The sequence below is a fragment of the Microbacterium endophyticum genome, from assembly GCF_011047135.1.
Lineage (GTDB): Bacteria > Actinomycetota > Actinomycetes > Actinomycetales > Microbacteriaceae > Microbacterium > Microbacterium endophyticum.
This window is the reverse complement of sequence record NZ_CP049255.1, coordinates 1,095,370-1,326,055: the sequence shown is the minus strand read 5'-3', so window position 1 is coordinate 1,326,055 and position 230,686 is coordinate 1,095,370. Positions and strand designations below refer to the sequence as shown.

The window sequence follows — 230,686 nt, the reverse complement described above, 5'->3', positions numbered from 1 at the left end:
CATGGCTAACGTCGTGGCGGCGATGAATGACTTCGTCGTTGGCGCCGGCGTCGATTTCGATCGGCTGCGCGTGGTCATCGTCGCCGCACTCGCTATTTATGTCGGATCATCAATCCTCAGTTGGGTCCAAGGGTTTGTCATCAACATCATCATGGTGCGCACGATGTGGCGCTTGCGTGAATCGGTTGAAGCAAAGCTCAACCGATTGCCGCTGGCGTATTTTGATCGAGTACAGCGCGGCGAGTTGATTTCGCGCGTCACCAATGACATCGACAACATCACGCAGACCATGCAGCAGTCGCTGTCGACGGTCGTGACGTCGGTACTCACTGTCTTCGGCGTGCTCATCATGATGTTCTCGATCTCATGGCAACTCGCGATTGTTGCGCTGGTGTCGTTGCCTTTGATGGCGGTCATATTCGGTGTCATCGGCCCGCGCTCGCAGAAGGCATTCGGCGTCCAGTGGAAAAAAGTGGGTCGTCTCAACGCCCGCGTCGAGGAGTCGTTCTCGGGACACGCGCTCGTCAAGGTGTTCGGGCGCGAGCACGACTCACGCGAGAAGTTCCAGGAAGAAAACGAAGACCTCTACCAGGCTGCGTTCAAGGCACAGTTTCTGTCGGGGATCATCATGCCCGGCATGATGTTCATCGGAAACCTCACCTACGTCGGCATCGCCGTTCTTGGCGGTCTCATGGTGGCCAGTGGAAATCTCCGTCTCGGTGATGTGCAGGCTTTCATCCAGTACTCCCAGCAGTTCACCCAGCCGCTCTCCGAGCTCGGCGGGATGGCAGCCGTTATCCAGTCGGGAACAGCATCCGCTGAGCGTGTCTTCGAATTGTTGGACGCCGACGAACAGGACCCGGATGCTGATGACGCTCCGGCGCTCGTTCGTGGGCCTGGCGTCATCGAATTCGAAAACGTGCAGTTCTCGTATTCTCCTGACAAGCCGCTTATTTCCGACCTCTCGTTCCGCGTGGAGCCGGGTCAAACTGTCGCAATTGTGGGGCCGACTGGTGCGGGAAAGACCACTCTCGTCAACCTCATCATGCGGTTCTACGAACTCGATGGCGGACGCATTCTGCTTGACGGTCAAGACATCGCCGAGTTGTCGCGAGACGACGTGCGATCGCGCACCGGAATGGTGCTGCAGGATCCGTGGCTTTTCGCCGGCACGATCCGTGACAACATTCGATACGGCCGTGAATCTGCCACCGACGAAGAGATAACCGACGCGGCGAACGCGACTCGCGTCGACCGGTTCGTGCACTCGTTGCCCGAGGGCTACGACACTGTGCTTGACGAAGACGCGGCGAACGTCTCAGCGGGTGAGAAGCAGCTCATCACCATCGCTCGTGCGTTCGTGGCTCAGCCTGCTGTGCTCATCTTGGATGAGGCGACGTCCTCGGTCGACACCCGTACCGAGTTGCTTCTGCAGCACGCGATGGCAGCGCTTCGGGAAGGCCGTACTTCGTTTGTCGTTGCTCACCGACTATCGACGATTCGTGACGCTGACCTCATCCTTGTGATGGAGCATGGTGACATCGTTGAAAAAGGCAGTCACAACGACCTCATCGCGAAAAAAGGCGCGTACTGGCGGTTGTACCAGTCGCAGTTCGAGCACGCCGCAACCGAACCCGACGCCATTGCGCCCGAAGACGCAACTGCGCCTGAGAGTTAGGCGCTTGCGGGAAGCGTGCCCGAAGCTTCGGACTTTTTAGGATGCACGATCATTTCCGGGGCAACACGCACGATGAGCCACGTTGGCAAGATCACAACGCACATCACGGGCAGCAGCGTGATGTCACCAGAGATTGCGACCGCGATGAACAGTGCGATCCAGCCATCCCGTGAAACTGCAAGCGTGAGTCCCAGCACACCGCAGGCGACAGCAAGGCCGAGCGGGAGCGACGGAATGAGGGCATGGGCGAGCGTCCCGAGCGCAACACCGATGAAGACAGCGGGAAAAATTCTTCCGCCGCGAAAACCTGCAGCTGCAGCGACGACAAGCGCTGCGAGTTTGACGACGGTGATCACTGCGAGCTGCGCTGGGCTGTAGGCATCCGGGTTCGTCAGCAATTCTGCCGACTGTTCGAGCCCTTTGAACAGTGTGAGGGGCCCGCCCACAAGCCCGAGCAGTCCCAAGATGAGTCCGCCGAGCGTCGTATAGATGACCGGGTTTCCCAGCCGTCGAAACAGGCGATGCAGGTGAGGAAAGACAGCTACACCCACGAGCGCGAGGGCCGCGGCCGCACAAGCAACGCCAACACCCCAGAGAGCTTCGAGGGCAGGGTTTTCGGGCCGGTAAGCGGGAATTCCGGCCGTCATGGAGATTCCGCCACCGACCATAGACGCCACTACGCTTCCCACTCCCGCGGCGACAAGCGGCAAAAACAGCTTGTCCCACAGCGAGCCCGGCGCCTTCGTCGCGGCAAGAATCCCAGTGAAGACGAGTGCGGCAGCGACCGGCGTGCCAAACAGTGCCCCGATTGTGCCGGCGGCCGCGAGGACAACAACGAGCTCCGTGGGAACCGCCCGCCACAGTCGTGCGACGACCGCGACAGCGATCGCGGTATTGATGGCGATGATGGGGCTTTCAGGTCCAAGGCTTACGCCGCCAGCGAGGGCAAGCACAACCACGAGTGCGACGCTCGGCAGCGCTGACACCGGCAGGGTGGGCGCGACAAGCTCGGTCGTTGCCGAGTCGGTTCCGCCGTGGCCCGGGACCAGCCACACGACGAGACCGACTGCTGCGCCCGTCAGGGTGAGGACGAGAACGACCCACCAACCAGCTGGGTCGACCCCCAGGGCGCCTGGCAGCGTCTCCCACCACACCTGTTGCAACAGATGCGCCAGTTCTTCAAGCAACCACAGGGTAAGGGCGGATGCCACGCCAATCAGTAGTGCAGGCAGCGACAGCTGGAGCAGCTGCCTTGTGCGAAGTACGCCGTCGGGTGTGTCTCCTGAAATCTGGGACATTGTCTAGCTCAGGAGCTTCGCCTTAGCTGCTGCGAACTCAGCATCGTCGAGAACTCCGGCATCCTTCAGAGCGGCAAGCTTTTGGATCTCGGCGACGAGATCGAGAGCAGGAGCCGCGGGAGCTACCGGCTGCTGCTGTGCGACGGCCTGTGCCGCGGCGGCCTGCATCGCGGCCTGTTGCTGTTGCGCTTCGTATGCTTCTGCCTGCTGCTGTTGCATCGAGCGATTCTCCTGTGATCGGCGCATGCCACCCGAGACAGCATTCGCCGTACCAGCCACAACCGCTGTGCGCGCCGCGAGGCCGAGCAGACCCGGGCGTCCCATTCTGCGAATCATGCGATCACTCCTCTTCCTGAGCTGCTTCGAGCAGCGCGTTCACGACCGGGGCTGGGATTCGTTCGCTATGGAGCAGCACGCTACCCGACGCTGCGAACGTCTCGGCGAGCCGTTTTGCCCACGCCATTTCGTAGGCGACGACGGCCGCTGATGAGCCAGCCGGAATCATGGCCGCCAACTCTTCAATGTCTTCAGTGCCGGCAATACCGATCTCAGCGAGTTCGACTCCACCGAACCCGTACCGATCTGTGTCGTCTTCGATCTCAATCGCGGTTACTTCGCCATCCTCAGACTTCGACACAATAATGAAGTCCAGTAGGCGAACAAGGCCCGAATCAATCAGATCTGTGATGGCGGCGATGACCCCGGGCGCGGGGCGGTCACCCTCGAAACCGATCAGGTGAAGTTCGACGGGTCCGTACTCGAATTCGGCCACGAGGGTCCTTTCAGTGCGTTATTCAACACAAAGAATGCCACGCCGCGGCGCTTCACGCAGAGGGATTTATTCGCAGCACCGTCGGATCGCCTTGCAGGGCAATGTCGTCAACGATGCGCAACGTGCGTGCGATGTCGTCCACACCCCTCAGCACGATTCCGAATCTTTCCCGGTCTCCGCCGACAGCTGTGAGGGTCACGAAGTGCGTCCCGGTATCCCACGTGTATGTGGCAAAGGGCGGGGTGCCGGGTTTACTCGGAAGCTCCATGGCCAACTTCTCCCCAGTGCCGAGGTGAGGGTTCCGAAAATCTTCGGTGTCGTCATACTCCATCGGCATCATCGCGCGCGCTGTGCGCATTTGCGGTGTGGCCTCTTGAAGCTGAGCGATGGCGACCATCTGCTCGGGCTCTGCTTTCCAGACCCACACGAGAATTCGACCCGCCGCTTTCCGCAGTAGCAAGGGCGTCGCCTGGCTCGCGGCCCACGCGGCAAAACCCGAACCTGGTCGCGGAGCTGCGCCAGTAAGGCCCGCCCCCTGGTTCATCAGCATCCGAATCGCTGCTTTGCGGTGGCGTCGACCACGCAGCCCAAATGAACCCGTAACCGGGACCCAGAGATCGACGTTGGCATCGGCTTGAAGACGGGGCATGGCTCCAGGGTAGAACGCTTGCGGTGGCGTTCCTATCGCGAGTCCAAGAAGGACTTGCACGCTCTCTTGCGGCGGTGTCGGGAACTTAGCGTTGACAGCCAGATCTTTTCGTTGCTATGTTCATGCTTTAACGTTCAAGCAATGCGAACGCACTTGAGTTCGTTAAAAGTTGAGCTGACCAAAATTAATGTGCTCAAACGATTGAGCACATGTGTGAGCAAACGATATGCGATGTCGAAGGAGACACGGTGGTATCTGCATCGAAGGCAGCGGGAGCGACGCTCCGCGACATCGCGAATGAAGTCGGTATCTCTGTAAGCGCGGTGTCGATGGCGTTGCGTGATCACCCTCGAATCGGCCCTGAAACCAAGGCTCGGGTGTTGAGCTTTGCCGAAGAGCTCGGCTACGTCCCTAATTCGGCAGGTCGCGCGCTTCGGGCACAAAAGGCAGACGCCGTCGCGCTCATTGTTCCCAACACCAGCCAGCATGTGTTCGGGCACAGCTACTTCATGCACGTGTTGACCGGTGTCACTGCCGTCGCCAACCACAACGACGCGCAGGTTGTCATCTCGACCAACCCGGATGAGTCGCACGGTATGACCGCCTACGAGCGCGTTATGCGGTCGGGGCGGGTGGATGGGGCGATTGTGACCAGCGCTGCGGTCACTGATGACAACATCGAGCGCTTGGTTCACAGTGGTCTGCCACTGGTGCTGTTGGGGAATTTTCCCTATCTGCCCGATTCGGTCAGCGTGGGAGTCGATGATCGCGCGGCTGCATTCGAGGCGACATCCCACCTCATTCAGATTCACCAGCGTCGAACGCTCGCTCACATCAGCGGCCCCCTCGACCATCAGAGCGCGATAGATCGTCGCGATGGCTTTTTCGACGCCATCGAGGCCCACGGCGTTGAGGGCTCTCTGCTCGTTGGTGACTACAGCGAAGAGTCGGGTGCGCACGCCGTCGGCGACATCACGGCAATCGATGGTGTGGTCGCGGCCAACGATGAGATGGCCTTCGGAGCTATGACCCGCTTGCGGCAACGCGGCCTCACTGCACCGCGAGAGATTTCGATCATTGGGTTCGACGATTTCGGTCTGAGCCGAGTCACGACCCCATCGATCACCACAATGCACGTGCCTGCGGAACGCATGGCGCGGCTCGCGACCGAACGGCTGTTCGACATCGTGTCCGGGGTAGCAATCGCGCAGGATGACGCCCGCGTCACGCTGCCCGTGAACCTCGTGGCGCGAGAGTCCTGCGGCTGCTAGGCGCACCACGGAGAGGGCCGTCTCTCACTTTCAAGAATCGCACAATCTCATACAGCCCAAAGGAGAGCATTCCTATGAGAAGAATCACATCAGTACTGGCGGTCGCATCTGTGGCGACCGTCGCTTTGGCTGGTTGCAGCGCCGCTGCACCCGAAGCGGACGGCCCGGTCGAGCTCACTCTGTGGACTGGCTTTACCGGTGGAGATCGTGGTGCGTATGAGGACCTCATCACGGCCTTCAACGACACTCACGACGACATCCAGGTGTCCATGGAAGTGCAGCCGTGGGACACGATCGCCCAGAAACTACCGTCCGCCTGGGCGACGGGCCAGGGGCCAGACCTCGCGACTCCGAGTTTCGACCCCAACGTCGTGGCAAAGTACGTCGAGACCAACTCGCTCCTGAAGCTCGATGACGTGGGTGATGTCAGCCTGCTCGCGCCCGCGGCGATCGACGCTTTCACCGTGGATGGGGCACTTTACGCAGTCCCGGCAAATGTTGCGACGTTGCAGCTGTACTACAACAAGACGATGTTCGCCGAGGCTGGTATTGATCAGCCCCCGGCAACCGTGGAGGACTTCAAGACGGATGCTGTCGCCCTGACGGACGGCGGAACTGTGGGCCTGTCTCTGGCCGACCACGAGACGATCCAGATGTGGCCGATCCTGCAGTGGCTCGAAGGTGGAGACATCGTCGATTCTGACGGATGCTCCGTCCTTGATAGCCCCGAGAACATTGCAGGGTTGCAGAGTTGGGTCGACGTTGTGGATGCCGGTGCCGCTCCCGTCGGATTGACGGGTGCGGAGGCGGACTCGCTGTTCAGCGCTGGCAAGGCAGCGATGCAGCTTAACGGCCCGTGGGCGGCCGCAGGCTACGCCGAGGCCGGCATCGACTTCGGCGTCGCTCCGGTGCCCGTGGGAGTAGACGGCCCTGTCACATTGAGTTCGACGGTGCCGATGTCTGCTGCAGCGAAGACAGCGCATCCGGCCGAGGCGCAGGAGTTCTTGGAATGGTGGACGGGCCAAGACGCGCAGCGTCAATTCGCTCTCGCCAGCGGTTTCCCGCCGGTTCGTACGGACCTTGCAGATGATCCAGAACTGGCATCCAACGAGATCGTGGCGGCTTTCGCCGAGGCGCTGCCCTCGGCGCGGCTGTACCTCGTCGGTGTCGACGGGGCGACTCAGGTCGACTCGGAAGCCTACGTGCCATTCATCGGCGAGATCACGCGGGGTGGCGATGTTGCCGACGCAGCCGCGGCAGCGACCGCAAAGATCAATGCGATCACGGGGTGCGAAGACAAGTGATGCCACGACCTATCTCTCCGGCCACCGGGGCTTCTCGCCCGGGTGGCCGGAGAGGATGGACAAAGCCACGGCTACGAGGTCTTCCCGGGTGGCTGTTCGCCGCGCCGAGTCTGCTCATCCTGCTCGTATTCATCGTCTATCCGATCATGCAGTCACTCTGGTACAGCCTCCACGACTGGCGTATTGGTGCTGACAGCCAAATTTGGCTCGGGCTCGGCAACTACGAGCGGCTTCTGAACGGCGAACTCTTCTGGAACGCGCTGCGGGTGACGCTGCTCTTTTCGCTAGTCAGCGTCGTCCTGCAGATCGGGATTGGCTACTGGGCAGCAAATGCGCTGGTTCGGGAGACGTGGTTCAATCGGCTCGTCCGTTCTGTTTTCTTCTTTCCCACGATCGTGGCGTTGGCAACGATCGGACTGGTCTGGCGTTTCCTCTTGGACTCTCGCATCGGGTTCGTCGGCGGAGTCGTGCAACTCTTCGGCGGAGAGCCGGTGGAGTTTCTGCAGGATCCGACTCTGGCTCTACCGACCATTATTTTCGTGAGCGTCTGGAAGACCATTGGCTACGCGATGATCATTCTGCTCGCCGGCATCAAAGGCGTGCCCGACTCGCTCTATGAGGCGGCGCGCTTGGATGGAGCAAACCCGCGCCAGTTGAACTGGCATGTCACGTTGCCCAGTATCCGGCCAACGCTTCTGTTCGTCACGATGATTTTGACGATCAACTCGTTGCAGGTCTTCGATCTCGTATATGTCATGACCAACGGGGGGCCGTTGTTCGCGACGGACACTCTTGTCACGATGATGTATCGCGAAGGCTTCACCAACTTCAACCTTGGCTACGCCTCGGCGATCGCGTGGGTCTTGTTCGTCATCATCATGCTCCTGTCAGCATTCCAGCTCAGATTGTTCAGGTACCAGGATGTTGACTAATCTCCGCCTATCTCTCAAGTGGGTGCTGTTGGGCATCGGTGTCGTCGCGGCGCTTATCCCGTTTATTTGGATGGTTGGCGGCTCGTTTCGAAGCGAAGCCGATCTTTTCGCGGCACCCGCGCAGCTTCTTCCGAGCACATGGACCCTTGACGGGTACATCAGCATTTGGGAAGAACTCCCCTTCCTGCGGCTCCTCCTGAACACATTTATCTTCGCTGGGGTGACAACCCTGCTCTGTCTGCTGTTCGATTCGATGTGTGCGTACGCGCTGGCGCGGATTCAGTTCCGTGGGTCCACAGTGCTGTTTTGGTTAGTGATCGCCACGTTGATGGTCCCGTTCCAGGTGACACTGATTCCGGTGTTCCTCGAACTGTTCCACTTCGGATGGCTGGACACCTACCAGGGCCTCATCGTGCCTCGCGCAACTAGTGCCTTCGGTATCTTCATGCTGCGCCAGTTCTTCATATCGATCCCGCGGGAACTCGACGAAGCTGCGCGCATTGACGGTGCCGGTCACTGGCGCATCTATTGGGGCATCATCCTGCCATTGGCCAAGCCGGCACTGGCAACGCTGGCGGTGTTGCACTTCATGAACCTCTGGAACGATCTGCTGTGGCCGCTGATCGTCACGAGCTCCACTGAAATGCGAACCCTCCCGGCCGGGCTGACGCTGTTCGGCGGTCAACATGTCACCGATCATGCGGTGCTGCTCGCCGGAGCAACCATCTCGCTCCTTCCCCTCGCTTTGGCCTTCTTCTTCGCGCAGAAGTACTTCGTGGCGGGAATCGCGACGACAGGACTGAAATGACATCTCTTCAAGAACCTTTCGCCCGCGGCGGCTTCACCTGGCTGCTTGGCATCGAAGACACATGCGTCTATCCGGTTTCTTCGTCTGAGACACCGCTCGACGAGCACATCCTGACGGGGCATGACACGGCCTGGCGTGAAGACCTCACCCTCGCTCGCGAGCTTGGGGCGACAGCAATTCGCTACGGCGTGAGCTGGCCCGTGGTTCATGTTGCTCCCGGAGTATTCAATTGGGCTGAACTCGACGAGGTGATCCCGTTCGCTGTCGATCATCTCGGGCTCGAAATCGTCGCTGACCTGGTGCACTATGGCACACCTCGATGGCTTGTTGACTCTTTCGCCGACCCTGGATACCCGGATGCTATCGCCGACTTCGCGCGCGCATTCGCAAGCCGATATCGCAGTAAAGTCACTCACTTCACGCCCCTGAACGAACCCGTCACGACGGCATCTTTCTGCGGTCTCCGGGGCGTGTGGCCACCGCGCTTGTTCGGGTGGGACGGCTGGGTTGCGGTAGCGGTGCCGATTGCGCTGGGGATGGCTCGGACGACGGCCGCGATTCGGGAGGTAAACCCCGACGCCGTAATCGTCCACGTCGAAGCCGCCACCGTGGTGCACACCGATGAGCGAACGCTCGACGAGCATGCCGCGCTTATCCGTGACGTCGGTTGGCTATCTACCGACTTCCTCCTCGGGCGAGTGGATGAGGATCACCCGCTCTGGACGTGGCTTCTCGAGCACGGTGCGCATCGCGCCGACCTGGACTGGCTTCTTCACCATCCCGCAGCGCCGGACTTCGTCGGGGTGAATTACTACCCTGATCTGACCCCACGGCGGGTCGCTCTTGTCGATGGAGAGCAGATGCAGATCTCCTACGACAAATGGACGCAGGGGCTGCGCGAGGCGTTGGAAGGATTCGCTACGCGCTATCAGCTTCCGCTGATCATCACGGAGACAAGCATCGAGGGCGATGACGCGTTGCGGGCACGTTGGCTTCGTGACTCAGCCGTGGTCGTCGAAGAGCTGCGAGAACAGTGCGATATTCGCGGCTACACCTGGTGGCCGATGTTCGACTTTGTCGACTGGTCGTGGGCATCCGGTGGTGCCAACGTCGAGGAGTTCGTTGTGGAAAACGTCGCTGCAGACGGAACCAAAACGATCGGACCGGCGCCGTCGCTCGGCGACCCGTCTCAGGGAAAGACGGCGTTCCTGCGTCGCATGGGCTTGGTGCGCCTCGACGAAGGTAGCGATGCCACGCTTTCGCGGGTACCCACGCCCGCGGCGACCCTCTTCAAGGAGCTCTCGTGAGCGCCCCCGTGTACGCCGAGTATTTCGCTGATCCCTTCGTGTTGCAGCTTTCCGATGGGTCATACGTTGCCTATGGCACCGGCCGACCTCCCGCCACTGGCGACGCGGTCTTTGAAGCGCTCACATCGACGGACCTGACGTACTGGCAATCGCGTGGCAGGGTTCTTCCGCGTCTGCCCGCGGCGTTCGGCGACGAATATTGGGCCCCGGAAGTACTGGAAGCCGACGGCGAATGGTGGATGTACTACTCGGTCGGGCACGGAATCGAAGGGCATCATCTGAGAGTCGCTCGGGCCGAGCACCCGCTCGGGCCCTTCGTTGATCAAGGCGTGAACCTCACCCCGAGCGAATCCTTCGCGATCGATGCGCATCCTTTCCGAGACCTCGACGGCACGTGGTATCTGTTTTTTGCCCGCGATGTGCTTCACCATTCCCGTCCGGGCACGCACCTCGCAGTCCTTCGCCTCTCCGCGATGGATGCAGCGGAGGGGGCACCAGTCAGCATTCTCGAACCGAACGCTGACTGGCAAATTTTCGAACGCGACCGGCACATCTACAACGGCACCTTTGATTGGCACACGCTCGAGGGTCCGACCGTCGTCTACCGCGCCGGACGGTACTGGATGACCTATTCCGGGGGTGCGTGGACCGGCGAAGGCTACGCGGTGTCGTGGGCCGTCGCGGATCACCCAACCGGCCCTTGGGCACATGCCCCGCAGGGTACTGCCCCACTTCTCAAAACGAACGACAGCGCTCTCATTGGTCCTGGCCACAACTCGTTGACGGTCAGTCCCGACGGAGACGACGTCATTGTCTTCCATGCCTGGGATGCTCACCACGATGCCCGCAAGATGCACGTGCACCGCATCTCCTTTCAGCCGGAGGGGCCCTGGGTCGACGGCCCGACGCAGGACCCCTCCATTTCTGCATCCACCGCCGGAATGACTCATTAAGCCCATCCGAAAACCGACTCAAGGCAAGGGGAAGTACACAATGAGGAGTACATTCATGTCCGTTTTGAGAGACTCAACGCGGCCTGGTAGGCGCACACCGCCCGTCGCCCATTCGCAGGCATACGCCGCCGGGTGGAATCCGGCTCGTTTCGTCAGTGTGATCGTCGTCGCGTTGCTGGTGATCGTGGGCATCCCCGCGACGAACGCGGCAGCGGCCGACATGGTGTCAGCTAGTGCCGCTGAAACGCAGCCTGCTCTAACGATGCAGCAAAACGTAGCGGCGTCGCCTGGGCTGCCCTGCGACACCTTTGCCGACGGAGGCAACCCGTGCGTCGCGGCGTACTCCACCGTGCGGGCGCTTTCGGCGTCTTACACGGGTGCGCTTTATCGCGTGACGAGGGCCTCCGATGGGGCAGGCGCTGACGTGGGATTGTTGAATTCTGGTTACGCGAATGCGGCGGCTCAGGATCTGTTCTGTGAGAACACGGTGTGCACGATCGTTGAACTGTACGACCAGTCGGCAGAGGGAAATGATCTGACAATCGCACCGGTCGGCGAAGCGGGTTCGAGCGCGATTGGGGCGCGAGCAGATGCGCTGCCGGTTACTGTCGCGGGTCACGCGGTCTACGGGATCCAGGTTGAACCGCGAGTCGGATACCGCAACCCCAGCGGGAGCGGAATGGCGATCGACGGTGAACCTGAGTCGATGTACTGGGTGGCCAGTGGGACGATGGCCACGAACGCGTGTTGTTTTGATTTCGGCAACGTGGAAGCTACCTCCACAAACACCGGCGCTGGTCACATGAACACGTTGATCATGTCGACCTTTTGCGGCAACCCACCTTGCTCGGGACGCGGACCCTGGATACAGGCAGACCTCGAAAACGGCGTCTTCATGGGCAACGGAACGAGCAACCTGTCCAACGTCAGTCAGACGAGTCCGTTCGTCACTGGGGTACTGAGAAATGACGGTCAGAGTGCCTTCGCCCTCGATGGAGGCAACGCGACATCCGCTTCTCTCACGTCGTTATTCCAGGGGGCGCTGCCTTCGGGCTACACGCCGATGAAACAGGAGGGTGGCATCACCCTCGGCGCTGGCGGAGACAACAGCAACGCTGCACCCGGCTCCTTTTTTGAAGGCGCAATCACATCGGGATACGCGCCGAACGCAACTGTCGCTGCGCTGCAGTCTGATATCTCCTCAGTGGCCTACACCGGCACCTCTGGTGGTGGACCCGGCGTTGGCATTACCGGACCCGCCGGTAAGTGCGTCGACGTGAGTGGAAACGATAACGGCGTCGGGGGCGCGGCGGTGCAGCTATGGGATTGCCTTCATGACGCTGTCGACCAGAAATGGCTGCACATTCGCACCGTCCCGACCGTCTATTTGACGTCGGGCCTTGATGAGTACCCGAACACGTTGAAGACCATGGGGCGCTGCCTGGAAATCACGGGCAACACCACGACCGCAGGCACGCCTATCCAGCTGTGGGACTGCAACGGGCTCGGTGGGCAGGAATGGGTGACGCAATCTAACGGGACGCTGAAGAACCCGCAGTCCGGGTTGTGTTTGACAAGTCGCAACGGGCAGACCTCAAACGGCACCCGCCTCGAGATTCAGCCCTGCACGGGGGCGGCGAACCAGCGGTTCATTGTGACGCCGGGGCTGTTGTTTGATGAGACGCCCATCAATGCTCCTGGCGGCAACTGCGTCGATGTGATTGGCGCCAACAATGGAGCCAACGGAACCCGGGTGGTGAGCTGGGACTGCCTTCGTGAAGCCAATGATCAGAGCTGGTGGTCTACGGCCAACGGATCCTTGACCACACTCGGGCGCTGCCTCGACATCGTCGGCGACAGCACCGTCGCTGGCACCGAGGTGCAGTTGTATGACTGCAATGGCGTGGGAGGTCAGAAGTGGGTGCAGCAGACAAACGGTTCGCTCAAGAACCCGCAGTCCGGTCTGTGCCTCACCGACCCGGGCAACGCGGTAAACGGGACCGTTCTCACTATCCAGTCGTGCAGCGGGGCCGCATCCCAGGTGTTCAAGGTCTCGGGGGGTCAGATGATCTCTGCTCCCGGCGGAAAGTGCATGGACACCGCAGGAAACGACACCTACGGCAACTGGTCGGGCCCGAAAGTTCAGCTCTGGACGTGCATCGAACCTGCCGTCGACCAGCATTGGACTTTCACCGCCGGCAACACGCTAGAAACGCTCACCAGGTGCCTTGATGTCGCAGGCAACAGCACCGCAGCAGGAACCCCAGTGATCCTGTTCAACTGCAACGGTGTCGGTGGCCAGCAATGGGTACCTCAGACGAACGGCTCCATCCTCAACCCACCGAGTGGATTGTGTCTGACCGCTCCGGGTAGTTCGTTCGCCAACGGAACTCAACTGACCATCAACACCTGCACGGGTGCCGCCAACCAGAAATTCATTTAGCGAACGATTGAGATGAGTTGCCAGTTCTTCCTGAATCGGGGGAACTGGCAACTCACCCGGTCGCCGATCCAGAACGCTTGCGGTGGGTGGGCGAGGCATCCGGGGTGGAAACAGGCGCCTCGGGTACAGTTGACGTGCGCACGGAGACCCCGTGTGCACGCCGCAGAGATAGGCAGCCACCACACCCGTGACTTCCCCCGCGTCCCTTCCCTCTTCATCAGACGAAGCCGCCACACAGCGCCCGCTGACGGTGCTCATCGGCGCCGATACATTTTGGCCCGACGTCAACGGTGCCGCTCGCTTCGCCGAGCGTCTCGCCGCAGGCCTCACCGCGCGTGGCCATGACGTGCACGTCATGGCTCCAAGCCTCACCCATGCCAAGCACGGCGCCTTCCGCGAAGTGATCGAGGGTGAAGAGATGACGATCCACCGGCTCCCCTCGTGGCGCTATTACCCGCACGATTGGCTTCGGTTCGTGCCGCCGGGGCGCTCGCCTCAGCATGCGCGTCGCATACTCGACGAAATCAAGCCTGACGTCGTGCACATTCAGTCGCACATCCTGATCGGCCGTGGACTCACGCGGGAGGCGCGAAAGCGTGGCATTCCGGTGATCGCGACAAACCACGTGATGCCCGAAAACATCCTCGACTTCACGACTCTTCCGGCCAAGCTTGACGAGATCGTGGTCAATCTCGCGTGGAAGGATGCTGAGCGCACCCTCCGGATGGCGCGCGCTGTGACGACCCCCACACGAAACGCCGCGAACTTTCTTGAATCGGCGATCGACATCTCCGGGGTGATTCCCGTGAGCTGCGGGATCGACCGCACCAATTACACGCCCGATCTCACACCTCGTGACGCGAATCGCGTTTTGTTCGTGGGGCGACTGACGACAGAGAAGAAGATCGACGTCGTGCTGCGGGCCATCGCGCGCATCGATCCCGCGCTTGATGTGAGTTTCGACATCGTCGGTGGCGGAGATCAGCGAAAGAACCTCGAAGCACTCGCGGGTGAACTTGGAATTGCCGAGCGCGTGCACTTTCACGGGCACACTTCAGAAGATGAGCTTCGCCACATTCTGTCGCGTGCGAGCGTGTTCGCCATCGCATCGATTGCCGAACTTCAGTCAATCGCGACGATGGAAGCGATGGCTTCGGGTCTGCCGATCGTCGCCGCGAACGCCGTTGCCCTCCCTCACCTCGTCCACGACGGTGAGAACGGCTACCTCTTCGAACCCGGTAGCGTCGATGAACTCGCCGCACGCCTCACCGACGTACTCACGGCTGAGCCGGAAGAGCGCCTGCGTATGCAGCAGGCATCGCTTGATGGCGTCGTCGTGCACGACATCAACCGCACGCTCGACACGTTCGAAGCGCTGTATCGCGGCCAGCCGCTGCCGGAGTAGGTCACGATGCACGTCGTGATGTTCGGCGATCAGCACGTCGAGTCGCTCGGCGGTGCACAGGTTTCGATGCGCTTGCAGCGTCGTTTCCTCGAGCGCGCCGGGCACACCGTGACGATCGTCGCACCCGCGATGCACGGTGCGCGCGGTCGAGCAGCGACGACGGATGCCGTGTACCTCGACCTTCCGTCAATACCCATCACCCTCGACCGTGAGTACTCGCTCACCTGGCCAGGAGTGCGCACCGACCGTTATCTCGACGCGGCGATGGCCGATCGAGCACCCGTGGACCTCGTGCACGTGCAAGCCGACTTTTGGGGCGCATTCACCGGCCATCGGTATGCGGCCCGACACGGACTTCCGGTCGTGCACACTATGCACAACCGGGTGGATGTGGGCATCGAAGCCACAGCTCCGGCTCCACGCCTTGTACTGCGGGCACTGAATTTCTGGCAGCGGCGAGCGTTGCACGTGCCTGGCCAGGGTCGCGACGGGTGGGACTACTTGCGACAGTTCGCGCGGCTCTCTCGCTCCGTAACGGCGCCGTCGTCACACTTCGCGCATCGGCTGGAAGCGCACGGCGCTGTGCCGCCCGGCCCGAACCCTCACGTAGACGTCGTGTGGAACGGTATCGACGACGATGTTCTCGACGCCGCGCTCGCTGCCGGCCGTGAGGCACGCCGCCCTGGACCCGCACGCCTCGTATGGATCGGCCGGATGAGCCCCGAAAAACGGCTTCTTCCGTTTCTCGAAGCGGTCGCGGCCTCAGGTGCCCACGTCGAAGTCGAGGTTATCGGCGGCGGAGGCCAGTGGCGCGCAGCGCAGCGAACCGCTGCCCGCGCGGCGGGAGCGGCGGCATCCGTTCGTTTCGTGGGTCGCTTGACATACCTTGAGACGCTGCGGCGGATCGCAGCAGCGGATGCCGTTGTGCAAACGTCGATCGGATTCGAAACGCAGGGCATGACACCTTTCGAGGGTGCGTCGCTGGGCACTCCGGCGATCGTGTGTGACCCCGATATCGCCAACGAGCTGGGCTCAGGCGTGTGGCGAGTTGGCGATGGCGTCGCGGCGGATGAGTCTGTCGACGCTCTCGCGGCGGCGATTCGTGCGGCCGCGGCCGACGTGGAGGCCGGCACTGCGCCCGTTCCCGCCCCCGACATCGGTGAGCGATTCCGCCAGTCATCGCGCACGGCCGCGATGATCGAGATCTACCGCCGCGCGTCAGCGGCGTAGCCCCGGCCCCGTCGCTGACGCTTCCCCGCTGACTTGCCCACTTTTGTGGGTGTGACGGCGTGAGCGCCCACAAACGTGGACACGTCAGCGGATCGGGTGAGGGGCTCGTGCGAAGGCGAAGCTTCGGAGAGGGAGCGCGAAGCACCGGTGCGGGAAGCGCGGATGCGGGAGGGGTCGGTGCGGACGGGGCCGTACCCGTCGCGAGCGACAGCGATGAGCGTGGCTACGACGGCGGTGAGCGAGATTGCGGCGACGATAACGAAGAGGATCATGGCAGAAACGCTACGCTTGTCTCCATGCTGCCAAAAGTGGCAGAATGGACACAAATAGTCGATTTACTGCCACTATGGAGCTCTGATGAAAACTGTCGCCGTGATTGTAGAAGAGGGGTTTGCTCCCTTTGAGTTCGGTGTGGCGTGCGAAGCCTTCGGTCTCGACCGCACGGCCGACGGTGTTCCGAACTTCGATTTCCGTGTCGTAACGCCTGACCCCGGCGTCGTGGCGTCACGCATGGGGTTCTCGCTGAACGTCCACAACGACCTGAGCTACGCGTATGAAGCTGATCTCGTGGTTGTGTCTCCCACTCCTAAAGAGATGTGGGGTCGGTCCGACCCTCGCGTGCTCGAGGTAATTCGTGATGCTGAACGCCGCGGCGCCTGGCTCCTGAGCGTATGTAGCGGCGCGTTCATCCTGGCGAACGCCGGAGTTCTTGCCGGTCGCCGGGCGACGACGCACTGGATGTATGCGGATGTCATGGCCGACATGTTCCCCGACATCGACGTCAACCCCGACGTGCTCTACGTGCAGGACGGAAAGATCATCACAAGCGCCGGGACAGCGGCAGGGTTGGATGCGTGTCTGCACCTGCTGCGTCAAGAGGTAGGCCCCGAAGCGGCCAATACGATCGCGCGTCGCATGGTCGTTGCCCCGCAGCGCGACGGTGGCCAGGCGCAGTTCATTAGCAAGCCGCTGCCGGAGGTGGCATCTCTATCGCTCGCGCCGGTGACCGACTGGATGCTCGAAAATCTGCGTCTCGATCTTCACATAGACGAGCTCGCCGCCAAGGCGCACATGTCGCCCCGCACTTTTGCCCGCCGGTTCAAGGCGGACCTTGGCGCAACACCCGCGGCGTGGCTCGCGCGCCAGCGATTGCTGCACGCGCAGCGTCTGCTCGAGAAGACCTCACTCGGCCTGGACCGCATCGCCTACGAGTGCGGCTTTGGTTCCGCAGCAGTGCTGCGCCAGAACTTCGTGCGGACGCTCGGGCTGACCCCCACGGCGTATCGATCCCGATTCAGCTGTGCGACCGAGGACTCGACTGACGTGCTAGACGTGGACACGCCCGTCGATGCGATGGCCATGGCGGAGCCCACGCCGGCCGCCTAGCGCGTCAGTTCCAGAGCGAGCGCCTGCTGCGTCGAAGTGTTGCGGCATCGGCTCGGGAGAGTGCATCGAACGCGCGGCGAGCCGCCACATCCGCAGCGCGCCGGAAAGTCGCCCGGTGCTGCGGCGCGGTAGCGGCCAGCGCTGCGAGAACACGCTGCAATCTCAGTGCCACCTCGATCATGCCGGCACCGTCGCGAGCGAGCGGCCGGAAGGCGTCTTCGAGCAGGTCGTCGAGGGCAACGGGAGTGATCCAGATGTGGGGATAGAGCACGTCGTCATCCGCTTCTTCGCTGAGCATCGCGGTGAAGACACGCTGTAGCGACCCGAGGACCTCGATTGCGGTCCCGGGATCATTCGTCGAGGGAGAAAGCGCCCGACTTCCGATCTCGGACAGTGCGATCACGCCGAGGCGGGGGTCCTGCTCGTAGGTGCGATGCGCGTCGATTTGAAACGCATGGGAGATGGCGGAGGCGGCTTCTTCATCGAGGTGCCCGCTTACGCGCGCCAGGGGGGTTGCGGCATCCGTGGTCCGGCCCGGGCTTGCCACAATGTGTACGCGTACGTCGGCATCGGCTGCGATGCTCTCGATGCGCGACAACTGCATGTGCGTGACAACACCGACCCTCGGTGCCGGAATAACGAATGAACCGGTGGGGCTTGCGCGCAGTACGTTTGCGCCGAGGGCCGGCTTCGCGGCGTATGACGCGAGCGTCGAACATGCTTCGGCTTCGACGCGATCGATGACGTCGGCCATGCGCCCGAAGCTCGAAAGGTGGCCGATCCAGCGAAGCAGGGTGACGACGATGATGATGACGACGACCAGCGTTCCGAGGAACAGGATCGCGCGGCCCTGATCGGTGTAGTAGCTGGTTGAGAGCGCGATAATCCCCACGAGTGAGAACGTGAACGCGCCGATGAAGGTCGACAGCACGTTCTGAGACGTCGTGTCTTCGACAAGCAGTTGCGTCGCGCGTGGCGTCGCAATCGCGGATGCTGAGGAGTACGCCGTGACCATGGTGGTCAACGAGAATGTCGTCACCGCGAGCATCGATGTTGCCAGGATCTGCAGTATCGATCCGACGGCGCCCTGGCCGAGGTCGAACGCGAACGAATACGGCAAGAAGGATGCCACGGCGCCGGCGATGAGGGCGAATACGATCGCGATGGCGGTAAAGAGCGCGGCGCGAAACCACACACGTCGCGGTAGTCGCTTCACAAGGACCCAGAGACGACTCATAGCGACACGTTAGCCGCGTTCTGCCAACCATTGTTGCGCGGCATCCAACCTGGTAAACTTGAGTCGACAAGGCTCAAGTTCGATCCTCGTAGATTTCAGGAGACAGATGAACGCCACGCAGCAGCCAGGGCAGGAAGAGTCGAAGAGCGCCCTGGAGCAGTTTGGAATCAACCTCACCGAGCGCGCCCGCATGGGCAAGCTCGATCCGGTCATCGGTCGCGACGCCGAAATTCGTCGCATCAGCCAGGTGCTCACTCGACGCACGAAGAACAATCCCGTGCTGATCGGCGAGCCCGGTGTCGGTAAGACGGCCGTCGTCGAGGGTCTCGCTCAGCGCATCGTGGCCGGCGACGTTGCGGAGAGCCTGAAAGACAAAGAGCTCATCACTCTCGATATCTCCGCGCTCGTGGCGGGAGCTATGTACCGCGGGCAGTTCGAAGAGCGTCTCAAGAGCGTGCTGCAGGAGATTACCGAGTCGGATGGCAAAGTGATCACGTTCATCGATGAACTCCACGTCCTCATGGGCGCCGGTGGCGGTGAAGGGTCGGTCGCGGCATCCAACATGCTGAAGCCCATGCTCGCGCGCGGTGAGTTGCGCCTCATCGGTGCCACCACACTCAACGAGTACCGCGAATTCATCGAGAAAGACGCCGCCCTCGAGCGCCGCTTTCAACAGGTGTACGTGGGTGAGCCCACTGTCGAAGACACCGTTGCGATTCTCCGTGGGCTCAAAGAACGCTACGAGGCTCACCATAAAGTGGCTATCGCCGACGCGGCACTAATTGCCGCGGCATCCCTTTCGCACCGGTACATTCCCTCGCGGCAACTGCCCGACAAAGCCATCGACCTCATCGATGAGGCGGCTTCACGACTGCGTATGGAGATCGACTCAGCACCGCTCGAGATCGACGAACTGCGCCGTCACGTTGATCGTCTGAAGCTCGAAGAACTCGCCCTCAAACGCGAAAAAGATGCCGCCTCGAAAGAACGGTTGACGAAGCTTCGTGTCGATCTCGCCGCCGAAGAAGAGCGCCTTTCGGCGCTTGCCGAGCGCTGGGAACACGAGCGGTCGTCGCTCAACCGCGTCGGTGAACTGAAGACTCGGCTGGATGCTGCCCGTGTCGATGCCGAGCGCGCGCAGCGCGAAGGAAACCTCGAGCGCGCATCACGGCTGCTTTACGCCGAGATTCCGGCGCTCGAGCGTGAACTCGCTGTTGTGGAATCGGCGGAAGGCACAACGGATCGGATGGTCAACGACCAAGTGACCGATGAGGACATCGCCTCGGTCATCGCCGCCTGGACCGGAATTCCCGTGGGGCGCCTCCTGCAGGGTGAGACGGAGAAGCTGATTCATCTCGAGGCGGAACTCGGCAAGCGACTGATTGGTCAGAAAGCCGCCGTCAAGGCTGTTGCGGATGCCGTGCGCCGCTCCCGCGCGGGGATCAGTGACCCGAACCGCCCGACGGGTTCGTTCCTCTTCCTCGGGCCGACCGGTGTTGGTAAGACGGAGCTCGCGAAAGCACTCGCCAACTTCCTCTTCGATGACGAGCACGCGATGGTGCGGATCGACATGTCGGAGTACGGCGAAAAGCACTCGGTGTCGCGCCTCGTTGGGGCCCCTCCCGGTTACGTCGGTTACGAGCAGGGCGGTCAGCTCACCGAGGCTGTGCGGCGTCGCCCGTACAGCGTTGTTCTGCTCGATGAGGTCGAGAAGGCTCACCCTGAAGTGTTCGATGTGCTGCTGCAGGTCATGGACGATGGCCGACTGACAGACGGGCAGGGGCGCACTGTCGATTTCAAAAACGTCATCTTGATCTTGACGTCGAATATCGGCTCGCCAATTCTGATCGACCCGACACTGTCGGCCGAGCAGAAAGAGCAGCAAGTTCAGGCGCTCGTGCGTCAAGCTTTCAAGCCGGAGTTCGTGAATCGACTCGACGACATCGTGGTGTTCCAGACGCTGACCGAAGATGACCTCGCGCAGATTGTCGAACTCACAGTCGACGCGCTGCAGCAGCGCCTGACCGAGCGGCGGTTGACGCTCGCCGTAACTCCCGACGCGCGCACGTGGCTCGCGGAGCGGGGCTACGACCCGATTTATGGGGCGCGGCCGCTCCGCCGCCTGATCCAGTCGGAGATTCAAGACCGCCTCGCCATGGCGATTCTCTCTGGCGGTGTGCGAGATGGCGACGTCGTGCGAGTCGACATCGATGCCACCGGCTCACAGCTCGTGCTCACGAGCGAGGGGCCGGCACGCGCGGAACAGAAGAACGATGAGGGTGACGAGTCGTACGAGTGAGAGTAGTGCGGGCGCTGTGGGCGTCATCGCATCCGGGGCCGACGCTCGTCGTGACTGCACTTTCAGTGGCGCTCGGCATCGCGGCGGGGGTTGATGCATGGCGCGTCGTGCTCCTGGGCGCTGCCGTGCTCTTCGGCCAACTTTCGGTCGGCATCTCGAATGACGCCATCGACGCGTCGCGCGACCGAAGCGTCGGCAGAAGGGACAAACCGATTGCGCGAGGCGACCTTACGGTGCGCGTCGCTTTCAGTGCTGCGTCCGCGGCGCTCGCCGTTGCACTGTTGGTTTCGGCTCTGCTGGGCTGGGGGATGCTGCTGGCCCATGCGATTGCGCTCGCCTCGGCCTGGTCGTACAACCTCCGGCTCAAATCCACGGTGTTCTCAGTCGTGCCTTTTCTCGTGAGCTTCGGTCTCTTCCCATCGCTCGCAACCCTGTCGGCCACGCCGAGCGCGCTCGCGGCGCCGTGGGCATTCGTTGCGGGCGCCGCTCTCGGTGCTGCCGTGCACCTCACGAACGTGCTGCCCGACCTCGACGATGACCGCCGTACGGGTGTAAAAGGTCTCGCGCACCGCATCGGCGGACGTACGGCGGCGATCGCTGCAACCCTTGCCCTCGCCGCCGGGGCCCTCGCGGTGCTGCTCGGACCCGTGGGCGGATCGCTCGGCGAGGTTAGTGGGCTGTCGTGGGTCTTCTTCGCAGCAGTGATCGGTGTTTCTGCCGCGACGCTTTACCGGGCGCTGGCGCGGCGACCCGGGCGGGTGGTCTTTCGTCTCGTGATGACAGCAGCACTCTTGCTCGCGACTCAGCTCGTTGCGTCAGGCGGAGCGCTCGCCGCGTAGCCGAGAGTCTGCAGCGTCTCGGTCGAAGCCCATGGCGTACGCCTTAGCGAACGCGGCGCCGGTGGGGCGGCGAAGCATCGCACGAACGATCCCGCTGCGCGCAGCGTCGCCGGACCTCGAGAGTCCGCGGCCCAGGCGAGTGTTCGCCGCGGCGAGCGTCGCCGCGATGCGCGCGGAGTTCACGCGTCTTGACTCCCAGGCGCGCAACTGAGGATCCGGCGTGACTCCGCGTTGCACCCACCAGGCGAGCAAAGGTGCAAGGCCAACTGCGTCGAGAATCCCGAGGTTCATTCCCTGTCCGCCGATCGGGCTCACTTCGTGGGCTACGTCTCCGATGGCGAATATTCGATCGTGGCGCAACTGCGGGGCAACGAAGCGTCGCACTTCGAACGTGGTCGCCGCCGTCACATGTGCGGCGGCTCGCGCCTCGCCGCGCGTGACCATGGCCTCGCGCAGACGCCGAGCGTTGGCATCCGCTTTGTTCTCGGTGCGGGTCGCAGCGCCGGCCGCATCCCACGCGACGTAGCGGCGAAGGCCGTGTGGCAGCGGAAACGACTCGAGCACGCCGCCGCGCGACAGATTGACGATCGCGGTGTTTTCATCGGCATCGAGCGACGCTTCGGAATCCGTCATGAGATATCGGTCGGGGTAGCTGTGCGCGGCGAGGCGATCTGCGCGATAGACGAGGGCGCGGCCGGCCCACCCGGATGCCACCACCACAATCCGCGCGTAGAGCGTCTCGGCTAGGCCCGCGCCGTCACTGATCTCTACACGCACGCGAGGGCCATCGGGTCTGACCCCCGTCACAGTGACTCCGCGACGGGGGAGAGGCGCAGCATCCCGAAGCGCGGTCTCGGTGGCGGCTTGCGGCAGGGTCGCAACGAACGGAAACCGGGTGGTGAGCCTGTCGAAGCGTACGGTGCCGAGGAGGTCGTTGTCGGAGCGCGCCTCGCCACGTGTGACGCGCAGCGCGTGCGACAGTAGGGCGTCGGTCACGCCCGATGGCTCGAGCGCCGCCAGCACGGGCGGGTGCACACCGATAGCGCGAGTTCCGGTTCCGGGTTCGGGGCGCTGCTCGAGAATCTGCACGCCTACGCCGTGCCGGGCAAGCTCCATGGCCAACACCATTCCGACGGGGCCGGCCCCGACCACGATCACGTCATACATGGCCGCGGCCTTCGGCGAGTACCCGGAATGCCCCGGGCGTCGTCACACGCCAGGGTGTCGGCATCCGTCGGTCGAGAAGCTCTTGCAATTCACGGGCGGTGAAACTGCGACGGATCGACCGCAGGCCATCCGTGCGCAGAAACGTACCGGGTGCAAATGGTGTGACGCCGACGGTGTAGAGCATGTAGGCGCGGCGGCTGCGGGCGATGTCGGCGTGGAGAACGGGGCCCGTACTCAGCCGTTGCGAAAGCTCGAAGAACTCGGGGAGGGCGTCGCCGAGGTGATGGACGACGTGATTCGAGATGACAGCGTCGAAGCGGTCGCCCGCGGCGAGGAGGCCTGCCGCGTCAGCATGGATGAAGCGCAGATTCTCGCGCGTACGTGTCGAGGCGACCTCGAACGCTGTGGGCTCGGGGTCGACCCCCACCCACTCGACTCGCAGCCCGTCACGGCGCGAGAGTTTCGCCAGGTGTGCTGTGACATCGCCGCCGCCGCAGCCGAGATCGAGCACGCGCGCGGGTCGTCTGAGTGATGTGAGATACGGCCGAAGCTTTCCGCGGTAGAGCCCGCCCCATCCGGCGATCACGGGGTTGATGAGGCCGAAACGTCTGAGTGTTGCGCGCAAGCGTTTTTGATCGCAGTGAGGGTTGTCCATGAGTTCTTGCAGCGCCTCATTGCGGGCCGAGAGCGATGTCATGCGCGGTGCATCGTGAGCATTGCCGATTCGACGGTTAAGCCCGGACCAAAAGCGAGGGCCGCGAGCGGTGCACCGTCGGTGAGGGCGTTGTCTTCCATGATCGCCTGCAAGATGAAGAGGATCGTGGCGCTCGACATGTTGCCGTAGTCGCGCAGCACAGCGCGAGATGTGGCGAGAGCATCGGGCGGCAGCTCTAGTCCGTGCTCGACGCGATCAAGCACGCTTCGGCCGCCGGGATGAACCGCCCACGAAACGTTTTGCGGATCGTCAGCAAGAAATTGAGTGACGGCATCCCGCACTTCACGTCCGACAATGCGGGGGACATCCGCGGTGAGCGTCATGTCGAAGCCTTCATCGCCGATCGTCCACACCATGTCGGCTTCGCCTTCGGTGGTGAGGAGCGTGGCAAAGCTGTCGAGCCGAAGCTCCGTGGTGGTGCGGTGAGATGCATTGGCAGTGACGATGGCAGCCCCGGCGCCGTCAGCGAAGAGGGATGCCGCCACGATCTGCTGCGGATCACTCGAGGCGCGAATGTGCAGCGAGCACAGCTCGGCGCACACGACGAGTACGACAGCGTCGGGTTGAGAGTCGGTGATTCGTGCGGCCAGGCGGAGCGCGGGAACCCCCGCCGCACATCCCATAAACCCGAGGTGGTAGCGCTCCACGGCAGGTGAGAAGCCAAGGTCGCGTACCAGTAAATAATCCGGACCGGGTGCGAAGAATCCTGTGCACGAGACCGTCACGACATGGGTCACCGCGTCGGCGTCGACCCCTGCGCGGGTGAGTGCGTCGCGGGCAGCTTCGGCGAACAGATCGGGAGCCGTCTGAATGTAGAGGTCGTTGCGCTCGCCGGTCGTGGGCATGTGCAGCACGCCATCGTCACCCAGAAACCGGGCCTCCCCGGGCGCTGCCGCGGCGCCACCGAGTTCCGACAACACCGTGTGGCGGTGCTCGATCGCCGCCGCGTCGAAGGCTGCGTGAACGAGCCTGGCGGTGAGCCTGTCAATATTCGGCTGCTGGGCGAACACATCGCGCACGCTCGTTTGGGCGACCCGGGTGGGCGGCACCGCGGTGCCGATAGCGAGGATGCGGGCGGTCACTCAGTTACCTAAGCACGCTTCTGTGCCACCTGGAACGCCTTGCGCGGCCGCCATGTCTTAGCTAGGGCTTGGCGGGGTGAGGGCAAAATCTGGCTGTGAGCGTCAGACCGTGAGTCCTGGAAGGTCGTCGATGCTGCGCGTGTTCTTCTCGGCGCGGTACTCCGCCAAACCCTCAGTACCCTTCTTCTCAGCCTGCAGCCGGAGCAGGTCGCGCTCGCCGGTCATCTCCATCAGGGGAACTCCCCAACCGCAGGCGTCACTGATCCTTGTGACGTCCACGGTGATAACGGCTCTGGTGCTCGGGTGCTGGGGGTGGAGCGCCACAACCTCCTCAAAGGCTGCTTCGCCAGGAAGGGACACCGATCCTTGGCCATGCAGTCGCACTATGCGCGGCCGGGTGTCGAACGAGGCAAACATCAGACACACTCGCCCGTTCTCGCGGAGATGAGCGATGGTCTCGACACCGCTGCCGGTGTAGTCGACCCAGCCAACGCGATGGTCGTCGAGCACCGAAAAAGAGTCGAGGCCGCGAGGTGAAATATTGACGTGGCCGTCTGCATCGAGCGGAGCGGTCGCGACGAACCACATGTGTTGCGCTTCGATCCAGGCCTTCAGCTTGTCGTCGATGGAGTCAAAAAGTTTGCCCATGCTGACAGAGTAGATCTCTCGGCCGACCTCGTCCGCGGACGTCGCGCTGCGAGAATGATCGAGTGAACGATCCGATCCCGATCGATGTCGAAACGTGGCCGCGGCGTCAGCATTTTGAGCACTACCGGAATGCTGTGCCGTGCACGTATTCCATCACCGTCGAGCTAGACGTAACCACGTTCGTCGCGGCGGTTCGATCCGCGAGGCGCCGAACGTACATCGCGCAGATCTGGGCGATCGCGTCGGTTGTCAATCGCCACGACGAATTTCGGATGACGTTGACCGATTCGGGTGCGCCAGCAATCTGGTCGCTCGTGCATCCCTCGTTCACCGTGTTCAACAGCGATCAGGAAACGTTCGCGAGCGTGTGGGTGCCATACAACCCGGACTTCGCCGCCTTCCACGAGGCCGCGGCTCGTGTCATCGCTGAGCACGCAGAGTCGACGGAGCTTTTTCCACAGGGGCCGTCTCCACGAAACTCGTTCGACGTGTCGAGTCTGCCGTGGACTGCCTTCACCGGTTTCACGCTCAATATTGGCGGCAGCTGGGATCACCTGGCGCCGATATTCACCCTCGGCCAATATGTCGAGAGGGATGGGCGGGTGCTTCTTCCATTTGCTGTGCAGATGCACCATGCGGCCGCCGACGGTTTTCACACAGCGCGCCTCCTCAATGAGCTGCGAGACCTTTTCAGCGACGCATCGTGGGTGAGTAGCTAGCGTCGATCGTTGCAGCCGCCGATCCGATGAGCCCGAGCGATCCCGCCGATTCGGCGAGGTGTTCGACCGTAGCGCGGCTCGTCAGAACGGCTCCGAGGAGGTTGACCTCGAGGTCGTGCTTGAGTTCGGCTGGGTCGAGATCAATGAGGCGCCCCGCACCGCGCACTGCTCCTGCGGCGGTCGCGTCGTCTCGGTGCCCAATGACGACGTCGTGACCGTCCGCTGCGAGACGGCGAACGATTGCTGCTCCGATGCCCCGTGACCCACCGGTGACCGCTGTCACCGCTTGTGCGCTGTTCATATAGCTATCCTCGCGGACCAGACCCCCACCGCATCGGCGGTACGGGTACGAACAGACTCAGATGCCGCGCGTCTATTTAGCCCTGTCCCGGTTTACCCATGATCGAACCAGGCGGGAGGGAGGGGCAGACCGCGGATTCGGTGAGGGCGGCAACTTCAGCCCTGATCGCGACGCCATCTTCCTTCTTCGCAACCGTGTAAACGACTCCCTGCTGCGAATCGTCCGCGGGAATGTAACCGACGGTTGCCTCGTCGTAGTCCCCCTCCTCGTCTACGGTCCCCACGGCGGTAGAGACGAGGTCAGCCGTCGGATTCGCCGCCAGCCAGTTGGCAGTTTCTGCCACAGTCATACCGGAGATCGTCCAGTACGCTTCTTGCTCGATAACTGGTTGGCAGGGCCACCCCTGGTACGAGTGAAAGCCGCCGATGGCCGAAGCCGAACGGACGGCATCCGGCGGCACCGTGGCTGCATCGATCCAGGCCTGAGCCTGCGCTCGTGCCGCGGCATCCGGCCCTTGCGAGGTATCGGGTGTCTCGGAGGTTGGCGCGGGCGAAACGCTGACTCCATCGGCCGCGCCGGATGCGCAACCAGTCAGTGTTGCGAGTGAAAGGATGCCGATTAACAGAGCCGAGTGCCGCCGCATGACCCCACTCTAGACAACGCCCTAGACGGGGATGATGGCAAGCGCATACTGCTGAAAGCGCGGGTCGACCAAAGGTGCGCAAGGTCGCTAGCCCTCGCTGCCGAATCGCTCCCACGAGCTCACCTGCTGCGCTACTCGCCGCAGTGCCAAGAGCAGTGGCTCCACCAGCACTGAACCCAGCACTACATACCGAACCGCAGCCTCCGGAGACTCCGTCGGCACGCCGGCGATCTCGGCATCCGCGATGCGGCGCATGCTCGCGAGATACTCGCGCATCACGGCATCCGGTACGACAAAACCGGCACGCTCCAGACCTTCCACCGCTCGCGCGACTTCGTTCAACACGGCCAGATCGCACGTCCCTGGCTTCCAGCCCAGCGCAGAAACGATTCGTTCGGCCTCGTTGAGGTCTAGCGCCACATCCAACGGTGGAGTGATTGCCGCGTGCGCAGTTCCGAGCAGGTCGTACGAATGCTCGGGTGGCTCATCCAGCGCGGTCAGTACCCGTCTTGTCTCAGCAATGCTCACTCCGGCGTCGAGCAGCGCTCGAATCACCCGCAGCCGCTCCACGTGCTTGTCGCCGTACGTGGCCTGCGTCGGTGAGCTGCGCTCACCTTCGGGAAGCAGTCCCTCGCGCAGGTAGTACTTGATCGTCGGCACGGTCATGCCCGTCTGTGTCGACAGTTCGGAAATTCTCATGGCCACCTCTTGACTTCGATAGTAGCGCTATCCATTATAGATAGTGAAGCTATCCAATTGCGAGGAGTCATCATGTCGAAAGTCATAACCGGCCGCATGACACATCAACATGAGGGCGAACTCGTCGTCTTTCATATCGGGATGCAGATCAATCGCTGGTGGCGACCAGATCTATGGATGCCAGCGTTCTTCGCAATGCCGCGGATGTTGCGGGAACTCTCCGCAGACCCCGACTCAGGGATGCTCGGCTACCAGCTGCTTCTCGGCGCAGGCGGCCCGTACGTCGTGGAGTATTGGTCATCGATCGACAAGCTCTACGCCTACGCGTCCAACTCCTCGCAGGAGCACCGCCCTGCCTGGACCGCCTTCAACCGTGCGGCCCGCAAGGCTCCTGGATCCGTCGGTGTCTGGCATGAAACCTTCGTTGTCGAGCGCGCCGAGAGTATGTACGTGTCAACGAAGCCCATGGGCCTGGCTAAGGCAACAGAGCTTGTCGAGGTTGGACGTAGACATGACCGCGCGCAGGCGCGGATGGCCGACGGTCGCACTGCTCATGAGGGCGGGTAGCTGCTGCGCTAGTTGTCCCAGCCGGCGGGTCCGCGGGATCCCGCGGGGTACGTGTCGAGCGGAACCTCGTTCGCCTCCCACGCATCGAGGATCGGCTGCACGATGCGCCAGCACTGTTCGGCCGCATCTCCCCGCACCGACAGTGTTGCTTCGCCGTCGAGCACTTCGGAAAGCACTTCGGCATAAGCGCGGAGTGAACCGGCGCCGAGCGCTGCGTCGAGGTGCACGCGTTGCAGCTCGAAGGGGTCTTCACCACCATTGACGTTGAGCTCGAGCGACATGGTGTCGGGTCCGAGTGACATTCTCAGCACCGAGGGCTCAGCGGCGCCGGCAAAGCCACTCGGCAAGTGTCGTACCGGGCGGAATTTGAGGGCGATCTCCGTGCGCGGCTCAGAGAGGGCTTTTCCGGATCGCAGGGTGAATGGAACACCCGCCCAGCGGGCGTTTCGTACTTCAAACTTCGCTTCCGCGAGCGTTTCAGTGTCGCGCGAGGGGTCGACGCCGGGCTCGTCGACATACGACGGGTAGTCGCGGTCGTCGATGTTTCCGGCGGTATAGCGCGCACGGCCCGAGTTGACGACCGGGTCGTCGTCCCACACGTGCGTCGCACGCAGTGCTGCCGCAGTTGCCGCACGCAGATCTGTTTCATCGATGGATGCCGGTGGCCCCATGGCGACGATAGCGAGCACCTGCAGAAGGTGACTTTGGAGCATGTCGCGAAGGGCCCCAGCCTTGTCGTAGTACCCAGCGCGGCCTTCGAGGCCGAGCGATTCGTCGAATCGAATCTCAACTTCGGCGATGTGGTCGGCAGACCACACGGGCTCGAACACCTGGTTCGCGAAGCGCAGACCAAGAATGTTCAGCAGAGTGGAGCGGCCGAGAAAGTGGTCGACGCGAAAAATCTGGCGCTCCGGCAGCAGCGCCGCGAGCTTCGCGTTGAGTTCTTCTGCGTTCTTCTGAGAGGTGCCGAATGGCTTCTCGAGTGCCAGCACGAGCCCGTCCGGCAGGTCGACCCCGTTGAGCGCCTCGCACGCCGTGGCAGCAACCGCAGGTGGCACGGCGAAGTACACGGCGACGTGGCCCTCGGCAGACGAGAGCAATTTCTTCAGATCATCCGTCGCCGTGATGTCGGCCTGCTGATACCTCGTAGCCGCGACGCGCTCGAAAGCGTCTTCTGCGTCGACCGATATGAAGGCATCCTTCACGACACCCTGCCAGCGCTCGTCGGTCCAGTCATCCATACCGGCACCCATGAGCGTCACCGTACGCTCGGGTTGCATCGTCAGCAGCTGGCCAAGCGCGGGCAGCAGCAGCCGTGAGGTGAGATCGCCCGAGGCGCCGAGGATAAGCAGTGTGCTGGTGTTTGCCATGCGCCTACGCTAGCGCCCTGACACAATCGACACATGGCTACTCCTATCGAGGATTATGCAATTCTCAGCAATTGCCGCACGGCCGCTCTCGTGTCACGCGACGGCAGCATCGACTGGTTGTGTCTCCCGCGCTACGACTCGTCGTCGATCTTCGGCGCGCTCTTGGGAGATGAATCGCACGGACACTGGAGTCTTCGCCCGACAGACCCGGATGCCGTGCCCACCCGCCGCTACGACGGCGACACGTTTGTGCTGGTCACGCGGTGGCAGACGGCGTCCGGCGTTGCCGAGGTGCACGAATTCATGCCTGTCGACGGCGGTCGCGTCGAGCTCGTCCGCCAGGTGATCGGTGTCAGCGGCGTCGTCGAGTTCACGACGCAACTGCGTCTGCGCTTCGACTACGCCCGCGCGATTCCGTGGATGCGTCAGGTCGGATCTCACGGGCTTCCCGCGATTCTCGGTATCGCCGGCCCCGACGCAGTGCTCGTGCGCGGCGTTCACCTGCGCGCCGAAGACCACGTGCACGCCGGGTCGTTCACCGTGCGCTCGCACGAACTGCGTGACCTGAGTCTGACGTGGTATCCGTCGCACCTCCCGATGCCCGATGCGGTCAATGTCGACGAGATGAAGCGACACACGCTCGCGTGGTGGCGTGATTGGGCAGCGAGTATCGATCACGATGGACCCTTCGAAGCGGATGTCGTGCGCTCGCTTCTCGTGCTTCGCGCCCTGACTCACGAAGACACCGGCGGTATCGTGGCCGCGGCAACCACATCTCTCCCGGAAGACTTCGGCGGGGTGCGCAACTGGGACTACCGCTACGTATGGCTCCGCGATGCAGCCCTCACGATCGAAGCTCTCATCTCGCACGGTTTTCTTCGGGTCACAGCGCGGTGGCGGGAGTGGCTGCTGCGAGCGATCGCGGGAGACCCCGGCCAAATGCAGATCATGTACGGTCTCGCGGGCGAAAGAGACCTCACCGAGCGTGAGATCACGAGTCTGCCCGGGTACGACGGGTCGGCTCCCGTGCGCGTCGGCAACGGTGCGTGGCAGCAGTATCAGGCTGACGTGATCGGCGAAGTGATGGTGGCCCTAGAAGCTGCCCGGTCTGCCGGCCTGAAAGAGACACCTTTTTCGTGGGCGCTGCAGCGCTCGCTTCTCGCGTTCGTTGAGGAACACCGGGCGCGTCCCGACAACGGCATTTGGGAGATTCGCGGAGAACTGCAGATGTTCACCCAGTCGCGCGGCATGATGTGGGCGGCGCTTGACCGCGGCGTGCGTGCTGTGCGGGAGTTCGGGCTCGACGGTCCCGTCGAAAGATGGGAACGACTGCGCGACGAGGTCGCCGCCGAAATCGATGAGCAGGGCTACAACGCCGACGGCAACTACTTCGTGCAGCATTACGGCTCGACCGAGGTGGATGCCTCGCTCCTGCTTCTTCCGCAGGTGGGTTATTGCGCCTACGACGATCCGCGCATGCTCGGAACGGTCGCGCAGATGGAGAAGACCCTCATGCGTGATGGGCTCCTTCACCGGTACCGCACGGCCTCGGGAGTCGACGGGCTACCGGGGGCGGAGCATCCGTTCTTGGCATGTTCGTTCTGGCTCGTCGAGCAGTACGCCAACAGCGGCCGCATCGAAGATGCGAAAGCGCTGATGACGCGCCTGTGCTCGCTCGCGAACGACGTAGGGCTGCTGTCGGAAGAGTACGACGTCGTGAGTCAGCGGCAGGTTGGCAATACGCCGCAGGCGTTGTCGCACCTCGCGCTCGTGCGGGCAGCTGATGCTCTCGCCGGCCACCAGGGCCGAGCCGCAAAGCGCAGCTAGAAGATCTAGACACCGGCGACGCGGAAGAGCAAGGTGGAGCCCACACGAAAGGTGGGTGCCATGTTCACAGTCGAAGGCGCATTCAGTGGTTTCGCCGTGCGCGACATCGCAGCGGCGAGGAGTTTCTACGGCGACGTTCTCGGGTTCACCGTCACCGAGAATGAAATGGGAATTCTCGAGCTCCATCTCGGCTCCGGCGCACACATCATCGCCTATCCGAAGCCCGACCATGAACCCGCAGGGTTCACTATTCTCAACCTGCCCGTGCCGGATGTCGACGCGGCTGTCGACGACCTCAATGCACGTGGCATCACGACGAAGATTTACGACGACCCGCGTATCCCGACCGATGCGAAGGGGATCATGCGCGGCATCCGGTGTTTTCTGACTACGCGTTGCGCAGCAGCGAATCGGCGACGGGGCGTCGAGTGCGCGGAGCCGCCTCGAGGTCGCGCAGGAATTCGGGCGAGTCTGAGCTGTCGCCGAACGCGCCGACTGCCATGACAGCGATGGGTGTGAAGCGTGCGTCGAGGCCGAAGGCCGCGCTCACACCATCGCGGTCGAAGCCACCCATCTGGTGCGTTGCCAGGTCAGCGGCGTGCGCCTGGATGGTGAAGAAGGCAGCTGCCTGGCCGGTGTCGTAGATGGCCCAGGGTGCGCCGGTGCCGTCTTCAGTTTCGGTCTCTGCCACGAAGACGACGAGAGCTGCAGCGGAGCCAGCCCAGCCCTGGTTGAAACCGAGGAGGTGCGACATCAAGCTCTCGTGGTCTGACGTGCCACGGCGGGCGACGATTGCGCGCCACGGCTGGCTGTTGTTCGCCGAAGGTGCCCAGCGTGCGGCCTCGAGGGCGCTGGCGAAGGCTTCTTCGTCAAGGGGAAGCTCGGGGTCGAAAACGCGAGTGCTCCAGCGTTCGGCGAAGACATCGAGTACGGGGACATCGGTAACCGCGACGCGGTCCTGAATGATGGTCAAAGCATGCTCCTTGAACTACACGGGGGCGGGATGTTTACGTGCCCATCCCGCTCCAACGGATAGCCCCGCGCAAATGTTCCCACTCACGCTGCGAATCTCCGCTGAGCCGCTTCTCCACGGCAGTTAGCGGGACTTCAGCGCATCGGCGAGCTTCACCCGCGCACCCATCCGCAACAGCGCCCCCGAGTAGATGCGTGACGCGACCAGGATCGCGGCGACGCATGCCGCCGCGAGAACGACCAGCGAGACGAGGGGCTCCCACCACTGAGCTTCACCGAGGTAGAGACGCAACGGCATGCCGACGGGGGCCGAGAACGGAATGTACGACATCACGGTGAGCACCAGAGGGTTGTCGTTGAAGAAGACGACAAGGAAGTACGGCAGCATCACCAGCATCGTGAGGGGGGCAGTGGTCGCCCCGATGTCTTCTTGGCGCGAGACCATGGCGCCCGCCGCGGCGAAGAGGGATGCCAAAAGCACAAACCCGAGCAGGAAGAAGATCGCGAACCACACAAGCGGCCCGCCAAGGCCTGCGAGTACGAGCTGCTGGTCTGTCACGGTGAGTCCGACAACCGCTATCGCCGCGAGCACCAGGATTTGAGCCATCGCCAGGATCGTGTTGCCGATCACCTTGCCTGCAAGTAGCGCTCGGACCGGGATCGCTGAGATGAGAAGCTCGACGACGCGAGTTTGCTTCTCCTCGACGACCGACTGCGCGATCGTGCCGCCGAACGTCGATGCGGCAAGCAAGAAGACAATGCCAAAACCGAGCGCAACGAAGTAGCGCAGCAGAAAGTCTGTGCTCGGCGGGTCGAGAAGGTACGTCGCCGGCACTTGGCTGAGCGATTGCACGAGCCCCGATGGCAGTTCAGTGTCGCCAACGATGGTGAAATCGAATGCTCCCGCCTCGGCGTCTGGCACAGCGCTCGACGGCACGACCGCCGCTGACACCGTGCCATCTTCGACGAGGGTGAGCGCCTCATCGGCCGATGCCGCAGCGGTGACTTCGAGGCCAGCCGCATCCGAAACAAGACTCGATGTCTCGGGTGTCACAGCGATCGTGGTCGCCGATGTGGAACTTGCGGTGAAACCTCCCCACACCACAGCAGCCAGCGCGAGAGCAAACAGGATGAGAGTCGAAATCACGAACGCTTTGCTGCGAAGTCGTGACCCGATTTCACGCTCTGCGACCAGACGGATGCTCTGCGCTGTCGAGGGTGAGGTGCGTGCTGTGGCACTCATTTGATGACCTCCGTGAAGATTTGAGCGAGCGTTGGGCGCTGCGGAGTGAAAGAGGTGACGTCGCCGTATTCGAGTGCTTGTCGTAGTGCCGCCTGTGCGGCACTCTCGTCGGGGGCATCGAAGACAGCGTGCCCGGCAGCGAATTCGATGACGGTGATCCCCGGAACGGCACGGAGCCAACCGGCATCCGCCGTGCTGGTCATTTCGTAGCGGTGGGTGGCGTGCTGTTCGCGGAGTTCTGTGCGAGATCCCGCAGCCCGGATGGTTCCGTCGGCGATGATGATGAGGTCATCGCAGAGCCGCTCGACGACGTCGAGCTGGTGTGACGAGAACAGCACGGCGGTGCCAGCCGCGGCGCGTTCTGAGAGCACAGCGGCAACGACATCGACCGCGAGTGGGTCAAGGCCCGAAAAAGGCTCATCGAGAATGAGGACTTCGGGGTCGTGCACGAGGGCTGCCGCGATCTGCGCACGTTGCTGGTTGCCGAGCGAGAGGGTCTCAACGGTGTCGTCGAGGCGCTCGCCGAGGCCGAGGCGGTCAAGTAGCGCCGTGGCATTCGTCGTCGCGTCGGACTTGCTGTAGCCGTGAAGCCGCGCGAGGTAGGCGATATGCTCGCCGACCTTCATCTTCGGGTACAGCCCGCGTTCTTCTGGCATGTATCCGAAGCGCCGCCGGTCATCCGTTGTCACGGCTGAGCCGTTGAGCTCGACGGTTCCGCCATCGGATGCCAGCACGCCCAGCGCGATTCGCATGGTCGTCGTCTTGCCGGCGCCGTTTCCGCCGACGAACCCTGTGAGCCTCCCGGGCTCAACATCGAATCCGACGTTGTCGAGCACGCGGCGCTCGCCATAGTTCTTCGTGACTCCGGTGAGTTGGAGCATGGAACCTCCCTGTGCTTGACGACGTGTTCGTCATCGACGCTACGGAAAGGGACGATGGGGCGCTTCCCCCGGGAGAGGGATCTTTAGACCAGACCCCGTCGGTACGCCAGGACTATCGCGTGGGCACGATCGCGCGCGCCCAGCTTTTGCAGCACGTTCGACACGTGAGTTTTCACCGTCTGTTCGCCGATGAACAGGCGCGCCGCGATCTCGGCGTTCGATCGGGCGTCGGCAAGGAGAGTCAGTACGTCGCGCTCCCGCTCGGTGAGGGAGGGCGGCGTCGCGGTGTCCGACGACGGAGTCGGTTTCTGTGCTCCCGCAAAACGCGCAATCACGCGACGCGTAACCTCGGGCGCAAGGAGTGCATCGCCCGCGGCGACCACGCGCACGGCATTGATCAGTTCTTCGGGTCCGGCGTTCTTCAGCAGAAACCCGCTTGCGCCAGCTTCGAGCGCGGCGAACAGATAATCGTCTCGATCGAAAGTTGTCACGACGAGAACGCCCGCTGATACGTCGGGATCCGAGACGATCTGAGCCGTAGCAACCAGTCCGTCCATGTCGGGCATTTGAACGTCCATGCAGATGACATCGGGTCGCAATGCCTTCGTCAGAGTCACCGCTTCTGCGCCGGTCGCAGCCTCACCGACTACCTCGAAACCGGCGGCCTCCAAGATGACACGAAAGCCGGCGCGCATCATCGAGTGATCGTCCGCGACCAGCACACGCAGCGATTCACTCATCGGCGTGATCCTCGATTGGCACTCGCACGCGAACAATGAAACCGCCCTCGCGCACCGGCAGAAGTTCGATGGTGCCGCCGGACGCGATAGCGCGTTCGCGCATGCCGCGATGTCCCATGCCTGACCGCGTCGATGTCGCTATCCGCCCCGTATTCGATACCTCCAACTCGACTTCGCCCGCCAGGTAACGCAGGCGAACATCAGCGGTCGCGGCGTGTCCACCGTGCCGCCGTGCATTGGTGAGTGCCTCTTGCGCGATGCGGTAGAGATTCACTTCCGCGGTTGCGGGCACGGCTCGCGGCTCGCCGAGGGTCTGAAACGTGGTGCGCAGGCCTGCGGCAGAACTCTCTGCAACGAGCCTTTCCAGCCCCGAGAGGCTGGGGGCGGTCAAGGCGGCGTCCGGTTCATCACCCGCGCGCAGAGTCTGCAGGAGGTGTCGCATTTCGGTCAATGCTGTACGTGCGGAATCCTCAACCTGCGTGAGGGTGCGGGCTGCGGCATCCGGATTAGTGGGGAGTACTGTGCGCGCCGCACCCGCCTGCACTCCCATGAGCGACACGTGGTGTGCGACAACGTCGTGGAGTTCACGCGCGAGACGCACTCGTTCGAGCTCCACGGCTTGCGCGGCGCTCCGCGCACGTTCGCGCTCGAGCTCGGCAGTGCGCACTTCGAGCACGCGGAGTTGCTCGGATGCTGCCCATGTGCGCTCGCCGAAGTAGTACGCGCCGCCAAAGTACAGCACGTTGATCAGCAAGTTGATCAGCATGTATGCGGCATAGGGCGAAAAGAGACCAGCACGCGAAAGACCGTCGTCGGTCGATGCAGAGGCGTCGAAAAAGAGCGAGATGAGCAACCACGTGAACATGCCCGCGGTGATCGCAACGCGGGTCCACTTCGCTCGGCGTCGGTTCGGGTCCCACGCACCCACGGTGTAGAACATGATGAACATCGCAATGTTGCCCGCGTAAATCTCCGGGACCCGCAGCGACACTGCGGCGAAGTAGGCGATAGCAACGATGATCGCCACCGTCGACGGAAATCGCCTTCGAAAGGCGAGCGGAACGGCCAGCACGAATGCATAGGCGATGGCCATCGGCATCCCGGCCTTCTCGGTTCCGTACATACCCGCGACCGAAGACAGCCCGGCGCTCAGTACCGCACCTAAACACAACGCGACCGCCAGGAGCACATCGCTTCTGCGTTGCGTCGGAGTCAGCGGTGTCACCCCTCAACGGTACGGGGGAAGCGCAGCCGTTACCTCCCCCGCGCGGGGGAGGTAACGGCGTGCTCGTTGAAATGCCGAAGTGTCAACGGCCGCTGTAAATAGTGGGCTTCGTTGGGAAACGTCACCGGCTCGGTAGCCCAGCTCTCTCCGGCATACGTCACGAGGTCGGCTTCGCTCGCCCAACGGCTGATGTAGAGGATGCTGTCGGGGTTGTCCTGATCGACCAGGATTTCATGGTCGATCAACCCGGGGTGGGCCGCGGGAAAGCCCTCGACCAGAGCACGCAGCGCTGTGAGGAACTCAGCCCTCGACTCTGGTCGAGCAAGGGCTTCAGATGTGCGAACGATCATTTCGGCTCAGCCGAAGATCATCGGGCGGTCGTCGTCGTCATCCGGTCCCGTGAGGTCGAGGTCGACAACCACGGGAACGTGGTCGCTCGGAATCTCGCCCTTTCGCTCATCACGGTGAATCTTCGCGCCGGTGACGGCGTCTGAAACGGTGTGCGAGCCAAGGATGAAGTCGATGCGGATGCCTTCATTTCGTGGAAACCGAAGCTGCTTGTAGTCCCAGTACGTGTATCCCGTGGGGATGAGGGGGCGGACGGTGTCGCTGAGGCCGGCATCGAGCAGGCCCTCGAACGCCTCGCGCTCGGGCACTGAAACGTGTGTCGTGACCCCCTCAATGAGGGTGGGGTCACCATTGTCTTCGTCGGTCGGCACGATGTTGAAGTCGCCCACCAAAGCGAGGGCGAGATCGGGATTTTTCGCCAGAGCATCGCGGGTGTAGCCCGTGAGCGCGCTCAACCATTCGAGCTTGTACCGGTAGTGCGGGTCGTCGAGCCCGCGGCCATTGGGAACATAGAGGCTCCACACCTTGACTCCGCCGATGGTCGCGCCGAGCGCCCGCGCCTCCTGCGGTGCCCCCGGGCCTTCGTGGCCCTTGAGGAACCCCGGCATATCGGGGAACGCGTACTCGATGTCTTCGATGGGCTCGCGACTTGCGATCGCGACGCCGTTCCACTGGTTGAGACCATGAGCGACGACTTGATAGCCGGCATCTTCGAATGGACCGTAGGGAAACTGCTCGGGCTTGCACTTGATTTCTTGCATCGCCAGTACGTCGACGCCCTCACGCGCGCAAAAGTCGACGGTGCGCGCCACGCGCGCGCGGATGGAGTTGACGTTCCAGGTAGCCAGACGCATGCAACCAGCCTAGAGCCGGGGCTCGCCATAGAATCGACACGTGACTGTCGCCGCTACGCCCGAGATCGAATCCGACCGCCAAGCTCTCATCGCCCTCATCAAAGATGAGGCGGTGTTCCATGGCGACTTCACGCTGTCGAGCGGCAAGAAAGCAACGTACTACGTCGATATGCGAAAGCTCACGCTCGACCACCGGGCGGCTCCCGCGATCGGGCGCATCATGCTCGACCTCGTCCGTGATGTTGATGGCGTGGTCGCCGTCGGCGGACTTACTCTCGGCGCTGATCCAATCGCGAACGCCGTGATGCACGAGTCCGTGCACGCGAACCACCCACTCGACGCCTTCGTCGTGCGCAAAGAGCCCAAAGACCACGGTCGCGGTCGTCAGATCGAGGGCGCGGATGTCGCGGGCAAACGCGTCGTCGTGCTCGAAGACACCTCGACCACCGGCCAGTCGGCACTGAAAGCAGTTGAAGCATTGCGCCGCGAGGGGGCGGAGCCCGTTGCGGTCGCTGTCATTGTCGACCGCAAGACTGGGGCGCAGGCCGCCGTCGAAGCGGCCGGTTTGCAGTGGCTTGCAGCGATCGATCTCAACGACTTGGGTCTTGCACCTCAGTAATCAGTCGCGATCGCGGCGAAGCCACTGCCAGACGAAAACCACGAGTGTTCCGAGCGTCACGACGAGCGCCGTGAGCAACATCAGGTTCTGACCGAGGTCATCGCTCATAGAAGGTCGGAGACCCCCGCGTCGGGCATCTCCGACTCGAACGGGCCCGTGCTGAGCAGATCTGCAACAGAGTCCAGCACTTCGTCGGGTCGGAACGGGTAGCGTTCGATCTCGGCAGCGTCACTGATTCCGGTCATGACGAGCACGGTGTGGAGACCCGCTTCGATACCAGCGACAACGTCGGTGTCCATGCGGTCACCGATCATGCCCGTGGTCTCTGAGTGCGCGCCGATGCGGTTGAGCGCCGAGCGGAACATCATGGGGTTCGGCTTGCCCACGACGTACGGGTCTTTGCCCGTCGCCTTTGTGATGAGGGCTGCGAACGACCCGGTCGCGGGGACCACTCCCTCGGAGGTGGGGCCCGTGGCATCCGGGTTGGTCACGATGAAACGTGCACCAGCGTTGATGAAGCGGATGGCTTTCGTGATCGCTTCGAACGAGTACTGACGGGTCTCGCCCACGACGACGTAGTCGGGCTGGGATTCCGTGATGATGTAGCCGGCCTCGTGGAGCGCGGTGGTGAGTCCCGCTTCGCCGATGACGAACGCCGACCCGCCCGGGAGCTGCGACTTCAAGAATTCGGCAGTGGCAAGGGCAGAAGTCCAGATGTTGTCTTCGGGCACATCGAGGCCCGAACGGCGGAGCCTCGCGCTCAAATCGCGTGGGGTGAAGATGGGGTTGTTCGTGAGCACCAGAAAGGGCGTGCCACCGTCGCGCCACTGCGCGAGGAGCTCAGCCGCTCCGGGGACGGGGTGGTTTTCGTGCACGAGCACGCCGTCCATATCGGTGAGCCAGCAGTCAATATCCGCGCGGGTTCGCATACGTTCAGCTTAGAACTATGACCTGACAGGCACGCGACCTTCGGCGCGCGGTCGTCCGCAGCGTGCGGGTGCCACTAGGGTCGGTTGCGTGAGCCGACGCGCTGCGGACTGGAATCCGCGCCTTCTGCCCGACCTCACGGGTCGGACATACCTTGTCACGGGTTCCAACGCGGGCTTGGGATTTTTCTCGAGTGAACAACTCGCCCGAGCGGGCGCGCGGGTCATCATGACGGGCCGCAGTCCGAACCGTTTAGCGGCGGCCCGGAACGCATTGCTGTCGCGAGTGACGGATGCCACAACGACAGGCCCCGTCGAAACACTTCTTCTCGATACGAGCAATCTGGGTTCGGTGCGCGCCGCAGCAGCGTCTGTGAAGCACATGGTGCGAAAAGGACTGAGGTTCGAAAGCCGGATCGATGGCCTCTTACTCAACGCCGGCACGGTTCACCCGCCGAAAGAGCGGTGTGAAACGCTCGACGGAAACGAGCTCGTCTTCGCAACGAACGTGCTGGGCCATTTCGCTCTCGCGGGCGAATTGCTTCCGGCGCTCGCCGCAGCCGAGGGTCGCATGGTTTGGCTGGGGAGTATGTCGACGTCGATGGGACCCTACGACCCGATCGATCCGCAGCTCGTCAAGGACTACAGCCCATGGCGTGCCTACGTGCAGTCGAAAGTCGCCACGACCGCTCTGGGGCTCGAGGCAGACCGGCGCTTGCGGGATACCGGTGTGCCGGTAGAAAGTGTGATTGCGCATCCCGGCTACGCCATCAGTGGGCGCACGCCGTTTGTGCGTGGCGTCAACGAGCCCACACGAAGAGCGCGCTTTGTCGACAATCTGCAAGCCCCCATAACGCAGTCCAAAGAGCACGGCGCGTGGCCACTCGTACGGGCCCTCGTCGACCCAGACGTTGAGGGCGGCGAAATGTGGGGCCCGAAGTATGTCATGCACGGCGAGCCGCGCCGCACGACGCCATCTCGCATCACCCGCAGCACTGAACTCGGTGACCGGCTGTGGCACGTATGCGAAAAAGCCGCCCAGGTTCGGTGGCCGTTCGAAAAGGCTGCTCGCGCCTGACGAGCACTCATCGAGCGTTCCGCTCGTCCACGCTGTGGCTATCCCGATAACCCCGTAAGGAAGGTGCCAGATGCCAGATGACGAATTGACCCCAGTGTTTGATCGAGGGACGCGAACCAGTTCACGCGCGCGTAATCGCCTCCCGGCTCAGCCGATGCTTCCCGAGACGGCGTATCAGCTCGTGCACGACGAAGCTCTGCTCGATGGCAACGCACGCCTCAACCTCGCCACGTTCGTGACGACCTGGATGGACGATCACGCGAACCGTCTCTATGCCGAGACGTTCGATAAGAACATGATCGACAAAGACGAGTACCCCTCGACGGCAGCGGTGGAAGACCATTGCTGGCGAATTCTCGGAGAGCTCTGGAATTCACCAAATGTCGAGGATGCCGTGGGAACATCCACGACGGGATCGAGTGAGGCCTGCATGCTCGGTGGCCTCGCCTTCAAGCGTCGCTGGCAGCATGCCCGCCGCGCCGAAGGTAAGTCGACGGAGAAACCGAACCTCGTCATGTCGAGTGCGGTTCAGGTGTGTTGGGAAAAGTTCTGCAACTACTGGGATGTCGAGATGCGACTCGTGCCGGTGACGGCCGAGCACCCGGTTTTCGACGGATCTGACCTGGAGAACTACGTTGACGAAAACACGATAGGTGTCGTCGCGATCATGGGCGTCACCTACACGGGCGCATATGAGCCGGTGCGAGAAATCGCCGCAAAGCTCGACGAGATTCAGCAGAAAACGGGCCTCGACATCCCGATTCACGTCGATGGTGCATCGGGCGCGATGATTGCACCGTTCGTGCAGCCTGACCTCGAGTGGGACTTCCGCCTCGAAAGAGTGCACTCGATCTCAACCTCCGGGCACAAGTACGGTGGCGTCTACCCCGGTCTCGGATGGGTCGTATGGCGCGAAGCGAAGTGGCTTCCGGAGGATCTCGTCATGCGGGTGTCGTATCTCGGCGGCGACATGCCCACGTTCGCGCTGAACTTCTCGCGCCCCGGCGCTCAAGTGCTGTTGCAGTACTACCTGTTCTTGAGGCTGGGATTTTCTGGATACACCGAGATGCAGCAGGGGTCCCAGGATGTCGCGGTGTACCTTTCGCGCGCTATCGGCGAGATGAAGCCGTTCCGTCTCATCAGCTCGGGCACCGACATTCCGGTGTTTGCGTGGACACTGAACGATGACTACACCGACAAATGGACGCTTTACGACCTGAGTGACCGGCTGCGCATGCGGGGGTGGTTGATACCGGCGTATCCACTACCCGCAGATCTAGAAGAGGTCATCGTGCAGCGAATCGTCGTACGTGCCGACTTGAGTCTCGATATGGCGCAGAAGCTCATGGGTGATTTCCGTGACGAAGTCGCGTATCTCGATGGCTTACCGTCAGCGATGCCGGACGCTGAACGGGCCCCCGCTTTCCACCACTAGATCGCTGCTGGCTCGGACGCTTACGCTCGCATGGCGAGGGCGAGCGTACGAGCCAGCCGCAGCGGATCGTGGTCGGTCTGAAACTTCGTAAGCCCTTCGCCGACACGATCAGCAGTGCGAGACGTGACAAACCACGGTGGCCGAGCGATCACCGAAAATTGACCGTGGCGCACGCTGTCGATCGAGGCCGACCGGGGAAATGGGCGAAACGGCCCACGAAGAACTGATCGCTCCACGTGGTCGAGTAAAAGAGCGTTGTGTACGACGCCGAGCCCGCTCCCGACGTCGCCGAGTGTGCCGCCGGGGAATGCACCCCACGATAAGACCGGCGTCGCGAAGACGACCCCTGTCCAGGTGTTGATGGCGATTCCGCCATAGTGCAGATCGGAGATCGCCCTTTCGAAACCGGCCCCGAGTGTCGCTTCCGTGGCGGGGTCGATAAGCACGTTTGCGCCGAGGGTGCCGACGAGCTTGTTATTGGCGTGGGCCACAGCGGCGTCGAGAAACTCTTGACCGCTTCCGGCGAGCTCCACGACTCCCAAAACCGGCGCGAAGTATTCGGTCATTTCGAGGTCATGTGCTTCGCCAGGCAGAAGGTCGACGAGGGCGCGTGTGCCGTCGGCGCTCCATGTTGCCTCGGGGTAATCGTTTCGCGCGGTCGCGAGTTTTTCATCGCTTCGCGGATACCAGGGCGTGCGATGTGGTGCGTCACGATAGGCGTCTGCGAGCACCTCGAGGAACTTCTCTCGCAGGTGCCAGTCGCGACTGATGATTACGACCTGTCCGGCCACACAGTTGTGTCCACCGTTATGAAGACGCATGGTTGCGATGTGTTCGGCCTGATACCGAAGATCGGCGTCGCTCCAGGCGCCGGGCATGACGATGATAGGCGCCACACCGCCGAGTTCCGCCGTGATCGGGGTTTGCAGAGCGGGATCGGCGCGTTCTTTATCGCCACCCCACACGATCGCATCGAAGGTGGCCGCAGATCCGGTGATGTGCACGTGACCGATGCCCGGATGCTGCGTCAGGTACGCGCCGACATCTCCTCCGCCCGTCACGATCCGCACGAATCCCGGCTCGATGAGAGGGGCAAGCGCGCGGGTGAAGACATCTGCCAAGCCGTCTTGCGTGGGATTGAGCTTCAACAGCACCACTCGACCGGCGGCGAGCAGCTCGTAGAGGGCGTCGAGTATGGGTATTCCGGTGACGTTTCCGGCCCCCAGCACGAGACCGATGCCGTGGCTTTCGCGCGGATGCCGCTGCGCAAGACCTGCGTGCGCGCGAGCGTCGTCGAGAGACACCCCCGGTTGGAGCCACACTTCACCCCGAAAGCCCGACAGCACGAGGTGGTCGAGGGGCACAGCGGGAAACGCATTGATCCGCAGGCGATTACCGGGGGCGGTGCCCGTCGAAACGCCATCGAGCGGGCTGCCACCGGCAGCAAGGGACGTGAGCGTGCGGCGATATGCGCTCAGTGCTTGAAGTGTGACATAGGGCCCGGTGAGCCACTCTTCTCCGCGAAGCGGACTCGCCGGGTCGAGATTTTTGGCACGAGACGCCGCATCTACCCATTCGTCAGCGACGGCCGCGACCGTCATACGCACACGCTCTAAGAGCTGAGAGCGCTGCGCAACAGTGAGCTGCGCCCATAGCCGGGCACCTGTTTCAAGGCTCACGACCGCAGCATCGATCTCGGAGCGGATCGCTTCGGCGAGTGGAGAATCGCTCATTGCTCGGCCCTTCTTCGGGTGCGCCAGTTACGGACCCTCAGCCTAGTTCGCCATCGTTCACATGAGTCCGAGCTGTGTGAGATTCCATTGGATAACGGGAGCAATGTGCTCTGCATATGCCGCCGTCATGTGGGTTTGGTCGTACTTCGTGGGGATTCCGCCGGCAAAAGCTGGGCACGAACCTTCCCAGCAACTAAAACTGAGTGAACTCATCGCATGGTCGCCCGAGACCGTCGCTGCGACTTCCATCGCCATTTCGTATTCGGTCCAGGTTGGATCGACACCGGCGAGGCAGTTGAGCGGGCTCGTGAGCGGGGAGTAACAGCTTCCGAGGCTTGCGCCCATGGGGGGAGGTGCAAGGTAGAGAATGCGTCCGGCCGCATCGAACTGCGCCATCTCGTTTTGCGTGCCTGACACCAGATCGGTGACCGACAGCGGCTGGCCGGCGACGGTGTTTCCGAGTGTGTACGCGTTCGAAACGACGACGAGATCGGGCGAATCGGCGGCCACGATCGCCGCGATATCGGCTTTCCGCTGAGTGCAGGCATCCATGACTCCAGCACCAGAATTCTGTACGAGGACATCGGTGAAGCGGCATCCGTAGAGACCGATTGTTGTGATGCGCCAGTTGCCGCCGCTGTTTTCGGCGATCTTTTTGAACGCGGGCGCGTAGGCCATCGCGGTCGAGTCGCCGACGAGATACATATGGCGCGGGGCGTTGGCGTTTCCCCACGTGCAGGCGTTTACATCGGGCGTCGTTGCGGGCTCGAAGCATGTGCGGGCCGGGTTCGTTTGTGATCCGGCAGTGATCGCACTATCCATCGAGGGGTTGAGGTCGGGCCACTCCGTCGCCTGGGTCGCGGCCGCGAGCTCAGCCTGAATCGCCGGCGTCGGGTCAGTTGCGTCGTCGGAAGTGGCCGCGACTGTTGGCCCGATGGGAGTGATGAGTGAGCCGCCCATCGCGCTGTTCGTCAGAAGCAGCAGTGCAGTCACAGCAACGGCGAAGGCGCCCGCTGTGATTCCGAGCTGCGACCCGAATGTTTCCCGCCACCGTGACCAGGCGGCGCGCCGAGTTTCACGCGCGCTCATCGACACCACAGGAGGCTCAGCGGGCTCTGGTGCTGCGGGTGCTGCGGCGGCGAGAACGACATCTTGCCGCGGCGGCACGATGCGCGGTTGCGACGGGCGCGGTTGCGACGGGCGCGGTTGCGACGGGCGCGGAGCTGATCCGGGAAAGTAGCGCTGACCGGGAGTCCAGCCCGCTGGTCGTGTCTCGATGCGTGGCGTGGCAACTGGCGCTTCATCCCGCACAGGCTGAACGGGTGGCGGCGTCTTCGCTGCCTGCGCATCAGACGACGGCGCATATCGCCGGAGCCACGGTGAGCGGTGCAGCGGCTGCTCAATGAGGAAATACGACGTCAACGAGAACACGAAGATGCCGCCCACCACGATGGCGAGGTTGAGCTCTGTGCTCTCCGGAAGGAGCACCGCGGCGAACACGATGACAGGAAAGTGCCAGAGGTAGAGCGAGTAGGAGATGTTGCCGAAGAAGACACTCACGGGGTTCGTGAGCGGAAACAGGTGATGTTGAGCGCCGCCCCGCATCCCACCGACGATGACGAGTGCCGCGCCGCACACGGGGAGGGCAGCGCCCGGGCCCGGAAAGGGCGGATTCGAGGGGGACAACAGAAAGAACGAGGCAATGACAATCGCAAGCCCCACCCAGCTGAGGAGCGCGCCAATTGCTGTGGACAGCCGCGCGAGTCGCGGCGCAAGAACCGCGATCACTGCACCAAGGGCGATCTCCCAGCCCCGAGTCAGCGTGGAAAAATACGCGACTGTTGGGTCGCTCGAGCTCTGCACAACCGCCCAGGCGAAGGATGCCGCCAGCACACCACCCGCGAGCGCGCCCACCACGACTCTGGCGCGTGTTGTTTTTCGCGCCGCTACTGGCAAGAGCAGCAGCGTGCACGCGAGAAGGCCGGGCCAGACGAGGTAGAACTGTTCCTCGACCGACAGCGACCAGAAATGCTGCAGGGGCGAGACGGCATCCGCTGCCTGGAAGTAGTCGGTGCCGGTGAGAGCGAAGTCCCAGTTGGCCACGAGGAAGAACGACGAAACCGCGTCCCACATCGTGGTGATTGCACGCGGTCGGTTGAAGGCGAAGTAAGACGCGACACTGACGGCGATCAATACGACAACGGCCGCGGGAAGGATCCGTCGGATGCGCCTGGCGTAAAACGAGCGCAGCGATACCGATCCGGTTGCGGCGATGTCTCGCAAAATGATCGCCGTGAGCAGGTAGCCCGAGATGACGAAAAACACATCGACGCCCGCGAAACCGCCGATCGGCCACTCGAGGAGGTGGCTCAGTACCACCGCGACGACAGCGACAGCGCGCAGCCCTTGAATATCACGACGAGCAGCAGGGCGCGAAGAAGAGTCCGCGAGTTGCTGTGTGGAGATGGGGTCGGTCGAGTGCACTTCGTTGCAGAGTTTAAACCCCTGGGACCGATCCCACCGTCAGCGCAACCGGGCTCTAGATGAGCGAAAGCTCCCGAAGCTTGGTCGCGACATCGTCATTGCTCGGCTCGACGTGGTGCGTTGCATCGGGGTACAGCACGACCGGAATGTTGGTGCGACCCGAAATTTCGTGCGCGACATCGGCCGCTTCGGGGGTCGCTACGAGGTCGACGTATTCGTATTCGACGCCTAGCTCATCGAGTTGAGCCTTGGTGCGGCGGCAGTCCCGGCACCAGTCGGCGCCGAAAAGCGTGAGGGGGGTTGCGTTAGTGGTCATGGTTCAAGAGTAAAGCCGCTCAATCTGGAGGGCTCCTTTGTATTGTGACCAGCATCACCCATATGTATATGTACGCATGACACGATGGAGGAGATCGCGCCGGAGGCGGCGCGACCGTTGATTCCGGAGGGGCCGCATGCAGGTCACCGTCATTGTGCCGACGTTCAATGAGGCACCCAACGTTGCCGAGCTCGTGCAGCGAGTGTCTGCTGCGACCGCGGGCCTGGACGCTGAGATTCTTTTCGTGGACGACAGCACCGACGCCACACCGGAAGCGGTGAAAGCAGCCGCTGAGACGGCGTCGATTCCGGTGCGTCTCATCCATCGTGATCGGCCGACAGGCGGCCTTGGCGGCGCCGTCGTCGCCGGACTTCGTGCAGCCGCGTTCGATGCGTGCATAGTGATGGACGGCGACCTCCAGCATCCACCCGAGGAGATTCCGACCCTCCTCACCCGCTTCGAGAGCGGCGGAGTCGATGTCGTCGTGGCGTCAAGGTACGCCGGAAACGGATCGGCAGCGGGCCTCGCCGACCACACTCGTATCGCGGTATCGCGCTTGTCGACGGCTCTGACGAAGGCGATGTTCCCGATTCGATTGAAGGATGTCTCCGACCCGATGACCGGGTTTTTCCTCGTTGACCGGCGAAGCATCGACGTCGAGGCTCTGCGCCCGCACGGGTTTAAGATTCTGCTCGAAATACTCGCTCGGCGTCCGCTGCGCGTCACTGAAGTGCCCTTCGAATTCGCCGACCGCCATGCCGGCGCATCAAAGGCGTCGCTGCGTGAAGGGCTGCACTTTTTCTCTCAACTCACATCGTTGCGGTTCGGCAAGATGTCGCTTTTCGCCGTCATCGGCGGGCTCGGCGCGATCATCAATCTTCTGATCGTCTGGCTGCTTTCCCGCACGGGTGTCGGTGATATCGCCGCGATGATCGTCGCCGCTGAGATCACAATCCTCGGCAACTTCGTGTTGCAGGAACGCTTCGTTTTCAATGACATGAAAAGCGATGCGGCAGGTGTCTGGAGCCGGTTCGCGAAGTCGTTCGCGTTCAACAACACGGAGTTGCTCGTTCGCATACCGGTGACGGCATTGATGATCTCGACGTGGCATATCTCCGTCGTAATTGCGACGGCCATCACGCTGGTCGTCGCTTTCGTGGTGCGTTTCATGTTCCACTCACTGGTGGTCTACGCGCCGCGCACGTCGCGCCGGCCATCGAAAATGCGTGCCTTCGTCGAAGAGGCCGACCGCCAGGCGATGTCGCCCGGCGAGCTGTAGCCCCGCCTTCGGCGCAGCGTTAGAAACCGGCGATTAGCCGATGAGCGAAATCAGGTCGTTTAATCCCATGCCGTAGTTCATACGGATGCAGGGGAGCGCCAGCTTGTCGGTGCCGACGTGCACGTAGCCCTGCTCGATCGTCCGCGCCATGTCGAAGCCGGCTTGCCGGAGCCCCTCTTTTGCCGTGTCGTTGTAGTGCCCGTACGGGTAGGCCATGATTTCTTTGGCGCCGAGAATATCCGCTGACGTCTGCATATCTGCGGCGATTTCTTCGGCGGTGTAGTTGACCATGCGGCCTTCGCCATTTGCACCGGCTTCATGCATGTCGTTCGTGTGTGAGCGCTGCAAGACATATTTCGACGGTGTGCCCTCGGATCGATACTTCGTGATGACGAAGGATGTCGTGAGCACCCCGTGCGAATCGACGACCGGGGCTGCGAGCTCGAGCCACGACGAGTCGGCGTCGTCGTCGGTGACGATGACCGATCGGTTAGGGAGGAAGAGTCGCCCATCGATGAAGGCGCTGAGTTCGTCCCAGGTGGGGAGGTAGAAGCCGGAGTCGGCGATGTAGGTGATCTGCTCTTCAAAATCACCGATATAGGCGTAATTACCGCGCAGCCAACCGTCTTCACCCTCTGGCCGCGTCGTGAACTGGTGGTACATCAAGATCGGTACACCGGTGTCTTCGGCCGTGACATCGTCCGGGCTCGCCCAACCACCGTAGAGGGTGAGTTCCTGATCGGTGCACGCAACGACGTCAGACCCGTTGACGCGAGCCGCGGTATTGCGGGATGCGGCATCCGCCTCTGTCGCGTACCACCCGGCGAAAACGGCGCCCTCGCGCTCGGGTATCGGCAGGTAAGAAAACAGTGCGTCCTGCGTTTGCAGCATAGGCGCATCCGGGACGGAATCGCCCACGAAACTCACCGCGCACGCCGAGGGGTCGTTTGCCTCTTCGAGCAGCGCTTCGGCCGGGGTCAGTGGCGTAGGGGTTGGCGTGGGTGTCGGCGTTTTCGTCGCAGCGGCGGAAACCGCGGCCGACGGCTCCGACGCCGTGAGCCGCACCGCGACAACACTCCCCGCGGCGATCAAGCCAACCGCGAGAGCTGATACGCCCACCGCGATCGCGATACGCCGCTTCTTCCGACGTGCTCGACTCGACGAACGTGACGCCATAGCTCCCCCAAGCCTTCTGACCGAACCAGCGTCGGTGCTGTCGTGATTTTAGCGCGGGCGCTCAGCTCGCGCGGTGCGAGTGGTAGTAGGCGAGCAGCGCCCGAGTCGAGGCATCCTGAGTTGCTGTTGCCTCAGCGTCGCCTTCGATAGCTGGAGCAATCTGCTGAGCGAGCTGCTTTCCGAGCTCAACACCCCACTGGTCGAATGAGTTGATGCCCCAGATGACGCCCTGAGTGAAGGTGATGTGCTCGTAGAGCGCGATCAGCTGGCCGAGCACGTTTGGCGTGAGCGCGGGAGCAAAGATCGACGTTGTCGGCCGGTTGCCCGCGAAGGTGCGTGCGGCAACAAGTGCGCCGGTTGTTCCTTCGGCCTCGACCTCTTCCGCGGTCTTACCAAACGCGAGGGCCTTGGTTTGCGCGAGGAAGTTCGCGAGGAAGAGCGCGTGCACGTCGCGGCCACCGTCAGCGAGCGGGTAGGCGGGGTTGGCGAACGCGATGAAGTCGGCGGGGATCAGGCGTGTGCCCTGGTGAATGAGCTGGTAGAACGCGTGCTGCCCGTTGGTGCCGGGCTCGCCCCAGAAAACCTCGCCGGTGTCGGTGGTGACGGGTGTGCCATCCCAGCGAACCGACTTGCCGTTCGACTCCATCGTGAGCTGCTGCAAGTACGCGGCAAAGCGATGCAGTTGCTGCGCGTAGGGGAGCACAGCGTGCGATTGCGCGCCGAGGAACGTCGAGTACCAGACGTTGAGAAGGCCCATCAGCACCGGCACGTTCTCGGCGAGCGGCTGAGTGCGCACGTGCTCGTCAACGGCGTGGAAGCCGGCGAGTAACTCACGGAAGACATCGGGGCCGAGTGCGATCGCAAGAGATGTGCCGATCGCGGAGTCGACGGAGTAACGCCCGCCCACCCAGTCCCAAAAACCGAACGCATTCTTCGGGTCGATACCGAACGCTTCGACTTTGTCGAGAGCCGTCGAAACCGCGATGAAGTGGTGAGCGACAGCGTTCGTGCGGGATGCCTCGTCGTCGTTGATCGCGCCGCGCTTGCTGAGCTCGGCCCAGAGCCAGTCACGCGCGAGGCGCGCATTGGTGAGCGTCTCAAGCGTTGTGAACGTCTTGGATGCCACGATGAACAGCGTCGTCTCGGGGTCGAGGTCGGCGGTTTTCTGCGCCATGTCGGTCGGGTCGATGTTCGAGACGAACCGCGCCTCGATGCCGGCGTCAGCGTAAGGCTTCAGCGCCTCGTAAATCATGACGGGGCCAAGATCGGAGCCGCCGATGCCGATGTTCACGACATGAGTGACCTTCTTGCCCGTCACACCCCTCCACTCACCCGAGCGGACACCCTCGGCGAAAGCGTCGATACGGCCAAGTACTTCTTGCACGTCGTCGTCGATGTTCTGGCCGTCGACGACGAGCGCGGGTGTCGCGCCGGCCGGGCGGCGAAGAGCCGTGTGGAGCACCGCGCGGTCTTCGGTCGTGTTGATGTGCTCGCCCGCGAGCATGGCCGCATAGCGCTCGGCGACACCGGTCTGCTCGGCGAGGCTCACGAGTGAGGCAAGGATCTCGTCGGTGACGAGGTTCTTCGACAGGTCGACGTGCAGATCGGCGAGTCCGAAGCTGAAACGCTCGACGCGCTGTGGGTCGGACTCGAACCACTCCCGCAGGTCTGGCGCGAAGCCATCCTTGTGTGCGGTCAGTTCAGACCAAGCGGACGTTGCGGTGGGGTCGATAGGTGCGCTCACTCGCTCAAAGTTACTCCTCACCGCCGCTCTCAACTACTCGCGAGGGGTCGCAACACGCCGTATCGCCGCGCCCCAAGGGCGACGTATGCGGCGTGTTGCGACCCTTCGCGGTGGGGGTGGCGCAGCGCGCGGGCACATCGAGCGTGAGCGTTCACGGTTTGGATGCCGCGGCGTCACCTGCAGCGCACGCGCCGTTCACGTCGAGCGTTGAAAGTGTGCAGACGGTGCGGGCGCGATCTGAGGGGGTGTGCGATGAGCCGAAGCGACTTTTCTTCTATCGCGTGGGTGGAGTCTCCCCTGCAGCTTTTGGGTGCGGCCGAATGGGGGCATGCACACGGCAGGAAGGTGCCCATCGCGGGCCGCCTCACCGCTCAGATGTCGGCGACAGCCGATGAGCTCATTGCGCGCGGTGCGCCGTTCGGCGAGTGTGCTCCGTACCTCGGTATCCCTTGGCAGCTTCTTGCGACCCACCGGCACTGGCTCGTCGGTGATGGGTTTTCGGGACAGTTTCGGCTTGCGGCATCCGTTCTGAGACCGCGCTCGATCACGTTTCTCGATGACGGTGCAAACGCCGTCGCTTACGCCGACGCCCTTATCGGCTACGCACCCTACGCACGCCCGGGGGTCACCGAGCGCGGGTTGACGACGCGGATCGCGCCCATCGCGCGCGAGCGCGTGCTCGCGCGCGCACGCCGCGGTGGTGTCGACATGTTCACGGCGTTCGAGCTGGGCGCATCGCGCGTTGAGCGCCTTGACGACATCGGCGTCAGGTCGAACCGGCACAGTTTCGCCTTCACACGCGCCACCGCCCGCCCGCTGCAGCTTCAGACCTCTCGGGTCGTTCTCGGCAGCGCGCGCGTTGTCGACGGACGGATGCCACAGGCCACCTACCTGCGGTGGGTAGCCGCCGAGGCATCCGTTGCCGCATTCACGTACCTGCCGCACCGGCGTGAACCCGAGGCTCAGATCGCTGCCGTTGCTGCGCTTCCCGGTGTGCGGTTGCATCGTGCAGGGGTTCCGGTCGAGATGCTGCTCGCTGGCACACAGCAACCGCTCGATGTCGTCTCGCTGGCATCGAGCGCACTGACGACACTGTCGCTGGTGCTTGCTCCCTCGGGCAGCCGAATTCAAGAACGGCGCATGCGCGGCGAAAGCGTGGAGGTCGTCGCATGAGCGAAGTCATCGCGATCATTCCCGCGCGCGGCGGGTCGAAGGGCATTCCGGGCAAGAACCTGCAGCGCGTGGGCGGGATTCCGCTCGTCGCACGGGCCGTAGCAGCGGCACGTGCGGCGGAAAGCATCGACCGCGTCGTGGTGTCGACCGATGATGTCGAGATCGCTCGGGTCGCGACCGAATGGGGCGCAACGGTTGTTGACCGCCCGGCGGCGCTTTCGGGCGATGAAGCCAGCAGCGAAAGCGCACTGCGCCACGCCATCATGCAGCTTTGCGACACGACAACCGATGTCGCAACTGTCGTGTTCGTGCAGGCGACTTCGCCCTTCATCGACCCGTCAGATATCGACCAGGCCGTCGATATGGTCACCTCGGGCACGCACGAATGCGTGTTCTCTGCGGTCGAGACCTACGGCTTCTTGTGGGCGCCCGATGCGACCGGCGATACGCACGGCATCAATCACGACCGCGCCGTGCGTCCCCGACGCCAAGACCGTGAGCCGCATTTTCTCGAGACCGGTGCCTTCTACGTGATGGATGCCGAGGGCTTTCTCGAAGCCGGCCATCGCTTCTTCGGTCGGGTCGGCTTCGTGGCGGTAGATGAATGTTCCGCAATCGAGATCGATGACCACACGCAGCTCGAGCTCGCGCGCGCTCTGGCGCCACTCATGGTCACCGGTGGCGAACCGATCGATGTCGATGCCGTGGTGACCGACTTTGACGGAGTACACACGGACGACACCGCCACTGTCGATTCGGAGGGCCGCGAATACGTGCGGGTCAGTCGGTCTGATGGCGCCGGTGTGGCGGCGCTTCGACGCGCAGAAGTGCCGCTTTTGATTCTCTCGACAGAAACGAATGCTGTGGTTTCGGCCCGCGCATCGAAGCTCGGAGTAGATGTGCACCAGGGCGTGAGCGACAAACTCGCGGTGCTCACTGAATGGGCGGCGGGGCGCGGCATCCCGCTCGATCGCATTGCGTATGTCGGCAACGACATCAACGATCTCTCGTGCCTCGAGGCGGTGGGCTGGCCGGTGGCCGTGCCGGGATCGCACCCGATGGTGCTGGCCGCCGCACGCGTTGTGACGGACCACGCGGGCGGCGACGGCGCCGTGCGTGAGGTGGCCGAGCGTGTGCTCGACGCAAGAACTTCGGCAGCGCCCAAGCGTGCTGCCGTATCTCCCGCGACAACTGAAAGGTCTGCGACATGACGGTGACAATCGGAAACCACGTGATCGGAGGCGGACGCCCCGCCTACGTGATCGCCGAGATCGGCCTCAACCACAACGGTGACGTCGCGATCGCGAAAGAGCTGATCGACGTGGCTCTGGCCGCCGGTGCAGATGCGGTGAAGTTTCAAAAGCGCACGCCCGAGATCTGCACGCCCGAGCACATGCGTGACATTCCGCGTGAGACGCCGTGGGGCACGATGACCTACCTCGACTACCGCTACCGTGTCGAATTCGGAATCGAGCAGTACATCGAGCTCTCGGATTACGCGCTTCTGCGGGGTCTTGACCTCTTCGCGTCGCCCTGGGACGTCCCGAGCGTGAAGTTTCTCGAGAAGCTTCAGGTGCCAGCACACAAGGTGGCATCGGCATGCCTCACCGACATCCCGCTTCTGGAAGCTCTGCGCGACACGGGAAAACCCATCATCCTCTCGACCGGCATGTCGACAATGGCGCAGATCGACGCGGCAATCGAGGTGCTCGGCACCGACCAGCTCGTGCTGATGCACGCAACGTCCACGTACCCGATGGAGCCCGACGAGGCCAACCTTCGCATGATCCCGGCTCTTCGCAACCGTTACCCCGGTGTGCCGGTGGGGTACTCCGGCCACGAGCGTGGCCTGCAGATTTCGCTCGCTGCCGTTGCGCTCGGTGCGGTTGCTGTTGAGCGCCACATCACGCTCGACCGCACGATGTGGGGGTCGGACCACGCAGCATCTCTGGAACCCACCGGCCTCACGCACCTCATCCGCGACATCCGCATCGTCGAGCAGGCGCTCGGCGATGGTGTGAAGCGCGTGTACGAGGGCGAGCAGGCTCCAATGGCAAAGCTTCGCCGGGTGAGCGCCTGAGCGCTCACGAGGAGGCGTCGGTGCCGCGAATCGTGGCTGTCGCCGACAGCGATTCGTATGTCAAATGGGCGGCAGCTCTCCTCGGAACACTGCCGCCCGAGGCAGGTGCGGCGCTGCTGATCGTCGAGACGCGCGGCACTGTGAGTGCCGCGCAGCAGAAGGCCGCGCTTCACGGCAGCGGCCTCGATGATGAACACATACGCCGGGTGGAATATAGCCAGTTGGCCGACGTGCTCAGATCGGCAGCGCCCGACGCCGTGCTTCTCGCGGCGCGCGGGCCTGTCGTGCGCGTACTCGCCCGCGCGGTCGCCGAGCTCGATCCGCGCCCCGTGCTGGTGACCGGGCTCCCCGGGATCTCGATTCCGGCAACGACTGCGGCTCTCATTCACCGCACCCAGTGCGACCTTTTCATCCTGCACTCGCACGCCGAGGTGCACAGCTTCACGGAGCTTGCCCGCTTCCGGCAGATGAGTCAGCGGTTTGCCCTCGCGCGGCTGCCGTTCCTTGCAAAATCGTCCGACGCGGATGCCGCACCCACAGCGGATCGCACCGACCTCGTTTTCGCGTCGCAAGCGATCGTTCCGCGCGAGCGGGCCGACCGCCTCCGTGTTGTGCAGATGCTTGTGCGCGCGGCACAGGCGAATCCCGAACGGCGGGTTGTACTCAAAGAGCGGGCAGTCAAAGGGGAACTGCAAACCCACCGGCAGAAAGAGGCGCTGCCCGACCTGCTCGCGCGTGTGGGCCCGGTGCCGCCGAACCTGGTTGTGTCGACTGCCCCCATGTCGCGCGCGCTCGAGACCGCGGAAGGTCTGGTCACGGTGAGCTCGACAGCAGCACTCGAGGCAGTTGCCCGCGGCATCCCAATCATCGCTCTCGACACGTTCGGTGTGTCACCCGAGATGATCAACCCGGTCTTTGTGGGCAGCGGTCTTTTCGGCTCTGAAGAAGACGTTGTCGCACGGCGCTTTCGCCGACCGACTGATGAGTGGCTGCGCTCCACATATTTCCATGCACCGAGTGATGACAATTGGGTGCGGCAGATTGCTGACCTCGTGGCGCTTCGGCGTGCTGGTTCGCTGCCTATCAAGCCCGCCCGGGTGCGTCGCGGCGGTGCTGTGCGCGATGCGTGGGAGCGGAAGCTGGCACTCGGTCACCACGACCGCACAGTGTCTGGCATTGCTGTTGTGGCCGTCGGCATCCCGCTGCGTGTTGTCGTGCGTCTCGTTCGCCGGGCGACGGTGCCGTTTCGCGCCCCCGCCGCCCACTGACGAGCGCCTTCTCGCTCGCTGTTCCCCTTCTCCCTCTTCCGGTCTAATGTCGCCGAAACGCTGCTCTGCGGAGTAACACGCCGGGCCCTTGGAGCTGACTCCGGCGTGTCGTGCACCCAGAGCAGCGTTTCGGAGAAGGCGGCTGTCAAAATCTGTGCGCACCGCGGGCAGATCGAGGCGGATCAGGCTGACGCCGGGGCGTCGACAGTGACTGTTTCGTTCGGCGCCCGGTATCTCGGCGACCCGCCTATCAACCAGTAGGCGAGGCCCACGACGAGCGCGCCGCCGACGAGATTGCCCAGGCCGACCCAGAGCATATTGGTGCCGAACGATGTCCAGGTCGCGCTCTCTACCCCGGTCGCGAAACCGAGAGTAAAGGTCGTCATATTGGCGACAACGTGTTCGAAGCCCGAGGCGATGAACGCCAAAAGCGCCCAGAAGATCACAGCGAGCTTGGGGCCATCGGACGTCAGGCGCGCGACCATCCAGATCGCCAAACACACCAGGATGTTGCAGAGGATGCCGCGCACGAACAGCTGCAAGGGAGCCTCATGCGCCTTGGCGTCGAGCATCGCTTGGAGCATGTCGGCGGCGGCGGAGTTGTCATGCAAAACTCCCGCAATGGCGACCAGGATGCCGAAGACCGCTGACCCGAGAAGGTTCGCGGCGAAGGTGAACCCGAGTGCGCCAGCGGTCGGGGTCCGTGGTGTCGCGCGCATAAGCGCGCCCTGGGTGAGCGTCATCATCGACGACGTCACCAGCTCCGCGCCTGCGAACACGACGAGCGTGAGGGCGATGCCGAACACGAGTCCACTGACGAGCTTTGCGAGTCCGTCGTCGGTCGCCGCGAGAGGACCTGCGGTACTCAACATCAGCACGACGGCGATCCCGACATAGGCTCCGGCGAGCATTCCCGAAACGGCGAAGCGCAACGGGTGGCGAAGCTCGCCCACCTTGTGGGTGGCGGCATCCGCTTGAAAATCGAGAGTCTGTTCAATCGTGCGCACAGCTCGACCCTAGGAGGTGGTCTGACCACACCCTAGGGTCGAAAGTCCCCCTGGTACCGGGTTTAGTACGCTGCGGACTGTCCGCCGTCGATCGGAATCACTGTCGCGTTCACGTAGGTGGCGTCGTCAGAGAGCAAGAAGGCCACGACGGATGCGATTTCGGGCGCTTCGCCGTAGCGCTTCGTGGGGTTCGCCTGAATGAACTGCTCGGCCGCCTTGCGAGGGTTTTCGGCATCGAGCTGCTTCATCGAGTTCTCGACCATGGGCGTCCAGATCGCGCCCGGTGCAATCGCGTTGATTCGGATGCCGTCGGCCCCATACTCGATGGCGGAGTTGCGGGTGAGGCCCACGACGCCGTGCTTCGCGGCAGCGTAGCCAGACTGGTTGCCGATGCCGCGGATGCCGCCGACGCTCGCTGTGTTGACGATTGCGCCGCCGTCGCCCTGGCTGCGCATGACGCCCAGAACCTTCTCGAGCCCGAGGAAGACACCGCGGAGATTGATGGAGACGACCTTGTCGAATTCGTCGGCGGTGAAGTTTTCGGTGAGGTTCTGCTTGCCCTCGATGCCGGCGTTGTTGAAGAATCCATCGATACGACCGAACGCCTTGAGGGTCTCATCCACGTAGTTCTGCACCTGGTCTTGTTTCGAGACGTCACCGATGACGGTGATGACTTCGCTATCGGGGGCAACGTCGCGGATAGCGTCGACGGTGGCCTTGAGGCCGTCTTCTGAGACGTCGACGAGAGCGAGTTTCGCACCCTCTGTGGCGAGGCGCACGGCGCTTGCGCGGCCGAGACCCGACCCGCCGCCGGTGATGAGGATCGTCTTGTTTGTGAATCGTTCTGCCATGTCAGCCTCCTGAGCTGTGGATGAGGAACGGCTCGTTGGTCTTGACGTCAGCGAGTCGTGCGCTGTTGTGAGCGCCTTCTTCCAACGTACGCCCGATATCCATGCGTGTGCATGTATTCGCCAGTAGCGAACGCCGCTTGCGCGCGAGGGCACGGTGCACACCCGAGTTGCCCTGCCGGGAGTTGTTGTCGGCGCTTCCGTGCCAAAACGCTGCTTTTGCGAGTAACACGCGGGCTCGAGCTCGGCAGTCTCGGCGCGTCACGGCCTCCGGGCAGCGTTTTGGTTTCTCTGGTTGGGGTCAGAGGCCGAGAGCGGATGCCTCGAACCTAGTGATTGCGAAGTTCGGCGACGAGGTCGGCCTTGTTCAGCCTGGAGTACCCAGACAAGCCGAGCTCTTTTGCTCGCGCTTTGAGTTGCGGCACTGTCCAATCGTCGTAGCTGCCAGACTCACCGCCTTTGCGTCCGAGCGCTGAGCGCCCGCTTTTCGTGCCGCCCGAGGCGTTCGAGATGCGGGCCGCTTTCTCCTTAGATGCGCCGTCTTCGCGCAGCGCTTCGTACATGGCGGGATCCTTCAAACGCGCGTTCTTTCCGCTGGGCATGGGAGTGCATCCTTTCGTTTCGCCCAGGCTAGGAGCCGCGCGCACTCTGGCTCCCGGGGGTTGACAGGCCGAGGCCCTCTGCGCCCCACGTTGCCCCCGCTCTCCGAAACGCTGCTCTGCTGGCACAACACCCAGAGCGCGACCTGTACCCGCGGCGTGTTCATCTCACGAGCAGCGTTTCGGCGAATGAAAGGGACAGGGATCGTAGAATGGCGCGGCAAGGTGCGGCCGCGATGGCCGTGGCACCACGACGATGATCGAAGGCTCCATGTCTCTCTCTGCTGCTGGTCTCGCGTACCGCGAGGCCCGTGACACCCTGCTGGCCCGCTCGCATGACCTCGAGGCTGCGCGCGCAGCTTTTGAATGGCCGGATGTCGGGGCTCATTTCAACTGGGCGGTTGACTGGTTCGACGCCATCGCCGAGGGTAACGACCGCATCGCGCTGCGCGTGGTCGAAGAAGACGGCACCGAGGTGTCGCGCACGTTCGATGAGATGCGCCGCCGCTCGAACCAGGCCGCCAATTGGCTGTCGAACAACGGTGTGCAGCGCGGTGACGCCGTGATGCTGATGATCGACAACCGCGTCGAGCTGTGGGAAACGATGCTCGCGATCATGAAGATCGGTGCGGTGATTCTGCCGACGTCTGTCGTGCTCGCGCCGGAAGATCTCGCGGAGCGCGTTGAGCGTGCCGATGTGCGCGTCGTCATCGCCGATCATGACGACGCGGCCAAGTTCGACGGCTTCGACCGCGACCTCGTGCGCATCAACGTGGGTGCCCAGCGCGAGGGGTGGCTGTCGTACGGCGATGTGGATGCGGCATCCGATGCGGCTCCTGGCGTTGTCGTGAATTCTTCGGATGCCTCGATCGTCTACTTCACGTCGGGCACGACGTCGCAGCCCAAAATGGTGGAGCACACGCACATCTCTTACCCGGTGGGTCACCTCAGCACGATGTACTGGATCGGCGTGCAGCCGGGCGATGTGCACATGACGATCAGTGCTCCGGGGTGGGGCAAGCACGCGTGGAGCCTGTTCTTCTCACCGTGGATCGCCGAGGCCACGATCTTCGTCTACAACTATTCGCGCTTCAACGCCGTCGCGCTCGCAGAACAGCTCGATCAGGCCGGGGTCAACACGTTCTGTGCACCGCCGACGGTCTGGCGCATGCTGATTCAGGCCGATCTTGACCGTAAGCCGAGGGGCCTGCGCGAACTGCTCGCCGCGGGTGAACCTCTCAACCCCGAGGTGATTTCTACGATCGAGCGGTGGTGGGGCATCCAGATTCGCGACGGATACGGCCAGACCGAACTCACCGCCGTCATCGGCAACACTCCCGGTGAGACGCTGAAGCCGGGAGCTATGGGCAAGGCGCTGCCGGGCAACGACATCGTGCTGCTCGACCCGATCACGGGCGAAGAAGCGCAAGAGGGTGAGATCTGCATGCCGATCTCACCCGTTCGGCCCCTCAACCTCATGCCCGGTTACATCGGCGAGCCCGACCGCACGGCCAAGGTCGAGCACGACGGTTTTTATCACACGAGCGATGTTGCCTCGAAGGATGCCGATGGCGTCCTCACATTCGTTGGCCGCACCGACGACGTGTTCAAAGCGAGCGACTTCAAAGTGTCCCCCTTCGAAGTCGAGTCGATCCTCTTGGAGCACGAAGCCGTTGCTGAAGCCGGAGTGATCGGAGCGCCGGACCGGCTGCGACTGAACGTCGTCAAGGCCTACGTGCACTTGGCCGCGGGGGTTACCGCTGATGCGGAGACGGCACGCAGCATCCTGTCATATGCCCGCGAACACATGCCGCCCTATATGCGCGTGCGCCGTGTGGAATTTGCCGAGCTGCCTAAGACGATCTCGGGCAAGATTCGCCGCGTCGAGCTGCGCGAGCGCGAGCAGCGACTTGCGGATACCCGCATCGACACCGAGTTTCGCGAGTCGGACTTTCCCGGCCTCAAGGGCTAGCGGGCTCAGCGCGCGGCGTAGTGGGCGCGGAGGCGCTCGAAGCCCTCGGCGAGAGTGACGCGCGGGGTCCAGGCAAGGTCGCGGCGCACGTCACGCTGGTCGAACCAGTGGGCGGTCGACAGTTGCTCGGCGAGAAAACGGGTCATCGGGGGTTCGTCTTCGCCGGGGCGCACTTTCCACCACTGCTCAACGGCACCGCCCGCGGTGCGCGCGAGGCCCGCGGGAACCGACCACCGCGGCGGCGCAACACCCGCTGCGAGGCAAATATTCGCGAGCATCTCGGCCACAGGCCGCGGCTCACCGTTCGTGATCACGTACGCCTTGCCGCGGGCACTATCAATTGCACGGAGCCCGGCGATGATCCCCTCGGCCGCATTGTCGATGTACGTCGTGTCGATGAGCGCGGTGCCGCCGTCGAGCAGCGGCAAGCGGCCGCGCCGTGCGCGATCGACGATGCGCTCCACAAGCTGCGGATCGCCGGGGCCCCACACCAGGTGCGGGCGCACGGCAACCACCCGCATGTCGGCGCCATTGCGCGACAGCGCTGCGATCTCGGCGAGGGCTTTCGTACGTGCGTAGTCGCCACGGGCACCCGTCGGGTCGGCAGGCTCTGCGCCCACGCCCACGAGGGCGCTGCCCGCGTGCGCAACCGAGGGCGACGACACCTGCACGAACGAGCGCACGCCAGCGGCCTCGGCGGCGGCGAGCATCGTTTCGGTGCCGCCGACGTTGACCTCGTCGAACTCGCGGGCATCACCGGTCAGCGTCACTTTTGCTGCGAGGTGGATGACGGCATCCGCACCATCGAGTGCTGCCGCGACGACCGCACGTTCGGTTACCGAACCCGCAAAATCCTGGGCTCCCGCAACCCCCGAAGGTCGCCGCTGCAAAGTACGCACATCATCGCCATCAGCGAGAAGTGTCGCGACGACGGCCTTACCGAGGTACCCGCTTGCGCCGGTGACGAGCACTGTCATGGCGTGCGCATTTTCTGACCCGACAGGATGCCGTCGGCCCACACCGAGAGCGCGACTCTGTCGATCTTCGAATTGTGGCGGATATCGGTCGGCAACTCAGGGAGCACAAGCACGGCCACAAGCGGCACCGAAGCTGCGGCGCGAACTGCACGTGTCACGTCGGGCTCAGCGACACCCGCGTGCCGCGCGCCCGGCACGGTCTCGATAACGGCGACGCACTGGCGGTTGCCCTCGGGTCCGATGCCAACGATGGCCGCGCGGCGGACTGCGTCGACGGCCTCGACCTGCTGCTCGGTACCGACGGGCGCGAGTGGGCCGTCGGCCGTGACGATGACGTGGGGGAGTCGCCCTTCGATCCACAACTGGCCGTCCGCGTCGAGGTGGCCGACATCGCCGGTGCGGTGCCAACGTCCAGCGGGCACGTCGCGCGTGCTCGCTTCGTCGGTGCGCCACAGGCGGTCGTAGCGTTGTTTCAGGTGCGGGGCCGAAACGACGACTTCGCCGAGCACGCCCGGGGTGTCCAACGGCTCGCCGGTGGCGTGACCGTGGGCATCGAGCGCGCTCACCCGCACCGAGACACCGGCGACCGGACGACCTACGCAGACACCCGAGTCGGGCGCGAGAGCGGCACCGTGAACACCATCGAGAGTGATGTCGGAGACGAGCAGGCATTCGGTCATGCCGTAAACGACATGTGGTTCGGCGTTCGGCATGAGGCGGGCGGCATCCTGCAGCAACGCTTCGCTGATGGGCGCACCCGTCGAGAGAAAGATCCGCACCGATTCGAGGTGGGTGCGTGCGGCAGGCGATAGCTCATCGGCCGTCGCGACAACGTTGAGCACCGCAGCGGGCGAGAGGAACACGATGTCGGCGTCAGACTCCGTGACGGCTGCAGCAACGGCACGTGCGGTGAGCGTGCGCGGCGCCGACACGTCCATGTCGGGCGTTGCCGATCGTGCGCCGAGCGCCGGGCCAAGCAGCGCAAAGGGTGCGAAGCCGGTGACGAGGCCCGACTCCGATGTGAGGTTGAACTGCTTCACGAGAGCATCGCGAATGCCTGACAGCTGGGCGTGCGTGTACAGCGCGCCCTTGGCAGGTCCCGTTGATCCTGAGGTGAACAAAATCGCGGCCGGGTCGGATGCCTCAGGCTCAGGCGGCAGTGCAGCGCCCGATGTGCCACGAATCAAATCTCCGAGCGAGGTCGAAACGCCGAGCGCCGCAGCCGATGCGCGGGGCAGTGACCGTGTGGAAATACGCTCGCCCGGCCAGCGCAGTACTCGCGCGGCGGTGAGCCCCCGAAGGTCGCCAATCACGAACCGTGGCCATGCACCGCGGATCGCGCGGCCAAGGCCTTTCGCGCCAAGGCCGGCGTCAGCGACGACGACGACAGCGCCGATGCGAAGACAGGCATATACGACCGCGGTAAGTGTTGCCCCGGGCGGCACCAGCAGCGAGACACGGTCGCCGCGGCGCACACCGTGGCGGTGAAGGCCCTCGGCGAGCCGCCGCACCCGGTCGTCGAGCTGTCGCCAGCTGACGCGCCGGTTTGTGCCGTCCGCACCCATTTCGACGACAGCGACAGAATCGTCGTCGGCACGGGCATCGAGCCGACTCCACAGTGGTTCAAAGGCCGTAGCGGGTGCAGCTTCTGTTGTGCTCGATCCGAGCGCATCGAGCCACGACAATACGGTTGCGGCGTATGGTGCGTCTTCGGCGATGAGGTGGCCGGCGCCTTCGAATCGATGCACATCGGCCTGCGGCATCCGTGTCATCAGGTCGTTGAGGTAACGGTCGCTGAAGATCGGGTCTTTCGGACCCCACAGCATGAGCGTCGGAAGACCCAGATCACGGATGCCGTCAGCAATCCGTGTGAGCTCGCTAAAGCTTTCGTGCGACGGCCCCACCGGGATGTCTGCGACGAATGCACCGATGCCGCGTCGACGCTCGGCTGAAAGGTACGGCGCGCGGTAGGCATCACGCACGTCGCGATCGAGCGGGGGCGAAGCGAGAGCGAGAGTCACATCGAGAAAAGCTGTCGTGTTGACGGAGCCGGCACCGAGCATGCCGCGGGCACCTGCAAGTCGCAGCGGCGCCGGAATCGGCGTGCCGTCGTCGTGGTGCACAGCGGTGTTGAGAAGCATTGTGGCGGCAAGATCTGTCGTGTGCTCGGTAGCCCAGCCGAGCGAGACCACGCCACCCCAGTCGTGGCCGAGCGTGATCACGGGCCCGGTGAGAGGCACAGCCGCAGTGAACGCTGTGAGGTCATCTACTCGCTGCCTCAGTGTGCGGCGGAGCGATGTGCGCTCAGAGAAGCCCATCTCGAGCTGATCGACGGCGACCACGCGCCACGCGCGACCGCCGGCTTGAGCGGCCGTCACGCTTGCGGCGACAAGCGAGCGCCACATGTACGACCAGGTGGGGTTGCCGTGCACGGCAAGGATTGTGCCCTCGGGTTCGATACCCGCGGCAGCAAGCGCATCACCGTTGTCGAGATAGTGCCAGTGCCGTTCTATGCCCGCGTCTAGTCCGCGGCCGGGTACTGTCGCGGTGCGTGAGTACGTGGCATCCAGTCCAGGCAGGTCTGTCGGCGCGTGTGTCTGGGTCATCACCAGGCAAGCTCCATGAGCGCCGTGTTGAGCCCTGATCCCACTCCCATCAGCAAGACGCGATCGCCGCGTTCGAGCGTTTTTTGCTCGTCGGCCAGAGTGATCGGTATGGATGCCGGCCCCACATTTCCGAGGTACGGAAAAGTCGTGGGTACCCGAGATGCATCGAGATGGGCTGCCTTCACCATCGAGTTGGTGTGCACGGATGAGACCTGGTGTGTGATGTAGCGGTCCATGTTCGACCAGTCCCACTCGGTCGACGCTTCATCCCATGCCGAAACGACGAGCTCGAGGCCCCCGCGCAGCAGTGCTTTGGCGTCGGTGAACATGCCATCGACGCTTCCGACGCACAGGTCGTAGAACTGAGTGGCTGCGCGAGTGACGCCGCCGAGAATGCGGTGGCCCTCGGGGTGCAGATTGCTCGGGCCGATCACTGCGGCAGCAGCTCCCGAACCGAGGGTGAGAGATGCGAACTCGCTCATGAACGCGTCGCGATCGATGTCATCGTGCAGCAGGCGCTCAACCGTGTTGACCTGAATCTGGTCGGCGTCTTCGCCGTTCACGATAAGTGCGTATTTGATCTGACCCGACTCGATCATGGCGCCAGCAAGCGTCATTCCGGTGACGAACCCGAGGCACGCGTTGGCCACGTCGAAGTTGATGGCCGAAGTCGGCAGCCCGAGCCCGTGGTGAATGCGCACAGCAACAGACGGCTCGAGGTGTGGGCGAGAAACCGAGGTGTTGATCAACAGGCCGATATCGGATGCCTTGATGCCAGCCTCGTCGAGCGCGCGCTGTCCTGCGGCGATCGTTGCGACGTCGGATGACTCGCCTTCGGCCCAGTTACGCCGCTCAATGACGCCCGCGACTCGTCGCAGCAGACTCTTCTTGAGTTTGAGGCGCTTGAGGGCGCCGCCGAGGCGGGTTTCGAGGTCGTCTGACGACGTCACTCTCGAGGGCAGCGAAGAAGCCACTGACAAGAGCGATACGTTGTCGAACCGGGTTGTTGCGTTGCCGGTCACAAAGCCTCCGCTGTCCAGTTATGGCGCCTGCGCGCCAGTATGCATATGAAAGTATCGCCCAATAAATATGCGTGAGCTGGTACACGCAGCTTCGAATAGGCGATGAGGTCGCTCGGGCGGGTGACCCTCGTGTTCATCTATAGTTTCACGCCGACGGGTATGGCAGGTGTTTTCGCCCCTATATGGATGCGCGTCTGTCAGCTCTTGCTGCCCGTGAAAGCGAGCGCGCCGCCGAGCCCGATCATCATGACTCCACCGGTCGCGGTGAGATTCGACAGACGTTTGGGGGACCTGGCGAACCAGTGCCGCGCACTGCCTGCGGCAAGAGCCCACGTGCCATCGGATGCCACAGCAATCACTTCGAAGATCAGCCCGAGCAGGAGTAGCTGCAACCACACGGCACCGGCTGCAGGATCGACGAACTGGGGCAGCACTGCGACGAAGAACGCGATGGTCTTCGGGTTGGTGAGGCCCACGATGAAGCCTTGGCCGAGCACTGCCCACGTGCCCGCGGGTTCGCGGGGGACCGTCGCCATATGTGCGTTTCGATGCCGAATTGCCTGAATGCCCAGCCATGCGAGGTAGAGCGCGCCCGCGAACTTGATGATCGTGAACGCAACAACTGATGAGGCGACGATCGCGCCGACGCCGAACGCGACAAGCAGCACCGCGGGCAAAGTGCCGAGTGCGTTGCCGAGCACGCTGAGCACCCCGACGCGGCGCCCGAAGGCGATGGAGCGGCCGATGACGAACAGCACGCTCGGGCCAGGAATGATGATGATCAGAAAGGCCGCGATTGAGAACGCGAGTACGTGATCTAGCGGGGGCATGAGCTGAGATTACTGCTCACGCGCGTCGCCGCAGAAAAAGTAGAGCCCCTCTTCGTCTGAACTGCCCCACTCGACATTCGGGCTCTGTCTTGAAAATGCCCGCGTCGACGAGAGCCGTGAGGCGTGGAAATGCGTTCGGCGTCTTGGCGTCGAGTGCTGTCGCTGCGGCCAAGGCGTCGATCACAGGATGCCGGAGGCAGGCACCTCACAGAGAATCGCTCCGACGGGCCGGTGGCCCCGCTCGGCTCGATGATGAGTTTCGATGATCTCGAAACCGGCTGCCTCTAGAGCAGCGCGCAGCTCGTGCGATGGCCAACGGTAGGCGCGTACGACAGCATGATCGAATGCCTCGACGCTGCTGCCGGAGAAGTAGCCGAGCAAGAGTCTGCCGCCTGGGTGGAGCGTTCGCGCAAACTCAGCGAGCGGCGAAGAGATGCGTGACGGTTCGTGGTGGATGGTCGAGAACCAGGACAGGATGCCGCCGAGCGCGTCGTCCGGCTCGTCAATCGCGTCGATGTTGCCGAGTGCAAAGCGCGCAGCGGGGTATGTGGCTCTCGCGTGTTCGATGAACTCTGGCACCAGATCGATTCCGCGCACGTCAACACCGAGTGTCGCGAGATGGTTCGTCCAGTGTCCCGGTCCGCAGCCTGCGTCGAGAGCGCGGCCGGACACGGACTTTGCCCACTGTTCTACAACGTGACGGTCGCTGGAGTGCACAGCACTCATCGAGCCGAGGGCATCCGTGTATTCCGCTGCCCGTTCCGAGTACGCGATGGTTACATTCGTCACATCGCGAGGATAGCGAGGACCTAATCCACCGTCGCCGCAGAAAAAGTAAGTGCTCTTCCCCCAGTAAAGACCCAAGGGAAAAGCAAAACCCCCGCCATGTAGAAGCTAGGCGAGGGTTTCTGGGGTGACTGTAATGGTCACCCTTGTGGCTCCGACCGGCATCGATCCGGTGACCTTTCGATTTTCAGTCGAACGCTCTACCAACTGAGCTACAGAGCCTCGCGGCATGTGGAGATGTCGCGATCTAGACGAAAGGCCCTCTCAAAGAAAGGGCCCGTCGCTTAGAGCGACCCTGACGGGACTTGAACCCGCGACCTCCGCCGTGACAGGGCGGCACGCTAACCAACTGCGCTACAGGGCCATGATTATTAAATTGTATGTGTCTTGCGTGACCCCAACGGGATTCGAACCCGTGCTACCGCCGTGAAAGGGCGGCGTCCTAGGCCGCTAAACGATGGGGCCGGAAGAAACCTTTTCAGGTTCTCTCACCGACGGTTAAGCATACGCAACCAGAAGCGAAATCACCAATCGGGATCGGAGTTGTTCCGCGCGGCGTCCAGAGCAGCGACCCAACTGGCCCGCATGATGGCGTTATCACGCCTTGCTTTGAGCCTGTTGTATCTGTGACTGGTGTTGCTAGTGTGGTCTATGTTATTTGGCCCATTTAAGGGGAGGAGTGCGCGTGCAGACTGAAGACGACGACTGCGGCTGCGGCCCCACCGAGAGCGAACGCCGCGTTTTCTGGCCCAAGTCAGTCAGCCGGCGCCGTGCTCTGAGCCTTGGAGCTCTTGGCGTTGTTGCGCTCGGAGCCGTTGGCTCCCTCGGCGGTTCAAGCATTCCGTCGGCGTACGCCGCTGACTACCCCTCGTGGGACGACGTGCAGGCAGCTAAAGCCAGCGAGTCGGCAAAAGCCGCGCAGGTCTCCCGCATCCAGAGCCTCATTCAGCAGCTCAATGCCGACGTCGAACGCACCGAAGCCGAAGCGCAGGCGGCATCCGATGCGTTCTTCCAGGCTCAGCAAGAATTCTTCGATGCCGCAAAGCGCGCTGACGATCTGCAGTCGCAGGCCGACGAGCAGGCCGCCGCAGCTCTCGATGCCGCGAACAAAGCCGGGCGCGTAGCCGCTCAGCTCTATCGCAGCGGTGGCGACGACACCGCCCTTGAACTTTTCTTTGCCGGCTCAGCGGCGAGCGCCGACGATCTGCTCTCGCGTCTCGGCACGATGGACAAGCTCCTCGAGCGCAACCAAGCCGTGTACTCCGACGCGACAACGGCGCGCGACGCAGCCCAGGGTCTTAGCGACCAGGCAGAAGAAGCACGCGCCGCTCGCGATGAACTGCAAAAAGCTGCTGAAGCGGCCATGGTCGAGGCTCAGAACGCGGCCGATGCGGCTGCGGCTGCTCTCGCGGCCCAGCAAGAAAACCTCGGAACGCTTCAAGCTCAGCTCGCTGCGTTGAAAGACAACACCGCGAGCACTGTCGCTTCCTACGAAGAAGGCGAGCGCGTTCGCAAGGCCGAAGAAGAGCGCAAGCGGCGCGAAGCAGAGGCTGCGGCGAAAGCTGCCGCAGAGGCGGCAGCGGCAGCAGCGGCGGCAGCAGCGGCTCAGCAGAACTCCGGCGGCGGTGGCGGCGGCTCTTCAAGCGGCGGCTCCTCAAGCGGCGGCTCCTCAAGCGGCGGCGGAAGCAGCAGTGGCGGCGCCTGGCGTCGACCTTCCGACGGTTACATCAGCTCGGGCTACGGCCCTCGCACCGTGCAGTGTGGTTCGGGGTATTGCTCAAGCGGTTTCCACTACGGTGTCGACTTCGCCCCCGGGTGCTCCGCACCGATTTACGCGGCCTCAGCAGGAACCGTTGTCTACGCGGGTTACAACGGCGGTTACGGCTACTACGTCAAGATCGACCACGGCAACGGCACGGGCACAGGCTACGGCCACATTCGCGAAGGCGGAATCTTCGTCGGCTATGGCCAGCAGGTTTCGGCTGGGCAGACGATCGCGAGTGTCGGCAACACCGGAAACTCTTTCGGATGCCACGTGCACTTCGAAACGTACGTCAACGGCGCCGCGGTGAACCCCTACGGCTTCATGTCGGCGCGAGGCGTCAACATCTAACGAACCTCAAACGAAAAGAACGACGGATGCCTCAGCTCAGGCATCCGTCGTTCTTTTTGAATCTGCGTCACACAGTGCGGGGTGATTCGCCCTCGCCCTGGCTCTTCGTCTGGCCTTCGTGCTCTTCGAAACGCGCGAACGCTTCGCCGACGAGACGCTCAGCCTCAGCCGCGTTCGCCCACTCGTCGACCTTGACCCACTTGCCGGGCTCGAGGTCTTTGTAGTGCTCGAAGAAGTGCGAAATCTCTTTCTGCATGAACTCGGGGATGTCGTTCACATCCTGCACGTGAGCCCAGCGCGGATCCTTTGCGAGAACTGCAACGACCTTGTCGTCACCGCCGGCTTCGTCGCTCATCTTCAGAACACCGACGGGGCGGATGCTCGCCGAGACGCCGGGGTACAGGTCGTAGTCGAGAAGCACGAGCACGTCGAGCGGGTCGCCGTCTTCGCCGAGAGTGTTCTCGAAGAAACCGTAGTTGGTGGGGTATCCGAAGGCGGTGTACAGAATGCGGTCGAGAAACACTCGCCCGGTTCCGTGGTCGACTTCGTACTTCACGCGGCTGCCGCGCGGGATCTCAATGACGGCGTTGTATGCGCCCATGCTCGTACTCCTTCAAAAGACGTGGGGATGCCGTCATCCACCCTACTGTGCGGGCTACCGTGGGACCGTGCCCGATTTGCGTCCCTCTCTCGACCCCGCAACAGCTCACATTCGCCGCGCGGTGAGAGCCGCGCTCGAGCCGCAGCGCGGCAATACGGTTCTCGTGGCCCTCTCGGGTGGCACGGATTCGCTTGCGCTCACCGCTGCCGTCGCGTTCGAAGCTCCGCGCCTCGAAGTGACCGCGATCACAGTCACGGTAGACCACGCGCTTCAGCACGGATCGGATGCCGTGGCCACGACAGCTGCGGCAGCCGCGGGCGGCCTCGGGCTTCGCTCCCGCATTGTGCGCGTCACGGTGGAGGCTCCGGGCGGGCCGGAGGCCGCAGCACGCACCGCTCGCTATACCGCGTTGCGTGAGGTGGCAGAAGAAGAGGGCGCTACGGCCGTTCTCATCGCGCACACTCTCGACGATCAGGCCGAGACGGTGCTGCTCGGGCTCGCACGAGGGGCCGGGGCGACAAGTCTTTCGGGAATGCCGGCCGCGCGCGCCGATGAGAAGACCGACGTCACGTGGCTGCGCCCCCTTCTCGGCGTGCGCCGTGCCGAGACGGCAGCCGCGTGTGCTGCCGCGTCTCTCGAGCCGTGGCACGACCCGCATAACGAGGATTCGCGTTTCGCCCGCGTTCGGGTGCGACAGCGCGTGCTTCCTCAGCTCGAGAGTGAACTCGGCCCGGGTATCGCCGAAGCCCTCGCGCGGACGGCTGACCAACTGCGAGAAGACGCCGAAGCGTTTGCCGAGATGATCGACGAGACGATCGAAGACATCGTCGAGCCCGCTGAGGCAGGTATCGCCGTCTCGATCGCAGCGCTTGCCGCCAACCCCGCCGCGCTTCGGCACCGCATCATCCGCCACGTCGTCGCCAGTGAGTTCGGCGAAAGCCTCACGCGTGCGCAGACGCTCGAGGTGGCGCGCCTCGTCACCGATTGGGCGGGACAGGGGCCGCTTGATCTGCCGGGTTGCCGGGCAGCGCGGGTGGGTAACCGCATTGAATTTTCGGCATCCCGCTGACATCTGAGCGTTCCGCAGATAGCGTGGCGCGCGTGAAGGTTATCGGGGTCTATAGCGTCAAGGGTGGGGTCGGAAAATCGACGACCGCCGTGAATCTCGCGTGGGAAGCAGCAAAAGACCACCGTGTCTTGCTCTGGGACCTCGATCCGCAAGCCGCGGCGACGTACCTGCTGGCGGTCAAGCCGAAGCTCAAGGGTGGAGCTGAATCGCTCGTGGGCGGTAAGGGCAAGCCGAAAACAGCGCGTGCCGTGCGAAAGACGGCGTTCGAGCGACTTGATGTACTCCCCGGTGACGACTCGTACCGCGATCTCGAGGTGGCCCTCGATGCGGCAAAGCACTCGACGCGCAGGATTGAGAAGGTGCTCGGACCGCTCGCGAACGACTACGACGTGGTGATTCTCGACTGCCCGCCGGGATCGTCGCTGCTTGCGCAGGCAGTGATTCGGGCGTCTGATCTCGTTGTGCTGCCGGTTGTTCCCTCGCCGTTGTCGGCTCGGTCGCTCCAGCAGGTTCGCGATGTCGTTTCCGCCGAGCCGAAGCCGCCCAAGATCCTCGGCTTCTTGTCGATGGCAGACCGACGAAAGACAGCGCACCGCAACGCGATTGTGGACTTTCCCGCCAACGAGCCCGACATGTCCGACATCGTGATTCCAGCGACCGTCGTTGTCGAACGCATGGGATCCGAACGTTCGCCACTGGGTGTCGTGGCTCCAGGTTCTGTCGCCGCGCAAGAATCGTCGCGCCTGTGGAGGGCCGCATGGGATGCTGTGGCGCCCCGCCGCCGCAAGGGCAAGAAGTGAGCCACGTAGACTCGATCCATGCGCGCGGCTGACATTGCGAATGACCTCACGACAGTTCTAGCGACCGAGGAGGAGATCCTCGCGAAGCTCAACGAGATCGCAGCTCAGGTCGCAGACGATTACGAGCCCGACAGTCTTGTGCTCGTTGGCGTGCTGAAGGGCGCCGTCATGGTGATGGCGGACTTCTCGCGCGCCCTGCCGATGCTGGTTCCGATGGACTGGATGGCGGTCTCGTCGTACGGTGCAGGCACCCGTTCAAGCGGTGTCGTACAGATTCGAAAAGACCTCGACACCGATATCCACGACAAGCACGTGCTGATCGTCGAGGACATCATCGACTCGGGACTCACGCTCAGCTGGCTCCTTGAGAATTTCGCCGCTCGCGGCGCGGCATCCGTTGAGGTCTTCGCGCTCTTCCGTAAGCCAGAGGCCGCAAAAGTTGAAGTCAACTGCCGCTACGTCGGCTTCGACATCCCGAACGAATTCGTCGTGGGTTACGGCCTGGATTATGCCGAGCGCTACCGCAATTTGCGCGACGTTGCGGTGCTCGCACCTCACGTCTACAGCTGATTCGGATGCTGCGCTAGTACGCCGTGGGCGAATGCACAGACCTCACATAGCGAGGCCGCGATACCCTAAATCCACTCTCCGCCGTAGCGGATCGTCGACGAAAGGGCTGGGGCGCGCCCCCGCAGCATGAATTTCAAGAAGCTCACACGCAACCCGCTCATCTATGTGCTGCTGATCGGGATATTGCTCATCGTCGGGTTCTCGCTCATTTCGAGCCTCGGCGGGGCGAAGCAGATCACGACCGAACAGGGCCTCACGCTTCTCAGCGGTGACACTGTGACCGAGGTCACGAACACCGATGGCGAACAACGCGTCGACATGACCCTCTCGAAGGCGTATGAGGGCTCGACCGACGTGCAGTTCTACTACGTCGAGGCTCGCGCGGGCGATGTCATCACAGCGATCGACTCCGCCGCCCCTGCTGACGGCTACAACGATGTTGTGCCGCAGTCCTCGTGGTTCGACGGATTCTTGTCGCTGCTGATCCCGATCCTGCTTCTCGGTCTTCTCTTCTGGTTCCTGCTCTCCGGAGCCCAGGGCGGCGGCAGCAAGATCATGCAGTTCGGAAAGTCCAAGGCAAAGCTCGTGTCGAAAGAGTCGCCGACGGTGACCTTCGCCGATGTTGCCGGTTCTGACGAAGCTATCGAAGAGATGGAAGAGATCAAAGACTTCTTGAAAGACCCCACCAAGTTCCAGGCGGTCGGCGCACGAATCCCGAAGGGTGTGCTGCTCTACGGCCCTCCCGGAACCGGAAAGACGCTGCTTGCGCGTGCCGTTGCCGGTGAAGCTGGCGTGCCGTTCTACTCGATCTCGGGTTCTGACTTCGTCGAGATGTTCGTCGGCGTGGGTGCATCCCGCGTTCGCGACCTGTTCAACCAAGCCAAGGAATCCTCGCCCGCCATCATCTTCATCGATGAGATCGACGCTGTCGGTCGTCACCGTGGCGCTGGGATGGGCGGCGGACACGACGAACGCGAGCAGACGCTCAACCAGATGCTGGTCGAGATGGATGGCTTCGACCCCAAGGTCAACGTCATCGTGATTGCGGCAACGAACCGCCCCGACATCCTCGACCCGGCTCTGCTTCGTCCAGGACGTTTCGACCGCCAGATCGGTGTCGACGCTCCCGACCTCAAGGGCCGTAAGAAGATTCTCGAAGTGCACGGCCGTGGCAAGCCTCTCGCTGACGGTGTTGACCTCGAAGTCGTGGCACGAAAGACTCCGGGCTTCACCGGAGCCGACCTCGCCAACGTGCTGAACGAGGCAGCGCTGTTGACTGCCCGCTCGAACGCGCAGCTCATCGACAACCGTGCTCTCGACGAGGCCATCGATCGTGTCATTGCCGGTCCGCAGCGTCGCACTCGCGTCATGAAAGACAAAGAGAAGCTCATCACCGCGTACCACGAGGGTGGGCACGCGCTCGCCGCAGCCGCGATGAACCACACCGACCCGGTCACGAAGATCACGATTCTGCCGCGTGGCAAGGCGCTCGGTTACACGATGGTGCTGCCGCTCGACGACAAGTATTCGATCACCCGCAATGAGCTGCAAGACCAGCTCACGTACGCCATGGGCGGGCGCGTTGCAGAAGAGATCGTCTTCCACGACCCGACGACGGGTGCCTCAAACGACATCGAGAAGGCCACCGATATCGCGCGCAAGATGGTGACGGAATACGGCATGACCACGGGTGTTGGCCCGGTCAAGCTCGGCTCATCATCTGGCGAGGTCTTCATGGGACGCGACATGGGTCATGGCCGCGACTTCAGCGAGCGCGTGGCTGAGCGCATCGACGAGCAGGTTCGACAGCTCATCGAGCAGGCTCACAACGAGGCGTACCAGGTCATCAACGACAACCGCGATGTGCTCGACAAACTGGCGCTCGAGCTTCTCGAGAAAGAGACTCTCGACCACATCGAGCTCGCCACGATCTTCGCCGATGTCAAGCGCCTGCCTCCGCGTCCGCAGTGGCTCTCGAGCGAAGAGCGCCCGGTATCGCAGTTGCCCCCCGTCAAGGTTCCGCGTCGCGCCGAGCCTGCAGGAGTTGCTGCCCAGACCGAAGCCGACGCTACGGAGACCGAAACGGCCACTGCGCGCCAGCCTTCCTCTGGGCAAGCGCGGCCTGCAACCGCGTAGGCTCGGCCTGTGGCGGTCGATCGAGAACGGGTCGCAGCTCTCGTCCATGAGTTGCTCGAGGCGATCGGGGAAGACCCCGACCGCCCAGGGTTGCGGGCAACACCGCAGCGGGTAGCTGATTCTTATGCTGAGTTCTTCGCCGGTGTCGGTGAGGATGCCGCGGCTCCATTGGCGCGGACGATCTCGGTATCGCGGGGCCCGGCACCAGAAACGCTTCCCTCTGGTGCCGTGATGCTCCGCGACATTCGCTTTCGTTCAATGTGCGAGCACCACCTGCTGCCGTTCGCGGGAGTCGCGCACGTTGCATACATCCCCGGTGAGCAGGTCGTCGGGCTCGGTGCACTCCCGCGCGTCGTCGATGTTCTCGCCGCTCGACCGCAGGTGCAAGAGCGCCTCGGCGAGCAGATCGCCGACACCATCGATGCGTCCCTCGACGCCAAGGGTGTTCTGGTCGTGATCGAAGCCTCACACGAGTGCGTGACGATGCGCGGGGGTACCCAACCCGATGCATCGACAGTGACGATCGCGGCGCGCGGCGAGCTGGCCGACCCCGCCGCTCGCGCTGAACTCATTGCCCTCGCCGTTCGCGGCTCCGTCAACGATGCCGCGAGTGCACGATGAGTTGCCTCATCATGGGGATCGTCAACGTGACGCCCGATTCATTCAGCGACGGTGGTCGTTTTGTCGCGAGAGATGCTGCTGTCGCTCACGGTCGGCGTCTCCTCGCCGAGGGTGCCGACATTCTCGATATCGGCGGCGAGTCGACCCGTCCCGGTGCAACCCGCGTCGACCCGGTGATAGAGAGGGAGCGCGTGATTCCCGTCATCGAAGCGCTTGCTGCCGACGGCGCAACCGTCAGCATCGACACGATGAACTCCGCGACCGCACGGGCTGCGGTCGCGGCCGGTGCACGAATCGTGAACGACGTCAGCGGAGGACTCAGCGACCAAGACATGCTCACCAGCGTTGCTGACACCGACGCCGACATCATCTTGCAGCACTGGCGCGGACCGTCGGCCGACATGTACGCCCACGCCGAATACGACGATCTGGTGCGTGACGTTGCCGCCGAACTGCGCGGGCGTATGGCAGCGGCAGAGGCCGCTGGCATCCCGCTTTCTCGCGTTGTGCTCGACCCGGGCATCGGGTTCGGCAAGCGTGGCGCGCAGAACTGGACGGTCTTGCACGCGCTGCCGCACCTCGTCGCTCTCGGGCCGCGACTACTGGTCGGCACGAGTCGCAAACGCTTGCTTGCAGACGCACTCGGCGACGATGCGTCTGAGGAGCGCCGCGATCTTGCGACTGCCGTCACAAGCGTGCTTGCCGCGCAAAGCGGCGCCTGGGCGGTGCGGGTGCACGACGTCGAAGCGACGCGCGACGCGCTTTTCGTCGAGCGCGCATGGAGGGAACAGGTATGAACGAACTCGATGAGATCACCCTGACGGGGCTTCGCGGATTCGGGTTCCACGGTGTCTACCCCGACGAACGTCGTGATGGTCAAGAGTTCATCGTCGATGTCACTCTTGCCCTCGACACTCGGCGGGCCGCGGCATCCGATGATGTCACCGACACCGTCCACTACGGCGAGGTTGCCGACGATGTCGTTGCCGTCATCACCGGTGCCCCCGTCGACCTCATCGAGACGCTTGCCGCCCGAATTGCGGATGTTGTTCTGCAGCGCGCCACGGTGCAGCACGTGCGGGTCACGGTGCACAAGCCCTCGGCGCCGATCACCGTGCCGTTCACCGACGTGACACTCACGATCGCGCGCGACCGGACTAAGCGATGAATCGGCGACTCGCGCAGGGAATCGACGGTGCGCCCGCGCCACAATTGCGAGAGCCGGTTGCCGCTGTCGTCGCGCTTGGCGCCAACCTCGGAGACCGTGCCGAAACCCTCGAGTCAGCGGTGCGGGCCCTTCGGGCGCTCCCGCTGGTGACCAAGGTCGTGGTGTCGACACCCATCGAATCCGTCGCAGTACGGGTGGCCGGCCCCGATGCAGATGCGCCCGCCTATCTGAACGCCGTCGCACTCGTGACAACCCGGCTCGCCCCAACCGTGCTGCTCACGTACCTGCACGCAATCGAAGAGCGGCATGGTCGCGAGCGTCGGGAACGCTGGGGCGACCGCACTCTCGACCTCGATCTCGTTTCTTATCCCGGAGTGACGAGCGACGACTCCACGCTCACATTGCCGCACCCGCGCGCGGCCGAGCGCGAGTTCGTTCTTGCTCCGTGGCTCGAAGTCGACCCTGACGCCGAGCTTGCCGGATCGGGCCGGGTCGACGAACTTCTGGCACACCTGAGAGGTGACGCGTGAGACGCACGAACCCCGGAGTGTTGATCGTCGCGGCGGTACTCGGTACCGGCGTCGGCTTTCTCATCGATCAAATGTTGACGGCGGGCGGACGCCCCACGTTCACACCTCACGTGACGCTACCCATCCTGTTGGTGTTGCTCGGAGCCGTCGTTGTCGTCTTAGCGATCCCGATTCGGCGTGCCACACGCAGTGCGTTGGCCACACCCATCAACCCCTTTCGCGCGCTTCGGATCGCAATCTTGGCGAAAGCGTCGAGCATCGTCGGTGCGGCGATGACGGGAATCGCCCTGGGATTAGTGCTCTTCATCGCAACCCGTCCGGTGCAGCCGTCGCTAGGCTCGATGGCGACGACTATCGCCACGATCGTGTGCGGCGTCGTGCTCATTGCCGCAAGCCTCGTGGCAGAGCACATGTGCACCATTCGGAAGGACGACGATGACAACGCCGACGGACCCGACGAACCCCCCACCACCATCTCAGCCAGCAACTGAGCTGGCGCCGCCGCCCAGCCAGCCCACCGGTAGCGGCTCGGTTCTGGACATCGGCACCTATCACTTGATCCAGGAGCCGCGCTCCGCAGGTCGACTTCCGATCGGCGACGGCAAATGGCACCAGTTGGCGCGTGCCTACCTATGGGTGCGACTCATATCCACAGCGGCGATTTTGATTGTCATCCCCATTGCGGCTGTTGTGATCTCGACGCTTTCGCGCACGCCCTGGGTGTGGATTCCGGCGGGGATCGCGCTCCTGATCCTCGCGTGGACTCTCGCCATCACGCCGCGCCAGGTGCGCGCGTTCGGCTACCAGCTGCGAGACGATGACCTCATCATGCGCCGCGGCATTCTGTGGCAGCGCGTCGTCGCAGTGCCCTACGGGCGCATGCAGCTCGTCGACATCACTCATGGCCCTCTCGACCGGGTCTTCGGAATCGCCCAGTTGAAGCTCGTCACCGCTGCGGCGACCACCGGTGTTGTGCTGCCGGGCCTCACGCAGGGTGCGGCCAACGAACTCCGCGACACCCTCATCGCGGTTGCAGAATCACGCCGGACGGGGCTATGAGCGCACCCGCCCGCACTGCATCTGAGTTCAGCGACGGGCAGTGGCACCGCATGCACCCGCTCAGCCCGCTGCTGCGCGGCGGTGTCTTCTTGCTCGCCATCATCGGCATCATCGTGGCGAACCTGCGGGAACGCCTGATCGAGTGGTTCTTGCCCTGGCTCGTACCCGGCGCAACCGGAGTACGCGCACCCGACGACCCGGTCGACTACGTCTTGACCCACGAGCTCGTGCCCATCGCGCTTCTCGGTGTTCTCGGGGTTGCCCTCATTTTGGTACTGCTTTTTTGGCTGTCATGGCGTGCGCACTCCTTTCGCATTACCGATGACGTCGAAGTGCGAAGCGGCGTGGTTTTTCGCACGCATCGACGTGCACCACTCGACCGCGTTCAGGGCGTCAACCTCACGCGCCCGCTCGTGGCGCGACTCGTAGGGCTGTCAAAACTCGAGGTAATCGGGGCCGGGCTCGACGCCAACGTCAAGCTTGAATACCTGGCGACGCGAGCCGCCGAAGCGGTTCGCTCCGACATCCTGTATCTCGCATCGGGCCAGCGGCTCGCCGCCGCGGGGATGGCGCCGCCTCGCGGTCCACGACTCTCAGACGCGGTCGATGCTTTCAGCGAGGGCGTCACCGGCGTCATTGATGGTGCCGAGGCGCCCGTCGCTGAGCCCGAGTCGGTCGTGCATATTCCCGCGGGGCGGCTCGTGGCATCCCATCTGCTCAGCACCGCGACGATCTGGTTGATTGTGCTGATCGTCGGGTTCTCGATCGCCGCGAGCATGGGGAGCCCCTGGGTGCTCATCGGCTTCGTACCCGCCGTGCTCGGTTTCGGCGCATTCTGGGTGCGGTCGATCACGCGTTCGCTGCGATACGCGATTGCGCCCACGCCCGATGGTGTGCGCGTGACGTTCGGTCTCTTCACGACGGTCACCGAGATACTGCCGCCCGGTCGCGTGCACGCCGTCGAGGTGCGCCAGCCGCTGATGTGGCGAGGCGTCGGATGGTGGAGCGTGCGGGTAAATCGGCTCTCGGGCGGGGCAAGCCGGCAAAACGGCCAGGATGTCGCCGACGTGCTTCCGGTCGGAACAGTCGCTGATGTCGAGCGCGTGTTGGGCTTGCTGCTCCCGAACCTTGATGACGAGCAACGCGCTGCCGTGTTTGTGCACGGACTGTCGGGCTCGTCATCCGACGATGCAGATCCGTTTACGACCACTCCGCGCCGCGCGAGGTTGCTTCGTCTGCTGTCGTGGCGTCGCAACGGTTTCGTATTGCGGGCGCAGACGCTGTTTTTTCGGCACGGTTTCGTGTGGCGCCGTCTCAACATTTTTCCGCTGGCCCGGATGCAGAGCATCGCGCTCACGCAGGGGCCACTCGCGCGCGCGTTGGCCGTGGCTAATGTGCAGGTTCACACGATCGAGGGCCCGGTCTCTGGTGCACTTCGAGTCGTCGGGCGAGACGATGCACTCGAACTCTTCGCCGCGACCGAAGCCCAGGCGATCGCGGCACGCTCGTCGGACAGGTCGCACCGCTGGGCGGCAGAACAGGAGTCTTCGTGAATCGTGATGGTCGACTCGGTGTCGGCATTATCGGCGCCGGAAAGGTTGGGCCGGTGATCGGCGCAGCCCTGGCCGGAGCCGGTCACGCGCTCACCGGTGTGACTGCCGGGTCGAACACCGACCGCGTCGAGGCGATACTGCCGGGCGTTCCGGTGCTCGACGCGCAAGAGGTCGCACGCCGCAGTCAGCTCGTCGTCATCGCTGTTCCGCACGATGAAATTGCCGGTCTCGTGGCGGGCCTCGCCGAGGTCGGTGCGTGGCAAATCGGCCAGCTCATTCTGCACGTCGATCCGGCATATGGCATCGAGGTATTGCGTCCCGCGGCGGCTGCGGGCGCCATCCCGCTCGCCGTGCACCCCGCAATCACCTTCACCGGCACGAGCAGCATCGACCTTCGGCAGCTGTCGGCCTCGTATGCGGCGGTAACCGCACCGCCCGCAGTGTTGCCGATCGCGCAGGCGCTCGCCGTCGAACTCGGGTGCGAGCCCGTGGTTGTTGCAGAACAAGACCGCCCGGCCTACGCCGAGGCGATCACGACCGCGACGGCCTTTTCGCGTTCGATCGTGCAGCAGTCCACCGGCATCCTGACTGATCTCGGATTCGACAACCCGGGCGGGTACCTCTCGGCGCTCGTGCGTTCGACCGTCGATCACGCGCTCACCGAAGCGTCGCCTTTGCTCTAGCCTGCCGCGGTCAGCCTGCTCGGTAGACTGGGGAGGATTTTCTGAGGAGCCCCCGTACATGACGAATACACCCGTGAACGCCGCCGCCGAAACGCTCGAAGAAGACATCTTCGAGCAGAAAGCGGTGCGGCTGGCCAAGCGCGAGCGTTTGATCGCCGAACGAACGGATGCCGCAGGCGGCGCTTATCCGGTGGCCGTTGCGGTCACGACCACGATCGCTGCGGTGCGCGAGCGTTTCGATGGGCTCGAAGCCGGTGCCGAAACCGGCGAGCAGGTCGGTGTCGCAGGACGCATCGTGTTCAGTCGCAACACCGGCAAGCTTTGCTTCGCAACGCTGCAAGCGGGCGATGGCAGCCGTATTCAGGCGATGGTTTCGCTCGCGAGCGTGGGCGAAGAGTCGCTGCAGGCGTGGAAAGAAATCGTCGATCTCGGCGATCACGTGTTCGTGCACGGTGAAGTCATCTCAAGTCGACGTGGCGAACTTTCTGTCATGGTCGCCAACTGGCAGATCGCCTCGAAGGCGATCTTGCCGCTTCCCAACATCTACAGCGAGTTGAGTGAAGAGAGCCGGGTCCGCAGTCGCTACCTCGACCTCATCGTGCGCGAGCAGGCACGCGAGACCGTGGTTGCCCGAGCCAAGGTCAATCGGAGCCTTCGTCAGACGTTTATTGAGCACGATTTTCTCGAAGTCGAGACCCCGATGTTGCAGGTGCAGCACGGTGGCGCTTCGGCTCGACCGTTCGTCACGCACTCGAACGCGTTCGACACCGAACTGTACTTGCGCATCGCGCCCGAGCTCTTTCTCAAGCGCGCCGTCGTCGGCGGCATCGACCGCGTCTTCGAGATCAACCGCAACTTCCGCAACGAAGGCGCTGACTCGACGCACAGCCCAGAGTTCGCAATGCTCGAGGCATACCAGTCTTACAGCGACTACAACGGCATCGCCGACCTCACTCAAGAGCTGATTCAGAACGCCGCGATCGCTGTTTCGGGATCAACATCGGTCACCTGGGCCGACGGAACCGTTTACGACCTCGGCGGTCAGTGGGATCGCATTTCGATGTACGACTCGCTCAGCACGGCGAGCGGCCGAAAGATCACTCCCGAGACCACCGTGGAAGAGCTCGTCGCGCTGGCTGATGAAGCGGGCGTCGAAGCACCCCCTCACGCCACGCATGGCAAGTGGGTGGAAGAGTTGTGGGAGCACTTCGTCAAGGTGAACCTTGTGAGCCCCACGTTCGTGATGGACTTTCCCGTCGACACGAGCCCGCTCGTGCGGGAGCACCGCACTCTTCCCGGCGTTGTCGAAAAATGGGATCTCTACGTGCGCGGCTTTGAGCTCGCCACCGGCTATTCCGAGCTTGTCGACCCGGTCATTCAGCGCGAGCGATTCGTCGAGCAGGCAACGCTTGCCGCGCGCGGTGACGATGAAGCGATGCGTATCGACGAAGAGTTCTTGCGTGCTCTCGAGCACGGCATGCCCCCGACCGGCGGCATGGGCATGGGCATCGACCGTCTACTCATGGCCATCACGGGTCTCGGTATTCGCGAAACGATCCTCTTTCCGCTCGTCAAGTAAGACGGCGCTCAGTCCTCGTGGGCGAAAGCCCACTGCGGTAGATGGGACGCCGCGACCATCGAAATCATGATTTTCGCGAATCCGTGGTGCGGGTCGATCTCGCACGCCCTGCTCGCGTAGATACCGGCGTGGGTCGATCGGCCGAGAGCCCACGATAGCCAGGCGCAGATAGCGAGTGGGCCGGGCTGTCGTGATGTTCGTGCGGCAGCCGCGACGCGGCGCGTGAGGACGAGCGCTCTTTCGAGCCTCTCGCTGTCGGGTTTCGGGCCGTCGCCCCAGACGAACTGTGCGATGTCTTCGGGGTACTCCTCTCCGCCCTCCCAGCGAAGCTGACCTTCGGCAGCGGCGTCTCCTCGGCTGAGCCCGAGACACCACCCGGCGAGGCCGATGTCGCGAAGCGAAGGGCGCGAGAGGCACCACAACAGGCTTGCCGTCTGAAACGGCGCGAGGTGCGCGGCATCCCACTTGAGTGCCTGTTCGAATAGGAGCGGAATGTCGTCGAGCGCGCCGACCGCTGTCAGCGCAGCAGGATTGATGCGGATGCTCTCTCTCGCGTGTGGCGTGAAGCCGCAGACGGTGGCGGCCGCAGCGTTGAGTTCGACGTACTCTCGCTCGACCTGTTCACGTTCTGCTTGACTCACCTCCGGGAGCGCGGCGCCGGTGGTCTGATCGCCCGCGGCGGGAGCCGGGGCGACCGTTGTAGTGCTGCTGGCAATCTCGGCCAGTGAGCGCCTTTCGCGTGGGCGTCGCGCGTCGAGGTAGGAGCCCCACGCGTCTGCCGCAACGCACAGTGCGTCGTGCACAGTGAGGCCGCAACTGTCAGCCCGCTGGAGAATCGCCATGATGAGTTTGTGCTGGGGCAGGCGCGCTTGCTTTGGATCGATCGCTTCGTCGGTGTAGATCACTGCCGTGAACGAATCAGCCGCAGAGATACGGCAGATCATGCCGAGGTAGGTGGCTGCGACGCTGTCGATGTCGTCGTCGAGTGCTGGTGAAGGCAAGTCGATCCGCATTGCGCCGCAACTGCGCGTGCCGTCGAAAGGCACGAACACGACGCTTCGGGTGGGGGTGAAAGCGAGCATGCGCGGAACGAGAGCGAGAAATTCCGCAGCGGAGCGGGCGGGGATGATCGTCGTCATGCTTCGACGTTCGTCTCAGCTCCCTCATTGCGGGTCGCCGCGTGAGCACTTGTGCACGGGGAAACCCAGCGGAGCGTCCGGGGAGAGCGGGATGCAAAGTACAGTGGGAACGTGGATAGTTACTGGGCAGCCTTGGTGTGGTCGATTCTTCCGACCCTGGTTGTATCGGCGATCTTCGTGGTCGTCGTTCGCTCGATTATTCGAGCTGACCGTTCCGAACGTCGTGTCCACGCGCAGGTCGAAGCCGAGGAACGCGCGAAGCGCGGATTGCCACCGGCTCGACCCTCGGCATCCGATAGTTGAGCGGCCTCCCGCTACGCTGAGAGAAACCAGCGGGGAGAGCGTGTGATCCAGATCGAGTTCGACGGGGCGTGGTGGCTCGTCCTCATCTTCGTCACAGATATTATTGTGCGAATTTTGGCGGTCATCATCGTGCCGCGAAATCGTCGACCCACCGCTGCGATGGCGTGGTTGTTGGCGATCTACTTCATCCCTTTTGTGGGTGTGCTGCTCTTTTTGGTGATCGGAACCCCGAAGCTGCCGCGTAAGCGACGCCTGAAGCAAGAAGCGATCAACGACTACATTCGATCAACGAGCGCGGGGCTCCAGCTGGGCACCCTGCGCCCCGATGCCCCGGACTGGTTCACGTCGCTGGTGCGCCTCAATAGCAACCTCGGTGCGCTCCCGCTTTCGGGAGACAACGAAGCGACCCTGATCTCTGACTACCAGACGAGTCTCGACACGATGGCTGATGCTGTGCGGCAGGCCGAGAACTACGTTCACGTCGAGTTCTACATCTTGCAGTCGGATGTCGCGACCAACAACCTGTTCCAGGCGCTCGAAGAAGCTGCGGCGCGCGGTGTCGTCGTGCGGGTCCTGCTCGATCACTGGGCGAACCGCGGTAAGCCCTACTACCGCCAGACTCTTGCCCGACTCGACACGATGGGCGCTCACTGGCGATTGCTGTTGCCCGTTCAGCCGCTCAAGGGCAAGTACCAGCGCCCCGACCTTCGAAACCACCGGAAGCTCCTCGTGATCGACGGCAATGTCGCGTTCATGGGGTCGCAAAACGCCACTGATTCGACGTACAACCTCAAAAAGAACATCAAGCGCGGCCTGCACTGGGTGGACCTGATGGCGCGGGTCGAGGGTCCTGTTGTCAACAGCATCAACGCTGTGTTCCTCTCGGACTGGTACAGCGAAACCGATGAGATTCTCAGTGATGAGATCAACCTGTTCGAGGTCTCGAACCTGCCGGGCGATCTCGATTGCCAGATTGTGCCGTCGGGCCCCGGGTTCGAATTCCAGAACAACCTCAAGCTGTTCCTGTCGATGCTGTATGCGGCCGACCACAAGATCATCATGGTGAGCCCCTACTTCGTGCCGGAGGAGTCACTGCTGCTCGCCATCACCGCCGCGTGCCAGCGGGGTGTGCACGTCGAGCTTTTCGTCTCAGAAGAGGGCGACCAGGCGATGGTCTACCACGCACAGCGCAGCTACTACGAAGCCCTGCTTCGCGCCGGCGTCGAGATCTGGATGTACCGTAAGCCCTTCATCTTGCATTCGAAGAGCCTCACGATCGATGAAGAGGTCGCCGTCATCGGCTCGAGCAACATGGATATGCGGTCGTTCGGTCTCAACCTCGAGATCTCGATGCTGGTGCGTGGCACCGAATTCGTGGCAGATATGCGGCGCGTTGAAGACAAATACCGCAGCTTGAGCCGACGACTCACTTTGGAAGAGTGGAACAAACAACCGCTGCGTTCCACCGTGCTCGATAACCTCGCACGATTGACCTCGGCCCTTCAGTAGACCCACACCCCGGAGAAAAATTCATGGCACTGCGTCGCACCCGGCTGTTCGGAGCCGCCCTGATCATCGGCACGCTCGCGCTCGTCGCAGGGTGCGCAGATATCGGCGCGAACCCCGAAGCAACGGGGGATGCCGGAGTGCAGGTCGACGTCAACGCCACATGGCTCGACGATGGCCGGATGATCGGCATGTGGACTTCGGGAAGCTCGAGCTGCACACCGGCAGTGTCGGATGTCGCCCTCAACGACGCTGGCATCCTCGAAGTGAACCTTGAGGATGCCGATGAGACTCAGCCGTGCACAGCAGACATGGCTTCGCAGGTCACGCTGTTCGACGTGCCCGAGGGAGTCGACACCTCATCAGATGCCACTCTCGAGGTTCGAGGCACAGACTTCTTCGGCACTGCTGAAGTGGCCGGTGTACCAGGGCTTGCCGGCCCCGGAACTGAGACTGATTACGCGCCCTCCGCCGGGTGGGTTGCGACCTACAACAATTTCATCATTTTGACGTGGGGCTCATCGACGTGTGCACCGACGGTGGAGAAGAGCGCAATCACCGGCTCCTTCGAAGTCACAGTCACTTTTGCCGATCCGCCCGCTGATCAGATGTGCACGATGGACATGGCGCCGCGCGGTACCAGCGCGTTCGCTGGCGGAATGAAGTCCGGTGATGCCGAAGTCGTTCTCACAGGCGACAGCTTCGACGGCATCCGCGTGCCGATTCTCGGAAGCAACTGACTTCTCACGCGAAACCGGTCACGCCCACGGCGAACAATCGCCAAGGGGCGCGATGCTCTCGTTACTCTCGTTGTAATGCGCCAGAAGTGGCGCACGGCCGATGCCGAGGAGTGACGATGTTCGAAAGATTTACCGACCGTGCCCGTCGAGTGGTGGTGCTCGCCCAAGAAGAGGCGAAGATGCTCAACCACAACTACATCGGCACCGAGCACATTCTGCTGGGTCTGATCCACGAGGGCGAAGGTGTCGCCGCCAAGGCTCTCGAGTCGCTCGGGATTTCGCTTGATGCCGTGCGCGAGCAAGTGCAAGACATTATCGGTCAGGGTCAGCAACAGCCGACCGGCCACATCCCCTTTACGCCGCGTGCGAAGAAGGTTCTCGAGTTGTCACTGCGCGAAGCACTACAGCTCGGACACAACTACATCGGCACCGAGCACATCCTGCTTGGTCTCATCCGTGAGGGTGAGGGCGTCGCCGCGCAGGTTCTCGTGAAGCTCGGAGCCGACCTCAACAAGGTGCGCCAGCAAGTCATCCAATTGCTGAGCGGGTATCAGGGCAAAGAACCTGCCGCCGTCTCTGGCGCCGCAAGCGAGAGCGGCCAGGCCGCTCAGGGCGGCTCTGCCGTGCTCGACCAGTTCGGGCGCAACCTCACGCAGGCCGCGCGCGACAACAAGCTCGACCCGGTCATCGGGCGCGAGAAAGAGATCGAGCGCGTCATGCAGATTCTGTCGCGCCGCTCCAAGAACAACCCCGTGCTGATCGGTGAGCCCGGCGTCGGTAAGACAGCCGTCGTTGAGGGCCTCGCCCAGGCGATCGTCAAGGGCGATGTTCCCGAGACGCTGAAAGACAAGCAGGTCTACTCGCTTGACCTCGGCTCGCTCATTGCCGGGTCCCGCTACCGCGGTGACTTTGAAGAGCGCCTCAAGAAGGTCACGAAAGAGATCCGCACGCGCGGTGACATCATCGTCTTCATCGACGAGATCCACACGCTTGTTGGTGCCGGTGCCGCTGAGGGTGCAATAGATGCTGCGTCGATCCTCAAGCCGCTGCTTGCCCGCGGTGAGCTGCAGACGATCGGTGCGACGACGCTCGACGAGTACCGCAAGCACTTCGAGAAGGATGCCGCGCTCGAGCGCCGCTTCCAGCCGATCCAGGTGGCTGAGCCCAGCTTGCCCCACGCGATCAACATCTTGAAGGGTCTGCGCGACCGCTACGAAGCGCACCACAAGGTACAGATCACTGATGGCGCCATCGTTGCGGCAGCGAACCTCGCCGACCGTTACGTGAGCGACCGCTTCCTTCCTGACAAGGCCATCGACCTGATCGATGAGGCCGGAGCTCGCCTTCGCCTGTCGATCCTGTCGAGCCCGCCGGAGCTGCGCGAATTCGACGAGAAAATCGCCAAGGTCCGCGAGCAGAAAGAAGTTGCTTCCGAAGAGCAGGACTTCGAAAAGGCCGCGTCATTGCGCGACGAAGAGAAGTCGCTTCTTGCTGAGCGCCTTCGCCTCGAGAAGCAGTGGCGCAGCGGCGACGTGGCATCCCACGCAGTCGTTGACGAGGGCCTGATTGCTGAAGTGCTCGCGCAGGCCACCGGCATCCCGGTGTTCAAACTCACTGAAGAGGAGACCAGCCGTCTCGTCTTCATGGAGAAGGCGTTGCACCAGCGGGTTATCGGCCAGGAGCAGGCGATTGCCGCGCTCTCGCGCACGATTCGCCGTCAGCGTGCGGGGCTGAAAGACCCCAAGCGTCCCTCGGGATCGTTCATCTTCGCTGGCCCCACCGGTGTCGGAAAGACCGAGCTTGCGAAGGCTCTTGCCGAATTCCTCTTCGACGACGAGGGTGCGCTGATTTCCCTCGACATGAGCGAGTACGGCGAGAAGCACACGGTCTCGCGTCTGTTCGGTGCCCCTCCCGGCTTCGTCGGCTTCGAAGAGGGCGGACAGCTCACCGAAAAGGTGCGCCGCAAGCCCTTCTCGGTCGTACTTTTCGATGAGATCGAAAAGGCACACCCCGACATCTTCAACTCGCTGTTGCAGATTCTCGAAGAGGGTCGCCTGACCGATGGCCAGGGTCGCGTCGTCGACTTCAAGAACACCGTGATCATCATGACGACGAACCTCGGTTCGTCGGCGATCGCCGGTGGACCCGTCGGATTCCAGGTCGAGGGCAACGCCCAGACCAGCTACGAGCGGATGAAGGGCAAGGTCGACGAAGAACTCAAGCGCCACTTCAAGCCCGAGTTCCTCAACCGTGTCGACGACGTCATCGTGTTCCCGCAGCTGTCGAAGACCGAGCTCGTGCAGATCGTTGACCTTTTCACCAAGCGACTGAGCGAGCGTCTGCTCGACCGCGACATGACCATCGAGCTTTCGCAGCCCGCGAAGGAGCGCCTCATCGAGGTTGGGTTCGACCCGACACTCGGTGCGCGTCCGCTTCGTCGTGCCATGCAGCGCGAGATCGAGGACAACCTCAGCGAGCAGATTCTCCACGGCGAGCTGAACCCCGGCGACCACGTCAAGGTGACCTTCGAAGACGGCAAGTTCGCCTTCGTCAGCGCACCTCGCGCCGACAAGGTTGCCGTGGGAGTTGCAACCGGCGGCGAAATCACGGCAACACCCGACATCGTCGCTCAGGGCGAATAGTCCACGAGAGTTATCACACGAAGAGCGGATGCCACGCGGCATCCGCTCTTCGTGGTTTGGCGCCGGAGTTCCTGACAGCAATAGGCTTGAAGAAATGAGCACATTCACGATCCGCCCGGCACGAGCTTCAGACGTACGCGCTATTCACGCGCTTTTGGAGCCGCACGTGCAGCGACGAATTCTGCTCGGAAAAGATCTCGTCGTGCTGTACGAATCGGTGCAGCAGTTCTTGATCGCGGAGTCCGATGAGGGGCGGCTCATTGGGTTCGGCGCTCTGCACGTCATGTGGGAAGACCTTGGTGAAGTGCGAACCCTTGTGGTTGCCGAGGAGTGGCTGCACCTCGGGGTGGGGCGCGAGATCGTTGCGGAGCTTGAAGCTGTTGCTCGCCGACTCGGATTGACTCGTCTGTTCTGTCTCACGTTCGAAGTCGACTTCTTCACGCGGCGTGGTTTTTCGCCCATCGGTGAGCACGTCGTCGATCCCGATGTGTACTCGCAGCTTCTTCGCAGCCCCGACGAGGGAATCGCTGAATTCCTCGATCTCGCCCACGTGAAGCCGAACACGCTCGGCAACACGCGCATGCTGAAGCATCTCTGACGCCGCGCGCCGCGCATGCCGTTGCACAGTCAGCGCTTAACCTTTCAGCATGAGTAGCCCGACCCCGCGGCGGCGTCCGTCGCCCGCTGTGTACCGGCGGCGCCGGCTAGTGGCACTTCTCTTGGCGCTGATTGTCGTCGCAGCGATCGTTGCCGGCATCTGGGCGGTCGTTGCACAACCCTGGCGGAGCAACGCCACTGAGACGCCCGTTGTGAGCCCGAGCCCTTCGGCATCGGCGAGTGCTGACGCTGCGGCTTCTGCACCCGCGGACGCGGAAACGCCTGCCGCGGCTGAGGAATCGGCAGCCCCCGACGATGCTGCCGCCGCTGATGGAGCGCCCGCCTGCAACGCAGGAGACGTCACTGTAGAGGGCGCGACCAGTAAAGAGTCTTATGCATCCGGTGAGAACCCCGAGTTTTCGATCACCCTCACCAATACGAGCGATGCCGACTGCACGATCAACGTCGGAACGAGCGCGCAGTCCTTCACTGTGACGAGCGGCTCCGATACGTGGTGGCGTTCAACCGATTGCCAGGCAGAGCCGAGCGACATGATCGTGACGCTTGCCGCTGGGCAAACCGTTTCGAGTGCTGAAGCGCTCAGCTGGGACCGGACACGCTCGTCCGTCGATACCTGCGACAGCGCCGATCGCGCACAAGCTCCCGGGAATGGAGCGTCGTATCATTTGGCCGTGGAGATTGGCGGCATCTCAGCGAATGGCACGACCCAGTTCTTTCTGAACTGACATCGTTTCGTCCGGGGCATCGACGTGAGGCATCCCGCTCGCTAGTCTTTCCCCACGCGATGAAGCGAACTGGGGGCAGTCATGAACGAAACTGCAATGGAGGCGGCGCACGAAGCCGTGGCGCACGCGCGCCAAGCGAAATACCTCGCGAAAGATGACGAGTTTCGTGAGTTGGCGAAAGCCGTCGAGAACATCGCCAAGGCGCTGGAGCGCTTCACGCAAGACAGCTGAAGCCTCGTCGTCGCTTCGTGAAGTTAAGAAGCCCAAGCTATGTTGCTCACTTCGTCGACCGACGGTGCAATGGCAAACCAATCCTCGGTCACGACATAGACCGTGGTCGCTGGCGGTCCGTCGTTGGGATCCGGTACGAGCTCGGTTCCACCCTCGACGTCCCGGGTCGTGTAGCCGTAGTCGCGGGCAAGGTCGATAATTTCTTGCTTTTGCCCCGCGGAAAGCTCGGCCCAGCCGTAGTACGCCACCACATACTCATCATGGCCATCCGGCGGCCCCCAGGGGCATTCGACTGCGGGAAGCGTGAATCCATCGTAGAAGAGATGGAATCCGTCTTTTTGAGACGGAACCAGTCCTTGAGCCCGGAGGTCGGCGTCCGCCTCTGGCGTGAGGAGTGTGTCGCAGCTGAGCACAGTCGCGGGAGAACTCGCCGACGGCTCACTCGTGGGTGTCGCGGTGTCTGCCGGTGTTGGCGTCGACGAGATAGCGGCGGCGGTGGTCTGCGCTGCAGATGGCTCGGGCTCTTCGATGGATGGGGTGCAGCCGGCAACCAGCGTGGCGACGAATCCGATTGCGAGGATTTGAGCGGGTAAGTGGCGCATGCCGAAACAGTATCGCGAACTTTCGCGCGGCCCCAATTCGCTGCACGCCATGCCCATGGGCTGCCCGATCCCTCTCCGCTTGCCACCTCTACCCCTGCACGAACTCAGGCTGTGCGGTCACTTTTTGGCTCTGCACTGGTCCGTGGCGGAGATTTTGCCTGCGTTCGTGCAGGGCGGGAGGGAGACGGGGTGCCGGAGGTGGGTCGGGCAGGGCGCGAGGTGGGTCGGGCAGGGCGCGAGGCGGGCCGGAACATGGCACGCGGCGGGCCGGGGTGGGGCGAGGCTCAGTAGGGTGGAGGGATGGCCTCGGGAAAGAAGCGAAAGAACAAGGCTGCGTCGCAAGAGTTTCGCAACACCGCGTTGAGTGACGCGTTGCAGACGCAAGACATGGCCGCCGTGGCGTTTGCACTGCGGCACGGCCCGACAGTAGTTCCGCTGCTACGCCAGGGATCACGCGACGACCCGCGTGACGCGGGCGAAGTTTGGACGTATCGCGACCCAAACTCCGGCGATATTGCACTACTGCTCTTCAGTGACGCGACACACAAGCCCGAAACTCTTCCGCCGGCGGTCGCGCTGCAGTCACCCGAATGGCTTCTCGCATTTCTCGCGACGCATGGCGAGCAGATCACGACGGTGTTCTTCGACATCGCCGGCCCCCACGCGATGCAAGCGACGCCGGCCGACCTGATCGAAGCGCTCGGCGCTTAGAACTCCGGAACATCGACGCGGTCGCGGGCGGCCGACTTCGGCGCGGGCATACCGCGAGCAGCGATGGCCTGCAGAGCACCCTGCAGGTTGACGGATGCCTCATCCACAACAGTTCGGAACCCTAACCGTTCCGCCTCAGCACGCCGCTGCGATGCTTGCGACACCGGGCGCACTTCGCCCGCCAAGCTGAGCTCGCCGATGGCGGCAACGTCGTGCCGCACGGCGCGCTCGCGGAGTGCCCCTGCGATCGCGATCGCAATGGCGAGGTCGGCGGCGGGCTCGGTGAGGCGCACTCCGCCGACCGTGGAAACGTAGACGTCTTGGTCGGAAAGTTTGATGCCGCCGCGGCGTTCGAGTACGGCCAAGATCATCGCGACGCGCGAGGAGTCGACCCCGTTCACCACGCGCCGGGGGTTGGGCGCTGTGGTGTGCACAGTGAGCGCCTGCACCTCGACGGGAAGCGCGCGGCGGCCCTCCATTGCGACGGCGACGCAGGTTCCGGCGACGGGTTCGCCTCGGCTGATGAAGAGCCCGCTGGGGTCGGGGACTTCAACGATCCCAGCGCCACTCATTTCGAAGCAGCCGACCTCATCGGTTGGCCCGAAGCGGTTTTTCTGCGCACGCACGAATCGCAGCGACGTGTGGCGGTCACCCTCGAAGTGACAGACGACATCGACGAGGTGCTCGAGCACGCGGGGCCCGGCGATCGAGCCGTCTTTCGTGACATGGCCCACCAGCACGATAGGAATGCCCCGGTCTTTCGCCACCCGAATGAGAGCGGATGCCACCTCCCGCACCTGCGACGGATGACCCGCTGCCCCATCAGACAGCGCCGACGAAACCGTCTGGACAGAGTCGACGATGACGAGCTCGGGGGAGACTTCGTCGATGTGGCCGAGGATCGTGGCGAGGTCGGTTTCGCTCGCGAGGTACAGCTCGTCGTGGAGCCCTCCGGTGCGTTCAGCGCGCAGACGCACCTGAGACGTCGACTCTTCACCGCTGGCGTAGAGGACCCGGCGGCCAGAGCGAGCGCTCTTGGCGGCCACATCAAGCAGAAGCGTTGATTTGCCGACGCCGGGTTCACCGGAAAGAAGTATTGCGGCGCCCGGAACGATGCCGCCACCGAGCACGCGATCAAACTCAGCCACACCGGTCGTTCGGCGAGGAGTGTCCTGTGAGTCGAGCTCGGTGATGGGGCGCGCGGCCCGGCTTGCACCCGGCGCGACGGCGGTCACGCCGCGAACGATGCCTGACTGCTGAGATACCTCGACGACGGTGCCCCACTGCTGGCACTCGCCGCAGCGTCCGGCCCATTTGGACGTGGTCCACCCGCATTCGGTACACCGGTAGGGCGCGACGGTGCTCTTACGTGTGGCCATCCCTCAAGGCTACGCGCCACCACCGACATAACAGCCGCTATCAACAGCCGCTATCACCCCATCAAACCGCCGAGTTCACCGGCGCTCTCGAGGTATGCCGTCCGTCGGGCAAACAAACCCGGCACACGCTCACGCACCCGCGCGATCAGATCCGGCATGTCAGCTGTCACGAGCTCACCGTCGGCGACAACAGTGCGACCGGCAACGATCGTGTGGGTCACGTCTCCGCCGCGGACTGCGTGCACGAGGTTGTGGTGGATGTTGGCGTACGGCCCCTCGGGCAGCAGTGGTGTCATACGAGGTGTGTCGGTGCGAACGGCGACGATGTCGGCTTGCTTCCCGACTTCGAGAGACCCAAGCCGGTCACCTTCGCCAATGGCGCGTGCGCCACCGGTGGTGGCCATTTCGAGCACCTGCCAGGAATCCATGGCCGCGGCATCCATCTTGCGGAGCTTTCCCATGAGAGACGCGACTTTCATCTCTTCGAACATGTCGAGGTTGTTGTTCTCTTTTTCGCCGTCGGTGCCGATTCCGACAGCGACACCGGCGGCCAAAAGCTCGGCGACGGGGGCAAAGCCGCTGGCAAGCTTCATGTTGCTCACGGGGTTGTGCGAGACGCTCACACCGCGCTGGGCCATGAGAGCAATCTCGGGCGCATCGAGCCACACCGCGTGGGCGATCATCGTGCGCGGCACATCGAAGAATCCGATGTCGTCGAGTGCGAACATGGGGCGCTTGCCGGTGCGCTGATCGAACAACTCCACATCGAGCTCCGACTCGCTGCAGTGGGTGTAGAGCCCGGTGTTGTACTCCTTGGCGAGAGCGATTGCCCGGCGCTGACCGGCGGCATCCGCATAGAACGGATGCTCCAGCCCCACCCAGGGCATGATGCGCCCGCCTGCGGCTCCCGTCCACTCCTGCAGCATCTTCTCGTTGTCGTCGAGCGTGTCGAAGTAGTTGTAGTCGGGGTGCTCGCCCACGTAGTTGACGGTCACGAGACGATTGCCGAGCGCGCTCGCCGCGCGAGCAGCACCATCCATGTAGCGCCACATGTCGACAACCGTCGTCGTGCCGGAAAGCAGCCCCTCGGCGTAGCAGAGCCATGCAGCGGCCTCCGCATCTTCGGGCTCGAGCACACGGTGCATAGGGTCGATGTGCAGGCGCAGCCATTCCCACACCGGAAGGTGCTCGGCGGTGCCGCGAAGCATGCCGGAGTGGTGGTGGGCGTTCACGAGCCCTGGCATGAGCACGCGGTCGGCGAGGTGGGTGCGGTCAGCATCGGGGTACGCGAAAGCGAGGTCGGATGCCGCCCCCACCGCCACGATCGTGTCGCCCTCGATGACGATCCCGGCATCGACTAGCACGTCGCGGGTTGCGTTCATCGTCACGACGATGTCGGCGGTGAGTAACTGAGAAGTCATGGGAGTCTCCGAGGGGATTAGTCAGCGTCGAGTACCCAGCCGCCGACCAGCTCTTCGCTGAACGGGACTGAATACGCCATCAGGGCGCCGGCTTGGGCGTCGCGGAAGATGCGTTGGATGGGGGAGCGCACGAGGTATCCGCTACCGCCGCCGACGCGAACGGCGAGGGCGGCCGCCTTCTTGGCAACTTCGTTGGCGAGCATTTTGGTCTCAGTTGCCGCGGGCATCGCCTCGGGTGACTTCTGGTCGGCGAGCCAGGAGACCTGCTCTGCCATCAGGCGCGCAGCACGGAGCTCAGCCCACACCGGTCCGACGTCTGATTTCACCCACTGCGCCTCGGCGAGGGTTCCCTGAGGCGACCGGCGGGAAGCGGCGTAGTCCTTGAGCGCATCGAGGGCCGACTCGGCGATACCGATCGAGACGAAGCCAAATCCGACAGTGATGAGGTTGGCGTAGTCAGGGGCGGGCGGTGCGCACAGACGCGAGGCGAGCAGAGGAGTGCGAGAGAGCGTCATGCTCCGGCTACGCGTGGCGCGCATTCCGATGGTCTCGTCGATCGGCGGAAAGCTGATGGTGTCGTCTACCGTCACACCGAAGAACGCTGGGGCGCCATCGACACGAGAGTTGAGGAAGAGATAGTCGGCAGCTTCTGAGCCAGAGACGAAGAGCTTTCGGCCGTCCAAGACCCAGCCGTTTTCGACGGCTTCGGCATCCTGCTGCGAATTGAGAAAGAAGTTTCCGCCGGCGGGCTCCGACAGGGCATTCGAGAAGCGTTTTCCCGCGCGCAGCTCCGAAGCGAAGAACTTCGCTTCGTCGGGCGGTGACATGCTCACGAGCGCGTGGGCTGCCCCGATGTGCATGAGCCAGACTGTTGCGACAGCGGGGTGAGCCGCCGCGAGGGTGCGGACCACCTGTCCGAGGGTCGCATACGAAAGCGCTTCGCCACCGTGCTCGACGGGAAGGAACGCAGCGTCGAGGCCGGACGCCGAGATCGCACGCAGGTGGTCTATCGGCAGTCGTGCTTCGGCATCGTCGGTGGCGACGGTCTCGGCGAAGGTCTTCGCCAGGCTTGCGACCGTGTCGAGCCAGTGCTGCTCGTGGGCTGGAACCTGAACGGGGGAGAGGCGGGTGAGCATTGGGTCCTTTCTTGCGGGTGAGACTACGCCGCGAGTTGCGCTTTTGCCGTGGTCCGACGTAGCTGGGCGCGCGACGTGAAGACCAAGACAACGAGAGTGACGACGTAGGGAAGTGCTTGATAGACCTCGCTGGGCAGCTGCACAGTCGTCGCCTGCGAAAGCAGCGAAAAGCTCTGCAGGAACGAGAACAGCAGTGCCCCGAGCGCGATGCCGAGGGGAGTCATCCGGCCCATGATGACGACCGCCAAAACAACATAACCACGCCCCGCTGTGATTCCCGGGGTGAAGGAGCCGATCGAGCCGACAGTGATCGTCGCCCCGGCGAGCCCGGCGAGAGCGCCGCCGATGAGTAAAGCACGAGCGCCCACCTTCGCCGTGCGCACCCCTCGAAGCGCAGCGGACGTGGGGTCCGAGCCGACGGCGCGGATTTGAAGTCCAAAGCGCGTGAACCGCATAACGGCCCACGCGGCGATGAGTAGAGCAATCGCGGCATATACCAGCGGGCTCTGGTTGAAGAACACCGGGCCGAGGATCGGGATGTCGGCGAGCGGCCCGAGGGGCGTGCGGCCGATAGTGTCGACGCTCACGTTGGTTTCGCCGCTGGGTACCCAGAGCTGAAAAAGGTACGCGCTGAGGCCCAGACCGAGCATGGTGATGGCGAGGCCCACCACGATCTCGTTGGCGCGCAGCCGGTAGACGGCTGTGTTCATGACCACGGCGGCAACGAGGCCGGCGAGCGTGCCAGCGAGCAGCCCGACGAACGGGCCCGCAACGCTCGCGGCCACAACAGCGGTGAATGCACCGAGGATCATCATGCCCTCGATGCCGAGGTTGATGCGGCCTGCACGTTCAACGAAGCCTTCGCCGACGCCGGCGATGATGAGTGGAGTCGAGAGCGCGATAGCGCCCGCGAAGATCGAGATCCAGAGTTCGAGGCTCATCGTCGCGGCTCGCTTTCACTCAGTCCGATGTGATCCTCGACTGCGGCACTCGTGCCCGACCCCGCTCCGGGTGGGTCGTCGTCGGCGGCCGTCGGCTCTGCGGTCGGGGCAACAATGGCGGCGGGCCTCTTCTGGACCGCCGCGATGCAGGCGACGCCGAGCAGAATGACGCCCTTGATGACCTCGGCGATCGAGGTTGGCACGCTACCGGTGGCTGACTGCATCCCCAATGCGCCGGCCGCGAGTGCGGAGAAGAAGAGGGCCGCGATGACGATGCCGCTCGGCACCAGAGCACCAAGCAGGGCGACAGCAATTCCGGAGAAGCCGACGCCACCCGAAACCGAGCCCATCAGGCGATCGTTGATGCCGGACACCTGGATCCAGCCGACGAGCCCCGCACCGAGACCTGAAATCAGCATGGTGGTGTAGATCGTCCGCGAACGGGTTGTTCCGAGTCGGCGGGCGAGCTTAGGGCGGCTCGCAAAAACCGTGAGGCGTGCACTGCTCGACGTGCGCTGCCACCACATGAGAGCTGCAGCGACGACAACGACAAGAACAAGCCCCCAGTGCGCGCGGGTTCCCTCGATCAGCGTCGGAATGGCAGCAGCATCAGGCAAGAGCGCGCTTTGAGGAGTCGCTGTGTTCTCACCGCTCGCAAGCCACGTGCGCAAAGACCAGCCCAGGATCCCGGTGGCGACGTAGTTCAGAAGGAGCGTCGAGAGGATCTCATTGACATTCCAGCGCACCGCCAGCAACGCCGGAAGGAGGGCGAAAGCGCCGCCGCCGATGGCGCCAGCGACCGCGCCGCAGACGAGATAGACCGCCGCCGGAACGGCATCGCCGAAGAGATTCTGCAGGCCGAAGATGCTTGCCGTCGCGGTGATGGCACCGATCGTGACCTGCCCCTCGGCGCCCACCGAGAACACACCCGCGCGAAGAGCGGGAATGAGGGTGAGGGCGATGATGGCGATCGGTACTGTGCCGACGAGAAGCTCGCCGAACCGATAGGGCGAACTCGACACGCCTTCGATCAAGCCGCGGAGCCCGTCAAGGGGACTTGCGCCGGCAAGCAGAATCAGCAGGGCTGCGATCGCGATGATTCCGACGACGACGCCACCGATGATGGCGACGCGTCGAGCGTCGAAAGTGAGCTTCATGATGACGGGTGCACCTCGCCGTGACCGCACGAGTCGACCTGGCCGGGGATCAGCAGGTCGACGAACGACTGCTCGAATGCGTCAATGAGTCCGCGTTCGGTGATGCCGAGGTCGGGGACGACATAGAGCCCCACGAACGACAAGATGATGTACGGCGAAGGGATGCGGCATCCGAGTTCGGCCGTTTTTGCGTGACCGGCCTTCAGAGCCGCCGCTGTCTCTTCGAACGGAGCATCGCTCATCATTCCGCCGATGGGTAGCGGCACCGAAGCGAGGACCTCGCCGTCGGCGACAGTGACGAATCCGCCCTGCATGCGTTCGAGCTCAGCAACAGCGAGCAGCATCGACTCATCGTCGGCACCCACAACCGCGATGTTCATATTGGGACAGTTCATGCTGATCGCAATCGCACCCCGAGAGAGGCCGAAACCACGCACGAACCCGACGCCGGTTTCTCCGGAGGCGTGGTGGCGATCGAGAATGGCGATCTTCAAGACGTCGGTCTCGGTGTCGCTCTGCACGAGACCGTCTATAACCTCGAGCGATGCTTCGAACGCGTGTTTGAAATATCCGTTGTACATCTCCATCGCGCGCACGCGAGCGGTATCCCCCACGGCGTGGACCTCGAAGATTTTGCGGTCGAGCTGCGCTGGTAGCCGCACCGTATCGCGTGCCCAGTCCGGGACGGCGTCACTATTGGCGAAGAGTGCTTCGCCGTCGCGCGCGACGATCGCCCCGGCCACCATCACGACGTCGGGGCGAACCTCGGTGAGGTCGGAAATGATCTGGAGGTCGGCGAGACGCGAGGGCGCGAGGATGCCGAGAACCTGATCGAGGCGGTAGTAGTGCGCCGCGTGGGTCGTCGCCATACGGTACGCGAGCTGCGGGTCGACGCCGAAGGCGATCGCTTGACGTACGTGGTGATCGATGTGTCCTTCGACGGAGAGGTCGAGGGCGTGCTTGTCATCAGCGCAGAAACACATGCTGCGTAGAGCCGGGGCGACGCGGTCGAGATCCGAAAACAGCGGAATCGTGTTGTCGGTGAGCGATGATCCCATGATCGTGACCATCGCGCCGAGCCGGGTGCGTTCGAGCACTTCGTCGATCGTCGCGGAGTTGTGATCGTCCCCGACGCCGGCTGCCAGGTACCCCCACAGTGACTCCTCGGTCTGCGCGGCAGTGTGGCCGGTGATGCGCCGGCCAGCGACGAGGGCCTCGCGGAAACGGTTGGTGGAGACATCCCCGTAGTCGAAGGGATTCCCTTCGCCGAGGGTGGCCGTGACGTCGTCGTGAAGACGAGACAACACTGTTTCTTCGGGGATGACGGTGCCGCCGGTTTCGAGGGCTGTCGATGCGGGGGTTGTCGGCGACACCTGTTGAAAGATATGCAGCGGGGTCTGCGTGTCGAGAAGAAAGTCCATACCGCGCGGGCCCCAGACGTTCGCGGCGCCGTTGGGGTCGGTGAGAACCGTCGTTGTTCCACGTGCAACACTCACTCGCGCAAGCTCGCCGGGCGTGAGGTTGGTGTACTCGATATGAAGATGAGTGTCGATGAAGCCCGGCACGACATAGTCGCCGCCGGCATCGATGAATGTCGTCGCTTCGGTGAAGTGACCCCAGGGAGTGAGTGTCGCGATGTGGCGGCCGGAGATGACGATGTCGCGCTCGAGCCATTCCTCGGTGCCGGGAGACTGAACGAGACCGCCACGGATGATGACGTCAGGAACTGCGCGACCTGTTGCGACGGCGCGAAGAGCTGCCATCTCGGCAGTGGTCGGGTAGAGATCGGTCTTTTCGGTCATGAGTTCTGCTCTTCCGTCGTAATACCAGCCATAGCCGAGCCGAGGCGGTCAGTTGTCGCATCGCCCACGGGAAGGTCGGTGACTATTCTTCCGGCGAACATCACCAGGACCCGATCGGCGACCTCCAGGATCTCTTCGAGGTCGTGCGAGGCGACGAGCACAGCTGCACCCTGTTCGGCGCACGTGATCAGGCGCTCGCGAATAGCTTGAGCCGCGCGCAGATCGAGACCTTGGGTTGGCCCGTACGCCAAGACGACCCGTGGCGTACCGGAACCGGGAAGGCCGGTGCCAAGTTCGCGCGCGACGAGGAGCTTTTGCTGATTGCCGCCCGAGAGTCCCGTCGCCGCGAGCGTGGCATCGGCGGGTCGCACGTCGAATTCGCGCATTGCCGCTTCGTGGCGTCGCCGTTGCTCAGCGCGACTTGGCGGGGTTGGTGCTCGAAATCCGGCCGTGTGTCGGTACACATCGAGATTCTCCCCGGCGGACAGATTCGGTACTAGCGACTCCGAGCGTTCTTCCGGGATCCACGCAACGTGCCCCCGCAGCAGGTCTACTGCGCCAGCTGGCCGCCCATCAAGCAGCACCTGCCCCGTCGCTGGAGAAACAAAGCCCGCCAGTACATCCATGAGAAGGTTTTGTCCGCTACCCGCGACGCCGGCGATTCCCGTGATCTCGCCCGCGCGTAGCTCAATCGAGACGTCGGTGAGGGGGGAGTCTCGCGCCGCCGCAGCTGTAACCTCCACTGCTTCGAGTACGACTTCACCTAACTCACGAGGTGCGCGCTGAGCCGGTGCCGGCAGGTCGCCGACCATCAACTGGGCGATTCGTCGCGCATCAAGGTCCTGTGTGGGGCCGTTGTGAACATCGACTCCATGCGAGAGCACCGTGACGTCATCGGCGACGTCACTGACCTCGTCGAGGCGATGCGTGATGAGCACAATTCCCGTGCCCAGCTCGCACAGCGCGCGAAGGTGGGCGAAGAGTCCGCCGACTTCGATGGGGCCGAGGCTCGCCGTCGGTTCATCGAGGATCAGGGTTCGGGCGCCCTCGGCGAGAGCGACCACGATTTCACCGAGCTGGCGGTGGGCTTGACCGAGCGATGAAGTGGGAACGTCGATGTTCACGTCGACGCCGGCAAGAGAAAGTGTTTCGGCGAGCATCGCGCGGGCGTGGGCGCGACGTGCGATGCGCTCGGGTGCGACGAGCAAGAGATTCTCGGCGAGGCTGAGCTCGCCGACGAGGCTGAGCTGTTGCGGCACCATGTTGATGCCGAGCGCCCGCGCAGTCGCCCGGTCACTGGGGGTGTAAGGCTCGGAGTCGATCGACATCACAGCGTGATCTGGCTGTTCGATCCCCGCAAGAATTTTGGCGAGGGTTGACTTGCCGGCACCATTTTCGCCGACGATGGCGTGTACGCGTCCGGGGCGCACGACGATCTCGACATCGTCGAGTGCTCGCACGGCGCCGAAGCTCTTTGAGACGGACCGCGCTGTCAGCACGCGGCCCGTCTCGATAAAGGGGGTAGTGCTCATTTGGAGATTGTGACGCTTCCGTCTGCGAGTCCAGCCAACAGATCTTCGACCTTCTGGGTGACGTCGGAGGGCACTGTGCCATCAACGTCGTTGATCGGCGCGTAAACGATGCCGCTGTTTTCGAGCGTGGATGTCACGCCCTTGCCGCCGAACTTCTCTGCGGCCACTTCTTCGACCCAGGCTTTCACGATCGGGTACATGTCGAGGTCGACGGTTGAGACGTTGGTGGCGAGAGCATCCTCGCCCGCGGCTGGCGATACGCCGACCGAGAGAACTCCCGCAGATGAGGCAGCCGAGCCGACACCGGCGGCGATTCCGTCTCCGGTCGTGTACACCAGGTCAGCGCCCTGGCCAATAAGCCCGGTGGTTGCGGACGCCGCGGCTTCGGCATCGTCGAAGCTGCCGGCGTACACGACCGGAAGCAGCGATGCCTCTGGATTTGCCGCCAGAACGCCCTGCTGGAAGAACTCGTCGGTGGCGACGACGAAGTCGAGCTCCATGCTCTCGACCCGTCCGATTTGGGTTGCCCCGGTGAGCCCGGCGATGTAACCCGACAGGTAACCGACCTGTGAAGAGTCGTACGTCCACGTTTCGACGTTGTCGGTGTACGCATCGAGGATGTCGGTGCCACCCGAAGCGGTGAAGTTCACGTCGGGGAAGTCTTCAGCAACCGAGAAGACAGCGTCTCCGAGCTCGATGCCGTGGCCGATGATGAGGTCGAACCCCTGGCTGGCGAAGTCTGCGATGACGGGTTCGGACGTTGCCGGATCAGACATCTGATCGCGAAGTTCGTAGGTGATGAGTCCTTCATCTTCGAGCTGAGCGAGGGCATCGGCGAGCGCCTGGTTGAAGGCGCCGTCGTTCGTGTTGCCGGGGGTCAGGGCGCCCACGGTGATGACGTCGGATGTGTCAGCGCTCGCGCTGTCAGCAGACGTGTCGGCTGTGCTCGAGCAGCCTGCGAGGGCGAACACGGTTGCGGTAACCGTAGCGGTGAGGAGGAGTGGTCGGATTCGCATGCGTGGGTTCCTTTGTGTGAGGGGGGATTAGCGGTGCACGTCGGAGAGGAGTGAAAAGTTGGGTGAGTCGATGACAGTGAAGCCGTCCGCAAGGGTTGCGCCAACGAATGCGGCGCTGGCCGTGGACCAGTGTCCAAGTACCGCTCCGGTTTCGATGTCAACGCACGGGTCGAGCGGCACAAGCGCGGGCGAGGAATTCGGATGGAGCGCCTCGTCGTCGATGCAGACAACATCGGTGCCATGCAAAACCCGTACCACGCCCGTTTCAGGAAGCGTGCCGTTGCGAGCACCCTCGACGACGGTCGCCGTCGCGAGAAACCCCCGCAGCTCGGAGTCATCGGCACACAGGGCAGCCGACTTGGTGCAGCCTGTGATCCACTCGATGCCGACGCTGGTCGCGCGAACGGCGCTCAACTGCGTCCCCATGGCCGCATCGCCCTGGCCGAGCACTTCGATGCGGACGGCGAACGTGTCGCCGTCGCGGGTCGCAACGATTCGCTCGGTGTAGAGCGGTTCTGACTTTGTCCCGGTGACCTGGTAGCTGTCTGGCCAGCTCGCGACGATGCCAGCCAGGTCGACAGTGTCTCCCTCCGAAACGTTGGGAGCGGCCCATGCCACGACGCCTGCCGTAAGCACCGAGGCAAGCGCAATGCCCACCCCGGCGGCTCCGAACAGGCGTCGACTCATCAGCTGCGCCCTGCGACAGTGGCCTGCAGCTCGGAACGAAGCGTCGTCTTCAGATCGTCGTCGGCGAACGACGCATCGATGGAGCGTTCAGCGAAGCCGGCGAGGTCGGCGTAAGTGAATCCGAATTCAGCGACGGCCACTGCCCAGTCGGCGTCGAGCGTTGTGCCGAGAGGTGCGGGGTCATCGGTGTTCAGCGTCACAGACACGCCCGCTTCGAGTAGACGCGGAAGCGGGTGGGACTGCCAGTTCGGGTAGATGCCGAGCGAGACGTTCGAGCGAGGGCAGACGCCGAGCGTGATCCCGCGATCGATGAGCGTTTCGATGAGTGCCGGGTCCTCGATGGCGCGCACGCCGTGGTCGACGCGCTCCGCGTGCAGCAGGTCGATTGCATCCCAGACGCCCTCAGGGCCGCTCGATTCACCAGCGTGCACAGTGCGGTGAAAGCCGGCGCTCGCCGCGGCGGTGAATGCCGTGTTGAACTTCTCGCCGGTGCGCCCGGAGACCTTTTCGTCGCCATCGACCGAGAGCGCAACCACTCGTCGTGGACGCGCTGCAACGAGGGTACCCACGATGTCTTCTGCCTCGATTGCCGACTGAGAGCGCAGCAGTGAATAGGCCATATTCGTCACACAGAGGCCATCTTGTTCGGCTTCGTCGAACCCGGCAGCAAAGGCATCGATAAGTTCGAGTTCGCGGCCCCGCCATGCATTCCAGTGGGTGGGGTTGACGATGACGTCGCTGTATCGAACGCCCGATGAACTCTGTCGCGCTGCGAACGAGTAGGCGATGCGCGCTGCTTGATCGGCCGTGCGGACGAGGCCGCATTGCCAGTCGAGAAAACCGAGAAAGCCCGTGAGCCCGCCCGCGCCGACTCCTGAGCCGCCGCCCGTGGTCACTTCTGGAGCCGCGTAGGCGCCATGCGTTGTGATGTCGAAGATCGTCGAGGCGGGTCCGGGGAGCGCGCTTTCGGACTCCTTCGCGAGCGTCAGGATATCGATGAGGGCGAAGCTGCCCTCGAGGTGGATATGCACTTCGGCTTTCGGGAGGGCGCGGATATCGAACTCGTCGATGCGCGGTGCGCTTGGTGTGCGCTCTGGCATGAGGGCCTTTCGTGGTGCGGGTGCTTCTTGGTGTCTCAAGTTAGTCGCATGAAACCACTTGTTGACAAGTCGCACCTTCATCTTTCGAAACCTGTAACACAAGCGAAATAAAAGACCTGAAATACGGCAAATATGGCCTTACGCTGGATGTGACTCGCCGCAACTTATCTACAAGAAGGCGATTCTGAGGAGATGAAATGACGACTGAGTTGAGCGCCGATGACCTCGAGTTTCTTCGAGAGAGCATCCGCATTGCAGAGCGCGCGCGAGAGCGCGGAGTGCACCCGTTTGGTTCGCTCGTGGTGAGTGCGGCCGGTGAGGTCGTGTCGACCGCCGAAAATAATTCACTTCCGCCGCACGGGGACCCCACTCAGCACGCAGAGCTGCAGGCGGTAGCGGGGGCGTGGCGCACGGTCGGTGCCGAAGGCATGGTGGGGTCGACTCTCTTTACGAGCGCGGAGCCCTGCGCGATGTGTGCCGGCGCTGCATACTGGACAGGAATCGACCGGGTTGTGTATGCGCTCTCAGAGCGAAGGCTGCTCGAGCTGACCGGTGACCACCCGGAAAACCCGACCTTCTCGTTGCCCTGCCGCGAAGTGTTCGCTCGCGGTCAACGAGAGATTCAGGTCGTCGGGCCGCTTCTCGAAGACGAAGCAGCAGTAGCCCACGTGGGTTTTTGGACAGCTTCCTGAATCACAGACCGCCCCACGGCGGGCGGACTGTGCGAACGAGTGAGTACGACACGATGTCGGGGTCGTGATACTCGAAGCTGTGCATCAGACGGCGACCGCTGGTACCGATGCCGATGATCTCAAAGGTCATGACGGGCGCGCCGATATCGCGCTCGAAGAGCGCCGCGAGGTTCTCGTCGAGTGTGGTGATTCCGGGTGTGGAAACTTCCCAGATGACCGGCTCCCCCCATACCCGCGCCGCGAGAGCGAAGATCGACTCGTCGGGGCCCCGCGTCAAGTCTTCTGCCCCGAGTGGCACGACGTCGTCGGCAATCATCGCGACCGCGCCATCTGCCCGCCATCTTTTACGTACCGAGATTCCCTCGGTGTTCGCCGGTAGTTCCATCACGGCCGCGACATCGGGATGAAGCGGGGCTCGGTGGGAATCCAGCACCTCGACCTCGGCGCGGTACCCGAGTCTGTTGAGCAGGTCGGTGTGCTCAAACTGTTCTTCGAGTCGCACGCTCAGTCGCAGCGCGATGGGATCGACGGTGGTGACGGTGCCCTGTCGGCGCCGCACGACGCCCTGCGCTTCGAGGCCTGCCATCGCGTTTCGCAACTGCTGGCGGGTGCACCCGAGTCGCGATGTGAGCTCGATCTCTCCCGGGAGCGGTGTGCGGTTGTGGGCGGCTTCGCGAACGAACCTGAGCAGCCCGTGTTGCACGCGCATGTGCACGGGGTCACTGTCTGGTCTCGGTAGCGGCAGATACGTGGTCATGGACTCTCTTTCACCATCGATAGTGAGCGCGACGAGATTCTCACGCTAGCGCGAGTGGGGTCGTCACGATTACCGCGGTTTCTTCGCGCTGAGTGATGCACGGACGGCTGCAATGACGTGCAACGACTCCTCGACGACGTGCGAGAGGATGCGGTTGCCCTTTTCGGCGCTCGCCGGACGAGGATCGCCGAACACGCCGCTGTCCGACAACGGGGCCAAAGCCATCTGGCGCAGTCCGAAGTCCGCGGGGAGTTGAGGGTACTCGGCGACATAGCGTTCGCGATCCACGAGTTCTGGCGCGATCGCGAGAACGAGCGATGTTTCTATCTCCTCGGCGTGACAGAGTCCGGGGGCGGCCCACGGCGTCTCTTTTACAGCGTCGCCGATTTCCGCGAGTCCGGGATAGTCGAGTACGAGAACCGGCATTCCGCCGCGTGCCGCTGCGGCCTCGGCCGCTCGGTGGAGCGGTAGCCGATTGCCGAAATCACCGTTGACCACAACCAAAAGGTCAAACCCCGCTCGTTCCAGCGAGAGCGCGATATCGCTGCAAACGGCTGTCACCGTGTCGGCGCTGAGCGAGACCGTTCCCGGGAGGGCGTCGTTGCTCCACGTGTTGCCATAGGGCATCGCGGGAATGAGCGCACCTGAAATGCGTTCGGCGATCGTGGCAGCGAGCGCTTCGGCTTGCAGAGTATCCGTTGACAGGGGGAGGTGCGGTCCGTGCTGTTCGAGGGCACCGAACGGCATCACCGCGACGCGGCCTTCGGCTTCGAGAAACGCGCCGACATCGGTCGACGTACTGCGGCTGTACTCAATCATTGGGCGACTCGAATCCGAGGGTGGGGATGCCGTAGGTGCCGGTGCGGGGTGAGCGCTCGAGTCGGGGCGAGAGAACCTCGTCGATGACGACCTCGACCGTGTAGTGGGCAGTGCCGCGGAGGAGATGCCCGGCGTACGCTGCGGCCGCGGCATCCTTCTCGCCGGCGACGACGTGAAGGTGCACGGTGTACTCGCCGTCGCGGGATGTGATCGTGCCTGATCCGATGCCTTCGGTGTATGTCACGACGACCGATTCCGGAAGCGGCACCTCCGGGTCGGTAGCGGGCGTGTGCGAAGCGATCAGTTCGACGGAGCGGAACGCTCCGCTGAAAGTTACGATCACGCCTTGCGCTATCCCGAGTTGCGCGCACGCAGCGCCGATACTCGGGATGATGTCGTCGCCAGGGTCGAGGCAGATGGCCAATCTGCGACCAGTGGTCAGTAGCTGATGCCGGATGATGCGCTCCTCAAAATTCGCGACTTATCGACAAGCGATGTGTCGCCGTCATAGCTGTCTTTCGTTCTCTAACGCTATTTTGCGTTACTGCAACGTGTGTTTCATTCACGTAAATATTTGGTCATTTTGGTCACTTGTTGATCTTTTGCGGAAACTCGGCCGGTATCGTGGCGGCTTGCACTCTTATGCGCACGCCGCGCTCACTGGAAGGGACGCCCATGACGAACGCCAACGGACGCATCGAGGGCATCGCGCTGTGGGATGGGGATAGCCACCGGGGCACTGCGGCCCTAGCGTGGGAAGATGGCCGCATTACATCGGTTGATGCTGCAGACGAAGCCGTTGAAAAGGCTGAGTTCAGCATTATTCCGGGCCTCGTAGACACGCACGTCCACTTCGACGGTTACGCCGGTTCCGGATCGGTCGACTGGATGACGTGGCCCCTCATTACGCCCGAGCCCGAGCGCTCGATTCACGTTCTTGCGCACGCGCGCCGCGCCGCTGCGGCTGGCGTGACAACGCTTCGCGACCTTTCCGGTTCTGCAGTGCAGCTCGCCGCGGCACGGGCGTTGGAGGCTGGACTTGTTCCCGGGCCCCGCCTTCTCGTGCACGGTGCTGTTGGTATGACGGCGGGGCATGGCGACCTGTTTACCCCGCCCCACTATCCGCATCGCGGCCCAGTGGCCGATTCGCCTGATGAGTGCCGCAAGCTCGTGCGACAGTGGGCGCGATCGGGCGCTGATGGCATCAAGATCTTTACGAGCGGCGGGGTGCTGTCGATCGGTGACAAGGTCGGTTGGCGAAACCAGACGGAACAAGAGATCGCCGCGACGCTCGATGAAGCGCACGCCCTGGGAATGCTCGTTGCCGCGCACACGCACACGGCCGAAGGCGTCGACATTGCGTTGAAGTTCGAGGTCGACTCCATCGAGCACGGCACGGGCATCGAAGAACGCCACTGGGAGACGCTCATCGAGCGCAACATCCCGGTCGCCCCGACGCTTCTGATCAACGACGCTATCGCCGATCGACGTTTCACGGTGAGCGATGATGCATCCGAGAAAGCACGCGCTGTCGTGATCGAACGTGACAGGAATTTCACTGGCGCGGCGGCCGCGGGCGTGCGGTTCGTTCTTGGAACCGATGCAAACGGAATTTTCGTCGCGTTCGGCGACCAACTCGAAGAATTGCGCCTCATGAAGCAGGCGTTCGGATGGACCGATGAGCGCGCCCTGAAAGCTGGGACATCGGATGCCGCAGATGCTGTGCGCATGGGTGCGCACGTTGGCCGACTCGCTACCGGAAAGGGCGCCGACTTCGTCGTTGTGCGCGGCCGTCCGTGGGAGAACATCGGCGACCTAAACCGCGAGAACATCGTTGCCGTTGTGGCACGCGGTGAGCTCGTTGCCGGTGTCCTGCCGGCGTGATGCACCACACCATTCACAACAAGGAGATCACCCCCGTGACCACCAATAATCACCGCTTCGTCCGCTGGGCGTCGCTACCCGCAGGCGCTCTTGTCGGCGTTCTCGCGCTCGCTGGCTGCTCCGGCGGCACCGAGACGACGGCAACGCCCGCAGCAGACGCTGACCAGAACATCGTCTTCGCCCTCAAAGAAGACCCGACCTGCATCGACCCGCAGCAGACGTCACTCACGACGTCACTGAACGTGGGTCGCCAGATCGTCGACTCGCTGCTCGATCAGGATCCTGAAACCGGCGAGCTCGTGCCCTGGCTCGCTGAGAGCTGGGATGTCTCAGACGACCTCACGTCGTACACGTTCACTCTGCAAGATGGTGTGACCTTCTCTGACGGAACCGCTCTTACCTCGCAGGTCGTGGCCGACAACTTCGACGCGATCGCGGCGCTCGGAGCCTCCGCGTCGCTTGCGAACGGGTACCTCGAGAACTACGCGGGCACCGATGTGACGAGCGACACCGAGTTCACCGTCAACTTCTCACAGCCGAACGTGCAGTTCGAGCAGGGCGCAACGACAATGTCGCTCGGCATCCTGTCTGAAGACACCATTGCAGCAACGGCTGAAGAGCGCTGCCAGAGCATTGTCGGGACCGGCGCATTCACGCTCACCTCTTATGTGCCCAACGACTCGGTCGTCATCGATCGTCGTGATGGCTACGACTGGGCGTCAGAGCTTCGCGAGCACGAGGGCGACGCTTACCTCGAAACCGTCACCTTCCCGATCATCACCGAAGCAAGCGTTCGCACCGGCGGCCTCACCTCCGGTGAGTACGACGTCATCCAGGACCTGCCCTACGTCGACGAAGCGCGGTACACAACCGACGAGTACAACCTGTACGCACAGGCGAACCCCGGTGTTCCGAACTCGTTCGTCGTGAACACCACTCACGGCCTCATGGGCGATGAGTCGGTACGTCAGGCCATTTCGAAGGGCCTCGATCGTGACCAGATCAATGTGATCGCGGGTTCTGTGAGCGGTTCTGCTCCCACGAGTGTGCTGACCTCTTCGACCCCGGGCTACACCGACCTCGGCGACACTCTCGCCTTCGACCCCGAGGGCGCCCAGGCGCTCCTCGAAGCCGACGGCTGGGTGCTCGGTAGCGACGGAATCTACGAAAAAGATGGCGAGAAGCTCACAGTTACCGTCACAGCGTTCTACGCGCAGGACGTGCTGGAAGCCGCTCAGATTCAGCTGAAGGATGTCGGAATCGATCTTCAGCTCAACATGGTGAGCGCCGGTGACTTCTTCGGTGCCATCGCGAGTGGTGACTACGACATGCTCGGTGCGGGCCTCACGCGCACCGATCCTGATGTACTCCGCGTCCTGCTCTCTGACTCCTCGTCATCGCAGTGGGGAATCACGGGCGACGACGAGCTCGAAGCGCTGCTCATCGAGCAGGGTCAGACCGCCGACGCCGATGAGCGTCAGACGATCGTCGACGAAATTCAGCAGATGGTTGCTGACCGCGCCTACGTCATCCCGACGCTCGAGACAGTGCAGCTGCACGCCTCGCGTTCGGGCGTTGAAGGGATCACCTTCGACTCGGCCTCGCGCATCAACCTCTATGACGCGATGGTCACGTCCAACTAAGAAATAGCCGGTGCAGCGCGTGGAAAAAGTAAGAGTGAAAGCGAGAACGGTGACCGTCCTGCGGTTCCTTCTCCCGAAGATCGCCCAGGGCGTCTTCGTCGTGTGGGCTGCCTACACGGTTGCATTCCTCTTGATCCACGCGCTGCCCGGCGACCCGGTGCTCGCAGCTCTCGCCGTCAAGGGCGGCGACGCGACGAGCACCGACCCCGAGGTGCTCAACGCCGTGCGTGCCCAGTACGGTCTCGATGGACCGCTCTGGCAGCAGTACCTCAACGGCTTCTTCGGACTTTTCCGTGGTGACCTCGGTATCTCTATCTCCACGGGGGCGCCGGTTGCTGACATCATCGGTCGCGCGCTGCCCCACACGGCCGCCGTTGCCGTTTTCGCCTTGATCCTCGGTTTTGTTCTCGCTCTCGGCTTCACGGTGTGGGCATACATCGCACGCCCGGCATGGGTGCGACAGGTGCTCGTACAGATTCCACCGCTCGGAATCGCGATTCCCGCGTTCTTAAGCGGTCTTGTGCTGATCACCGTCTTCTCGTTCGGCCTCGGCTGGTTTCCGGCATCCGGAACTGGCGGGTTTGAAAGCGTCGTTCTTCCCGGGGTCACTCTCGCGCTTCCCACCGCTGCCGTGTTCTTCCAGGTGTTCTCTGCCGCCGTGTTCGACGCCGGCACGAGTCCCTTCGTTTTTACCGCCAACGCCAAGGGCTTGTCGCAGTCGACTGTGGTCTTTAGGCACGTGCTTCGAAACGCGATGCTGCCCGCGATCACCGTGATCGGTCTACAGGTCGCGTATCTCGCAGGCGGGACCGCCGTTGTTGAAACCGTCTTTTCACGTGATGGGATCGGCCGCATCACCGTGGATGCCGTACTCGCGCGCGATGTCAATGTCGTGATGGGTGTCGTGATCGTGGTGGCGATCGTGTACGCCGTTGTCACTTTGGTTGTTGATGCACTCTACGGAGTGATCGACCCGCGAACGCGTCAAACGCTAAAGGCCAAGGCGGTGGTGAGCCGATGAGTATCTTGCGTAAGCCCGGCATCCTGCTGGCCATTCTTATTCTCGCGCTCACAGCTCTCGCAATTGTCGCGCCCTCGGTGCTGGCGCCGTACGATCCCTACGATTCAGTGGGCACCGAACGTCTGGCGGCGCCCAGTTGGGAGCACCTCTTCGGCACCGACTACTTGGCTCGCGATGTTTTCTCGCGTGTGATCTACGGTGCGCAGCTGTCGATCTCGGCGGCCGGCCTCGCGGTCGTCGCCGGTGTCACCCTCGGTGCCATCATCGGCCTCGTGACCGGGTACGTGCGCGGCATCGTTGATGCTGTCGTGATGCGCTTCGTCGATGTGCTCATTGCGATTCCCGGTATTTTGCTCGCACTCATCGTGGTCGCATCCCTTGGGTTCGGGCCGATTTCTATCGCCCTGGGTGTCGGCCTCGGTACCGCGGGTTCGTTTGCCCGCGTCATGCGCGCGCAAGTTCTGCGGGTGCGGTCGGAAGAGTACGTCGAAGCGGCGCGGACGCTCGGCGTGCGCGGCGGCACCATCCTGGTGCGGCACGTACTTCCGAACGCTGCGCGCCCGATCATCGCGATGGCGGCGCTCGAGCTCGCCCTGGCGATTCTGGCTGTTTCCGCCCTGAGCTTTCTCGGTTTCGGGGCACAGCCGCCAGCTCCGGAATGGGGCGCCCTCGTATCCTCAGGGCGCGACTTCATTGCGGTCGCTCCTTGGCTGAGCCTCCTTCCCGGCGCTGTGATTCTCGCGGTCGTGCTCTCGGTGAACCGCATCGCCCGCTACGTCGGAGGTGAGCGATGACTTCGCAGCCACTACTCGTCGTTGACGATCTACGCATCGACTACACGACACCGGCCGGAACGATGCCCGCCGTCCACGGCGTCGACTTTGTGCTCAACCGCGGTGAGGTTCTCGCGGTCGTGGGTGAATCGGGGTCGGGCAAGAGCACGATCGCGCACTCTCTCGTGCGGTTGCTCCCCGATGAGGCGCGCGTGCGTGCCGGCCAGGTGCGCTTCGATGGCACCGATCTGCAGAGTCTCAGCCAGCGCGCCATGCGCCGCATTCGCGGTGGCCGCATCGGTTTCGTGCCGCAAGACCCGTCACACAGCCTCAATCCGCTCATGCGGGTGGGGGAACAGATCGCCGAAACGCTCCGTCGCCACCTCGGGCTCACCCAGCGAGTGGCAGCGAACCGTGCTATCGACATTCTCACCGAGGTTGGTATTCCCGATGCTGAGCTTCGGAGCACACAGTATCCGCATGAACTTTCTGGTGGTCTTCGCCAGCGTGTCCTCATCGGAATCGCGTGGGCGTGCACGCCCGATCTCGTCATCGCCGATGAACCGACGAGCGCGCTCGATGCCACCGTGCAGCGGCACGTGCTCGACCGCATCGAAGCGCTCCGCGTTGCGCACGGCACTTCGGTGCTGCTCGTCACGCACGACCTCGCTGTCGCGGCCGATCGGGCCGACCGCATCGTCGTCGTCAACAAGGGGCGCATCGTCGAAGCGGGAAATGCGCAAGACGTACTTGCCTCGCCGACACACGAGTACACCCAGCGCCTGGTTGCGGCGGCTCCTGGCCTCAACAGTCGACGCTTAGAACCGACGGTGACAGCCGAAGCGCGGCAGGTGCGCGAAGGCATCCTGCTGTCGGTCGATGGGCTGTCGAAGACTTACGGTCGCGGTGGGGTTGCGGCAGCGAAGGATGTCTCGTTCGAGATTCCGCGCGGCAGCACGTTCTCGATCGTGGGCGAGTCAGGGTCGGGCAAGAGCACGACGGCGCGAATGATCGCGCGTATCGTTCCCTCCGACAGTGGCCGCATCATGTTTGACGGCGCTGACATCACGGCGCTCCGCGGTGAGAAGCTGCGCCAGCTCCGACGTCGCATTCAGGTCGTCTACCAGAACCCGTTCGGTTCGCTGGATCCCCGGATGAAGGTCGGTGCGATCGTCGCCGAGCCGCTCCGTGCTTTCGGCACGTCGTCGCGACGCGAACGTGCCGCGGCCGTGCGAGACCTCATGGGGCAAGTGCAGTTGGATGCCGCCCTCATCGATCGCACCCCGGCACAGCTTTCGGGTGGTCAACGCCAGCGCGTCGCCATCGCCCGTGCGATTGCCCTTCGCCCCGAGTTCTTGGTGCTCGATGAGCCGGTGTCGGCCCTCGACGTCTCGGTGCAGGAGCAGGTGCTGCAGTTGCTCGTTGATCTGCAGGCTGACTTCGGGCTGACCTATCTCTTCATCTCGCACGACCTCGGTGTTATCCGTCAGGTCTCTGATCAGATCGCCGTGATGCGCCGCGGTGAATTCCTCGAGCAGGGCACAGCGACGTCTATTTTTGAGAGCCCGCGCACCGACTACACGCGCGAACTCATCGGCGCGATCCCTGGCGCGCACACGGCCGGTTAGCGCAATGTCGTCGCGGCCTCGCGGAGCGTCGCAGCCGAGCGCGCGAGAAGCTCGAACTCGTTGGAACTGAAGGGCGTTTCGTGAATCGGGATCGCACCCGACGCACTGACGATCGAGGGAACCGACAGGGCGACACCGTCGATGCCGTGGTAGTTGCTCAGCACGGTAGACACCGGCATGACGGAGTGCTCGTCGCCGAGAATCGCCTCGACGATGCGTGCACTCGAGAGGCCGATCGCGTAGTTGGTGGCGCCCTTACCCTGAATGACTTTGTAGGCCGCGTCGCGCACATCGATGGCGATCTCATCGAGCTCATCTGTCGTCATGCGTGGGTGGCCGGGGCTCTCCCAATCGAGAATCGGAACCGTACCGATCGTCGCGTTCGACCACAGCGGAAACTCGGTGTCGCCGTGTTCGCCGACGATGTAGGCGTGCACGCTCGATGACGAGACGCCGGCGCGCTGGGCGAGCTTCCATCGCAGTCGCGATGTGTCGAGCACCGTGCCCGAGGCGAAGATGCGCTCGGGCGGCAGGCCGGTCGCATCTTGCGCGAGAACCGTGAGCACGTCGCAAGGGTTCGTCACGATGACGTAGAAAGCGTCGGGCGCTACTTCGAGAAGTTGCGGCAGCATCGTCTTCAAGATGTTGGCGTTCGTTCCCGCCAGTTCGATGCGGGTCTGGCCGGGCTTCTGCTTCGCGCCAGCCGTGATGACGACAACGTGTGAGCCCTCGGCGACCGAGATGTCGCTGCCGCCGATGATGTCGCTGGCACCTGTGAACTGCGTGCCGTGGGCGAGGTCGAGTACCTCAGCCTCGACTTTCTCGGTCGCGATGTCGTAGAGAGCGACGTGGCGTGCCGAACCCCGAATGAGAGCCGCGTATGCGGTGCTGGAGCCGACGCTGCCAGCGCCGACGACGGTCAGTTTCGAGTTCTCGATCACGCTCATGCACCCAGTGTGTCAGGGCGAAGGTCTGCGCTGGCTGCGAATCCCAAGAAAAGAGACGATAGCGCCCAGCACCATGAGCGCGGCGGTCACGATGGCGGCGCGATGGAAGCCGTTCAGGTCAAGGCTTCCGTCCACGATCGTGGCGATGGCCGCGATCGCGAGGAGCCCTGCTACGCGCGAAATCGCGTTGTTGACAGCGGATGCTGTGCCAGATCGCTTCGCATCAACTGCTCCCAGCACGGCCGACGTGAGCGGTGACACCGTGATCGAGAGGCCGAGTCCGAACAGGATGAGGCCCGGGAGCACTTGGGTCCAGTAGTTGAAGTCACCTGAGACCGAAAGGAGCATGAGGCATCCTGCCGCGATGATGAGCGGTCCGACCGTCATGAAGATGCGCGGACCGAAGCGGTCAGAAAGTGAACCGGCTCGAGAGCTCAACGCGACCATCAACAGCGTCATCGGGATGCTGGCGAGCCCCGCCAGTGTTGCCGACAATCCGGCGCCCTGCTGCAGATAGACCGACAGTACGAATCCATTCAGCGACAGCGCCGCGTAGATGAAGAAGGTCGCGACGTTTCCCGACCAGAAGTTACGGGCACGGAACATATCGAGCGGCAGAATCGGCGCCCGTGAGGTGCGTTGCCGCAACAGGAACAGGGTAAACAGGACGATGCCGGACACGAACGTTGCCCACACCGCGGGATCGCCCCAGCCGAGGTTTGGCTGTTCGATAAGTGCGAAGACCGTGAGGCCGAGGCCGAGCGTGCACATGACCGCCGCGAGGATATCGATTGTGGCATCCGGGTTTCGTTCGTCAGATGTGTGCTTCAGCCGCAGCATCCAGAGGGCGCAGGCGATCGGGATGACGTTGATGACGAAGACCAGGCGCCACGACACGAGATCGACCAGCGCGCCGCCGACGAGGGGACCAGCGATCATGGCACCCGTCGTCATCGACGTCCAGATGCCGATCGCTCGACCGCGCACCGGCCCGTCGAATGCTTCGGTGATGAGGGCGAGCGAGCTCGGAACGAGAAAAGCACCGGCGGCGCCCTGAGCCGCGCGCGCGGCAATCAAGAAGACGGGGTCGGGGGCAAGACCCGCCGCAAGAGACGTCACGCCGAAGCCGATGAGGCCAATGCGGAGCACAACCGTGCGACCGAAGGCGTCGCTGACGGAGCCGGCAAACAAGATGAGCGCCCCGAGCGTGATCAGATAGGCGTCGACGACCCACTGCTGTGTGGTGAGTCCGCCGCCGAGCTCGGCGCGGATAGCGGGGAGCGCAACGTTCACGACAGTGCCGTCGAGAAATGCCACGAATGACGCGAGAACAGCGATTGTGAGTACGCGGCGCTGTGCGGGTGTCATCGTTTCGGCCATATCGACACGTTAGTTGCGCGACGGGAAGGTCGTCGTATTTTTGGCGCTGAGAACGCGATTCGCTCGCGTGGCAAACCTCGCGTAAACTCTTCAGCGGTGACGTGTCCGAGCGGCCGAAGGTGCAACACTCGAAATGTTGTGTAGGTTCACCCCTACCGTGGGTTCAAATCCCACCGTCACCGCCATGTGATGTCTCAGGACATCGTGGACGGATGAACCCCTAAAGTCGGGGTTCATCCGTTTTTTCGTTGGTAGTCGTGGGGCGTGGCGGCCTCTCACCCGCGTCGGGATTGCGGTCCGAAGTCACCCGTGTAGTGAGGGCCGAGGCGTGACGAAACTCTGCACGTCATAGGAGTTCGCGCATTAAGCCGAGACCATTTCTTGCATAAGCAGATCATTGACATCAACTCCGACTGAGTCGCCGCGCAGATGTGCCATATCGGCTCCGACTTGTGGAATTCGGCCTCGACGCCGACCGTACCGGTTTCGAGTACATGCAACGACGCATCACGAAACGTTTGCCAAATCGCACCGTTAGCAGCCCACCTGGGCCAACATCTCTATCTGAATCATCGGTGATTTGCTCGAGAGGAACCGCAATGAAGCCCACCATCTTTCGTAGAACACTCGCCATCGCTACCTCGATAGGTGTGATTATCGGCGCAGCCGCCGTTGGTATGCCAGCCGCGGCATACCAACCTGGCCCGGGTGATCTGTACACGGCCGAGAACCCGCAGGACTGCAACAAGCGTCCCTGTGTTCTCTACCCGAAGTCGGCGCAGCTACCGAGCGGAAGGATCGTCGCGACGTTCGAGGACAGCGAGAGCGCTGTGGTCGGACAGAAGATGCCGATCCACGTCAGCGACGACTACGGCACGACCTGGCGCAAGCTCACGGACGTGCCCGCTCCCGCGGAGGCTTCGAGCGACCCGCAGTATGCGAAGTACACCAGCAACTGGACCAACCCCTACCTCTACGTCATGCCGGAGACTGTCGGTGATCTGGCCGCGGGCACGCTGCTGCTGGCCAACATCGTGTCGGGCGATGACCAGTACTACAACGAGCAGAAGGCGGCCGACCCGAACTGGGCGCCGAGCGGAGACGGCGACCGCCAGGACCTCGCGCTCGCCCTGTACGCGAGCACGGACGAGGGACAGAGCTGGAGCCTGCTGAACATCATCGCGGAGGGCGGTTGGCAGGGCGGCAGCGCCGGCGCCAAGGGGCGCACGTCCGAGGCGAACACCTACGACCAGGTCGATCCCATCTGGGAGCCGTTCCTGATGGTCTACGAGGGCCAGCTCGTCGCGTACTACTCCGACGAACAGGACTACCTGAGCTACGACGCCACCACCGGCATCCCCGTCATCGACCCCGATGACGACACGGCCACCGATTCGCAGGGCCAGGTGCTGCTCCACAAGACGTGGGACGGCACATCAGCAGGGTGGAGCGCTCCGGTGATAGACGTTCCCGGCTACACCCAGGACATGGGTAACGGGAAGACGCAGATCGGTGGTGGCCGTCCCGGCATGACCACCGTCGCCCCCACCACGGACGGCAAGTGGATGATGACCTTCGAGTACTTCGGAGGCGGAGACGACACGAAGTACAAGATCGCCGACGACCCGCTCGAGTTCTACAAGGTCAGCGAGGCCAACGGCACCAACATCACGGCGCTGCCGAGCGCCGGCGGTGCGCTCGCACGCGGGGGCAGCCCGGTTCTGACCACTTTCCCCGACGGCCGGATCGTGTTCAACGCGTCCGGAAGTGGAAACGTGTGGGTGAACGAGTCGGGTCGTAGCGACGGTACCTGGAAGGCCTACCAGACGTCGCTTCCCGGCGGGTACAGCCGCAACATCCAGTACGTCGACGGCACGGGACGCCTCCTCGTCCTGCAGGCCGCATGGGCGGGCGGAAGCATCGGTCCGGTGAAGTACTCCGAGGTCGATCTCGGGCACAGCGACGGTGCGTATTACAGCATCCAGAACCGCGCCACGGGGCAGATCATCAGCACCGACGCCGATAAGACACAGGACGTCAGCCTGACGGGCAACCGCGAGGACATCATCACCTGGACGAACAACCCGGTCAACGACACGCAGCGCTGGCACGTGACCAAGAAGGGCGAGAACGTCACCTTCCTGAACAAGGCGGGCGGCCGCTCGATCGGCATCTGGCAGGGCAACGCCTCGGTCGGTCAGCGCGTCGTCCAGTGGGTCGACGATGGTGGATCGGACAAGCTGTGGAACCTCGTCCCGACGAGCGACGGCTACTACAAGATCCAGTCCGTGAAGAACACCGAGGTCTACATGACCAACGCGGGCGGCGGAGGCGCGGTCGACCTGCGTGCCAGCATCGATGCTTCGTCCGACGCCGCCGCGGACGACGGGCAGGAGTGGATGCTCGTCGCCGAGGCGCCGACCGCGGCGGCGTTGACCTCGGGTCGGCAGTCCACGGCGCTCGTCGCGCAGGACACGGTGCCGTCCGAGGCGACGCTCGAGCTGAACGCTGCGGTTGACGAGCCTGCTCCCGTGGCTTCGCACGCGAATGTCCCCGGCCATGTCTACGCGTTCTCGGGCAGTGACGCTGCCCTCGACCTGGGGGTCGTCGACTTCGATGCATCCGAGAAGGGCAGTGTGACGCTCCCCGCCGATCTCGAAGTGGGCGTCGAGCTGAAGATTGCCGTCCAGTTCGATTCGACACCGATCGTGTGGGACACCGTCACCGTCGAGGCGCCGCAACCCGTCGTCGTGACGCCGACGCTGACGAGCGAGCTCCCGGCCAACGAGGCCGGCTGGTTCGTCGGTCCCGTCACCGTGGCTCTCGTCGACGACAGCGAGACGGCGACCGTCGAGTACCGACTCGGGGATGACGCGGACTGGGTTGCGGCCAGCGACGACATCGTCGTGGCGGCGCAGGGGATCACGACCGTGTTCTATCGTGCGACGGAAGCGGGAGAGCCGATCGAAGGTTCGGCGGGAAGCCTCGACGTCAAGATCGACGGCATCGCTCCGGTCACATCCGTAGACACCGACCCGGAGTCGGGCGAGGCGTCCCTCGGTTCGACCGTCACCGCGACCTTCGACGCGGTCGACAGCGTGTCGGGTGTGGCTACGACCGAGTACTCCACGGACGGTGGGGCCACGTGGGTTCCGGCCGCGAGCGAGGGAGTCTCGTTCACCGAGCTCGGCGACCACGAGCTGCAATACCGGTCGGTGGATGTCGCGGGCAACGTCGAAGAGGCTCGCTCAGTCGTCCTGACGGTGACGCCGGGCAGTGTGCCCGAAGCGACTCCGACTGCGAGCGTGTCGTCCAGTACCGCCAGCCAGGGCGGGTCCATTGTGGTCACGGCGTCCGGCTTCGAGCCGGGCGAGGCGGTGCAGATCTGGATCCACTCGACGCCCGTGCTGTTGTGGTCGGGCGCCGCGTCCTCCAGCGGCGCTGTGAACCAGACGGTCGTGATTCCGAGTGATCTCGAACCGGGCACGCACCGTATCGAGGTACGCGGGGCGGAGTCGGGGTCGGTGTGGCTGTCGGTGACCGTTTCGGGCTCGGGCTCGGGTGCGTCGCTCGCGAACACGGGCTTCGATACGGCGACCCTGGCGTGGCTGACCATGGCGGCTCTGCTCGTCTTCGGAACTGGTGGTGCCCTCGTTGTGGCCGGTGCCCGACGGCGCCGCACGCACCCGTAAGAGCATCCGTCACGTGGGGGTGCCGTTGTGCGCGCAGGCGCACCACGGCACCCCCACGTGCGTCGCGCCCGAGCGAAAAGCTTTCGCGATTCGTACAAGAAGTGGCTGCGACTTTTACTCTGATTTTGGTGAAGATGCCGGAAGTGAGGTGGGGTTGATGGTTCTGACGCATTCTCGATCGTCTGTGATCGACGGTGCCGGTCATCGGGACCCCTCGGATGCCCTGACCGGGCGCCGGACGACGCTGTCCTCGATCGCGGAACGTGCCCATGTTTCCGTCGCGACGGTGTCGAAGGTGGTCAACGGTCGCACGGGCGTGGGTGAAGAGACGCGACAGCGCGTGCAGAACGTCATCGCCGAGCTCGGTTACGTGACGCACGGCGAACGACAGCTATCGGCGTCCCGGCTCGCGGAACCGACGTTCGAGTTGCTCGTCGAGCCCTTCGACGAGCGCAACCCGTACATGTTCGCCCTTCTCGGCGGCGCCATGGAGGCGGCGGGCGACCTCGGCGCCGCGCTCGTCACGCGTCGCCTCGACCTCTTGGGCGACCCCTCCCCGGTGGCGTGGGCGCGCACGCTGGCGGAGCGGAGTCGCGCGGGGGTCATCGAGGTGACGACGCGCTATTCCGCGGCTCGCGAGAAGGCGCTCCGTGCCGTGGGCCTGCCCATGGTGCTGGTCGATCCCATCGACTTCCCGCGCACGGCGACGATGAGCATCGGCGCGACGAACTGGGCCGGTGCTTACGCCGCTACCGAGCACCTCCTCGAGCTCGGTCACACCCGCATCGCCTACATCGGCGGACACCCGAACGCCGCGTGCGACGTCGCGCGGGTCTCGGGGTGGTCGGCCGCGATGGGCGCGGCGGGGCGCCGTGTGAACGTCGAGACCGTGCCGCGGCATTCGTACACCTTCGAGCACGGACTGACCGCGGGCGGCGAGTTGCTCGATGCGCCGCATCGCCCCACAGCGATCTTCGCCGGATCCGACATCTCTGCGATGGGTGTCATGGAGGCGGCTCGACGCCGCGGAATCCGCGTACCCGAGGAGCTCTCCGTCGTCGGCTTCGACGACACGGTCCTCGCCCGCTCGTCGGCGCCGAACCTGACGACCGTTCACCAGCCGATTGCCGATATCGGTCGCACCGCCGTCAACGCGCTCCTGCGGCTCGCGCGCGGCGAAACCTTCGCCACCAAGCGTGTCGAACTGGCAACACACCTGGTGGTTCGCGATTCCACCGCGCCGCCCCCGCCGTAGGCCCCCGCTCCTTCTCCTCCTTCTCCTTCGTCTTCTTCTTTTCTCCGATCGAAAGCGACACATGCCTCAGTCGACTGCGCCCTGGCGCGACCTCACCCTCTCCGCCGAGACCCGCATCCGTGCCCTGCTGGACGCGATGACCCTCGACGAGAAGATCGCTCAACTCGGCAGCAGCTGGCCGGGTTCTGAGGAGGCGGAGGGCGACGTCGCCCCCATGCAGGAGACACACCTGCGGGCCGAGTCGTTCGAGCAGGCCGTCGTCGGTGGACTCGGCCAGATCACGCGCAACTACGGCACCGCGCCGATCGACCCCGCCGAGGGTGGACGCCGCCTGGCCGCGCTCCAGACCGCGGTGACCGAGGGCAACCGCTTCGGTATCCCCGCTGTCGCGCACGAGGAATGCCTCACCGGGGTGACCGCGTGGAAGGCGACGGTCTACCCCACCCCCTTGGCCTGGGGAGCGACGTTCGACCCGCAGATCGTGCGCGAGATGGCCGCTCGAATCGGCGGAGATCTTCGCGACCTCGGCGTGCAGCAGGGGCTCTCCCCGGTGCTGGATGTGGTGCGCGACTACCGCTGGGGTCGCGTGGAAGAGACCATCGGCGAGGACCCGAACCTCGTCGCCGAGATCGGCACGGCGTACGTCGAGGGCATCGAATCCGCGGGCGTGGTCGCCACTCCCAAGCACTTCGCGGGGTATTCCGCCTCCCGCGGCGCCCGCAACCACGCGCCCGTCTCGATCGGCGTGCGGGAGCTGCAGGACGTGATCCTTCCGCCGTTCGAGCGTGCGCTGCAGACGGCCCGCTCGGTCATGAACTCCTACACCGACACCGATGGTGTGCCGGCGGGCGCGGATCACGATCTGCTGACCCGTCTGCTGCGCGACACCTGGGGTTTCGAGGGCACGGTGGTCTCGGACTACTGGGCCATTCCGTTCCTGCACTCGATGCATCGCATCGCGCGGAACGAGTCGGATGCGGCACGCCTGGCCATGCGCGCCGGGATGGATGTCGAACTTCCGCACCGCATGGGATTCACCCACCTCGCCGAGCTGGTCTCTTCGGGAGCCCTGTCGGAGACGGATATCGACCGCGCCGCCGAGCGCGTGCTGCGCCAGAAACTCGAACTGGGGCTGCTCGACCCCGACTGGAGCGCCCCCGATGCGACCGGTGTCGATCTGGACAGTGCCGACAACATCCGCGCCGCTCGTGCGGTCGCCGAGCGCTCGATCGTGCTGGTGCGCAACGACGGGCTGCTGCCGCTTACCGAGGCCCCCGCCCGCATCGCGGTGGTCGGCCCCGTCACGAACGATCCCGGATGCCTGTTCGGGTGCTACTCGTTCCCCAATCACGTGCTGCCGCACCATCCCGGCCTCGAACTCGGCATCTCGGCGCCGACCTATCTGGATGCGGTGCGTGGGGCGTTCCCCGGTGCGCAGATCGTGCACGAGTCGGGGACCTCGGTGTCGGGGGGCGAAACGGAAGGCATCGAAGACGCCGTCCGAGCGGCGCGCGACGCGGATATCGTGCTGCTCTTCGTCGGCGACCGCTCGGGCATGTTCGGCCATGGCACGTCGGGTGAGGGCTGCGATGCCACCGACCTGACGCTGCCCGGCGCCCAGCAGGATCTCCTGACGGCCGTGCTCGAGACCGGCACACCGACTGCCGTGGTCGTCAGCTCGGGCCGCCCCTATTCGCTCGCCTCCGCCCCCACGCGTGCATCCGCGATCCTGCAGACGTTCTTTCCGGGACAGGAGGGCGCGGGAGCTCTCGCCGACATCCTCTGCGGTGCCGTCAATCCATCGGGCCGGCTGCCCGTGCAGATCCCCGCGCTCGCCGGATCGCAGCCGAGCACCTATCTCGCGCCCCCACTCGCCCTGCGCAGCGACGGCGTGAGCAACATCGACCCCACCCCCGCGTACCCGTTCGGTCATGGGCTGAGCTATACGACCTTCGAGCACGCGCTCGTGCACGCCGACACGGTCGTGGACACGGATGGGGATGTCGTGACGCTCACCGTCGACGTGACCAACATCGGCGATCGCCCGGGCGCCGATGTCGTGCAGCTGTACGTGGGCACGCCGTATGCGAGCGTGGTTCAGCCCGTGCGGCGCCTCCTCGGATTTGCGCGGGTCGATATCGCCGCGGGGACATCCACCCGACTCTCGTTCACGATCCCGGTCGAGGCTCTCGCGATCACGGGGGTCGACCGTGTCAAGGCCGTCGAGCCGGGTCGGGTAACCCTCACGGTGGCTCGATCTGCGAGCGACGTGGGACTCCCCACCGAGGTCGAGTTGTCGGGTGAGCGGAACCCGATCGGCCTGCCCCAAGCGCGTTTCACCTCATTCACGACTATCGAGAATGATGCGCCTCCGGTGCGATAAGTTTTCGCGCCAAACTGCATTGTTTGGCAGGTTTTCGAGACCTACCGTCAATGTGTCACCGCAATCCCGTGCCGATCACCAACCCGGCGGCACCCACGAAGAGAGAAGTTCGATGAAGAACAGCAACTACCTGCGGCTCGCGGCGGTCACCGCCGTCGCGGCACTCACCGTCGGTCTGGCCGGCTGCACCGGCGGCTCTGGATCGACTCGACCCGAGAACGAGGTCCACCTCCTCGTCTTCAACGACGCGGCGGCCGCGGCCGAGATCGCCTTGGCTGAGCGTTTCAACGAGACGAGCGAGGTGAAGATCGTCGTCGACAAGTCCCCCGAGACGGAGTCGGTCGCCTACATCAACGGTGTGCGTCAGTCGCTCGGCACCGCCGAGGCGCCGGACATCTTCATGAGCTGGGGTGCCGCGCAGATCCAGGACTTCGTCGATTCCGACGCCCTTCTATCGTTCAACGACTGGATCGACGAAACGCCTGCCCTGCGTGACTCGTTCAGTCCGGCCGTCTTCGACCAGGAGGTTATCGACGGCGAGGCTTATGGCGTCCCGGTGCGGGGCACGCAGCCTGTGTTCATGTTCACCAACGAGGACGTCCTCGCGCAGAACGGCCTCGAACCGGCGGCGACCTGGGACGAGCTCCTCGAGCAGGTCGACACCCTCACGGCCGCGGGCGTCATCCCCGTCGGCCTTGCGGGCGCCAGCCAGTGGCCCACGCTAATGTGGTTCGAGTACGTCTACGCGCAGACCATCGGAAACGACGTCGTCGCCGAGGCGCTCGCGGGTGACACGGATGTGTGGGCGAGCGACGGAAGCCGTGAAGCTCTCGAGCTGCTGCGCGAGCTGATCGACTCCGGAGCGTTCGGTACGACGTTCGACTCGGTCGACTACGACAACTCGCCGGCCCTCCTGCGCACGGGAAAGTCGGCCTACGAGCTGATGGGCACCTGGAACTACGCCGTGCAGGCGGGTGCCGACGAGGCGTTCGCCGAGGACGGTCTCGGCTATGCCCTGTTCCCCGAGTTCGGGGACCTCGAGCCGGGTCAGCTGGCCGGAAACGTTAGCAACTACTACAACGTCGTGGCGGACACGCGATACCCCGAGACTGTCAAGGCGTTCCTCGAGGAGCTGTACAGCCCCGAGTTCATCGAGTCGCAGCTCGCGCTTGGCAACCTGCCGACGACGACCGACGTGGGCGACTTCATCGCCGACTCGGACGGCACGGAGTCGTCGAAGGCGTTCTTGCAGTTCACCAACGACGCTGTCCAGGCCGCGCCGAGCTTCCAGCTTTCATGGGACCAGGCCGTCCCCACCGCCAGCAAACAGGGCATGCTGGATGCCATGTCGGGCTTCTTCAACGGCAGCCTCGACGCGGACCAGTTCATCTCCGCGATGCAAGCACTCGACTACTAGGAACCACCGGAATTATCTCGTGACTCTCCCCTTTGTTCGCGAGCGGTCCCAATCGGCCCGGGGTGGTCTGCAGAACGCAGGCCGCCCCGGCGCCGTGTGGGCGCTGCCCGCGGTTCTCTTCTTCGCCTTCTTCGCCCTGCTGCCCCTGGGGTACGCGGTCTACCTCTCATTCACCCAGTACAAGGGCATCGTAATCAGTCCTCCAAAGTTCGTCGCGTTCGAGAACTGGGCAGAACTCTTCGCCGACCCGCAGGTCCTGCAGTCGCTGATCATCAGCGTAATTCTTGTCGCACTCGCCGTTGTGACGCAGACGCCGGTCGCTCTGCTCATCGGCGTGTGGACCGCGGGCCCTCAGCGCGGTCGAGCGATCGTCGCGGCGCTCTACTTCATCCCCCTCCTGATGTCCTCGGCGGCCATCGCGGTGCTGTTCTCGTCGCTGCTGGACCCGAACTTCGGTCTGCCGGATGCGATGCCTTGGCTTTTCGGCGACGGTAACCTGCTCGGCTCGCCTACCTCGGCGACCGCGGTGATCACATTCGTGCTGGTCTGGCAATTCGTGCCGTTCCACAGCCTCATCTACCAGGGCGCCGCCCGCGCGATCCCGCCCGTGCTGTACCAAGCGGCCGCGCTCGACGGCGCCGGTATCGTGCGCCAGTTCTTCAGCATCACGCTCCCGCAGCTCACGAACACGCTCGTCACCTCGGTGATCCTCATCATCGTCGGAACGTTCACGACGTTCGAGACGATCCTGATCATCACGGCGGGCGGCCCGTCTGGATCGACCACGATCCTGGCCTACCTCATGTACATCACGGGCTTCGGTGCCGCCTCCGACTACGGCTACGCCTCGGCCATCGCCGTGGTGCTCATCGTCATCGCAAGCGCGATCTCGCTCGTCATGGTCAAACTCACCGGCTTCGACCGTATGCGCAGCTCGCAGGAAGGCGTCTGATGAAGACTCGTCCGAACATCATCGGCGGCGTCGTCGCCGGAGCCTGGCTCCTGATCATCCTCATTCCCATCTACCTGATGGTTCGGGCGGCGTTCGAATCGCAGGAGTCGTACAGTCAGCACGGCCCGCTGTCGCTGCCGCGGGAGTTCACCCTGCAGAACTTCGTCGACGCGATCGAGGGAGGGTTCCTCCTCAACTTGCTCAACTCGGCGATCATCACGGCGGGGACCGTTGCGATCATCCTGATCGTGGTCCCGCCGCTGTCGTTCGCGATCGTGCGCGCGCGCTCCCGGCTGGTGTCGAATGCGTTCCGGCTCATGCTCGTGGGTCTCGCGATCCCCGCGCAGGTCGTCGTGGTGCCGGTGTTCTACCTGATCAGCCAACTCGGGCTAAACAATTCGCTGATCGGTGTCATCCTGCCAACGGCGGCGTTCGCGATCCCGGTCTGCACGCTGGTTCTCACAGGATCGATGCGTAACATCGGCAACGAACTCTATGAGGCGATGTCGATTGACGGCGCGAGCCCCTGGGGCATGTTCCGCCGCATGGTGCTGCCGTTGAGCAAGGGCGGGATTGCGACGATTGTGGTCTTCTCCGCGCTGCAGGCGTGGAACGGATTCCTCCTTCCTCTCGTGCTCGCGCGCACGCCCGAAACGACCGTCGCGACGGTCGCGCTGAACCAGTTCCGGTCGCAGTACGCGGTCAATGTGCCGGGTCTGATGGCGGCTGTCATCCTGACGATCATCCCCATCCTGCTGGTCTACCTCTTCGCCCGTAAGGCGCTCGTCGCCGGCGTGATGGGGATGGGCGGCAAATAGCGGCGCGGGCAGGGTCTCGTAGTGTTGCACGTGCATTTTCAAGCCCTCCGGGGCTCGAAAATGCATGTGCAACAGATTCTGCGTCTCCTCGCCCGGTTATGCGTTGTCATCGGGGGCGAGGGCAATTGGCAGCCGCGACGTGATCTGCATCTCTGAGGCTATGACCTCTAGCCTGCGCACGTAGTTCGCCATCGTTGAGACCATCGTCTTCGCGGACACTTTGAAATCCGCAGTTGGGGCGAGTAGCTGCCGGGGCTCAGTCGACATCGGGCGCGGCCGTCTTCGGGAGCAGCGGTACGACGAGCAGGCAAATGCCGATGAGCGCGAGGAACCCGAGAAGGGTGGCGGTGACTGCGGCCAGATCACCGCTGGGGAGCAGAGCGAGGAAGATGCTCGTGACGAGGGCTGAACCGATCCCGTTGGCAACCTGTTGGACGGCACTGAGCGATCCGCTCGCGGACCCCGCTTCTTCGGGGCTCACATCTCCGAGTGCGGTGTTGAAGATCGAGCTGAAGCAGATCCCGGCACCGATCCCCATCATCAGTGTTGAGATCGCGAGTTGCCACCACGGCAGATCGAGCCCGGTCGTGTGCAGGAGCACGAGCATCGCGGCGATGCCGGCGATGATCGCCAATAGACCCGCAGCAACAAGTCGACGAGCAAGCTTCGCAACAAGCCCCGCCGCGATTCCAGACCCGGCCATAATGCCGACGGTCAGAGGGATGAGGGCGAGTGAGGTCTGCGTCGGCGTGTATTCGAGGGTGAGCTGAAAGAACAGCGACAGTACGTACAGGAGGCCGCTGCTCAGCACGTCGATGCGTGGTGCGGTATGCGCCGGGACGGTGGGGAGAAATCTCACCGCCATGACGAGCGCGACGCCGCCGATCACGACGTTAATGAGGAAGATCGGGCGCCACTCGAGCCCGAAAAGATTCGCGTCGATAAGTACACCGCCGAGGATGGGGCCTGCCACAGTGAACACCCCGAGCATGGGTGCGAACACCGAGAAGGCCTTCTGCAGCATCGGCTTGGGAAATGTCGCTGCCATGATCGCCATTCCCTGCGGGATCAGGAGGGCGCCGAAGATTCCTTGGGCAGCCCGTGAGCCGATGAGTACTGCGGACGAGGGGGCGAGGTCTGCGACGGCAGAGGCCAGAACGAACCCAGTAATCCCGACGAGGAATGTGAGTTTCTGCCCGAACTTGTCGCCAAGCCGCCCCTAAGCACCAAGAGCGAACCGAGGGCGAGGGCGTAAGCCGCGCCGAGCTACTTGATCATGCTGTCACCGGCGCCGAGGTCAGCGGCGATGGAGGGTGCCGCGATGTTCGTGATGGTCGAGTCGATGAGATCCACCGCACGCTCAATGACTACATGCAACTTCTCGCCAGCCAACCCGCTCTCGCCCAGGCTGCCCTCGTCACCTGGCCAGAGGGTCCGCACTACCTGGATTTGCTCGAGCTCCTCCTCCGCGCTCTCCACGACCTGGGGCTTGATGCTTCGACGGCAGGTCGAGCGGTCGACCTGCTACTCCAGTTCGCCACAGCATCAGCGGTCGAACGGGCTGCGCATGCGTCCGCCGACGCGCAAGAGTTATCCGACCTCGAGTCCACGCTCGTCTCCGCTCGCCCTGAGCGCCATCCTCTGCTGGTCGAGGCAGGGACGACCGCCTTTACAACAGTTCTCCGGGGGAACGCAACTCGTGGGCGATCGATGTCCTCCTGAACGGCTTCCTTCACACGGACATGACCGATCACGCGCAAATACAACACTGATCCGTTGTGACCGGGCTCCATCGCCGACCTGGGCTGACTCGCCCGCCTCGTGACCGGCCCTGTCGGCATCTCGACGAGCCCTAGTAGAGCAGCTCGACGCCGAAGTCTGAGACGACAGCTCGCACTTCGGTGAGGTATCGCTGTGCCTGCTCGGTGAGGGGGATCGCGGAATGGCCGATCCAGCCGATCTCGATGCGTTCATCGACGTCGAGCGGCACGGCAACAATCTGCGGGTCGAGGTCGCCGCTGATGATGCCCGTCGAGATCGTGTAGCCGTCGAGCCCGATCATGAGGTTGAAGATCGTTGCCCGATCCGAAACGCGGATCTCCCGCGCGCTTGAAAGGGTAGAGAGGATTTCCTCGGCGAAGTAGAACGAGTTGTTCGCGCCTTGGTCGAACGTGAGTCTCGGCAGATTGGCGATATCGGCGAGGGTTGCACGATTTTGCTCGGCGAGTGGGTTTTTCCGCGAGATGAAGATGTGCGGCTTGGCAAGGAATAGCGGGTGGAAAATGAGCCCGGAGTCGCGGAGCAGTTTGGCGATGACATTGCGGTTGAAATCGTTGCAGAACAGGATGCCGAGTTCGCTGCGGAGCGTTCGCACGTCTTCGATGATGTCCCAGGTGCGGGTCTCGCGCAGCGAGAATTCGTATTCGGATGCCTCGGTGCCCTTGACCATTCGAACGAACGCGTCTACCGCGAACGAATAGTGCTGTGTAGACACCCCGAGTAGGCGCCGAGACGGTGGCCGGCCGAGGTATCGCTGCTCGAGGAGTGCTGCTTGCTCAACAACCTGCCGGGCGTAGCCGAGAAACTCCGCACCGTCAGTCGTGAGTGTGACCCCGCGGGCAGAACGGGCGAGGAGGGTGCGGCCCACCCGGTTCTCGAGGTCTTTCATCGCCGCGGACATCGTCGGCTGGGCGACATAGAGCATCTCGGCTGCCGCGGTGATCGATCCCTCGGCGGCGACCTCGATGAAGTACTGCAGTTGCTGCAGTGTGATGCCACTCGATTTCCTGGCCATAGGCAAAGGCTATAGGAAACCATAAGTTCATCGAGTTACCCGATGACCAGAGGGTGCCGACACGATAAATGTACTGACTTCCGTTTGGCCAGCTCGGCCGATCAGCTACCGGATTGGCCGCTCATGACGAACGAATTCACGTTCAGCATCACCACCACCCGCTTCGACGAGAACTACGCGCCGTCGGAGAGTTCTCGGGCCACGACAAACTTTGCCAATCTGGCCAGAGGTGAGCATCGTCAGCAGAACCTCCGCAACGCGCTGGCAATGATCGACCGTCGATTCAACGAGCTCGCACACGGGGACAACCCGAAACAGGACCGCTACGCCGTCGAACTCGAGATCGTTTCTGTCTCGCTTGGGTTCGCTGCCGAAAGCAACGACCATGAATTTCCGCTGCTCGAAATGCTCGACATCCAGATCGTCGATCTGCACACGGGTGTTCGTCACCACGGAATCGTCGGCAACAACTTCTCGTCGTATGTGCGCGACTTTGATTTCAGCGTGCTGTTGCCCGCGGTCAACGAAGCTGCGACCGAGCCGACCGTGCCCGAAGACTTCGGCGACCTGCACGGCAAGCTGTTCCAGCACTTCTTGGACTCCGCCGCGTACCAGGAACGCTTCGCACTGCCGCCAGTCATCTGCATCAGCGTGTCAACGAGTAAGACATATCGCCGGACCGACAACTACCACCCCGCACTCGGCGTGGAGTATCAGCAGGACGAGTACTCACTCACTGATGAATACTTCGGCAAGATGGGGTTGCAGGTTCGGTATTTCATGCCAACTGGCAGCGTGGCGCCACTCGCGTTCTACTTTCGTGGCGATTTGCTCAGTGACTATTCCGACCTGCAGCTCGTCGGCACGATCAGCACGATGGAGACGTTCCAGAAGATCTATCGACCCGAGATTTACAACGCGAACTCGACTGCGGCGAGCGTCTATCGGCCGAGTCTGAATCAGCAGGACTTCACGCTGACGCAGATTGCCTACGACCGGGTCGAGCGCGGTGAGCTCGCGATCAAGCAGGGGAAGTACACCGAGCAACACTTTGTGAAGCCGCACAAGAACGTCCTGGAACAGTGGGCTGCAAACTACCCGACTCTTGTCGGTTGAGCAGCGGAGAGTCAACGACTATGCACCCCCTTTTACCCACCGCAATTGTCGGCAGCCTCCCGAAGCCTTCGTGGCTTGCCGAGCCGGAAACCCTCTGGTCCCCCTGGAAGTTGCAGGGTGATGCCTTGACCGAGGGTAAACAGGATGCTCTGCGTGTTGCCGTTCAGGAGCAGCGACAACGCGGCATCCATTTCGTCAGCGATGGGGAGCAGACCCGCCAGCATTTCGTCACGACGTTTATCGAGCACCTCAGTGGGGTCGATTTCGAGCAGCGCGAGACGGTTCGCATCCGAAATCGATACGACGCGAGCGTACCCACGGTCGTCGGGGCCGTGAGCCGCGAGAAATCAGTGTTCGTCGACGACGCGAAGTTCCTCCGCCAGCAAACCGATCAGCCGATCAAGTGGGCGCTTCCGGGCCCGATGACGATGATCGATACGCTCTACGACCGCCACTACAAGAGTCGAGAGAAGCTCGCGTGGGAGTTCGCGACGATCCTCAATCAGGAGGCGAGAGAACTCGAGGCCGCTGGTGTCGACATCATCCAGTTCGACGAACCTGCATTCAACGTGTTCTTCGATGACGTGCAGGACTGGGGGATAGCAGCGCTGGAGAGGGCGGCAGAAGGTCTCCGCGCGGAAACCGTCGTGCACATTTGCTACGGCTACGGCATCCAAGCGAACACAGACTGGAAGAAGACTCTGGGTTCGGAATGGCGGCAGTACGAGAAGTCGTTCCCGCTGTTGCAGCGGTCAACCATCGACATCATCTCGCTGGAAAGCCACCACTCTCATGTGCCAATAGATCTCATCGAACTCATCCGTGGCAAGAAGGTGATGCTCGGGGCCATCGACGTTGCGAGCGACGAGATCGAGACCGCGGATGAAGTCGCCGACACACTTCGGAAAGCACTCGAATTCGTCGACGCGGACAAGCTCATTCCAAGCTCGAACTGCGGCATGGCGCCCTTGCCTCGGGGTGTTGCGTTCGAGAAGCTGAGCGCGCTGGCCGCGGGGGCAAACATCGTTCGCGACGAACTCACTGCCGCACAGTTACGAGCATGAAAGCGTTGACGGTAGGGATGAGGGCGCGCCATCCGACGTAGCCGGCCTTGGCGAACACTGTCCGAAACCGGACGCCCCTTATCGCCTTGCGATGGTTAGCACCAGTCCTCGTGGCGGCAGTGCAGAGCGCGTAGCGTTAAGGAATGGCACGCGACGAGCTTCGGCCGGAAGACCTGTACACCGGGCCCATTGATCTGCCCGGAGTGGCGGCTCTCGACGATGAGGAAACCGATCCCGACAAGATCGAGATCACCTACGACGAGCAGCGCTATCCCGCACGCCCCGGTCGGCTGCGTCCGCGCGACCACTTCCGCGGTGGCAGCGTGCGTCGTGTCGCGACCGACCCGCGAAGCGCGGTCGGTACCAATCCCTCGTACGTCGAATGGCTCGTCAGACAGTCGATGCTCAAAGACGCCGATGTCTTGGCACGACAAGTGTCGGGGCAGCCCTCGATGTGGCGGAACCCCTACGCGCGCCCCGACGCTCGGCGCGCGATCGAGACGAGCGACGTTTGGTTCACCGCTTATCCGATCTCTCTCCTTACGCGACCAGGACAGTCATTCTTGGCGGCGCTTGGCGACGAAGCGCTGTGGTCAGCATTCGAGCGCGTGGGCATAACGGCGATTCACACAGGACCGGTGAAGCGTGCCGGTGGCATTGCTGACTGGCGTTACACCCCGAGCGTCGACGGACACTTTGATCGCATCAGCACACAGATCGACCCGGCTTTCGGCACCGAGGACGAGTTCCGGGCGCTGTGCGATGTTGCAGAAACCCACGGCGGAAGCGTCATCGACGACATCGTGCCAGGGCACACCGGCAAAGGGGCAGATTTCCGGCTCGCCGAGATGGGCTTCAAGGACTATCCCGGGATCTATCACATGGTGCAGATTCCGGAGGAAGACTGGTCTTTGCTTCCCGACGTGCCCGAAGGCGTCGACAGCATCAACCTCGACCCGGCCACCGAACATGAACTCGCCGAGCGCGGTTACATCATCGGCGCGCTCCAGCGGGTCATCTTCTACACGCCTGGGGTGAAAGAAACGAACTGGAGCGCGACAGCACCCGCCACCGGCCCCGACGGCATCACGCGCCGGTGGGTCTACCTCCACTACTTCAAACAGGGTCAGCCCTCGATCAACTGGTTGGACCCGACATTCGCGGGCATGCGTCTCGTGATCGGTGACGCTCTGCATTCGCTCGGCGAACTCGGCACGAGCGCGCTGCGACTCGACGCGAACGGCTTCCTCGGTGTGGAGAAGAGCGCTGGGGGCCTCCCCGCCTGGTCTGAGGGGCATCCGCTCTCTCACGCGGCCAACCACATTATCGCCGGGATGGTGCGGAAAGTCGGCGGGTTCACATTCCAAGAGCTCAACCTCACGATGGAAGATATCCGTGACACCGGAGCCGTCGGCGCCGACCTTTCGTACGACTTTGTCGGGCGACCCGGCTACCACCACGCCCTCGCGACGGGGCAGACCGAGTTTCTGAGGCTCGCTCTCAGGACGTCGCTCGAACTTGGGGTCGAGCCCGTGCAACTGGTGCACGGCATGCAGAACCACGACGAGCTCACATACGAACTCGTGCACTGGGCGACGCGACATGACGACGACCAGTATCGGTTCCGCGGACGAGAAATTTCGGGCGGTCAGCTGGCCGAAGAAGTCCGGGCGGACCTCACCGAAAGTCTCACCGGCACCGCCGACTACAACCGCGTATTCACCCAGAACGGCATCGCCTGCACGACAACGTCGCTGATCGCTGCAACGAGAGGTATCGCTCGCCTAAACGAGATTACGGATGCCGACATCCCTGCGATCAGCAATGCTCACCTTTTGCTCTGCGCATACAACGCATGGCAGCCTGGCGTCTTCGCGTTGTCTGGCTGGGATCTCACCGGCATGCTTACCGTTCCGGCCGACGAGGTCGCCGATCTGCTCTCGGCCGGCGACACCCGATGGATAGAGCGCGGGGCACACGACCTGCTCGATGTCGACCCAACGGCCACACGTTCCGCAGCTGGTATGCCACGTGGGCGCGCGCTCTACGGGCCGCTTCCCGCTCAGCTCGAAGATCCGGACTCGTTCGCATCTCGCCTCGCCGGAATTCTCGACATTCGGCGTGAGCACAGTATTGCCACGGCATCCCAGATCGATATTCCCGAGGTCGCTCATGCCGGCATGCTGGTGCTGGTGCACCGCCTCGACAACGGCGAAGCCGAAGAGGGCGCCCCGATTCAGGTGACGGTGTTGAACTTCTCTTCGGAGGCGATCGAGGGCACTGTTCGCTCCGAGCAACTCACACCGCAGACCGAGGCGATCGACGCCGCTACGGGTGAGACCGTCGGACATGTCGACGACCTGCAGAGCTTTGCCGTCTCGCTTCCGGCATACGGTGCGATGTTCTTGCTGCTGAGCGCCGCGGAGTCAGCTGAATAGCTCAGGCGAGAGCGGCGTCGATGCCTGCGAGCGGGACTGGCAGCCATTCCGGGCGGTTTCGCGCCTCATAAATCGACTCGTACACGGCCTTGTCGAGCACGAGCGCTCGCAGGATGACCGGGTCGAGGTCCACAGTCTCGGCCGCGCCAGCGTACGCAGCAATGAATGCACCACGGCAAGCTGTCGCCCAGGCGACGCCGTCGCTCCTGCCACCGACAGCGCCGGCGTAGTCGAAGGAGCGCAGCATCCCGGCAACATCGCGGGTCGTGAGGTCGGGGATTGCTCGCTCTTCCATGGGGCGGAGCGGCTCGCCTTCGAAATCGACGATGCGCCACCCGCCATGCGGTACCGCGAGCACCTGCCCGAGGTGAAGGTCGCCGTGGATGCGTTGCAACCGCGGCCATGGGCGTTCGAGGGCCGCCTGGTAGATAGCCTCGATTGCAGCTATTCGATCCGCGACCGCCGGAACCTCGGCCGCCGCGATCGCGAGCCGTCTGCGCCACGCGGCGCCCGTCATCGCGACGTCGGAAGGACCAGCATCGACAGTCTCGAGCGTCGCGCCGAGAGCCTCGTGCACCCCGGCGATGGCGACACCGAGGTCATGAGCTGACTCGGTGAAGTCTCGACCATCTCGCGCGGCGTCCAGGGCGACGCCCCATCCGTCTTGTACGCCGGGCAGGAACTCTTGCGCGAATGCGAGCGTGCCGTGTGCCGTTCCCGACGCTCGCCCGACATCGGGCCATTCGGTCTCGAGGCTTGCAAGGAACCGTGGAACGTACGGTGATCCAGCGGCGCTAAGCGCGCGCTGCACAGTGACGTCAGGGTTCTCGCCGTGGTGAAGAGTGCGGAAGATTTTGAGGATGATCGTCGGCTCGCCGTCCTCATCGAACACGATGGACGTATTCGACTGCTCAGCGGTGAGAACGCGTGAGCCCGTCACTCGGCTGACGTCTACGCCCATCTCTGCGAGCATGCCGGTTGCGAAATCGGGATGCCGGGTCGCATCGATAAGGTATGCGTCGCCGTCTCCACTGATCGAATCAACGGCCTCGACGGAAGATTCCACGCGAGCCAATGGCACGTTATAAAGCGCGGGCAATGAACCCGCATCATCCATAAGGAGGTACCGAGTGGCCCCCGGCGCGGACTGTTCCGCAAGAATTCGGAATCGAGGCTCGTGACTTTTGCCCGCGTACCAACGCTGCTGCGCCACCCAGGCGCTGAGATCTTCCAGAAACCGCATACTCCAGCTTGGCGTGGCACGACCACGTCGCGAAAGGGGGTGGACGATGCGGAGGATGCGTAGTACCGGGAGTGCGACCGGACGCTACCCTGGGGCTGATGGTCAGCGAACCCGATCCCCTTTCTGTCGACGATGCACGCATCCTGTCGATGGAGTCGGACGTGCTGACCGGTCACACCCTGAAACTCATAGTCATCGAGCCGGGGGTGCCGCTCGATCTCGACGCCGTGCGCGCCGCTGTCGCCGCGCGGCTGGTCCATCAACCGCGGGCACTCCAGCGGGTCGAGGCGGGCGAGGGGCCGCCACGGTGGGTTCCGTCCGAGGGTTTTGACATCGTCAACCACGTCCGCCGCCGCACTGGCGCGGAAGGCGCGACGACCGAGGAGCTTTGGCATGCGGTCGGTGTGCTGATGTCGGAACACCTCGACCGCGCGCATCCTCTCTGGACCCTCGACCTGCTCGGTCCGCTCGCCGACGGGCGGGAGGCGATCGCCGCAAGGATGCATCACGCGATGGTGGACGGCATCGCGGGGATGCGGTTCCTCGAGGCCGTCCTTCTCGACGCCGTGCTTCTCGACGTCGCCGGCGCATCGATGCATGCCGCGGGTCGGCGCGACGGTGAGCAACCGATATCGCGCGCCGAGGAGTTACGCCGCATGCCGGCAGCTGTGCTGCGCGAACTCGGTCGGCCAGGCCCCGCATCTCCCTTTGACCGGCCGGTGACGAGCGCGCGCGAGCTTGCATTTGTCGCCGTACCGCTGAAAGAACTGAAGGCGATCGGCGCATCTCGGCCGGAGCGGGCGACGGTGAATGATGTGCTTCTCACTGTGGTTGCAGGAGGGCTGAGTAGATGGCTCGGTAGTCATGCCGCGCACAGCCTGCGCGCACAGGTGCCGGTGAGCCTGCATCACCGTGACGAAGCTTCGACCGATCTCGGGAATCGGGATTCGTTCCTCAACGTCGACCTGCCGCTCACAGAGTCTGATCCGCTGCGCCGCCTCGATCGGATCAGCGCGCAGACCCGGAACGAGAAACTGCATGACGACCCGACACTCATGTATGACCTTTTTCATGCCCTCGGGCGGTGGAACTGGGTGACGACTGCAGCTCACCGCATTGCCGACAGCTCCCGGGAGTTCAGCGTCGCCATCTCGAACGTGCCGGGACCGCGGGCGCGGGTTTCGATAGCTGGCAGGCACGTGGAGGACATCTTCACCTCCTCGGAACCCGCGACCGGCCATGCGTTGCGTATTTCCGCGATTTCGTGCGCCGGTGAGATGGGTATCGGATTCTGCGTCGACCCGAAGGCTCTCCCTCGAGTCGCGGCGCTCGCCGATGCGACTAGCGCCGCCTATCGAGAGCTCCGGGCGGCGGCGCAGCAATCTGATTGAGCCCCGTTCAAAAACGCCAGCACCCCACGATCTTCAAGGAGTGTGGAGTGCTACGTCCGCTTCAGCGAGAGCGTCGAGGAGGCCGGATTCGGGAGCAGCATCCGTGATCAAGTAGTCAGCTCGTTCAAGCGGCGCAACCTTTGCGAAGAGGCGACGTCCGAGCTTCGTGGAATCGGCAAGGATTGCAGTCTTTTCGGCGCGCTCGATCATCTCGGCCATCATCGCGGCGTCGCCGAGGTTGCTCGTGGAAAACCCGGACTCATCGATCGCGCCCACTGCCACAAGTGCGAGGTCGCAGCGGATATCGACCTCAGGCCCGCCCGCAGCCATAGTAAAGACCACGGGTCCCGTGGTGGCCTGCGTGATAGCGCGCACGGCACCACCGAATACGTAAAGATCGCGGAATGCTGATGGTGCGATCTCTGCCGGTATGCGCAGGTTGTTGGTCGCGATCGTGAGGTCGTGGTGGTTGCGGAGTGCGCGAGCGACCGAGAGGGTGGTCGTGCCTGCGTTGAGCATGATCACAGCACCATCGTTCACCATCTCTGCCGCAATGCGTGCGATCGACTCCTTTTCTTCGACCTGCATGCGCAGTCGCACATCCAGTCCGCGGTCACGTAGCCCTCCGTCCGTGGCGCTGACGGCGCCGCCATGCGTGCGGATGAGTGCGCCTTCTCGGTGGAGCTGATCGAGATCACGGCGGACGGTGTCGATCGACACACCGAAATGCTCGGCGAGGTCGGTGACTGTGACCTGTCCATTGCCAGCTACGTAAGCTGCAAGGTCAGCCTTTCGTCCAGCGGGTAGTCGCTTTCCTCGCCCTGATTGCGGAATGCTCATGCTCCATATCTAGCACAATCACGCGCAAAAGCTGAGTGGCTGGCGCACTAAACAGCAATAAACCGCAGTTATATCGCGGACAATATTGACATTTCCGCAAAATCTGGCATATTAATGCTGAAAGCCGCACTAATCCGCATCTTTGCGGAAGGCGTCGACACTCAAAGAGGAGAAACGATGACCAGCACGGGTCAAGGGCACAGCAAGGCCCTGAAGATGGTCGGAGCCGCGACCGCGGTCGTCAGCTTGCTGACAGCGACAGGCTGTTCTGCGGGAGGCGCATCCGGTACGGACGCGGACGGCGATGTCACGATTGAGTTTGCGCAATGGTGGGAACCTGAGCTGCCCGATGGTGAATTTCGCGCGCTGATCGACCAGTTTGAAGAAGAGAATCCGGGGATCAAGGTCGACCTTGTCAGCGGACCGTACGCATCGACGAAAGAGCAACTGTTCGCTGGCGCAGCGTCGGGAACCATGCCTGATGTCGTGGGTCTGGACGGCGCGTGGGTCAATGACTTTGCGGCGCAGGGCGTCATCGCGAACCTGACTGAGCTCATGACAGATTCTGGATACGACGAAAGCGAACTTGCGAGCCAGATTCAAGTCGACGGCGCCACCTACATGATCCCCGTCGTCAACTTCGTCTACCCCATGTTCACAAATGACGCGTTGCTCGCCGAGGCGGGCGTTATGAGCCCGCCGAGTACGCGCACAGAGTTCGCTGATGCGGCATCGAAAATCACGGCGCTTGATAATGGCGCTTCCGGCTGGGTTCTGCCGTTGTCGCTCGAATCGCCGAACGGCGTGCAGAACGACGTGATGTCGTGGGTTTGGGCCTCCGGCGGCTCGATGCTAGACGCCGGACAGCCAGATCTCACTAACGCTGAGGTCACCTCGGCAGTCGACTACATCTCCGAGTTGTGGGACGCCGGGGTCATCGCACCCGGGTCGTTCACGATGAAAGAGCAAGACAAGGTGGAAGAGTTCACAAACGGACGAGTGGGCATGATGATCGACTCGCTCGCTCACATCAACCTGATTCGTGAGACGAATCCAGATCTAGAGTTCTCAATCTCAGCCATCCCCGCTGAAGACGGGTACGACGGTGAACGCGGTATTCCCTATGCCTCTTGGGGAATTGGCGTAGCCGAGAACTCAGAGCACAAAGACGCAGCGTTCAAGCTCGTGTCTTACTTGATGAGCGAAGACGTCAATTCAGACCTTTCGACGATGGCCAATGCTTTCCCTGGCAACACAGAGTCCGTCCCAGCGTTCGTGACTGACGATGAGCTGTTCGCGAAAGCCTTTGAGATCTACCAGGCGGGCTACCCCGCTAATGAGTTCACGGGGCTGCCCGTTGCTGAAGAACTCATGCGCTTGCTCGGAGAGCAACTGCAGTCTGAGCTCGACGGCCAGCAATCGGTGGACGAGGCGCTGAAGAACGCGCAGACGGCGTGGAAGTCCGAGTTCTGATCCTTCATCCACAACTTTGACCAGGTGCCGCATCGTGCAGATGCGGCACCTGACCACCTAAGGAGACGAGTGGGCCGATGGCCAGCAGAATTCCTTCCCTCGACACAGAGGTAATCGTTACCGGCGTATCGCCATCACGCCGACGACGTCAGCTACGAAAGACCACGGAGTCTTATTCCTTTTTGGCTCCGACGTTGGCTCTGCTGCTGGTTTTGATGATCGTGCCGATCGTGATGGTGGTCGGATACTCGTTCCAGGACAATGTCATTCTCGGCAAGTCCGGGGAGTTTGTCGGCATCGCTAACTACGTTGCCATCCTCACCGACGCGGGCTTTTGGCGAGCGACGTCTAACACCGTCATTTTCACCGTTACGAGCGTCGCAGCACACCTCGTGCTCGGCCTTGGATTCGCGATGATGCTCAATAGCAAGCTCATCGGCGCCTTCCCTCGTGCCATCTTCCGCGGGTTATATGTACTGCCGTGGCTGTTTACCGTCGCAGTGATCGCAGTGCTTTGGCGAATGCTCTTGGCACCCAACGGCGTCATTAACTTTTTGCTGAACTCTGACATCGAGTGGTTGGCATCGCCCCAGCTCGCGCTTGGGACGGTGACGTTCATCAACATTTGGGCGGGATACCCGTTTTTCATGGTGAGCCTTCTCGCGGGCCTTCAAGGCATCCCCGGCGATTTGTACGAGGCGGCGACAGTAGATGGAGCCAGCCCGACTCAGCGTTTTTGGAACGTGACGATTCCGCAGCTGCGTCCCATCATCGTCAGTCTGCTTTTGCTCGACATGATCTGGACCTCGCAGCAGTTTGCTCTTATCTGGATGACTACCGGCGGCGGGCCCATTGACGTAACAGAGGTGCTCAGCACATTCACCTACAAGCTCGCATTCGCCAAATATGACTTCTCGTCGGCCGCGACCTCTGCAGTTCTTGTCCTATTGATGTCAATGGTGCTCGCCATTTTCTACGTTCGTCACCAGAAGGCGAGGGACTGAGATGTCCACATCTGTCAACGTTCGCAAGCGAAGTGCGCAAGCCGCACTCATCGTCGGGTTGGTGCTCGGTGCGATGTTTGCTGCAGGCCCGATCGTGTGGATGCTGTCGAACTCGTTCAAGTCGAATACTGAGATTTTCGAGCTGCCGCCGCGTTTGATCACCGAGACGTTTTCATTCGATGCATACGTCGCAATCTTTGCTGATCCGGTCACTATGAGGTTCTTTCTCAATAGCTACGTCATCGCGATCGCGGTGACGCTATTGACGTTGCTCATCTCAATCCAGGCCGCGTATGCTCTCAGCCGCTTCGAGTTTCGAGGCAAGCGTGTGCTCAACGTCGTTATCGTCAGCGTTCAGGCCGTCCCACCGATAACGCTTCTGATTCCGTACTTCGGTCTCATGGTTGCGCTCGGACTTTACAACACCTATCCAGGTCTGATTCTCACGTACATGGTGTTCACGCTTCCGTACGCGATCATCATGCTGACCGGATACTTCAATACCCTGCCCCGCGAGCTCGACGAAGCGGTACGCGTAGATGGCGCGGGTTCGATGACCGCCCTATGGCGCGTTCTCGTGCCGATTTCGGTACCCGGGATCGTCTCCGTCGGCATTTACACGTTCATGATCGCCTGGAACGAGTACCTCTTCGCTTTGACCCTCACGCGAACCATCGACATGCGCACGGTGCCCATCGGGATCCAGCTGCTGATGGGCCAGCACTCCTACGAGTGGAACCAAATCATGGCCATGAGCGTGCTCGGATCAATCCCCGTTCTCGTCCTTTTCCTCTTTTTTCAGCGTTACTTCATGAGCGGCCTCACTGCGGGCTCTGTGAAGAGCTGAAACCACGACCCAATCCGGGCACATCCATCCCAATCAACAGGAGAATCTACAGTGCTGTATACCGCCAAATCCATCCTCGACGTCGCGAACGTGAACAACTTCGCTATCCCTGCCTTCAACATCAGTGATTGGGCGATGTTCACAGGAATCATGGACATCAGCGAAGAGCTGGATGCTCCGGTGATCGTCGCGATCCACCCCGACGAGGTGGCGCATATCACCACCGATCTCATTGCCGCCATGCGAGAGCGCGCTCACCGTTCCAGTGTTCCGGTCGCTATCCACTGGGACCACGGCGGAACCTATGAGCAGATGATTGTCGCAATCCAGGCGGGGTTCACCTCTGTGATGATCGACGCGTCGCTTTTGCCTTTTGACGAAAACGTGGCCCTCACGCGGAAAGTAGTCGAGGCGGCGCACGCAGTCGGCATTCAAGTGGAGGGCGAGCTCGGCACGATCGGTGCCAACGACAGTTACGGAGAATCCGGCGCGGCCGAGATCATCTACACCAATGTGGATGATGCGGTTCGATTCGTCGCGGAGACCGGTGTCGATAGTCTCGCGATCGCGATCGGCACATCGCACGGGCTATATCCATCGGACAAAAACCCCGAGTTGCGCCACGATCTCCTCGAACAAATCAAAGCGGCCGTTGGCATCCCTCTCGTCTTGCACGGTGGGTCGAGTAACCCCGATGCCGAGCTGGCGCGTGCTGTTTCGCTGGGGATCAACAAGATCAACATCTCGAGCGACATCAAGGTGAGCTACCACAATCGGATGCGCGAAATTCTCGGCACCGACGAACGACTTCGCGAACCCAACGCGATCCAGCCGGAACCAATCAAGGCAATGAAGGTCACCGCAGCGCAGAAGATTGAGCTGTTCGGCGCATCCGGCAAGGCTTCGCTCTACTAGGGCTCGCAGAGAGAGGACGCGATCGTTGCCATGAGTGGTCACCTTGTGCTTGGACTTGGCGGCACCGTCGATTACGAGATCGATTGGGACGCCGCGGTGCTCAGCGAGCTTGCGCTTGCTTACGGCATTCGCCGCCATGAGTTGACCACCACGGCACCGGTCGTTGATGAGCGGTCCCTTGTCGTAACTATCGTCGGGTTCATCGCCGCCGGAGGCGGCGGGGAACGGCTCGTGGAGTCCTCGCTGACGCTGGAGCGATTCGCCGGGAGATTTGCGAAGGCTATAACGCTCGGTGGCACCGGAGTGAGGGCGGGTCTCGCGCTCGAAAAGTTGGGCATTCCCACGATTCAGCACTTGGTCAGTATCGATGAAAACGTGCGCAGGCTCATGCCTCAGGCAATCTCATGGATCTGTTCGGCCGATGGTGACTCCCTCGATCCGCACCTCATCGTGCAGTATCCCGTCGGTGCCAGGGTGCGCGTTGTAGATGGTGATGTCATTTCTCCAGCTTCGAACCGACTGATATTCGCCAACGATGCGCCTAACAGGGTGATGGCGATTTCTGCTGAACTTTCCGATGTGCTCGACGGTGCAGGAGCGTTTCTGATCTCGGGATTCAACACGATGCAGGATCCCGCGTTGCTAGAAGAGCGTCTAGACGAGCTCGTGCGGGCGATGGAACGTCTGCCCGCGCAAGCGCTGGTGTACTACGAAGATGCCGGCTTCTATCACCGTGAGATGGCTGCGACGGCTCGCGCTCGGCTGCTCCCGCGCATTGATGTGTACGGCATGAACGAGGACGAGTTGCAGGAGTACGTCGGTCGTTCCGTCGATCTGTTGGATGCGCGAGATGTAAGCGCCGCGCTGGCTCAAGCACACGCTCTTATTCCCGTGTCAGCACTTGTCGTGCACACGCGTTTCTGGGCAATCGCAGTCGGGCCCGATGCTGGCCGATATCGCGAAGCTCTTGAAAACGCTGTTTTGATGTCGGCAACGCGCTACCGCCTCGGCGACTCTCTTGTCGCATCCGACCTCGAAGAGACCGCGCAGCTACCTCGTCATCGAGGAGGTGAGCGCCTCGTCGCAACGCTCGAACGAACCCGTACCGATGCCCGGGGAGTCGCAGCGGTGGTTGCGGATGTCGCGTCGCCGACGACGATCGGCCTTGGCGACAGCTTCGTGGGTGGGTTTCTCTCGGCCTTCTACCTCCGTGAGGGTTCAGGATAAATTCCGCAGTGCGCGTGCACAGGTTCGGCGACGGATTCCACGAAAACGTGCTCGCAGGGTCGTGCTTGAGCGAGTAGGGTCGCGAGTGTGCAGCCGAATCGACTTTGGCTTCTCGTTTGCCGGTGAAGGGCGCACACATTGCGAAATGACTGCCGATCTGTCGGCGGCGAGGGGTACCAATGGGGCAGTTAATCTACGGCGTTGCGCCGGCGATCGAGATCGCTGATTGGGGCTTGTACCATCTGCAGTCGGTGATGCTCAGCAAGCTCCGGCGTGATGAGAGCTTCAGTTTCAGCTGGGACAACGAGCCGGATGTCGATGGCGATGCAGCGCTCCCGACTCCTGGTCTTCACGGCACCGTGTGGATATCTAAAAGTACGCCGCTCTATTTCAGCTACGACGAGCCGCGCGCGAAACCTCTCAACCCGAAGTGGATCGCGATTCTGGCTGGTGCGGCCAGTAAGAACAGTGGAGCGTTTCGGCTTCTTCCTGAACCCGAGTAGCACTCGGTCGTGGATTTGATTTCGTTTGTCAAGTCCCACTTCTTGCGGTTAACAGGGCCATAGCCTCCACCTGGAGGTCAATCATGGCGAGAACGCTGGCGAAGCACGAGACGCGAGTCGATGGCGCATGAGTCGCGCGATGTTAGCTCCTGGTGCGCGCCAGAGCGATCATGTCGCGTCTGCGATCGCTGCCGCGCGCGGCATCCACGGTTTCGGGCGCGACGTCGAGGCAACGCTGCACTGGTGCGTGGACGTGATCAACCGTTCGCCGCGCGTGGGGGAAGGCAGCACCGCGGAGGCATGGGAGCTGCTCGCAGCGACCGCTGAGTACGATGTGTCCGCGGCGCGAATGCTCGAACCACACCTCGACGCGCTGGGTATTCTCGCGCAGGCACAGGCGGGCGGCATATCGCAGCGGGACGACATGGCGGTTTTGAACGCCGGCGAAGGATCAAGCTGGGGTGTTTTCGCTGCCGAGGCCGATGGTGTGCGCGTCGATGCGCGAGAGACATCCCGCGGCTGGACTCTTTCGGGAACGAAGCCCTGGTGTTCACTCGCCGCTCACCTCTCGCACGCGCTGGTGACGGCATATGTTGGTGACGGCAATCGTGGGCTTTTCGCTGTCGACCTCCGCGAGCCGGGCGTGCAGCACCATCCAGGGCCCTGGGTGGCGCGTGGCCTGCCCGATGTCGTCAGCGCGCCAGTCGACTTTGATGGTGTTCCGGCAGTCCCAGTGGGGAACGCCGGGTGGTACCTCTCACGCTCGGGATTCACCTGGGGCGCAATGTCGGTGGCTGCGTGCTGGTGGGGAGCTGCAGTCGGAGTCGCGGCACGACTACTCGATGCGGCGCGGCCCGCTCACTCCGACCAGCTCGCGCTGGTCCACCTGGGTCGAGTCGATGCAGCGCTGTGGGCTGCCCGTGCTGTTCTCTCGGAAGCTGCAACTCTCGTAGACGAAGGCACATCGGCAGGAGTTGGAAACCGCCTGCTCGCGGAGCGCGTTCGGTCGGTCGTCGCGGATGCCGCGGCCCTTACCCTGAGAGAAGCAGATTCAGCGCTCGGCCCCGCGCCGCTCGTCGCTGACGAGGCGTATGCGCGCCAGGTTGCGGGTTTGCACCTCTATTTGCGTCAGCACCACGGCCTCCGTGACGTCGCGAAGATCGGTCGCGAGATCGTTGCTGCACCCCGTGCAGCATGGTGAGCTTCGACCACCTCGCCGCCGGCACGCCGGAAGCTATCTGGCAGGCGGATGACCGAATCAGCAGCGTTCAGCCGCTCGACTTGAGCATCAAGCAGCTGATCGTCGTGGCAGCGCACCCCGATGACGAGACTCTCGGCGCGGGAGGTCTCATTCGTTGGGCATATGAGAACAAGAGTGCGGTGACGGTCATCGTCGCAACCGACGGCGAGGCATCCCATCCGAACTCGCCATCTCACACCCCTGCGCGCTTAGCTGCGCTGAGAAGGCAAGAGGTGCTCAGCGCAGTGCGTGTTCTCGCCCCCACCGCTCGCGTGCACTTTTTGGGGCTTCCCGATGGAGAGCTTCGCGAGAATGCGACAGCACTCGCCGCGGCGTTGCTCTCGGCTATAGAGCAGTTGCCGCAGAGTTCGGGGGAGAGCGTGATCGTCGCCCCCTGGTCTGGCGACGGGCACAGAGACCACCGGGTGACTGCGGACTGTGCGTCGCGGGTCGCACAGGTTCGCGGCATCCCTCATCTCGGCTATCCGATTTGGTTGTGGCATTGGGGGCGCCCCGACGACGTGCCTTGGGATGCCGGCCGAATGCTTGCGCTAACGTCCGGGCAGCGTGCGGCGAAGGGCCGAGCGCTCCGCGCGCACCAGTCACAGGTGCAGTCACTGTCGGAGGCGCCAGGGGACGAGCCGATTCTGTCTGCGTCGATGCACGCGCACTTCGAGCGGCACACCGAGCTCTTCTTCGTCGAGGCTTCGAAAACCGACGGCGAGACGCTTGCTGCTGATTGGTTCGAGCGGTTCTATGCTCGGCATGCCGATCCGTGGGGGTTTGAGACGCGCTGGTACGAGGAGCGTAAACGTGCACTACTGATGGCAAGCCTTCCGGTGCGGAACCTCGGGAGAGTGCTAGAAGTTGGTTGTTCAACGGGCTTGATCACGGCGGAACTGTCAGCGCGGGCAGACGAGGTTCTCGCGCTCGATGCATCCGCCACCGCCATCGATACGGCAACTTCTCGACTCGCTGAGCGGCCCAACGTCACCCTGCGCCAAAGCGCCGTGCCTGAACAGTGGCCAGACGGTGATTTCGACACGATCATCTTTTCGGAAGTGGGCTATTACCTATCGCATCGCGACCTCGCGAAGACGATTGCGCTCATCGACGCCACGATGACAGGCGATGGATGCCTCGTCGCCTGTCATTGGCGTCATCCAGTGGATGAGTATCCGTTGAATGGCAATGAAGTGCACGCTGCCCTCAGGTCCGTCGAAGGCTGGGGTGTCATCGCCATCCATGAAGAGCAAGACTTTGTCATTGAGGTCTTCGCTCGCCGGCCCGTCGTGTCTGTGGCCCAGCGGGAGGGGCTGCAATGAGCCTCGGCAGAATACGTGCTGCCGTTATCGTCGTGCCAGTGCACGACGAAGAGATGCTTCTCGCTGCGTGCCTCGACTCGATTGAAACGGCGATCAGCAGTGTCGACATCCCGTGCGAAGTCCGAGTCGTGCTCGACGCCTGCAGCGACGGCTCGGCCGATATCGCTGCGCAGCACCCGTTCGTGACGATGAGTATCGCGGCGAACGCGGTGGGCGTCGCTCGCGCCCGCGGTATCGCTTCGGCGCTTTCGGTGTTTTCCGGGCTGCCTTCGCGTCAGATCTGGATTGCAAACACCGATGCGGATTCAACTGTGCCGAAGAATTGGCTGACGACTCAGCTCGAGCTCGCGGCATCCGGCACAGATGTCGTCGTCGGCACGGTACGCCCCGACTTCAACGACCTCGCTCCCAATCATCAAGATCTGTGGCTGCGCACACATCTTCCGGGTGCGCCCAACGGCCATGTGCACGGGGCAAACCTCGGAGTGCGTGCCAGCACCTATCTTGCAGCGCGGGGGTTTAGCGGGTCGGCCGAGCACGAAGATGTGCGGCTGGTGGAATCGTGCCGACAGGTCGGCGCCACCGTAACGGCAAGCGATACTGCCGAAGTCAGCACTTCGGGTCGATTCACGGGCCGCACACCCGGTGGATACGCGGGCTATCTTCGCGATCAGGCAAAGATGTTGTGACACACGCTGCCATACTGGCCCCGTGTCGAACCCCACTAGTGAAGTCCCCGTCGAGCAGGACTCAACCGGAATTACGGCAGCACACCGCCGTGTGATCGGCCTGCTGCTGATCTCGGCATTCGTTGTCATGCTCAACGAAACCCTCGTCGGTGTTGCCCTGCCGCGGATCATGGATGACCTCAAGATCGGTGCATCCGTAGCGCAATGGCTCGTGACCGCTTACATGCTGACGATGGCAGTGGTCATTCCGCTCACCGGCTTCCTCATGAAACGCTTTACGACGCGTGCGGTATTCATCGGTGCGATGACCCTTTTCGTCGTTGGCACGCTGGTAGCGGCGGTTGCGCCCGTGTTCGGCATGTTGCTTGCGGGTCGAGTACTTCAGGCCGCCGGCACGGGAGTCATGACGCCGCTGCTGATGACAACCATTATGACGGTGGTGCCGGTAGGCCGCCGTGGTCGAATGATGGGAACCATCACGATCGTCATGTCGGTGGCGCCGGTGATGGGGCCGCTACTCGGCGGGATTATCGTGAACTCGCTGCCGTGGCAGGCGCTGTTCATCATCATCTTCCCGTTCGGAGTGCTGGCGCTCGTGCTGGGTATTTGGCGGATGACGAATGTCAGCGAACCAGAGCGCGTGCGTATCGACATCCTCTCCGTGTTGCTATCGGTGTTAGCGTTCGGTGGGCTGATCTATGGCTTGTCTGAGTTCGGCAACGAAACGAAGGGTGTTTCGACGATGTCGCCCCTGATCCCGGTGCTCGTCGGCGCTCTTTCGCTCGCAGCCTTTGTATTCCGCCAGCTGTATCTTCAGCGCACCAACGAGGCCCTCATCGATCTGCGAATCTTCGCATCATCAGCCTTCACTCGGGCGCTCATTATGATGGCGGTCATGAATGCGATCCTGTTCGGATCGCTGACGCTTTTGCCGCTGTACATTCAGGATGGCCTCGGGCTCAGCCCCCTCCAGTCCGGACTGATAGTTCTGCCTGGGGGCCTTCTCATGGGTCTGGCCGGCCCATTCGTTGGACTGGCGTTCGACAAGATTGGCCCACGGCCACTTGTGATCCCCGGAGCCATCATCACCTCGGTCGCGTTGTGGATGATGGCGTTGATGCTCACGGCGCACGCAACCTTCGGAACCGTGCTCGGCCTCTACCTCGTGCTTTGTGCCGGTCTCGCTCTGCTCTTCGCCCCGCTGTTCACCGTCGCACTGAGTTCGGTGAAAGATCAGTTCTATCCCTACGCCAGCGCCGGCATCGGCACCGCGCAGCAGATCGCTGGAGCTGCCGGTACCTCTCTTTTTATCGTGGTGTACACGATGGTCGGTACATCGGTGCGCTCGGGGGGCGGGTCAGCTTCACTCGCCGTTGATCAGGGCGCGCACTATGCGCTGTTATTGGCTGCCGTCCTGTCGTTGGCGATCATCGGACTCTCGTTCTTGATCCGCAAGCCCAGCGCTGTCGAAACGGCCACGGACTGACGTTCCCACATGGCGTCCTCTTTGCCTCGCGCGGATCATTCACGCAGTCGCGTCATCTGGATTCTCGCAGCGATCGTCTTCACTGCGGCGATGCTGCGAAGCCCTGTCGTCGCCGTCGCTCCGGTCGCGCGCGTCGTCGAGCAGCAGCTCGGTATCAATGCGACAGTGCTTGGATTACTCACCAGCGTCCCGGTGCTCGCGTTCGCTATTTGTGCACCGCTCGGCGTCGCCATCGTTCGCCGTGGTGGCGCGAACTTCGCCCTCACTCTGAGCCTTGCGGGCGCCGTGGTGGGGTGCGTTATCCGCTCTTCCGGAGAGCTGGCAGCGGCACTTCTCGGAACTGCGATCATCGGCGTCTTTTTGACGATCGGCAATGTCGTGATGCCGGTCATCATCGCTCGTGACTTTCCGCCGAACCGTGTGCACACCATGACCGGAGTGTTCACAGCGTCTTTGAATATCGGCACGATGACCGTCACAGTGTCGACAGCGCCGCTTGCCGGCGCACTCGGATGGCGCGTGGCCCTCGCCGCGAGCGTTGCGTTCGGTGTGGCAGCGCTCGCCACCTGGATTGCACTCCACGGAATCCGCGGGGCTGTCGTCCCCGAGCGTCGACGCGTGGATGCTAGTCCTGCAACCGCGGCGGGATCTGCCGCAAAGCACGGCACGACATGGATCTTGGGCGCGGCCTTCGCCGGTCAGGCGTTCTCTTTTTACGCGATGACGGCATGGCTGCCGACACTGTTGACGGACAGCGGTTTCGGCGTAGAAGCCGCGGGTGCGATAGCGGGCATTTTCCAGGTTGCAGGTATTGCCGGTGCGCTCCTTGTTCCGCTGCTCACGACGCGGGGCTCCACACTCGTCGCCGTCGTCGCTGTAGCCGCGGCCTGGGTTTCGGTCCCGCTCGGGTTTCTGTTCTTCCCGCAGGGTTGGCTCTTGTGGTGCTTACTCGGCGGTGTTGCGCAGGGCGGCGGGCTCACCATCATTTTCATCATGATCGCCGGGCTCGGCGGCGGACAGCGCGTCATCGCGGGGCGCTCAGGACTCGCCCAGATGATCGGATACGGCATCGCGGCGATGGGGCCGACAGTCGTTGGGGCTCTTCACGAGCAGACGGGTGATTGGGTCGTATCGCTGTACGTGGTGCTCGCAGCGCTACTCATTTTTGCGCTCGCGGGCGGCCTCGTCGCCGGTCGATTGGACCGAGTTCCCGCGCCGAATTGAGAACACAGCCCCTCGGGCCTAACCGAGTTTGGAGTCCCACACTGCTCGGGCACCCGACTCGCCGATGATCACGACGACCACGACCGACCCGATCGCGACGGCGATCACGGCGATGCTTAGCGCCATGGTGATCGTCGTGCGGATCGTCTTCGATGTGAATTGCTTCGCATATCGACCATCACCCGTGCAGAACGCAAACCAGAACCACTGCAGCGCGGCGATGATGAATAGTGCAATTGCCCAGGGCAGGAGGGTATCTCCGAGCTCGGTGTGCAACTCGCTCAGCGCTGTTTCAGAGACCTGCTCTTCGAGCGCTTCCCCCGCCTGTGTCGTGATCGGCACGCTGATGAGTGCCACGAGAGCCAAGATCGGAGTCACGAGGCCCAGTCGGCGCCGAGCCGCAGGCCAGAACGTCGAAAGTACGAGACAGATGGCTGTGAGGGGCACGACGATCACCACGAAGTGGACGAGCAGAACGTGAATCGGAAGTCCGTTAAATAGCCAGTCCATGTGTTCATTCCTTAGTGGAGAGTGTGAGCCGATCGGCGGGAGGTTCTGCGCTCGCGAAGGCCATGCGCGCAATCAGGACGGGCGCATTGATATTGACGAGCACGTCGTGGATCACGAGAGCAAACGGCGAGTCGGGCTGAGAACAGCCGGGCCCGAGAACCAGAATCGTCGCGTTTCGAGAGGCATCGAGGAGCGCTTCGGCTGGCGGACGCGCTGTTATCCGCGTGCGTACGACAAGGCCAGGCCAACGGTTCTTGACGGTTGCCGCTGCGGTTGCGAGTTCAGAAGGGGCTTTCGCTGACTCGCGCCCGAACGACGAGTGAATAAGTTGTAGTGGTTCGCCGAGCGCTGCAGCTTCGGCACCCGCGACGGATGCCACGAGTTCGGCTGTCTCGGCGTGGTCGATGCCAGCGATGACACCGGCGCGAAAACGCAGGTCGACATCGGGAACGACAGCGACGCTGCTTCGAGTGCTCGAGGCGATCTGGATGCCGCGCGCCCCGTACCCGCGCGCATGGATGAAGCCCGTCTTTCCCGTGCCGATGACAAGCAGGTCATCTCTCTGAGCGAAGCCTGCCAGCGTGTGAGAGATCGGACCGTGCAACACGATCTCCTGGTGGCCCGATGATTGGGAGGAACCGGTTCCGGGATCAACACGCACCGTGACGACGGGCACACGGGTCCTCGCGGCTCGTGATGTCGCCCAAGCCAGCGCGTTCTCAGAAGGTCGAGTGTCATTGACTGCGACCACGTAACGTGTGCACACTGCCGTCGCCCCCGATCTTGTTACTGCTCATCTTTCGCCGAGATCAGGCATCCGATCAGTGCCGAAAGTCCTAAAACATGAAAGCAACCGTAGACTCGGGCACTGACGGTGGGGGAGAGGGCGAGATGGATGCTGATTCGCTCCGCCTGCTCGCAGCCAACCACACCGTGGTCGAGGGGCTCGAACTTGACCAGGTTCTTCGCCACATCGTCGATGCGGTCGTCAGCCTCGTGGATGCCGAATATGGCGCTCTCGGTGTGATCGCACCGGACGGCCATTTAGAGCGATTTATCTACGTCGGTATCTCCGACGAGGTAGCGGCGAAGATCGGTCACTTGCCAGAGGGCCACGGCATCCTGGGTGCAGTCATCGACAGCGACGCGGCGATTCGCCTCGATGACCTCGGTGCTGATTCGCGCTCAATCGGGTTTCCGGCTCACCACCCGCCCATGGGGGCTTTTCTCGGTGTGCCGATTCGCACGAGACACGAGACCTACGGAAATCTCTACCTGACCAAACCCGCGGGCGACTCTTTCACCGCCGAAGACGAGGAACTCGTCACGGGACTCGCGGCCACCGCGGCCATAGCGATCGACAATGCTCGCCTTTATGAGGAATCCGTGCGTGCACACCGCGTCAGCACGGCATTGAGCGAGGTAACTGCAACCCTGCTTGCGCCTGACGCGGGCGATGCTTTCGGGGTCGTCGCTGAGCGAGTTGCGGCGCTCGTCGGCGCGGATCTTGTGACGATTGTCGTGCCCGGTGCGACGACGTCCGAGTATCGAATCGAAACGGCACGCGGTGTGGGTGCCGCCGCCATCGAGGGCACCATTCTTCCCGGCAACGACTCGCTCGTCGCGCGTGCCATCGCCGGTGGGCACGTTGTCTCGACCCAAAACAGTGCCGATGCCCCGTGGTTTGGTGAACAGTTCACGGACGGTTCGACGGTCGCGGTGCCCCTGGTGGTTTCGGGTGCCGCGGTGGGAGCGCTGTGCATAACACGTGGTTCGCAAGCGGATGCCTTTTCGGCAGTCGACCTCGCCACGATCGCTGAGTTCGCAGCTCAAGCAGGCCTCGCTGTCGCGCTCGCCTGGGCGCGTGCTGACCGTCATCGCCTCGATGTGATTGCGGATCGATCGCGAATCGCGCGAGATCTCCACGATCATGTGATTCAGCGACTCTTTGGTACCGGCCTCGGGCTTCAGGCGCTTGCCGGTTCGGTTCCCGCGCATGCGGCGGCGCTCGATGGGCACGTGACAGAGATCGACACAGCGATTGCCGACATCCGCACCGCGATTTTCGCCTTGCAAAATTCTGCAGCGGAGTCGGTACGTCATCGGCTGCTCGACGTCGTGACGGAATTTACACCGAGTCTTCGCCGCCCGCCACGCATCAGCTTCTCGGGTCCGGTTGATTTGATCGCGAGCGGCGCTCTCGCCAACGATGTGGTCGCCGTCGTGCGTGAAGCTCTCGCGAACGTTGCACGCCACGCCCATGCCGAGACAGCGGTTGTGGTCGTCGCCGTCACTGAAACAGAATTGAAAGTCACGGTGGACGACGACGGCATCGGAGTCGCCGCGATACCACCAAGAGCGAGCGGCACGGCAAACCTGGCGACGCGCGCCAGCGCTTACGGCGGCGTGTTCGTGCTCGAACCGCGGATCGACGGCGGCACACGTGCGAAGTGGCAGGTTCCGCTCGCATCGACAGCTAAGGAGCAACGATGACCCGCGTTTTTCTCGTCGATGACCACGAGATCGTGCGCCGAGGAATCGCGCAGCTGATCGACGCCGAACCGACATTCGAGGTCGTTGGCGAGTCGGACGCTGTGCGAGGCACGCTCGGTCGAGTCGCAGCGACGATGCCGGACATCGTCGTGCTTGATGTGCGCCTCCCTGACGGGAGCGGCATCGATCTGTGCCGCAGCATTCGCTCAGCGCACCCCGACATCCGATGCCTCATGCTCACCGCATACGACGATGACACGGCCAGTGTCGCGGCGGTCGTTGCCGGAGCATCGGGCTACGTGCTCAAAAACATCCGGGGCCGTGGTCTCATCGAGGGCATTCATCGGGTGGCGCGGGGCGAGAACTTGATCTCTCGCGAAGTCACTGATCGAGTGCACGACTTTTTGAGTTCTCACACGCCAGAGTCTGCGCCTTCGGTCGAATTGACGTTGCGTGAACGTCAGGCGCTCGAACTGATCACCGAGGGCCTCACAAATCGGCAAATCGGGGAACGCCTCGGCATCGCCGAAAAGACTGTCAAAAACTATGTGTCTGGGCTTCTCGCCAAGCTCGGAATGGAACGGCGCACGCAAGTCGCCGCATACGGCGCTGCTGCGCACGCGCGCGACAGTCGTGAATGACTCGCGCAGATAGGACCAACGGCTCTATGGATTCCGCCGCTGCGCTGTGATGGTTAAGAAGTCGGCTTGACGCAGAGTCGCCGATAGAAGGGCCCAAAATGGGTGCCGTACTCGGACGTACGCTGGCGGCCGCGCGGCGTTTTCCCTGGGTAACCGCAACGATTGGTGTCGCCATCGTGGCAGGAGTTCTGGCTTTCACGCCGTGGGCCGAAGCGGGGTTCTGGCTCATCGTCACCTACGTCGTCGCGATGGCCCTGAGATCAGCGTGGGCGATGGTCCGTGCGCTCCTCCGCGGTATTTTCGGCGTCGACATCATCGCGGTGACGGCAATCGTGGCGGCAGTGCTGGTGGGCGAGGAATGGGCAGCCCTCGTTGTCGTGCTCATGTTGACGACCGGTCAGGCACTGGAAGAGTACGCCGCTCACCGTGCACAGCGTGACCTCACGGCGCTCCTGTCACGAAACCCGCAGACTGCGCACCGGGTGACAGCGAGCGGTGAGATCGAGGAGGTGCCGGTGACCGCTGTGATGTCGGGCGAGCGTATCCTCGTGCGCGCGAACGAGCTCGTTCCGGTGGACGGATTACTCGTAAGCGCCGCCGGCGCATTCGACCAGTCGTCGCTCACCGGGGAGAGCCTTCCCGTAGAGAAAGTAGCGGGAGACGAGATCCTCAGCGGCACCGTCAATGGGGCGGCATCCGTCATCCTCGACAGTGTTCGCGAAGCCAAAGACAGCCAGTATCAGTTGATTGTCGCGCTCGTGGAGCGAGCTGCAGCGACCAAAGCGCCGGTAGTGCGTCTTGCCGACCGGTTTGCTCTACCGTTCGCGCTTGCTGCCTACGCGATCGCTGGGGCAGCATGGTGGGTCTCGCAGGATCCAGCCCGATTTGCCGAGGTTCTGGTCGTGGCAACACCGTGTCCACTGATCATCGCGGCGCCGGTCGCGTTCATGGCGGGGATGAGTCGAGCTGCGCGCGAAGGGATCATCATTCGGAGCAGTGCGACTCGTGAAAGTCTGCACCGTGCCCGCACTTTCGCTTTCGATAAGACCGGAACGCTGACGCGAGGAACCCCGACGCTCCTTGAGGTTCGATCTGAGGGCTCGACTGCTGCTGACGCGCTGCTTCGGGCCGCGGCATCCGTCGAGGCCACCTCTGCACACGTGCTCGCGGCGGCGACAGTTAGTGGTGCCGAGGCACGCGGCATCGTGCTAGATCACGCCGAAGATGCTTTCGAAACGACAGCGAGTGGCGTCACGGCAGAGGTGGTCGGTCAAACCGTCGCAGTCGGTAAGCGCGACTTCATCGCGGCTCACCTCGGTTCCGATGTGCGCCCGGCTCAGATCGATGGTGGCGAGATCGCCATCTACGTCGCGATCGCGGGAGCATTTGGTGGTGTCCTCGTTTTTCGCGATCAACTCCGAGAAAACGCGGCGGAGACACTCGAAAGAATTCGTGCGCTCGGCATCCGAAACCTCATGATGCTCACGGGGGATGGGCAAGTGACAGCCGACCACATCGCATCGTCTCTTGGCCTGACCGACGTGCACGCCAATTGTCTGCCGGCAGACAAAGTGGCGCTCGTCGCGGGTGCCTCGGCTCGCCCGGCGGCGATGGTGGGCGACGGCATCAACGATGCGCCCGTTCTTGCCGCAGCCGATATCGGCATCGCGATGGGGGCTCGAGGTGCGACAGCCGCGAGCGAAGCGGCAGATATCGTCATTTTGCGCGACGATGTTTCGCGAGTGGCGGATGCTCTGGCCATCGGCCGCAGAACCGTCAACGTTGGGCTGCAAAGCATCTGGGTCGGTATCGGGCTCAGCCTCGGGCTCATGGTGCTCGCCGCGTTCGGCTTCGTTCCGGCGCTTGTGGGGGCGTGGCTACAAGAAGGAGTCGACGTCGTCGCCATTGCGTGGGCACTGCGAGCAACACGACCGGGCTCAGGTCAGTAGCTGATGGCGTCTGCGAGCAGAACGCCGCCCGCCGCGGCGGCAAGGGCGCCGCCGAACATTCCGCCGCTGTAGATCAGCGCGGCGCCGAACTTTCGCCCACGAACCAGGTCGACGGTTTGAGTGCTCGCCGTGCTGAAGGTCGTGTAGCCGCCCAAGAACCCGGTCGCGACGACGGCGGCCCAGGCTTCGGGAAGTACCTGACTGATTGAAAGCCCCACAACAAAACCCAAAACGGCCGAACCGCTGATATTGATGAGGACGGTGCCGTACGGCAGGTATTTCGAGGTACGAGAGGTAACGAAACTATCGAGCGCGAAGCGTGCCCCCGCTCCTACTCCGCCAGCTGCCGCGATCAGCGCGACTACCCAGCTACTCACTTCGCCCCACCTTCCGGTTTCATGCCGAGCCGCAACCGCCCGACGCAACCGCCAAGCCACGCCGCGATGACACCGAGCACGATGGTTGGTGCGCCGAAGAGAATCCACGTGCTCGCCATGCCCGCCATGCCGAGCAGCATGTCTTCGTCATTGATGAACGTTCCGTACGTCGTAAATCCTCCGAGTGCGCCGGTGCCCACGAGAAGGCGGATCTTGGCGCGACCGGGGGTCTCGGGTCCTTTCAACGCGATGGCGCTGAGTAGCCAGCCGAGCAGAAATGCGCCGGCCACGTTGATGATCGCGATCGCGGTCGGAAAGCCCGCTGCATCTGGAATCGCTTCGCTCACTGCATACCGAACCAACGTGCCTGCTGCACCGCCGACCGTCACAAGGCCCACGTCGCGCAGACGCAGACGCAGACGCGGACGCGGTGGCGGTGACGTGTTCGTGGACATAGCGCAATCGATACGTGGGAGTCGGCGGAGGATGCTGCCTTTCGAAACGCTAACCGGGGAGGAGGTTTGCGGCATCCGTCATCTGTCTGAGGTGCTCTCGGCTGCTCTCGACAATCGTCTAGGAACGAAATCTCGCTGGTGACGGAATCTTGAAGTGCTTCTCAACACTGCGAGAAAGGCGAAGCCGATGGCCATGTCGATACCCGCACAGCGAGTTCCGATCGAACCGCAGAGCGTCGACGCGCCGCTTACCGGTTCGGCGGTGTTTCTGGTCCTCACGGTCTCAGACACCGCGGACGCGTACGCCGCCGCCAAGTCGACGCTGGGGAGTGTGTCGGATATTCAAAAGAATGTCGCTTTTCGCGATCTGGGGGCTTCGCTCTCGTGCACGGTTGGTATCGGGAGTCGAGTGTGGGATGCCGTGACGTCTCATCCGCGACCAGCCGAGCTGCACGATTTCCGACCGGTTGTCGGTGCGAAGCACACGGCCTCGGCAACCCCAGGCGACATCTTGCTGCACATTCGGTCGGACCGGCGGGATCTCTGTTTCGAGCTCGAGCGCCAACTCCTGGATTCTTTCGGAAGCGCTGTCAGTGTGGCCGATGAAACTATCGGGTTTCGGTATTTCGACATCAGGGACCTTCTGGGCTTTGTCGATGGCACCGCAAATCCGGTTGGTCAGGCGCTTCCTGACGCGACGCTCGTGGGAGAAGAAGACGAACGCGTCGCGGGTGGTACGTACGTCGTCGTGCAAAAGTATGTACATCCTCTCTCGGCGTGGCATGCGCTCACGACAGAGCAACAAGAGGCAATCATGGGCCGGACTAAGGCCGACAATGTTGAACTCGACGATGCAACCGACGGGCAGAAATCGCATAAGACGCTTGCCACGATCGTGGACGATGACGGAGAACACGACATTCTTCGCGACAACATGCCGTTCGGTACGCCGGGTTCGGGCGAATTCGGGACCTACTTCATCGGGTATGCCCGTCATCTTTGGGTGATCGAGAAGATGCTGGAACGCATGTTCATCGGAGACCCTCCCGGAGCCCACGATCGACTTCTCGACTTTTCGACAGCACTGACGGGCTCCGTGTTTTTTGCGCCGTCGGCCGAACTGCTCGATTCGCTCGCTGACGGCTAGCCGGTCAGGTCGGGTTCGAATGCGACGCCGGGTGGTTTATCGGTGTAGCTTCGCCCGGTCGGTGACGTCCACTCGAGGACTCCGTCGCCGACTTGTTTCACCGTCCACCGGCTCGCGTGTTTCACACTGTGGTGTCTTCGACACAGGTGCGCGAGGTTGTGTTGATGTGTCGGCCCGCCGAGCGCGGCGTCGACTGTGTGATCAATATCGCACCGGTGGGTGGGCATGCGGCACCCGACGAACCGGCAGTGCTGATCCCTAGCCCGAAGTTGCCGCTTCAACTGATCGTTCGGCCGGTACCGGTCAACCGAGACCACGGTCCCGGTGACCGGGTGGGTGAACACGCGATCCCACCCCGGTGCGGTTCCGGCGAGCCGCCGGGCACTCTCCGGATCAACCAGACTGAGGCCCGACAGGTCCGCCGGGGTCGATGCCGTGCCCGCGAGGGTCGTGGCAGGCACCGTGACCTGCACGATCGCCTTGATCGCACCCAACCCGCCGCAATCGTCACCCGCCAACGGGTCGAGGCTCGGCACCGACGTGAGCAGCATGTCGGAGAACAGGTCGGCGCGGATCTGATCCGTCGTCCGCCGATCATCCACCGGCTCGTCCTCGGTGTGAAGTTTCGTGCCGTAGTCCGACCGTCCCGCCTGGAAGTCTTTCAACGCCCGCGCCTGCTGCGTAAGCCGGTTGAAAATCCCATGCGCTTGCACCGACGGCAACACCGCGTTCAGAGCACTCATCCCATCAGCCAGATCGAACAGGCGCACCGTACGCGTCGCGTCCGCGTCTTCAAAACGCTCTTCCAGCGTCCGCGGCTGCGCTTTCTCAGCCAATACGGCGGCGAACCCCCGCAACCGCCCCGGCGTCTCGGCCTCAGCGACCCCGACAACCTCGTGGTCGTACTGGGCTTTGGCTGCGGCATCCGTCAGGTTTTCACCCGCCCGCAACACGGCTTGTACATGCCGTTCCGAGATACGCCCCGCACTCCACGACGCGAACGTCTCTGGGTACGCCCCAGTCACTTCGATCGCGTCGTCGATCCGTGCCTGCGCGGTGCGATCCGACAACCGCAGTGCCGCCGCAACTTCTGCTGCGACGGCCCGCATCGGAATTTCCCGATCCCGTGAGTCTCGCGATGTCATCCGTCGAATTTGCGCGAGCGCGATCCGCCCCATGTTCGCGAGAACCTCGGCCCGTGCCGCCTGCATCTGAGCGATCTGTTCATCGAACGAAATCAACGCCGACACAGACTCAGACAGCACGTACGCCTCTGCTTCTTGCTGCTCGGTTTCGTTCTCTGACATGACACAAGTATCGAACATACCTCCGACATTGACCACCCCAAATCAGCCCGAAAAGCCCCGATGTGGATAACTTTCTCAAAAAACTTTTGGGGAGAAGAAGATGCGCGGTTGACCGGCGAACAATCACCCCAGTCAGCCCGCCCGCGCCACAAACTCTCCGCAGGAGACTCAGGCCTCAATCGGTGGAATCTTGCTGCGGCGACGCGGCACGATAAGAGCGATGTAGTGGTCAACGAGGGGAGCCTCGCTACTATGCGCACGAGCTCGCGCGAGCAGATCGCTGTCGAACTTCGTCGTTCGCGACTCATGCTGGCTTAAGTGCTCGCGCCACGAACCCACGGCGTATGCCTCGACGAGCATTCCCGAGTCGTCGGCATCGGTGTAAAGCTCCCAGCGGCGCGCTCCGGTGCGGTACCGCGTCTGCTCTACCTGCCGCATGACGTGGATGAACGCAGATCGGTCGGACTCCGGTACCCGATATCGCACCAGAACGAGCACTTGTTGATCGTCATCGGAACCGCGCGAGACATCAAGCACCCCGGGGATCGGCACGATCTCTCGCCCAATCCCCGCTGTGCTCGCAACTGGCCAAATGAACTGCGACAAACCTGCGACGAGCACGGCCGCGCCCGCGGCGACTACAGCGATGTCGGCCCCCACGGCCGATGCGAGCACGCCGGCGAGCGTAGCGCCGACGGCCGAGCCGCCGTAGAGCGCGAGTTGATAGATCGACAGACCCCGGGTGCGCACCCAAACAGGGAGAAAAGCCTGCACGCTCCCGTTGATGACGGCGATCACATTGAGCCATGCGAGACCAGCGGCGATCAAGACCGGAACCGTCAGCCACAGCGACGGCGAGACGACGAGCACGATGAGCGCGAGACCGTAAACGAGAGAAGAAGCCAGCACGACCCCATTGGCCCCGAGCACGCTTCGTACACGCGGGAGCAGAACGCCGCCGATTATTGAACCGACACCAAGCGAGCCGAGTAAGAGACCGTATCCGCCGGCGCCAAGCCCCAAAGAGGTCTCAGCGATGGTCGGGAGAAGTGCCCAGAGCGCGTTCGCGGGCACCAGAAAGAGCGCCAAACGCACGAGGGTTGATCGCACGATCTTGGAGTGCAGCACGTAGCGCAGCCCCGCTCTCGTGGCGTCAAGAAATGGTTCGGGGCGCGGGCGAGGAGGTGCATAGGAGCGCCACAGAATGAGTACGCCGAGAAAAAACACGAACGAAACGGCGTTGATCGCGAAGACAGCGGCAACACCGAGCTGAGCCACGATAAGACCCGCCGCCGCGGGCCCGATCGCACGCGCGATGTTCACGCTGATCGACGAGAGCGACGCGGCATCCGTGATCATCTCTCGAGGAACGATGTCGGGAATCAGCGACTGAAAAGCTGGAAGCTGGACTGCTGAGCAGACACCCAGCAAGAATGTTGTCGCCAGGAGAGTGGTCGGGGTTGTCTGCTGCGTCCACGTCAGATAAGTGAGAACACCCACAACAATGAGCTGGACGAACTGCGCGTAGATCAGCACGTGGCGGCGATTGAGGAATTCGCCGATCACGCCCGCAGGCACGGCGAACAGTAACACCGGTGCCGCCGCAGCAGTTTGCACAAGCGCGATCACGAACGCGGAACTTCCGCCCTCGACGAGTAGCCACTGAGCGCCGACGCTCTGCATCCAGCTACCAATATTGCTCACCAGCGCCGCAGTCCAGATGAGTCGAAAGACCGGAAGCGTAAACGGGGCAAACCCCGAGGTGTGGCCCTGCGTGCTCATGCATCCCTCATCTCGCCGCAGAAATAATGACGATATCGAGACCGGATGCTGCGAACTTCACACTTTTGTCAGCCCACCTTTCGACGAATGTCGAGTTCGAGAGTTCATCGTTCGTTTGACCTACTGGTAGCTGCCGGCGCGAGCCACAATGGCCGAAGGTGGCTGAACCCAGGGGAGACACGATGACGATTGCCGGAATCAATCCAACCGTTCCGCCATCAGGCGACGGGTGCGTAGAGTGCAACGAATCAGGGTCATGGTGGGTGCATCTTCGACGCTGCACAGAGTGCGGACACATTGGCTGCTGTGACGACTCGCTGAACACTCACGCGCGAAAACATGCGCGCAGCAGTGGACATCGCTACATCCGCAGCTACGAGCCCGACGAGGACTGGTTCTGGGACTATGTCGCGAACGAGTATTTGAACGGGCCTCGGCTGGCCCCGCCGCAACATCAACCGCGTTCGCAGTCGGTGCCCGGGCCCGCCGAGAGACTGCCCGAGGACTGGCAAGAACTTCTTTCGTCATGACGGCATTGTCGACGCTCATACATGTGTACGGGGCTGCACGTGGTCGCGATGCGTTTGCCCTTCGCGACTTCCTGACACGCAGTGTGGTCGACTTCGATTGGACGACAATCCTGACGGATGCTGAAAGCTCGGCTCTCTTCGGAACGTCACTGCGGCAAACCCGCATGCCGATCGTTGTCTTTCCCGATGGCACCCGGCTCGATGATCCTTCTGTGCGCGAAGTCGCTGAGCACCTGGGCTGGATAAGTGCACCGCGGCGCAAGGAGTACGACCTCTCGATCTATGGCGCAGGTCCGGCAGAGCTCTCGGCCGCGGTGTACGCCGCATCCGAGGGTCTCAGCGTTGCACTCATCGAGCGCGACGCTATCGGTGGACAGGCCGGACCGAGCAGCCTTATCGAGAACTATCTCGGCTTCCCATCCGGAATTCGCGGAGCTGAGCTAGCAGAGCGGGCGCGCCAGCAAGCGGTGTCGTTCGGCGCCGAGATTCTGCTGATGCGCGAAGGCGTGAAGGGTACGTTTCGCGACCATCACATTCACGCACAGCTCGCCGATGGCAGCGCGATGGTCGCTCGCGCAAACATCTGCGCGACCGGAGTGGAATGGCGCCGCCTCGGGCTCGAACGCGAAGACGATTTTCTCGGTGACGGCATCTATTACGGCGCGGGCACGAGTGAGGCATCTCAATGCAGCGGGGAACACGTCTATATCGTGGGCGGCGCTAACTCCGCGGGCCAGGCGGCGATGAATTTATCCGCACATGCTGCGCGGGTGACCATGCTCGTGCGCGGCCGTCTCTTTCCGAGACGATGTCGACCTACCTGCGTGATCGCGTCATCTTGCAACCCAACATTGATGTGCGCCTGGGCACCCGAATTGTCGCCCTTGACGGTGACGAAACGCTCGAAGCCATCGTCGTGGAAGACGCTGCAGGCCAACATGAGACGCTCACTGCTGAGCGGGTTTTCATCTGTATCGGTGGCCGGCCGAACACCGCCTGGTCGAGGGAGACAGCGATTGTTCAAGACGAGTTCGGGTTCCTCGTCACAGGGCCCGACCTCACTCCGCAACAACTCGACGCCTGCTGGCCGCTTGCGCGAGCGCCGTTTTACCTCGAGACGAGCGTGCCAGGATCTTTCGCCGCGGGTGATGTGCGTGCCAATTCGGTCAAGCGGGTGGCATCCGCGGTCGGCGAGGGAGCGATGGCTGTGACATTCGTGCACCGTCATCTGGCCGAGATGTTCGGGCAGTAACTCGACGCGTCGGCATAGCGTTCGGCCCGTGTTCTGGCACGATCTGTTCATGCCTGAACTTCCGAAAGGCGCGACGGCGGGCGAGCCCGACGCGCAGGAGCCAGCCGCCCCTGATTTCCGTAGGCCAATCGCGCTCGCGGTCGGAGTCAGCGCGACTGTTGCGTTCGTCATCCTCCGTCTGGTGATTGCGCTCGGCGACACAAAACCGCTCGCGGTGGACCTTTGGTGGCACGACGCCATGGTGGGCACCCTGACCGACGTCGGTGTCGTCGTTGCCTGGGTCCCCGGGATCATCGGTGGAACCCTCGGAATGATCGTGATCGGCAGCCTGGTTGTTGCCCTCTTTTTCATTCGGAAACGACCGTGGGATGCGGCAACTCTCGCAAGCGCGATCATCATCGTCGTGGCGATCGGGGCACCGATGGCGGCCGTCATCGCTCGCGTGCGGCCTTCGGACTCGCTGGCGGAAAGCGTGGATACGTCGTTTCCCTCGGGCCATACGGCGGTAGCGACGACGTTCGTGATCATCCTGTCGCTCATCTTGAGGCGCTGGTATGTGTGGGCGGTGGGCATCGCGTGGGTTCTTCTCATGATGTGGAGCAGGACGTACCTGCATGCCCACTGGCTGAGCGATGTCGTTGCCGGAATGCTCGAGGGGATCGCCGTCGCCACTCTCGTGTGGTGCGCGGTAGAGGTCGTGCGCGATCGCCGCGCAATTCGGTCTCAGCGAGAGCGAATGGTGTAGCGCGTTCGCCGCCTACGGCAACGCAAAGTAAATCTCAAGCCCATCACGGCATCGGAGGAGGATCGGTAGCCTCCGAAGATGGCCAACGCAAAGGGTGCCGCGCGAGCGGCGAAGGATTCGAAAGCGCTCCGCACGCTCGCACGCGTAGGGTACGCGGTGCTCGGTATCGTGCACATCGTCATCGGGGGCATCGCAGTGTCGATTGCTGTCGGTGCCGGTGGCGGCGAAGCTGATCAGGGCGGCGCCATGGAACAGATCCAAAAGAGCCCCGCTGGAGTGTTGCTGCTCTGGGTCATTGCAGTCGGGCTCCTTGCGCTTGCTGTGTGGCAGATCGTTGAAGCGTTTCTCGAACGCGACCCCGACACGAAGAAGAAGTGGGGCTACCGCGTCAAGTATGTCGGCACCGCGGCGGCCTACTTCGCGATCGCCGGGACCGCATTTGTGTATGCCATTGGCGGCCAGTCGGATTCATCTCAGTCATCGCAGTCTCTGAGCGCGCAGCTGCTTGCCGCGCCGGCAGGTGTCTTCTTGCTCGTGCTGGTCGGCCTTGTCGTCACAGCAGTGGGCATCGCGTTCGTCGTCCGAGGGGCTACTCAAGCGTTCACGAAGAAGCTCATGATTCCCTCGGGTGCCAAAGGGCGTGGAATCGTCACCTTCGGCGTCGTGGGATACATCGCCAAGGGCGTGGCCGTCGGCGTTGCCGGCGTGCTCTTCGTCGTGGCTGCACTCACCCACGACGCCGAGGCAGCAGGTGGAATGGATGCCGCGATCCACACGCTCGCCGCACTACCCTTCGGCGCGTTCATTCTCTGGATCGTCGGCTTGGGACTCATCATTTACGGTATTTTCTGTTTCGCGCGAGCGCGCTACGCGAAGATGTAACACCACGTTTCTCGAGGGCGGCACAGCGCCGAGAACGCTGACGGCGCGGGCGGGGCATAAGCTCAGGCGTTATGGCAATCGGCGCAACAATCCATACGTTCACTGTGCAACTGGCGGATGTTGACCGCGGCGTCTATGACGAACTCACGCTTCGTGTGGCGCGGCATCCCTCTGAAACCGACGCGTACATGATGACTCGCGTGCTGGCCTACTGCCTCGAGCTCGAAGAAGGAATTGGCTTCAGCGAGGGCGTCTCCTCAACTGAGGAGCCGGCCGTCCTCGTGCGAGACCTGACCGGCGCGCTCAAGGTATGGATCGAGGTCGGGGCGCCGGATGCCGCTCGTCTGCACTACGGCAGCAAGCTCGCCGATCGCACCGTTGTCTACACCCATCGCGACCCCGCGAAAGTGGCAGCGCCGTGGGCGGGAAAGCGCATCCATGACGCTGGCGCAATCACGCTGCGAAGCTTCGACGTGGGCTTCATTGATGCCGCCGCGGCACTTCTTGAGCGCCGCAACACGATGACGCTCTCGATCACCGAGGCGCAGCTGTACCTCGAGCTCAACGGTGCAACTTTGAGCTCAGGCATCCACGAGCGCGGCGTCGAGTAGTCCGCGCCGCAAACCCTTCGCGACTTGCCCGTTTCTGTGGGTGTGTGAGCCCCGCAACCCGCAAGAACGGGCAAGTCAGCGGGTGGGGGCGCGGTCCAGCGCCGCCACGACGCGGCTGGCAGTTTGCTCATCGAGGATGAGGTGCGTGATGACCCCGGCATGCAGCGCCGCGATGAGAGGCTCGACCTTGTTGTCACCGGCAACCGCACAGACGCGTCGCGGCATCCGCTTGAGCTCTTTGGGGGTCGGCCCCGTGGCCCGCTGATTGAGCGAGAGATCTTCGTAGGTGCCGTCGGCACGCAAAAACACCGTGCACACGTCGCCGACAACGCCCTCATCGTCGAGGGTTTCGATGTCTTCGGGTTCGAGGTAGCCCGCGGAGTACACATGGCTTGGCACCTCGCCGGTGAGGGCACCGATCGAAAACAGCGCGATGTCGACGCGACGTTGCACGTCGAGCACTCGCGCCACCGAACGTTCGTGCCACATTGCCTCGCGGGTCGCGGCGTAGTCGAAGAAAGCTGGCACTGGAAAAAGGTGCACGCGTGCGTCAAAAGCGCTGCCGAAGCGCGAGATCAAACTCCCGATGTAGTCGACGCCAAAAGTGCGGTTATTGGCCGCGCCGTTGAGCTGCACGATTGAGCTGCCACGCGTCGGTTTCTTGCTGAGATGTTTCGCGATCGCAGCAAGAGTCGTGCCCCACGCAACCCCCAAAACCATGTCGGAGTCGAACCAGCCCGACACCATGCGAGCCGTCGTGATGGCTACCTGCTCGAGCCTCTCCTGCGTCGTAGCCGAGTCGTTCACAGGAACCACAGAGGTTTCGACCCCGAATCGCTGCGAAATGCGCTGACCAACCTCGGGAGCACGCGTGGGTGCGGGGCGCAGCGTGATCTCGACGAGGCCCGTCTCACGAGCCTCTTTGAGCATGCGAGAGACCGTCGACCTCGACATATGCAGGTGGGCTGCGATCGCCTCCATCTTCATGTCCTGGAGGTAATACATCGTCGACGCCGCGAGGATCGTGTCGTCTTTATCCATCGTTTTCTTTCTGCACATACGTGCACATTCTCTGGGCAGATTGCCAGGCGGCCTGCTCATCGTAATACGCTCCTCGACGCGTCCTGTCTTCGCCGCCGCAGTAATCACCGCCGATACCCACACAAAGGAGTAGGGATCACATGAAAACCCCCTTACTGAGAAGAAACCCGTTCTGGCTTGCCCTGTCTCTCGTGCTCATGCTCATATCGGGAGTCGTCGCTTCGGCCGTGCAGACGGATGCCGGTGGCGTCGATATCGAAGACATGCGCTGGGAGACCGCGTCTGGTCAGATGATGAGCGCACTGCTGTTCAAGCCCGACACGGCAACGGTTGATAACAAAGCCCCCGCGATCGTTGTGAGCCACGGCTGGTGGAACAACCGCGAAATGCAAGACGCCAACTACGTCGAGCTTGCGCGCCGCGGATACGTCGTCGTGTCGATCGACATGTACGGCCACGGCAACTCTTCGTACCTGCTGAATGACGAGCTCACTCTCGGCGGCACCGGCATGTACGACGCCGTCAAGCTGGTAGCCGACTTTCCCTACGTTGACCAGAACAAGATCGGTGTCTCTGGTCACTCCAACGGTGCGCGCGCCGCTAACTTCTCGGTCGCGCTCGACAACGAAGCCGACACACAGCTCATCGACGCCGTCTTCCTCGTCGACAACGACCCGACATACACGGATGCCGATGGCGCCTATACCAACGTGTACGGCTCACGTGACGTTGGCCTTGTTGCCGATCAGTACGACGAGTTCTTCTTCCGCGGCTACGACGAGACCGGAGCAGTTGTTTCTCTCCCGCGTGACTACATCACGAGTCCCAATGCACAGTCGTTCTTGAACTTCGGTACAGATCCCGCTGATGGGGAGACGCGTGACGCGAACCAGTTCTACTCTGAAGACGGCGCCGTTCGCATCATCTACAACCCCGCGCAAACCCACCCGTGGGGCACGATCTCTAAGGCGACAGTCGCCGACCAGCTCGAGTACTGGGATGAAGTTTTCGGCACACCGACACCGATCGCCGCTGGCTCACAGATCTGGCAGTGGAAAGAGGCGTTCACCGCGCTTGGTCTTGTCGGATTCGGTATCTTCCTCGTCGCATTCACGCGGGCGCTCCTCGGAACGCGAGCGTTTGCTGGTCTGAAGTCTGACCTGCCGAAGACGATTGCGGCGAACACCCGTAAGGGCCTCGCATGGTTCTGGGGCGGGCTCGCGGCCACTGTGTTGTTCTCGGGCGTCAGCTACGTGTGGCTCAGCCAGCAGCCGATCATGCAGGGGATCGCATATAACATCACGCCCACGATCTTCACCCAGGGCGCAGTGTTCTTCATCGCCGCATGGTCTGCGATCAACGGCATCTTCGCTGCCATCGTCATGGCGATCTCGTACTTCGCGTTCGGCAAGAAGAACGGAGTCAACCTGCGTGACGTCGGAGTGCTGCCCGGGTGGAAGAAGTTCTGGCACGGCATCGGGCTCGGCGCTGTGGTGGTGACCACAGCGTTCGCGATCGTGTTCGTGATGGACTACTTCTTCAAGACCGACTTCCGGTTCTGGGTGCTCGCGGTAAAGGCGTTCGAGGCTGACAAGCTGTGGATTGCACTGCTCTACGTGCCGTTCTTCCTCGTCTACTTCGTCGCGAACTCCGTCGCCGTCAACGGCTTCAACCGGTTCACGATGCGGGGCAAAGAGTGGGTCAACACGTTGCTCTTGGCGGTTGCGAACTCGTTCGCGCCGATCGTCCTCGTGGTCGCGCAGTACGCGACGTTCTTCATCAGCGGCGAGCTCATCCCGGGCTTTGGCGGAATCTTCAGCATCTGGCTGTTCCCGGTGATCGTGATTCTGGCGGCATCCGCGGTCATCTCGCGAAATATCTACCGCGTGACGAACAACCCCTACATCGGCGGGTTCATCAACGCAGCTGTCGTCACCATCATTTCGGTGTCGAACACGCTGACGGTGATCTACTCCTGAAAGATAACGATCGCCCCGGCGCGCATCTTGCGTGTGCCGGGGCGATCGTCGTATTCGCGCTACAGGATGTAGAGCATTTCTTGGTATGTCGGCAGGGGCCACAGGTCATCCGCGATGACGCATTCGATATCGTCGGATGCCGCTCGCACAGCTGCCATTGCAGGCAGAAGCGACTCGCGCGCGTGCTCCGCCTCGGCAAGCGTTTCGTGTCCGACCTCTTCACTCAATGCTTCGCTGAGAGCTGCGAGCGCTGCGCGCAGCGCGGTGAGAGGTTCGGTCACCTCATTGAGGGGCGCAAGATCAGGCTCGATTCCGGCCGCTTTCAGCGCTGCCACGTTGTGAGCGAGCTCGGTCTGATACCTCATCGCCGCGGGCAGAATCGATGTGGCGCCGATCTCGAGCGTGAGGCGCGCCTCGACCCCGATCGTCAGCGCATACTGCTCGAGCCCGATTTCGTACCGGCTGTGCATTTCTCGCTCGTTGAAGACCTTGTACTTCTCAAACAGGGCCAGCGCTTCGTCCGAGATGAGTTCGGGCAGTGCATCGAGGGTCGTGCGCAGGTTCTTGAGTCCACGCTTTTCGGCTTCGATGGGCCATGCATCGCCGTAACCGTCACCGTTGAACACGACGGCGCCGTGTTCGGTGATGATCTTCGTGAGCAGGTTCTGCACAGCGGTGTCGAAGTCGGTGCCGTCGGCGACCGCTGCTTCGAGCTCGGTTGCCGCGTAGTCGAGCGAATCAGCCATGATCGTGTTGATCGTGACCATCGGACCGTTCACCGTCTGCAGTGATCCCGGCGCTCGGAATTCGAACCTGTTGCCGGTGAAAGCGAACGGGCTCGTACGGTTGCGATCGCCCGGGTCGGTCGGCAATACCGGAAGGGTGTCGACGCCGATCTGCATCGTGCCTTTGCCCTTCGACGATGTGGCAGCTCCCGCCGCGATCTGCTCGAACACGTCGGCGAGCTGGTCACCGAGGAAGATCGAGATGATCGCCGGCGGCGCCTCGTTCGCACCGAGGCGGTGATCGTTCGATGCGGATGCGACCGAGGCACGGAGCAGTCCGCCATAGAGGTGAACGGCACGGATGACGGCGGCGCAGAAGACCAGGAATTGCGCGTTGTCGTGGGGGGTGTCGCCCGGGACGAGGAGAGACCCGAGGTCGCTGTTGCCGAGCGAGAAGTTGACGTGCTTGCCCGAACCGTTGACGCCCTCGAAAGGCTTCTCGTGGAACAGGCACTCCATGCCGTGCTTCTTCGCGATCGTCTTGAACGTCGTCATCAGCAACTGCTGGTGGTCGGCAGCGATGTTTCCGCGCTCGAACGTGGGCGCAATCTCGAACTGGCCGGGCGCGACCTCGTTGTGACGCGTCTTCGCCGGAATTCCGAGCTTGAACAGCTCGCGTTCGGTGTCCATCATGAAGCCGAGCACGCGCTCCGGGATAGCACCGAAGTAGTGATCGTCGAACTCTTGGCCCTTCGGAGGCTTCGTGCCGAACAGCGTGCGGCCTGAGTTGAGAAGGTCGGGACGCGCCAGGAAGAAGTGACGGTCGACGAGGAAGTACTCCTGTTCGGGTCCACAGAACGAGACGATTTTGCCGGGTTTGCTGTGGCCGAAGAGCGCGAGGATGCGCTCGGCGTGCTCGCCCATCGCCTGCTGCGATCGCAGCAGCGGCGTCTTGTGGTCGAGGGCTTCACCTGTCATCGAGACGAACACCGTCGGGATGCAGAGTGTGTTGCCGTTGGGGTTTTCGAGCACGTAGGCGGGGCTTGTGACGTCCCACCCGGTGTAGCCGCGGGCTTCGAACGTGTTGCGGAGTCCGCCGTTCGGAAAGCTTGAGGCGTCGGGCTCGCCCTGAATAAGGGTCTTACCGGCGAATTCCGCCAGAGCCGAACCATCGCCCACCGGCTCGAAGAAGCTGTCGTGCTTCTCGGCGGTGAGTCCGGTGAGCGGGTAGAAGACGTGCGCATAGTGGGTGGCGCCGCGTTCCAGCGCCCAATCCTTCATGGCCGAGGCGACGGCATCCGCGACGAGAGGGTCGAGCACGGCACCGTGCTCGATGGTCGCCATGACCGACTTGAAGATGGGCTTCGGAAGCCGCTGGCGCATCACGATCGTGCTGAATACGTTGGATCCGAAGATCGTACCTGGTGTTTCGGACTCATCGAAGCTGACAGCCGGCGGTGCAAAGGCTTCGACATCTCTGATCGCTTCACGACGAACTGCGTTACCACTCATGATTCTCCCGCGGTCAATGGCCTGCGTCGGGGTGTGCGAGCCTGATGCTGAACTTAGAGCTACGCTGCGTCGGTGCCGTTTCGGGCAGGTAACGAGTGCAGTGCCAATGTCCGGGCGGCATAAGAGATGCATAGGCTTTCTTACCTCCTGCGTAGATGATCGCGAGGATCGTCATAGAGCTCGTCCGTATCCATGAACCATGGAACCGACCACGCCGATTTCCGCCGACGCACCGTCCGAGCTACGCACCGTCCGGGCTGCGAGGAAGAAACGGCGCAAGCTCCGCAACTCTCTGATCGCCGGGGGCTTGGTCATTATGCTGGCCGCGGGCGGAACATCCGCGTGGGCGATCGATCGCTTCCTGATCGAGCACGTCGAGATCGCCGACGTCTCGACCTACGAGGAAGAGAACTCCTCGGTCGCCACCACGACCGAGGCCGATACCGACGGCGTCGTCACCGAGAACTCCTACGCGGACGACGACACCACGATCACCGTCTCGATGATCACGACGGGTAGCGGCGACGACGCGATCACCTACTACGTCGCCGACGTCGTGGTCGCCGATGCCACGCAACTCCGTTCGGCGTTCGCGAACGACCAGTTCGGCGAGAACATCATCGCGACCACGAGCACGATCGCGGCGGCCAATGATGCGATCCTCGCGATCAACGGTGACTACTACGGCTTCCGTGACACCGGCATCGAGATCCGCAACGGAGTTGTCTATCGCGACGAAGGCGCTCGTGAAGGACTTGCGTTCTATCTCGACGGACATGTCGAGGTGTACGACGAGACGACCAACACAGCGAACGAGCTGCTCGCGGCCGGGGTGTGGAACACCCTGTCGTTCGGTCCGGCGATCGTGGAAGACGGCGCGGTCGTGGACGGCATCGAAGACGTCGAGGTCGACACGAACGTCGGCAACCATTCGATCCAGGGTGAACAGCCACGCACCGCGGTCGGTGTGATCAACGAGAACCATTATGTGTTCGTCGTCGTTGACGGGCGAAACGAGGGATACAGCCGGGGCGTCACCCTCACCGAACTCGCCGAGATCATGACGGGGCTCGGTGCCACGACGGCGTACAACCTCGACGGCGGCGGCTCTTCAACGATCTACTTCAACGGCACCGTGCTCAATCAGCCGTCCAACGGCGGCGAACGCGGCACGAGCGACATCCTGTACGTGGCGCCATGATCATCCTGATCCCCGCCTACCAGCCGGGTCGTGCGCTCATCGATATCGTCACCGCGCTGCTCGATCGGGATGCCGACATCGAAGTCCTGATCGTCGACGACGGCAGCGGGCCGGAGTACGCCGAAACCCTCTGCGCCGCGCGTGACGCGGGCGCGGTCGTCCTCCATCACGAGGTCAATCGCGGCAAAGGGGTCGCGCTGAAGACCGGCTTCGCCTACGTACGTCACGCGGCGCCCGGCGAAGACGTCGTCACCGCCGACGCGGACGGCCAGCACACCACGACGGACGTCACGCGTATCGTCGACGAGCTGCGCACGGATGCCGCGGAGGGGCACGTCGCGCTCGTGCTCGGCTCGCGAGACTTCACGGGCACGGTGCCGGTGCGCAGCAGGTTCGGCAACGCGGTCTCCCGAGGCCTGTTCCGGATCGCGGCCGGGTGGCCGGCATCTGACACTCAGACTGGACTTCGCGGGATACCGGCGGTCATGCTGCCATGGCTGATGGAGGTGCCGGGCGAGCGCTTCGAGTACGAGACGGAGATGCTGCTGCGCGTGCGCCGGGCCGGGTTCGACGTGAGAGAAGTCGCGATCGAGACGATCTATCTGGAGCAGAACGCGTCGAGCCACTTCCGGCCGGTCGTCGACTCGCTGCGCATCACGATTCCGCTGATGCTGTTCGCCGGATCCTCGTTCCTGGCGTTCTTCATCGACGCGGTCGCCCTGCTCGTGTTCTCGTCGCTCACCGGCTCGCTCGTGTTCTCAATCGTGGCCGCGCGGCTCCTGAGCGCGTCGATGAACTTCCTCGTCAATCGCCGCGTGGTCTTCCGCAGGGGCGGGCGGTCGCACGCACTCCGGCACGCGGCGAGATACGCCCTGCTGGCGGGGGTGCTCTTGGCTTCTAACGTCGTCTGGATGGAAGCGCTCGTCGGAATGGGGCTCCCGCTGCTGGTCGCAAAGATCTTCACCGAAGGCGTGCTGTTCATCACGAGCTACCAGGTGCAGCGGCGATTCGTCTTCGGCGCGAGCACAGGGGAGACAGAGGGCAAAGGCTTCATCCCCTCAAAGTCCGGGCATAGAAACAACATAGGGGCCTCGACTCGACTGAAGAGTGATACGCACCCCCTCGAAAGGACATCATGAACGCGACATTCCTCCTGATCGGCGTCGACCTGGTCGCTGCCGGCATCCTGAGTCTGGCGATCTACTACCAGCGCCACCGCCGCCGTGATCTTGTCGTCGCCTTCCTCGGCGTGAACGTGGGCGTGCTCGCCGTCACGACGGTGCTCGGTTCGAGCGAGGTGGCCGTCGGTCTCGGTCTCGGCCTCTTCGGGGTCCTGTCGATCATCCGGCTCCGCTCATCTGAGATCTCGCAGCGCGAGGTCGCCTACTACTTCGCGGCTCTCGCGATAGGTCTGGTCACCGGTCTTCCGGCGACCGACGTATGGATTCCGATCGGGCTCGTGGCCCTGATCCTTGCCGTGATGTGGGCTGCCGATCACCCGCGGCTCCTCAGCCGCTCGCGTCATCAGACGATCCACGTCGATCGGGCGATGCCTGACGAGAGCGAGCTCCGCGCCGAAGTCGAGCGTCGGCTCGGTGCCACGGTCACCTCCCTCACCGTGCAGCACCTCGACCTGGTCGATGACACAACTCTGGTGGACGTGCGCTTCCGCTCGGAACCCCCGCGGGCGCGTTCGGGTGCCGTGCAGGAATCGCGAATGAGCGGAGCGGGCCGATGAGCGTCGCGACTTCTCTTCCCCTCGAGCGGTTCGCGCCTATCGATCTGCAGGGCCTCGTGGGTGAAGCGGCACTCATGACCCGGGTGGACCGCAAGTACGTGCTGAGCCGGGAGGCCGCGGCCCGGGTGATCGAGAGCCTGGCCGTCGGCATCCGGATTCTCGAAATAGACGGGCTACGTGCGTTCCGCTACGAGTCGGTCTACTTCGACACTCCCGATCTGCTGAGCTTCCGGATGGCGGCCCAGCCCCGCCGGCGACGGTTCAAGCTGCGCACGCGCACGTACGTGGATTCGCGGACGGCCTTCCTGGAGCTGAAGACCCGCGGAGCCCGCAGCGCGACGGTCAAAGACCGCATCGAGTACGAGCCGTCCGACCGGCATCTGCTCACCGAAGAGGCCCGCGGCTACGCCGCCGATGCGCTCGATGCGATCGGTGTCGGCGCTCCGCGCGCCGAGGCGCTGGACGTACGGCTGACCACGCTGTACCAGCGCGCGACATTCGTTGCTCCCGACGCGAGCGCTCGCTCTACGGTCGATGTCGATCTCGAGTGGCGCGATGCCGCGGGGCCGGCGCTCGTCACTCCGGGAATGGCGATCATCGAGACGAAATCTGGAGCGCGGGCGTCGGATTTTGACCGCGCGCTGTGGCGCGCCGGGCATCGTCCCGTGAGCATCAGTAAATACGGCACGGGACTGGCCGCGCTGCATCCCGAACTGCCGCGCAACAAGTGGGCTCGGCTCCTGCGCACCGACTTCACCGACCGCAACCGAACACACCAGAACCGAAGCGAGGAGTCCTCATGCGAAACCGCCGTCTAATCCTGCCCGCCATTGCGCTCACCCTGGGTGCCCTCGTGCTCGCCGGCTGCACGAGCATCGTGGCAACACCCGCGGTTACGACGGAGTCCAGCGCGACGACCGAACCCGCCGTCGTGAGCTCCGGGACGATCGCCGAGGCGGTGATAGCTGCGAACGAGAACGCTACGGTGGTCCGCGACGACGAGTGGTCCGCCGCCGACGCCGTGGACATCGCCCTCACCGGCGACAGCGCCGAAAGCTCCGCCGAGGGCGTCGAGATCTCTGGGTCGACGGTCACCATTACCGCCGCGGGGGTCTATCTACTGTCGGGGTCGCTCGCCGGGACAGTGACCGTGTCAGCACCCGATGACGCGCAGGTCGTGCTGATCCTCGATGGCGTCGACATCGAGAACTCCGCAGGACCTGCGATTTCAGTGCTCACCGCCGATGACGTCGCGATCTCGGTCGCCGCCGGGAGCGACAACACGCTGTCGGACGCCTCCTCCTACGCGGAGGACGCCGACGTGAACGCCGCGCTTTTCAGTGAAGCGGACCTCACGATCACCGGAACCGGATCGCTCACGGTCAATGGCAATGGCAACGACGGCATCACGAGCGAGGACGACCTCGCGATCCTCTCCGGACAGATCACCGTCACGGCCGCTGACGACGCCTTGAGAGGTAAAGACTCGCTCACGATTGAGGGCGGGACGATCGTCCTCAACGCTGGTGGTGACGCTCTCAAGAGTGACAACGACGAGGAGGACACGCGAGGCTACGTCTACATTTCGGGCGGTGAAATCACTGCTACCGCATCCGATGACGGTGTCGACGCGCTCACTGACGCCATCATCACCGGCGGTGCCCTTACTATCTCGGCCGCCGGAGATGGCATCCACGCCGACCTCTACGCCGCGATCGCTGCGGGAAACACGATCGTGGAGCAGTCGACCGAAGCACTAGAGGGCGCGTACGTCTCGATCGAGGGCGGCGACATCCAGCTAACGGCATCCGACGATGGGATCAACGCCGCGGGCTTGGCCACCTCCAGTGGGGGCGGAGGAGGCATGGGTGACACCGGTGAAAGCTTGGATATCACAGGCGGTATGGTGACGGTGAACAGTGGTGGTGATGGACTCGACTCGAACGGGTCGATGACCATCTCGGGCGGCACCGTGACCGTGTCGGGACCGACAAGCGACGGGGACGGCGCGCTCGATGCTAACGGAACCTTTTCAGTGACCGGTGGCACGCTGCGCGCAGTCGGCAGTTCGGGAATGGCGGTATCACCAGGGGAAGGTTCCACCCAGGCCTGGCTCTCGGCTCTCGTAGCGGGCAGCGAGGGAGACACGGTCGAGATCGCCGATTCCTCCGGCACCGTGATCGAAAGCTTCGTAGCCGATAAGGCCTTCGGGTCGGTTGTCTACAGCTCGGCCGCCGTTATCGAAGATGGTTCCTACACGGTGACGGTGAACGGTTCGACCTCCGTCACGGTCACCGAGGGAACGGCCACGACGGGACAGATGGGCGGCGGCGGAGGGGGACAGCGGCCCTGACGCGAGCGCGAGCGGAGGAGATCCCCCGGACGGAGGAGGGATGCCGCCACGGCGGCTCTCCGTCCGGGTCATCTCCTCCGCTGGTGCCGGCTGACAGGACAGGGAACACTCCGTGTTCCCTGTGAGGTTCGATGAATTAGTCCGCCCTCATCTGTAACGGTTGCTGCATGATGGATGTCAGCGTTACGGACGGGGGCCCGCAATGACAACGCAGCACGACTCTGCTGACGATCTCTCTGACTTTTCCGAGATACTCGAGGCCGAGATCGATTTTTCAGACCAGAGCGCATCTCGACACGCCGATCCGAGGATTCGCCGTCGCTGGATCCGCGCATTTCTCGTCGTGGGCCTTGTCATCGTGCTCGTTCTCGGATCGGTCGGGGCCTATGTGGTGTGGGTGCTCACGGCTCCCGTGAATGCGGCTGCCGTTTCGCTGCGTGAGCCAGCAGTACCGACACCCGAAGCTGCCGTGATCGCCCTTCCAGCCGACGGTGCGTCGATCGTCAATATCGTGGGCGGTGACGAGTACCTCGGCGGCGATGAAAGTGGCGCGTGGCTGGCCAGCGGGCCCGATGAGTCACGGTCGATCGCAAGCATCAGCAAGCTGATTACCGCCCTCGTCGTGCTGGACGCGAAGCCGTTGGCGGATGCAGCTGACCCCGGCCCCACGATTACTTTCGATAAAGCAGCTCACGACCTCTACGACAAGTACTACGTGATGGGCGCAACGATCGCGCCGATGCCGACGGGCACGTCGATGTCGGAGTACGACGCGCTTGCGACGATGTTGATTCCCTCTGCGAGTAACTACGCCGAGGCGGTGTCGACCTGGGCCTTCGGTTCTCAGGGTGCATTCGTCGGAGCAGCCCGAACGTGGCTCAACGCCAATGGCCTCGACAACACAACGATCGTGGAACCGACCGGTATCAGCCCGAGCAACACGAGTACGCCGAGTGATCTCATGACCATCGCACGGCTTGTCGACGCCAACCCGGCGCTGAAGAATATCGTGGCAACGTCATCGATTTCAGTTCCGGGCGGTGGTACCGCTTTCAACACCAACGATCTGCTGGGCGTTGACGGGATTGATGGGCTTAAAACCGGAAATCTGGGTGCGGGACAATTCAACCTGCTCTACACAGCGACGTTGCCGGTCGGTATCGACGAGCCACTTCGCGTGACAGGGGTTGCGCTGGGTGGGGCATCACACGATTCGGTGAACGCCGGCGTGCGTGCAGCGCTTGATGACATTCGAGCGGGCTTCCACGACGTGCCGCTGATCGAAAGTGGTGAGGTGGTGGGTTCGTACTCGACGCCATGGGGCTCGACTGCTCAACTTGTCGTGGGATCTGACGCAGCTATTTTCACCTGGTCGGATACTCCGATCGAGCTGACGATGGATACCTGGGACCCCACGGAATATGTCGATGGTGAAGAGGTCGGAAGTCTGACCTGGACTGCGGGCCCGAACACGGCAACAGCGCCCTTGGAACTCAAAGGATCGATTGAGCCGCCGACTGCGTGGTGGCGCCTAACCCACCCCGATCAGCTGGGGAGCCAATAACGGCGGGAGCGCGGGCTGCGACTGAGCAGGCGTCGCATGTTGCGCTCTGTGACGTGCGACAAGACGAAGTGAGCACGTGGTGGATAACGTTTTTCTCGCGGCCACCCATGCACCGAATTTGGGCGTGGCCGCGGTCTTCCACAGCGAAAGAGGCACCCATGAATGTCACGCGTACTGCCCTTATTGGGGCTACGTTCACCGCACTCCTTCTGGCAACAACGGCGTGCAGCGGCGCCGACGCCGAAACCACGGATGCCTCGGGCGCTGAGAAGACCGAAATCACCATCGGATTCAACCCGGGGCCGTACCAGGAGATGTTCGAGGGCGGCATCCTGCCAATCCTCGAAGACGAGGGCTACACCGTCGACACGCAGGACTTCACCGACGGCATTGTGATCAACGTCGCTGTCGCCAACGGCGAGATCGACGCGAACATCATGCAGCACCCGGTCTACCTCGACTTTGTGAACACTCAAGAGGGAATCGACAACGCCGCGCTTGTTCAGATTCCGACGCCACGGATGGCACTCTTCGGCGGCAAGTCGACGTCGCTCGATGATGTGAAGGACGGGGCGACCATCACCGTGCCGAACTCGCCATCCAACCTCTACCGCGGCCTCCTGGTGTTGCGTGATGTCGGTTGGATCGATTTCGAAGACGTCGACGACCCGAACACCGCAGATCTGTCGATCATCACCTCGAACCCGAAGAACCTCAACATCACACCGATCGAGAACGCGCAGCAGGTGCCCGCCCTTCAAGATGTCGACTACGCGACCATTCAGGGCAACTTCATCGTGTCGGGTGGACTCGATTACGACGACGCGCTCGCCGTCGAAGATCAACCCATTGAGTTTTCGAACGTCGTCACCGTGCGCGCCGATGATCTCGAATCGGACTGGGCTCTGGCGATCAAGGATGCCTACGAGTCGCCGGAGTTCATCGAGTACATCGAGTCGAACCCGCAGTATGACGGCTACCAGCTGCCGTCCTGGTTCAATTGAGTTCGCCAACAGCGGGCGGAATCGTCTTCGAACAGGTCTCGAAGACGTTCACCGGAAGGGCTGCCGAAACGGCGGCCCTTCGCGGCGTTGATCTCACGGTCACTCCCGGATCGATTTTCGGTGTCATCGGCTACAGCGGCGCTGGCAAGTCGACACTTATCCGACTCGTAAATGGACTCGAGAAGCCCACAACCGGTCGCGTCCTCGTTGATGGTGTCGACGTCGGTGCTTTGAGCGGGCGAACGCTCCGTGAGGCGCAGAAACGCACCGGCATGATTTTTCAACAGTTCAATTTGCTCGACACGGTGAGCGTGCGTGACAACGTGGCACTTCCGCTGCGTCTCGATGGGGTGAATGCCACCCGCGCACGGACTCGCGCCAATGAGGTGCTCGATTTTGTTGGGCTTGGTGAAAAGGGGGATAAGCACGCGGGCGAGCTCTCTGGGGGACAAAAACAGCGCGTCGGCATCGCGCGTGCCCTCGTCCGCAATCCGAGAATTCTGCTCTCCGACGAAGCGACGAGTGCGCTCGATCCCACGACGACGACACAGATCATCGACCTTCTCAGAAGTGTCAACCGTGAATACGGCACGACGATCCTTGTCGTTACACACGAGCTCGATGTGATCAAAGACCTCGCTCATGACGTCGCGGTGATGGCCGCCGGCGAAGTCGTTGAACAGGGCACAGTGCTGGAGACGTTTCTCCATCCGCAGGCGCAGATCACGCGGGACTTCGTGTCGACAGTGATTCCGCAGGGCGTACCGGAGCGTGTTGTCGCCCACCTCGGCGGCGAGGGGCTGTGGCGTCTGCGTCTCGTTGATGACGAGGTCACGCAGCCACTCATTTCGGACCTCATCACCGACATCGGTGTTTCGGTCAACGTCTTGCACGCCGATATGACCGAGATTCAAGAGCACACGGTCGGGCACATGATCATGAAGGTCGGTGGGCCGCCCGAGCGGGTGGCTGCCGCGCGGGAGTTTCTCGCCGCGCGCGTTGTGCAGCTTGAAGAGGTCGTCGCATGAACGATGGCAAATGGACTCTCATCACGCCCGAAATCTTCTTCAAGGCGCTGGGCGAAACGCTGCAGATGCTGGGAGTATCACTCGTGCTGGGTTCTCTCCTCGGCATCGTGATCGGTGCAGTTCTTGCACTCACACGGCCCGGCGGCGTGCTGCCGAATCGTGCCGTCAGTATCGTTCTCGGCACGCTCGTCAATCTTGTGCGCTCGCTCCCGTTCATCATCCTGCTCGTCGCCATCCTGCCGTTCACGCGGGTGCTCGTCGGCACGAGTATCGGCGTGTGGGCCGCGATCGTGCCACTGACGGTGATGATCGCGCCCTACATTGGACGCCTCGTTGAGAACTCACTTCTCGAAGTTCCGCAGGGCGTCATCGAGGCCGCACGGTCGATGGGGGCCTCTCCCATGCAGATCTTCTGGCGATTCTTGCTCCCCGAAGCGCGAGCATCCTTGATTCTTGCCGTCACAATCGCGACCGTGGGGCTCGTTGACGCGACTGCTATGGCAGGAACTGTCGGTGCCGGTGGCATCGGTGACCTGGCGCTTTCTTACGGATATCAGCGCTACGACGGCTTCGCGATGGTCATCACCTGTGTGACGCTGATTATTTTGGTGCAGGGTGTTCAGATGCTCGGTACATCGATAGCCCGCCGGTATCGGAGGCGTTGAGTCGTGGTGACCTTCGACGTTTCGGCCCGAGTGCGTGAGCTCCCGGCGAACTTTTGGGGCGCCATGGATCTACAGATCGCGGCGCTCGCACAGGCTCATGGCCCCGGGGTGATCGATGTTTCCAAGGGAAACCCTGACCTTCCGACCCCCGAACACATCGTCGCTGCGATGCAGCGCGCCGTTGCGGAGCCGCTGAACCACCGCTATCCGTCGTATGCGGGGCGCAAAAGACTGCGAGACGCTGTGGCGTTCAGGTACCGCGAAGACCACGGCGTCGCCGTTGACCCCGATACCGAGGTCGCTATATTCCATGGCGCGCATGAAGCGATCATTGCGGCGGTCGGGTCTCTCGCCGATCCGCACAGCGCCGTCGTTGTGCCCGACCCGGGCTACCCCATCTATCGCTCGGCGGCGACCCTGGTGAACGCGGATGCCGTTACTCTGCCCCTGCGCGAACCTCACTTTCAGCCCGACTTCGACTCGCTGTCCGCAATCGACGCCGCTCGAGTTCTCTTTCTGAACTATCCGAACAACCCCACGGGTGCGCTCGCGTCGCGTGCCGCGTTCGACGATGCTCTCGCCTTTTCGCGCCGCACCGGTGCTGCCTTCGTGCACGACTTTGCATACTCGTCGCTCGGTTTTGATGGGCGCACGCCGCTATCTGCGCTCACGGTCGACACGGAGCTCGATGTGACTGTGGAACTGCAAACGCTGTCGAAGACGTACAGCATGGCGGGTTGGCGCGTGGGATTCGCTGCGGGAAACGCATCGATTATCAGTGCGATGAAGCGGTACCAAGCGCACGCGTTCAGCACGATGTTCGGTGCCACCCAAGACGCCGCCGCCGCGGCGCTTGAGGGAGACCAGTCGGGCGTTGCCCATCTCGTGAGTGTGTACGAGCGACGCCGCGACCTTGTTATTGCAGGGCTCCAAAGGCTCGGGTGGGATGTAGCGGCGCCCGCCGGTACTTTCTTCGTGTGGGTGCGGCTTCCTGGCGCTCAAGACGCAGTGCAGTTTGCGCAGCGGCTTCGTGATGAACAGCGCGTCGCGGTGGCGCCGGGCGACGGCTTCGGCGCGAGCGGCCGTGGATACATCCGCATCGGACTTGTCGATGATGAAGCGACGCTTACAGAATTGATCGAGCGCCTTGCTGCGTTCACGAGGAGGAACTAATGGCAGAAATCGAAAGCTTCACCCTCGACCATACCGCGGTTATTGCGCCGTATGTGCGGCGCATTGGAGTGGAGCATGGGCCGGGTGGCGGCACGATCACTAACTTCGACGTGCGTCTCGTTCAGCCCAACAAAGCGGAGATCCCCACGGCCGGGCTCCACACGATTGAGCACATGCTCGCGGGGCTCCTCCGTGATCACGTCGACGGCGTCATCGACATTTCGCCCTTCGGGTGCCGTACCGGCTTTCACCTTCTCATGTGGGGCGAGCCCGAGATTCCAGCGGTCGTTGCTGGTCTCACGGAGAGCCTGCGGTTCATCGCAGAAGAAGCTGTCGAGGCCGACATCCCGGGTGTTTCAGAGATCGAGTGCGGCAACTATCGCGATCATTCGCTGCATTCGGCTCGGGAGTGGGCCAAGGTCGTGCTCGACCAGGGCATCAGTCATGATGCCTTTTCGCGTGTCGGCGTCTGAGCTAATTCGGCTCAACTGAGCGCTCAGGGCGCATACTCAGCACTGGGGGGACTACCCTTAAGCGTGACCTCCACAGATGTTTCCGCCGACGGTGCGGCCCCAGAAGAGCCCGCCGCGATCACCTTCTCTGACCTTGGCCTTGACGGGGCGGTGCTGAAGGCGCTGAGCGACGTCGGCTACGAGACCCCCTCTGCCATCCAGGCAGCTACTATTCCCACACTTCTCGGCGGCCGCGATGTCGTCGGCATGGCGCAGACCGGAACGGGTAAAACCGCAGCTTTCGCGCTCCCGATTCTTGCTCAGCTCGACGTTTCGCAGAAGAAACCGCAAGCTCTCGTGCTTGCGCCGACTCGTGAACTTGCCCTGCAGGTTTGTGAGGCTTTCGAAAAATACGCCGGCCGCATTAACGGCGTCCACATTCTTCCGGTCTACGGCGGACAGGGCTACGGCGTTCAGCTGTCGGCCCTTCGTCGTGGCGTCCACGTTGTCGTCGGTACTCCCGGCCGCATCATGGATCACCTCGAAAAGGGCACGCTTGACCTTTCCGAACTGAAGTTCCTCGTGCTCGACGAGGCCGACGAGATGCTCAAGATGGGCTTCGCCGAAGACGTCGAGACGATTCTCGCTGACACCCCGGCCGAGAAGCAGGTTGCCCTGTTCTCGGCGACGATGCCAGCCGCGATCCGCCGCATCTCGCAGAAGTACCTCAACAATCCCGAAGAGATCACCGTCAAGACCAAGACGCAGACCTCCAACAACATCACGCAGCGTTACCTGCTGGTCTCTTACGCCCAAAAGGTGGATGCCCTCACCCGCATCCTCGAAGTTGAAAACTTCGAAGGCATGATCATCTTCGTTCGCACGAAGAACGTCACCGAGGAACTTGCCGAGAAGCTGCGCGCACGCGGGTACTCGGCGGCAGCGATCAACGGTGATGTCGCTCAGGTGCAGCGTGAGCGCACGGTCAACCAGCTGAAGTCGGGCAAGCTCGACATTTTGGTGGCAACGGATGTCGCGGCCCGTGGCCTCGACGTCGAGCGCATCAGCCACGTGGTCAACTTCGACATTCCCACCGACAGCGAGCCCTACGTGCACCGTATCGGCCGCACCGGCCGTGCCGGTCGGAAGGGCGATGCGATTAGCTTCGTCACGCCGCGCGAGCGAGGCTTGTTGGCGCGTATCGAAAAAGCGACCCGCCAGCCGATCACGCAGATGCACCTCCCCACGGTCGACGACGTCAACGTCACGCGTCTTGCCCGGTTCGATGACCGCATCACCGCAGCCCTCGAGCAAAACGAGCGTATCGACGGCTTCCGCGACATCATCGCTCACTACGTGCGCAATCACGATGTGCCCGAAACGGATGTCGCGGCGGCCCTCGCCGTCGTTGCACAGGGCGAGTCGCCGTTGTTGCTTGAGCCCGAGGCCGAGCGCACGAGGCGCGACCGCGAAGAGCGTTTCGATCGCGAGAGCAGCCCGCGTGGCGAGCGTCGTGACCGGCCCGAGCGCGGCGACCGCGAGTCGCGCCCGCGTCGTGGAAACGGCAAGCCGATGGCCTCTTACCGACTCGCGGTCGGTAAGCGTCACCGTGTCGAGCCCCGCCAGATCGTGGGTGCGCTCGCGAACGAAGGCGGACTGCAGCGCGACGACTTCGGCGCGATTCAGATCTTCCCGGCGTTTTCGCTCATCGAGCTTCCGGCAGATATGCCCGCGGGCGTTCTCGACCGGCTTGCTGGCACCCGCATCTCGGGTCAGCTGATTCAGATGCGTCCCGATTCAGGTGCGCCTAAGCGCCGCGGCGGAGATCGCGAGTTCGACTCGCGCGACGACCGTCCGCCGCGCAAGCCTCGCCACCGCGACTAATCTCCGCCGCGCTCGCCGTTAGTCGTGATGATTGACGGCGAGCAGGTCGAAGACGACTTTGTCGCCCTGCGCGTTCTGCGCGATCCATGCGACCGAACCCACGAGTTCAATAGAAGCGTCGCTGTCTCTGTCGGTAAGGGTCAGGTAGCGCATCAACCCCACCTTCTTGATCTTGTGATCGACGGTGGCGCGATTAAACGACGCAAATTCTGCTTCGAGGCGTCCGTGGGTGTCGCCGTTGAGCACATGGATCGTGTCGGGCGTGATGGCGACGAGCAAAGTCGTCGTAGCGCCTTTCTCTTCAGCGGCGGCTGTCATCGCCAGATGCCGACCCGCAATTGCGCCGATCGCTGCGCCGACGCCACTGGAGTCGCTGAGTCCCGTGGGATCAAGTACGTCGGCAGCTGCTAGGCCGCCCGTGCTGCCGACGATTGAAGCGCCGACGAGGCTGGCAAGGTTGAACCTACCTGCCGCGAGAACTTCCGCGTCCTCACCCAGGATCTTCTTCGCCTCGATGATCAGGTTTGCTTCGCTAAACGCGCTGTTCATAGTCTTACTCCCCAAAGTTTCCTGCGGCGCAGGGCAATTCAATTTACCGATACACCCTATCGATGAGCTGCGATTCGCAACGCTTCCGGACCATGGCCGCGCGTAGTCTGCCGTAGCTGACTCCTCGAGAAGTGAAATCGCGTGGCTGAAAGCCTTCTCGCTCGCACCGTCGGCACCGATCTTCTTCGCCCGTTCAGGCTGCAAGATTCGGCGATCTTCGTCGCGGAGGCGATAGTGGTTTCACGTTGCGGCTCAGAAAGTGAAGCCTGATACGGCGGCAGTTAGGCGTGGGGCGACTCCCAGTTGACCTCGAGCGATGAAGGATGCTGCGGCGCAATTGCGGCGGGGTAGATCGTTCCGGGTTTCGGCCAGTGCGCGCGGTTGAAGACACCCGTCGTCTGCACCGTGGCTGGTTCCATGCCGGGCGCTTCGGCACGCACTTCGACGCGGCACTCCTGGTACGCCGCCCGCCCGACTCGTTCTGATACTGAGAGCACCTGAACCCGGCCCCGCACGGCGTCAGCCATCGGGTCGCCGAGAAGCTTCTCGATCTGTTTGGCTGCGTCTTCTACCCAAGGTTCCACGGGGGCAGCCTATTGCGTGCCCATTGCGGCCGTGTAACTAAGCGCGGTGATGTCGAGCTGTGACGGTCGGTACGGCGCGAGGTTAAGGCATCCGCTCCATACACACGAGCCGTGGTCGCTCATCCCACGGGGTGACGAGTGCGAAGCCGCGGGACCGGTACATGCGTATCGCATCCGCACGCCAGTCCCACACCGTGAGGCGAATCGGGCCGCCGTGGTGCGACGTGATGGTATCGAGCAAAGCTGACCCCACGCCGCGTCCGCGTGCCTCGGGCTGAGCCCAGAGGCGCTTGATTTCTGTCGCGTCGTCGACATGCTTAACGACGGCGATGCCTACCGGTGTGGAATCAATCTCCGCGAGGTAAACGGCAGCATCACGGAATGTCGACGCCGGGGCATTCACTTCGTCTTGATACGCAGCCGGAAGCGCCATGGATTCCGTGAAGGCGGCCCGGAGTGCGTGCTCCGCCTTTTCACGTTCGGTCTGTCGAAGGTACGCGTCGATGAGCGCGCCAACTGTGGCCGCATCTGAAGGGTTGAGATCAGAGGCCCTTACCCGCAAGGAGCTGAGGTGGTTCGACACCTCGCCATTTTCTCACGCAGTGAGCTCCGCCCTGAAAGGCAGAGCCTAGGCTGGGCGAATGACGAGCACGAATGAGCCTGAAAACCCGCACCCATTTCGTGGTTCGATTGATGCCATCGATGCTGCTCACCCGCTGAAGTCGCCGTGGCATTACGACCAGAGCATCACGGGTCCGCGTCTTGATCGGCTCGACGCCAAAGCGACGTACTTCGTCGACTACATCGAGTACCTCGAGCATCGCATTGCAGCGCTGGAGGCGCAGATCGGCAAAAACTAGCGTTCGGGCCTGCCGCATCCTCGGGGTCAGTCAGTGGGCGGTCGGCGCAGCCGCTTGATTTCGGTGTGGCGCTGATTGGCCGTCACCCGGCGCTGCTTCGCACCTCTGCTCGGTGCGGTCGGTCGGCGCTTGGGAGCGGGCGGCTGTAGCGCTTCGGCCACAACAGCCACGAGCCGAGCGCGCGCGGCATCTCTATTGCGCAGCTGTGCACGGTGCTCGGATGCCGTAATGGTCAGCACGCCGCCGACCAGGCGAGCACTCAGCCGGTCAAGGATTCGCTCGCGCTGGCACTCTGTTAGCGAACGTGAACTCGCCGCATCCCACAAGAGTTCTGCGCGAGAGTCGGTCGTGTTGACACCCTGCCCGCCCGGGCCCGACGATCGAGAGAAGCGCCAGGACAGTTCCGGTTCTGGAATCGTCAGCTCCGCGGTGACTCGCAATCCGGGATGATGGGGAGCGGCCATCCACCCATCATCCTCTGTTTCTCAGCGTCACCTGCGCTACCTGATGTGGGTGGCCAAGGGCGAACTGAGGACTTCGACGGGCTCAAACTCAAAGTTGAGATTTCCGTCGAAGATTCGCTCGCCGCTCCCGAGAAGCACCGGAGTGATGTCGAGCGTGAGCTCGTCGATAACTCCGGCGGCGAGCACCTGTCGAACCGTTGCGGCGCCGCCCGCGATGTCGATGCCGTCAGCGGCAGTGGAGCGCTCGTCACCGATGTGCCACGTGTGCACCTCGATGCCGGCCCTCACCGAGCGGATGCTCGACGCTCTGATGAGTGCCGGCAACAAATCCATCGAGCGAAATCGACATATGACAGGTGGTCTAGGGCATACTCGAACCCCTCTAAAAAGACTTGAGTCGCAGGCGATGGCCCACAAGCTACTCCTCTCGATATCCCCTTCCCGAGCCAATTTCGCCTCAGAGAGTATGGTTTGCCACGACCGCATCACACCCGGATCCGACAGGTTGGATAACCAAGTGCCCACGGTAGATGACATCATCGATCAGCTAGAAGACTGGCGCGGCGACGTTCTTGCGCGCGTTCGTGGTCTGATCAAAGACGCCGAGCCAGGTGTCCTCGAAGAGACCAAATGGCAGAAGCCGACGAATCCGCTCGGCGTTGCGACGTGGAGCGTTGAGGGAATCATCTGCACGGGTGAGACCTATAAAGACAAGGTCAAATTCACGTTTGCCAAAGGTGCATCGCTTGATGATCCCGAGAATGTCTTCAACGCAAGCCTCGATGCGAACGTCCGGAGGGCGATCGACGTTCGCGCAGGTGAAGAGATCGATGCACCAGCATTCCAGGCGCTTGTGCAAGCCGCAGCAGCGCTCAACAGGTCCACTCGATCGTGACGCGCGTCGTCTTCGCGCCCGACAGCTTCAAGGGCTCGATTTCAGCAGCGGATGCCGCAGCAGCACTCGCGAGCGGGTGGAGCACCGAGCGGCCCGGTGACGCAGTTGAGCTCTTGCCGATGGCTGATGGCGGCGAGGGAACCGTTGATGCTTTTGCTCTCGCTCTTCCGCACGCGCGGCGCATGCCGGTCACAGTCACGGGGCCCGACGGCGCAGTCGCCAGTGCATCGTGGTTACTGGTGCCCGGGGGAAGTGAAGGAGGCACTGCTGTCGTTGAACTCGCCTCGACATCCGGCATTGAGATGCTTGGCGAGAATCTGCTGCCGCTCGATGCGCAGACCCTCGGATTCGGCCAGGCGATAGCGGCAGCCCTCGACCACGGCGTCGAGCGACTCGTGTTGGGTATCGGCTCAAGCGCGTCGACGGACGCGGGGGCTGGAATGCTCACGGCCCTTGGCGCGAAGTTCTTTGACGCATCGCATACGCCGGTGCGGCCGGGACTCCGCGGGCTCAACGCGGTCGCGCAGGCCGATATGACGGCGCTGCGTGCCCTCCCACCGGGCGGCGTTATCGTGCTGAGCGATGTCACAAATCCGCTGTGCGGGTCGAGGGGCGCAGCCGCGGTCTTCGGCCCGCAAAAGGGACTTATTGAAGGGATCGCTGAGGCAGACCGCGCGCTCGCGCGGTTCGCGAAGTTCCTCGGCGGCGATCCAGATGCGCCGGGTGCTGGCGCCGCCGGCGGCACCGGGTTTGCCCTCGCCGTGTGGGGCGCGACACTCGTACCCGGAGCAGGCGAGGTCGCGCGGCTGATCGGCCTGCCGCAGGCGATCGCTGCGGCATCCGTCGTTGTCACGGGTGAGGGTTCGTTTGACGGGCAGTCTGCCGATGGCAAAGCGCCCGCACACGTCGCGATGATCGCCGCCGCAGAGGGCACTCGTGTCAACCTCGTAGCCGGGCGAATCGACTCGGGAGCTTCGACTTCGGGATTCGCGGGGGCTGTCTCGCTGACAGCACTAGCGGGCTCAGCTCGCAGTGCGCTCGCTGAGCCCGCTCGGTGGCTCGTGCAGGCCGGCGCGACTCTCGCTCGAGCGCACGCCGACTGATTTCTTACTTCTTGGGAACGCGGTTTTCCGCACTCACCATCCATGACAGTTGTTCGAGCCGCTCGAGCACGCCGTGCAGAATGTCGGCGCTCGTCGGGTCTTCCTCGTCGACAGCGTCGTGAACCTCGCGAATGGTCGAGATCACGTCATCGAGGCGCTCCGTAATCAAATCGATGACCTCGGCCGTGTCGACCTCGCCCTGGGGGAACTCGGGCAGCGTCGTGGTCTCGGCGACGACATCACTACGTCCATCGGGGAGTGCGTGCAATGCTCGCATGCGTTCGGCGACATCGTCACCGAATTCGCGTGCAGCATCGATAATTTCGTCGAGCTGTAGGTGCGTGTCGCGGAAGTTTTTGCCGACCACGTTCCAGTGGGCTTGCTTACCTTGCAGCGACAGTTCGATCAGATCTACCAAAACCTTTTGCATGCTCTCGCTGAGCTCTTCTGAAGCGCTGAATCCACGCTCTGCGTTCTGGCTGTCGGTCAGTTCAGCGCCCGTACCCCCGCGCGCTGTGCGTCGATTGTTCTTTGACTTCGCGGCAGGCTTTGTTGCTGTTGCCATGATGAGGCTCCTCTCGCCGTCGGGAACATCGACGATACGTAAGGATCTCCGGCACAAGCGGGGGATTGCGTGCTCTGCGAGCCGGTGCTACGAAGCGCTAGATCGTCAGCGCTGCCAGGCCCGGGAACGACAACTCGTGCCCAGCCGTTGTAGTCATGCAGCGCAGCAGAGTGTGGCTGCATCCGCGACAGATGAGCGTGACGCTGGCCTCATCTATTTCGGCTGTCGTTTCGGCAAGAGTGCCGGTGAGGTTGCAGAAGCGACACGTTACCTGGGCGAGGGTCATATCGGCCGTGAAAATTTCGGTGAGCACGCCACTGGCCGCGTTGCCATCAACACGCCCAACGTCTACGGCACCTGTCGTGGGGTGGAATCGAGGCATCATGTTCCTCCGAATCGCTCCGTTTTGATTCTTCCGTCGTCGAACCCGGCCACCTGCAGCAAACGCGTGGTCGCTTCGACAAAACCGGTGGGTCCGCAGATGTACACGAGCGGATCGTCAGCCGATGAGATGACGGATGCCGCGGCTGTGGCAGCATCGAGCCGACCCGCGGGGCGCGGCCATCCTGCAGGTACCGTGCGGGTGTACACCCAGTCGAGAGCGAAATTCGAGTTCGCGAGCTGAGCAAGCTCTTGCGCGTAGAACGCATCTGCGGGTCCACGCACCGAGTACAGCAGCCTCATGGGTGCTGAACTTTCGGACGCTGCGTGCGCACGCGCGATAGACACGAGTGGCACAATGCCTGAGCCGCCGGCGATCAACTGCACCGGCTCGGTCTGTGCCGGGGTCCACACGAAATAGGCGCCGAGGGGCCCGCGTATTTCGAGTTCGTCGCCAACCATCATGTCTTCGACGAGGTAGGGCGACACTTCGCCATCGGGTAACTCATCGACGGCAATTTCGACCAGGTCGCTCTCGCCGTAGGAGGCCAACGAATAAGACCGTGCCGCCTGATAGCCGTCTTCTGCGGTCAAGCGCAGATCAAGGTGCTGGCCCGGGAGATTGCCGGGCCATCCCGGCACTCGAAGAAACAGGATCCGTGCGTGATCATTGACACGCTCTTCCCGTTCGAGCCGGCCGTGAAGCCAGCCGGAAACGCCGCCGCTCACCAGTAGCGCTCTTCTTTCCAGGGGTCCCCGTACATGTTGTAGCCGTTCTGTTCCCAGAACCCTGGTTCATCGGTGGACTGCATAGTGAGGCCGCGGACCCATTTCGCTGACTTCCAGAAGTAGAGGTGCGGCACGAGAAGTCGTGCGGGTCCGCCATGCTCGGGGTCGAGTGGTTCGCCCTCGAACTCGGTGGCGATCCAGGCTTTCCCCTCGAGGAGGTCTTCGAGAGGCACATTCGTGGTGTATCCGCCATAGGAGTGCGCCATGACGTACGCCTCACTCGTATCGACACCAGCGAAGAGTTTGTCGAGCGAAACTCCGCGCCAGTTCGTGGCGAGCTTCGACCATCGCGTTACGCAGTGGATGTCGGTGTGCACGTCTTCGATGCCCAGGGCGAGCATCTCGTCCCATGACCACGTCGAGCGGTCGCCACTTTCCGAAACGATCGTGAAGTTCCACTCGGAGGTATCGATGCGAGGCGTCGGACCCGCAGATAGCACCGGGAAATCTTCGGTCAGATACTGACCCGGCGGAAGACTCTCGTCGGATTCACGACGTCGTCCACCAAACCCACGCGAAAAAACCGCCATGCGCACCTCTCCTTAGCTGAGGCGAATCTACCGACTCTCGGCGGCGTCAGCGAGCGGAGAGTTCGGAGCATTGTCGAAATGTTCGGCGACGAGCATGATGCCGCCAGAGGAATTCGCCGAATTTGCGAGCTCTTCCATCCACTCGGGACTCAGCATCGTGGGTTCGGGGTCGTCGAAAACAAAGCGAAGCGGAATGGACTCTTGGAGCCAAATCGTGCTGCGCCCCCGCGGCTGATCGTCGGGGTGGCGCCATGAGAGCGTAAAGCTCTCGCCGCGGCGAAGTTTGGTCGCAATGATGACCTTCAGGTGCGCAAGTGCGCGATCCTCAATGTGGATCGGCGTTGCGCTTCCGCCGTAATAAATCGTGCCCATGGTGCTAACCATAGTCGTCAAAAACCGCAGCAGTGCGAACGGATTTTTGGCGCCGGATACACTCATGATTATGGGCCGATTCATCTACGACACAACATCGAACTCTGTCGACATCGATGACCGCACGCTTGCACATTTGCGCATCGTGGTGATGAACAAATTGCGCCGTTCAGAGTCGTTCATGTTCGACGTCGAAGTCGGCGACGGCAGTGGGCGGCGAAGCTACTGGATGGCGCCGAGCGTGCCAATTCAGTTCCACTTCTACGGCAGCCGCACGCCGCAGATCAACCGTGCGTGGGTTGAAGATCTCATGCTCGCGGCGTCCGGGCCCAATGGTCTCTCACTCACGCCTGAGCCGGCCGACGACCCGACGCCGACAACGGGCTGAACTCACTCGCCTCGCGGCGTGGTGTTCCCGTCGTCGGTCTCGAAGTGTTCGGAAACGAGCATGATGCCACCCGACGAATTCGCTGACGCGGAGAGCTCCTCGATCCATTCGCGACTCAACGCGGCCGGTTCTGGGTCGTCGAATACATAACGCATGGGGATCGAGGGGTGCAGCCAAATCGTGCTGCGGCCGTTCTCGTCTTCGTCGGGATGACGCCACGAGACGGTGAAGCTTTCGCCTCGCCGCAGTTTCGTTGCAATCACCACCTTGAGGTGCGCGAGCGCTCTGTCCTCAATGTGTATTGGTGCTTCTGACCCGCCGTAATAGATCGTTCCCACACCGCCACGATATCCGGTTCGCTATTTTCCGACGAGTGTCAAGGGGGATGCGATTCAGGCGCAGGCGCACCAGAGTAGAAGAACCCTAAGGAGGCGGCTATGGATCCTCGCCCTGTTCCGGAGAGCACGCCGGAACCCTCGACGAACGATGCGCTTTTCGCATCGGTACCCCGTATTGACGTCGTTGATGGCGAGCTTTTGCCCGGCGACCGCGCTACGACCGTGTCGAACTCTCGCCCGTAGAGTCGCGCACTATGAGACGCGTCGCGAGTGTGATCGACGTTGCTGTCAGCGCGTTACCCGCGGCAGCATCCGCGAGATGATCAACGGCGCTTGCCGCCATCTCGCGAATGGGCTGGCGCACAGTGGTGAGCGACGGTGCAAGCCAGCGCGATTCGCGTAGGTCGTCGAAGCCGACAACTAGAACATCGTCTGGAATTCTCCGGCCCGCCACTCCCGCCGCGGCGTAGACTCCGGCGGCCATGTCATCCGAGCAGGCGAAAACGCCGAGCCTCTCTCCGGGTGTGAGGTCTCGCATCAACTTGATGGTGGCGTCCTTCGCGGCAGCCGCGCCCCAGCTCGCCGTGACGGTATCGACGCGAGCGCCTGGCCGTTCGCGTTGAATCTGCTCCATGAATCCGCTTACGCGCGCCCGGCCAAAACGGTAGGGCGGGTTGCCGCCGACGATCAAAAATCGTGTTGCGCCGGTGGCCGCGAGGTGAGTTGCTGCATCTGCAGCGCCGACCTCGTCCGTCGTCTGAACGTGTGCAAGGGGGAGGGTCGCCTCGGCGCGCGGATCGACGACGATCATCGGGATGCCGGCATTCGTCAGTGTCGCGCGTTGTGAAGCTGTCGGCACCATTATGCCGAGAACGACACCTGCCGATCCCCGCCGCCGGATGCGGACCGGCCAGTCATCATCGGCTGTGTCGCGTTCTTCAGTGAGTACGAGATCGTAACCGTGGCGAGCGGCCGCGCTACGTGCGCCAGCGGTGACTTCATCGGCGTAAGCATGATGAAAGCTGCCGAGCACGAGGTCGAAAAGACGGGCTGCGGCGGGTGGGCGCCCACCAGCGCGCGGCGTGCGTGCATAGCCGAGGTCACGCGCTTTCGTCAGAACTCTTGTTCGCGTGGCTGGGGCGAGGTCGCCTCGTCCCGCGAGCGCCCGGGACGCTGTGGCAATACTGACACCCGACGCTTCGGCTACGCGCGCGAGCGTTATGCGGATCGGAGTACTCACCCCTTAAGTTTTGCGCAAAAAAGTCGCGCTGTGTCGATGCGCGTGAGATTGTCAATCGAGCGGCGAGGAGGCCACGGTAGTGACAACGACACCATTGCGGATTGCCATGATCGGAACCGGTTTCATGGGGCGCATGCACTCGCACGCGTGGCGAACGGCCCCGCGCTTTTTCGATCTCCCGCGCGACATCGAGTTGGTGACACTCGTGGGGCGGACTGCTGCCGCCACGGCGCGCGCGGCGACCGAGCTCGGCTGGCAGGAACACAGCACGAACTGGCGCGATGTTATTGCGAGAGACGACATCGACGTGATCGATATCTGCACGCCGGGGGACACTCACGCCGATATCGCGATCGCGGCTCTGGCCGCAGGCAAGCACGTGCTTTGCGAAAAGCCGCTCGCCAATAGCCTCGCCGAAGCTGAAGCGATGGCGGCTGCCGCCACCGACTCGGATGCTGTCGCGATGTGCGGTTTCAGCTATCGCCGCACTCCCGCACTTGCCTTCGCCCGCGAATTGATCCGAGAGGGCCGACTCGGCCGGATCCGGCATGTGCGCGCGCAATACTTGCAAGACTGGCTCAGCGATCCCGCTGCCCCTTATACGTGGCGGTTGGACCGTGACCGGGCGGGCTCCGGGGCACTCGGCGACATCGGTGCTCACAGCATCGACACGGCGCAGTGGCTGGTGGGAGATGAGATCGCGGGGGTTTCGGCGACACTGCAGACGTTTGTAGCATCCCGACCCGTCATGGAATCACAGCAGGGCCTTGGCGGCATCGCGGTAGCGGATGCCGAACGGATGCCGGTCACCGTCGACGATGCTGCGGCCTTTACCGCGCGGTTTCGTGCAGGCGCGCTCGGTGTGTTCGAGGCGACTCGCATGGCGACGGGTAGGCGAAACGCCAATCGCATCGAGATCAACGGCGAGCGCGGTGCTATCGCTTTCGACTTCGAGCGAATGAACGAGCTCGAGTTCTTCGATGCCACTCTTCCGAATTCCGAGCAGGGCTTTCGTCGTATCCAGGTGACCGACTCCGATCACCCGTACGCCGGTGCATGGTGGCCGGTCGGTCATGGGCTGGGATACGAGCATCTCTTCACCCACCAGGCTGTTGACTTCGTGCGCGCCGTGGCGGGCGAGGCCGAAACCGAACCCACTTTTGACGACGCGCTCGCCGTGCAGCGTGTGCTTGCCGCTGTCGAAAAAAGCGCGGCGGACGACAGCAGATTCACTCTCGTAGAAGGCAGTAACTCATGAGTAAAACCGCACTCGTCGTGCGCGGCGGCTGGGATGGGCACCACCCGGTCGAGGCGACCGAACTCTTCATTCCGTTTCTGACGGCTCATGATTACGACGTTTCGATCGAAGAATCTCCCGAGGTGTACGCCGACGTCGAGCGTATGAAGGCAATCGATCTGATCGTGCAATCGGTGACGATGTCAGAAGCTTCCGCCGACGCTGTCGCGGGTCTTCGCGCCGCGGTCGCCGCGGGAACTGGGCTCGCCGGATGGCACGGTGGCATAGCCGATTCTTTCCGCAACAGCTCCGACTACCTTCAGCTCATCGGCGGACAGTTCGCGACCCATCCTGCGGCTCACCCCGACCGTCGGCACGGCGATGAGAGCGATAACTTTCTCACTTACGCGATCGAGATGACAGACCTGGGCCGTGAGCATGAAATCACAGCCGGTCTCACTGACTTCTCACTGCACACCGAGCAGTACTGGGTTCTGCACGACAGTCTCATTGACGTGCTGGCAACCACGACCCATCCGGTCCAGCCGTATCACCCGTGGCATCGTCCGATCGTGTCGCCAGCGGTATGGACGCGCGACTGGGGTCAGGGCCGAGTGTTTGTCGCAACCCCCGGGCACAGCCCCGATGTGCTGCGCGACGACAACGTACGAACCATCGTGGAAAGAGGGATGCTGTGGGCCACCCGCACGGCGTAGGAATCGTGGGCCTCGGGGTTATCTCGCGCGCCTACCTCGACACTCTTGTCGGTCACCCGGATGTGCGCATCGTGGCGGTCGCAGATCTTGATGCGGAGCGAGCGCGCACGATCGCCGAAACAGTGCCGGGGGCCCGGGCGCTCTCAGTGCCGGAGCTTCTTGCCGACCCCGAGGTCGACACGGTCTTGAATCTCACGATTCCGGCAGCGCACGCAGAGATTGCGCACGGAGCTATCTCGCACGGAAAGAACGTGTACGGCGAAAAGCCGCTGACAGCGGTATTCGGTGATGCGCGCACCGTGATGGCCAGCGCGGATGCTGCGGGGGTGCACGTCGGCTGCGCACCCGACACCGTGCTCGGAACGGGGGTGCAGACGGCGCGTGCCGCGATCGATGCCGGACACATCGGGCGACCGGTGGCCGCGACCGCCGCGTTCGTCTCTGCGGGACACGAGTCGTGGCATCCGAACCCTGACTTCTACTACTTGCCCGGGGGCGGTCCGCTCTTCGACATGGGACCGTACTACCTTTCGGCGCTCGTGCACATGCTCGGGCCGGTCGTCGCTGTACAGGGCGCGGGCTCCCGCACGCGGTCGGTGCGCACGATCGGCTCTGGTCCACGTGAGGGCGAGACATTCGACGTCGACGTGGCGACGCATGTCACCGGTGTGCTGACGCACGCCGATGGCGCGCTCTCAACTGTCACGTTCAGCTTTGACGCGCACGCATCAGAGGCGAAGCCGATAGAGGTGCACGGTGAAGCCGGTTCGCTGTCGGTGCCAGATCCCAACTACTTCGATGGAGATGTGCGTCTTTCACACGGCGATGGATGGCAGCTTGTTCCGGTATCGGCGGGCTACGAGCACGGTTCGCGCGGCGTCGGGCTGCTCGATTTTGCCGCGGGGGAATCACCCGCGCGACGAGCGAGCGGCGAGCTTGCGCTGCACACCCTCGAAGTGATGACTTTGCTTCTCGAATCTGCGGAAACAGGGGAGCGGCGCCGTGTGTCCACAGCGCCCGAGCGTCCGGAGCCTGTGCCACTTACGACCGAAGTCCAGTGGCGGCGGCTCGCGGGCGCATAACCCCCCTCGGTGTCTGTTGCGAGAGCCTGGGAGGCAATAATGTTGGCTCTGCGTAGCGGGCTGGCGCGAGCGACCGAAGGAAACCGAGATGAGCGCAACCGAGGGTGGATTCAGCGATTCTGAGCGCGAGGCGATGAAGCAGCGCGCCGAGGAACTCAAAGCGATGAAGGGTGTCAAAGGCTCCGCGAAGAAGGCCAAAGAGTTCGAAGCATGCCTCGAGGTGATCGAGGGACTCGAAGGCACAGATCGCGTCATCGCGGAGCGCCTTCACATGATTGTGGCAGAGGAAGCGCCCGGCCTTGACCCGAAGACCTGGTATGGATTTCCGACCTATGCGAAAGACGGCAAGAACATCGTGTTCTTCCAACCCGCGTCCAAGTTCAATACGCGGTATGGCTCGATCGGCTTCACTGAAGACGCGGACCTCGACCACGGTGCGATGTGGCCCGTGGCTTTCGCCGTGATCGAGATGACAGATGCCGTAGAAAGCCAACTGCGCACCCTCGTAAAGAAGGCGGCTGCCTACTGAGGTCGGGCTCTGCGGTAACTCTCGAGCGCGCTGGTGCCGCCCGCGATTGCTCCAAAGAGCACGGCTCCGATCGGCCAGATGACCCAGGAGATTCCCCACGCATTGCCGATGAAGCTCCACGCGAGAAAGACAGCCGTGAGTAGCGGCCAGTAGAAGGCGCCGATTACTCCGACGATGCTGCGCTCGCCATCCTTGCGCACTCCAAAGTTCTGACGATGGCCGGCGCCACGCCCGAGCTCTTCTGCGACGTTCTTCGCCCATGACCGCGGGAGGAAGACTCCGAGTCCTGTTGCGACGAAGGCGAGCACGAGCACGACACCGATCACGCTCCAGAAGCCATTTTGGGGTGAGTCTTCCGTGAGCAGTGCAAGTCCGATGAGTGGAATAGGAGCGAGAATCCAGAACGCGATCGCGATCTGGAGCGCGCGGATGCGTCCGCGTTCGTGCTGCATGGCGAGCGCCTCGGCCCAGTGCGTCACGGCCGGGTTGGTGGAGAATCGACCTTCTGGGATGCGTTCGTAGCGTGCTGTTTCGCGAGACGTCGCGAGGATGATCACCACTCCGGTGGTGATGAGAGCAAATAGCGCCACGAGCCCGACGAGCGACGCGATGCCATCAGTGAACGGAAGAAATCCGTATTGCGCGGCGACCGGCAGCAGGATCAGCATCGCCGGGGACATGACGAACAGGATGACGGCGGTGCTCACTCTAAAGCGAACATGCTGCTGCACGTCTGCGTAACCCTCTGCCTCTTCGAGTGTGATCGGCGCGTGCTCTGGAATGTCTTTGGCAGCAACCGTTGCTGAATCATGGGCAATATCGGATGTGATGCCGAGCACCGGCGCGACCTCTTCAAGGTTGCCGAAATCGCGAATTACCTGCCCGACAGCCTCATTTTCGGAACGACCGTCGGCGATGAGACTCGAATAGGCGTCCTCCATCATGTCTTTCAGTTCGGCCTTGGCCTCAAGTAGTCGTGGAGTTTGCGGGTACGTGCTGAACATGGTGTCCAGGTACGTGATGATGACGTTCACGGAGTACCTCCTTCGATGGTTCCGTTGATGAATCTGTCGACGACGGACTTCGTATTGCGCCACTCCTCGACTTTGACGTCGAAATGGATGAGGCCAGCGTCGGTGATGCTGTAGTAGGTGCGAGGTTTTCCTGAGGGGGATACTCCGGCGGACGAGCTGACGAGTCCACTGCTCTCTAGGCGTTTCACGGCCGAATAGAGGGTGGTCTGTTTGATGGCGTACGCATCACCGCTGATTGCGGTGATGCGCTGTGCTAGTTCGTAGGCGTAAGACGGGTTCGCGCGCAGGAGCGACAACACAAGAACGTCAATGTAGCCGCGAATCGCATCGGCGCTGATCGCCATTGCTCGCCCTTCTTCGGTGGTTACTGTCTCAAACATACTACGCCTGAAATAGTATCTGCAACAGCTGCGATATTCGCAGTGCCCGCAACGACACCGAGACGGTGGCTTCTTTAGACTCGGAGTGTGCGCGGCATTTGCGGAAAAGTTACGAGTGCCGGAGCTCTCGCTCTCGTACTACTCATCTCTGGATGCTCCACGGCAACCGAGATCGCCCCGCCGCCATCGGATGGCGTGTTCGACTACCAACTCGGGGGCGGCTACGAACCGGGCGATGACGTGACGGTCGTCACTCGGGACAGCACTGATGAGCCGGCCGAGGGACTGTATTCCATTTGCTATGTGAATGGGTTTCAGACGCAGCCGGACGAAGCGTGGCCCGAGGCGCTGATTCTTCACGAAGCCGACGGCACACGGGTGGCTGATCCGGCATGGCCAGCTGAGTACCTGCTCGATATCTCAACGCCTGAAAAACGCGCTGAGGCGGCCGCGAAGCAAAGCACGGTCATCGAGCGCTGCGCGAAGAGCGGCTTCCAGGCTGTCGAGTTCGACAATCTCGACTCGTGGACGCGATCAGACGGTGCTCTGACCGAAGCGGATGCCGTGGCATTCGCCGTTCTGCTCGTCGACACGACACACGGTGAGGGCCTGGCTGCGTCCCAGAAGAACTCGGCCGAGATGACAGCCGAGGGCAAGAACGACATCGGGTTCGACTTTGTCACCGTCGAAGAGTGTGACCTGTTCGACGAGTGCGATGAGTTCACGAAGGCATACGGTGACCAGGTCTTCGATATCGAATACACCGACGATCTTCGTGGGACGTTCGCCGACGTGTGCTCACGCGTCGCAACACCTGCGCGCACCATCTTGCGCGATCGAGACCTGGTGACCCCAGATAGCAGCGACTACGTCTTCGAACACTGCTAGACCCACTGCTCCGAAGCTGCGGCGAGATCGCTGTGGTCAGTGAAGTGAGACCTCCGGACTCTGGACCGTTACGTGGACGAGTCGTGGGTCATCGCCCGTGACATGGTGATCTGGGCCCGTGAAGGTCACCCGCGTGCTCGTTGCTCTCTCTGCGCATGACGAACCAACCCAGAGCTCGATTTCACCCGGTTCCACGATGCGCTCGCCGCGACGGTTGGTCAACGACATCCGAGCGGTTGGCACTTCGAACCTCACCCGTGCGTGCTCGCGCGGCGTGAGATCCACGCGGCTGTAGGCGATGAGCTGCGCCACTGGACGTGTCACGCTCGCGACGATGTCTTGCCCGTACAGCTGCACGAGCTCGGTGCCCGATCGTGTGCCGGTGTTCTTCACTGTCACCTCGACAGTGAACACGCTGCCTGTGCTTGTTTCGGCCCCGGTGGTCAGGTCGCTGTGAGTAAACGTGGTGTAGCTCAGGCCGTGGCCGAACGGCAGCGCCGGCGTGCTGTCGGCGCTCGTGATCTCGTTCGGCCCGCCAAGGAACGGATGCAGGTAGCTGTAGGGCTGAGCTCCTGCTGAGCGTGGGAGCGAGACAGGCAGGTGGCCCGATGGTGCGACCGCTCCGCTCAATACCCGAGCGAGAGCCGGACCGCCTTCTTCGCCGGGAAAGAATGCCTGGAGCACAGCTGCGGGTGCGGAAGCACCGGACAGCGCCCAGTCGAGCGCATACGGGCGGCCCGAGAGTACGACGAGCACGACGGGCGTGCCGCTCGCAATGATCTGTTCGACCAACTCGCGCTGAACCCCGGGTAGCTCCAGGGATTCCACGTCGTTGCCCTCGCCGACCGTGCCACGCCCAAACAGCCCGGCGCGGTCACCCACGACAACGATGGCGATGTCCGCATCGCGCGCAACGGCTGTTGCGCCGTCAAACCCGGATCTATCGTCGCCCTCTACTTCGCATCCACGCGCCGTCGAGATTTCGGAGCTAGCGAATTCTGCAGCCAAGGCTTCACTCACGCTGGGAATCTCAAAGCCGAGAGGCGTTCCCGGATGGTGCGCGAGCACATGATTGGCGAACGAATAGCAACCCATCAGCGCTTCGGGGCTGTCGGCATTCGGGCCGATCACAGCAATGCGCGACGGTCCTGCACTGCCCGCCGCGAGCGGGAGAGTGCCGTCATTCGTGAGCAGCACGAGTGACTGCTCGGCAAGCTCACGGGCGATGTCGCGATGCTCGGCGTCATCGAGGTCAATCGATGTCGGGGCGGTCGAAAGATCTTCATCGAGCAAGCCGAGTGCTTCTTTTTGCGTGAGCACACGAGTGACGGCACGATCAACGAGAGCTTCATCGGTGCGCCCGTCTCGCACACGCTCTGCGAGCGCTGCGCCGTACGTGTCGCCGCTCGGAAGCTCGATATCGATGCCAGCCGAGAGTGCAAGGTGAGCCGCGGCACCTTTATCTTCGGCGACCCGATGCATCGTCTGCAAGAAAGCGATAGCGAAGTAGTCGGCGACGACAACACCATCGAATCCCCATCGGTCGCGCAGGATTCCCGTGAGGAATTCCGGCGCTGATGCCACCGGAATCCCGTCGATTTCGGCGTACGAATTCATGACCGATCGCACGCCGCCGTCACGAACCGCCATCTCGAAAGGTGGCAAAAGCACGTCGTCTAGTTCGCGCATGCCGACGTGCACTGGCGCATGATTGCGACCGGATTGTGAGGCCGAGTACCCGACAAAGTGCTTCAGCGTTGCGTGGATTCCGGCATCCTGCAGGCCGCGCACATACGCGGTGCCGATTGTGCCGACGACGTATGGGTCTTCGGCGATGCACTCATCGACTCGTCCCCAACGCGGGTCGCGAATGACATCGAGCACCGGGGCAAGCCCCTGATGCACCCCGAGTTCCCGCATCGATCGACCGATTGCACTACCCATGCGCTCGACCAGTTCCGGATTGAACGCCGCACCCCACGCGAGCGGTGTGGGAAACGTCGCCGCTTTCCACGCCGCAAGTCCCGTGAGGCACTCTTCATGCACCAGTGCCGGAATCCCGAGGCGGGTTTCTTGTCGGAGTCGGCGTTGCTCGTTCCAGAGCCACTCCGCGCGGGCCAACGGCTCAACGGGCCGTGTGCCGTAGACGCGGGTGAGATGGCCGAGACCGTGCTCGGTCGCATCCTCGTAGCGGGTCGAGGTCGCCATTTCTCCGGCCATCGGCGCAACGACCTCGTCGCCCTGGTCTACCCAGAACCCCACAAGTTGGGCAAGTTTTTCTTCCAGCGTCATCTGCTCGAGCAGTGCACGCACACGCGCTGAAGCTGTGGGCGCACCGGATGTCGTCGTGTACACAGTTCTCAATCCGTTTCGCTACTGCTCAACCCTTGACCGCACCGGTCAAGCCACCGACGATGCGTCGTTCAAACAGGCTGAAGAACACGAGCGCGGGGATCATTGACAGTGAAGTGAAGGCGAGCACCTTTGCGGTATCGACGGAGTACTGCGACGCGAACGCCTGTACGCCGAGCGGCAGGGTGAAGGTGGATTCGTCGTTCAAGATGAACAGGGGCAACATGTAGCTGTTCCAGCTGGCGATGAACGCGAGAATTCCCACGGTGATGACGGCGGGAACCGCAAGCGGAATGACCATTCGCCAGAAGAAACCGAGCCGGCTGCATCCGTCGATGAATGCCGCCTCCTCGATCTCTCGCGGGAGCGCCTGCAAGAACGGCACCAGGATGATGATCGTCACCGGCAGCGCGAACGCGACCTGCGGCACGATGACACCGGCGAGAGAGTTCATGAGTCCGAGCGAGCGGACCATGATGTACAGCGGCGTGATGGCGACGGTCATCGGAAACATGAGGCCAGCTGCGAAGAGCGCGTAGAGCGCACCGCGAGCGCGGAAGTTATAGCGTGCGAGCACGTACGCGGCTCCCAGCCCGAAGGCGACGACAAAGAACGTCGTGACTGCGGCCGCGATCGTCGAGTTGAGCACTTCACGCCAGAAGACACCGCTCGACAACACGTTGAAGTAGTTCTCGATCTGCCACGTCGCCGGGAGCCCCGAGGGGTCCTGCGTGATCTGCGAGTTCGTGCGAAATCCGCCGATGATGATGTACGCAACGGGCGCGAGAATGAGCCCGATCAACACGATCGCGAGGAAGTAGATAAAGAAGCTTCCGGTGCGCTGGCGGGGAGTGCGCGTAACCCGCCGCTTGCTCGGCTTGATGTGGCGAGTGACGATTGCTTCGGTAGCCATCAGCGTTTACCTCCCGTGACTGCGCCCTCGGTATCGCGGCGCAGCACGAAGCGCTGATAGAGCAGCGCGATGATGAGTGAAATGAGGAAGATCACGACGGCGACGGCGTTGCCGTAGCCGTAGCTTCCGGCGTTTCGACCCGTGGCCACCATGTAGGTCGCCATCGTCGAGGTGCCGGCGGTGGCCGCAATGTACTGACCCCAAATGATGTAGACGAGGTCGAAGAGTTGGAGCGACCCGATGATCGACAGGAATGCCCAGATTCGAACCGTGGGCCCGAGTAGCGGGAACGTGATCGAGCGCTGGATCTGCCAGTACGAGGCGCCGTCGATTGCGGCTGCTTCGTAGAGCTCTTCTGGGATGCCCTGAAGACCTGCGAGAAAGAGGATGACGGCGAACCCGATGTACTTCCAGGTGATGATCGCCATGAGGGTCCAGATCGCAATATCCGGATTTGCGAGCCAATCCTGCGCATAAGCGCTGAGACCCAGTTTCGCCAATAGGTCGTTGAGTGCGCCGTTGTTGGCGAGCATCAGGCTCCACCCCGTGCCGACGACAACTTCAGAGATGACGTAGGGGACGAAGATCAAAACCCGAATGGATGACTGGAATCGCATCTTGCGGTTGAGCAAAAGCGCAAGCGCAATAGCGATGGGGCCCTGGATGACGAGCGAGAGGATGACGATCAAGAAGTTGTGCCAGAGCGCCTCTTGGAACGCCGGGTCGGTCAGAATCACGACGTAATTACGGAGCCCGACAAAGTCGGTCGCGGGCCCGTAGCCGCCCCAGCTGAAGAAGCCGTAGTAGGCCGCAACTGCCACGGGCAGCATGACGAAAGAAAGAAAGACGATGAGAGCGGGACCGGCAAGAACGGCGATCTCGAGGCGTGTGCGCCACGGTCCGCCGGAGCGGGACCGCCGGGGCGAGGACGGCGCTTTCACGCCGCCCCCGCTCCCTGCGAGATTCCCCGTCGACGTGCGCTCAGCGTTGTCGGTGAGGGAAGTCATGTGGTGCGCCCTAGCCCCTCATCGCTGCATCGTTGACGGCATCCACGATGCTCTGCGGCGTTCCGCTGCCAGCGAGCATGTCGACAACCGCTACGTTGAGTGCGTTACCGACGTTCTGTCCGTAGAGCGTGTCGAGCCACAGCACCACGTACGGTGCGTCGTTGTACGCGTCCAGAACGCTGAGGAGTGCGGGATCGCTCACGACGCCCTGGGCGTCCTGGCTCGCGGGCAGGGTCTGGAACGCGGTTGCGTAGGCTTCCTGCTGGTCTTTCGACGCGAGGAAGTTGAGGAAATCGACACATTCCGCCGGGGCATCTACGTAGCAGGAGTAGCCGTCAGCGCCACCCATCATGGCTCCGGGCGTGCCGTCGCCGCCACTGATCTCGGGGAATGCGAACCAACTCAAGTCAGCGAGCGGCTGCTCGTCCGGTGTGAGCGATGCGACCACGCCGGGCTCCCACGCACCCATGAGCTCCATCGCAGCCTGGTGGTTAGCCAGCAGGCCAGCCGATGATCCAGCGCCCTGCTGTGCTGCAGTCGTCAAGTAACCCTGGTTGAAGGGCTCGGTGTCGGCGAAATCCTGGAGATCTTCACCAGCGCGCAGCCAGCATTCGTCATCAAACGACCGCGAGTCTGCGGCTTCGTTCATGACATCTTGCGAGCACTCGCGAAGCGCGAAGTTGTAATACCAGTGCGCTGCGGGCCAGGCATCTTTCGCCCCCACGGCGATGGGATCGATGCCGGCTGACTTCAGCTCGTCATTCACATCGACCAGCTCGTCGATGGTTCCGGGGGTGTCGGTGACTCCAGCCTCATCGAAGAGGTCCTGGCTGTAGAACAGGCCCTCTGGAAGGACGGAGAGGGGCATTCCGTAGAGCTTTCCGTCGTACGTGAACGCACTCAAGGATGAGCTCATGGCGGACTCGGCATCCGAAGAAATCTTGTCGGTCAGATCCATCACCTGGCCAGCTTTGACGACATCGGCGAGCTTGCCGCCACCGCGTGCCATGAACACGTCGGGAGCGTCTCCCGAGTTCAAGGCGGTCTGCAGTTTGCCATCCATGTCTTCGTTTTGGATTGACTGAATCTCGACGGTTACGCCGGGGTTCGCCTCTTCGAACGCCGCGGCAGCGTCTTCCCAGTAGGCCACGCCATCGCCGGTCGTGGAGTTCTGCCAGACCGTGAGGGTGACATCGCCGCCGCTGTCACCGCCTCCGGAGTCTCCGCTGCATCCGCTTAGCGCGAGTGCGCCAATCACCAGGGCTGCTGAGCCCGTAAGGATGTGTCGCATATTCATGTGATTCCAGCCTGCTCTCTTCTTTGAGCGGCACCTCGATCATTGAGGTGCCAGGGTGGTGCGTCGCGGCGTGCATGCCCGAACGCGATGTCAGTGTCTCAGCGCGCTTTCAGAAGTGTCAAACGTTTTCGAAAACATTTTCAAAGGTCTAGCATCAGGTCTCATGACAACACGTCCGACCATCCACGACGTCGCCCGCGTGGCTGGAGTTTCCGTTGCGACGGTCTCAAAAGCGATGAACGGCAGGTACGGGGTCGCGGCCGAAACGGTGGACCGGGTCATGACAGTCGTTGCCGACCTGGGGTATGCCTCGAGTCTTGTCGCGAGCAGTATGCGATCGCGGACGACCGGTGTCATCGGCGTGCTCGTAGCTGACTTCGAGCCCTTCAGCGCCGAGATTCTGAAGGGTGTCGGTGCAGCGCTGCGCGACTCGAGCTACGACGTTCTGGCCTACAGCGGGTCGCGCCAGGGCAATGGTGAGGGCTGGGAGCGGCGTTCCCTCAGTAGATTGAGCGGCACCCTGATCGACGGCGTGATCATGGTCACGCCCACTGTCGTCAACGTCGCGGCCGAGGTGCCGATCGTGCTGATCGACCCGCACACTGGACGAGCTGATTTACCGACGGTCGAGTCTGACAGTCTCGGAGGTGCGCGAAATGCAACTCGGTATCTTGCTGAACTCGGTCATCGTCGCATCGGTTTCGTTGGTGGGCGCCCCGACCTCAAGTCGTCGCGGTTTCGCGACACGGGTTATCGAGAAGCGCTCGGCGCCGCAGGTATCCCTTTCGATGAAGCCCTCGTGCGTGTGGGGTTCTACTCGGGAGAAGCAGCACGGGATGCCGCCCGCTCCCTGCTCGTGCAAGAGCGCCCGCCGACAGCGGTCTTTGCTGCCAATGATCTCTCTGCGATCGCCCTCATCGAAGTGGCCACCGAGCTCGGTATCCGTGTGCCGGAAGACCTTTCGGTCGTTGGCTTCGATGATGTCCCCGAGGCCTCGCGGCTGACGCCGGCGCTCACAACCGTCCGTCAGCCCATGCACCAAATCGGTCATACCGCGGCCGAAATGCTCACGACGCTCATGAGTGGACAGGCGCTTGCAAAAACGCACGTCTTGTTGCCGACCCGACTTATCGCGCGCGCAACGACAGCGCCGCCGCGCTGAGGTTTAGCTCGCGCGCGAGGGGTCATCCAGAAGCCGCGCGAAGGCCGACTCTGCAGCCCCAATCAGCAGGCGGTTTTCGGCAAGCGACGCTGCGCGAATCTGCAGGTTTTCCCCGCTTGCTGGCATCGCCTGGTGCCGCACTGCCGCGGTGAGGCCCTCGAGGTCCATCCCCGCGAGGGTTGCCAGAAATCCACCCAGCACAACGACGCTAGGATTGATCACGTTGACGGCGTTGGCGAGTGCCGTGGTCAGGATTCCCCGCTGCCGCGTGACCTCGACTGCCACCACTGCCCCGGTGGCCTCGGTGAGTGCTGTGGCAAGTGTTGGTTCGTCGGCGTCCGTGAGCTGAAGCACCTCGAGCAGTCGGGCGCGGCTGACTTCGTCTTCGAGTACGCCCCCGGGCGCTCGCCGGTCATGTTCGTGCGCGATACCTGGCCGATTTTGGCCGAACTCGCCCGCGTAGCCCCCGGCACCGGCCACCGGCATCCCGCCGATAATCAGCCCACCACCGATACCGCTGGCACCGCCGTTGAGGTAGATCGCATGATCGATTCCGCGAGCGGCGCCGAAGAGGTGCTCGGCCAGCGCGCCGAGTGTGGCATCGTTCCCCACCGAGACCGCCAGCTCTGTCGCTGCCGCGACGACCTCGGCGAGGGGCACATCTCGCCACCCGAGGTGTGGTGCGTCACGGACCAGCCCGTCGCTTGCGCGCACAAGACCCGGAACGGCGAGGCCGATGCCGACGATTCGCGACAACGCGAGCGGGCCCGAGCGCCACTCGGAGACCTTTTCGGCGATCAGTGCTGCCGTCTCTGCTGGAGTTGGAACCGTGTCGTGTGGCACGCGGTCGCGAACGATGATGGCGCGATCGAGGCCGATGGCGCCGATTGTCAATGCGTCGACCTCGGGGTTTACTGCGATAGCCACGGTTGCCGGGGAGAGCGACACAATGGGCGACGGGCGCCCAACGCCGCGCGCAGTGTCGGGCTCACGTTCTGTCACGAGCGTCCAGGTGCCGAGCTGTGCGATGAGGTCGGCAATCGTTGACCGGTTGAGCCCGGTGCGTTCGGTGAGGGCTGCTCGCGAGAGTGGTCCCTCGAAATGCAGCAGGCGCACGACCTCGGCGAGGTTCAGTTGCCTGATGCTCCCTCGCGGAGTTCCCTGCGGTCTGGCATTCACAGTTCCATCGTAGTATGTTGTGGTTGACAACATATTAGGTCCGCTGCAAAGGAGCACCATGTCCACGTCGTCTGTACCGACTCCCACCCCCGCCGATAAGTTCTCATTTGGTCTGTGGACTATTGGGTACAACGGTGCTGATCCGTTTGGCGGCCCCACGCGTCCGGCACTCGATGTCGTGCATGGTGTGGAGAAAATCGCCGAACTCGGCGCCTACGGTCTCACCTTCCACGATGACGACCTGTTCGCTTTCGGCTCGACGGATGCCGCGCGCCAGAAGCAGATCGATCGACTCAAGGGCGTTCTCGCAGACACCGGCGTCATCGTGCCGATGGTCACAACCAACCTCTTCTCGGCTCCCGTCTTCAAAGACGGCGGATTCACGTCGAACGATCGCCAGGTGCGCCGCTTCGCCCTCCGCAAGGTGCTGCGAAACCTCGATCTCGCCGCAGAGCTGGGTGCCAAAACCTTCGTCATGTGGGGTGGCCGCGAAGGCGCCGAGTATGACGCAGCCAAAGACGTGCGCGCAGCGCTTGAGCGCTACCGCGAAGCCGTCAACCTGCTCGGCGACTACGTCACCGACAAGGGCTACGACATCCGTTTCGCGATCGAGCCGAAGCCCAACGAGCCCCGCGGTGACATCTTGCTGCCGACAGTCGGTCACGCACTCGCGTTCATCGAGTCACTCGAGCGCCCTGAGCTCGTCGGTGTGAACCCCGAGGTCGGCCACGAGCAGATGGCGGGCTTGAACTTTGCCGCTGGAATCGCCCAGGCGCTCTACCACGGCAAGCTCTACCACATCGACCTCAACGGCCAGCGGGGCATCAAGTACGACCAGGACCTCGTCTTCGGCCACGGCGACCTGCACAACGCGTTCGCGCTCGTCGACCTGCTCGAAAATGGTGGCCCGAACGGTGGACCGTCCTACGACGGCCCCCGTCACTTCGACTACAAGCCCAGCCGCACTGAAGACGAGTCGGGCGTGTGGGACTCGGCATCCGCCAACATGCGCACCTACCTCATGCTCAAGGAGCGGGCCGCGGCATTCCGCGCCGACCCCGAGGTGCAGGAGGCACTCGCGGCTGCCAAGGTTCCGGAGCTTTCAACGCCGACGCTGAACGCGGGAGAGTCGTACACCGACCTGCTCGCTGACAAGTCCGCGTACGAAGACTTCGACCCGTCGGCGTACTTCGGCGCCAAGGGCTTCGGCTTCGTGCGTCTGCAGCAACTCGCGACCGAGCACCTCCTCGGCGCGCGTAGCTAGGTTCAGCGCACATGGGGTTTGTCGCAGGAGTCGATTCGTCGACGCAGTCATGCAAAGTCGTCATCCTCGACACCGAATCGGGGCGTGTGGTGCGCGAAGGGCGCGCACCACACCCCGACGGCACCGAGGTCGACCCGTCGGCATGGTGGTCGGCATTGAACGACGCCATCACAGCTGCGGGAGGGCTCGACGACGTGACGGCGTGGGCCATCGGTGGGCAGCAGCACGGCATGGTCGTACTCGACTCGGCGGGCCGGGTCATCCGCCCGGCGTTGCTCTGGAATGACACACGCTCAGCGGATGCCGCAACCGCCCTGATCGCCGAGTTCGGAGCAGACGAGCTTGCGCGCCGCACGGGGCTCGTTCCCGTGGCGTCGTTCACGATCACGAAGCTTCGGTGGCTGCGTGATCACGAGCCTGAAAATGCGGCAAAAGTGGCCGCAGTCGCGCTGCCGCACGACTGGCTCACCTGGCGGTTGCGCGGATTCGGGCCCGAGGGCGAATCACCGCTCGGTCCGGTGCTCGACGAACTCATCACCGACCGATCAGATGCCTCGGGCACCGGTTACTTCGACCCTGAAACCGACGGTTACGATCGGGAGCTTTTGATCGCCGCCCTGGCTCACGATGCTGTGCTGCCTCGTGTACTCGGCGCGACCGAATCGGTGCGCGATGAGCAGAACCGTGTCGTCGGACCTGGCGCAGGAGACAACGCTGGTGCAGCGCTCGGTGTCGGTGCGAAAACCGGTGACGTCGTGGTGTCTATTGGCACAAGCGGCACCGTCTTTGCCGTGAGCGAGAAGCGCACGATCGACCCCACGGGGACGGTCGCGGGTTTCGCCGATGCCGACGGCGGCTTTTTGCCGATCGTCGTGACTCTCAACGCGGCTCGTGTGCTCGATGCGATCGCACGCCTGCTCGGCGTCGATCACGCTGAGCTCAGCGCTCTGGCGCTCGCAGCGGAACCGGGTGCGGATGGCCTGACGCTCGTGCCGTATTTCGAAGGCGAGCGTACGCCGAACCTGCCCGATGCCACGGCGTCGCTGAGGGGAATGACGCTCGCTTCGACAACGCGAGAGAACCTTGCTCGAGCCGCTATCGAGGGAATGCTCTCGGGCCTGGGAGCTGGACTCGAGGCGCTGCGAGAGCTCGGCGTTCCGCTAGAGCGCGCGCTTCTTATCGGGGGAGCTGCGCAGTCTGCAGCGGTGCGAGAGATTGCGCCGCGTGTGCTGGGGCTTGCTGTTGACGTGCCGCCGCCGGGCGAGTACGTAGCGTTGGGGGCCGCACAGCAAGCAGCGAGGGTGCAGAGCGTCGCGTAGCGACCCCTGCGCCCTCGCTGGTGTTGTGGACAGCGCAGTGCTCTCTGGTTCACAGCCATCTCGTATGCACGCTGCATACCGTTAGAGGCATGACGTCGCCCCTTGAGGAAGAGCAGATGACTTTCTCTGCTGCACAGCTGCGCGCCGCGCGAGATGAGATGCAGGCGTTTCTTCTCGAATACCGATTCGGCATGCAGGAGATCGAGACGAAGATCTCGATTTTGCGCGACGAATTCTTGAATATGCACGACTACAACCCCATCGAGCATGTCTCGAGTCGGGTGAAGAATCCCGACAGCCTCGTGGAGAAGATCACGCGCAAGGGAATTCCTGCCGACTTCGAATCGGTGCGCGCCAACATCCTCGATATCGCGGGAGTGCGCGTCACATGCAGTTTTGTCGATGACACGTATCGGCTCTTCGATTTGCTGACGGCGCAAGACGACATCGTCGTTCGGACGGTCAAGGATTACATCGCAGAGCCGAAGGAAAACGGCTACAAGAGCCTGCACGCCATCATCGAAGTGCCGGTTTTTCTTTCGACAGGACGCGTCGAGGTCCCAGTCGAGGTGCAGTTTCGAACGATCGCGATGGACTTCTGGGCAAGCCTGGAACACAAGATTTATTACAAGTACAACCGCCAGGTACCCGGAGACCTGCTCGCGAATCTGAAGGAGGCGGCGACTGCAGCATCCGATCTGGATGCTCGGATGGAGTCGCTGCACCGCCAGGTTCACGGTCGGCCCTCTACCCGCGGCGCTCGAACGCCGTCACGCCCGCGCGCCGTGTAGTTCAAGACGACACCCCACGCCGCTACGCTGGGGCGATGGTGAGCGACGCGAGTCTTGTGCTGATCCCGCTCCTCGCTGTGCTCGCACCGCTTTTGGCGCGTGGTCTCGGGCGATGGCTTCCTATCCCCATCGTCGTCTTCGAACTCGCGCTTGGAATTCTCGTCGGACCGGACGTACTGGGCTGGGCGCAAACCTCGGAGTTTCTCGAGATCCTCTCCGAACTCGGCCTTGCCATGTTGTTCTTTGTCGCGGGCTCCGAGATCGATGCGAGATCGCTTCGAGGACGAACCGGTAGACGCGCCATCGGTGGCTGGATCATGAGCCTGGCGCTCGGGCTCGCGGCCGGTTGGCTTATTTTCCCGGGCGAAGCCGCCATCATCATTGGCGTTGCTTTGAGCTCGACGGCCCTTGGCACGCTCCTGCCGATCCTCCGGGATGCGGGCGAACTTCGGACGCCCTTCGGAAAGAGCGTTGGTGCCGTTGGTGCTGTCGGTGAGTTCGGTCCACTGATCGCGATTTCGGTTTTTCTTGGCTCCCGTGATCCCGGCGCATCGACGATCGTGCTCACGGTTTTCGTCGTGATCGCAGCTCTTGCGGCCTGGTATGCGTCTCGCACGCCGCAGGGTGCGCTCCATAGATTTGTCAGCGCGAGCCTGCACACATCGGGCCAGTTCGGCGTGCGCGTCGTGCTGCTCATTCTCGCGGCCCTCGCGACCCTCAGCATCGCGCTCGACCTCGACATGCTCCTCGGTGCATTCGCGGCCGGGATCATCTGGCGAATCATGATGCGCGATGCATCTAAAGACGACCAAGAAGCAGTCGAAAGCAAGATTGAAGCTCTCGCGTTCGGATTCCTCGTGCCGATCTTCTTCATCTACACCGGCGTGACATTCAATCTGCAGGCCCTCCTCGACGCACCGGAGCTGTTTGCCTTCGTTCCCATTGTTGCGATCATCTTGCTCATCGTGCGAGGCCTGCCCTCGGCTCTTGCGGCGCCCGTCGGCGCGAGCGGTCGTGACCGAACCGCCGTTGTGCTGATGGGGGCAACGGGGCTACCGATCATCGTCGCTGTCACCGCGATCGGTGTCGACGCCGAGATTCTTTCCCCCGCGGTCGCCTCAGTGCTCGTGGGTGCGGGGATGCTTTCGGTTCTCGTCTACCCACTCGTCGCTATGGCGGTGCGCCACACTCAAGTCGATGCGGATGCCGTCGCCTTCGACGAACGCATGTGACATGAGGGACGTCGACCCCGCTGTGAGCGCCGAGCTTTTGGCCGAAGCCCGGATGCGGCTCGCCCACATCCCGCGCGAGCCGCTCGGACGTTGGCACCAGCCACGGCGAATTCTGGGGTTTTCGCGGGCTGCACGCATCGTGCGCGAGGGGGAAGCCTGGCACCTCGGCGTTTTGTTGCTGACCGATTCGGAACTGTTGTCAACGGGCGAAGTGGTGCGGTCACGCGAACCCGCGCGGCGCGGGTTCGCCGCACAGTCGCAGCGTGAGCGTGCCGAGCACGCTGCCGCTGCGTACCGGGGTGGGTTTCCAGAGGGTGACACCGTGCACGTCGATTGGCGCATCATCGATCTTGCCGCAGTAAGCCGGGGGGAGGCATCCGGCCCGCTTTCGGTCGTCGACGGCGACATACGCGTGCGATGGAGCCGCGGCGGGCTGTCCCAACCACTCGACGTGTATCTCGATGACCGGATTTCGCTGCTTGTCAACCCTCCCGACCGGGCGAACTGATCTGAATTGAGCCTCGACTAAGGTTGACTCCACAACAAGGGAGGCCCAGTGCAGACGTGGCCAGGATCGACATATCCGCTGGGTGCAACATTCGACGGGAACGGTACGAATTTTGCGCTCTTCAGTGAGGGCGCTGACCGCGTTGAGCTCTGTCTATTTGACGACGAAGGCGTAGAGACACGCTTCGACCTCGTCGATGTAGACGCGTTCGTGTGGCACGGTTTTCTCCCGAACGTGGGTCCGGGCCAGCGCTACGGATACCGGGTACACGGCGAGTACGACCCCTCAAGCGGACGCCGCTTCAACGCGAACAAGCTCCTGCTCGACCCCTACGCGAAGGCGGTAGAGGGCCAGGTCGACTGGGACCAGGCTGTCTTTGGGTACAACTTCGGCGATCCCGATTCGCGCAACGACGAGGACTCGGCCGCGCACATGATGATGGGTGTCGTCATCAACCCCTTCTTCGACTGGGGCGGCGATCGCCAGCCGAAAACGCCGTATTCCGAGAGCGTCATCTACGAGGCGCACGTCAAGGGCCTCACGCAACTTCATCCCGACATCCCCGAAGAGATTCGCGGAACCTATAGCGCCATCGCTCACCCCGCGATTATCGAGCACCTCAAAAAGCTTGGGATCACGGCGATCGAGCTCATGCCGGTGCACCAGTTCGTCAATGATTCCGGTCTGCAAGATCAGGGTCTGTCGAACTACTGGGGCTACAACACGATTGCGTTCCTCGCGCCCCAGAACACGTATTCATCGACGGGCGAACGCGGCCACCAGGTGCAAGAGTTCAAGGGCATGGTGCGTGCACTGCACGACGCCGGCATCGAGGTCATCCTCGACGTGGTCTACAACCACACCGCTGAGGGCAACCACCTGGGGCCGCACCTGTCGATGCGCGGCATCGACAACGAGGCGTACTACCGACTCGAAGACGACGACAAGCGGTATTACACCGACTACACCGGAACCGGAAACAGCCTCAACGCTGGAAACCCGCACGCACTGCAGTTGCTCATGGACTCGCTGCGTTACTGGGTGCTCGAGATGCACGTCGACGGCTTCCGCTTTGATCTCGCGGCAACGCTTGCACGCGAGTTCTACGATGTCGACCGCCTCGCGACCTTCTTCGAACTCGTGCAGCAGGACCCCGTAGTTTCGCAGGTCAAGCTCATCGCCGAGCCCTGGGACGTCGGGCCCGGCGGGTACCAGGTCGGAAACTTCCCCCCGCAGTGGACCGAGTGGAACGGAAAATACCGCGACACCGTGCGTGACTTCTGGCGCGGCGAACCGCAAGCCCTCGGCGAGTTCGCATCGCGGTTGACCGGCTCGGCCGACCTCTACGAAAACTCGGGACGTCGCCCCTTCGCCTCGATCAACTTCGTCACGGCGCACGACGGCTTCACGCTTCGCGACCTCGTGTCGTACAACGAAAAACACAACGATGCCAACGGCGAAGACGGCAGAGACGGCGAATCCCACAACCGGTCATTGAACTTTGGTGTCGAGGGTGAGACCGACGACCCCGAGATTCTGACACTACGGTCGCGTCAGCAGCGGAACTTCATCGCTACCCTCATGCTCAGCCAGGGCGTGCCGATGATCTTGCACGGTGATGAGCTCGGTCGGACCCAACACGGCAACAACAACGGCTATGCGCAAGATAACGAGATCACCTGGATCGACTGGAGCAAGGTAGACAATCAGCTGATCGAGTTCACCTCCGCTTTAGTTCGGCTTCGTCGTGAGCACCCGACCTTCCGTCGCAATCGTTTCTTCGACGGGCGACCCGTGCGTCGCGAAGCCGGTGAGCGAATCCCCGACATCGTGTGGGTTCGACCCGACGGCTCGGTCATGCAGCCCGAGGATTGGGACTCCGGGTTCGGCCTCGCGATCGGTGTGTTCATCAATGGAAACGGCATTAGCGAGCGTGACCGTCGCGGCGAAGTCATTTCTGACGCGCACTTCATCGTGCTGTTCAACGCCGGCGGCGAAACCGTGGACTTCACTTTGCCCGATGTCGACTTCAGCCCGGAGTGGGACGTTCTCGTTGATACCGGTGGCGAGCGTGCAACAGAGCAGCTCGTTGGCCCCGGCGACACGCTCGCCGTGAAGGCACAGTCGCTCATGCTGCTTCGCGAACATCAGGCAACAGAGAGCGATGTCGATCATTCGCTGTCGGCGTCGTTGTCGACGATGACCGGAGTCATCGACGTCATCCCGTCACCGGCGCCAAAGTCTGAAGCAGGGACATGAGTATGAGGCATCCATCGTCGACCTATCGCCTGCAGATCAGGGCAGCATTCGACTTGGATGCCGCAGCGGACGTCTCCGAGTACCTTCACAAGCTCGGTGTCGATTGGGCATACCTTTCACCATTGCTGCGTGCGACGACCGGCTCAGATCACGGCTATGACGTCGTCGATCCCGCACTGATCGATCCTGCACGAGGCGGCGGTGCCGGATTCGACCGTTTCGTCACGGCGGCGCGTGAGGTGGGCCTCGGCGTGCTCGTCGATATCGTGCCGAACCACATGGGCGTCTCGGTTCCCGCGGAAAACCCGTGGTGGTGGGACCTGCTGTTGCGCGGTCGTGAGTCCCGCTACGCACAAGCCTTTGATATCGATTGGGAGTTCGGCGCAGGTCGCGTGCGGCTGCCGATTCTCGGCGCCGACCTCGACGAAGTTCTCGCCGCTGGCGAGATCACGATCGATTCGACACCGACGGATGCCGCGCCCTTCGGTGTGCTGCGGTACTACGACCATGTGCTGCCCCTTGCCGATGGCTCTGCTGATCTCGCCGATGTGCGGGCCGCGGTCGACGCCCAGCACTACGAACTTCTCTTCTGGCAGCGCGAGGCGACCGAGCTCAACTACCGTCGATTCTTTGCCGTGACCACCCTCGCCGGCGTGCGCGTTGAACTGCCCCTGGTTTTTGCTGAGGCACACGCTGAGATCATCCGTTGGGCGCACGAAGGCCTCATCGACGGATTGCGCGTTGACCATCCCGACGGTCTCGCTGACCCCGGTGCATATCTTGTCGCGCTTTCTGACGCAATCGGCGGCCTGCCGGTGTGGGTCGAGAAGATTCTCGAGCACAGCGCCACAGATCATCCCGAAGCGCTACCGTCGTGGTGGCACACCACCGGCACCACGGGATATGACGCGCTCGCCGAAATCGAGCGAGTGCTCATCGATCCCGCGGGTGCCAGTGGCTTGGACGCACTCGATGCTGAGCTTCGACGCGACACTGAGCTGTCGGGGCCGCAAAGCTGGAGCGATCTGATTCACGGGACCAAGCGCATGATCGCCGATTCGATTCAGGTGGCTGAGATTCGTCGCCTGGTGCGGACACTTCCCGCCGAGGTTTCTGCCGGAGCTGAGGCTGAGGACGCGCTCGCTGAGATTCTCGCGTGCTACCCGGTGTACCGGTCATATTTGCCGGCGGGTGGTGAGTTCATGACGCAGGCGGTAGCCGAGGCATCCGAGCGTCGCCCGGATCTTGCCGATGCCATCGCGGCTCTGGTTCCTGTGCTCGCCGACACATCGAGTGAGGTTGCACGGCGTTTTCAGCAGACCACTGGCCCCGTGATGGCCAAGGGCGTCGAGGACACCGCGTTTTATCGGTATACACGGCTGGGATCGTTGACCGAGGTCGGTGGAGACCCCTCGGTGTTCTCGCTCGACGTCGGTGGATTCCACCGGGCGTTCGCGGCCCGGCAGGCGTCGTGGCCGCTGTCGCTGACGACCCTGTCGACGCACGATACGAAGCGCGGCGAAGATGTGCGAGCGCGCCTGGATGTGCTTGCTGAGATGCCGGAGCGGTGGGCCGGCATGCTGGGCGAGCTGCGCGGAGTCGCCTCAAGTGGGCACGGCCCCTTCGACGCGCTGCTGTGGCAGGCGATCATCGGATCGTGGCCCGCAACGCCCGAACGCCTGCACGCCTATGCCGAAAAAGCGGCTCGCGAGGCAGCCGAAGCTACCGGTTGGTGGCAGCCGAACGCCGAGTTCGAACAGCGGATGCACGCGGTGGTCGATGCTGCGTACGGGCCTGCCCGAGACGTCGTCGACGGTTTCGTGGCCGAGATCGCGGCCGCTGGATGGTCGAATTCACTCGGTGCCAAGCTGCTGCAGCTGACCGGCCCCGGGGTTCCCGATGTGTACCAGGGGTCGGAGCTGTGGGAAACCTCGCTCGTTGACCCCGACAATCGGCGCGCCGTCGACTTCGACCTGCGACGGACACTTCTGGCCGACATCGATGCCGGGTGGCACCCCGAGATCGACGAATCGGGGGCAGCGAAGCTGCTGGTGACATCTCGCGCCCTGCGGCTGCGCCGCGACCACCCCGAGCTGTTCACGAAGTACACGCCGCTCGAGGTTGTGGGGGAGGCATCCGCTCACGGTATGGGGTTTGACCGCGGTGGTGCGCTGACGATCGCAACGCGCCTGCCGGTGGGCCTTGCTGCCCGCGGCGGCTGGGGCGACACCGCCGTGATGCTGCCGGAGGGGGCTTGGGTTGATGTGCTGACCGGCACACAGTGTGCCGGTGGCATCCTGCCGCTCAGTGCCCTGCTGCACACCTACCCCGTCGCCCTCCTCACCCCCGCAGCCCTCCTCACCCCCGCAGCCCTCCTCACCCCCGCAGATGTCTCACTTATGCAGGTTGTGAGCGCCGAAGAGCTGAATAAGTGAGACATGGGGATTCTTGGCGGGCTGCTCCTGCGCAGCGGATGTCTCAGTTGTGCAGGGTTTCGGGACCTGGGAGCTGAATAAGTGAGACATGGGCGAGGGAAGAGGGATGAATTGATGCAGGTATGGGCTCCGCGGGCGGAGCGAGTGCGACTCAGGATGCTGCAGCACGGCGCCGCAGAAACGGGCGCTGTCGAAGACCTCGAGATGACGCGCGGTGCCGACGGCTGGTGGAATGCCGCCGTGCACTTGTTCGAGGGGGACGAATACGGCTTCGTGCTCGGTGACGGCGACGACCTTCGTCCCGACCCCCGGTCGATGCGGCAGCCGCGCGGCGTGCATGAAGCCTCAGCTTTCGTTGACCCCGCTAGCTTCATGTGGACCGACGTCGCGTGGACCGGAAGGCAGCTCGCTGGTGGACTCATTTATGAGCTGCACATCGGGACGTTCACTCCCGAGGGCACTCTCGATGCGGCGATCGGCCGTTTTGACCACCTCATCGAACTCGGCGTCACTCACATCGAACTGCTCCCCGTCAACGGGTTCAACGGCACCTGGAACTGGGGCTATGACGGGGTCGCTTGGTACACGGTGCACGAGGCGTACGGCGGACCCGCCGCTTACGTGCGCTTCGTCGATGCCGCGCACAACGCTGGACTCGCCGTCATCCAAGACGTCGTCTATAACCACCTCGGGCCAAGCGGAAATTACCTGCCTGAGTTCGGGCCGTATCTCCGCGACGGTAGTCGCAACACGTGGGGCGACTCGGTCAACCTCGACGAGGCCGCGGTTCGCTCGTACATCGTCGAGAACACCCTCATGTGGTTGCGCGATTACCACGTCGACGGGTTGCGATTGGATGCCGTACACGCCCTGCACGACGAACAGCCCGCGCATATTCTGCAAGAGATCGCCGAGGCATCCGACGCGCTGAGTGCCCACATCGGGCGCCCGCTGACGCTGATCGCCGAGTCGGACATGAACGACCCGAAGCTCATCCTTCCGCGCGAGGCCGGCGGGTATGGCCTCACTGCACAGTGGAGCGACGACTGGCATCACGCGGCTCACGTAGCACTGACGGGTGAAACCGTGGGCTACTACGAAGACTTCGCAGCGCTCGAGGCGCTGCCGAAAGTGTGGATGCAGGGCTTCTTTCACAACGGAACGTTCTCGTCGTTCCGGGAGCGCGCGCACGGCTTCCCGATTCCGGAGTCAGTGCCAGCCTGGCGCCTTGTCACGTTCGCTCAAGATCACGACCAGATTGGCAATAGGGCAGCGGGCGACCGCCTCTCGCAGTCGCTGTCGTACGGACGCCTAGCGGTGGCAGCAGTTCTCACAATGACAGCGCCCGGAACACCCATGCTCTTCATGGGTGAGGAATGGGGCGCCTCAACACCCTGGCAGTTCTTCACATCGCACCCCGAAGAGTGGCTGGGAGAAGCCGTGCGAAAAGGCCGCACGGCCGAGTTCGCGAAGATGGGCTGGGATGAGTCGGTCGTTCCCGACCCGCAAGATCCCGAAACGTTCGAGCGGTCGAAGCTCGTGTGGGATGAGGCCGCCGAGGGCGACCATGCACGTTTGTTGAAGCTCTATCGAAGCCTGGCGCGGTTGCGTCGAGATCGTCCTGAGCTCACAGATCCTGCGCTCGCGCATTTGACCGCGCAGGCGGGGGAGGGTGCCGAAGGTAGCGTTGCGGGTCGCACGTTCCGGCTCGGTCGAGGCGATGTCTCGGTATTCGTGAATTTGAGCGATGAACCTGTGAGCTGGCGAGCAGCGAAAGACACCTCGGTGCTGCTGTGCACAGACGCGGCCGTTGCGATCGTGGACGGCAGGCTCACGCTGCCCGCCGTGACCGCGGCCGTCGTCGGTTGATCAACCCGCGGGTTCCCACCCGCTCGTAACCGTTATGAAACGTCGTGCACGTAACCTGTAGGCAGCGTTCATGTACAACACGAGCCGTGGCGAGACCGCGGTGGGAAACACGTGAAGTGGCTGACTCACTCACCATGGTCGCCCTGAGCGACCTCCTGCCAAGGAGTAGCTATGACATTCAACGTTCCACTCGTCGACATCACGCCCTACGTGCGCGACGGATCACCCGAAGACCGCGCCGAGGTTGCGCGGCAGATTGATGCCGCGTGCCGCGAGGTGGGCTTCATCCAGATCACAGGTCACGGCATCCCCGATGAGGTCATCGCCGGTCTCACCGATGCCGTCGACAGGTTCTTTGCGTTGGGCCTCGAAGAAAAGAAGACGTACCGCACGCCGCCCGCGATCAATCGCGGCTACAGCCCGCCGAAGTCCGAATCGCTGAGCCTTTCGCTCGGTGTCGAGTCCGCCAACCGCATGAACGACTTCTTCGAAGCGTTCAACATCGGTGCGGGGGCAGCGGAATATCCTCACATGGCCGAGCTTCCTCAGCCCGACTACGCCCCGAATGTGTGGCCGGATGTCGATGGCTTCGAGTCGCAGGTGCAGACGTATTTCGGCGAAGCTGCCCGCGTCGCGCGCGCGATGACGCGCATCTTCTCTGACGCTCTGGGGCTCCCCGCCGACTTCTTCGCGAACGTCACCGACCACTCGCTCGACGTCATGCGAATGAATAACTATGCCCTTCCTCCGGGCACTGACGTGAAACTCGACGGTGACCTCATCGGCATGGGAGAGCACACCGACTACGGCATCGTTACGATCCTGTGGGCCGACCAGGTAGCTGGCCTGCAGGTTCTCGGGACAGATGGTTCCTGGAACGATGTGCAGCCGGCCGACAATGCGCTGCTCATCAACCTCGGAGACGTCACGGGCCGATGGACAAACGAGCAGTGGATGTCGACGCTCCATCGTGTAAAGCCTCCGGTCATTGACGGCACGATCGAGCGACGCCGATCGGTAGCGTTTTTCCATGACGGCAATGTGGATGCCACGATCTCGACGCTGCCCTCGTGTGTCGATGCGGAGCATCCTGACCTCTACGAGCCGGTCACAATCGGAGAGCACATCGCCGCGAAGCTTGCTGGCTCGCGTGCGGGAAAGAAAAACGAATCAGCCGAACGCGAGTCGGCGCGCGTACTTGCAAGTCAGCGCTACTGAGGCGCATCGACGCAGAACAAATGCGGCGTCTGGCCAAAACCAGACGCCGCATTTGTCGAGAGATCAGATTGTCGACCAACCGCCATCAGACATCAAAATTGCTCCGTTGACGTTGCTTGAGTCATCGCTCAATAGCCAGGTGATGGCCGCGGCAAGTTCCTCGGGCTCGGCTGGAGCGGGAACTGTCGTTCCCATGATCGGCCCGAGGCGCTCGCCAGCCCACGCGGAATTGAAGGGCGCCTCAATGTTGGTGTTGACCGCTCCGGGAGCGACGGCGTTTGTGCGCACACCCTTGGGTCCGTAGAAGAACGCTGTGCTCTTGGTGAGGCCAATAACGGCGTGCTTAGACGCGGTGTAGGCAGTGCCGGATGCTCCGGCTCGAATCCCCGCCTCGCTCGCGGTGTTGACGATGGTGCCATGGCCGCGTTCGATCATGCCGGGAAGGACGGCGCGCGTGAGACGCATGGGCGCCGTCAGGTTGACGCTCATGACACGGTCCCATTGCTCATCTGTAATTTCCGCTGTGGGCACGAAAGCGTCCATGATGCCGGCGTTGTTGGCGAGCGCGTCGACGACGCCGTCGGCGGCTTCCAGGATGGCGGCGATCGTTTCGGAGGCGGCGACATCGCCACTCACCGTGCGCAGTCGCTCGGATGCTACTGCGGTAACGAGAGCGTCGAGGCGTTCTGCCGAAATGTCGGTTGCGACGACAATTGCGCCTTCTGCGATGAGGCGTTCGGCGATCGATTTGCCGATGCCTGAGCCTGCGCCCGTGACGACTGCTGTTTTTCCTTCAAAGCGGCCTGTAATGGCGGTAGAAGTCATAGTTCCATTGCTCCTTTCGGGAGGAATTTCTCTGGGGCTATAATTTTAGCACTCGGTGCCATAAAAGTATTGGGATACTGGACAAGTGACCGAAGCCAACGTGACCCCCAAACGCGGGCGAGGGCGCCCCGCGCACGCGGAGCCTGAAGCGATCGCTCTGATAGCGCTCCGCATGTTCGAAGAGCGCGGAGTCGCGGACGTCACTATGGACGAAATCGCTGTCGTTGCCGGGGTCAGCCGCCGCACACTTTTTCGGCTCTTCCCCTCAAAGGCGTCGCTTGTCTGGGCGGGTGCGACCGAGGCGGATGCGCGCTTCGAGGTTGCCTACAACAAGCTCGATGCGGGCGAGGGCGATGTGCTTTCGCGGATCAGAGCCGCCTACTCAGCGTCGATAGCGCCGCTCCACGAAACCGCCGATATCACCCGGCTTCGTCTGCGCCTGATCAGCGACAACCCTCTGGTGTATGCGTGGGGCGCCGATCTTCGTGCGATGACTCGTTCTCATCTCGCGAACCATATTGCTGAGGCTTTTTCTCAACCTGCAGGCAGTGTTCGAGTGCTGGCGTTCGTCGCGGCGATTGAAGGGGCGACCTACGCTGCGCTCGCATGGTGGGCACACAACGGCGAGAACCTAAAGCTCGACGATGTTATTGACGAAGCGCTCACGACGTTTAAGTCCACCTTTTTAGAGTCCCAACACGAGTAATACGCTTGTCAAGAGCACGCGAATTGGGTGTGAGGTCCGTACGGTAGAGGGCATGAGCACCACCGATACGTCTGCTGGCCGTCGCGATATCGTTCGCCAGATCGCCGTGCTGTCGGCGACGACATTCATGTTGATCGCCGCGGCCGTCGGGGTGGGGGCCTTCGGCGGCACCGCAGTGCAGGATCTGCAGGGCGGGGCCCTCGATTCAGATGGGTCCTATCTTGCCCCCGCTTCTTCGGCATTTTCGATTTGGAGCGCGATCTATGTGCTCCTGATCGCTTTCGCTGTGTGGCAGGCACTTCCGGGCCAGCGCTCACGCCCACGCCAACGCGCCATCGGATGGTGGATTGCGCTCACGATGGTGCTGAATGGCTTTTGGCTGCTGACCGCTCAGTTCTTGACACTTTTCATGACCGCAGTTGTGATTGTGCTGTTGCTCGTCGCGCTCGCGCTCACGTTCCGCCGTACCGTGAAAATGCCGTCTGAGACGTGGGCTGACCGTCTCTTCATTGATGGGTCGACCGGGCTTCACCTTGGATGGGTGTCGCTTGCCACCGTCGCGAACATCACTGCGTGGCTCACGCAGAACCTGCCGGCCGATGCCGAAGAGAATGCGACCTTCTGGGGTATTACCGTGCTCGTTGTCGTCGCGATCGTTGGCATCGGTATCGCTGCCGCGAGCAGCTGGAGGATCGCGCCCGCCCTCGCTCTCACCTGGGGATTGTGCTGGTTGGGTGTGGGGCGACTCACGGGAGAGCCGACGAGCTTCGCCATCGGCGTGACAGCGTTCGTGGTAGCAATCATCGTGCTCGTGGTACCGGTTGTCGGAACCACCGCGAAGACGCTGCGGCGCACGGCTTAACGGTCGTTGCTCTCGCACATCAGCGCGAACGCGCGGAGGAGCCGGGGCGGCTCGGTCACGGACGCCGCGAGCACACGCGCCGCGACAGCGTCGTAGTCGCGGGAGTCGAAGTAGCCGCCGTCGCGGTAAATCGTCATACGCTCGGTGAACGCCTGCGGTGTCGGCTCGGGGTGGAACTGTGTTGCGTACAGGCGGTCGCCGACCCGGAAAGCCTGCACGGGGCAATCATCGTTGGTCGCCAGTTGAACCGCTCCGTCGGGAAGCGTCGCTGCGCCCTCCTTGTGCGCAGTGAAAGCGGTAAATGTCGGGCTCATCGTGCCGGTGAGCGGATCGGCTTCGCCCGCAGCGGTGAGGGTGACTGTGGTCGGTCCGGTGTCTTCGGGGTAGGCACGGGAGACGGGGGTGCCAAGCATCCTGGCCACGATCCCGATGCCGAAGCAGGTGAACATCGCGCTCGTCTGCGCGGCCGCTGCCTCGGCCGCAATTGCCTCGAGGCCTGTTTCGACCTGGAGCTGCGCGGCAGGCTTGGATGATTCGGGGTCGGCGACATTGAACGGGCTACCGCCCACGATGAACCCGCTGTAGCTATCGAACACGCCCGACGAAAGCGGCGCTTCGACAAGATCGTGACGAGCAAGTTCGGAGCGCTCGAGCCCCATTGCAATCCGGAAGGACTCGTACTCGCCGTCTGCCGCATCGCGTTGCGGGCGCACACAGACGTAGAGGAGTGCGCGAGCCATGCCGAAAAGCCTAGTCGGGGTTAGGCGCGTGAAGAGTTCGCGGTGCGGCCGCGCACGATACCGACGAACGCTTCAACGGCCGCGGTGGTGCGTTCGGCGGGCCAAGCGAGTGCGACCGTCGACGTGCCGGCACCGCGGAGAGGGCGGGATGCAAGGTCTTTGCGCTGATAGAGCCGCGCGATCGACATCGGCACAACAAGAAACCCGACACCTGCCGCAACCGTTGCAACTGCATCTTCGGTTGTTGTCGGCGGTGCGAAGCGAGGTGCTTTCACCCCCGGAATATCAAGCCTCAGCGCGGCATCTTCAGGCACGACGTACACTTCGCCGGCAAGGTCTGAAATCTCGAGCTCTTCGGCGACCGTAAGCGACGAATCAATAGATGTGACGACGACGGCGACCTCGTCGTAGAGAGAGATGAGGTGCAGCCCCTCAGCCGAGATGGGCACGCGCACGAGCGCGGCGTCGACACGGCCATCATCGAGCGCGGCACGCTGCGCCGCGACATCGAGTGCGATGAGTTCGAGGGGAGCTCGAGGCATCCGCTCTTTCCACGCATCGATCCACTTGCCGGGGGTCGCGCCGGGAATCACACCGAGGCGAAAAAGACCGATGACCTCGGGTGTCGGGGCGGGCGATGCTGTGGGCTTTGCGCTTCGTTTTACCGATGCGCGGGCAGGCGTCGGGGCACGCCCCACACGCGCCTTGCGGGGCAGCTTGCCGCGCCCGCCGGCTGCGTGTTTACGTCCGTTCGCCACTCGTTCAGCGTACCCGCGCGCTATCGTCGGAATATGCTCGCCGTTATCGCCACTGTTTTCGCTGCGCTCGCAGCACTTCTTCACGTCTACATCTTTGTGATGGAAAGCGTGCAGTGGACTCAGCCGAAGGTGTTTCGCCGCTTCGGTCTTCCTGACGCGGAAACCGCTGAAACTACGAAAGCCATGGCGTACAACCAGGGCTTCTACAATCTGTTCCTCGCGATTGGTGCCGCTCTTGGCCTCGTGCTGTTCTGGGTTGGCGGCGACTCGACAGTTGCCGACGTTGCTGGCAGAACACTCGTGCTCTTCGCGCTGGCGTCGATGGGCGCAGCATCCCTCGTCTTGCTTTCGACGGGTATTCGCAACCTCCGCCCCGCTCTCACGCAGGGAACACTTCCGATTATCGGTTTCGTGCTCTTTCTCTTCGCATAAAGCGAGGCGCTAAGGGTTACGCCGCTAGGCGGAGCCCGCGTCGGTCGGTCGCCACGTGCTCGCCGTCATGAATCGTCTCGTCGTCGCCGATGAGCGAACCAATTGCCACCTGGGCGCGCTCACCGATGTAGGTACGCACGCCGATCTTCGCTCCGGCACCGATGGCCGCCTGCGACGCGATGTGTGCGTGGGGGGCGATCAAGACGTCGGGTCCGATGGTGGCGTCGTGCTCAACCCACGCTCCGTGTCCGATGTGCGCGCCGGGGCCGACGTGGGCTCCGGGCTCGATGTATGCACCCGCTTCGATCATGGCGCTCGCGTGAACCTTTGCGCCATGCGCGATGAGGCCGCGGCCGTTCGAGTGCTTGCGGTAACGCAGCGTTTCGCCGCGTTCGTTCTCAATGTCGACGTAGTTCTTACCCACGTTGCCCTCCTCCGGCTTTCATGCCTTGCCGAGTTGTCACATGTCGAAACCGGAATTGTTTCGGATTCATTCCCGACCGTTGCTGGTTGTTCGTTGTGAGTAGCGAATCGGATTGCGACAAGACGACGCCGACTCGCCAGGGTGCCATACCCACCAACGACTTGGCTGAGCGTGGGTTGAGCGCGTGAGCGTGAGCATCCGGAGAGTGCGTCGCCGACGGTTCGCAGCAGTGGCACGATAGAGCCCGTGACTGATGCCGAATCCACCGCAGATCCAGCGACCGCACCGACGCTCGTCTTCGACGAGCGCACGATGGCGCACAGCTGGTTCGAGGATGCTCTCGGCATTCTTACCGGCACGTTCTCGGCAGCATTCGGTATCTACCTGTTGCAGTCGAGTGGGTCGGTTACGGGCGGCACCGCAGGCCTTGCACTGCTCGTCGACTTCGCTACCGCATGGCCGTTCTGGCTCATCTTCGGTCTTGTGAATCTGCCGTTTGCGGCGCTCGCGCTGTGGAAAAAGGGTGTGAGTTTTACGGTTCGTACCGTGATCTCGATCGCGCTGGTATCGCTGTTCTCAGCGGTTAACCACGTGCTCGTGCCTCTCGGTGATATCAACCCGATTTTCTGCACCCTCGCGGGAAACCTGTTCGCGGGAGTCGGGCTCTTGATCCTGTTCCGCCACCGCGCGAGCCTCGGCGGCATCAACATCATTGCCCTTCTCGTGCAGGAGAAGACCGGCTTCCGTGCCGGCTGGACGCAACTGGCCTTCGACGTCGTGATTATCGCCGCCGCGCTCATCGTCGTGCCATGGCCGAATGTGCTGTTGAGCGCCGCGGGCGCAGTGCTGTTGAACGTCGTGCTCGCGCTCAACCATCGCCCCGGTCGATACATCGGGCACTGAGCAGAGGCTTACGTCTGGCAGCGCGGGCACCAGAACACGTTGCGGTTCTTCATGGCATCGGCACCGAGTTCACCGGTAAGGATGCGTGTTCCGCACCGTCGACAGGATCGGTTCTCCCGCCCGTATACCCAGGTGTTCTGGCCGCGCCGACTGTCTCCGGTGAACGTACGAACAGCACGACCACGGTTCGCCCGAATCATGCGAGCGCCCACGTCGATAATGGCTGCGGCATCCGTCTTCGTCGCGGGGGTCTCGGGCAGAACACCGCGAACGAACAAGATCTCGTTCGCGTAGACATTGCCGAATCCAGCGACGTTCCGCTGGTCGAGCAGAGCCACATGAATGGGTCGCGCGTCCCGCACCACCCGGCGGGCGGCCTCGGCGGGGTCCCAGTCGTCGCGCAGGGGATCAGGCCCGAGGTAGTCGACGAGATCTCCCTCGTCGCGAGTAGAAACGACGTCGATCATTGCGAGATCGAAACCGACGGCAACAGCATGAGCGTTGCCCACAACGGCGCGGGCTTTGAACGCCGGTGCGCGCCACTTTTCCCCCGGGGGATAGACGTGCCACTCACCCTCCATCTTGAGATGCGAGTGCAAAGTCTGGTCGCCAATGCGCATCAAGAGATGTTTGCCCCGCGGCACGACATTGTGCACGACCTCGCCCGTCAGATCGATCGTCGCGAGCTGCGGTACGCGGAGGTCGAAGCGCGTCACTTCTTGGCCGTTGAGCGCGGCATCCAGTCTGGCCGCGGCTCGAAATACCGTGTCACCCTCAGGCACGCGAGCGCCCGGCTGTTGCGAGGGCGGTGTCGCCCGCGGTGACGCGGCGGAGCGTGAGTCCGCGCGGGGTTTCGACGAACCCCGCATCGCGAAGCGCAGCTCCCACCGGCGTGCCCAGCACGAAGACACCGTTGACCTGCTCGACGGTGATGGTTTCGAGGTGATGAGCGCGCGAAGTCTCAACCAGCTGGCGGGATGCCGCGGCTAACTGCTGCGGGTTGTCGCTAAAGGCCAGCGCGGTCTTGCCGCCGCGTTCGAAGTACAGCGTGAGAGCGCCATCGACGAGGCTGACCACGCCGCCGGCTTTTCGCCCCGGTCGATGTGAAACACCGTCGAGGCTTGGCCACGGCAGAGCAGCGCCGTAAGGATTGGCTGGGTCGGTGGCCGCGAGCGTCACGGCGCGGTAGGGAGGCGGATCGGTGAGGCCCGCGAATTCGCGAATGCGATCGACCGTCGCAGACGCGGCAAATTGCGCGGCGCCGAGCTTTTCGATCACATAGCCGCGGCGGCAGTGCCCCGCTTCTTCGAAGCCAGACAGCACGCGGTACGCCTGAGCAAAACCACCTGGAAGGCCCTCGGATTGCACCGAGCCCCGCGTGACGACACCGTAGCGATCGAGCAGCAGCCCCGCGGCAGTCGTTGCACGCACGGTGGGGTCTGCCTCGGGAGTGGGCAGCAGCGACCAGCGGCCGCCGATCGAGGGCGGGCGCGGGGGAGGTGTGGGGTTGCGTGCGAATTCCGGTCGCGCGGCACGGTAGAGGCGCGACCGCGGCGTGCGCCGTGCTGTGCGGTGAGCCTGCGAGCCGCCGCCGAGCAGGGTGCGAACCGGTGCGAAAGTGTCGTTCGTGATGCGCCCGGCCCAGGTGAGAGCCCAGAGTGCCTCGACAACGCCTTGCTCGTTGTCGGCATGCGTCATTTCTCGCAACTGCGCCGCGAAGTATGCGCCGCCGTTTCCGAGTGCCTGCAGCACACGGGACTCAAGGCTTTCGGGCGCGAACTCGGTCTCGCTCACAGTGAGGGTCAGCGGTGCGAGATCGACAGGGTGGAGGGCCACCCATCCGTCTCGTCCCGGAAGAGAGCCGTGCCCCGACCACACAACCTCGCCGCTCGCCGTGAGCTCATCGAGCAGCGCTGGACGGTAATCGGCGACGCGAGAGGGCAACACGAGGGATTCCCACGCACTCGCGGGCAGTGGCACACCGGCAAGTTGCTCGATAACCGCCGCGACTCCGTCGAGTCCCTCAAGGGGCCGAGAGATGTGTTGCCATACCGGAAGAAAGCGGGCGAAGGCATCCGGGGGAACAGGCTCGACGCTGCCGCGGATCGCCGCGAGTGAACGCATACGCAAGCGCCGGAGCACTTCGGTGTCGCACCACTCGGTGTCATCGGCCGTATCACCCGTACCGCGACCCTCGGGCAAGAAGAAGCCGCTCGTCAGGCGTCCCTGCGACTCCAGGCGCTGCAATGTGAGACGGGCAACAGCCGCGCCGAGGCCGAAACGCGCCGCCACGTCAGCGCCGCGGAACGGCCCGTGGGTGCGCGCGTGGCGGGCGACGAGATCGCCGAGCGGATCGGCGAGAGGCTCAAGGAACGCATTGGGAAGCCCGACGGGCAACGCGGTACCGAGGGCGTCGCGAAGTCGTCCGGCATCTTCGATGGCAGCTACTCGTGGCTCTCCCGCGATGTTCACCGTGATCGCGCGCCGGGCTGTGACGAGGGCATCGAGGTGGGCCCGCGCCAGAGCGACGTGCGCCGGACTCGGGGCCGCGGCATACGTCGGCGCGGTCTCGTCCGCTGGGGCGGCGCCCTCGGCAGGTTCGAGACGGGCAGCAACCTCTTCCGCTGTCAGAGGGCCGAGCAGCCGCAGCAGGTCTGCGACACCCTCAAGGCCGCGGGCATGCCGGGCGGGGTCGAGTCGCTGCGCTTCGCGTTCGAACTGAGCGATCACATCCGGGTCGAGGAGTTCGCGCATCTCGACCTTGCCGAGAAGCTCGCTCAGAAGTGCCGGGTCGACCGAGAGCGCTGCGGCCCGACGCTCTGCCAAGGGCGAGTCGCCCTCGTACATGAACGCACCGACATATCCGAACAGTAGGTCGCGCGCGAACGGGGATGGCTGCGAAGTTGTGGTCTCGACGAGACGGATGCGGCGATCACCGATGCTCCTCGCAATGCGCAAGAGGGCAGGCAAGTCGTACACGTCTTGCAGAACCTCGCGCAGCGTTTCGAGGATGACGGGGAACGTCGGGTACCCACGAGCGACCTGCAGCAACTGTGCTGAACGCTGACGCTGCTGCCACAGCGGGCTGCGTTTGGTCGGATTCATGCGTGGCATCAGGAGTGCCCGGGCCGCGCACTCGCGGAATCGCGAGGCGAAGAGGGCTGAGCCTCCCACTTCATCGGTAACTATCTGCTCGAGCTCGTCGGGGTCGAACACGAAGAGTTCAGCCCCGGGCGGTTCAGCCTCGGCATCCGGGATGCGCGCAATGATGCCGTCGTCGCTGGCAACGGCCGATCCTTCGACGCCGAGGCGCTCACGAATCCGAGCGTTCACAGCCAAGGCCCACGGCGAATGCACTTGCATGCCGAAAGGGGAATGCAAGATGACACGCCAGTCGCCGACCTCATCGCGACTGCGCTCAACCGTGAGGCTCTTGTCGGTCGGGAGGCTGCCGGTGGCCTCCTTTTGCTCGGCCAGGTACGACAGCAGGTTGTCGATGGCGTTGTCGTCGAGGCCTGATTCGCGCAGCCGCGCTTCGGCGTTTGGTCGCGAAGCTGAGCCAAGCTCGCGTGAGAGTTTTCCGAGTGCTTCGCCGAGTTCAGCGGGGCGACCAATGCCGTCACCGTGCCAGAACGGCACTTTGCCCGGTTGCCCGTAGGCGGGTGTGACATTGACCCGATCATGCGTGATCTCAACGATCCGCCAACTCGTTGTTCCGAGCGTAAAAACATCACCGACGCGAGATTCGTACACCATCTCTTCGTCGAGCTCGCCGACACGTGCGTTCTGCGTTTCGCCCGCAACGAAGACCCCGAAGAGTCCGCGGTCGGGAATCGTGCCGCCGCTTGTCACAGCGATGCGCTGCGCGCCCGGACGCCCGGTGAGGGTTCCCGCGTCGCGGTCCCAGACGAGGCGTGGACGGAGCTCGGCGAACTCGTCCGAGGGGAAGCGGCCCGCCAGCAGATCGAGGGTTGCCTCATATGCAGAACGAGGGAGCGTGCGAAACGGCGCCGACCGCCGCACAGTTTCGAACCAGTCCTCAACATCGAGTGCATCCATGGCCGATGCCGCCACGGTTTGCTGAGCCAACACATCGAGCGGATTCTGAGGTACCGCTAGCGATTCAATCTGACCCGCCAGCATCCGCTCGGTCACGATAGCTGTGTGCAGCACATCGCCCCGATGCTTGGGGAAGAGGGCTGCGCGGCTGATTTCACCGACCTGGTGACCGGCTCGGCCCACGCGTTGCAGGCCGGATGCCGCTGACGGCGGCGACTCGACCTGGATGACGAGGTCGACGGCGCCCATATCGATGCCGAGCTCGAGGCTGCTCGTGGCCACGACGCAGCGGAGCACGCCGGACTTGAGCTCTTCTTCGACGATTGCGCGCTGGTCTTTCGACACCGACCCGTGGTGCGCTTTCGCAAGCACCGGAGCGGCGCCCGCGGTTGCGCCCGCCTGCGCCATGATCGCGGCGGGAACAGCTGGCTCGGGAAGGTCGAGCGCCATCCGTTCGCTCGCAATTTCGTTCAAGCGTGCGGTGAGGCGTTCGGCGAGGCGACGCGAATTCGCGAAGACGATCGTGGAACTGTGCGCCATCACCCGGTCGACGATTGCTTCTTCGACGTGCGGCCACACCGAGCCTGTGACTTCGGTGCTCTCGCCTTGGTTTGCGAACCAGTCTTCTGCTCCGGGTTCTGGCGCTGGAGAACCGGGCGGGGGCGGCGGATGCAGCATGTCTGCGATCGGAACAACAACCGACAAATCGAAGGTCTTGGTCGCACGCGGTGCAACGATGTCGACGGGCGCTGACCCGCCGAGAAAGCGGGCTACCTCGTCGATCGGCCGCACTGTGGCCGACAATCCGATGCGCTGCGCTGGCGTCTCGAGCAAACTGTCGAGACGTTCGAGGCTCAGTGCCAGGTGCGCCCCGCGCTTGGTCGCGGCAACCGCATGTACTTCGTCGATGATCACGGTGTGGATGCCCCGCAGAGTCTCGCGCGCTTGGCTTGTGAGCATCAAGTACAGCGACTCGGGCGTTGTGATCAGAATGTCGGGCGGTGCTGTCACGAGCTTTCGACGATCGGATGCCGTCGTGTCCCCGGAGCGGACCCCGACAGTGACGTTGGGAACCGGCAACCCGAGGCGGCGGCCCGATTGCCCGATACCGACGAGGGGCGAGCGGAGGTTCCGCTCCACATCGACGCCGAGCGCCTTGAGTGGAGAGATATAGAGGATGCGGGTGGCCGGGGAGTCGTCAGGCTTCTTGCGTGCGCGCGCTGGTTTCTGGTGCGCTGTCCCTGTCTGCGGCATTGTTTCGGCGGCATCCTTCTCTCGAAAGATGCGGTCGAGCGCCCAGAGGAATGCCGAGAGTGTCTTTCCGGAGCCGGTGGGCGCAACGACCAGTGCGTTTCGACCCGCCGAAATGGCCTCCCAGGCGCCGGCTTGTGCGGTGGTGGGAGCGGCGAACGCGCTACGAAACCAGTCCTGCGTGGCAGGGGAAAACCGGTTGAGCACATTGTCCACATCCCTATCATCCCCGCTGCCACCGACACCGGGCCGGAGGGTGGCGCTGGGAGTGACATTTGTGCAACGTCTTGGCTCTACGGTCGGCTAGGAGCGTGACTGCGCGATACGTTTTCAGAGGCTGAGAGGGGCTGGTTTGCACACTCGAGTTCGAGGTATTGGGCGCGGAGTTTCACGTTCGTTGGGGGTCGCGTTCGTTCTGGTACTGAGCGTGGGCATCGTCGCGTGCGCCCCGGCTGCCGAAACTACCCCGTCGGCGGACCCGAGTACGAGCGCTGCTGCTCCGGCGGCGACGAGTCCCATTCCCGCGACAAGCGCCACTCCCGAGATACTTACCGTCGGGCCCGGCGAGAAGCCGCCGCTGCCGTTCGATGGCGACTGTGCAGATGTGCTGACCGAAGCCCAGGCTGCGAATGCGCTGAACCAGACGTCCGCATCCATCGAGGATCGAGACGACAGCCTCCACAATGGCGGCGGAATCTCATGCACGCTGCAGATCGGCGATCGAACGAGCATTCTCGAGATCGTCCCGCGCGCTATCGTCGATCAACTTAGTCTGGCTGACACGCAGGTCGAGGTCGTTCTCGGCCTGTGTGTGTCCATCCTGTGCTCGTGGAATTGGGAGAACGACGACTGGTGGATAGTTGGCACGACGGGTTACGGGGCCGAGATATCGCGTGAGGATTTTGCTGTGTGGGGGCAGCGCCTCGGGCCGATCATCGCTGAGAATTTGTCCGCACAAGATTCCGAGCCTTGGCGCCGTGATCAGACGGGGTGGTGGCCGACCGCGAGCTGTGAGGCCCTCGCGAAGGCGATCGGTGATCGTCTCGGAGTCGCCGTCACGGGCGAACCGGAGGGGTACCACGACGGGGCGTCTGCAGCGAAATATGCGATCGATCTGTATTCGCATCAGACGGCATGTTGGCTCCGTAGTGGCAACGAAGAGCATGGGTGGTACGGATCGCTGTGGGCGCGATCTGGTGCCGCGTGGGAAGCGACCGAGGAGAGGCGTCTTCGAGAGATTTCGTTCAGTCGTGATGGGGCGCGTCTTTTTCTGTCCGACGTGCCAGCGGGATACGGAGGGGACGACCCGTACCTGCTCACGGATGGCATCAACGTCGCGAATTTCTCTGTAACCCCAAGCGGCACCCTATCTTCTGATGAGCTCGCCGTGGCTATTGCCGATGCATGGCTCGACGTCGCGGCGCCGACTCGATAAGAGACTGCGAGCCGGAGGCTCGTCGCCTGCTTGAGTCGACGTCCCCACTTCGCCTGCTTCTGTTTCCCTGCACTAATTCAGGCGAGAGCAATCGGCGCGGGCTGAGACCCTTGGGATTTCCGCGTGTCCAGGTCAAGTGTTCTGAGACTTTGCCTGCGTTCGAGTAGCCAGCCAAGATGCGGATGCCTCGCTCCACCGCTCAGCTCTGGTGCACGCAACCGACTCAGCATGAATTCCGCACCCGGAGTGTTCTCTCGCCCAGCGCCACACGATCGCCGAAACGCTGCCTGCGATGAGGACGCGCCGTTGACGGACGCCATACCCCGGCGTGTTTGCTGGAGAAGCAGCGTTTCGGCGAAGTGTCGCGAGGTGGCTGCGCTCGTATCTGGGGTGTCACATTTGTGCAACACCTCGAGGGGTTTGCCGGGGCTCAGCGTGACTTGAGGATACGTTTTCAGAGCCTGAAGGGGGCTGTTTTGTATACACGAGTTCGAGGTATTGGCCGTGGGACTCCACGTTCGTTTGGGGTCGCGATCGTGCTGGCGCTGAGCCTGGGTATCGTTGCGTGCGCGCCCGCTGCCGAAACGACAGAGTCCACGACACCGAGTACGAGCACTGCTGCTCCGACGACGAGTTCTACCCCGGAGATCCTCACGATTGGGCCCGCTGAGAAGCCGCCCGTGCTCTTCGACGGTGACTGCGCGAACATGCTCTCTGACGAGCAAATTTCCGACGTGGTCGGGGTCGAGCTCAGCCTGTATGACTCTTCCGGCGACAGCTTGAGCATGGCTAATACTGGTGGTCTCAACTGCTACTGGCAAGGTGAATCGGGTGACGTGCACATCTCTGCGAGTCCGACGAGTCAGATAAATGGCACTGACTTGTCGGCGGAGATGCGCGACACCTATTTCGGTTCGTGCAGCTCGGACGTCTCGAATTGCGGCAGTGAGTGGGAGTCCGAGGAGCTGTGGATCTCGCTGGGATTCAACCTGCTGCCGGACATGGCAAATGGTGGGGTTGAGGCCTGGTCGAGTGAGCTTGGCGAGGAAATTCAAGCCCGATACGAAAAGCAACCCACCGAGGCGTGGATGCAGGATCGCACCGGCTGGTGGCAAAACGAGGATTGCGCGGATCTTTCGACATCAATATCTGCCGACGCAGGAGTCGACATTGACGTCGAAGAGTATGGCTACATCGATTACCCCCGAGCCGGTTTCTTCTTGCAAGACAAGGAGCTAGGAGTTACGGACTGCCGGGCAGGACTAGCCGCAGGCAGTTCAACAGAAGTCGATATTACTTTTCGCGCAACGCCGGGAGCGGCGTGGAATATCAACCCGGATGAATTGCGCGAAGTCGATTCAGATGTCGAAGGCATCGCTGTTTACCAGAGTGCGGACTCCGAGAACGAATTTGTGCTCACCGACCAGGTCAATGTTGTGACCCTTTCGGCTTACGTGGGAGCTGATGGTCCGTTTTCGGCCGAAAGTTTCGCGATCGCCCTGGCAGGTGCATTGGCCCAAACCTGGGGCTAGCTCGCGTGCGCCATACCGTCCATCCGAGCACGGTGTCCGAACCCTGGGGCGACCCCTCAGTCATCTTCACTGCAATCAACAAGGGGGTATAGTCCCCGACGTTGATGCTCTTGTTTCCCCTTCCTCGCACTAACGCAGGCAAATCAGCGGCGTGGCTGGGCGCGCACCTGAGAATTCTGCGGACATGTGCCGAAGCGCTCCGCGTCGAGCCTGAGTTAGTGCAGGCGGCGGTGGACTTAGGCCAGCCAACACCCGCTTATGGTGGTGGGTCGTGGCATCCGGATGGAGATTCTGCCGTGAGGCCCGTGCTGGGGATCGGAGCTGTGAACCGCGCTCTTTTGCCCCCTGCAGCTCATCGAAACGCTGCCTTGGGCTCGCAACACCCCGCAGGCGGATGCCACGGCCCGGCGTGTTGCGCGTGGGGCCAGCGTTTCGGCAACAGATGAGAAGCTGGGCTGGGGGACCCGGTGCAGGGCAGGGCGTCTCAATACGCAGAAGTGCGGAAGTGCGGAAGTGCGGAAGTGCAGAAGTGCAGAAGTGCAGGAGTGCAGAAGTGCAGAAGTGCAGAAGTACAGGACATGGCGTCGCAGCACTGACCTGGTGCGGGACCGTGGTGTCCAGGACTCAGGGTCCGGGCCCGTAGGCAGGTCAGGCTGGGGGAGTCTGGTGCTTGGTGAGGAAGATGCCCACGTCGTCGAACTCTTGCTGCGAGACGCTGTGACCGAGGCCCTCGTAGACCCGGCCGCTGAGCTCGACGTGCGCGGGGAGCCAGTCGATCGTGTGCGCGATCAGCGGCTCGGGGATGACCTGATCGTGCGAGCCGCGGCCCCAAAACACCGGGGGCTTCCGCTCAGTGAGGGCAACATCGGTCGGCAGATCACCGGGGGTCACATAGCCGCTCAGGTTGACGGCGAACAGGAACCGCTCTGGGTGAATCCTCAGTGCCTGCATGCTGACGGCCGCTCCCTGCGAAAACCCGAGTAGCCCCACCGGCCTTGTGTCATCGACAACGTTCGCGATCCATTCGAGCAGGCGCGTGGCGGCGTCGGTGACACGTTGTGGCTCGCGGCCGTCGAGGCCTTCGATCGGATACCAGGAGTATCCGGGTGCCGGAAACGGCGGTGCAAGAGGTGCGCGCACAGCGGCGATCACGAATCCGTCGGGCAGCTGAGGCACAAGCCCGAATAGGTCACGCTCGTCGGATCCGTATCCGTGGAGCAGCACTAGCAACGGCCAATCAGGATGCTCGTCGACTGGCGCCGACCACAGCACAGCGTCGGGGTCGATCGCGGGGGTTTCTATCTCGCTCACCCCCACATCTTGTCAAACACCACCGACACTGCCGCCGCTGCGAAGCGGGCCTATCGTCCAACGTGGGGTATACAGGAGGCATGGCCGTGCGCACCCCGGACCCCGATCCGAACGAGAGCAACGACAACGGAGCGTCAAACGATCCGTTGCGTGGCATGGAGAGCTCCTACGGCTCTGGGAGCCAAGGGGCGAACCCCGG

General features: G+C 63.0%; 217 protein-coding genes, 4 tRNA genes and 1 pseudogene (2 of these 222 running past the window's edge). 127 read left to right on the top strand and 95 right to left on the bottom strand.

The annotated features are described in order from the left end of the window. Positions 1–1,678: the 3' portion of an ABC transporter ATP-binding protein gene (locus G6N83_RS06175; RefSeq protein WP_165140362.1), read on the top strand. It extends 353 nt beyond the left edge of the window; the window shows 1,678 of its 2,031 coding nt (coding positions 354–2,031); its start codon lies off the left edge, out of view; it ends in the stop codon at positions 1,676–1,678. Here G6N83_RS06175 and G6N83_RS06170 read toward each other — a convergent pair. Genes G6N83_RS06170 through G6N83_RS06155 form a run of 4 tightly spaced genes read right to left on the bottom strand, consistent with a single transcriptional unit; the run spans position 1,675 to position 4,397 of the window. Continuing rightward, entirely contained in the window at positions 1,675–2,976 is a 1,302-nt protein-coding gene (locus G6N83_RS06170; RefSeq protein WP_165140360.1) for an ion channel protein, read from the bottom strand. The genes G6N83_RS06175 and G6N83_RS06170 overlap by 4 nt on opposite strands. A 3-nt stretch (positions 2,977–2,979) precedes the next feature. Continuing rightward, positions 2,980–3,312: an SHOCT domain-containing protein gene (locus G6N83_RS06165; protein WP_241246304.1), complete on the bottom strand. Its 333-nt coding sequence runs from the start codon at positions 3,310–3,312 to the stop codon at positions 2,980–2,982. A gap of 4 nt (positions 3,313–3,316) precedes the next feature. After that, a complete protein-coding gene (locus G6N83_RS06160; protein ID WP_165140358.1) occupies positions 3,317–3,748 on the bottom strand; it encodes a DUF6325 family protein in 432 nt (143 codons plus the stop codon). Positions 3,749–3,800: 52 nt separating this feature from the next. Then, positions 3,801–4,397 (bottom strand): hypothetical protein, encoded by a 597-nt coding sequence (locus G6N83_RS06155; RefSeq protein WP_165140356.1) that lies wholly within the window; start codon positions 4,395–4,397, stop codon positions 3,801–3,803. Between the two features lie 248 nt (positions 4,398–4,645). Here G6N83_RS06155 and G6N83_RS06150 point away from each other — a divergent pair, with 248 nt between their 5' ends. The 9 genes from G6N83_RS06150 (at position 4,646) to G6N83_RS06105 (ending at position 16,050) form a co-directional block, all read left to right on the top strand. Further along, the gene (locus G6N83_RS06150) at positions 4,646–5,668 is read left to right on the top strand and encodes a LacI family DNA-binding transcriptional regulator (RefSeq protein ID WP_165140354.1); all 1,023 of its coding nucleotides are present in this window, start codon (positions 4,646–4,648) and stop codon (positions 5,666–5,668) included. A 74-nt stretch (positions 5,669–5,742) separates the two neighbouring features. Continuing rightward, on the top strand, positions 5,743–6,972 hold the full coding sequence (locus G6N83_RS06145; protein ID WP_206535832.1) for a sugar ABC transporter substrate-binding protein: 1,230 nt from the start codon (positions 5,743–5,745) through the stop codon (positions 6,970–6,972). Next, positions 6,972–7,904, top strand: a complete 933-nt coding sequence (locus G6N83_RS06140; RefSeq protein WP_165140352.1) for a carbohydrate ABC transporter permease — start codon at positions 6,972–6,974, stop codon at positions 7,902–7,904. Before G6N83_RS06145 ends, G6N83_RS06140 begins: the two co-directional genes overlap by 1 nt. Further along, positions 7,894–8,712 carry a carbohydrate ABC transporter permease gene (locus G6N83_RS06135; protein WP_165140350.1) on the top strand — a complete coding sequence of 273 codons (819 nt, stop codon included), beginning with the start codon at positions 7,894–7,896 and terminating at the stop codon, positions 8,710–8,712. Before G6N83_RS06140 ends, G6N83_RS06135 begins: the two co-directional genes overlap by 11 nt. Then, the gene (locus tag G6N83_RS06130) at positions 8,709–10,019 is read left to right on the top strand and encodes a family 1 glycosylhydrolase (protein WP_165140348.1); all 1,311 of its coding nucleotides are present in this window, start codon (positions 8,709–8,711) and stop codon (positions 10,017–10,019) included. Before G6N83_RS06135 ends, G6N83_RS06130 begins: the two co-directional genes overlap by 4 nt. Further along, positions 10,016–10,972 carry a glycoside hydrolase family 43 protein gene (locus G6N83_RS06125; protein WP_165140346.1) on the top strand — a complete coding sequence of 319 codons (957 nt, stop codon included), beginning with the start codon at positions 10,016–10,018 and terminating at the stop codon, positions 10,970–10,972. Before G6N83_RS06130 ends, G6N83_RS06125 begins: the two co-directional genes overlap by 4 nt. A 55-nt stretch (positions 10,973–11,027) precedes the next feature. Beyond that, complete coding sequence (locus tag G6N83_RS06120; RefSeq protein ID WP_206535831.1) at positions 11,028–13,415, top strand: arabinofuranosidase catalytic domain-containing protein; 2,388 nt, start codon at positions 11,028–11,030, stop codon at positions 13,413–13,415. Between the two features lie 187 nt (positions 13,416–13,602). Further along, positions 13,603–14,820 (top strand): glycosyltransferase, encoded by a 1,218-nt coding sequence (locus tag G6N83_RS06110; RefSeq protein ID WP_165140344.1) that lies wholly within the window; start codon positions 13,603–13,605, stop codon positions 14,818–14,820. A gap of 6 nt (positions 14,821–14,826) precedes the next feature. Beyond that, complete coding sequence (locus G6N83_RS06105) at positions 14,827–16,050, top strand: glycosyltransferase family 4 protein (RefSeq protein ID WP_165140342.1); 1,224 nt, start codon at positions 14,827–14,829, stop codon at positions 16,048–16,050. Here G6N83_RS06105 and G6N83_RS06100 read toward each other — a convergent pair. After that, positions 16,026–16,322, bottom strand: coding sequence for a hypothetical protein (locus tag G6N83_RS06100; protein WP_165140340.1), 297 nt, complete (start codon positions 16,320–16,322; stop codon positions 16,026–16,028). The genes G6N83_RS06105 and G6N83_RS06100 overlap by 25 nt on opposite strands. A gap of 85 nt (positions 16,323–16,407) precedes the next feature. On the opposite strand from G6N83_RS06100, the gene G6N83_RS06095 reads away from it, so the two are divergent. Further along, positions 16,408–17,436 carry a GlxA family transcriptional regulator gene (locus tag G6N83_RS06095; protein ID WP_183408468.1) on the top strand — a complete coding sequence of 343 codons (1,029 nt, stop codon included), beginning with the start codon at positions 16,408–16,410 and terminating at the stop codon, positions 17,434–17,436. Between the two features lie 4 nt (positions 17,437–17,440). Here G6N83_RS06095 and G6N83_RS06090 read toward each other — a convergent pair whose 3' ends face one another. Continuing rightward, positions 17,441–18,673, bottom strand: coding sequence for a DUF2254 domain-containing protein (locus G6N83_RS06090; protein WP_165140338.1), 1,233 nt, complete (start codon positions 18,671–18,673; stop codon positions 17,441–17,443). A 106-nt stretch (positions 18,674–18,779) separates the two neighbouring features. On the opposite strand from G6N83_RS06090, the gene G6N83_RS06085 reads away from it, so the two are divergent. Both G6N83_RS06085 and G6N83_RS06080 read left to right on the top strand, forming a co-directional pair. Next, positions 18,780–20,972, top strand: coding sequence for an ATP-dependent Clp protease ATP-binding subunit (locus tag G6N83_RS06085; RefSeq protein ID WP_165140336.1), 2,193 nt, complete (start codon positions 18,780–18,782; stop codon positions 20,970–20,972). A gap of 50 nt (positions 20,973–21,022) precedes the next feature. After that, entirely contained in the window at positions 21,023–21,811 is a 789-nt protein-coding gene (locus G6N83_RS06080; protein ID WP_241246303.1) for a UbiA family prenyltransferase, read from the top strand. Here the strand turns inward: G6N83_RS06080 and G6N83_RS06075 are convergent. The 4 genes from G6N83_RS06075 to G6N83_RS06060 all read right to left on the bottom strand — a co-directional run bounded on the left by G6N83_RS06075 (position 21,788) and on the right by G6N83_RS06060 (position 25,423). After that, complete coding sequence (locus tag G6N83_RS06075) at positions 21,788–22,978, bottom strand: FAD-dependent oxidoreductase (protein ID WP_165140332.1); 1,191 nt, start codon at positions 22,976–22,978, stop codon at positions 21,788–21,790. The genes G6N83_RS06080 and G6N83_RS06075 overlap by 24 nt on opposite strands. Then, on the bottom strand, positions 22,971–23,675 hold the full coding sequence (locus tag G6N83_RS06070) for a methyltransferase domain-containing protein (protein ID WP_165140330.1): 705 nt from the start codon (positions 23,673–23,675) through the stop codon (positions 22,971–22,973). Before G6N83_RS06070 ends, G6N83_RS06075 begins: the two co-directional genes overlap by 8 nt. Continuing rightward, complete coding sequence (locus G6N83_RS06065) at positions 23,672–24,775, bottom strand: type III polyketide synthase (RefSeq protein WP_165140328.1); 1,104 nt, start codon at positions 24,773–24,775, stop codon at positions 23,672–23,674. The genes G6N83_RS06070 and G6N83_RS06065 overlap by 4 nt, the downstream gene beginning before the upstream one ends. Before the next feature lie 102 nt (positions 24,776–24,877). Beyond that, complete coding sequence (locus G6N83_RS06060) at positions 24,878–25,423, bottom strand: pyridoxamine 5'-phosphate oxidase family protein (protein ID WP_165140326.1); 546 nt, start codon at positions 25,421–25,423, stop codon at positions 24,878–24,880. A 62-nt stretch (positions 25,424–25,485) separates the two neighbouring features. On the opposite strand from G6N83_RS06060, the gene catA reads away from it, so the two are divergent. After that, complete coding sequence (gene catA / locus G6N83_RS06055; RefSeq protein ID WP_165140324.1) at positions 25,486–26,142, top strand: type A chloramphenicol O-acetyltransferase; 657 nt, start codon at positions 25,486–25,488, stop codon at positions 26,140–26,142. Here catA and G6N83_RS06050 read toward each other — a convergent pair. From G6N83_RS06050 to G6N83_RS06040, 3 genes are all read right to left on the bottom strand, one after another. Beyond that, positions 26,114–26,443, bottom strand: coding sequence for an SDR family NAD(P)-dependent oxidoreductase (locus tag G6N83_RS06050; RefSeq protein ID WP_165140322.1), 330 nt, complete (start codon positions 26,441–26,443; stop codon positions 26,114–26,116). The two genes, catA and G6N83_RS06050, sit on opposite strands and share 29 nt — an antisense overlap. 76 nt (positions 26,444–26,519) lie before the next feature. After that, on the bottom strand, positions 26,520–27,086 hold the full coding sequence (locus G6N83_RS06045) for a hypothetical protein (protein WP_165140320.1): 567 nt from the start codon (positions 27,084–27,086) through the stop codon (positions 26,520–26,522). 87 nt (positions 27,087–27,173) lie between these two features. Continuing rightward, positions 27,174–27,785 carry a MerR family transcriptional regulator gene (locus G6N83_RS06040; protein ID WP_165140318.1) on the bottom strand — a complete coding sequence of 204 codons (612 nt, stop codon included), beginning with the start codon at positions 27,783–27,785 and terminating at the stop codon, positions 27,174–27,176. 72 nt (positions 27,786–27,857) lie between these two features. Between G6N83_RS06040 and G6N83_RS06035 the strand changes: the two genes are divergently transcribed. Next, positions 27,858–28,352, top strand: a complete 495-nt coding sequence (locus G6N83_RS06035) for a DUF4188 domain-containing protein (RefSeq protein ID WP_165140316.1) — start codon at positions 27,858–27,860, stop codon at positions 28,350–28,352. 8 nt (positions 28,353–28,360) lie between these two features. Here G6N83_RS06035 and G6N83_RS06030 read toward each other — a convergent pair whose 3' ends face one another. After that, positions 28,361–29,722 carry a glucose-6-phosphate dehydrogenase gene (locus tag G6N83_RS06030; protein WP_165140314.1) on the bottom strand — a complete coding sequence of 454 codons (1,362 nt, stop codon included), beginning with the start codon at positions 29,720–29,722 and terminating at the stop codon, positions 28,361–28,363. Positions 29,723–29,755: 33 nt separating this feature from the next. Between G6N83_RS06030 and G6N83_RS06025 the strand changes: the two genes are divergently transcribed. Further along, a complete protein-coding gene (locus G6N83_RS06025; RefSeq protein ID WP_165140312.1) occupies positions 29,756–31,549 on the top strand; it encodes a glycoside hydrolase family 15 protein in 1,794 nt (597 codons plus the stop codon). 60 nt (positions 31,550–31,609) lie between these two features. Beyond that, entirely contained in the window at positions 31,610–32,053 is a 444-nt protein-coding gene (locus G6N83_RS06020; protein ID WP_165140310.1) for a VOC family protein, read from the top strand. On the opposite strand, the gene G6N83_RS06015 is transcribed toward G6N83_RS06020, so the two are convergent. The 7 genes from G6N83_RS06015 to G6N83_RS05985 all read right to left on the bottom strand — a co-directional run bounded on the left by G6N83_RS06015 (position 31,938) and on the right by G6N83_RS05985 (position 37,812). Then, complete coding sequence (locus G6N83_RS06015; protein WP_208379734.1) at positions 31,938–32,522, bottom strand: nitroreductase family protein; 585 nt, start codon at positions 32,520–32,522, stop codon at positions 31,938–31,940. The genes G6N83_RS06020 and G6N83_RS06015 overlap by 116 nt on opposite strands. Positions 32,523–32,645: 123 nt before the next feature. Continuing rightward, entirely contained in the window at positions 32,646–33,764 is a 1,119-nt protein-coding gene (locus G6N83_RS06010; protein ID WP_165140308.1) for an ABC transporter permease, read from the bottom strand. Then, positions 33,761–34,645, bottom strand: coding sequence for an ABC transporter ATP-binding protein (locus tag G6N83_RS06005; RefSeq protein WP_165140306.1), 885 nt, complete (start codon positions 34,643–34,645; stop codon positions 33,761–33,763). The genes G6N83_RS06010 and G6N83_RS06005 overlap by 4 nt, the downstream gene beginning before the upstream one ends. 83 nt (positions 34,646–34,728) lie before the next feature. After that, the gene (locus tag G6N83_RS06000; protein WP_165140304.1) at positions 34,729–35,385 is read right to left on the bottom strand and encodes a response regulator; all 657 of its coding nucleotides are present in this window, start codon (positions 35,383–35,385) and stop codon (positions 34,729–34,731) included. Continuing rightward, complete coding sequence (locus G6N83_RS05995; protein ID WP_241246302.1) at positions 35,378–36,610, bottom strand: sensor histidine kinase; 1,233 nt, start codon at positions 36,608–36,610, stop codon at positions 35,378–35,380. Before G6N83_RS05995 ends, G6N83_RS06000 begins: the two co-directional genes overlap by 8 nt. Positions 36,611–36,639: 29 nt before the next feature. Then, entirely contained in the window at positions 36,640–36,960 is a 321-nt protein-coding gene (locus G6N83_RS05990) for a putative quinol monooxygenase (protein WP_165140302.1), read from the bottom strand. Positions 36,961–36,966: 6 nt separating this feature from the next. Then, positions 36,967–37,812, bottom strand: coding sequence for an exodeoxyribonuclease III (locus tag G6N83_RS05985; RefSeq protein ID WP_165140300.1), 846 nt, complete (start codon positions 37,810–37,812; stop codon positions 36,967–36,969). Positions 37,813–37,852: 40 nt separating this feature from the next. Here G6N83_RS05985 and pyrE point away from each other — a divergent pair, with 40 nt between their 5' ends. Next, positions 37,853–38,431: an orotate phosphoribosyltransferase gene (gene pyrE, locus G6N83_RS05980; RefSeq protein ID WP_165140298.1), complete on the top strand. Its 579-nt coding sequence runs from the start codon at positions 37,853–37,855 to the stop codon at positions 38,429–38,431. A 104-nt stretch (positions 38,432–38,535) separates the two neighbouring features. Here pyrE and G6N83_RS05975 read toward each other — a convergent pair whose 3' ends face one another. Further along, positions 38,536–39,360, bottom strand: a complete 825-nt coding sequence (locus G6N83_RS05975) for an HAD-IIA family hydrolase (RefSeq protein ID WP_165140296.1) — start codon at positions 39,358–39,360, stop codon at positions 38,536–38,538. Between the two features lie 88 nt (positions 39,361–39,448). Between G6N83_RS05975 and G6N83_RS05970 the strand changes: the two genes are divergently transcribed. Together G6N83_RS05970 and gad are read left to right on the top strand one after the other, a co-directional pair. After that, positions 39,449–40,435 carry an SDR family NAD(P)-dependent oxidoreductase gene (locus G6N83_RS05970; protein WP_165140293.1) on the top strand — a complete coding sequence of 329 codons (987 nt, stop codon included), beginning with the start codon at positions 39,449–39,451 and terminating at the stop codon, positions 40,433–40,435. A gap of 70 nt (positions 40,436–40,505) precedes the next feature. Continuing rightward, the gene (gad, locus tag G6N83_RS05965; RefSeq protein WP_165140291.1) at positions 40,506–41,870 is read left to right on the top strand and encodes a glutamate decarboxylase; all 1,365 of its coding nucleotides are present in this window, start codon (positions 40,506–40,508) and stop codon (positions 41,868–41,870) included. 20 nt (positions 41,871–41,890) lie between these two features. Here gad and G6N83_RS05960 read toward each other — a convergent pair whose 3' ends face one another. Genes G6N83_RS05960 through G6N83_RS05950 form a run of 3 tightly spaced genes read right to left on the bottom strand, consistent with a single transcriptional unit; the run spans position 41,891 to position 46,403 of the window. Continuing rightward, positions 41,891–43,603: an aldehyde dehydrogenase family protein gene (locus G6N83_RS05960; protein WP_165140289.1), complete on the bottom strand. Its 1,713-nt coding sequence runs from the start codon at positions 43,601–43,603 to the stop codon at positions 41,891–41,893. Between the two features lie 57 nt (positions 43,604–43,660). After that, positions 43,661–46,087, bottom strand: coding sequence for an acyltransferase family protein (locus tag G6N83_RS05955; protein ID WP_241246301.1), 2,427 nt, complete (start codon positions 46,085–46,087; stop codon positions 43,661–43,663). 55 nt (positions 46,088–46,142) lie between these two features. After that, positions 46,143–46,403, bottom strand: coding sequence for a glutaredoxin family protein (locus tag G6N83_RS05950; protein ID WP_165140287.1), 261 nt, complete (start codon positions 46,401–46,403; stop codon positions 46,143–46,145). A gap of 136 nt (positions 46,404–46,539) precedes the next feature. Here G6N83_RS05950 and G6N83_RS05945 point away from each other — a divergent pair, with 136 nt between their 5' ends. Then, complete coding sequence (locus tag G6N83_RS05945; protein WP_165140285.1) at positions 46,540–47,682, top strand: glycosyltransferase; 1,143 nt, start codon at positions 46,540–46,542, stop codon at positions 47,680–47,682. A gap of 33 nt (positions 47,683–47,715) precedes the next feature. Here the strand turns inward: G6N83_RS05945 and G6N83_RS05940 are convergent, their stop codons facing one another. Together G6N83_RS05940 and pgi are read right to left on the bottom strand one after the other, a co-directional pair. After that, positions 47,716–48,858, bottom strand: coding sequence for a polysaccharide deacetylase family protein (locus G6N83_RS05940; RefSeq protein ID WP_165140283.1), 1,143 nt, complete (start codon positions 48,856–48,858; stop codon positions 47,716–47,718). A gap of 61 nt (positions 48,859–48,919) precedes the next feature. Further along, positions 48,920–50,602, bottom strand: a complete 1,683-nt coding sequence (pgi, locus tag G6N83_RS05935; protein ID WP_165140281.1) for a glucose-6-phosphate isomerase — start codon at positions 50,600–50,602, stop codon at positions 48,920–48,922. Positions 50,603–50,854: 252 nt separating this feature from the next. Here pgi and G6N83_RS05930 point away from each other — a divergent pair, with 252 nt between their 5' ends. From G6N83_RS05930 to G6N83_RS05915, 4 genes are read left to right on the top strand one after another with little or no spacing between them, the layout of a single operon-like run. After that, positions 50,855–51,775, top strand: a complete 921-nt coding sequence (locus tag G6N83_RS05930) for a hypothetical protein (RefSeq protein WP_165140279.1) — start codon at positions 50,855–50,857, stop codon at positions 51,773–51,775. Beyond that, the gene (locus G6N83_RS05925) at positions 51,772–52,986 is read left to right on the top strand and encodes an acylneuraminate cytidylyltransferase (RefSeq protein WP_165140277.1); all 1,215 of its coding nucleotides are present in this window, start codon (positions 51,772–51,774) and stop codon (positions 52,984–52,986) included. The genes G6N83_RS05930 and G6N83_RS05925 overlap by 4 nt, the downstream gene beginning before the upstream one ends. Next, a complete protein-coding gene (locus tag G6N83_RS05920; RefSeq protein WP_165140275.1) occupies positions 52,983–53,855 on the top strand; it encodes an N-acetylneuraminate synthase family protein in 873 nt (290 codons plus the stop codon). Before G6N83_RS05925 ends, G6N83_RS05920 begins: the two co-directional genes overlap by 4 nt. Before the next feature lie 20 nt (positions 53,856–53,875). Further along, positions 53,876–55,123, top strand: a complete 1,248-nt coding sequence (locus tag G6N83_RS05915) for a DUF6716 putative glycosyltransferase (RefSeq protein WP_165140273.1) — start codon at positions 53,876–53,878, stop codon at positions 55,121–55,123. 182 nt (positions 55,124–55,305) lie between these two features. On the opposite strand, the gene G6N83_RS05910 is transcribed toward G6N83_RS05915, so the two are convergent. From G6N83_RS05910 to G6N83_RS05900, 3 genes are all read right to left on the bottom strand, one after another. Further along, positions 55,306–56,130 carry a formate/nitrite transporter family protein gene (locus G6N83_RS05910; protein ID WP_165140271.1) on the bottom strand — a complete coding sequence of 275 codons (825 nt, stop codon included), beginning with the start codon at positions 56,128–56,130 and terminating at the stop codon, positions 55,306–55,308. A gap of 62 nt (positions 56,131–56,192) precedes the next feature. After that, positions 56,193–56,981 (bottom strand): glucose 1-dehydrogenase, encoded by a 789-nt coding sequence (locus G6N83_RS05905; protein ID WP_165140269.1) that lies wholly within the window; start codon positions 56,979–56,981, stop codon positions 56,193–56,195. Between the two features lie 326 nt (positions 56,982–57,307). Further along, positions 57,308–57,580: a DUF7218 family protein gene (locus G6N83_RS05900; protein WP_165140267.1), complete on the bottom strand. Its 273-nt coding sequence runs from the start codon at positions 57,578–57,580 to the stop codon at positions 57,308–57,310. A 268-nt stretch (positions 57,581–57,848) separates the two neighbouring features. Here G6N83_RS05900 and G6N83_RS05895 point away from each other — a divergent pair, with 268 nt between their 5' ends. Then, positions 57,849–59,549: an AMP-binding protein gene (locus G6N83_RS05895; RefSeq protein ID WP_165140265.1), complete on the top strand. Its 1,701-nt coding sequence runs from the start codon at positions 57,849–57,851 to the stop codon at positions 59,547–59,549. 5 nt (positions 59,550–59,554) lie between these two features. Here G6N83_RS05895 and G6N83_RS05890 read toward each other — a convergent pair whose 3' ends face one another. From G6N83_RS05890 to G6N83_RS05855, 8 genes are all read right to left on the bottom strand, one after another. Next, entirely contained in the window at positions 59,555–60,526 is a 972-nt protein-coding gene (locus tag G6N83_RS05890; RefSeq protein ID WP_165140263.1) for an NAD-dependent epimerase/dehydratase family protein, read from the bottom strand. Then, complete coding sequence (locus G6N83_RS05885; protein WP_165140261.1) at positions 60,523–63,132, bottom strand: alpha/beta fold hydrolase; 2,610 nt, start codon at positions 63,130–63,132, stop codon at positions 60,523–60,525. Before G6N83_RS05885 ends, G6N83_RS05890 begins: the two co-directional genes overlap by 4 nt. Then, positions 63,132–64,154, bottom strand: a complete 1,023-nt coding sequence (locus G6N83_RS05880) for a 3-oxoacyl-ACP synthase III (protein WP_165140259.1) — start codon at positions 64,152–64,154, stop codon at positions 63,132–63,134. Before G6N83_RS05880 ends, G6N83_RS05885 begins: the two co-directional genes overlap by 1 nt. Positions 64,155–64,351: 197 nt before the next feature. Then, on the bottom strand, positions 64,352–64,984 hold the full coding sequence (locus G6N83_RS05875; RefSeq protein WP_165140257.1) for a LysE family translocator: 633 nt from the start codon (positions 64,982–64,984) through the stop codon (positions 64,352–64,354). A gap of 180 nt (positions 64,985–65,164) precedes the next feature. Continuing rightward, entirely contained in the window at positions 65,165–65,773 is a 609-nt protein-coding gene (locus G6N83_RS05870; protein ID WP_183408469.1) for a class I SAM-dependent methyltransferase, read from the bottom strand. A 146-nt stretch (positions 65,774–65,919) separates the two neighbouring features. Then, positions 65,920–65,992 (bottom strand) — tRNA-Phe (locus tag G6N83_RS05865). Positions 65,993–66,060: 68 nt separating this feature from the next. Then, positions 66,061–66,134: transfer RNA gene (locus G6N83_RS05860), tRNA-Asp, on the bottom strand. Positions 66,135–66,162: 28 nt separating this feature from the next. Continuing rightward, positions 66,163–66,235 (bottom strand) — tRNA-Glu (locus tag G6N83_RS05855). Between the two features lie 220 nt (positions 66,236–66,455). Between G6N83_RS05855 and G6N83_RS05850 the strand changes: the two genes are divergently transcribed. After that, positions 66,456–67,883 carry a M23 family metallopeptidase gene (locus G6N83_RS05850; protein ID WP_241246300.1) on the top strand — a complete coding sequence of 476 codons (1,428 nt, stop codon included), beginning with the start codon at positions 66,456–66,458 and terminating at the stop codon, positions 67,881–67,883. A gap of 67 nt (positions 67,884–67,950) precedes the next feature. Here G6N83_RS05850 and G6N83_RS05845 read toward each other — a convergent pair whose 3' ends face one another. Continuing rightward, positions 67,951–68,484: an inorganic diphosphatase gene (locus G6N83_RS05845; RefSeq protein ID WP_165140253.1), complete on the bottom strand. Its 534-nt coding sequence runs from the start codon at positions 68,482–68,484 to the stop codon at positions 67,951–67,953. A 67-nt stretch (positions 68,485–68,551) separates the two neighbouring features. Here G6N83_RS05845 and tilS point away from each other — a divergent pair, with 67 nt between their 5' ends. The 13 genes from tilS (at position 68,552) to lysS (ending at position 80,252) form a co-directional block, all read left to right on the top strand. Continuing rightward, positions 68,552–69,553: a tRNA lysidine(34) synthetase TilS gene (tilS, locus tag G6N83_RS05840; RefSeq protein WP_241246299.1), complete on the top strand. Its 1,002-nt coding sequence runs from the start codon at positions 68,552–68,554 to the stop codon at positions 69,551–69,553. Between the two features lie 32 nt (positions 69,554–69,585). Continuing rightward, a complete protein-coding gene (locus tag G6N83_RS05835; RefSeq protein WP_165140249.1) occupies positions 69,586–70,353 on the top strand; it encodes a ParA family protein in 768 nt (255 codons plus the stop codon). A gap of 18 nt (positions 70,354–70,371) precedes the next feature. After that, complete coding sequence (gene hpt, locus G6N83_RS05830; protein ID WP_165140247.1) at positions 70,372–70,923, top strand: hypoxanthine phosphoribosyltransferase; 552 nt, start codon at positions 70,372–70,374, stop codon at positions 70,921–70,923. A 126-nt stretch (positions 70,924–71,049) separates the two neighbouring features. Continuing rightward, positions 71,050–73,059, top strand: a complete 2,010-nt coding sequence (gene ftsH / locus G6N83_RS05825) for an ATP-dependent zinc metalloprotease FtsH (RefSeq protein ID WP_165140245.1) — start codon at positions 71,050–71,052, stop codon at positions 73,057–73,059. 9 nt (positions 73,060–73,068) lie between these two features. Further along, the gene (folE, locus tag G6N83_RS05820) at positions 73,069–73,680 is read left to right on the top strand and encodes a GTP cyclohydrolase I (RefSeq protein ID WP_165140243.1); all 612 of its coding nucleotides are present in this window, start codon (positions 73,069–73,071) and stop codon (positions 73,678–73,680) included. After that, positions 73,677–74,477, top strand: a complete 801-nt coding sequence (gene folP / locus G6N83_RS05815; RefSeq protein ID WP_165140241.1) for a dihydropteroate synthase — start codon at positions 73,677–73,679, stop codon at positions 74,475–74,477. Before folE ends, folP begins: the two co-directional genes overlap by 4 nt. Then, positions 74,474–74,848, top strand: coding sequence for a dihydroneopterin aldolase (folB, locus tag G6N83_RS05810; protein WP_165140239.1), 375 nt, complete (start codon positions 74,474–74,476; stop codon positions 74,846–74,848). Before folP ends, folB begins: the two co-directional genes overlap by 4 nt. After that, complete coding sequence (folK, locus tag G6N83_RS05805; protein ID WP_165140237.1) at positions 74,845–75,378, top strand: 2-amino-4-hydroxy-6-hydroxymethyldihydropteridine diphosphokinase; 534 nt, start codon at positions 74,845–74,847, stop codon at positions 75,376–75,378. Before folB ends, folK begins: the two co-directional genes overlap by 4 nt. After that, positions 75,375–75,869, top strand: a complete 495-nt coding sequence (locus tag G6N83_RS05800) for a DUF3180 domain-containing protein (RefSeq protein ID WP_165140235.1) — start codon at positions 75,375–75,377, stop codon at positions 75,867–75,869. Before folK ends, G6N83_RS05800 begins: the two co-directional genes overlap by 4 nt. Next, the gene (locus tag G6N83_RS05795) at positions 75,814–76,437 is read left to right on the top strand and encodes a PH domain-containing protein (protein ID WP_165140233.1); all 624 of its coding nucleotides are present in this window, start codon (positions 75,814–75,816) and stop codon (positions 76,435–76,437) included. Before G6N83_RS05800 ends, G6N83_RS05795 begins: the two co-directional genes overlap by 56 nt. Next, positions 76,434–77,990, top strand: a complete 1,557-nt coding sequence (locus G6N83_RS05790) for a PH domain-containing protein (RefSeq protein WP_165140231.1) — start codon at positions 76,434–76,436, stop codon at positions 77,988–77,990. The genes G6N83_RS05795 and G6N83_RS05790 overlap by 4 nt, the downstream gene beginning before the upstream one ends. Then, positions 77,987–78,673: a DUF2520 domain-containing protein gene (locus G6N83_RS05785; protein WP_165140229.1), complete on the top strand. Its 687-nt coding sequence runs from the start codon at positions 77,987–77,989 to the stop codon at positions 78,671–78,673. The genes G6N83_RS05790 and G6N83_RS05785 overlap by 4 nt, the downstream gene beginning before the upstream one ends. 58 nt (positions 78,674–78,731) lie before the next feature. Continuing rightward, positions 78,732–80,252 (top strand): lysine--tRNA ligase, encoded by a 1,521-nt coding sequence (lysS, locus tag G6N83_RS05780; protein ID WP_165140227.1) that lies wholly within the window; start codon positions 78,732–78,734, stop codon positions 80,250–80,252. Between the two features lie 8 nt (positions 80,253–80,260). Here lysS and G6N83_RS05775 read toward each other — a convergent pair whose 3' ends face one another. Continuing rightward, on the bottom strand, positions 80,261–81,391 hold the full coding sequence (locus G6N83_RS05775; protein ID WP_165140225.1) for a DUF4192 family protein: 1,131 nt from the start codon (positions 81,389–81,391) through the stop codon (positions 80,261–80,263). A gap of 111 nt (positions 81,392–81,502) precedes the next feature. Here G6N83_RS05775 and G6N83_RS05770 point away from each other — a divergent pair, with 111 nt between their 5' ends. The 7 genes from G6N83_RS05770 (at position 81,503) to G6N83_RS05740 (ending at position 88,156) form a co-directional block, all read left to right on the top strand. Further along, positions 81,503–81,694 carry a hypothetical protein gene (locus tag G6N83_RS05770; RefSeq protein ID WP_165140223.1) on the top strand — a complete coding sequence of 64 codons (192 nt, stop codon included), beginning with the start codon at positions 81,503–81,505 and terminating at the stop codon, positions 81,692–81,694. A 45-nt stretch (positions 81,695–81,739) separates the two neighbouring features. Then, the gene (gene cls / locus G6N83_RS05765) at positions 81,740–83,203 is read left to right on the top strand and encodes a cardiolipin synthase (protein ID WP_165143179.1); all 1,464 of its coding nucleotides are present in this window, start codon (positions 81,740–81,742) and stop codon (positions 83,201–83,203) included. Between the two features lie 23 nt (positions 83,204–83,226). After that, complete coding sequence (locus G6N83_RS05760) at positions 83,227–83,940, top strand: hypothetical protein (RefSeq protein ID WP_165140221.1); 714 nt, start codon at positions 83,227–83,229, stop codon at positions 83,938–83,940. A gap of 116 nt (positions 83,941–84,056) precedes the next feature. Then, positions 84,057–86,582, top strand: coding sequence for an ATP-dependent Clp protease ATP-binding subunit (locus tag G6N83_RS05755; RefSeq protein WP_165140219.1), 2,526 nt, complete (start codon positions 84,057–84,059; stop codon positions 86,580–86,582). A 94-nt stretch (positions 86,583–86,676) separates the two neighbouring features. After that, a complete protein-coding gene (locus G6N83_RS05750; protein ID WP_165140217.1) occupies positions 86,677–87,180 on the top strand; it encodes an amino-acid N-acetyltransferase in 504 nt (167 codons plus the stop codon). A gap of 49 nt (positions 87,181–87,229) precedes the next feature. Next, positions 87,230–87,925, top strand: coding sequence for a hypothetical protein (locus G6N83_RS05745; RefSeq protein ID WP_183408472.1), 696 nt, complete (start codon positions 87,230–87,232; stop codon positions 87,923–87,925). An 81-nt stretch (positions 87,926–88,006) separates the two neighbouring features. Beyond that, positions 88,007–88,156 carry a hypothetical protein gene (locus tag G6N83_RS05740; RefSeq protein WP_165140215.1) on the top strand — a complete coding sequence of 50 codons (150 nt, stop codon included), beginning with the start codon at positions 88,007–88,009 and terminating at the stop codon, positions 88,154–88,156. Between the two features lie 23 nt (positions 88,157–88,179). Here the strand turns inward: G6N83_RS05740 and G6N83_RS05735 are convergent, their stop codons facing one another. Further along, positions 88,180–88,758 carry a hypothetical protein gene (locus G6N83_RS05735; RefSeq protein WP_165140213.1) on the bottom strand — a complete coding sequence of 193 codons (579 nt, stop codon included), beginning with the start codon at positions 88,756–88,758 and terminating at the stop codon, positions 88,180–88,182. 300 nt (positions 88,759–89,058) lie between these two features. On the opposite strand from G6N83_RS05735, the gene G6N83_RS05730 reads away from it, so the two are divergent. Continuing rightward, the gene (locus G6N83_RS05730; protein WP_165140211.1) at positions 89,059–89,469 is read left to right on the top strand and encodes a dehydrogenase; all 411 of its coding nucleotides are present in this window, start codon (positions 89,059–89,061) and stop codon (positions 89,467–89,469) included. On the opposite strand, the gene radA is transcribed toward G6N83_RS05730, so the two are convergent. Genes radA through add form a run of 10 tightly spaced genes read right to left on the bottom strand, consistent with a single transcriptional unit; the run spans position 89,466 to position 101,640 of the window. Continuing rightward, positions 89,466–90,848, bottom strand: a complete 1,383-nt coding sequence (gene radA, locus G6N83_RS05725; protein WP_165140209.1) for a DNA repair protein RadA — start codon at positions 90,846–90,848, stop codon at positions 89,466–89,468. The two genes, G6N83_RS05730 and radA, sit on opposite strands and share 4 nt — an antisense overlap. 53 nt (positions 90,849–90,901) lie before the next feature. Next, entirely contained in the window at positions 90,902–92,269 is a 1,368-nt protein-coding gene (locus G6N83_RS05720) for an amidohydrolase (RefSeq protein WP_165140207.1), read from the bottom strand. Between the two features lie 17 nt (positions 92,270–92,286). Then, positions 92,287–93,405 carry an acyl-CoA dehydrogenase family protein gene (locus tag G6N83_RS05715; protein WP_165140205.1) on the bottom strand — a complete coding sequence of 373 codons (1,119 nt, stop codon included), beginning with the start codon at positions 93,403–93,405 and terminating at the stop codon, positions 92,287–92,289. A 23-nt stretch (positions 93,406–93,428) separates the two neighbouring features. After that, entirely contained in the window at positions 93,429–94,346 is a 918-nt protein-coding gene (locus tag G6N83_RS05710; RefSeq protein ID WP_165140203.1) for an ABC transporter permease, read from the bottom strand. Next, a complete protein-coding gene (locus G6N83_RS05705; protein ID WP_165140201.1) occupies positions 94,343–95,503 on the bottom strand; it encodes an ABC transporter permease in 1,161 nt (386 codons plus the stop codon). Before G6N83_RS05705 ends, G6N83_RS05710 begins: the two co-directional genes overlap by 4 nt. Further along, the gene (locus G6N83_RS05700) at positions 95,500–97,305 is read right to left on the bottom strand and encodes an adenine deaminase C-terminal domain-containing protein (protein ID WP_165140199.1); all 1,806 of its coding nucleotides are present in this window, start codon (positions 97,303–97,305) and stop codon (positions 95,500–95,502) included. Before G6N83_RS05700 ends, G6N83_RS05705 begins: the two co-directional genes overlap by 4 nt. Further along, the gene (locus G6N83_RS05695) at positions 97,302–98,837 is read right to left on the bottom strand and encodes an ABC transporter ATP-binding protein (RefSeq protein ID WP_165140197.1); all 1,536 of its coding nucleotides are present in this window, start codon (positions 98,835–98,837) and stop codon (positions 97,302–97,304) included. Before G6N83_RS05695 ends, G6N83_RS05700 begins: the two co-directional genes overlap by 4 nt. After that, positions 98,834–99,853: a BMP family lipoprotein gene (locus G6N83_RS05690; RefSeq protein WP_165140195.1), complete on the bottom strand. Its 1,020-nt coding sequence runs from the start codon at positions 99,851–99,853 to the stop codon at positions 98,834–98,836. The genes G6N83_RS05695 and G6N83_RS05690 overlap by 4 nt, the downstream gene beginning before the upstream one ends. Before the next feature lie 27 nt (positions 99,854–99,880). Then, entirely contained in the window at positions 99,881–100,540 is a 660-nt protein-coding gene (locus tag G6N83_RS05685; protein ID WP_165140193.1) for a hypothetical protein, read from the bottom strand. Then, positions 100,540–101,640: an adenosine deaminase gene (gene add / locus G6N83_RS05680; RefSeq protein ID WP_165140191.1), complete on the bottom strand. Its 1,101-nt coding sequence runs from the start codon at positions 101,638–101,640 to the stop codon at positions 100,540–100,542. Before add ends, G6N83_RS05685 begins: the two co-directional genes overlap by 1 nt. Before the next feature lie 197 nt (positions 101,641–101,837). Here add and G6N83_RS05675 point away from each other — a divergent pair, with 197 nt between their 5' ends. After that, positions 101,838–102,332 carry a nucleoside deaminase gene (locus G6N83_RS05675; protein WP_165140189.1) on the top strand — a complete coding sequence of 165 codons (495 nt, stop codon included), beginning with the start codon at positions 101,838–101,840 and terminating at the stop codon, positions 102,330–102,332. Position 102,333: 1 nt separating this feature from the next. On the opposite strand, the gene G6N83_RS05670 is transcribed toward G6N83_RS05675, so the two are convergent. The 3 genes from G6N83_RS05670 to G6N83_RS05660 form a co-directional block, all read right to left on the bottom strand. Beyond that, positions 102,334–103,089 carry a GntR family transcriptional regulator gene (locus G6N83_RS05670; RefSeq protein WP_165140187.1) on the bottom strand — a complete coding sequence of 252 codons (756 nt, stop codon included), beginning with the start codon at positions 103,087–103,089 and terminating at the stop codon, positions 102,334–102,336. Between the two features lie 69 nt (positions 103,090–103,158). Next, positions 103,159–103,908: a creatininase family protein gene (locus G6N83_RS05665; protein ID WP_165140185.1), complete on the bottom strand. Its 750-nt coding sequence runs from the start codon at positions 103,906–103,908 to the stop codon at positions 103,159–103,161. Continuing rightward, positions 103,901–104,332, bottom strand: a complete 432-nt coding sequence (locus G6N83_RS05660; protein ID WP_165140183.1) for a PPC domain-containing DNA-binding protein — start codon at positions 104,330–104,332, stop codon at positions 103,901–103,903. Before G6N83_RS05660 ends, G6N83_RS05665 begins: the two co-directional genes overlap by 8 nt. Positions 104,333–104,583: 251 nt before the next feature. On the opposite strand from G6N83_RS05660, the gene G6N83_RS05655 reads away from it, so the two are divergent. Genes G6N83_RS05655 through G6N83_RS05635 form a run of 5 tightly spaced genes read left to right on the top strand, consistent with a single transcriptional unit; the run spans position 104,584 to position 110,857 of the window. Then, positions 104,584–105,792 (top strand): metal-dependent hydrolase family protein, encoded by a 1,209-nt coding sequence (locus tag G6N83_RS05655; RefSeq protein WP_165140181.1) that lies wholly within the window; start codon positions 104,584–104,586, stop codon positions 105,790–105,792. 35 nt (positions 105,793–105,827) lie between these two features. Beyond that, complete coding sequence (locus G6N83_RS05650) at positions 105,828–107,435, top strand: ABC transporter substrate-binding protein (protein ID WP_165140179.1); 1,608 nt, start codon at positions 105,828–105,830, stop codon at positions 107,433–107,435. 49 nt (positions 107,436–107,484) lie between these two features. Next, positions 107,485–108,456 (top strand): ABC transporter permease, encoded by a 972-nt coding sequence (locus tag G6N83_RS05645; RefSeq protein WP_165140177.1) that lies wholly within the window; start codon positions 107,485–107,487, stop codon positions 108,454–108,456. Next, the gene (locus G6N83_RS05640) at positions 108,453–109,250 is read left to right on the top strand and encodes an ABC transporter permease (RefSeq protein WP_165140155.1); all 798 of its coding nucleotides are present in this window, start codon (positions 108,453–108,455) and stop codon (positions 109,248–109,250) included. Before G6N83_RS05645 ends, G6N83_RS05640 begins: the two co-directional genes overlap by 4 nt. Beyond that, positions 109,247–110,857: a dipeptide ABC transporter ATP-binding protein gene (locus G6N83_RS05635; RefSeq protein WP_165140153.1), complete on the top strand. Its 1,611-nt coding sequence runs from the start codon at positions 109,247–109,249 to the stop codon at positions 110,855–110,857. Before G6N83_RS05640 ends, G6N83_RS05635 begins: the two co-directional genes overlap by 4 nt. Here G6N83_RS05635 and G6N83_RS05630 read toward each other — a convergent pair. Both G6N83_RS05630 and G6N83_RS05625 read right to left on the bottom strand, forming a co-directional pair. Next, entirely contained in the window at positions 110,854–111,804 is a 951-nt protein-coding gene (locus G6N83_RS05630; protein ID WP_165140151.1) for an L-lactate dehydrogenase, read from the bottom strand. The two genes, G6N83_RS05635 and G6N83_RS05630, sit on opposite strands and share 4 nt — an antisense overlap. Positions 111,805–111,816: 12 nt before the next feature. Beyond that, positions 111,817–113,184, bottom strand: a complete 1,368-nt coding sequence (locus G6N83_RS05625) for an MFS transporter (protein ID WP_165140149.1) — start codon at positions 113,182–113,184, stop codon at positions 111,817–111,819. 95 nt (positions 113,185–113,279) lie between these two features. On the opposite strand from G6N83_RS05625, the gene G6N83_RS05620 reads away from it, so the two are divergent. The 7 genes from G6N83_RS05620 (at position 113,280) to G6N83_RS05590 (ending at position 123,701) form a co-directional block, all read left to right on the top strand. Continuing rightward, positions 113,280–113,369 (top strand) — tRNA-Ser (locus G6N83_RS05620). 414 nt (positions 113,370–113,783) lie between these two features. Beyond that, on the top strand, positions 113,784–116,876 hold the full coding sequence (locus tag G6N83_RS05615) for an RICIN domain-containing protein (protein WP_206535830.1): 3,093 nt from the start codon (positions 113,784–113,786) through the stop codon (positions 116,874–116,876). A gap of 157 nt (positions 116,877–117,033) precedes the next feature. Then, positions 117,034–118,131, top strand: a complete 1,098-nt coding sequence (locus G6N83_RS05610; protein WP_165140147.1) for a LacI family DNA-binding transcriptional regulator — start codon at positions 117,034–117,036, stop codon at positions 118,129–118,131. Between the two features lie 61 nt (positions 118,132–118,192). Beyond that, complete coding sequence (locus tag G6N83_RS05605) at positions 118,193–120,514, top strand: glycoside hydrolase family 3 N-terminal domain-containing protein (protein WP_165140145.1); 2,322 nt, start codon at positions 118,193–118,195, stop codon at positions 120,512–120,514. 112 nt (positions 120,515–120,626) lie between these two features. Then, complete coding sequence (locus G6N83_RS05600; protein ID WP_165140143.1) at positions 120,627–121,931, top strand: ABC transporter substrate-binding protein; 1,305 nt, start codon at positions 120,627–120,629, stop codon at positions 121,929–121,931. Positions 121,932–121,950: 19 nt separating this feature from the next. Further along, positions 121,951–122,883 carry a carbohydrate ABC transporter permease gene (locus G6N83_RS05595; protein ID WP_221188179.1) on the top strand — a complete coding sequence of 311 codons (933 nt, stop codon included), beginning with the start codon at positions 121,951–121,953 and terminating at the stop codon, positions 122,881–122,883. Continuing rightward, positions 122,883–123,701: a carbohydrate ABC transporter permease gene (locus tag G6N83_RS05590; protein ID WP_165140139.1), complete on the top strand. Its 819-nt coding sequence runs from the start codon at positions 122,883–122,885 to the stop codon at positions 123,699–123,701. Before G6N83_RS05595 ends, G6N83_RS05590 begins: the two co-directional genes overlap by 1 nt. A gap of 96 nt (positions 123,702–123,797) precedes the next feature. On the opposite strand, the gene G6N83_RS13920 is transcribed toward G6N83_RS05590, so the two are convergent. Continuing rightward, positions 123,798–123,920 (bottom strand): hypothetical protein, encoded by a 123-nt coding sequence (locus G6N83_RS13920; RefSeq protein ID WP_260149143.1) that lies wholly within the window; start codon positions 123,918–123,920, stop codon positions 123,798–123,800. A gap of 37 nt (positions 123,921–123,957) precedes the next feature. After that, positions 123,958–124,872 carry an MFS transporter gene (locus G6N83_RS05585; RefSeq protein ID WP_165143173.1) on the bottom strand — a complete coding sequence of 305 codons (915 nt, stop codon included), beginning with the start codon at positions 124,870–124,872 and terminating at the stop codon, positions 123,958–123,960. A gap of 200 nt (positions 124,873–125,072) precedes the next feature. Here G6N83_RS05585 and G6N83_RS13975 point away from each other — a divergent pair, with 200 nt between their 5' ends. Next, a complete protein-coding gene (locus G6N83_RS13975) occupies positions 125,073–125,423 on the top strand; it encodes a TetR/AcrR family transcriptional regulator C-terminal domain-containing protein (RefSeq protein WP_165140137.1) in 351 nt (116 codons plus the stop codon). Positions 125,424–125,553: 130 nt separating this feature from the next. On the opposite strand, the gene G6N83_RS05575 is transcribed toward G6N83_RS13975, so the two are convergent. Then, the gene (locus G6N83_RS05575; RefSeq protein WP_165140135.1) at positions 125,554–126,495 is read right to left on the bottom strand and encodes a LysR family transcriptional regulator; all 942 of its coding nucleotides are present in this window, start codon (positions 126,493–126,495) and stop codon (positions 125,554–125,556) included. A 123-nt stretch (positions 126,496–126,618) separates the two neighbouring features. Between G6N83_RS05575 and G6N83_RS05570 the strand changes: the two genes are divergently transcribed. From G6N83_RS05570 to treS, 3 genes are all read left to right on the top strand, one after another. Then, a complete protein-coding gene (locus tag G6N83_RS05570) occupies positions 126,619–127,611 on the top strand; it encodes a DUF1852 domain-containing protein (RefSeq protein ID WP_165140133.1) in 993 nt (330 codons plus the stop codon). Positions 127,612–127,631: 20 nt separating this feature from the next. Then, complete coding sequence (locus G6N83_RS05565) at positions 127,632–128,675, top strand: methionine synthase (RefSeq protein WP_165140131.1); 1,044 nt, start codon at positions 127,632–127,634, stop codon at positions 128,673–128,675. Positions 128,676–128,818: 143 nt separating this feature from the next. Continuing rightward, positions 128,819–131,113, top strand: coding sequence for a maltose alpha-D-glucosyltransferase (gene treS, locus G6N83_RS05560; protein WP_165140129.1), 2,295 nt, complete (start codon positions 128,819–128,821; stop codon positions 131,111–131,113). 1 nt (position 131,114) lies between these two features. On the opposite strand, the gene G6N83_RS05555 is transcribed toward treS, so the two are convergent. After that, complete coding sequence (locus tag G6N83_RS05555; RefSeq protein WP_165140126.1) at positions 131,115–132,356, bottom strand: phosphotransferase; 1,242 nt, start codon at positions 132,354–132,356, stop codon at positions 131,115–131,117. Between the two features lie 98 nt (positions 132,357–132,454). Between G6N83_RS05555 and G6N83_RS05550 the strand changes: the two genes are divergently transcribed. Next, on the top strand, positions 132,455–133,747 hold the full coding sequence (locus G6N83_RS05550) for a wax ester/triacylglycerol synthase domain-containing protein (RefSeq protein ID WP_206535829.1): 1,293 nt from the start codon (positions 132,455–132,457) through the stop codon (positions 133,745–133,747). 33 nt (positions 133,748–133,780) lie between these two features. Here the strand turns inward: G6N83_RS05550 and G6N83_RS05545 are convergent, their stop codons facing one another. Further along, complete coding sequence (locus tag G6N83_RS05545; RefSeq protein WP_165140124.1) at positions 133,781–134,587, bottom strand: DeoR/GlpR family DNA-binding transcription regulator; 807 nt, start codon at positions 134,585–134,587, stop codon at positions 133,781–133,783. A 177-nt stretch (positions 134,588–134,764) separates the two neighbouring features. Between G6N83_RS05545 and G6N83_RS05540 the strand changes: the two genes are divergently transcribed. From G6N83_RS05540 to G6N83_RS05490, 11 genes are all read left to right on the top strand, one after another. Continuing rightward, positions 134,765–136,060, top strand: a complete 1,296-nt coding sequence (locus G6N83_RS05540; protein WP_165140122.1) for an ABC transporter substrate-binding protein — start codon at positions 134,765–134,767, stop codon at positions 136,058–136,060. A 77-nt stretch (positions 136,061–136,137) separates the two neighbouring features. Further along, entirely contained in the window at positions 136,138–137,064 is a 927-nt protein-coding gene (locus G6N83_RS05535) for a carbohydrate ABC transporter permease (RefSeq protein WP_165140120.1), read from the top strand. A 1-nt stretch (position 137,065) separates the two neighbouring features. Beyond that, positions 137,066–137,911, top strand: a complete 846-nt coding sequence (locus tag G6N83_RS05530) for a carbohydrate ABC transporter permease (RefSeq protein ID WP_165140118.1) — start codon at positions 137,066–137,068, stop codon at positions 137,909–137,911. Between the two features lie 51 nt (positions 137,912–137,962). Beyond that, positions 137,963–138,826 (top strand): ketose-bisphosphate aldolase, encoded by an 864-nt coding sequence (locus G6N83_RS05525; protein WP_165140116.1) that lies wholly within the window; start codon positions 137,963–137,965, stop codon positions 138,824–138,826. A 30-nt stretch (positions 138,827–138,856) separates the two neighbouring features. Next, positions 138,857–140,053, top strand: coding sequence for an ADP-dependent glucokinase/phosphofructokinase (locus G6N83_RS05520; RefSeq protein WP_165140114.1), 1,197 nt, complete (start codon positions 138,857–138,859; stop codon positions 140,051–140,053). 179 nt (positions 140,054–140,232) lie between these two features. Next, positions 140,233–140,556: a DUF7882 family protein gene (locus tag G6N83_RS05515; protein ID WP_165140112.1), complete on the top strand. Its 324-nt coding sequence runs from the start codon at positions 140,233–140,235 to the stop codon at positions 140,554–140,556. Between the two features lie 139 nt (positions 140,557–140,695). After that, positions 140,696–141,757, top strand: a complete 1,062-nt coding sequence (locus G6N83_RS05510) for an acyl-CoA dehydrogenase family protein (RefSeq protein ID WP_208379732.1) — start codon at positions 140,696–140,698, stop codon at positions 141,755–141,757. Beyond that, positions 141,751–143,121, top strand: coding sequence for a bifunctional PIG-L family deacetylase/class I SAM-dependent methyltransferase (locus tag G6N83_RS05505; protein ID WP_165140110.1), 1,371 nt, complete (start codon positions 141,751–141,753; stop codon positions 143,119–143,121). Before G6N83_RS05510 ends, G6N83_RS05505 begins: the two co-directional genes overlap by 7 nt. After that, complete coding sequence (locus tag G6N83_RS05500; RefSeq protein ID WP_165140108.1) at positions 143,118–143,810, top strand: glycosyltransferase family 2 protein; 693 nt, start codon at positions 143,118–143,120, stop codon at positions 143,808–143,810. The genes G6N83_RS05505 and G6N83_RS05500 overlap by 4 nt, the downstream gene beginning before the upstream one ends. Before the next feature lie 22 nt (positions 143,811–143,832). Further along, positions 143,833–145,296 carry a DHA2 family efflux MFS transporter permease subunit gene (locus tag G6N83_RS05495; protein ID WP_241246297.1) on the top strand — a complete coding sequence of 488 codons (1,464 nt, stop codon included), beginning with the start codon at positions 143,833–143,835 and terminating at the stop codon, positions 145,294–145,296. A gap of 9 nt (positions 145,297–145,305) precedes the next feature. Then, positions 145,306–146,520: an MFS transporter gene (locus G6N83_RS05490; protein ID WP_165140106.1), complete on the top strand. Its 1,215-nt coding sequence runs from the start codon at positions 145,306–145,308 to the stop codon at positions 146,518–146,520. Between the two features lie 18 nt (positions 146,521–146,538). On the opposite strand, the gene G6N83_RS05485 is transcribed toward G6N83_RS05490, so the two are convergent. Both G6N83_RS05485 and G6N83_RS05480 read right to left on the bottom strand, forming a co-directional pair. Beyond that, positions 146,539–147,030, bottom strand: a complete 492-nt coding sequence (locus G6N83_RS05485) for a DUF2231 domain-containing protein (RefSeq protein ID WP_165140104.1) — start codon at positions 147,028–147,030, stop codon at positions 146,539–146,541. A gap of 4 nt (positions 147,031–147,034) precedes the next feature. Further along, entirely contained in the window at positions 147,035–147,706 is a 672-nt protein-coding gene (locus G6N83_RS05480) for a hypothetical protein (RefSeq protein WP_165140102.1), read from the bottom strand. Between the two features lie 167 nt (positions 147,707–147,873). On the opposite strand from G6N83_RS05480, the gene G6N83_RS05475 reads away from it, so the two are divergent. The 3 genes from G6N83_RS05475 to G6N83_RS05465 all read left to right on the top strand — a co-directional run bounded on the left by G6N83_RS05475 (position 147,874) and on the right by G6N83_RS05465 (position 152,113). Next, positions 147,874–149,523 (top strand): GAF domain-containing sensor histidine kinase, encoded by a 1,650-nt coding sequence (locus G6N83_RS05475; protein ID WP_165140100.1) that lies wholly within the window; start codon positions 147,874–147,876, stop codon positions 149,521–149,523. Then, positions 149,520–150,164 (top strand): response regulator, encoded by a 645-nt coding sequence (locus G6N83_RS05470; RefSeq protein WP_165140098.1) that lies wholly within the window; start codon positions 149,520–149,522, stop codon positions 150,162–150,164. The genes G6N83_RS05475 and G6N83_RS05470 overlap by 4 nt, the downstream gene beginning before the upstream one ends. Before the next feature lie 98 nt (positions 150,165–150,262). Next, positions 150,263–152,113: a heavy metal translocating P-type ATPase gene (locus G6N83_RS05465; RefSeq protein ID WP_165140096.1), complete on the top strand. Its 1,851-nt coding sequence runs from the start codon at positions 150,263–150,265 to the stop codon at positions 152,111–152,113. On the opposite strand, the gene G6N83_RS05460 is transcribed toward G6N83_RS05465, so the two are convergent. Together G6N83_RS05460 and G6N83_RS05455 are read right to left on the bottom strand one after the other, a co-directional pair. Continuing rightward, complete coding sequence (locus G6N83_RS05460) at positions 152,107–152,490, bottom strand: fluoride efflux transporter FluC (protein ID WP_165140094.1); 384 nt, start codon at positions 152,488–152,490, stop codon at positions 152,107–152,109. The two genes, G6N83_RS05465 and G6N83_RS05460, sit on opposite strands and share 7 nt — an antisense overlap. Then, entirely contained in the window at positions 152,487–152,945 is a 459-nt protein-coding gene (locus G6N83_RS05455; protein ID WP_165140092.1) for a fluoride efflux transporter FluC, read from the bottom strand. Before G6N83_RS05455 ends, G6N83_RS05460 begins: the two co-directional genes overlap by 4 nt. Before the next feature lie 193 nt (positions 152,946–153,138). On the opposite strand from G6N83_RS05455, the gene G6N83_RS05450 reads away from it, so the two are divergent. Then, positions 153,139–154,092: a Dyp-type peroxidase gene (locus tag G6N83_RS05450; RefSeq protein WP_183408411.1), complete on the top strand. Its 954-nt coding sequence runs from the start codon at positions 153,139–153,141 to the stop codon at positions 154,090–154,092. Here the strand turns inward: G6N83_RS05450 and G6N83_RS05445 are convergent. Both G6N83_RS05445 and G6N83_RS05440 read right to left on the bottom strand, forming a co-directional pair. Continuing rightward, on the bottom strand, positions 154,089–155,399 hold the full coding sequence (locus G6N83_RS05445; protein WP_165140088.1) for an HNH endonuclease signature motif containing protein: 1,311 nt from the start codon (positions 155,397–155,399) through the stop codon (positions 154,089–154,091). The genes G6N83_RS05450 and G6N83_RS05445 overlap by 4 nt on opposite strands. Positions 155,400–155,567: 168 nt before the next feature. Continuing rightward, a complete protein-coding gene (locus G6N83_RS05440) occupies positions 155,568–157,181 on the bottom strand; it encodes an MFS transporter (protein ID WP_165140086.1) in 1,614 nt (537 codons plus the stop codon). A gap of 182 nt (positions 157,182–157,363) precedes the next feature. On the opposite strand from G6N83_RS05440, the gene G6N83_RS05435 reads away from it, so the two are divergent. The 5 genes and pseudogenes from G6N83_RS05435 to G6N83_RS05415 all read left to right on the top strand — a co-directional run bounded on the left by G6N83_RS05435 (position 157,364) and on the right by G6N83_RS05415 (position 161,201). After that, positions 157,364–157,711 (top strand): UBP-type zinc finger domain-containing protein, encoded by a 348-nt coding sequence (locus tag G6N83_RS05435; protein WP_165143165.1) that lies wholly within the window; start codon positions 157,364–157,366, stop codon positions 157,709–157,711. Then, positions 157,708–158,963 (top strand): annotated as a pseudogene (locus G6N83_RS05430) (NAD(P)/FAD-dependent oxidoreductase). Before G6N83_RS05435 ends, G6N83_RS05430 begins: the two are co-directional and overlap by 4 nt. 49 nt (positions 158,964–159,012) lie before the next feature. After that, complete coding sequence (locus tag G6N83_RS05425) at positions 159,013–159,708, top strand: phosphatase PAP2 family protein (RefSeq protein WP_165140084.1); 696 nt, start codon at positions 159,013–159,015, stop codon at positions 159,706–159,708. A 78-nt stretch (positions 159,709–159,786) separates the two neighbouring features. Further along, positions 159,787–160,590: a DUF1206 domain-containing protein gene (locus tag G6N83_RS05420; protein ID WP_165140082.1), complete on the top strand. Its 804-nt coding sequence runs from the start codon at positions 159,787–159,789 to the stop codon at positions 160,588–160,590. A 71-nt stretch (positions 160,591–160,661) separates the two neighbouring features. Beyond that, the gene (locus G6N83_RS05415) at positions 160,662–161,201 is read left to right on the top strand and encodes a YaeQ family protein (protein ID WP_165140080.1); all 540 of its coding nucleotides are present in this window, start codon (positions 160,662–160,664) and stop codon (positions 161,199–161,201) included. Between the two features lie 75 nt (positions 161,202–161,276). On the opposite strand, the gene G6N83_RS05410 is transcribed toward G6N83_RS05415, so the two are convergent. After that, positions 161,277–162,242: a sugar-binding transcriptional regulator gene (locus G6N83_RS05410; RefSeq protein WP_165140078.1), complete on the bottom strand. Its 966-nt coding sequence runs from the start codon at positions 162,240–162,242 to the stop codon at positions 161,277–161,279. Between the two features lie 140 nt (positions 162,243–162,382). Here G6N83_RS05410 and G6N83_RS05405 point away from each other — a divergent pair, with 140 nt between their 5' ends. Continuing rightward, a complete protein-coding gene (locus tag G6N83_RS05405; protein WP_183408412.1) occupies positions 162,383–164,221 on the top strand; it encodes an alpha/beta hydrolase family protein in 1,839 nt (612 codons plus the stop codon). A 59-nt stretch (positions 164,222–164,280) separates the two neighbouring features. Here the strand turns inward: G6N83_RS05405 and G6N83_RS05400 are convergent, their stop codons facing one another. Further along, positions 164,281–166,458, bottom strand: a complete 2,178-nt coding sequence (locus tag G6N83_RS05400) for a glutamine synthetase III family protein (protein WP_165140076.1) — start codon at positions 166,456–166,458, stop codon at positions 164,281–164,283. Between the two features lie 316 nt (positions 166,459–166,774). Here G6N83_RS05400 and G6N83_RS05395 point away from each other — a divergent pair, with 316 nt between their 5' ends. From G6N83_RS05395 to G6N83_RS05340, 12 genes are all read left to right on the top strand, one after another. After that, positions 166,775–167,659, top strand: coding sequence for a phosphodiester glycosidase family protein (locus G6N83_RS05395; RefSeq protein WP_241246320.1), 885 nt, complete (start codon positions 166,775–166,777; stop codon positions 167,657–167,659). After that, the gene (locus G6N83_RS05390) at positions 167,656–168,798 is read left to right on the top strand and encodes a glycosyltransferase (protein ID WP_165140072.1); all 1,143 of its coding nucleotides are present in this window, start codon (positions 167,656–167,658) and stop codon (positions 168,796–168,798) included. The genes G6N83_RS05395 and G6N83_RS05390 overlap by 4 nt, the downstream gene beginning before the upstream one ends. Continuing rightward, positions 168,795–169,397: a DUF4956 domain-containing protein gene (locus tag G6N83_RS05385; RefSeq protein WP_165140070.1), complete on the top strand. Its 603-nt coding sequence runs from the start codon at positions 168,795–168,797 to the stop codon at positions 169,395–169,397. The genes G6N83_RS05390 and G6N83_RS05385 overlap by 4 nt, the downstream gene beginning before the upstream one ends. Continuing rightward, positions 169,394–170,215 carry a polyphosphate polymerase domain-containing protein gene (locus G6N83_RS05380; protein WP_165140068.1) on the top strand — a complete coding sequence of 274 codons (822 nt, stop codon included), beginning with the start codon at positions 169,394–169,396 and terminating at the stop codon, positions 170,213–170,215. Before G6N83_RS05385 ends, G6N83_RS05380 begins: the two co-directional genes overlap by 4 nt. After that, positions 170,197–171,750 (top strand): carbohydrate-binding domain-containing protein, encoded by a 1,554-nt coding sequence (locus tag G6N83_RS05375; protein ID WP_165140066.1) that lies wholly within the window; start codon positions 170,197–170,199, stop codon positions 171,748–171,750. Before G6N83_RS05380 ends, G6N83_RS05375 begins: the two co-directional genes overlap by 19 nt. Positions 171,751–171,952: 202 nt before the next feature. After that, positions 171,953–173,314 carry a D-alanyl-D-alanine carboxypeptidase family protein gene (locus tag G6N83_RS05370; RefSeq protein ID WP_165140064.1) on the top strand — a complete coding sequence of 454 codons (1,362 nt, stop codon included), beginning with the start codon at positions 171,953–171,955 and terminating at the stop codon, positions 173,312–173,314. A 158-nt stretch (positions 173,315–173,472) separates the two neighbouring features. Beyond that, on the top strand, positions 173,473–174,318 hold the full coding sequence (locus G6N83_RS05365) for a MetQ/NlpA family ABC transporter substrate-binding protein (protein WP_165140062.1): 846 nt from the start codon (positions 173,473–173,475) through the stop codon (positions 174,316–174,318). Next, positions 174,315–175,346 (top strand): methionine ABC transporter ATP-binding protein, encoded by a 1,032-nt coding sequence (locus G6N83_RS05360; protein WP_206535827.1) that lies wholly within the window; start codon positions 174,315–174,317, stop codon positions 175,344–175,346. The genes G6N83_RS05365 and G6N83_RS05360 overlap by 4 nt, the downstream gene beginning before the upstream one ends. Further along, positions 175,343–176,011: a methionine ABC transporter permease gene (locus G6N83_RS05355; RefSeq protein ID WP_165140060.1), complete on the top strand. Its 669-nt coding sequence runs from the start codon at positions 175,343–175,345 to the stop codon at positions 176,009–176,011. The genes G6N83_RS05360 and G6N83_RS05355 overlap by 4 nt, the downstream gene beginning before the upstream one ends. Positions 176,012–176,014: 3 nt before the next feature. Next, positions 176,015–177,184 (top strand): aminotransferase class I/II-fold pyridoxal phosphate-dependent enzyme, encoded by a 1,170-nt coding sequence (locus G6N83_RS05350; protein ID WP_165140058.1) that lies wholly within the window; start codon positions 176,015–176,017, stop codon positions 177,182–177,184. Continuing rightward, positions 177,184–177,657: an S-ribosylhomocysteine lyase gene (locus G6N83_RS05345; RefSeq protein ID WP_165140055.1), complete on the top strand. Its 474-nt coding sequence runs from the start codon at positions 177,184–177,186 to the stop codon at positions 177,655–177,657. Before G6N83_RS05350 ends, G6N83_RS05345 begins: the two co-directional genes overlap by 1 nt. Before the next feature lie 63 nt (positions 177,658–177,720). Beyond that, positions 177,721–179,520, top strand: a complete 1,800-nt coding sequence (locus G6N83_RS05340; RefSeq protein ID WP_165140053.1) for a DEAD/DEAH box helicase — start codon at positions 177,721–177,723, stop codon at positions 179,518–179,520. 18 nt (positions 179,521–179,538) lie between these two features. Here the strand turns inward: G6N83_RS05340 and G6N83_RS05335 are convergent, their stop codons facing one another. Then, entirely contained in the window at positions 179,539–180,069 is a 531-nt protein-coding gene (locus G6N83_RS05335; RefSeq protein ID WP_165140051.1) for a hypothetical protein, read from the bottom strand. Positions 180,070–180,210: 141 nt separating this feature from the next. Between G6N83_RS05335 and G6N83_RS13915 the strand changes: the two genes are divergently transcribed. Then, positions 180,211–180,339 carry a hypothetical protein gene (locus G6N83_RS13915; RefSeq protein WP_260149071.1) on the top strand — a complete coding sequence of 43 codons (129 nt, stop codon included), beginning with the start codon at positions 180,211–180,213 and terminating at the stop codon, positions 180,337–180,339. Positions 180,340–180,350: 11 nt separating this feature from the next. Here G6N83_RS13915 and G6N83_RS05330 read toward each other — a convergent pair whose 3' ends face one another. Next, complete coding sequence (locus G6N83_RS05330) at positions 180,351–180,653, bottom strand: hypothetical protein (protein ID WP_165140049.1); 303 nt, start codon at positions 180,651–180,653, stop codon at positions 180,351–180,353. An 82-nt stretch (positions 180,654–180,735) separates the two neighbouring features. Next, positions 180,736–181,236: a GNAT family N-acetyltransferase gene (locus G6N83_RS05325; protein WP_165140047.1), complete on the bottom strand. Its 501-nt coding sequence runs from the start codon at positions 181,234–181,236 to the stop codon at positions 180,736–180,738. Between the two features lie 58 nt (positions 181,237–181,294). Between G6N83_RS05325 and G6N83_RS05320 the strand changes: the two genes are divergently transcribed. Continuing rightward, entirely contained in the window at positions 181,295–181,513 is a 219-nt protein-coding gene (locus tag G6N83_RS05320) for a hypothetical protein (protein WP_165140045.1), read from the top strand. A gap of 26 nt (positions 181,514–181,539) precedes the next feature. On the opposite strand, the gene arfB is transcribed toward G6N83_RS05320, so the two are convergent. Then, positions 181,540–181,977 (bottom strand): alternative ribosome rescue aminoacyl-tRNA hydrolase ArfB, encoded by a 438-nt coding sequence (arfB, locus tag G6N83_RS05315; protein ID WP_165140043.1) that lies wholly within the window; start codon positions 181,975–181,977, stop codon positions 181,540–181,542. Positions 181,978–182,013: 36 nt separating this feature from the next. Then, a complete protein-coding gene (locus G6N83_RS05310; protein ID WP_241246296.1) occupies positions 182,014–182,310 on the bottom strand; it encodes a dihydrofolate reductase family protein in 297 nt (98 codons plus the stop codon). Between the two features lie 184 nt (positions 182,311–182,494). Here G6N83_RS05310 and G6N83_RS05305 point away from each other — a divergent pair, with 184 nt between their 5' ends. Then, positions 182,495–182,872 carry a DUF1801 domain-containing protein gene (locus G6N83_RS05305; RefSeq protein WP_221188174.1) on the top strand — a complete coding sequence of 126 codons (378 nt, stop codon included), beginning with the start codon at positions 182,495–182,497 and terminating at the stop codon, positions 182,870–182,872. Further along, a complete protein-coding gene (locus tag G6N83_RS05300) occupies positions 182,869–183,975 on the top strand; it encodes a glycerate kinase (RefSeq protein ID WP_165140039.1) in 1,107 nt (368 codons plus the stop codon). Before G6N83_RS05305 ends, G6N83_RS05300 begins: the two co-directional genes overlap by 4 nt. Before the next feature lie 4 nt (positions 183,976–183,979). Here G6N83_RS05300 and G6N83_RS05295 read toward each other — a convergent pair whose 3' ends face one another. The 5 genes from G6N83_RS05295 to G6N83_RS05275 form a co-directional block, all read right to left on the bottom strand. Next, positions 183,980–184,540, bottom strand: coding sequence for a Dps family protein (locus G6N83_RS05295; RefSeq protein ID WP_165140037.1), 561 nt, complete (start codon positions 184,538–184,540; stop codon positions 183,980–183,982). 97 nt (positions 184,541–184,637) lie between these two features. Next, complete coding sequence (locus G6N83_RS05290; protein WP_165140035.1) at positions 184,638–184,925, bottom strand: DUF6510 family protein; 288 nt, start codon at positions 184,923–184,925, stop codon at positions 184,638–184,640. Continuing rightward, on the bottom strand, positions 184,922–185,650 hold the full coding sequence (locus tag G6N83_RS05285; RefSeq protein WP_165140033.1) for a ferredoxin reductase: 729 nt from the start codon (positions 185,648–185,650) through the stop codon (positions 184,922–184,924). Before G6N83_RS05285 ends, G6N83_RS05290 begins: the two co-directional genes overlap by 4 nt. After that, positions 185,647–186,240, bottom strand: coding sequence for a sulfite oxidase-like oxidoreductase (locus tag G6N83_RS05280; RefSeq protein WP_165140031.1), 594 nt, complete (start codon positions 186,238–186,240; stop codon positions 185,647–185,649). Before G6N83_RS05280 ends, G6N83_RS05285 begins: the two co-directional genes overlap by 4 nt. 27 nt (positions 186,241–186,267) lie before the next feature. Further along, entirely contained in the window at positions 186,268–186,612 is a 345-nt protein-coding gene (locus tag G6N83_RS05275; protein ID WP_165140029.1) for a DUF7882 family protein, read from the bottom strand. A gap of 70 nt (positions 186,613–186,682) precedes the next feature. Here G6N83_RS05275 and G6N83_RS05270 point away from each other — a divergent pair, with 70 nt between their 5' ends. Continuing rightward, positions 186,683–187,000 carry a DUF7882 family protein gene (locus tag G6N83_RS05270; protein ID WP_165140027.1) on the top strand — a complete coding sequence of 106 codons (318 nt, stop codon included), beginning with the start codon at positions 186,683–186,685 and terminating at the stop codon, positions 186,998–187,000. Positions 187,001–187,002: 2 nt separating this feature from the next. Here G6N83_RS05270 and G6N83_RS05265 read toward each other — a convergent pair whose 3' ends face one another. Next, on the bottom strand, positions 187,003–187,338 hold the full coding sequence (locus tag G6N83_RS05265) for a DUF7882 family protein (protein ID WP_165140025.1): 336 nt from the start codon (positions 187,336–187,338) through the stop codon (positions 187,003–187,005). A gap of 99 nt (positions 187,339–187,437) precedes the next feature. Between G6N83_RS05265 and G6N83_RS05260 the strand changes: the two genes are divergently transcribed. Further along, positions 187,438–187,581 carry a hypothetical protein gene (locus tag G6N83_RS05260; RefSeq protein WP_165140023.1) on the top strand — a complete coding sequence of 48 codons (144 nt, stop codon included), beginning with the start codon at positions 187,438–187,440 and terminating at the stop codon, positions 187,579–187,581. On the opposite strand, the gene G6N83_RS05255 is transcribed toward G6N83_RS05260, so the two are convergent. Further along, the gene (locus tag G6N83_RS05255) at positions 187,553–188,578 is read right to left on the bottom strand and encodes a LacI family DNA-binding transcriptional regulator (protein WP_241246295.1); all 1,026 of its coding nucleotides are present in this window, start codon (positions 188,576–188,578) and stop codon (positions 187,553–187,555) included. The two genes, G6N83_RS05260 and G6N83_RS05255, sit on opposite strands and share 29 nt — an antisense overlap. Positions 188,579–188,684: 106 nt before the next feature. Between G6N83_RS05255 and G6N83_RS05250 the strand changes: the two genes are divergently transcribed. From G6N83_RS05250 to G6N83_RS05235, 4 genes are all read left to right on the top strand, one after another. Continuing rightward, entirely contained in the window at positions 188,685–189,836 is a 1,152-nt protein-coding gene (locus tag G6N83_RS05250) for a Gfo/Idh/MocA family protein (protein ID WP_165143156.1), read from the top strand. After that, positions 189,833–190,531 (top strand): ThuA domain-containing protein, encoded by a 699-nt coding sequence (locus G6N83_RS05245; protein ID WP_165140021.1) that lies wholly within the window; start codon positions 189,833–189,835, stop codon positions 190,529–190,531. Before G6N83_RS05250 ends, G6N83_RS05245 begins: the two co-directional genes overlap by 4 nt. Then, positions 190,510–191,613, top strand: coding sequence for a Gfo/Idh/MocA family protein (locus tag G6N83_RS05240; RefSeq protein ID WP_165140019.1), 1,104 nt, complete (start codon positions 190,510–190,512; stop codon positions 191,611–191,613). The genes G6N83_RS05245 and G6N83_RS05240 overlap by 22 nt, the downstream gene beginning before the upstream one ends. Before the next feature lie 88 nt (positions 191,614–191,701). Further along, a complete protein-coding gene (locus tag G6N83_RS05235) occupies positions 191,702–192,142 on the top strand; it encodes an iron chaperone (RefSeq protein ID WP_165140017.1) in 441 nt (146 codons plus the stop codon). On the opposite strand, the gene G6N83_RS05230 is transcribed toward G6N83_RS05235, so the two are convergent. After that, entirely contained in the window at positions 192,136–193,176 is a 1,041-nt protein-coding gene (locus tag G6N83_RS05230; protein ID WP_165140015.1) for a permease prefix domain 1-containing protein, read from the bottom strand. The genes G6N83_RS05235 and G6N83_RS05230 overlap by 7 nt on opposite strands. Next, entirely contained in the window at positions 193,173–193,556 is a 384-nt protein-coding gene (locus tag G6N83_RS05225; protein ID WP_241246294.1) for a PadR family transcriptional regulator, read from the bottom strand. The genes G6N83_RS05230 and G6N83_RS05225 overlap by 4 nt, the downstream gene beginning before the upstream one ends. 87 nt (positions 193,557–193,643) lie before the next feature. On the opposite strand from G6N83_RS05225, the gene G6N83_RS05220 reads away from it, so the two are divergent. Further along, the gene (locus tag G6N83_RS05220) at positions 193,644–194,444 is read left to right on the top strand and encodes an endo alpha-1,4 polygalactosaminidase (protein WP_241246293.1); all 801 of its coding nucleotides are present in this window, start codon (positions 193,644–193,646) and stop codon (positions 194,442–194,444) included. Between the two features lie 36 nt (positions 194,445–194,480). On the opposite strand, the gene G6N83_RS05215 is transcribed toward G6N83_RS05220, so the two are convergent. The 4 genes from G6N83_RS05215 to G6N83_RS05200 form a co-directional block, all read right to left on the bottom strand. Next, entirely contained in the window at positions 194,481–196,736 is a 2,256-nt protein-coding gene (locus tag G6N83_RS05215; RefSeq protein ID WP_165143150.1) for a beta-xylosidase/alpha-l-arabinosidase, read from the bottom strand. 88 nt (positions 196,737–196,824) lie between these two features. Continuing rightward, positions 196,825–197,709 (bottom strand): carbohydrate ABC transporter permease, encoded by an 885-nt coding sequence (locus G6N83_RS05210; protein WP_165140013.1) that lies wholly within the window; start codon positions 197,707–197,709, stop codon positions 196,825–196,827. Further along, complete coding sequence (locus tag G6N83_RS05205) at positions 197,709–198,716, bottom strand: carbohydrate ABC transporter permease (protein ID WP_165140011.1); 1,008 nt, start codon at positions 198,714–198,716, stop codon at positions 197,709–197,711. Before G6N83_RS05205 ends, G6N83_RS05210 begins: the two co-directional genes overlap by 1 nt. Before the next feature lie 10 nt (positions 198,717–198,726). Further along, positions 198,727–200,013, bottom strand: a complete 1,287-nt coding sequence (locus tag G6N83_RS05200) for an extracellular solute-binding protein (RefSeq protein ID WP_165140009.1) — start codon at positions 200,011–200,013, stop codon at positions 198,727–198,729. 163 nt (positions 200,014–200,176) lie between these two features. On the opposite strand from G6N83_RS05200, the gene G6N83_RS05195 reads away from it, so the two are divergent. After that, on the top strand, positions 200,177–201,175 hold the full coding sequence (locus tag G6N83_RS05195; RefSeq protein ID WP_165140007.1) for a LacI family DNA-binding transcriptional regulator: 999 nt from the start codon (positions 200,177–200,179) through the stop codon (positions 201,173–201,175). A 3-nt stretch (positions 201,176–201,178) separates the two neighbouring features. On the opposite strand, the gene G6N83_RS05190 is transcribed toward G6N83_RS05195, so the two are convergent. Further along, a complete protein-coding gene (locus G6N83_RS05190; RefSeq protein WP_241246292.1) occupies positions 201,179–202,354 on the bottom strand; it encodes an ROK family protein in 1,176 nt (391 codons plus the stop codon). Positions 202,355–202,412: 58 nt separating this feature from the next. Between G6N83_RS05190 and xylA the strand changes: the two genes are divergently transcribed. The 9 genes from xylA to G6N83_RS05145 all read left to right on the top strand — a co-directional run bounded on the left by xylA (position 202,413) and on the right by G6N83_RS05145 (position 215,249). Next, positions 202,413–203,618: a xylose isomerase gene (xylA, locus tag G6N83_RS05185; RefSeq protein WP_165140003.1), complete on the top strand. Its 1,206-nt coding sequence runs from the start codon at positions 202,413–202,415 to the stop codon at positions 203,616–203,618. 11 nt (positions 203,619–203,629) lie between these two features. After that, positions 203,630–204,937: a xylulokinase gene (gene xylB / locus G6N83_RS05180; protein WP_165140001.1), complete on the top strand. Its 1,308-nt coding sequence runs from the start codon at positions 203,630–203,632 to the stop codon at positions 204,935–204,937. 89 nt (positions 204,938–205,026) lie between these two features. Next, positions 205,027–205,728 (top strand): GTP pyrophosphokinase, encoded by a 702-nt coding sequence (locus tag G6N83_RS05175; protein ID WP_165139999.1) that lies wholly within the window; start codon positions 205,027–205,029, stop codon positions 205,726–205,728. Positions 205,729–205,763: 35 nt separating this feature from the next. After that, a complete protein-coding gene (locus G6N83_RS05170) occupies positions 205,764–206,960 on the top strand; it encodes a cation:proton antiporter (RefSeq protein WP_165139997.1) in 1,197 nt (398 codons plus the stop codon). Between the two features lies 1 nt (position 206,961). After that, positions 206,962–207,468: a glutaminase gene (locus G6N83_RS05165; protein ID WP_165139995.1), complete on the top strand. Its 507-nt coding sequence runs from the start codon at positions 206,962–206,964 to the stop codon at positions 207,466–207,468. A gap of 48 nt (positions 207,469–207,516) precedes the next feature. Next, on the top strand, positions 207,517–209,727 hold the full coding sequence (gene glgX, locus G6N83_RS05160) for a glycogen debranching protein GlgX (RefSeq protein WP_165139993.1): 2,211 nt from the start codon (positions 207,517–207,519) through the stop codon (positions 209,725–209,727). 2 nt (positions 209,728–209,729) lie between these two features. Beyond that, positions 209,730–212,162, top strand: a complete 2,433-nt coding sequence (gene treY, locus G6N83_RS05155; RefSeq protein ID WP_165143148.1) for a malto-oligosyltrehalose synthase — start codon at positions 209,730–209,732, stop codon at positions 212,160–212,162. A 114-nt stretch (positions 212,163–212,276) separates the two neighbouring features. Then, positions 212,277–214,031: a malto-oligosyltrehalose trehalohydrolase gene (treZ, locus tag G6N83_RS05150; RefSeq protein WP_183408413.1), complete on the top strand. Its 1,755-nt coding sequence runs from the start codon at positions 212,277–212,279 to the stop codon at positions 214,029–214,031. Between the two features lie 171 nt (positions 214,032–214,202). Further along, entirely contained in the window at positions 214,203–215,249 is a 1,047-nt protein-coding gene (locus tag G6N83_RS05145) for an isopenicillin N synthase family dioxygenase (protein WP_165139989.1), read from the top strand. Between the two features lie 63 nt (positions 215,250–215,312). On the opposite strand, the gene G6N83_RS05140 is transcribed toward G6N83_RS05145, so the two are convergent. Next, entirely contained in the window at positions 215,313–216,074 is a 762-nt protein-coding gene (locus tag G6N83_RS05140; RefSeq protein ID WP_165139987.1) for an SDR family NAD(P)-dependent oxidoreductase, read from the bottom strand. An 85-nt stretch (positions 216,075–216,159) separates the two neighbouring features. Here G6N83_RS05140 and G6N83_RS05135 point away from each other — a divergent pair, with 85 nt between their 5' ends. Both G6N83_RS05135 and G6N83_RS05130 read left to right on the top strand, forming a co-directional pair. After that, the gene (locus G6N83_RS05135; RefSeq protein ID WP_165139985.1) at positions 216,160–216,780 is read left to right on the top strand and encodes a TetR/AcrR family transcriptional regulator; all 621 of its coding nucleotides are present in this window, start codon (positions 216,160–216,162) and stop codon (positions 216,778–216,780) included. A gap of 52 nt (positions 216,781–216,832) precedes the next feature. Further along, positions 216,833–217,642 (top strand): tryptophan-rich sensory protein, encoded by an 810-nt coding sequence (locus G6N83_RS05130; protein ID WP_165139983.1) that lies wholly within the window; start codon positions 216,833–216,835, stop codon positions 217,640–217,642. On the opposite strand, the gene G6N83_RS05125 is transcribed toward G6N83_RS05130, so the two are convergent. Next, the gene (locus G6N83_RS05125) at positions 217,639–218,382 is read right to left on the bottom strand and encodes a glutamine amidotransferase-related protein (RefSeq protein ID WP_165139981.1); all 744 of its coding nucleotides are present in this window, start codon (positions 218,380–218,382) and stop codon (positions 217,639–217,641) included. The genes G6N83_RS05130 and G6N83_RS05125 overlap by 4 nt on opposite strands. A gap of 20 nt (positions 218,383–218,402) precedes the next feature. Then, positions 218,403–219,140, bottom strand: coding sequence for a LysR substrate-binding domain-containing protein (locus tag G6N83_RS05120; RefSeq protein WP_241246291.1), 738 nt, complete (start codon positions 219,138–219,140; stop codon positions 218,403–218,405). Positions 219,141–219,173: 33 nt separating this feature from the next. Between G6N83_RS05120 and G6N83_RS05115 the strand changes: the two genes are divergently transcribed. Continuing rightward, positions 219,174–219,572, top strand: a complete 399-nt coding sequence (locus tag G6N83_RS05115) for a DUF1304 domain-containing protein (RefSeq protein WP_165139979.1) — start codon at positions 219,174–219,176, stop codon at positions 219,570–219,572. A 16-nt stretch (positions 219,573–219,588) separates the two neighbouring features. Here the strand turns inward: G6N83_RS05115 and G6N83_RS05110 are convergent, their stop codons facing one another. Beyond that, entirely contained in the window at positions 219,589–219,996 is a 408-nt protein-coding gene (locus G6N83_RS05110) for a transferase (protein ID WP_165139977.1), read from the bottom strand. 312 nt (positions 219,997–220,308) lie between these two features. Here G6N83_RS05110 and G6N83_RS05105 point away from each other — a divergent pair, with 312 nt between their 5' ends. Next, positions 220,309–220,899, top strand: coding sequence for a YitT family protein (locus G6N83_RS05105; protein ID WP_165143144.1), 591 nt, complete (start codon positions 220,309–220,311; stop codon positions 220,897–220,899). Positions 220,900–220,907: 8 nt separating this feature from the next. Here the strand turns inward: G6N83_RS05105 and G6N83_RS05100 are convergent, their stop codons facing one another. Together G6N83_RS05100 and G6N83_RS05095 are read right to left on the bottom strand one after the other, a co-directional pair. After that, on the bottom strand, positions 220,908–221,681 hold the full coding sequence (locus G6N83_RS05100) for an Fpg/Nei family DNA glycosylase (protein ID WP_165139975.1): 774 nt from the start codon (positions 221,679–221,681) through the stop codon (positions 220,908–220,910). Continuing rightward, entirely contained in the window at positions 221,674–226,425 is a 4,752-nt protein-coding gene (locus G6N83_RS05095) for an ATP-dependent helicase (protein WP_165139973.1), read from the bottom strand. Before G6N83_RS05095 ends, G6N83_RS05100 begins: the two co-directional genes overlap by 8 nt. A 136-nt stretch (positions 226,426–226,561) precedes the next feature. Between G6N83_RS05095 and G6N83_RS05090 the strand changes: the two genes are divergently transcribed. Next, positions 226,562–227,644 carry a hypothetical protein gene (locus G6N83_RS05090; RefSeq protein ID WP_165139971.1) on the top strand — a complete coding sequence of 361 codons (1,083 nt, stop codon included), beginning with the start codon at positions 226,562–226,564 and terminating at the stop codon, positions 227,642–227,644. Between the two features lie 680 nt (positions 227,645–228,324). Then, complete coding sequence (locus G6N83_RS05085; protein ID WP_165139969.1) at positions 228,325–229,176, top strand: hypothetical protein; 852 nt, start codon at positions 228,325–228,327, stop codon at positions 229,174–229,176. A gap of 648 nt (positions 229,177–229,824) precedes the next feature. Here the strand turns inward: G6N83_RS05085 and G6N83_RS05080 are convergent. Further along, positions 229,825–230,487: an alpha/beta hydrolase gene (locus G6N83_RS05080; RefSeq protein ID WP_375782606.1), complete on the bottom strand. Its 663-nt coding sequence runs from the start codon at positions 230,485–230,487 to the stop codon at positions 229,825–229,827. Between the two features lie 80 nt (positions 230,488–230,567). Between G6N83_RS05080 and G6N83_RS05075 the strand changes: the two genes are divergently transcribed. Next, positions 230,568–230,686, top strand: the beginning of a protein-coding gene (locus G6N83_RS05075) for an NUDIX hydrolase family protein (protein WP_165139967.1). 508 nt of this gene lie beyond the right edge of the window; 119 of the gene's 627 nt are visible here — the first part of the coding sequence; its start codon is at positions 230,568–230,570; the stop codon falls past the right edge of the window.

Bases quoted from the DNA above. Each gene is read 5' to 3' on its own strand.
- G6N83_RS05920 (WP_165140275.1), top strand. From the start codon at position 52,983: ATGACGGTGACAATCGGAAACCACGTGATCGGAGGCGGACGCCCCGCC.
- G6N83_RS05905 (WP_165140269.1), bottom strand. From the start codon at position 56,981: ATGGCAGAACGATTCACAAACAAGACGATCCTCATCACCGGCGGCGGG.
- G6N83_RS05215 (WP_165143150.1), bottom strand. From the start codon at position 196,736: ATGACGCTGGAAGAAAAACTTGCCCAACTTGTGGGGTTCTGGGTAGAC.
- G6N83_RS05145 (WP_165139989.1), top strand. From the start codon at position 214,203: ATGACATTCAACGTTCCACTCGTCGACATCACGCCCTACGTGCGCGAC.
- G6N83_RS06095 (WP_183408468.1), top strand. From the start codon at position 16,408: ATGAAAACTGTCGCCGTGATTGTAGAAGAGGGGTTTGCTCCCTTTGAG.
- G6N83_RS05380 (WP_165140068.1), top strand. From the start codon at position 169,394: ATGAGCGTCGCGACTTCTCTTCCCCTCGAGCGGTTCGCGCCTATCGAT.
- G6N83_RS05570 (WP_165140133.1), top strand. From the start codon at position 126,619: ATGACGAACGAATTCACGTTCAGCATCACCACCACCCGCTTCGACGAG.
- G6N83_RS06020 (WP_165140310.1), top strand. From the start codon at position 31,610: ATGTTCACAGTCGAAGGCGCATTCAGTGGTTTCGCCGTGCGCGACATC.
- G6N83_RS05390 (WP_165140072.1), top strand. From the start codon at position 167,656: ATGATCATCCTGATCCCCGCCTACCAGCCGGGTCGTGCGCTCATCGAT.
- G6N83_RS05115 (WP_165139979.1), top strand. From the start codon at position 219,174: ATGCTCGCCGTTATCGCCACTGTTTTCGCTGCGCTCGCAGCACTTCTT.
- G6N83_RS05960 (WP_165140289.1), bottom strand. From the start codon at position 43,603: ATGAGCGATTCTCCACTCGCCGAAGCGATCCGCTCCGAGATCGATGCT.
- G6N83_RS05465 (WP_165140096.1), top strand. From the start codon at position 150,263: ATGGGTGCCGTACTCGGACGTACGCTGGCGGCCGCGCGGCGTTTTCCC.
- G6N83_RS05745 (WP_183408472.1), top strand. From the start codon at position 87,230: ATGAGTAGCCCGACCCCGCGGCGGCGTCCGTCGCCCGCTGTGTACCGG.
- G6N83_RS05900 (WP_165140267.1), bottom strand. From the start codon at position 57,580: ATGCCCAGCGGAAAGAACGCGCGTTTGAAGGATCCCGCCATGTACGAA.
- G6N83_RS05605 (WP_165140145.1), top strand. From the start codon at position 118,193: ATGCCTCAGTCGACTGCGCCCTGGCGCGACCTCACCCTCTCCGCCGAG.
- G6N83_RS05670 (WP_165140187.1), bottom strand. From the start codon at position 103,089: ATGACCACGTATCTGCCGCTACCGAGACCAGACAGTGACCCCGTGCAC.
- G6N83_RS05385 (WP_165140070.1), top strand. From the start codon at position 168,795: ATGAACGCGACATTCCTCCTGATCGGCGTCGACCTGGTCGCTGCCGGC.
- G6N83_RS05630 (WP_165140151.1), bottom strand. From the start codon at position 111,804: ATGAGCGTGATCGAGAACTCGAAACTGACCGTCGTCGGCGCTGGCAGC.
- xylB (WP_165140001.1), top strand. From the start codon at position 203,630: ATGGGGTTTGTCGCAGGAGTCGATTCGTCGACGCAGTCATGCAAAGTC.
- G6N83_RS05275 (WP_165140029.1), bottom strand. From the start codon at position 186,612: ATGGGCACGATTTATTACGGCGGAAGCGCAACGCCGATCCACATTGAG.
- G6N83_RS05640 (WP_165140155.1), top strand. From the start codon at position 108,453: ATGAGTATCTTGCGTAAGCCCGGCATCCTGCTGGCCATTCTTATTCTC.
- G6N83_RS05675 (WP_165140189.1), top strand. From the start codon at position 101,838: ATGACGACTGAGTTGAGCGCCGATGACCTCGAGTTTCTTCGAGAGAGC.
- G6N83_RS13975 (WP_165140137.1), top strand. From the start codon at position 125,073: ATGCAACTTCTCGCCAGCCAACCCGCTCTCGCCCAGGCTGCCCTCGTC.
- arfB (WP_165140043.1), bottom strand. From the start codon at position 181,977: ATGGCCGCTCCCCATCATCCCGGATTGCGAGTCACCGCGGAGCTGACG.
- G6N83_RS05945 (WP_165140285.1), top strand. From the start codon at position 46,540: ATGCAGGTCACCGTCATTGTGCCGACGTTCAATGAGGCACCCAACGTT.
- G6N83_RS05705 (WP_165140201.1), bottom strand. From the start codon at position 95,503: ATGAAGCTCACTTTCGACGCTCGACGCGTCGCCATCATCGGTGGCGTC.
- G6N83_RS05435 (WP_165143165.1), top strand. From the start codon at position 157,364: ATGACGATTGCCGGAATCAATCCAACCGTTCCGCCATCAGGCGACGGG.
- G6N83_RS06120 (WP_206535831.1), top strand. From the start codon at position 11,028: ATGTCCGTTTTGAGAGACTCAACGCGGCCTGGTAGGCGCACACCGCCC.
- G6N83_RS05685 (WP_165140193.1), bottom strand. From the start codon at position 100,540: ATGAGTCGACGCCTGTTCGGAGCCGCCGGGGTGGGCATTGCGCTTGCC.
- G6N83_RS06035 (WP_165140316.1), top strand. From the start codon at position 27,858: ATGTCGAAAGTCATAACCGGCCGCATGACACATCAACATGAGGGCGAA.
- G6N83_RS05760 (WP_165140221.1), top strand. From the start codon at position 83,227: ATGGCACTGCGTCGCACCCGGCTGTTCGGAGCCGCCCTGATCATCGGC.
- G6N83_RS05555 (WP_165140126.1), bottom strand. From the start codon at position 132,356: ATGCGGTTTCTGGAAGATCTCAGCGCCTGGGTGGCGCAGCAGCGTTGG.
- G6N83_RS05395 (WP_241246320.1), top strand. From the start codon at position 166,775: ATGCTGGCCGCGGGCGGAACATCCGCGTGGGCGATCGATCGCTTCCTG.
- G6N83_RS05700 (WP_165140199.1), bottom strand. From the start codon at position 97,305: ATGACCGAAAAGACCGATCTCTACCCGACCACTGCCGAGATGGCAGCT.
- G6N83_RS05130 (WP_165139983.1), top strand. From the start codon at position 216,833: ATGAGCACCACCGATACGTCTGCTGGCCGTCGCGATATCGTTCGCCAG.
- G6N83_RS05250 (WP_165143156.1), top strand. From the start codon at position 188,685: ATGATCGGAACCGGTTTCATGGGGCGCATGCACTCGCACGCGTGGCGA.
- G6N83_RS05690 (WP_165140195.1), bottom strand. From the start codon at position 99,853: ATGCGAATCCGACCACTCCTCCTCACCGCTACGGTTACCGCAACCGTG.
- G6N83_RS05590 (WP_165140139.1), top strand. From the start codon at position 122,883: ATGAAGACTCGTCCGAACATCATCGGCGGCGTCGTCGCCGGAGCCTGG.
- G6N83_RS05295 (WP_165140037.1), bottom strand. From the start codon at position 184,540: ATGGCAACAGCAACAAAGCCTGCCGCGAAGTCAAAGAACAATCGACGC.
- radA (WP_165140209.1), bottom strand. From the start codon at position 90,848: ATGGCCACACGTAAGAGCACCGTCGCGCCCTACCGGTGTACCGAATGC.
- folP (WP_165140241.1), top strand. From the start codon at position 73,677: ATGAGTTGCCTCATCATGGGGATCGTCAACGTGACGCCCGATTCATTC.
- lysS (WP_165140227.1), top strand. From the start codon at position 78,732: ATGACGAATACACCCGTGAACGCCGCCGCCGAAACGCTCGAAGAAGAC.
- G6N83_RS05550 (WP_206535829.1), top strand. From the start codon at position 132,455: ATGGTCAGCGAACCCGATCCCCTTTCTGTCGACGATGCACGCATCCTG.
- G6N83_RS05200 (WP_165140009.1), bottom strand. From the start codon at position 200,013: ATGAATATGCGACACATCCTTACGGGCTCAGCAGCCCTGGTGATTGGC.
- G6N83_RS05985 (WP_165140300.1), bottom strand. From the start codon at position 37,812: ATGCGTCTGGCTACCTGGAACGTCAACTCCATCCGCGCGCGCGTGGCG.
- G6N83_RS05885 (WP_165140261.1), bottom strand. From the start codon at position 63,132: ATGACCCAGACACACGCGCCGACAGACCTGCCTGGACTGGATGCCACG.
- G6N83_RS05485 (WP_165140104.1), bottom strand. From the start codon at position 147,030: ATGGACTGGCTATTTAACGGACTTCCGATTCACGTTCTGCTCGTCCAC.
- ftsH (WP_165140245.1), top strand. From the start codon at position 71,050: ATGAATTTCAAGAAGCTCACACGCAACCCGCTCATCTATGTGCTGCTG.
- G6N83_RS05890 (WP_165140263.1), bottom strand. From the start codon at position 60,526: ATGACAGTGCTCGTCACCGGCGCAAGCGGGTACCTCGGTAAGGCCGTC.
- G6N83_RS06010 (WP_165140308.1), bottom strand. From the start codon at position 33,764: ATGAGTGCCACAGCACGCACCTCACCCTCGACAGCGCAGAGCATCCGT.
- folB (WP_165140239.1), top strand. From the start codon at position 74,474: ATGAACGAACTCGATGAGATCACCCTGACGGGGCTTCGCGGATTCGGG.
- G6N83_RS05845 (WP_165140253.1), bottom strand. From the start codon at position 68,484: ATGGGCGCATACAACGCCGTCATTGAGATCCCGCGCGGCAGCCGCGTG.
- G6N83_RS05625 (WP_165140149.1), bottom strand. From the start codon at position 113,184: ATGGCCGAAACGATGACACCCGCACAGCGCCGCGTACTCACAATCGCT.
- G6N83_RS05125 (WP_165139981.1), bottom strand. From the start codon at position 218,382: ATGGCTCGCGCACTCCTCTACGTCTGTGTGCGCCCGCAACGCGATGCG.
- G6N83_RS05290 (WP_165140035.1), bottom strand. From the start codon at position 184,925: ATGATGCCTCGATTCCACCCCACGACAGGTGCCGTAGACGTTGGGCGT.
- G6N83_RS05665 (WP_165140185.1), bottom strand. From the start codon at position 103,908: ATGATTGAGTACAGCCGCAGTACGTCGACCGATGTCGGCGCGTTTCTC.
- G6N83_RS05440 (WP_165140086.1), bottom strand. From the start codon at position 157,181: ATGAGCACGCAGGGCCACACCTCGGGGTTTGCCCCGTTTACGCTTCCG.
- G6N83_RS06045 (WP_165140320.1), bottom strand. From the start codon at position 27,086: ATGCGGCGGCACTCGGCTCTGTTAATCGGCATCCTTTCACTCGCAACA.
- G6N83_RS05930 (WP_165140279.1), top strand. From the start codon at position 50,855: ATGAGCCGAAGCGACTTTTCTTCTATCGCGTGGGTGGAGTCTCCCCTG.
- G6N83_RS06135 (WP_165140350.1), top strand. From the start codon at position 7,894: ATGTTGACTAATCTCCGCCTATCTCTCAAGTGGGTGCTGTTGGGCATC.
- G6N83_RS05345 (WP_165140055.1), top strand. From the start codon at position 177,184: ATGGCAGAAATCGAAAGCTTCACCCTCGACCATACCGCGGTTATTGCG.
- G6N83_RS05370 (WP_165140064.1), top strand. From the start codon at position 171,953: ATGACAACGCAGCACGACTCTGCTGACGATCTCTCTGACTTTTCCGAG.
- xylA (WP_165140003.1), top strand. From the start codon at position 202,413: ATGTCCACGTCGTCTGTACCGACTCCCACCCCCGCCGATAAGTTCTCA.
- G6N83_RS05335 (WP_165140051.1), bottom strand. From the start codon at position 180,069: ATGAACAGCGCGTTTAGCGAAGCAAACCTGATCATCGAGGCGAAGAAG.
- G6N83_RS05260 (WP_165140023.1), top strand. From the start codon at position 187,438: ATGGATCCTCGCCCTGTTCCGGAGAGCACGCCGGAACCCTCGACGAAC.
- G6N83_RS05895 (WP_165140265.1), top strand. From the start codon at position 57,849: ATGTCTCTCTCTGCTGCTGGTCTCGCGTACCGCGAGGCCCGTGACACC.
- G6N83_RS05375 (WP_165140066.1), top strand. From the start codon at position 170,197: ATGCGAAACCGCCGTCTAATCCTGCCCGCCATTGCGCTCACCCTGGGT.
- G6N83_RS05235 (WP_165140017.1), top strand. From the start codon at position 191,702: ATGAGCGCAACCGAGGGTGGATTCAGCGATTCTGAGCGCGAGGCGATG.
- G6N83_RS05270 (WP_165140027.1), top strand. From the start codon at position 186,683: ATGGGCCGATTCATCTACGACACAACATCGAACTCTGTCGACATCGAT.
- G6N83_RS05730 (WP_165140211.1), top strand. From the start codon at position 89,059: ATGGCCTCGGGAAAGAAGCGAAAGAACAAGGCTGCGTCGCAAGAGTTT.
- G6N83_RS05515 (WP_165140112.1), top strand. From the start codon at position 140,233: ATGGGGCAGTTAATCTACGGCGTTGCGCCGGCGATCGAGATCGCTGAT.
- G6N83_RS05545 (WP_165140124.1), bottom strand. From the start codon at position 134,587: ATGAGCATTCCGCAATCAGGGCGAGGAAAGCGACTACCCGCTGGACGA.
- G6N83_RS05310 (WP_241246296.1), bottom strand. From the start codon at position 182,310: ATGGATTTGTTGCCGGCACTCATCAGAGCGTCGAGCATCCGCTCGGTG.
- G6N83_RS06040 (WP_165140318.1), bottom strand. From the start codon at position 27,785: ATGAGAATTTCCGAACTGTCGACACAGACGGGCATGACCGTGCCGACG.
- G6N83_RS06025 (WP_165140312.1), top strand. From the start codon at position 29,756: ATGGCTACTCCTATCGAGGATTATGCAATTCTCAGCAATTGCCGCACG.
- G6N83_RS05245 (WP_165140021.1), top strand. From the start codon at position 189,833: ATGAGTAAAACCGCACTCGTCGTGCGCGGCGGCTGGGATGGGCACCAC.
- G6N83_RS05875 (WP_165140257.1), bottom strand. From the start codon at position 64,984: ATGCCCCCGCTAGATCACGTACTCGCGTTCTCAATCGCGGCCTTTCTG.
- G6N83_RS05165 (WP_165139995.1), top strand. From the start codon at position 206,962: ATGAGGGACGTCGACCCCGCTGTGAGCGCCGAGCTTTTGGCCGAAGCC.
- G6N83_RS06070 (WP_165140330.1), bottom strand. From the start codon at position 23,675: ATGACATCGCTCTCGGCCCGCAATGAGGCGCTGCAAGAACTCATGGAC.
- G6N83_RS05225 (WP_241246294.1), bottom strand. From the start codon at position 193,556: ATGTTTGAGACAGTAACCACCGAAGAAGGGCGAGCAATGGCGATCAGC.
- G6N83_RS05695 (WP_165140197.1), bottom strand. From the start codon at position 98,837: ATGAGCACTACCCCCTTTATCGAGACGGGCCGCGTGCTGACAGCGCGG.
- G6N83_RS05355 (WP_165140060.1), top strand. From the start codon at position 175,343: ATGAACGATGGCAAATGGACTCTCATCACGCCCGAAATCTTCTTCAAG.
- G6N83_RS05170 (WP_165139997.1), top strand. From the start codon at position 205,764: ATGGTGAGCGACGCGAGTCTTGTGCTGATCCCGCTCCTCGCTGTGCTC.
- G6N83_RS06050 (WP_165140322.1), bottom strand. From the start codon at position 26,443: ATGAACAGCGCACAAGCGGTGACAGCGGTCACCGGTGGGTCACGGGGC.
- G6N83_RS05505 (WP_165140110.1), top strand. From the start codon at position 141,751: ATGGTGAGCTTCGACCACCTCGCCGCCGGCACGCCGGAAGCTATCTGG.
- G6N83_RS05320 (WP_165140045.1), top strand. From the start codon at position 181,295: ATGACGAGCACGAATGAGCCTGAAAACCCGCACCCATTTCGTGGTTCG.
- G6N83_RS05425 (WP_165140084.1), top strand. From the start codon at position 159,013: ATGCCTGAACTTCCGAAAGGCGCGACGGCGGGCGAGCCCGACGCGCAG.
- G6N83_RS05420 (WP_165140082.1), top strand. From the start codon at position 159,787: ATGGCCAACGCAAAGGGTGCCGCGCGAGCGGCGAAGGATTCGAAAGCG.
- G6N83_RS05925 (WP_165140277.1), top strand. From the start codon at position 51,772: ATGAGCGAAGTCATCGCGATCATTCCCGCGCGCGGCGGGTCGAAGGGC.
- G6N83_RS05720 (WP_165140207.1), bottom strand. From the start codon at position 92,269: ATGACTTCTCAGTTACTCACCGCCGACATCGTCGTGACGATGAACGCA.
- G6N83_RS06140 (WP_165140352.1), top strand. From the start codon at position 6,972: ATGCCACGACCTATCTCTCCGGCCACCGGGGCTTCTCGCCCGGGTGGC.
- G6N83_RS05975 (WP_165140296.1), bottom strand. From the start codon at position 39,360: ATGCGAACCCGCGCGGATATTGACTGCTGGCTCACCGATATGGACGGC.
- G6N83_RS05470 (WP_165140098.1), top strand. From the start codon at position 149,520: ATGACCCGCGTTTTTCTCGTCGATGACCACGAGATCGTGCGCCGAGGA.
- G6N83_RS05140 (WP_165139987.1), bottom strand. From the start codon at position 216,074: ATGACTTCTACCGCCATTACAGGCCGCTTTGAAGGAAAAACAGCAGTC.
- G6N83_RS05500 (WP_165140108.1), top strand. From the start codon at position 143,118: ATGAGCCTCGGCAGAATACGTGCTGCCGTTATCGTCGTGCCAGTGCAC.
- G6N83_RS05565 (WP_165140131.1), top strand. From the start codon at position 127,632: ATGCACCCCCTTTTACCCACCGCAATTGTCGGCAGCCTCCCGAAGCCT.
- G6N83_RS05775 (WP_165140225.1), bottom strand. From the start codon at position 81,391: ATGACGACGATCATCCCCGCCCGCTCCGCTGCGGAATTTCTCGCTCTC.
- G6N83_RS05280 (WP_165140031.1), bottom strand. From the start codon at position 186,240: ATGGCGGTTTTTTCGCGTGGGTTTGGTGGACGACGTCGTGAATCCGAC.
- G6N83_RS05755 (WP_165140219.1), top strand. From the start codon at position 84,057: ATGTTCGAAAGATTTACCGACCGTGCCCGTCGAGTGGTGGTGCTCGCC.
- treS (WP_165140129.1), top strand. From the start codon at position 128,819: ATGGCACGCGACGAGCTTCGGCCGGAAGACCTGTACACCGGGCCCATT.
- G6N83_RS05790 (WP_165140231.1), top strand. From the start codon at position 76,434: ATGAGCGCACCCGCCCGCACTGCATCTGAGTTCAGCGACGGGCAGTGG.
- hpt (WP_165140247.1), top strand. From the start codon at position 70,372: ATGCGCGCGGCTGACATTGCGAATGACCTCACGACAGTTCTAGCGACC.
- G6N83_RS06155 (WP_165140356.1), bottom strand. From the start codon at position 4,397: ATGCCCCGTCTTCAAGCCGATGCCAACGTCGATCTCTGGGTCCCGGTT.
- G6N83_RS05635 (WP_165140153.1), top strand. From the start codon at position 109,247: ATGACTTCGCAGCCACTACTCGTCGTTGACGATCTACGCATCGACTAC.
- G6N83_RS05600 (WP_165140143.1), top strand. From the start codon at position 120,627: ATGAAGAACAGCAACTACCTGCGGCTCGCGGCGGTCACCGCCGTCGCG.
- G6N83_RS05750 (WP_165140217.1), top strand. From the start codon at position 86,677: ATGAGCACATTCACGATCCGCCCGGCACGAGCTTCAGACGTACGCGCT.
- G6N83_RS05740 (WP_165140215.1), top strand. From the start codon at position 88,007: ATGAACGAAACTGCAATGGAGGCGGCGCACGAAGCCGTGGCGCACGCG.
- G6N83_RS05210 (WP_165140013.1), bottom strand. From the start codon at position 197,709: ATGGCTACCGAAGCAATCGTCACTCGCCACATCAAGCCGAGCAAGCGG.
- G6N83_RS05520 (WP_165140114.1), top strand. From the start codon at position 138,857: ATGAGTGGTCACCTTGTGCTTGGACTTGGCGGCACCGTCGATTACGAG.
- G6N83_RS05405 (WP_183408412.1), top strand. From the start codon at position 162,383: ATGAAAACCCCCTTACTGAGAAGAAACCCGTTCTGGCTTGCCCTGTCT.
- G6N83_RS05710 (WP_165140203.1), bottom strand. From the start codon at position 94,346: ATGAGCCTCGAACTCTGGATCTCGATCTTCGCGGGCGCTATCGCGCTC.
- G6N83_RS05195 (WP_165140007.1), top strand. From the start codon at position 200,177: ATGACAACACGTCCGACCATCCACGACGTCGCCCGCGTGGCTGGAGTT.
- G6N83_RS05445 (WP_165140088.1), bottom strand. From the start codon at position 155,399: ATGTCAGAGAACGAAACCGAGCAGCAAGAAGCAGAGGCGTACGTGCTG.
- G6N83_RS05535 (WP_165140120.1), top strand. From the start codon at position 136,138: ATGGCCAGCAGAATTCCTTCCCTCGACACAGAGGTAATCGTTACCGGC.
- G6N83_RS06005 (WP_165140306.1), bottom strand. From the start codon at position 34,645: ATGCTCCAACTCACCGGAGTCACGAAGAACTATGGCGAGCGCCGCGTG.
- G6N83_RS06100 (WP_165140340.1), bottom strand. From the start codon at position 16,322: ATGATCCTCTTCGTTATCGTCGCCGCAATCTCGCTCACCGCCGTCGTA.
- G6N83_RS05610 (WP_165140147.1), top strand. From the start codon at position 117,034: ATGGTTCTGACGCATTCTCGATCGTCTGTGATCGACGGTGCCGGTCAT.
- G6N83_RS06030 (WP_165140314.1), bottom strand. From the start codon at position 29,722: ATGGCAAACACCAGCACACTGCTTATCCTCGGCGCCTCGGGCGATCTC.
- G6N83_RS05450 (WP_183408411.1), top strand. From the start codon at position 153,139: ATGTCGATACCCGCACAGCGAGTTCCGATCGAACCGCAGAGCGTCGAC.
- G6N83_RS05490 (WP_165140106.1), top strand. From the start codon at position 145,306: ATGGCGTCCTCTTTGCCTCGCGCGGATCATTCACGCAGTCGCGTCATC.
- G6N83_RS05950 (WP_165140287.1), bottom strand. From the start codon at position 46,403: ATGACCACTAACGCAACCCCCCTCACGCTTTTCGGCGCCGACTGGTGC.
- G6N83_RS06000 (WP_165140304.1), bottom strand. From the start codon at position 35,385: ATGAGTGAATCGCTGCGTGTGCTGGTCGCGGACGATCACTCGATGATG.
- treY (WP_165143148.1), top strand. From the start codon at position 209,730: ATGAGGCATCCATCGTCGACCTATCGCCTGCAGATCAGGGCAGCATTC.
- G6N83_RS05475 (WP_165140100.1), top strand. From the start codon at position 147,874: ATGAAAGCAACCGTAGACTCGGGCACTGACGGTGGGGGAGAGGGCGAG.
- G6N83_RS05530 (WP_165140118.1), top strand. From the start codon at position 137,066: ATGTCCACATCTGTCAACGTTCGCAAGCGAAGTGCGCAAGCCGCACTC.
- add (WP_165140191.1), bottom strand. From the start codon at position 101,640: ATGCCAGAGCGCACACCAAGCGCACCGCGCATCGACGAGTTCGATATC.
- treZ (WP_183408413.1), top strand. From the start codon at position 212,277: ATGCAGGTATGGGCTCCGCGGGCGGAGCGAGTGCGACTCAGGATGCTG.
- G6N83_RS05400 (WP_165140076.1), bottom strand. From the start codon at position 166,458: ATGAGTGGTAACGCAGTTCGTCGTGAAGCGATCAGAGATGTCGAAGCC.
- G6N83_RS05415 (WP_165140080.1), top strand. From the start codon at position 160,662: ATGGCAATCGGCGCAACAATCCATACGTTCACTGTGCAACTGGCGGAT.
- G6N83_RS06105 (WP_165140342.1), top strand. From the start codon at position 14,827: ATGCACGTCGTGATGTTCGGCGATCAGCACGTCGAGTCGCTCGGCGGT.
- G6N83_RS05175 (WP_165139999.1), top strand. From the start codon at position 205,027: ATGACGTCGCCCCTTGAGGAAGAGCAGATGACTTTCTCTGCTGCACAG.
- G6N83_RS05940 (WP_165140283.1), bottom strand. From the start codon at position 48,858: ATGGCGTCACGTTCGTCGAGTCGAGCACGTCGGAAGAAGCGGCGTATC.
- gad (WP_165140291.1), top strand. From the start codon at position 40,506: ATGCCAGATGACGAATTGACCCCAGTGTTTGATCGAGGGACGCGAACC.
- G6N83_RS05715 (WP_165140205.1), bottom strand. From the start codon at position 93,405: ATGCTCACCCGCCTCTCCCCCGTTCAGGTTCCAGCCCACGAGCAGCAC.
- G6N83_RS06145 (WP_206535832.1), top strand. From the start codon at position 5,743: ATGAGAAGAATCACATCAGTACTGGCGGTCGCATCTGTGGCGACCGTC.
- G6N83_RS05795 (WP_165140233.1), top strand. From the start codon at position 75,814: ATGACAACGCCGACGGACCCGACGAACCCCCCACCACCATCTCAGCCA.
- G6N83_RS06075 (WP_165140332.1), bottom strand. From the start codon at position 22,978: ATGTATGACGTGATCGTGGTCGGGGCCGGCCCCGTCGGAATGGTGTTG.
- G6N83_RS05205 (WP_165140011.1), bottom strand. From the start codon at position 198,716: ATGACTTCCCTCACCGACAACGCTGAGCGCACGTCGACGGGGAATCTC.
- G6N83_RS05540 (WP_165140122.1), top strand. From the start codon at position 134,765: ATGACCAGCACGGGTCAAGGGCACAGCAAGGCCCTGAAGATGGTCGGA.
- G6N83_RS05735 (WP_165140213.1), bottom strand. From the start codon at position 88,758: ATGCGCCACTTACCCGCTCAAATCCTCGCAATCGGATTCGTCGCCACG.
- G6N83_RS06060 (WP_165140326.1), bottom strand. From the start codon at position 25,423: ATGGGCAAACTTTTTGACTCCATCGACGACAAGCTGAAGGCCTGGATC.
- G6N83_RS05655 (WP_165140181.1), top strand. From the start codon at position 104,584: ATGACGAACGCCAACGGACGCATCGAGGGCATCGCGCTGTGGGATGGG.
- G6N83_RS06170 (WP_165140360.1), bottom strand. From the start codon at position 2,976: ATGTCCCAGATTTCAGGAGACACACCCGACGGCGTACTTCGCACAAGG.
- G6N83_RS06165 (WP_241246304.1), bottom strand. From the start codon at position 3,312: ATGATTCGCAGAATGGGACGCCCGGGTCTGCTCGGCCTCGCGGCGCGC.
- G6N83_RS05455 (WP_165140092.1), bottom strand. From the start codon at position 152,945: ATGTCCACGAACACGTCACCGCCACCGCGTCCGCGTCTGCGTCTGCGT.
- G6N83_RS05615 (WP_206535830.1), top strand. From the start codon at position 113,784: ATGAAGCCCACCATCTTTCGTAGAACACTCGCCATCGCTACCTCGATA.
- G6N83_RS05510 (WP_208379732.1), top strand. From the start codon at position 140,696: ATGTTAGCTCCTGGTGCGCGCCAGAGCGATCATGTCGCGTCTGCGATC.
- G6N83_RS05575 (WP_165140135.1), bottom strand. From the start codon at position 126,495: ATGGCCAGGAAATCGAGTGGCATCACACTGCAGCAACTGCAGTACTTC.
- G6N83_RS05365 (WP_165140062.1), top strand. From the start codon at position 173,473: ATGAATGTCACGCGTACTGCCCTTATTGGGGCTACGTTCACCGCACTC.
- G6N83_RS06085 (WP_165140336.1), top strand. From the start codon at position 18,780: ATGAACGCCACGCAGCAGCCAGGGCAGGAAGAGTCGAAGAGCGCCCTG.
- G6N83_RS05105 (WP_165143144.1), top strand. From the start codon at position 220,309: ATGGCGCACAGCTGGTTCGAGGATGCTCTCGGCATTCTTACCGGCACG.
- G6N83_RS05410 (WP_165140078.1), bottom strand. From the start codon at position 162,242: ATGGATAAAGACGACACGATCCTCGCGGCGTCGACGATGTATTACCTC.
- G6N83_RS05990 (WP_165140302.1), bottom strand. From the start codon at position 36,960: ATGATCGTTCGCACATCTGAAGCCCTTGCTCGACCAGAGTCGAGGGCT.
- G6N83_RS06130 (WP_165140348.1), top strand. From the start codon at position 8,709: ATGACATCTCTTCAAGAACCTTTCGCCCGCGGCGGCTTCACCTGGCTG.
- folK (WP_165140237.1), top strand. From the start codon at position 74,845: ATGAATCGGCGACTCGCGCAGGGAATCGACGGTGCGCCCGCGCCACAA.
- G6N83_RS06090 (WP_165140338.1), bottom strand. From the start codon at position 18,673: ATGAGTCGTCTCTGGGTCCTTGTGAAGCGACTACCGCGACGTGTGTGG.